Origin of the sequence: Streptomyces sp. NPDC101227 (assembly GCF_044767545.1) — a bacterium.
Classification (GTDB): domain Bacteria; phylum Actinomycetota; class Actinomycetes; order Streptomycetales; family Streptomycetaceae; genus Streptomyces.
Window position 1 is genome coordinate 55,807 of the sequence record NZ_JBIWOD010000011.1, and the last position, 212,543, is coordinate 268,349.

The following is a 212,543-nucleotide window of genomic DNA, read 5'->3' on the forward strand; positions in this document are numbered from 1 at the left end:
GACGTGGATTTGGTCGTACGTGTCCATGTCCATGAAGACGAAGTAGTCGCCGTCCATGTACGAGAACTGCATCCCGCGCTTGTCGACGGTGGCCGTCTCGACCTTCACGCCGGCGTTGAAGGTCTTGTCGACGACCTTCCCGGAGAGCACGTTCTTGAGCTTGGTGCGGACGAAGGCCGGGCCCTTGCCGGGCTTGACGTGCTGGAACTCGACGACGGACCAGAGCTGGCCGCCTTCGAGCTTGAGCACCATGCCGTTCTTGAGGTCGTTCGTGGATGCCACGGTTGCGGAATCTCCTGGACTGCAGGTGGTGGGACCACGAAGCCGGGCACCGAGCCGCTGCGGCTCAGAGTGCGAGCAGCTCCTTGGTCGTGATCGTGAGTAGCTCTGGCCCGCCGTCCGCCTCGGGGCGGACGACGAGTGTGTCGTCGATCCGGACACCCCCGCGGCCGGGGAGGTGAACCCCCGGTTCGACGGTGACCGGCACGCAAGCGTCCAGTTTACCCATGGCGGCGGGCGACAGCTGAGGGTCCTCATCGATTTCGAGTCCCACGCCGTGCCCGGTCCACGGCCCGAGCCGCTCACCGTGCCCCGCGGCGACCAGGACCTGGCGGGTCACCCGGTCCACCTCGCGGCACTCCACGCCCGGCGCCAGCGCCTCCCGGCCGGCCCGCTGGGCGGCGAAAACGAGGTCGTAGAGATCGATCTGCCAGTCCGCGGGCGTGGTGCCGATGACGAAGGTCCGGCCGATCTCGCAGCGGTAGCCACGGTAGTTGGCGCCCAGGTTCACGGTCAGGAAGTCGCCCTCCTCGACCCGCCGGTCGGTGGGCAGATGCCCGGGGCGGCCGGAGTTCTGGCCGGTCGCGACGGACGTGGGGAAGGCCGGGCCGTCCGCGCCGTGGTCGACGAGACGGCGCTCCAGCTCGAGCGCGAGATGCCGCTCGGTACGGCCCACCAGGATCGACTCCAGCAGCTCGCCCAGCGCCTGGTCGGTGATCTCCGCGGCGATCCGCAGACAGGCGATCTCGTCGTCATCCTTGACCAGCCGCAGCGCCTCGACCGCGCACCCCAGGTCCACGAGCCGCATCCGGGGCGCGACCTGCGCGAGCGCCCGATGGCGGGCGACCGTCAGGTGATGCTCCTCGACGGCAAGGAGCTGCGCGCCGGACTTCGCGGCGAAGTCCGCGCCCGCCACCACCGGGTCGCCGCCGCGGGTGGGCAGCACGGAGACCCGTACGTCCTCGGCGGGCCGGCCCTCGGACGGGTCGCCGCTCGGCGGCATCCCGCACACCAGGACATCATCGGCCGGGCCCAGCAGCAGGGCGGCGCCCGGCGGGGCGCAACCGGTGAGGTAGCGGACGTTGGCGGGGCGCGAGATCAGTGCGGCGGTGCTTCCGGCGCCGGCTACGCGGTCGCGCAGCCGCGTGCGTCGAACCGCGTACAACTCGGACATATCCCGAGAGTACGGCCGGACCGTCCGGGCGGCCGGTCGGAGACGGCCGCCCGGGGGACGCTGCCCGGTGGAGCGGGCCGGTGGCGCTACCAGCTGGGCGGGCTGGCGATGGAGCGGGCGACGACATCGTCCAGCACCCGCACGGTCGTGGCGACGTCGTGCTGGGAGTTGTCGATGATCGGCAGGCCGGAGCCGTACCAGCCGGCCATCCGGCCGTGGATCCGGGCGACCTCTTCGTCGGAGAGGCGGCGGTTGCCGCTGCGCCGGGCGTTGCGCTCCAGGACGATCTCCAGGCCCGGCAGCAGCACGATCGGCAGCAGGCCGGGGCCCACGTGCCGCTTCCAGCCGCCGAGGCCGACGACCGGGCGGTCCGGGAAGACGGCGTCGTCGAGGATGCAGGAGATGCCGTTGGCGAGGAAGTTACGGGCCGCGAAGCCGCAGGTGCGGCGGGCCAGGCGGTACTGCGCCTCGGAGTTGTCGTTCCAGCCCTTTTGCGGGTCGGCGAAGCCGGAGCGCACCCATTCGCGCACGTCATCGAGGCTGATGTGGGCGGTCGGCACGCGTCGGCTGTCGGCCCAGTGGCGGGCGACGCTGGTCTTGCCGGCGCCGGCCGGGCCGATCAGCAGCACCGCGACGGTGGCGTGCGCGGAGTCCTGGGCTGCGGCGCCGGCGGGCGGGTCGGGCAGCGCCACCGGGGCACCCGGCGGCAGCCGGAGGTGGCCGGTGATGTCCGTGCTGTGCGGGGTCGGCGCCTCCTGGTACGGCGCGGGGCCGTTCCAGCCCGGCCCCTGGGCGGGCGGGGCGGCGGGGGGAGGCGGCGCCGAAGGGGCCGGCGGCGAGGGGGGCGGTATGGGCTGTCCCGGGTTGGGGGTCCAGTTCATGGTCGCCCCCGTGGCCGGTCCCGGACCGGATCCCGGCCGGCGGGGCGGTGGCAGCGGAGCCCCCACTGCGTACTGCATCCGGTGGCTCTCCGTCTCGTGCGGTCGACGTGTGCGGTGCTCCGCCGGCTCACGCCGGGCGGTGCTCCAGACGCCGGGCCGTACTGCCCGGCGCGTCGTGCGGTAACCCAGCGGCCCGGACGGGCCGTTGCGCCCCACAGCCGTCGGCGTGGGTGGTGCTGCTGCGAACGGTACCCTCCCAACTGCCGCCGGGTGGGGGCGCTCTCGTGCTCGCCACCCCCGGCGCTCGTCATGTGAACGGCCGAAGGTGGCGAGGAGTGCCCCGGAACGGGGTGTGCGTCAGCCGGAAATCTCCTCGGCCAGCGCACGCAGCGCGAGGCGGTACGAGCCGATGCCGAAGCCGGCGACCGTACCGCTCGCCACGGCGGCGATGACCGAATTGTGACGGAATTCCTCGCGCGCGTACGGGTTCGAGATATGCACCTCGATGAGCGGGGCGGTGCGCTGGGCGGCCGCGTCCCGCATGCCGTACGAATAGTGCGTAAAGGCACCGGGGTTGATGACCACCGGCAGCGAGGCGTCGGCGGCCTCGTGCAGCCAGCGGATCATCTCCCCCTCGTCGTTGGTCTCCCGGACGTCGACCTCGAAGCCCAGTTCCTTGCCGAGCGCGGTGCACTGCTCGACCAGACCGGTGTAGGAGGTGGCGCCGTACACATCGGGCTCGCGGGAGCCCAGGCGGCCGAGGTTGGGGCCGTTCAGGACGAGAACCCGCGTGCTCATCGCGGTCACTCCGCGATCTCGGCGTGGGCGGCCAGCAGCATGGCCGGGTCCGGTCCCTCCAGGACGGTCGGCTTGGCGAGGCCGTCCAGGACGATGAAGCGCAGCCGGTCGCCGCGGGACTTCTTGTCGACCTTCATGGTCTCCAGCAGCTTGGGCCACTGGTCGCCGCGGTAGGTCAGCGGCAGCCCGACGGACTCCAGGACGGCGCGGTGCCGGTCGGCGGTGGCGTCGTCGAGGCGTCCGGCGATCCGGCCCAGTTCGGCGGCGAAGACCATGCCGACCGAGACGGCCGCGCCGTGCCGCCAGTTGTAGCGCTCGTTCTTCTCGATGGCGTGCGCCAGCGTGTGCCCGTAGTTGAGGATCTCGCGCAGCCCGGACTCCTTGAGGTCGGCGGAGACCACCTCGGCCTTGACCCGGATCGCCCGCTCGATCAGCTCGGCGGTGTGCGCGCCGTCGGGGCGCCTGGCGGCCTCCGGGTCGGCCTCGATCAGCTCGAGGATCGCCGGGTCGGCGATGAAACCGGCCTTGATGACCTCGGCCAGGCCGGAGACGTAGTCGTGCACCGGGAGGGAGTCGAGGGCGGCGAGGTCGCACAGGACACCGGCCGGCGGGTGGAAGGCGCCGACGAGGTTCTTGCCCTCGGCGGTGTTGATGCCGGTCTTGCCGCCGACCGCCGCGTCCACCATGCCCAGGACGGTGGTCGGTACGGCGATCCAGCGCACCCCGCGCAGCCAGGTGGCGGCCACGAAACCGGCCAGGTCCGTGGTGGCGCCGCCGCCGACGCCGACGATCACATCGGTGCGGGTGAAGCCGGTCTGGCCCAGGGCCTTCCAGCAGTACGCGGCGACCTCGACGGTCTTGGACTCCTCGGCGTTCGGCAGCTGGATGGCGATCGCCTCGTAGCCCTGGGCCGCGAGGTCCTCGCGCAGCGCCTCGCCGGTGGCGGCCAGCGCCTCCGGGTGCAGCACCGCGACCCGCTTGACGCCGTCCCCGATCAGGCCGGGGAGTTCGCCGAGCAGCTGCCGCCCGACGAGCACCTCGTACGGGTCGGTGCCCGCCGTACCGCCCACCTGGATACGGGTGGCCTGCTCCGTCATGCCTGTTCCTCCCTGTGGGCGGGCTGCGGGGCGTCCGCCGCCGCCCGCGGTAGCTCCAAAGCGTCCAGGATCGCGTCGGCGACCTGGGCGGGGGTGCGCTCGCCGGTGGTGATCACGGCGCGGGCGACCTCGGTGTACAGCGGACGGCGGTGCTCCATCAGCTCGCGCCACCGCTTGCGTGGGTTGACGGCCAGCAGCGGGCGCGGCGCGTCCAGACCCACCCGCTTGACGGCGTCGGCGAGTTCGACGTCCAGGAAGATCACCGGCAGGCCGGCGAGCAGCTTGCGGGTGCCGTCGTCCAGGATCGCGCCGCCGCCGAGCGAGAGCACCCCCGGGTGGTCCTCGAGCGCGGCCCGTACGGCCTCCCGCTCGAGGTCACGGAAGTGCGGCTCGCCCTCGTCGATGAAGATCTCCGCGATCGGCTTGCCGGCCGTGGCGACGATGTCCGCGTCGGTGTCCCGGTAGCGCACGCCGAGCCGCTCGGCCAGCAGCGCGCCCACCGTGGACTTTCCCGCGCCGGGCGGGCCGATGAGTACGACGGCCGGCGACGTCACTTGATCGCCAGGTTGTCGAGGTAACTGCGGACGTTACGGCGGGTCTCGGCGACGCTGTCGCCGCCGAACTTCTCCACCACGGCATCCGCCAGCACCAGCGCCACCATCGCCTCGGCGACGATGCCGGCGGCCGGGACCGCACAGACGTCCGAGCGCTGGTGGTGCGCCTGGGCCGCCTCGCCCGTCGCCACATCGATGGTCGCCAGCGCCCGCGGCACGGTCGCGATCGGCTTCATCGCCGCCCGCACGCGCAGGAGTTCACCGGTGGTCAGCCCGCCCTCGGTGCCGCCGGAGCGGCCGGAGGTGCGCTTCACGCCGTCCTCGGTGGCGACGATCTCGTCGTGCGCCTTCGACCCCGGCACCCGCGCCAGGTCGAAACCGTCGCCGACCTCGACGCCCTTGATGGCCTGGATGCCCATGAGGGCGCCGGCCAGCCGGGCGTCCAGCCGGCGGTCCCAGTGGACGTGCGAGCCGAGGCCCACCGGCACGCCGTACGCCAGCACCTCGACGACGCCGCCGAGGGTGTCGCCGTCCTTGTGGGCCTGGTCGATCTCCGCGACCATCGCCTTGCTCGCGTCCGCGTCCAGGCAACGCACCGGGTCGGCGTCCAGCTTCTCGACGTCGGAGGGCTTGGGGTAGACGCCGTACGGGGCCTTCGCCGCGGCCAGCTCCACGACATGCGAGACGATCTCGATGCCGGCGGTCTCCTTGAGGAAGGAGCGGGCCACCGCGCCCAGGGCGACCCGGGCGGCGGTCTCACGGGCGGAGGCGCGCTCCAGGATCGGGCGGGCCTCGTCGAAGCCGTACTTCTGCATGCCGGCCAGGTCGGCGTGGCCGGGGCGGGGCCGGGTCAGCGGCGCGTTACGGGCCAGCTCGGCCAGGACCCCGGGGTCCACCGGGTCGGCCGCCATGACCTGTTCCCACTTGGGCCACTCGGTGTTGCCGACCATCACGGCCACCGGCGAGCCCAGGGACAGGCCGTGCCGCACACCGCCCAGGAACGTGACCTCGTCCCGCTCGAACTTCATCCGGGCACCGCGGCCATAGCCGAGCCGGCGCCTCGCCAGCGCGTCCGCCACCAGATCGGTGGTGATCGGGACTCCGGCCGGAAGGCCCTCCAGCGTCGCCACGAGTGCGGGGCCGTGCGACTCCCCCGCCGTCAGCCAGCGCAACCTGCTCAACGGTGCTCCTCATGTACTGCTCATCCGCGTACGGTCTCCCCCCGATCCTCCCACGTCGGAGCCGGACGGCGGTGCCCGGTCCAGGGAGCGGACCGGGCGGTCCGCCCGGCGGATGGGCGGGCGGCCATGCGGATCAGCGGGCCGCCAGCGCCGCCGTGCCCGCCTCGCGCATCGCGGCAAGGGGGGCCGGCGACCGGCCCGTCATCTGCTCCACCTGGAGAACCGCCTGGTGGACCAGCAGGTCGAGCCCGCCGACCACCGCGCCGCCGCGGTCGGACCAGGCGGTGGCCAGCGCCGTCGGCCAGGGCTCGTAGAGGACGTCGAAGAGCGTGCCGGGCCGGTCGGGTACGGCGGTGGCGAGCGCGTCGGTGGTGCCGGCCGGAGTGGTGGCGATGGTCAGCGGCGCCCCGAAGGCCTCGGCGGCGTCCGCCCAGGGGGCGGTACGGACCTCGACGCCCAGCCGCTCACCCCAGCCGCGCATCTCCTCGGCGCGGGCGTCGCTGCGGACGTACGCCGTGACCTCACCGGTGCAGATGCGGGAGAGCGCGGCGAGGGCGGAGGAGGCGGTGGCACCCGCGCCCAGGACGGCTGCCCGCTCGACCGTTTCCACGCCACGCTCGCGCAGCGCGGAGAGCATGCCCGGGATATCGGTGTTGTCACCGGTGCGGCGGCCGTCGGCCGTGAAGACGACGGTGTTCACCGCCTCGACGGAGGCCGCGGTGTCGGTGATCTCGTCGAGCAGCGGGATGATCGCGCGCTTGAGCGGCATGGTCAGGGAGAGGCCGGCCCATTCGGGGCCGAGCTTCTCGATGAATCCGGGCAGCCCGGCCTCGTCCACCTCGAAGCGGTCATACGTCCAGTCCGTCAGGCCCAGTTCCGCGTAGGCGGCGCGGTGCAGGACCGGGGAGAGAGAATGGGCGATGGGGGATCCGAGGACCGCCGCCTTGTTGTTGTCCGACACAGCCAGGCCCTCAGTTCTCGCTCTGCTTCTTCGCTTGCTGCCGCTTGTTGAACTCTCTGACCAGCTTCTTGTGGTCGTTGAAATTCGTGGTGAAGTCCGTCTTCTTCTGGTCGACCGAGATGAAGTAGAGCCACTTCTTGGTGTTGTCAGGGTTGATGACGGCCTTCAGCGCATCCTCGCCCGGGTTGCCGATCGGACCGGGCGGCAGCCCCCGGTAGAAGTACGTGTTGTACGGGTCGTCGTAGTTCCGGATCTCTTCCGCACTGATGTCGATTTTGCTCTGGTTCTTCAGATAGTTGAAGGTCGAGTCGAATTCGAGCTTCTGATTGGTGTCCGTGTTGCTGGGCGCGAGCCGGTTGTAAACGACCGCCGCCATTTTCCGGAAGTCGTCGTGCGTCATGCCTTCGGCCTGTGTGAGGCTGGCGACGGTGATGAGCTGCAGCGGAGATTTGAGGTGGAACTTCCTGGCGTTCGCCTCCGGGTCGTACTTCGCGTACTCCTTGGTGGCCCGCCCGACCATCTGCTTGAGGACATCGGCCGGCTTCGCGTTCTGCCCCACGCTGTACGTGGACGGATAGAGGAAGCCTTCGAGCGGATCCTTTATCTTGGCCGAGTCGTTGGCCCATGACGGCAGCCCGAGACTGTTGAGCTGCTTCTTGGCGATGTCCTTGGTCGTGCCCGCCTTGAGCTTCAGCTTCTGGTCGACGAGTTGGTAGACCGCGCCGGCGCGCAGACCCTCACGGATCGTGAGCCCGTTCCGGCTCTTGGGATCCAGCATCAGCTCCATGGCCGCGGCCGCCGACATGTGCTTGCGCAGCGAATAGGTGCCCGGCTGCAGGGACCTCGACTTCTTGTCGTTGTCGGCCGCCGCATCGCGGAACGCACCGGCGCTCTTGATCACGCCCTTTTTCGCGAGAATCTCGCCCATGTCCGAGATCAGCGAACCGTCCGGAATCTCGACCTGTACGGCGCCGGATCCCTCGCCCTCGTAGTCGGGCGCCGATCCGAAGTGGGCCATGAAGAAGTCGTAGCCGAAATAGCCGACGGCGCCGACCGCGCCGGCGAATACCAGCGTCACGACCAGGCAGGCCGTGCCGCTGCGCCGCTTGTTCTTGCCGTTCTTCTTGCCGTTCTTCTTGCCTCGGCGGTCACGGCCGCTCTTGCGCTCGCGCGCGTCGTCGTCGGGGTGGCCGTCGTCATCGTCGTCATCGTCGGCGAAGAACGAGTGCTCCGGCTCCGGTTCCCGCAGCCGCTCCGGATCGGCCCGCCAGTCGTCGCCCGCGGTGTCCTCGTACGGCGGCTCCGTGTGCTGCTCGTACTGCTGCGGAGGGTACTGCTGCTCGTACTGGTCGAACTGGTCGTACTGCTGCGGCGGGTACTGCTGCCGTTGCGGCGCCTGCTGGTACTGCGGGTGCCGCGGCATCTGCTGCTGTCCGTGCTGGGGCTGCTGCGGCTGCTGGTAGGGATCCTGATGCCCGTAGTAGTCCTGCCCCGCCCCGCCGTACGGATCGGCCGGCGGCTGCTGCTGGGCATAGGGGTCGTACGGGTCGTACGGCAGCTGCCCGCCCTGCGTACCGTCCCAGCCGCCGTTGTACTGCTGCTGAGGATGGTGCTGCTGGGGATAGGGAGCGGACTGCTGTCCGTCCCACTGGGGCTGCTGTGCCTGGCCTCCGTAGGGACCCTGGTCTCCGTAGAGCGGGTCCTCGGGATGCCACGGTTCGGAGCCGTAGCCCCGGCCATACTCGGTCATCGATCCCCTAGAGCCGAGAGGCGGTGCGCTCCGGCCTGGCAGCGCGATTGCGGTGTGCCGATCCGCCTCTACTTGCACGCGCGGCTGTTCGAACCGCCGCCACATCGCGCGGAACGTTACCGTACCGCGATCAGATGACCACTTCGACGCTCTCCCCCGGCGGCTGCCCGGAGGTCCGTTCGGTTTCCAGGGCGCTCTGGAGGATGACCACGGCGGCCGCCTGGTCGACCACCGAGCGGCCCTTCTTGCTGCGGACCCCGGAGGCGCGCAGGCCCTGGGTCGCGGTGACCGTCGACATCCGCTCGTCGACCAGCCGGACCCCTACGGGCGCGATGTTCTTCGCCATCTCCTGGGCGAAGGCCCGGACCTTGGCCGCGGCCGGCCCCTCTCCCCCACTGAGGGAGCGGGGCAGGCCGACCACGACCTCGAGCGGCTCGTACTCGTCGACGATCGCCTTGAGCCGGCGGTGCGCCGCCGGTACGTCACGTCCCGGCACGGTCTCGACGGGGGTGGCGAGGACCCCGTCGGGGTCGCACGAGGCGACCCCGATACGGGCGTCCCCGACATCCACGGCGATGCGCCGGCCGCGTCGCATCTCACTCACGCGCGTCAGGCCGCCTCGGCCACGAGGCGCTCGACGGCCTCGAGGGCCTCGGGCACCGCGGCGGGGTTCTGGCCGCCGCCCTGGGCGACGTCCGGCTTGCCGCCGCCGCCTCCGCCGAGCGTCTTGGCGGCCGTGCGGACCAGGTCACCGGCCTTGATGCCGCGCTCGCGGGCGGCCTCGTTGGTGGCGATGACCGTCACCGGGCGGCCGTTGGCGACCGAGAACAGGGCCACGACGGCGGCGCGGCCGCCCTGGATCCGGCCGCGCACGTCGAGGACCAGCTTGCGCAGATCGTCGGCGGAGGTGCCGTCCGGGACCTGGGCGGCGGCCAGCGCCACCCCGCGGACGTCCTTGGCGCCCGCGGCCAGCCCGGCGGCGGCCTGGAGCACCTTCTCGGCGCGGAACTTCTCGATCTCCTTCTCGGCGTCCTTCAGCTTGGCCAGGACCCCGGAGATCTTCTCCGGCAGCTCCTCCGGGCGGCCCTTGACCAGCTCGGTCAGCTGCGAGACGACGGTGTGCTCGCGGGCGAGGAACCGGTAGGCGTCCACGCCGACCAGCGCCTCGACGCGGCGCACGCCGGAGCCGATGGAGGACTCGCCGAGCAGCTTCACCAGGCCCAGCTGGGCGGTGTTGTGGACGTGCGTGCCGCCGCACAGCTCCTTGGAGAAGTCGCCGATGGTGACCACGCGGACGCGGTCGCCGTACTTCTCGCCGAATTCGGCGATGGCGCCCTGCTTCTTGGCGTCCTCCATGCTCATGACCTCGGCATGGACGTCGAGCTCACGGGCGAGAACGTCGTTGATCTTCTGCTCGACGTCCGTGAGGACCGTGCCGGGCACGGCGGCCGGCGAACCGAAGTCGAAGCGGAAGCGGCCCGGGGAGTTCTCTGAGCCGGCCTGGGCGGCCGTCGGGCCGAGCGCGTCGCGCAGCGCCTGGTGGGTGAGGTGGGTGGCGCTGTGGGCGCGGGCGATGGCGCGGCGGCGGGTGACGTCGATGGCGGCGTACGCGGCCGAGCCGAGCACCACCTCGCCGACCTGGACGACGCCCTTGTGGACCGTGACGCCGGGCACCGGCTGCTGGACGTCGCGGACCTCGACGACGGCGCCGGACTCCAGCTTGATCCGGCCGGTGTCGGCGAGCTGGCCGCCGCCCTCGGCGTAGAACGGCGTGCGGTCCAGGACGACCTCGACCTCGTCGCCCTCATGGGCGGCGGGGGCCGGGACGCCGTTGACCAGCAGGCCGACGACGGCGGACTCGCCCTCGGTGGCGCTGTAGCCGGTGAACTCCGTGGCGCCGGACTTGTCGGCGACCTCGCGGTAGGCCGACAGGTCGGCGTGGCCGCTCTTCTTGGCCTGGGCGTCGGCCTTGGCGCGCTCCCGCTGCTCCTTCATCAGGCGGCGGAAGCCGTCCTCGTCCACCGACAGGCCCTGCTCGGCGGCCATTTCGAGGGTGAGGTCGATCGGGAAGCCCCAGGTGTCGTGGAGCAGGAAGGCCTTGTCGCCGGGCAGGATCGCGGAGCCGGCGGCCTTGGTGTCCGTGACGGCGGTGTCGAGGATGTTCGTGCCGGCCTTCAGCGTCTTGACGAAGGCGGCCTCCTCGGCGAGGGCGACCGTCTCGATGCGGCGGCGGTCCTCCAGCAGCTCCGGGTACTGCTGGCCCATCGTCTTGATGACGACGTCCAGCAGCTCGCCGACGACCAGGCCCTTGGCGCCCAGCAGGCGCATGTTGCGGATGGCGCGGCGCATGATGCGGCGCAGGACGTATCCGCGGCCTTCGTTGCCGGGGGTGACGCCGTCGCCGATGAGCATCGTGGACGTGCGGATGTGGTCGGCGACGACGCGCAGCGAGACATCGCTGTCGTGCGCGGCGCCGTAGCGGACGCCGGTCAGCTCGGTGGCCTTGTCGATGACGACGCGCAGGGTGTCCGTCTCGTACATGTTCGGGACGTCCTGGAGGATCATCGCCAGGCGCTCGAGGCCGAGACCGGTGTCGATGTTCTTGCTGGGCAGCTCGCCGAGGATCTCGAAGTCCTCCTTGCCGGTGCCCGCGCCGCGCTCGTACTGCATGAAGACCAGGTTCCAGATCTCCACGTACCGCTCGTCGTTGACGGCCGGGCCGCCCTCGACGCCGAATTCCGGGCCGCGGTCGTAGTTGATCTCGGAGCACGGGCCGCAGGGGCCCGGGACGCCCATGGACCAGTAGTTCTCCTTCTTGCCCAGGCGCTGGATGCGCTCCTTGGGCACGCCGACGACCTCGTGCCAGATGCGCTCGGCCTCGTCGTCGTCGAGGTAGACGGTGATCCAGAGCTTCTCCGGGTCGAGGCCGTAGCCGCCGTCGGCCTGCGAGCCGGTCAGCAGCTCCCAGGCGTACTTGATGGCGCCTTCCTTGAAGTAGTCGCCGAAGGAGAAGTTGCCGCACATCTGGAAGAACGTGCCGTGCCGGGTGGTCTTGCCGACCTCTTCGATGTCCGGCGTACGCACGCACTTCTGGACGCTGGTGGCGCGCGGCGCGGGCGGCTTGACCTCGCCGAGGAAGTACGGCTTGAAGGGGACCATGCCCGCGTTGACGAGCAGCAGCGTCGGGTCGTCCGCGATGAGCGACGCCGACGGCACGACGGTGTGCCCACGCTCTTCGAAGAAGCGCAGCCAGCGGCGGCGGATTTCAGCCGACTCCATCAGTGGTCCTCATTTCCAGTCGGTCCGGTCAGCCCGGGCTTTCCCGGGGTTCTCGTGGTGCGGTGGTGCGTTTCGAGCGCCGCGTGGGAACGCGGCGCGGGCAGCTCGGCGACCTCGCTCGACCTGGTCAGACCGAGCGCGTCGTGCAGCTGCTCTTCACGGTCCGCCATTCCGGTCCGTACGTCCAATGCAAATTGGCGCAGCCGGTGTCCGGTCTCGACGGCCTTGTCCGCGGCCTGCGCGGCGAGACTGTCGGGCTGCAGCTTGCGCAGCTTTCGGTGGACCTTGTTGGTGGCCCACACTCCGGCGGCGGCGCCGGTGGTGAACCAGAATGCACGGCGGAACATCGCTGTGATCAGTCCTTGGAGCGACGGTTGCGGCGCCCGCCGCGGCGGGCGCCGGGCAGGGTTCGGCCGACGACGACGGTGCGCTTCGGCTCGCTTTCGCCCTTCTTGCCGATCGCGCGGCGCACGCCGTAGCCGAACGCCGCGACCTTGACCAGCGGTCCGCCGAAGGCGGAGGAGACGGTCGAGGAGAGCGCGGAGGCGTTGGCGGTGACCTCTTGGACGTCGGCGGCGATGGCATCGACGCGGGCCAGCTGGGTGTGTGCGGAGCGGACCGTTGCCGAGGCATCGGCCAGGAGGGGAACCGCCTGGTCGGACACCTCGGCCACCATCTTGGTGGTCGCCTTGAGGGTCCCCGCCAGCCGCACCAGCACGAGGGCGAGGAACGACACGAGGATCGCCCAGAAGACGGCCACGAGGATCCCGGCCACCTCTCCACCGGACACGCTGGCACCACTCTCCGACTGGTTGGGGCTGGTCTCGTCCCGCTCGGCTCGTCCCGCTCGAACGGCAGCCTTGACCTTATCGCGCCGTGACTGTCCGTTCGTACCCCGTTCCCCGCGCCGCGAGGGCAATCGAAAGCTGCGATTGTACGGTCCGCACGGGGCCGAGTACGCTCCGTGTGCCATGCGACGCATCCCGCGCCCCGACGGCTCGTCCGGCTCCCCTTCCTCGCGTCCGCCGCTACCGGGGAATCCGGGAAATCTGCCCGCGGAACTCAATCGGTTCATCGGCCGCGACGACGAACTGGCCGCGCTGGCCCAGCGGCTGGAATCCGCCCGCCTGGTGACGCTGACCGGCCTCGGCGGCGTCGGCAAATCCCGGCTCGCCCGCAGAGCGGCAGCGATCTTGCAGGATCGCTTCTGCGACGGCGCCCGGCTGGTCGAGATCTCTCCGCTGCGCGATCCCCAGGTCCTGGAGCACGCCTTCGTCGAGGCGCTGGCGCCGGTCGACCACACCGGGCGGCCGCCGCGGGCCGCGCTGTGCGATCACCTCGCCGGCCGCGAACTGCTGCTCGTCCTGGACGGGTACGAGCATCTGGTGGCCGAGTGCGCCGAGCTGACCGGGGAGCTGCTGCGCCGCGCGCCGGGGCTGCGGGTGCTGGCCGCGGGCCGGCGTCCGCTCGGGCTACCCGGTGAGTACACCCTGCCGCTGGCGCCGCTGAACGAGGCCGACGCCGCCGCGCTCTTCGCTGACCGCGCCGCGGCCGTCGTCGCGGACTTCGCCGTCGGCCCCGCCAACGAAACCGCCGTCACCGAGCTCTGCCGCCGCCTCGACGGCATCCCGCTCGCCCTGGAACTGGCCGCCGGCCGGCTGCGTGCCCTCTCCGTCGACCAGGTGCTGCACCGCCTCGACGACCGCTTCCGGCTGCTGACCGGGACGCACCGCGGCGCTGCCCCGAGCCGGCCGGCCGGGCACGCGCAGGGGGCGCCGCCGTCCCGTCACCAGACGCTCCGTACGGCGATCGGCTGGAGCCATGAGCTGTGCACGCCCCAGGAACGGCTGCTGTGGGCGCGGCTGTCGGTCTTCGCCGGGCAGTTCGACCTGGAGGCGGTGGAATACGTCTGCTCGGGCCCGGAGCTGCCCGTCGATGAACTCCTCGACGTCATCTCGGAGTTGGTCGCGCAGTCGGTCCTCGTACGGGAGGAGGGCGCGGCCGGGGTGCGCTACCGGATGCTGGACACCGTACGGGCCTACGGGGCGGGCTGGCTGGAGGCGACGCAGGACGGCGAGCGGCTGCGGCGGCGGCACCGGGACTGGTATCTGGGGCTGGCCACCTGGTGCGAGCTGGACTGGTTCAGCCCCCGGCAGGCCGAGGTCGCGGCCCGGATCGAGGCCGAGCTGCCGAATCTGCGGGTCGCGCTGGAGCAGAGCCTGGAGGGCGAGGGGGACGCGTATCTCGGCCAGTATCTGGCGGGCACGCTGTGGTTCTACTGGGTGGGCTGCGGCCGGCTCTCGGAGGGGCGGCAGTGGCTCGACCGGGCGCTGGAGCTGGAGAGCGACCACGACGAAGCCCGGCTGAAGGCGCTGTGGGTGGTCGGCTATGTCGCGGTGCTCCAGGGCGACACCCTCGGCGCGATGGCGGCGCTCCAGGAGTGCCGCGAGGAGGCCGAGCGTACGGACAACGCCACGGCGGCCGCGTACGCGCTGCACCGCACCGGCTGTCTGGCGCTGGTCTGCGACGACATGCCGCGCGCCGAGAAGCTGCTGAGCGGGGCCCTGGTGCGCTACCGGGAGATCGGCGAGCTCAACAGCAATGTGCTGATGGGGCAGGTCGAGCTGGCGATGGCGGTGGCCTTCCAGGGCGAGCTCGAGTACGCGGTGCGGCTGTGCGAGGACGTGCAGCAGGTGTGCGGGGACCACGGCGAGCGCTGGACGCTGGCGTACGCGCTGTTCGTGCTGGCCTTCGCGGCGTGGTCCGGCGGCGAGGGCGGGCGGGCCCGGGAGCTGCTGGAGGAGTGCCTGGCGATCGACCACACCTTTCACGATCTGCTGGGTGCGGTGCTGGCGATCGAGATGCTGGCGCTGGTGACGCTCGGCGAGGGGGACGCGGAGGAGGCGGCGGTGCTCCAGGGCGCGGCGGGCCGGATCTGGCCGTCGGTGGGGCTGCCGCTCTTCGGCTCGCGCTACTTCAACCAGCCGCATGCGCTCTGCGAGGAGCGGGCGCGGGAGCTGCTGGGGGCGGAGCACTACGAGGCATGCCTGCGGGCCGGGGGCGGGCTGGACCTGGACCGGACGGTGGCGCGGATCCTGGGGAGCGCCGAGGAGGCGCCGGAGCCGTGCCGGATGGCCCGGATCACGCCGCCCGCCACGAGCGAGCCCGCCGCCTCCCCCTCCGCGAGCGGTGGGGAGACGGCGGGCTGAGTGCGGTGCCGCGCCTGCTGGTGATCAGCGGGCGTAGTACTCAACGACGAGCTGCTCGTCGCAGATCACCGGGATCTCCTTGCGGTTGGGGTCCCGGTCGAGACGGAACGCCAGCGCCAGGAGGTTGACCTCGAGGTAGCGCGGGGTCTCGCCGTCGGGGGCGTAGCCACCCTCACGCGCGACCTGGAAGGGGTGCTTCTCGCGGCTGCGCTCGCGGACCTGCACGACGTCGCCGGGGCGGACGCGGAAGGACGGCTTGTCGACCTTGCGGTCGTTGACCGCGATGTGGCCGTGCACGACCATCTGGCGGGCCTGGTAGATGGTGCGGGCGATGCCCGAACGCAGGACGAGCGCGTCCAGACGGCGCTCAAGCTCGACGATCAGGGCCTCGCCCGTCTTGCCTTCGACCTTCCGAGCGCGGTCGTAGGCACGCGCCATCTGGCGCTCGCTGATGTCGTACTGCGCACGCAGGCGCTGCTTCTCGAGCAGCCGGACCTTGTAGTCACTGCTCTGCTTGCGGCCACGGCCGTGCTCGCCGGGCGGGTAGGGACGGGCCTCGAAGTACTTGACGGCCTTGGGCGTCAGCGCGATGCCGAGCGCGCGCGACTTCTTGACCTTGGGACGCGACTGGTTCACGTGGAACGGACCTCCGTGTAAGTTAGGTGAGGCTTACCTTAGCGCGAGGAGAACGCATGTTTCGACCTGGGATCCCCCTGCCCGGCGCACACAGCACCGAGGCGGGTCAGCCGCGTCCCGTGGACAACGCCCAGCGGCCCACTGCCGCCGAGCGCGTACGAACCCTCGTCGAGTCCAATGGTATGGGCTCACTGAGCATTCCCGGAGTCGAGGATTCCGACGAGACCGGCCTCTCGGCGCCCGTCTGCCGGACCGTGACACCCGACGGAGACGTGCTGTTGCTGGTACCCGGCGACTCGTCGGCGGCACGCGCGGCCGCCTACGCCCAGGACGACGATCTCACCGCCGTGATGGAGATCACGGATGTCGCACCCGTCTCCGTGCCCCATCGCATCCGCGGGCGGGCCTGGGTCGCCGGCTGGCTCACGCCCGTACGCAATGGCCAGCGCGCCGAGGCCGCGATGCTGCTCGCCGAGCGGCACCCCGTCGGGGAGCTGCTGGGGATCGGGGAGGCGCTCCAGCCCGGTGCGGCGCCCGGGCTCGGCGAGCGGTCCGCGTGGATGATGCTGCGCCTGGAGGTCGGCGAGGGTGCGGTCGACGACCTGTGGGGAGCCGAGCCCGTCGAACCGGACGAGTTCGCCGCCGCGTCCCCCGACCCGCTGATGGCCCACGAGGCGGAGCTGCTCCAGCATCTGCACTCGGCCCACAGCGAGCAGGTACGCGGCCTGTGCGCCCTCCTCGGCGACCGCTCCGCGGTGTGCGGGGCGCGCGACCGCGCCGTCCCCGTCGGCCTCGACCGCTTCGGCCTCCGCGTCCGCTTCACCGACAGCGACCGGCGCTCCTTCGACGCCCGCTTCGACTTCCCGGAGCCCGTGCGTGACGTGGCGGAGCTGCGGCGGGCCATGCATGTGCTGTTCGACGCGGCGGCGGAGTGACGCGCCGGCGCGTCACTCCGGGCCCTCCCGAGGTGACCGGCCCGCCGCCCGGCCGCCGCCCCGGTCAGTCGCCGCCCTCGCCGCGCAGCCGCGCCCGGACCCGTTCCGCGACGTCCGCATAGCGCGCCTCCGCGCCGTGCCGCGTCGGGGCGTAATACCGCGTGCCGTGCACCTCGTCCGGTGCGTACTGCTGGGCCGCGATACCGCCCGGCAGGTCGTGCGGGTACTGATAGCCCTGGCCGTGGCCGAGCTTCTGGGCGCCCTTGTAGTGGCTGTCGCGCAGATGCGGCGGCACCGCACCGGCCCGGCCGGCCCGGACGTCCGCCAGCGCGGCGTCGATGGCCAGATACGCGGCGTTCGACTTCGGTGCCAGGGCGAGCGCGATGGTGGCCTGGCTGAGCGTGATCCGGGCCTCCGGGAAACCGATCATGGCCACCGCCTGAGCGGCGGCGACCGCGGTCTGGAGGGCCGTCGGATCGGCCAGGCCGATGTCCTCGCTCGCTGAGATCATCAGCCGGCGGGCGATGAACCGCGGGTCCTCCCCCGCCTCGATCATGCGCGCCAGGTAGTGCAGCGCGGCATCGACGTCCGAGCCCCGGATGGACTTGATCAGCGCGCTGGCGACGTCGTAGTGCTGGTCGCCGTCGCGGTCGTACTTCACCGCCGCGCGGTCGACGGAATCCTCCAGCGTCTGGAGGCTGATCTCCTTCTCGCCCTTGGCCAGCGCGGATCCGGCCCCGGCCTCCAGGGCCGTCAGCGCGCGCCGGGCGTCGCCGCCCGCGATGCGCAGCAGATGCGCCTCGCTGTCCTCGGGAAGCGTGACCGCACCGGCCAGCCCCCGCGCATCGGTGAGCGCGCGCCGCAGCAGCCCCCGCAGATCGTCGTCCGTGAGCGGCTCGAGCGTCAGCAGCAGGGACCGCGACAGCAGCGGGGAGATCACCGAGAAGTACGGGTTCTCGGTCGTCGCGGCGATGAGCGTGACCCAGCGGTTCTCCACGGCCGGCAGCAGGGAGTCCTGCTGGGCCTTGCTGAAGCGGTGGATCTCGTCGAGGAAGAGCACCGTCTCCTTGCCGTAGCCGCCGGAGGCGCGGCGGGCGCCGTCGATGACCGCCCGGACCTCCTTGACGCCCGCCGTGATCGCGGAGAGCTCGACGAAACGCTTGTTGGTCGCCTGGCTGACGACGTACGCGAGCGTCGTCTTGCCGATGCCGGGCGGCCCCCACAGAAAGACGGAGGACGGACCGGCCGGGCCGCCGCCCGCCCGTCGCCCACCACCGCCCTTGCCGGAGGGCCCTTCGGGCCCGCCCCTGTTGTCGTCCCCCACCAGGCGGCGCAGCGGCGACCCCGGCTTGAGCAGATGCCCCTGCCCCACGACCTCGTCGAGGGTGCGCGGACGCATCCGTACGGCGAGAGGAGACCCCGCGGGGTCCTTCTCCTGACGGTCTTCGGCGGCGGCGGTGAACAGGTCGGGCTCCACGTCGACGAGCCTATGCCACCCCACTGACAACGCCCCGGCCACCGTCATCGACGGCGGCCGGGGCGCAGGATGCTTGCCGGGTGGGAGCGCTCAGATCAGGGTGCTCCAGTACGACCACCACTTGGTGAGGATCAGCAGGGCGATCACTCCGTACCAGAGGACCGGCACGACCCAGTGGAACTCCACCACGCCGCGGCGCAGCCCCGCGGGGGCCGGGATGATGCCGTTCTTGAGGTTGTGTGCGGTGGTGTACCAGAACATCGCGATGGTGACGCACCAGGTCAGGGTGCACCACAGGCACAGCGCGTTGATGCTGTACAGCGACTGGGTCATCAGCCACATGCAGAAGACCGCGGCGAGCCCGGTGCCGATGTTCAGCCCGATCCAGTACCAGCGGCGGAAGCGCGCGCCGGCCAGCAGGGCCATCCCGATCGCGATGACCACGGCGAAGCCCACCAGGCCGGCCATCGGGTTCGGGAAGCCGAAGGCCGCCGCCTGCTCGCTCTGCATGACGCTGCCGCAGGAGATGATCGGGTTGAGGCTGCAGGCGGGCTTGTAGTGCGGGTCCTTCAGCAGCTCGAACTTGTCCAGCGTGATGATCCACGCCGCGAGCAGGCCCAGCGCGCCGGTGATCACCAGAAGCAGGGCGAAGCCACGACCCGAGCCGATGGCGCCCGCCTCGTTCGCGGGCTCGTCGTCGAGGGACACGTCATCAACCGCTGTCGTCGTCATAGAGCCGTTCCGTCGGTCGCTGGGAATGAGGCCGGACCGCCCGCGGGTCCGCGGGCGCGCCCCTCATTCTGCCCCAACTCCCCGACCGCCCACCGTTCGATGCGCATAAAGGGACCGCCCCCGGACCGGATGAATCCGCGGGCGGCCCCTTGACTCCGGACCGTCGCCGGCGCCGGATACGTCAGCCCAGCGTCCGCGTGACCTCGTCCACGACCGCGTCCAGCGTCACCGGCGTCTGCTCGCCGGTCTCCAGGTTCTTCAGCTGCACGACGCCCTCGGCCAGGTCCCGCTCGCCCGCCACCAGCGCCAGCCGCGCGCCGGAGCGGTTGGCGGACTTCATGGCGTTCTTCAGGCCCTTGCCGCCGTAGGCGAAGTCGGTGGCGACCCCGGACCGGCGCAGCTCGGTGACCTTGGCGAACAGCACCCGGCGGGCCTCCTCGCCGAGCGGCACCGCGTACACGGCCGTCGCCGAGGGGATGTCCAGCTCGATGCCCTCGGCCTCCAGCGCCAGCACCGTACGGTCCACGCCCAGCGCCCAGCCGACGGACGGCAGCGCGGGGCCGCCGATCATCTCGGAGAGGCCGTCGTAGCGGCCGCCGCCGCCCACCGCGGACTGCGAGCCGAGGCCGTCGTGGACGAACTCGAAGGTGGTGCGGGTGTAGTAGTCCAGCCCGCGCACCAGCTTCTCGTCGTCCTCGAAGGCCACGCCCGCCGCGGTCAGCAGCTCGCGCACCTGCTCGTGGTACGCCTTGCACGCCTCGCACAGGTAGTCGCGGAGCATGGGTGCGCCGGTCAGCTGCCGCTGTACGGACTCGCGCTTGTCGTCCAGCACGCGCAGCGGGTTGATGTCGACCCGGCGGCGGGTGTCGTCGTCCAGCTCCAGCCCGCGCAGGAAGTCCTGCAGCGCGGCGCGGTAGACGGGGCGGCACTCCTTGTCGCCCAGGGAGTTCAGCAGGATGCGGAAGGTGCGCAGCCCCAGCGAGCGGTAGGCCTGGTCGGCCAGGATGATCAGCTCGGCGTCCAGCGCCGGGTCCTCCGTGCCGATGGCCTCGGCGCCGACCTGCGAGAAGTGGCGGTAGCGGCCCTTCTGCGGGCGCTCGTAGCGGTAGTACGAGCCGGAGTACCAGAGCTTGACGGGGAGGTTGCCGCCCTTGTGGAGGTTGGCCTCCAGCGCCGCGCGCAGGACGGAGGCGGTGCCTTCGGGGCGCAGCGCGAGCTTGTCGCCGCCCTTGGTCTCGAAGGCGTACATCTCCTTGGTCACGATGTCGGTGGACTCACCGACGCCGCGGGCGAACAGCTCGACGTTCTCGAAGCCGGGGGTCTCGATGTAGCCGTAGCCGGAGTTCTTCAGCGGGCCGGAGATCGCCTCGCGGACCGCGAGATAGGTCGCGGAGTTCGGCGGCAGCAGGTCGTACGTGCCCTTGGGTGCCTGAAAGGTGCTCACGGAAAGTCTCGTCACATTCCTCGTCGCGGGGCGGCGCGGAGGCCGTCTCCCAGGCCGGCGGCCACTTCCCGCAGATACGGGTTGGTGGCGCGCTCGCGGCCGATGGTGGTCTGGGGGCCGTGGCCGGACAGGACCACGGTCGAATCGTCCAGCGGGAGGCATACGCGCTCCAGCGACCGGAGGATCTCGGTGTGGTTGCCGCCCGGCAGGTCGGTGCGTCCGATGGAGCCGGCGAACAGCAGGTCGCCCGAGAAGAAGACCGGCGGAATGTCGGCCTGCTCGGGCATCCGGAACGTCACCGACCCCTTGGTATGGCCCGGTGCGTGCGCGACGGAGAACTCCATCCCGGCCAGCTCCAGCGCGCTGCCGTCGGTCAGCTCCTTGACGTCGTCCGGCTCCCCCACGGTGAGTTCGCCCATGAGCTGCTGACCGATGGAGCGGCCCAGTGCCTTCTCCGGGTCGCTCATCATGAAGCGGTCCTCGGGGTGGATCCAGGCCGGGACGTCGTGCGCGCCGCACACCGGCACGACCGAGGCGACATGGTCGATATGGCCGTGGGTGAGGATGACGGCGACGGGCTTGAGCCGATGCTTTTTGACCGCGTCCTCGACGCCTTGGGCCGCTTGGTGGCCCGGGTCGATGATCACGCACTCCTCGCCGGCGGCGGGGGCGACCAGATAGCAGTTGGTCCCCCAGGCCCCGGCGGGGAACCCGGCAATCAGCACGTTCGTCCTTAAAGGTCGGTGGAGGTAGGTCCGCGGGACCGCTCCCGGAACATCTCGGCAGCTCCAGAGCCTACCGGCGCGACTGTCACCGGAGCGAACCCGTATACGGTACGGCCACGGCGGACGGCGGCGCCCGATGCCCGGACCTCGATGCGCACAGATGCTCAGAGAAGGAGACGACCGGTGGTCAGCAAGGATCAGCGGCGGCGGCAGCTCGCCCGGGAGAAGTTCGCGCGCCAGCAGCAACGGCGGACCGTGGCCCAGCACAAGGCCAAGCGCCGCAATGTGATCGTCGCGTCCACCCTGGCGGTGGTGCTCGCCGCGGGTGCCGCCGCGTACGCCTCGGCCGGGCTGGCGGGCGGCAGCGACGAGTCCGACAAGGCCGCCTCGCCCCCCTCGCCCACCACGGCGCCGGACCCGTGCCGGCAGCCCGCCAAGGGCTCGCCGTCGCAGCAGACGTGGAAGAAGGAACCGGCCATGTCGATCGACACCGCCGCCGCCTACACCGCGAAGCTGAGCACGACCTGCGGGGGGATCGAGCTGAAGCTGGACGCGGCCAAGGCGCCGCACACGGTGAACTCCTTCGCGTTCCTGGCCGGCCGGCACTTCTTCGACCACAGCCGGTGCCACCGCATGGTCGACCAGCAGATCTTCGTCCTGCAGTGCGGCGACCCGACCGGCACCGGCGGGGGCTCGCCCGGCTACAAGATCCCGGACGAGAACCTCAAGGACCCGCGGCTCAAGGGCGGCGTCTATCCGGCGGGCACGGTCGCGATGGCCAACAACTACGACGGCAAGCACGAGGACACCCGCAACACCGGCGGCAGCCAGTTCTTCCTCGTCTATCAGGACAGCCCGCTGCCCGCCAACTACACGCCGTTCGGGACCGTCACCGGCGGTATGGACGTCCTGAAGAAGATCGCCGCGGCCGGTACGCGTCCCGACCCGAAGATCGGCAGCACGGCGCCGAACGCCACGGTCGTCATCGACAAGGCGGCCGTCACCAAATCCTGACCGCCCTGACCGGCATGCGGCTTTCCGCCGTTCTCCGCGGGGCGAACCGCTGAATTTCGGTCGTGCTGGATGCGGACAGCCGACCGCCGGTCGCCTAGATTGGCGTTGGGTGAGGGTGCCCGCTCCGACGGGTGCCGCCCTTACCCGCAAGACAGCACGTCGGACCGGCCAGGGCGCTGCTCTGCCGGACAGAAACTGTGGACGATGCCGGGGGGCCGCACGCCCCCGTCGGCATCATGTGGAGGAGGCGCTGTGAGCAGCGACCCATGGGGCCGCGTCGATGAGACGGGGACCGTGTACGTGCGTACCGCCGACGGTGAGCAGGTCGTCGGATCGTGGCAGGCGGGCACTCCCGAGGAGGCCCTCGCCTACTTCGAGCGCAAGTATGAGGGCCTGGTCGTCGAAATCGGCCTCCTCGAGCGCCGGGTCAAGACCACCGACCTGTCGGCGAAGGACGCCCAGACCGCCATCGACCATCTGCGGCAGCAGGTCGACGAGCACCACGCGGTGGGTGATCTGGAGGCACTGAGGAAGCGGCTGGACAAGCTCGTCGAGACCGTCGAGTCGCGGCGCGAGGAGCGCAAGGCGCAGAAGGCCAAGCAGAGCGACGAGGCCCGCCACGCCAAGGAAAAGCTGGTCGCCGAGGCCGAGGAGCTGGCCACCAGCGAGCAGTGGCGCGCGGCGGGCGAGCGGCTGCGGGCGCTGGTCGACACCTGGAAGGGCCTGCCGCGGCTGGACCGCAAGGCGGACGACGAGCTGTGGCACCGCTTCTCGCACGCCCGCTCGGCGTTCTCCAAGCGGCGCAAGGCGCACTTCGCGTCGCTGGACGCGCAGCGCGAGGACTCCCGCAAGGCCAAGGAGAAGCTGGTCGCCGAGGCGGAGTCGCTGTCGAACTCGACGGACTGGGGCGCCACCGCAGCCCGTTACCGCGAGCTGATGGCCGACTGGAAGGCCGCAGGACGCGCCCAGCGCGAGCACGAGGACGACCTGTGGAACCGCTTCCGCGGCGCCCAGGACATCTTCTTCCAGGCGCGCAGCGAGATCTTCGCGGAGCGCGACGCCGAGCAGCGGGAGAACCTCACCCGCAAGGAGGAGCTGGCCATCGAGGCCGAGAAGCTGCTCCCGGTCTCGGACCTGAAGGCCGCGCGGTCCGCGTTCCGGACGATCAACGAGCGGTGGGAGGCCATCGGCCACGTCCCGCGGGACGCCCGCCCCAAGATCGAGGGCCGGATGCATGCCGTCGAGCGCGCCATCCAGGAGGCCGAGGAGTCCGAGTGGCGCCGTACGAACCCCGAGGCGCGGGCCCGCGCGGCGGGGCTGACCGGCCAGCTCCAGGACGCCGTCGACAAGCTGGAGAAGCAGATCGAGACGGCGCGGGCGGCCGGCAACACCGCCAAGGCCGACAAACTGGGCCGCGAGCTGGAAGGCCGCAAGGCGCTGCTGGACCAGGCGCTGAAGGGGCTTGAGGAGTTCGGCGGCTGAGGGCGAACTGAAGCGGCCCCGGTACGGATCTCCGTACCGGGGCCGCTTCGTTGTGTCCCTACGGCCTGCGGGCCGACGTCACGCGGTACACGTCGTACACGCCCTCCACGCCCCGTACGGCCTTGAGCACATGGCCCAGATGCTTGGGATCACCCATCTCGAAGGTGAAGCGGGAGGTGGCGACCCGGTCGCGGGAGGTCTGGACGGCGGCCGAGAGGATGTTGACGTGCTGGTCGGACAGGACCCGTGTGACGTCCGACAGCAGCCGGGAGCGGTCCAGCGCCTCGACCTGGATGGCGACCAGGAAGACCGACGACTGGGTGGGCGCCCACTCGACCTCGAGGATCCGCTCGGGCTGCCGGGAGAGCGAGTCGACGTTGACGCAGTCGGCGCGGTGCACCGAGACGCCGCTGCCGCGGGTGACGAAGCCGATGATGGGGTCGCCCGGTACCGGCGTACAGCAGCGGGCGAGCTTGACCCACACATCGTCGACGCCCTTGACCACCACGCCCGGGTCGGCGCTGGAGCGGCGCTTGGAGCGCGGCCGGATCGGGGTCGACTCGGCGATGTCCTCGGTGGCCTCGTCCTGGCCGCCGAGCGCCTGCACCAGCTTCTGGACGACGCCCTGCGCGGCGACATGGCCCTCGCCGATGGCGGCGTAGAGGGAGGAGATGTCCGGGTAGCGCATCTCGTGCGCCAGCGTGACGAGCGAGTCGCCGGTCAGGATCCGCTGGATCGGCAGATTCTGTTTGCGCATCGCGCGGGCGATGGCGTCCTTGCCCTGCTCGATGGCCTCGTCGCGGCGTTCCTTGGAGAACCAGCCGCGGATCTTGTTGCGGGCGCGCGGGGACTTGACGAAGCCGAGCCAGTCGCGGGACGGTCCCGCGCCGGGCGCCTTGGAGGTGAAGACCTCCACCAGGTCGCCGTTGTCCAGGGTCGATTCGAGCGGGACGAGCCGTCCGTTGACCCGCGCTCCTATCGTGCGGTGGCCGACCTCGGTGTGCACCGCGTACGCGAAGTCGACGGGCGTGGCGCCGGCCGGCAGCGCTATCACATCGCCCTTCGGCGTGAAGACGAAGACTTCGTTGCGGGAGAGGTCGAAGCGCAGCGATTCGAGGAACTCGCCGGGGTCCTCGGTCTCCTTCTGCCAGTCGAGCAACTGCCGCAGCCAGGCCATGTCGTTGACGGTGTCCTGGCCCGCGCCCTTGCCGACGCCCTTGGGGATGTCCGTACGGATCTTGGAGGCGCCGGCCACCGCCTCCTGCTTGTACTTCCAGTGCGCGGCGATGCCGTACTCGGCGCGGCGGTGCATGTCGAAGGTGCGGATCTGGAGCTCGACGGGCTTGCCGCTGGGGCCGATCACCGTCGTGTGCAGCGACTGGTACATGTTGAACTTCGGCATCGCGATGTAGTCCTTGAACCGGCCGGGGACCGGGTTCCATCGCGCGTGGATCGTGCCGAGGGCGGCGTAGCAGTCGCGGACCGTGTCGACGAGGACGCGGATGCCCACCAGGTCGTAGATCTCCGCGAAGTCGCGGCCGCGGACGATCATCTTCTGGTAGACGCTGTAGTAGTGCTTCGGGCGCCCGGTGACCGTGGCCTTGATGCGGGCGGCGCGCAGATCGGCCTGGACCTCGTCGGTCACTATCGCCAGGTATTCGTCCCGCTTGGGCGCCCGCTCGGCGACCAGCCGCACGATCTCGTCGTACATCTTGGGGTAGAGGATCGCGAAGGCGAGGTCCTCCAGCTCCCACTTGATGGTGTTCATGCCCAGGCGGTGGGCCAGGGGCGCATAGATCTCGAGGGTCTCGCGGGCCTTCTTCTCCTGCTTCTCCCGCTTGAGGTAACGCATGGTGCGCATGTTGTGCAGCCGGTCGGCGAGCTTGATCACCAGGACGCGCGGGTCCTTGGCCATCGCGACGACCATCTTGCGTACGGTCTCGGCCTGCGCGGCCTCGCCGAACTTGACCCGGTCGAGCTTGGTGACGCCGTCGACCAGCAGCGCGACCTGGTCGCCGAAGTCGCGGCGCAGGGTGTCCAGGCCGTATTCGGTGTCCTCGACGGTGTCGTGCAGCAGGCCCGCCATCAGGGTGGCCGGGTCCATGCCCAGCTCGGCGAGGATCGTCGTGACCGCGAGCGGGTGGGTGATGTACGGGTCGCCGCTCTTGCGCTTCTGGCCGCGGTGCCAGCGCTCGGCGACCTGATAGGCCCGCTCGACCTGGCGCAGCGTCGCGGTCTCGATCTTTGGGTCGTTGGCGCGGACGGCGCGCAGCAGCGGTTCGAGGACCGGGTTGTACGGACTCGAGCGCTGTACGCCCAGTCGGGCGAGGCGGGCCCGTACGCGGTTGGGGGTGCCCGAGCGGCCCGCGGAGGCGGACGCGGCGGACTTGGGCGCCGGGGCGATGTGCGCGCCGGTCAGCTCGGCCTTGGCGGGCGGCTTGGCTGCGCCCTTGCCGGCGGCGGGCTCGGACGTGGGCTTGGGCGCGGCGGCACCCGGCTGCGGCGGGGAGGCCGGACGGGACTGGTCACTGCCCGCGGCGCCGCTCTTCTCGGACCGGGGCGTGGCCTGGGACGCCGCGTCCTCGGTCTTCGGCTCGTCCTGGCGCGCGGCGGTGGATCCCTTCGGACGCAGTCCGGGGGAGAGCGGCTGGGCCTCGTCTGGCAAGAGCACTCCTCAAGCGGTTCCGGACCCCGAAACCACGACAGGCCGGGATGCCATGGTATCGACCCCACGGCCACCGCTCTCGCGGGGCCATGGTTCCGTACATGACACAGCAGCAGGGGCGCCCGGAAGATTCCGGGCGCCCCTGCTGCCGATGTGCCGGGAAGAGGCCGGCTCAGACCGTGATCAGCGCCTCCAGCGGTGCGCCCTTCAGACCCGGCTCCAGCCGCTGCCGACCGGCGAGGAAGCCGAGCTCCAGCAGCACCGCGACGCCCGCCACCTCGGCGCCCGCGCGGCGGATGAGCTGCAGCGACGCGTCGGCGGTGCCGCCGGTGGCCAGCACGTCGTCGATCACCAGGACCCGGTCACCCGGGGCCAGCGCATCGGCGTGCATCTCGATCTCGGCGGTGCCGTACTCCAGCTCGTAGGCCTGCCCGAGCGTCGCACCGGGCAGCTTGCCCGCCTTGCGCACGGGGATGAAGCCGACCCCGGCCCGTACGGCGACGGGGGCGGCGAGGATGAAACCGCGCGCCTCCAGGCCGACGACCTTGTCCGCCCGGTGCCGTGCGCACAGGTCGGCGAGGGCGTCGGTCAGCGCGCCGAACGCGTCCGGATCGGCCAGCAGGGGGGTGATGTCCTTGAACATCACGCCGGGCTTGGGGTAGTCCGGGACGTCCGCTATCCGGCTCAGCAGCAGCTCGCGCAGCGCGGCGGGGGCCGTCATCGGCGCTTGCCCGACGGGCGGCCGCGGCCGCGGTTGCGGGAGGCGGGCTGGTTGCGCGGGCCGACCACCGCGGCGTCGTCCCCGGACTCCGATGTGCCGGTGCCGGTGGAACCGTCCTGCGGGTCCTGCTTGTCGCCCTCCTTGGCCGCGGCCGAGGCGCGCTTCGCCTTCACCCGCTTGGCCAGCGCCTTCATCTGCGGCTCGCGCTCCTTGAGGTCGGCGACCATCGGCGTGGCGATGAAGATCGAGGAGTACGCACCGGCGGCGAGACCGACGAACAGGGCCAGCGAGATGTCGTTGAGCATGCCCGCACCCAGCACGCCGCCGCCGACGAACAGCAGACCGGCGACCGGGAGCAGCGCCACGACCGTGGTGTTGATGGACCGCACCAGGGTGCTGTTGATGGAGCGGTTGGCGATCTCGCTGTAGGTGAAGCGGGTCTGCTTGGTGATGTCCTTGGAGGCTTCCTTGAGGCTGTCGAAGACGACGACCGTGTCGTACAGGGAGTAACCGAGGATCGTCAGCAGACCGATGACCGTGCCCGGGGTGACCTCGAAGCCGACCAGGGCGTAGATGCCCACAGTGATCGTGAGGTCGTGGATCAGCGCGACCAGTGCGGCCACCGCCATCCGCCATTCGAAGGCGATGGCCAGATAGAGCACCACCAGGGCCATGAAGATGCCCAGGCCCAGCCACGCCTTGTTGGCGATCTGCTCGCCCCAACTCGGGCCGACCAGCTGGGTGTTGATGTCCTTGACCGGGACCTTCAGGTCCTTGGCGAGCTCGTCCTGGACCGGCAGCGCCTGCTTGGTGTCCAGGCCGCTGATCTGGATGCGCAGCGAGCCGTCGCCGAGCTTCTGCACCACGGCCTGGTGGCCGGGGGCCGCCGACTCGGCATCGTGCTGCGCCTGCGAGGCGGACACCGAGGTCCCCGGGGTGGTGAAGACCGCGCCGCCGGAGAACTCGATGCCGAAGTTCAGACCCCGCACCGCCAGGCCGACGATGGCCGTGATGGTGATGAGGATGGAGATGCCGTACCAGATCTTCCGCTTGCCGATGAAGTCGTAGCCGACCTCACCGCGGTAGAGCCGGGCGCCGATGCTTCCGAGCTTGGACATCTCACGCCTCCTTCGTCTGCGTGGGGGCGCTGCCACGGCGGCGGCGCAGCGGCGGTTTGGCGCCCAGACGCTTGGGGTCGAGGCCGGACCAGGGGTGACCGTCGGAGAAGAACTTCCGCCGGGCCAGCAGCGTCATCAGCGGCTTGGTGAAGAGGAAGACCACGACGACGTCGAGCAGGGTGGTCAGGCCGAGCGTGAACGCGAAGCCCTTCACCTTGCCGACGGTGACGATGAAGAGCACCGCGGCGGCCAGGAACGACACGAAGTCGGAGACCAGGATCGTCCGGCGGGCACGGGGCCAGCCGCGCTCGACGGCCGGACGCAGCGTGCGGCCCTCGCGGATCTCGTCGCGGATGCGTTCGAAGTAGACGATGAACGAGTCGGCGGTGATACCGATGGCGACGATGGCGCCGCAGACCGCCGGGAGATTCAGCGCGAACCCGATGGCCGGGCCCAGCAACGTCATGATCGTGTAGGTGAGGACCGCCGAAACCCCGAGGCTGGCCAGCGCGACCAGCGCCAGGCCCCGGTAGTAGGCGACCAGGTAGACGACGACCAGCCCGAGGCCGATCGCACCCGCGATCAGGCCTGCGTGCAGCTGCTCGCCACCGAGCGCCGCGGTGACCGTGGTCTCGTCGTCGATCTTGAACGAGAGCGGCAGGGCGCCGTACGACAGCATGTTGCCGAGGTCCTCGGCGGACTGCTGGGTGAAGCCGCCGGAGATGGTGGCGCTGCCGCCGTTGAGCTGTTCCCTGACGCGCGGGTCGGAGACCACGGCGCCGTCCAGGACGATCGCGAACTGGTTCTGCGGCGCCGCCTTGGTCGCGAGCTTGCCGGTGATGTCCGCGAACTTCTTGCCGCCGTCGGAGGTGAAGTCCATCTGGACGATCCAGCCCTGGCCACCCTGGCTGTCGAACACGGCCTTGGCGTCCTTGACGTCCATGCCCTCGACGGCGACCGGGCCGAGCACGTATTTCTGGGTGCCCTCCTGGTTACAGGCCACGACGTGGTCGGACGGCTTGGCGCCGGCGGCCTTCTGACCCGCTAGCGCGCGGCCTTGCTTCGTGGAACAGTCCAGCGCGGCGAGCTGCTTCTGCAGGGCCGGCGGGATCTCCTGGGCGCCACCGGTGGGCGGCACCGGCGGCGTGGAGGGCTTGGTGGAGCCGGAGGGGGTGGGCTTGGCGGAGGGCGCCTTCTTCAGGGAGTCCGTGACGGCGCGGCCCCGGGTGGTGGGCGTCGCGCTGGGCGCCGAGGCGTCCTGCTGGGTGCCCTGCTTGCCGGTGGCCTTCTCGCCCTTGCCCTGGTCGCCCTTGCCGCTGGTGCCGCCCTTGGAGGGGCTGGGCTTGGGCGCGGGGGTCTTGGTTCCCGCGGCGATGGTCAGCACCGGCCGGAAGCCGAGCTGGGCGGTGGTGCCGACCTGCTGGCGCGCCTGCTTCGCGTCCGTCCCCTTGGGGATGTTCACGATGATGTGGTCGCTGCCCTGCGTCTGGACCTCGGTCTCGGACACACCCAGACCGTTGACCCGCTTCTCCATGATCCCGGCGGCGGTGTTCATGTTGGTCTCGTTGATCGCATTGGGCTTGCCCGGCTGGTTCTGGGCCGCCAGCGTGAAGCTGGTGCCGCCCGCCAGGTCGATGCCAAGCCGGGGCGTCAGATGACCGTAGTAGAACATCCCGCCGACCAGCCCGATCATCGCGATCAGGATCAGGACCAGGGTGCGGCCCGGATGACCCTGGCCTGCGGGCGCCCTGCGGCCCTTTTTCGGTGCTGCCACCTTCTCGTATCTCCCTGTCCAACCCCTCGGCTTCGGGTGTCGCCGAGCGGCCACGAAGTGTTGTGGGGACGTGCCCCCGCCGGAGCCTAGACCGTCGAGGAACCGCGGTGCGCCTTACGCGCGGGGCACCGCGGTTCCATCGGGGCGGACTACTTCGCGTCGGCGCCGCCGGCCTTCTTGTCCTCCTTGGCGGTGTCCGCGTCGGCCTTGGCGACGTCCTTCGCCTCGTCGGCATCGGCGTCGGCGTCCTTGTCGGACGCGGCGTCGTCGGTCTTGACGTCCTCGGCGGCCGGCTTGTCGGCGTCCGCCTTCGGGGCGTCCTTGCCCAGGTCGATCTTCTCGGCCTTTTCGGCGTCCTCGGCCGCGACGTCACCGGTCAGCGACGAGGCGTCGTCCGGAACGACGGGCTCGTCGGTCTTGATCGGGTCCGCGCCGTCCAGGATGCGGTTGTACTCGTCGTCGGCGAGCACCGCGCCGATGGCGTTCTTTGCGTAAATGGCGTGCACGCCCGGTGCGACCTCCAGGAGGACGGATTCCTCGTGGATTTCCTTGACGGTGGCGTACATGCCCCCGATCGTCCGGATGCCGGTGCCAGGCTGCATTTCATTGCGCATCTGCTGCGCCGCCTGCTGCTTCTTCTTCGCAGACCGGGTCATCAGGAACATGGCCCCGATGAGGACGATGAAGGGGAGGAGAGTCACGATACTCACGGGACGGAAATCCTTCGCACGACCGCAGCTGCGCGGTCTCATATACGGGGGTGGATATACCGTCCATGCGGACGGCATCGGCGGAGTCTAAGCGAGTCCCCACCACAGGAACAACGCCCAGCATCGCACCGCAGTTCCTGACCGGGCGAGTCTCCGCGCCGTCACGGCCCGAACAGGCCCTGCTGCCCGCTCGCGCCCGCTTGCTGCTGCGGCGGGACCAGCCCCATGTGGGCCCAGGCGGCCGGCGTCGCGATCCGGCCGCGGGGTGTCCTGGCCAGCAGTCCTTCGCGTACGAGGAACGGCTCGGCGACCTCCTCGACCGTCTCGCGCTCCTCCCCCACCGCGACCGCCAGCGTGGACAGGCCGACCGGGCCGCCGCCGAAGAGCTTGAGCAGGGCCGTGAGCACGGCGCGGTCGAGGCGGTCCAGGCCGCGGCCGTCGACCTCGTAGACATCGAGGGCCTGGGAGGCGACCTCGCGCGTGATCACACCGTCGGCCTTGACCTGGGCGTAGTCGCGGACGCGGCGCAGCAGGCGGTTGGCGATACGGGGCGTGCCGCGGGAGCGGCCGGAGATCTCGGCGGCCCCCTCTGCCGCTATATCGACATCCAGCAGACCGGCCGAGCGGTGGATGACCCGCTCCAGCTCGGCCGGGGCGTAGAACTCCATATGGCCGGTGAAGCCGAAGCGGTCCCGCAGCGGGGGCGGCAGCAGACCGGCCCGGGTCGTGGCGCCGACCAGGGTGAAGGGGGGAAGTTCGAGGGGGATGGCGGTCGCGCCCGGCCCCTTCCCCACGATCACATCGACGCGGAAGTCCTCCATCGCCATGTACAGCATTTCCTCGGCGGGCCGGGACATCCGGTGGATCTCGTCGAGGAAGAGGACCTCGCCCTCCTGGAGGGAGGAGAGGATCGCGGCGAGATCGCCGGCGTGCTGGATGGCGGGGCCGGAGGTGATGCGGATCGGCGCGCCCATCTCGGCCGCGATGATCATCGAGAGGGTCGTCTTGCCCAGGCCCGGGGCCCCGGAGAGCAGGACGTGGTCGGCGGTGGCGCCGCGGGCGCGGGCGGCCCGCAGCACCAGGTCGAGCTGTTCGCGCACCCGCTCCTGGCCGACGAATTCCTCCAGGTCCTTGGGCCGCAGGGCGGCCTCGACGGCGGTGTCCTCGCCGTCGGCGTCGGCCGCCACCAGGCGGTCGGGCGCGCCGGTGGCTGCGTCGTCGGCGGACGGTGCGGTCTCGTCCCAGTTCACTGCGGAATGCCTCGCGGGGTCGGGGCGGCCGGGCCGCCGGTTCGGTCGTACGGTCGGGGGCGCGCGGCCCGTCCGGCGGCGGTCATCGCGCGCGGTTGAGGGTGCGCAGGGCGGCCTTGAGGAGCTGCGGCACCTGCGGCGGGGTGCCGTCGGCGAGGGCGGCCTCGGCCTGCGGGGCGACCGCGTCCAGCGCCTCGTCCGCCTCGCGGGTGGCATAGCCGAGGCCGATCAGTGCGGCGTGCAGCTGGTCGCGCCAGCCGGACGTGACCGCGCCGCCGGCCGCGCGGGCGTTGCCCACCGGCGCGCCGAGCCGGTCCTTGAGCTCCAGCAGCAGCTTCTGCGCGCCCTTCTTGCCGATACCGGGCACCGCCGTGAGCGTCTTCTCGTCGCCGTTCGCGACCGCCAGCCGCAGCGTGTCCGGTGAGTGGACGGCCAGCATGGCCTGGGCGAGCCGGGGGCCGACGCCGCTGGCGGTCTGCAACAGCTCGAAGGTCTGGCGTTCGTCGTCGTCGGCGAAGCCGTACAGGGTCAGCGAGTCCTCGCGGACGACCAGCGACGTGGCGATCTTGGCGTGCTCACCGATGCGCAGCCCGGACAGGGTGTTCGGTGCGCACTGGACGGCCATGCCGATGCCGCCGACCTCGATGACGGCGGTATCGGGGGCCAGGGCCGCGACCGGGCCGGAGACAAAAGCGATCATCGGGTGCCCTTCAGCGTGCGTACGGGAGCGGCGCGGCGGGCCGCGGCGTGCGCCTGCTGGAGGCGGTTGACCGCGGGGGCGCGCCAGATGTGACAGATGGCCAGCGCCAGGGCGTCGGCGGCGTCGGCCGGTTTCGGTGGGGCATCGAGCCGCAGCAGACGCGTCACCATAGCGCCGACCTGCGCCTTGTCGGCCCGGCCTGATCCGGTCACGGCGGCCTTGACCTCGCTGGGGGTGTGCAGCGCGACCGGCAGTCCGCGGCGGGCGGCGCACAGCATGGCGACCGCGCTGGCCTGGGCGGTGCCCATGACCGTACGGACGTTGTGCTGGCTGAACACCCGCTCCACGGCGACGAATTCGGGGCGGTGCGTGTCGAGCCACTCCTCCAGGCCGCGCTCGATCAGCACCAGGCGGTGCGCGATGTCGGCGTCCGCGGGCGTGCGCACGACGCCGACGCCGACCATCGTCAGCGGCCGCCCGGCCACCCCTTCGACCACGCCGACGCCGCAGCGCGTCAGCCCCGGGTCCACCCCGAGCACCTTCACGGTGCCCCTCCCCTCATGCCCGTACCGTCCGTACGCGCCGTGCCGTGCCGGCCCATGCCGTGCCGTGCCGTACCGTTTCGGCCCGCCGTTCCCCCATGGGGGAACGGAGATCCCCTGCTCAGCACAGTATCGGGTGGCACTGACAATCGAGTGGCACCGACAACGCGACGGGCCGACGGGGGGTGTGTTCCCCGTCGGCCCGTGTGCGAACGGAAGCGGCGCGGCCGCGCGCTGTCCGGCCCGGCCTGGCGTGGTCCGTCCTAGGCGTCGACCTTGGCCATGACGTCGTCCGTCACGTCGAAGTTGGCGAAGACGTTCTGCACGTCGTCGCTGTCCTCCAGCGCGTCGATCAGCTTGAAGATCTTGCGCGCGCCCTCTTCCTCCAGCTCGACCTGCATGGTCGGGACGAAGTTGGCGTCGGCAGAGTCGTAGTCGATGCCGGCCTCCTGGAGCGCGGTGCGGACCGCGACCAGGTCGGTGGCCTCGCTCAGCACCTCGAAGGACTCACCGAGGTCGTTGACCTCTTCGGCGCCGGCGTCCAGGACCGCGCCGAGCACGTCGTCCTCGCTCAGCTCGCCCTTGGGGACGATCACCACGCCCTTGCGGTTGAACAGGTAGGACACCGAGCCCGGGTCGGCCATCGAACCGCCGTTGCGGGTCATGGCGACGCGGACGTCCGAGGCGGCGCGGTTGCGGTTGTCGGTGAGGCACTCGATGAGCACCGCGACACCGTTGGGGCCGTAACCCTCGTACATGATGGTTTCGTAGTCGGCGCCGCCCGCCTCAAGACCCGCACCGCGCTTGACCGCGGAGTCGATGTTCTTGTTGGGCACGGAGCTCTTCTTCGCCTTCTGGATGGCGTCGAAGAGGGTCGGGTTGCCCTCGACGTCGGCGCCACCGGTGCGCGCCGCGACCTCGATGTTCTTGATCAGCTTCGCGAAGAGCTTGCCGCGCTTGGCATCGATCACGGCCTTCTTGTGCTTCGTCGTAGCCCATTTAGAGTGGCCGGACATCCGCCTGTCTCCTTCGCGTAACCCATTTCCGAAACGAACGCCATCGATCCTACCGGGGCCGTGTCACACGGCGTGACGCACCATCTCCACGAACAGGGCGTGGACGCGGTGGTCGCCGGTGAGCTCCGGGTGGAAGGACGTGGCGAGGACGTTACCCTGCCGCACGGCCACAGTGTGCCCGTTGTACGTAGCCAGGACCTCGACCGCGGCGCCGACCGACTCGACCCAGGGCGCCCGGATGAAGACGCCCTCGACCGGTCCGCCGGGGATGCCGGCCACGTCGATGGCCGCCTCGAAGGACTCGTTCTGCCGCCCGAAGGCGTTACGGCGCACGATCATGTCGACGCCGCCGAACGTCTCCTGGTCCTCCCGCGCGTCCAGCAGCTTGTCCGCGACCATGATCATGCCGGCGCAGGTGCCGTAGACCGGCTTCCCGGCCTTCACGAACGCGCGCAGCGGCTCGAGCATGCCGAAGACGATGGCCAGCTTGGACATGGTGGTGGACTCGCCGCCCGGTATGACCAGGCCGTCGATCTCCGCCAGCTCCTCGGGGCGGCGCACCGGCCGCGCCTGGGCACCGGCGTCCGCGAGCGCCTTGACGTGCTCGCGGACGTCGCCCTGGAGGGCCAGCACACCGATGGTGAGGGTGCTCATCTGTGTTCTTACGTCCTTTTTCCTACGTGCGCCGTCTGTTCGTACGTGCTTACCAGCCGCGGTTGGCGTAACGCTCGGCCTCGGGGAGGGTGTCGCAGTTGATGCCGACCATGGCCTCGCCCAGGTTGCGGGAGACGTCCGCGATGACCTTGGGGTCGTCGTAGAAGGTGGTGGCCTTCACGATCGCGGCGGCGCGCTTGGCGGGGTCACCGGACTTGAAGATGCCGGAGCCGACGAAGACGCCCTCGGCGCCGAGCTGGCGCATCAGCGCGGCGTCGGCGGGGGTGGCCACACCGCCGGCGGAGAACAGCACGACCGGCAGCTTGCCGAGCTCGGCGACCTCCTTGACCAGCTCGAACGGGGCACGCAGCTCCTTGGCGGCGGCGTACAGCTCGTTGTTGTCACAGCCGCGCAGCTTGGCGATCTCGCCCTTGATCTGGCGCAGGTGACGGACCGCCTCGACGACGTTGCCGGTGCCGGCCTCGCCCTTGGAGCGGATCATGGCGGCGCCCTCGGCGATGCGGCGCAGGGCCTCGCCCAGGTTGGTGGCACCGCAGACGAAGGGGGTGGTGAAGGCCCACTTGTCGGAGTGGTTGACCTCGTCGGCCGGGGTCAGGACCTCGGACTCGTCGATGTAGTCGACGCCGAGCGACTGCAGGACCTGGGCCTCGACGAAGTGGCCGATCCGGGACTTGGCCATGACCGGGATGGAGACGGCGTCGATGATGCCGTCGATCATGTCGGGGTCCGACATACGGGCCACGCCGCCGTCCTTGCGGATGTCGGCGGGCACCCGCTCCAGGGCCATGACGGCGACGGCGCCCGCGTCCTCGGCGATCTTCGCCTCTTCCGGCGTGACGACGTCCATGATCACGCCGCCCTTGAGCTGCTCGGCCATTCCGCGCTTGACGCGCGCGGTTCCGGTCTCGGGGTTCTGGGGCGTGGTGGGCGTGCTGGACACGGTTGACCTCACTCTTTGCGGGTGGTTATGCGTGCTGGCCACACAACCGTTTGTGTGGGGGCGAGGGAAAGGGCCAATTCAAGGTCGGTGGCTCGTTACGGCCTGGAGTTGCGTGGCCGGATGTGGTGTGGCTGCGAGCCGTTGTTGGTGGCCGCCGCCGCGTGTGGCCCTCTCCTGCCTCCGCTTCCCTGTGCGGCCCGCTCCGCCTCCGGTGCTCCCATTGTCAGCCGCCCGCCGAGCGGTCGTCCAGGATCGCCGGCGGTTCGTCGTCCATCTCGAAGGCCAGCGGGAACGGCGCATGGCCGGCGAGCCGGAGGTAGCGGACGAGGCGGTGGCGGCGGACCGCCCGTGCGGCCCGGACCGCGTCGTTGTGGAAACGGCGGGCCATCGGGACGCGGCGCACGGCCGCGGTGAGTTCGGCGACCGTCTGCTCGCCGCCGGGGGCCTCCCGTACGGCCTCCAGCTGGGCGTCCTCGGCGAAGATGGCGCGGAGTGCCTGGCTGAGCTCGCTCTCCGCGACCTCGCGGTGGTCGTCCTCGGCCTGGCGGGCCTCGTGGGCGGCCTGGTAGAGGACGATCGAGGCGGCGGGGTCGAGGACGCCCGAGGTTCCCACCTCCTGGGCGACCGAGGCGCGCCGGAGCAGCTGGGCGTCGAGGGCCGCCTTGGCCGCGTCGATGCGGGCGTGCAGGCGGTCGAGGCGGCCGGCCGTCCAGCTCAGGTAGATACCGATGAGGACGATCGCGACGGCGATCCAGATCAGGGTGGTCACGGGCCGTCACGTTACCCGTACGTGGCGGCCCGCCTGCCGTTTCAGTCCCTGGCCAGGCCCCACCGCGCCCTCAGTCCCACCCGCTCGTCCGTGGCCACCGAGGCGGCGCCCGCGGTCACCGTTTCGTAGACGGCCAGGATGTCGGCGCCGACCGTCGACCAGTCGAAGCGGCGTACGTGCTTGATGCCGCGGTCGCGGAGTTCGGCCAGTCTCTCCGGGTCGTTGAGGAGGCGTACGGCGGCGGTGGCGAGGGCGTCCGCGTCCTCGTTGGCGAACAGTTCGCCGGCCGCACCCTGGTCGAGGACCTGGGCGAACGCGTCCAGGTCGCTGGCCAGGACGGGGGCGCCGGCCGACAGGGCCTCCACGAGGATGATGCCGAAGGACTCGCCGCCGGTGTTGGGGGCGACATAGAGGTCGACGCTGCTCAGCAGGCGGGCCTTGTCCTCGTCGGTGACCATGCCGAGGAATTCGACGCGGGAGCGCATTTCGGGGGGCAGGGCCGCGACGGCCTCTTCCTCGTCGCCCCGGCCCGCCACCAGGAGGCGGGCGTCCGGCACCTTGGCGAGGATGGCGGGGAGCGCCTTGATCAGGACGGGCAGGCCCTTGCGGGGCTCGTCGATGCGGCCGATGAAGCCGAGGGTCTTCCCCTGCCAAGCGGGCTTGGGTTCGGCGCGGGCGAAGAAGTCGACGTCGACGCCGTTGGGGATGACCACCGCGTCGCCGCCGAGGTGTTCGACGAGGGTGCGGCGGGCGTATTCGCTGACCGCGATCCGGGCGCTGATCTTCTCCAGTGCGGGCTGCAGGATCGGGTACGCGGCGATCATGGCCCGGGAGCGCGGGTTGGAGGTGTGGAACGTCGCCACGATCGGGCCCTGGGCCGCCCAGCAGGAGAGCAGGCCGAGCGAGGGGGAGGCCGGTTCGTGGATGTGGATGACGTCGAAGGCGCCGTTCTGGAGCCAGCGCCGGACCCGGGCGGCGGAGAGGAAGCCGAAGTTGAGTCGGGCGACCGAGCCGTTGTAGGGGACCGGGACGGCGCGGCCGGCGGAGACGACGTACGGGGGCAGCGGGGTTTCGTCGTCGGCGGGAGCCAGGACGGAGACCTCGTGGCCCAGGCGGATCAGGTGCTCGGCCAGGTCGCGGATGTGGAACTGGACGCCGCCGGGGACGTCCCAGGCGTACGGGCAGACGATGCCGATCTTCATGCGGTCTCCGTTCCGGAGGCCGGTGCGGCGGGCGTCTCGCGCGGCTCCAGGTCGGCGAGCCAAAGACGCTGGAGCATATGCCAGTCCTCGGGGTGGTCGGCGATGCCGGAGGCGAAGGCGTCGGCGAGCGCCTGGGTCATCTGGGCGGCCTTTTCGGTACGGGTACCGGTCTCGGGGACCTCGATCTCCGGGTGGACGCGGCCGCGCATGACGGGGCCCTCGTCGTACCAGAGGGTGACCGGCAGCAGCATCGCGCCGGTCTGTACGGCGAGCATCGCGGGGCCGGCCGGCATCTTCGTCGCCTCGCCGAAGAACTTGACCGGTATGCCGGAGCTGGACAGATCGCGGTCGGCGACGAGACAGACGAGGCCGCCGGCCCGGAGCCGGCGGGCGAGGGTGCCGAAGGCGGCGCCGCCCGTGTGCGGCAGCACCTCCATGCCCAGGCCCTCGCGGTAGGCGACGAAGCGGTCGTAGAGGGATTCGGGCTTGAGGCGCTCGGCGACGGTGGTGAAGGGGGTGTTGAGTTTGGTGGTGACCCAGACGCCGGCGAGGTCGTAGTTGCCCATGTGGGGCAGGGCCAGGATGACGCCGCGGTCGCTCGCGAGGCCGTCCACGAGGTGGTGCACGTCCTCGGGGTCGAAGCCGTTCCTTATGCGGTCCTTGCTCCAGGACGGCAGGCGGAAGGACTCCATCCAGTAGCGCATGTACGAGCGCATACCGGCCCGGGAGAGGGCGGCCAGGCGCTGCGGTGAGGCGTCGGGGACGACTCGGGCGAGGTTCGCCTCCAGACGGAGGACGCCCTTGCCGCGGCGCTTCCAGGCGGTGTCGGCGATGCGGTGCCCGAGCCGTACGGCGACGCCTTCGGGCAACTTCTTGACGGCGCTCCAGCCCAGGCCGTAAAGGGCGTCGGTGAGCTTGTCGGTGGCGTTCGTCATGCGCCGTTCCCCCCTTGTGCGACGGCGTCGGCCTCGGCCGACTCGCGGCGTACCGTCACCACGCGCTGGCCGAGGGTGACGGCGCTGCCGATGGCGACGATCCACAGCGCGATCGGCAGCAGGATCTCGACGCCCGGCACACCGAAGGCGTGCAGACCGGACAGGCCGCAGGCCACGAGCGTGATGACCAGCCGTTCGGCGCGCTCGACGAGGCCGTTGACGTTCACCGGCAGCCCGATGGCCTCGCCGCGTGCCTTGGTGTACGAGACCACCTGGCCGCTGGCGAGGCAGAAGATCGCGATCGCGCAGAGCACCAGGTCATCGCCGCCCCCGGCGTACCAGAGGGCCAGCCCGCCGAAGATCGCCGAGTCGGCGACCCGGTCGAGGGTGGAGTCGAGGAAGGCGCCCCAGCGGCTGGAGCGGCCCAGCTGCCGCGCCATATTGCCGTCGACCAGGTCGGAGAAGACGAACAGGGTGATGACCACCGTGCCCCAGAAGAACCCGCCCTCCGGGTAGAAGATCAAGGCGCCGGCCACCACGCCGCCGGTCCCGACGAGGGTGACCGCGTCCGGGCTGACCCCCAAGCGGATGAGCAGGGCGGCGAACGGTGTGAGAACACGCGTGAAGAAAGCACGCGCGTACTTGTTCAGCATGGCCTTCCCGGAGGTCGATACGGGCCGCGCGGTCAAGGGGCCACCGGCTGGCCCATCGTAGCCAGGCGGCCACCGGCCACCACGAACGCATCGCGGCGCCGGGTGCAACGCACGGCGCACGGCCATCGGCGTGCGCCTCGGGGCGCCCGCGCGCGCATGATAGGCCGCAAGATCCGGGATCGCCCGTTGTGCCATGTATGGACGCATGGTGGCCTCGGTGGAAAGCTCGAATCACCGCAAAGTGTCGACCTGGAGGCGAGACACATGAGCGAGAAGTCGAGTACACACCCGGGAGCCGCCGGAAGGGCACCCACGGCCGACCGGCCCACCGCCCTGCGGAATGTGGTGCTGGTCGGCCACAGCGGTTCGGGAAAGACCACCCTGGTCGAGGCCCTCGCGCTGGCATCCGGCGCGGTCAACCGTGCGGGCCGGGTCGAGGACGGCGGGTGCCTGTCCGATTACGACGAGATCGAGCACCGCCAGCAGCGTTCCGTACAGCTCTCCCTGGTCCCGGTGGACTGGGGCGGCATCAAAATCAATCTCCTGGATACCCCCGGATACGCCGATTTCGTCGGGGAGTTGAGGGCCGGTCTGCGGGCAGCGGACGCGGCCCTCTTCGTCGTTTCGGCCGCGGACGGGGTGGCCGGCGCGACCCGGATGGTCTGGGACGAATGCGCGGCGGTCGGTATGCCGCGGGCCCTGGTCGTCACCCACCTCGAGGCCGCCCGCTCCGACTTCGACGAGATGACCCGGCTGTGCCGCGACACCTTCGGCGGCGAGGACCCGGACGCCGTACTGCCGCTGTACCTCCCGCTGTACGGCACCCCGGGCGCCGACGGCCACGCCCCCGTGGAAGGCCTGATCGGCCTGCTCTCCCAGCGGGTCTTCGACCACTCCTCCGGCGAGCGCACCGAGCGCGCGCCGACGGCCGAGGAGCTCCCGCTGATCGAGAAGGCCCGTAACCGTCTCATCGAGGGGATCATCGCCGAGAGCGAGGACGAGTCCCTGATGGACCGCTACCTCGCCGGCGAGGAGATCGACATCAAGACGCTCACCGGGGATCTGGAGACGGCGGTCGCCCGGGGCACCTTCCATCCCGTACTGGCCGCGGCCCCCTCCGGCAACGGCGCCAAGCAGGGCCTGGGCACCGTCGAGCTGCTGGAGCTGATCACCGGCGGCTTCCCCACCCCCGCGGAGCGTGAGGCACCGGCCGTGACCGGCACCGACGGCTCCCCCTGGCCGGCGCTGACCTGCGATCCCGACGGACCGCTCGCGGCCGAGGTGGTCAAGACCTCCTCCGACCCGTACGTCGGACGGGTCTCGCTGGTACGGGTCTTCTCCGGCACGCTGCGCCCGGACGAGACGGTGCATGTCTCCGGGCACGGCCTGGAGGACCGCGGGCACGAGGACCATGACGTCGACGAGCGGATCGGCGCGCTGACCGCGCCCTTCGGCAAACAGCAGCGCCCGCTGCCGCAGGCGATCGCCGGCGATCTGGCGTGCGTGGCGAAGCTGACCCGCGCCGAGACCGGCGACACCCTCTCCGCCAAGGACTCGCCGCTCCTGATGGAGCCCTGGACGATGCCGGATCCACTGCTCCCGATCGCCATCGAGGCACACAGCAAGGCCGACGAGGACAAGCTCTCGCTGGGCCTGGCCCGCCTGGTGGCGGAGGACCCGACGCTGCGCCTCGAACACCATCCGGACACCCATCAGATGGTGCTGTGGTGCCTGGGCGAGGCGCATGTCGATGTGGCGCTGGAGCGGCTGCGCTCCCGCTACGGCGTCCAGGTCGACACGGTCCCGCACAAGGTGGCGCTGCGGGAGACCTTCGGCGCCGCCGCGTCCGGGCGCGGCCGCCACGTCAAACAGTCCGGCGGCCACGGCCAGTTCGCGATCTGCGAGATCACGGTCGAACCGCTGCCGGGCGGCTCCGGCATCGAGTTCGTCGACAAGGTGGTGGGCGGCTCGGTGCCCCGCCAGTTCATCCCGTCCGTGGAGAAGGGCGTACGCGCCCAGGCCGCGCGCGGGGTCGTCGCCGGGCATCCGCTCGTCGACATCCGCGTCACCCTCCTCGACGGCAAGGCGCACTCCGTCGACTCCTCGGACGCCGCCTTCCAGAAGGCCGGCGCGCTGGCGCTGCGGGAGGCCGCCGCCGACGCCCGGATCGATCTGCTGGAGCCGGTCGCCGAGGTGACCGTACTGATTCCGGACGACTTCGTCGGCCCCGCCATGAGCGATCTGTCCGGGCGCCGCGGCCGGGTGGTGGGCACCGAGCAGTCCGGGGCCGGCCGCACCCTCGTGCGCGCCGAGGTCCCCGAGATCGAGCTCGGCCGGTACGCCGTCGATCTGCGCTCCCTGTCCCACGGCACCGGCCGCTTCACCCGCGTCTACGTGCGGCATGAGCCGATGCCGCCGCAGCTCGCCGACAAGGTACGGGAGGAGGCCCGGAACGGCGCATAGTCAACGGTGCCTCAGCCGCCGTCCGGCTCAACTCCCTTGGTCTGGACGGCGGCTGTACGCTGAGATGCGGAGGTCACCGGCTCGGCAGGGGTGTGCCGTGAGCGGTAGTCGGGAAAGAGCCGCATCATCGGATGCGCGCGGTGATGGGGGCGGTAGTGGCAGACGGCTTTGACTTCAGCCCGGGGGCGCAGGTGCCGATCGCCGGCGGCGCCGGGCAGACGGCGGCGACCCAGGCCCTGGCCTCGGCCGCCTATCGCGACTGCAACCTCTCCAAGATCTCCGACGCCGACTCCGATTCCGGCAAGTCCGAGATCAAGAAGCCGAAGCTGTCGCTGTTCGCGCCCAACCTCGGCGAGGCGTTCGCGCGCGCCGTACAGGTCCGGATGCTCGGCGGCGGCCGCAAGGCCCTCATCCAGTCCTTCGGGACGGAGCCGCAGACGATCGTCGAGCACTGCCTGTCCGCCACGCGGCTGCGCAAGCAGCGGGACGCCAAGCTGACGGTGATCATGGTGCTCTTCGGGCTGCTGTTCCTGCCCGGCGTGCTGCTGTGGCTGGGCGCCTTCCAGATCAAGAAGATGCTCTCCAAGGACGGCGAGGGCGGCGGCGTCTCGCTGCTCGGCGGGGCGCTGCTGGTGGTGCTGGCGGGCGTCGCCGTGTTCTTCATGGTCAAGCTGCCGTGGAACGGCCTGTGGCCGCTGTACGCCCGCGCCATGATCATCGCCCCGGTGGTCGGCTGGTGGTGGGCCAAGCAGATCTGTGAGGGCGCCGCGGTGACGATGCGGGAGGCCTGGAAGGGGCTGCTCGACGGCGGCGGCGTGGCCGCGAAGATTCCCGAGGCGGTGCCGCAGGACCCGAACCAGACCGCCGCCGAGACCCTCCGGCAGAATCTCGCCAAAGTCACCGCGGAGCAGCAGAGCAACGTCGTCTTCTACGCCGGCCCCAAGGGCATACTCGGCATGGGCACGCGCTGGGGCAGCTGGCAGCTCGCCGAGGAGCTGCGGCCGGCCCAGGAGGGCGTGGAGATCCACCCCTTCCGCAGCTGGGACGTCGTCCGGGTGATCCACGACCGGCTGCGCCTGCTGGAGCGCTCCCCGCTGCACACCGGCGGCTTCCCGGCCCCCTCCGTACGCCACTGGATCGTCTCGCCGGTCGGCGAGAAGGCCGGCTCGGTCTCCCGCCCGGACGGTACGGACACCGATGCGTTCCAGATCCGCGGGCACGAGATAGAGCGCATCTGCAACGAGCAGCAGTTCGGCGCCGGCAACCGCCACTATCTGGGCGTGCAGTTCGTCCTGTGGGACGGCCAGTTGGTGCTCACGCTGATGATCACCGTCACGGTCCTGCACGAGACGCTGCGCATCGAGGTGACGGGCCACGCCCTCGGCCCGGTACACGGCCTCTTCACGAGCAAGCCGGAGCCCAAGACCAAGGACGTCGCGAAGACCGTCCGGTTCTGGGAGACCAAGAAGATCACGCTCCCGCTGATCGACACCGACGAGGTCGTCCGCCTCGCCGCCCGCGCCCCGCTCACGTGGTTCCCGCCGCTCCTGGACTTCCTCGGCGGCAAGCTCACCCTCCCCGAGCCGTTCGGTCTGCGCCATGTCTGGGCCGACAAGCCCTGGCGGCACCGCTTCATGGCCGACGACGCGCTGCGCGCCGCGACGCCGGTGCTGCGCGTCGTGCACTCCGCCGCCATGAGCGTCCTGAAGGAGAACGGCGTGGACACCGAGCGCTTCGACAACCGCTCGCTGGCGCTGAGCGGCATGGTCCAGAGCGCGGAGCCGAAGAACGCCGACGAGTACAACGCCTAGACCGCGCAGGGCGCGGACAGGACGCCGCTCCTAGCGGAAGATCCCCGTGTGGCCCAGGGAGTACCGCCCCGGCTGCGGATACACCGCCAGCCCGTGGGGGCCCTGGCCCACGGGGATCTTTGCGAGCGTCTTGCCGGTACGGGTGTCCAGCGCATAGACCTCGGAGTTGTAGCGCCCGGACAGCCACAGCACCTTGCCGTCCGCCGAGACCCCGCCCATGTCCGGGCTGCCGCCGCCGGGGATGTGCCATTTGTCGACCAGGTCGCCGGTCTTGAAGTCGAGCAGCGAGATGGATCCCTCGCCCCGGTTGGAGATGTACATCTTCTTCGAGTCGCGGCTGACGTAGAGGCCGTGGGTGCCCTTGCCCGTGGGCAGCAGCCGCGGCCTGGTGAAGCGGTCCCCGTCCAGGACCCATACCCCGTCGGCCATCATGTCGGCGATGTACCAGGTCTTGCCGTCGGGGGAGATCTTCACATCCTGCGGCATCGCGCCCTCGAAGGGCAGCTTCTCCTGCCCGATGACCTTCATCTTCTCGGTGTCGACCTTGAGCAGTTCGCCGGAGAACTCACAGGAGACGATGAAGTACCGCCCGTCCGGCGAGAAGTCGGCGTGATTGACGCCCGCGCAGCTCACCGGCAGGGTCTTGCGGATCTCCATGCTGTGCGGGTCCCGGAAGACCAGCTGCCGGTCCATCGAGGCCATCACGACCGCGTACTTCCCGTTGGGCGTGAAGTAGAGGTTGTAGGGATCGTGGACCTTGACGGGCTTTCCCGCCTCGCCCGTGGCGGGGTCGATCGGGGTGAGGTCGTGCCCCCGGTTGTTGTTGACCCAGAGCGTCTTCATGTCCCACGACGGCACCACGTGCTGCGGCTGCACACCGACCGGGATCGTCTCGATCACCTTGTACGTCTTCGGGTCGATGACGCTGACCGAATCGGATCCGGTGTTGGGCACGTACACCCGCGAGGGGAAGTCCCGCACCTGCCGCGCCAGCTTGTTGGGCCGGTCCGCGGCGTAGAGGTCGCCCTCGTCCATCAGCGGCGGCATCCCGGGCAGGCCCGGCCGGACGGCCTTGGCCTCGGACGGCTTCGCGGGGCGCGGGCTCTCCTTGGCGGCCTTGGTCTCGCCGCCGCCGGAGCAGCCCGCCGCCACCAGCGCGCACGCCACGGCGAGCAGCGCGGCCCGGCGGCCGGGGCGGGGGGATCTGCGGACGGGGGTACGGTTCCGGTCAGCCATCAGGTCACTAGCTCCGTTGTCGTCACCGCGCGCAGCCCGCGGCGGCTCAGTCCGTCGAGGATCGGGGGCAGCGCGGCCACGGTGCCGGCGTGCCCGAGATGGAGGCTCACGACCGAGCCCGGCCCGACCCGTTCCAGGACCGTGCGCCGGACGGCCGCGGCACCGGGGTCGTCGGAGTCGAGGGAATCCACGTCGTAGGACAGCACGTGCGGATAGCCGGCCTGACGGGCCAGCCGGGTCACCAGATCCGTGGCCCGCCGGGCCTGCGAGGGCCGGAACCAGCTGCCGATGCTGCCAGTCAGCCGCCGCAGCCGGTCGGCGCACCGGCTGATCTCGGCGTATGCGGCGTCCTCGGGCAGGGCGCAGATATTGCGGTGATGCATCGTGTGATTGCCCAGCTCATGGCCGCCGTCGAGGATCCGGCGGGCCATCGCGGGCTGCTCGTCCAGCCAGTCGCCGACGGCGAGCACGGTCACCCGGGCGCCGGCCCGCTCGGCCTCGCCCAGCAGGGCGGTGGCCAGCTTGGGGTCGCCCCTGCCGTGGAAGGTCAGCGCGACCGCCCGGCCGTCCCGCGGCCCGTGCGCGATCTGCACGGGCTGGCCGGGCACCCGGGTCGGCGGCCGGGCGGCGTGCGCGGGCGCTGGGCCGGGCGCGCTCGTCCCGGCGGGGTGCGGGGGCGTGGAGACCCGTACGGCCGTGGCGTCCGGACGGGCCCGGGCACAGCCCGAGGCGAACGCACCGGCGGCCGCGGCCGCGGTGGCCGCGCGCAGCACGGAGCGACGAGCGAGAAAGGTCACCACACCATTACAGTGGCAACTATCCGAATTTGAGGTTATCTGCCTGATTTATCCGGGTGCGTGTCGCCTGAGGCAACCGCCGGCCCGGCGCTCACGCGGGCCAGGCCCCCGCGAGCATCGCCCGGGTGTCCGCGAGGAGTTGGGGCAGCACCTTGGTGTGGCCGACCACCGGCATGAAGTTGGTGTCGCCGCCCCAGCGCGGCACGACGTGCTGGTGGAGATGCGCCGCGATCCCGGCTCCGGCGACGGTTCCCTGGTTCATCCCGATGTTGAAGCCGTGCGCCCCGGACGCGGTCCGCAGCGCGGTCATCGCGCGCTTCGTGAACTCCGCGAGCTCCAGGGTCTCCGGGCCGTCCAGCTCGGTGTAGTCCGCGACATGCCGGAACGGGACCACCATCAGGTGCCCGCCGTTGTACGGATACAGATTCAGCACCGCATAGACCCGCTCGCCGCGCGCGATCACCAGACCGTCCTCGTCGGACTTCGCGGGGATCGTGCAGAACGGGCAGCCGTCGTCGGCCCCCGGGCCGCTCGGCTTGTTCTCGCCCTGGATGTAGGCCATCCGGTGGGGCGTCCACAGGCGCTGAAAGGCGTCCTGCGTCCCGACTCCGATCTGCTGTTCCGGCTCGCTTGTCATACGGGCCAGCATATTGCGTCGCCCTTTGACAGCGTGTCGTTGGGGCGCACCTCACGGCGGGCTCCGCGATGCTGTGCCGGTGGACAGGGAAGCGCGACTTCAGGAGTGGGAGAAGAACGCCGAGCCGTATCTCTTCGTCGCCTCCCTCCTCTTCCTGACCTCCTACGCGGTCCGGGTGCTGATCCCCGGCCTCTCCCCCGGCTGGCACGCCTTCTGGGTGACCGTCACGGCCGTGAGCTGGGGCGTTTTCGCGGCGGAGTACCTCGCGCGGCTTGCGTACAGCCCGGACCGGAAGCGCTTTGTGCGCACCCGCTGGCTGGACCTGATCGTGACCGTACTGCCGCTGCTGCGGCCGCTGCGGATCGTCGATATGCACGAGCGGATGCAGCGGCGCCGGGACCATCCACGGCTCGCCCTGGAGACGCGCGTGATGACGTACGCCGGGCTGACCTCGCTGCTGCTGGGATTCGCCGCCGCGCTGGCCGTCTACCACGACGAGCGCGACGCCCCGCACGCCGACATCCGCACCTTCGGCGACGCGGTGTGGTGGGCGGCCTCGACCCTGACGACCACGGGCTACGGGGACGCCACGCCCGTCACCGCACGCGGCCGGGTGACGGGGACGGGGCTGATGTTCGTCGGGGTCGCGCTGGTCGGAGCGGTGGTCGGCTCCTTCTCCTCCTGGCTGCTGCGGCGCTTCCGCCAGGACGGCGAGGCATGAGAAGGCCCCGGGGAGCGGATCGCTCCCCGGGGCCCGGGCTCACACAGCGGGCGTCACACCTGGGCGCGGCGCTCCACGATGTCCAGGATCTCGGCGATCGCCTCGTCGCGCGGGATGCCGTTCTTCTGCGAACCGTCGCGGTAGCGGAAGGAGACGGCGCCGGCCGCCGTGTCCTCGTCACCCGCAATGATCATGAACGGGACCTTGGACTTCTGGGCGTTACGGATCTTCTTCTGCATCCGGTCCGACGAGGAGTCCACCTCGATCCGCAGCCCCTTCGCCCGCGCCTTCTCGGCGAACTCCTGCAGATACGGCACGTGCGTGTCACCGATCGGGATGCAGGTCGCCTGCACCGGGGCCAGCCACGCCGGGAACGCGCCCGCGTAGTGCTCCAGCAGCACGCCGAAGAACCGCTCGATGGAGCCGAACAGGGCGCGGTGCAGCATGACGGGCTGCTGCTTGGAGCCGTCGGCCGCGGTGTACTCCAGGCCGAACCGCTTGGGCTGGTTGAAGTCGACCTGGAGCGTCGACATCTGCCAGGACCGGCCGATCGCGTCCTTGGCCTGCACGGAGATCTTCGGGCCGTAGTACGCGGCGCCGCCCGGGTCCGGGACCAGCGGCAGGCCCTGCTTCTCGGCGGCCTCGCGCAGCGCCTCGGTGGCCTCCGCCCAGTCCTCGTCCGAGCCGATGAACTTGTCCGACTCCGGGTCGCGGGTGGACAGCTCCAGCTCGAATTCGGTCAGGCCGTAGTCGCGCAGCAGGTCGAGCACGAAGGTGAGGAGCGTGTCGAGCTCCTCGGGCATCTGCTCCTTGGTGCAGTAGATGTGCGAGTCGTCCTGGGTGAAGCCGCGCGAGCGGGTCAGGCCGTGCACGACGCCCGACTTCTCGTAGCGGTACACGGTCCCGAACTCGAAGAGGCGCAGCGGGAGTTCACGGTAGGAGCGGCCGCGCGACTTGAAGATCAGGTTGTGCATCGGGCAGTTCATCGCCTTGAGGCGGTAGTTCTGCTCGTCGAACTCGATGGCCGGGAACATGCCCTCCGCGTAGTGCGGAAGGTGCCCGGAGATCTCGAAGAGGCGCTCCTTCGAGAGGTGCGGGGTGTTCACGAACTCGTAGCCGGAGACCTCGTGCCGCCGGCGCGAGTAGTCCTCCATCACCTTCCGGACGACGCCGCCCTTGGGGTGGAAGACCGCGAGGCCCGGGCCCAGCTCCTCCGGGAAGGAGAACAGGTCCAGCTCGGCACCCAGCTTGCGGTGATCGCGCTTCTCGGCCTCGGCGAGGAACTCCAGATACGCCTTGAGCTCGTCCTTGGTCGGCCAGGCGGTGCCGTAGATCCGCTGGAGCTGCTTGTTCTTCTCGCTGCCGCGCCAGTACGCGGCGGCCGAGCGCATCAGCTTGAACGCCGGGATGACGCGGGTGCTGGGCAGGTGCGGACCGCGGCACAGGTCCTTCCAGCACAGGTCGCCGGTCTTGGCGTCGAGGTTGTCGTAGATGGTCAGCTGGCCGGCGCCGACCTCGGCGGAGGCGCCCTCGGCGGCGTCCGCGGCGGACCCCTTGAGGCCGATCAGCTCGAGCTTGTACGGCTCGTCCGCCAGCTCCTCGCGCGCGGCGTCATCGCTGACCGCGCGGCGCGCGAACTTCTGCCCGCGCTTCTGGATCTCCTGCATCTTCTTCTCGATGCGCTTGAGATCGTCCGGGTGGAAGGGGGTCTCGACGTCGAAGTCGTAGTAGAAGCCGTCCTTGATGGGCGGACCGATGCCGAGCTTCGCCTCCGGGAACAGCTCCTGCACGGCCTGCGCCATCACATGCGCGGTGGAGTGCCGCAGAATGTTCAGGCCGTCCTCGGAAGTGATCTCGACGGGCTCGACCGCGTCGCCGTCGGCGATCTCGTACGCGAGGTCCTTCAGCTCCCCGGCCACCCGCGCGGCGACGATGCTGCGCTCGCCCTGGAAGAGGTCGGCGGCCGTAGTCCCCGTGGTCACCACGCGTTCTTCCCGCTCGGAATCGCGTTGGACGGTCACACGGACGTCTGACACCGGTCTCTCCTGACTCATGTCTCTTTCACGTCAGCGATTGCTGCGCAGCCGAATCGTACCGAGCCACCCGACCCGACCGCGAAACGGTTTGCCCGCGCACCGGCCGCGATGCGTGTTCCGCGCCGCCGTTCCTCGCCTCCGGCCCTTCATTCCTCGCCGCCGCACGCCTCCTCGAAGAAGTCGACATTCTCCTGGAGCGACTTCAGCAGCCGGTCCCGCTCCGCCTCGTCGACCTGTACGGGCGTGACATCGCAGCCCCCGGTGATCCGGCGGAACCCGCCCCGGCTCTCCAGCCGCCCGCTCACCCGGACCGGCAGCCCGACCAGATGCGCATGCCCGGCGATCCGGTAGTCCTCCTCCCCCAGCGCGACCCGCACCTGGACCACATCCGCCCCGGTGATCACCCGCAGCCGCACCGAGCCGGGACCGCCCGGCCGCTCCCTGCGCAGCCGGACGACCGCGCCGGTCACCCGTACCGGCAGCGAGGGCTCCTCCCGTACGTAGCGCTGGGCGGCCTGCTGCAGCGCGGGCAGGTCGCCGGGCGAGAACTCCACCGGCTCGGGGCGGGCCGCGAAGCCGACCGGGGTGCCCGCGGCCGGCGACCACTCCACCGTGATCCGGACCCCCTCCGCATCCCGCACCAGCGCGATCAGCGCCTGTGCCAGTTCATGGCAGACGCCCAGCTCCACGGCGGCGTCGAAGGCCTCCATCCGGCCGGTGGCGCGCTGAAAGTCGGTGGCGTCACGGATCGCATGCAGCGCCCGCTGCAGCCCGGACACGGCGCCGCGCCCGCCGAGAACCGGGACGAACGCCGTCAGCCGGCTCCCCGCCGAGACCGGCCCGACCAGCACCTCGCCCAGGAATCCCTCCGCCTTCCGCTTGTGCCGGGCGCCGTAATAACCGGCCCGGGCATAGGTGCCCAGCGCCCCGGCGATCAGCATCGAGCGGGCCGCGCCGCGCAGCTGCTCCTGCGCCACCCAGTGCGCCGCCCCCGACCCGTCGTCCGGGACCCCGCGCTCCCAGCGCACCTCGTCGCTGGGCACCGCGAGCCCCACCAGCACCTCGCGCGCGGACGGTACGGGGCTCTGCGCCAGCGCCGCCAGCGCCTCGGCCAGCAGCTCCGAGCTGTCGGGATAGCGGCGGTCGTGCGGCACCAGCAGGCTGGCGTCGCTGCGGGTGCCGGGCGGCGTCCACCGGGCGAAGTGGCCGGCGGCCCCGCCCCTGCGCCGCCAGCCGTGCCGGGCCAGCAGGGCGCTGAGCACGCCCGGGTCGAGCTGCGCGGGATCCAGCAGCCGCGCCGCGTACTCGCCGGATGCGGCGTATTCGGCATATTCGGCATATTCGGGGTTTTCAGGAATTTGCCGGTCCATCAGGGTCTCCCTCCCGCCCCGACCCGCGTCATGATCTCGCAGAGCGCTCGGTCGTCGAAGATCCGCGTGGTCGGGATCCGCACAGTGGTCCTGCGCCGGCCGGTCACGGGGTGGCCGGCCAGATTGATCCAGTAGCAGCAGTGGCGCAGCGCGAGACGGTCGTGGCTCGCCCGCAGCCAGTCGTCCTGGGTCCGTGGCACCAGCATCACGACCAGGATCTTGTGCACCGACACGGGCGTACGGGCCAGCTTCACCAGGTGGTCGTTGTCGAGCGTGAAGGCGAAGGTGGGGCCCGGCGGGCGGGGGGCGGTCTGGTAGGTGCACTTGAGCTGCACCTTGATGGTGACCTCGTCGTCGACGGTGTGACCCGGCGCGGCGTGGCTGACGTGCCAGTCGATTCCGTTGTCCGGGAAGGGCTGTGCCAGGGAGCATCCGGAGGCGGCGGCGACCGCGTGCAGATAGCCCACCTGGAGGGTCTCCATGCAGGCAGTCGTGGCGAGTCCGCCGCGCTGCGGGGTGATGGCGGGCTGGGGGTACCTCGCGCCTGCGGGGGACAGCCCGCCCGGTTCGGGCTGCGCGATGGTCATCGCGGGTGCCTTCCGGGCCGTGCCGATCGATGCGTCGGGCCGACGGAGCGAGCGCGGGGACGACGCGGCCCGTCCCTGTGGTTGTCTCCGCGTCAAGTGGCCGTCAAACAAAGGACGGTTCGAGAAGGCGGCGGGTCGGGTATCACCAGCTCGGATGGCCCGCGTCGTCATCCACCCCACGAATGCGAGGAGTTGGGATGATGCCGCCCTGGTACGACGGTCCACTTGCTGCCTTCGACACCGAGACGACGGGAATCGACGTCGAGCGGGACCGCATCGTCTCCGCGGCCCTGGTGGTCCAGGAGACCCCGCGCTCCGCCCCCCGCATCACCCGCTGGCTGATCAACCCGGGCGTCGAGATACCCGAGGCGGCGACCGCGGTGCACGGCCTGACCGAAGACCATCTGGCCCTGCACGGCCGCTGGCCGGCACCGGTGCTGGAGGAGGTCGCGCGCGCCCTGGCCGCCCAGTCGGTGGCCGGCCGCCCGCTGGTCGTGATGAACGCCCCGTTCGATCTGACGCTCCTGGACCGCGAGTTGAAGCGCCATCGCGCCAGCTCGCTCGCCGCGTATCTGGGCGGGCACCCGCTCTGCGTCCTCGATCCCCGCGTGCTCGACAAGCACCTCGACCGCTACCGCAAGGGCCGCCGCACCCTGACGGACCTCTGCGCCCATTACGAGGTCGAGCTGACCGACGCCCATGAGGCGGCCGCCGACGCGCTGGCCTCGCTGCGGGTCGTACGGGCCCTGGGCAGCCGCTTCGCGACCAGGCTGGACGGCCTGCAGCCGGGCGAACTGCACACCCGCCAGGCGATCTGGCACGCCGCGCAGGCCCGGGGGCTCCAGGCGTGGTTCGACCGCAGCGGCACTCCCGAGGCCGTCGATCCCCATTGGCCGCTGCGTCCGGAACTGCCCGCGGTGGCCTGATTGCGTATCACCAATTCACGGCCATTCGAGGATTGCCGGCCGGCACGGCATTACGGCCGGTTCTCCGTCGGGATCCCAACGAAAAAGACCGGGCCGTCTATTGACGGCCCGGTCCTTGATCCCGGTGGGCGATACTGGGTTCGAACCAGTGACCTCTTCGGTGTGAACGAAGCGCTCTCCCACTGAGCTAATCGCCCGGGTGTCGGCGAGGTTTTCCCTCGCGAACGAGCAGAACAATACAGCCCTCCGCGGCCTTCCATCAAATTCCTCTTCCCGGCCGCCTCACCCCCGGGCCAGCCAGGCGGCCAGCCCACGGCGCCCGGCCCGCATCATCAGCGCGTGATTGACCCGGAACAGCGGCCGGCCCAGCAGCGCGAGCCGGCGCAGCAGCGGCTTGCAGACCTCGACGTCCTGCTCGAAGACGACCCGCGTCCCGCCGTGGCCCGGCCGGATCGTCCAGCGCGCCCAGCCGCCCATGTCCCCGCGCAGCGCTATCTCCAGCACACCCTTCCCGGGATCCCGTATCCGCTCGGTCGCCACGACCGTCAGGTCATAGGGGAGCCAGGAGCGGAACCGGGCCAGCCCGCTGTGGTCGTCGATCGGGGTCACCTCGCGCACCTGCGGCCACCAGCGGGGATAGGCCTCGGCCCGTTCGAGGACGGCGTAGACGACGGCGGGTGCGGCGTTGAGCAGCCATTCACTGCGGAAGCGGTAGCGGTGCAGTCGGCTCGACCAGTCGGGCATGATCCCAGTGTGCGCCCCTGGGCGGCCCGGGGGGCCAACAACCGCGACGGCCCGGAGACTTCGTGTCTCCGGGCCGTCTGCCGGGGTGGGCGATACTGGGTTCGAACCAGTGACCTCTTCGGTGTGAACGAAGCGCTCTCCCACTGAGCTAATCGCCCGGCGCACGGCCAACATTACCGCACGTCGGCGGGGGCTCCCGACCACCCGGGGATCACTCGCCGACGCTCCACGGCATCGCGAAGCCGAACTTCCACACATAGACCGCGAGCAGCGCGACGACGATCGCCAAGCCGATGCCGATGAGAATGATGTTGCGGCGCCGCACCTTGGGATCGAGCGCCTTCTGCGCCGCCTCGGTGACCTTCCGCTTGGCCCAGCGCAGTACCAGCTGGGCCCAAACGAATTCGGTTGCCCAGATCGCCATTCCGGCGAAGATCACCACCCAGCCGGGACCCGGGAGCGGCAGCATGATCACGCCGCCGACCACCACCGCCAGCCCGACCAGGAAGACTCCGACCTGCCAGCTCAGATGCAGCGGCCGGGAACGCTTGATGAAGTGCGGCGCCCGCGAACCGAGCGGTTGCTCAGCCGGTCCCGCATCCCCTTCGGCGCTTTCCGGCCCCCCGTTACTCTCCGTATTCATGTGGCCAACTTACCGGACGTCTTCCGTACGCCGGAATTACCGCCGAGGACGATCCCGCAATCCGCCGTAAGAGGTACGTGAAGCCACCCAAAACCGTCAGAGGGGTTTACAACGGCACCGTAGGTGGCATGTCGATTTCGCCGACGTGCGAATCCCCGAGCGCACACTGAGCGAAAGGCCCTGGCGCTTATGAACACCACGGTCAGCTGCGAGCTGCACCTGCGCCTCGTTGTGTCGAGCGAGTCCTCACTGCCTGTACCCGCGGGCCTGCGGTATGACACGGCCGATCCTTATGCCGTGCATGCCACCTTCCACACCGGAGCCGAGGAGACCGTCGAGTGGGTTTTCGCCCGCGACCTCCTCGCCGAGGGCCTGCACCGGCCCACGGGCACCGGAGACGTCCGTGTATGGCCGTCCCGGAGCCATGGTCAGGGTGTTGTCTGCATCGCCCTGAGCTCACCGGAAGGCGAAGCCCTGCTGGAGGCCCCGGCGCGGGCTCTCGAATCCTTCCTCAAGAGGACCGACGCCGCCGTACCGCCCGGTACGGAACACCGGCATTTCGATCTCGACACCGAGCTCTCCCACATCCTGGCGGAGAGCTGAGACGCACCACAGCCGCCCACCGCAACCACCCGCTCACACTTGCGACCGTCCGACTCGGGGAGACGGCGCAGGACCGACAAGTTCATACGGCACACTTCGGCGCCGTCGCCGCGGACCCACCGCGGAGACGGCGCCGAGGCTTGTTCCAGGCGCTAGAGTCGGCGACCATTCCGCAACGACACCGGGGACGGCGCCCGCCCGTTCCCCACTCGCCCAGGGAGCAAAACCGTGCTGATCACCCATGACACCCGGTGCGCCCTCGAAGCGGTCGTCGATCTGCTCAACACCGCCCCGGAGGGCGACGCCCCGGACGCGCCGGACACGCTGACGGGTCTCGCGGCGCTCGAGGAGTTCGTACAGCGCAACGACATCAGCGACGTGGGCGTCCTCGGGGAGGCCGATCTGGCGGCCGTACGGGCGCTGCGCGCGCGGCTGGCCCAGGTCTTCGCGGCGCAGGACGACCGCGAGGCCGCCGAGCTGCTGAACACGCTGGTCGCCTCGGCCGGCACGACTCCGCAGCTGACCGATCACGACGGCTACAACTGGCACGTCCACTACTTCGCGCCGGGCGCCTCCCTCGCCGATCACCTCGCCGCGGACGGCGGGATGGCGCTGGCCTTCATCTTCGTCGCCGGGGAGCGCGAGCGGCTGCGGCACTGCGAGGCACCGGACTGCCGGCATGCCTTCGTCGATCTCTCCCGCAACCGCTCCCGGCGCTACTGCGACAGCCGCACCTGCGGCAACCGGCTGCATGTCGCCGCGTACCGGGCCCGCCAGCGGGATGCGGCGGGTTGAGGGACCCTGCGACGGTTCGGCGGCGTGGCGCCGGCACGCGGCGGCTCACAGGATGTAGAGGTCGTGTACGGCGCCGAGGAGGAGCAGGAAGCCGATGATGCCGAGGAAGAGCATCAGCGGTGGCTGGGACAGCGCGAAAAGACAGCCGCGCGATTCGGTGGCCGGGGCGTTCTCCCGGGGCAGGGCGCACTCATCGTTCATCTCGCGCGCATCATGGCGCAGATGATCGTCTTCGTGCGCCCAATATCCGCCTCAGCAGCGGGAGTTCATCAGATCCCGTGCTTTTTCAGGATCGCTTCGATGTCCGAGAAGTCATCCTTCGGTGCACCGCCCTTGCCCTTGGCCTTGGCTTTCTCGGCCGGCTTCGCGGCCGGCTGAGCGGCGCCGCGGGCGGTGGTGAGGGAGGGCGTGGAGGCGGCCGGCGCCACCACGTCGTGCCCGGCTGCCGCGGCGGCCTTGCGCTCCTTGCGGCCGCCTGCGCCGCCCCTGCGGCGCTCCGCCATCCTGCTGATCATGAACAGCAGGGCGGAGAGAGCGAGCACGCCGAATCCGGCCCAGACCGTGGGCTTGAAGACGATGTTGGTGACCCAGTCGATGACGCCCGTCATCACCAGGCCGACGGGAATCAGCGAGAACGCCGCGATGCGGGTCGCGGCCAGGAACCGCTTGCGGTAGGCCGTCAGCGCGGCGATGCCCAGGCCCGCCGCCGACACCGCGGCACAGACGGTCGACGTCAGCATCCGGTCCTCCTGCCGGTGGATGGCCGAGCGCGCGGGGGACTCCGAAGCGCGGCTCGATGTGTTCCCCTCCATCCTGCCCTGTCGCGCGCCCGAACGGACATGTTCCGCCCGGCTTCAGGGACATCTCGGGGTCGGCCTCCTCCGAAGGTGCCGGTTCGGGCTCCGGTGCCCGGGCTGGAAGACTGATCCCATGAACGATGTGACAGCCTCCGGCCCCGCCCGCCCCCAGCGCCCCGTCCTCGACGTGTGGTGCGAGCTGGAGTGCCCCGACTGCCATGCCGCCCTGGACGACCTGCGGACGCTGCGCGAGCGCTACGGCGACCGGCTGGACATCCGGCTGCGCCACTTCCCCCTGGCCAAGCACAAGCACGCCTACGCCGCGGCCCAGGCCGCCGAGGAGGCCACCGAACAGGGGCAGGGATGGCCGTACATCGAGGCCGTGCTGGCGCGTACCGGGGAGCTCGCCAAGGGCGGCGAGAAGCTGCTGCTGGAGGTGGCCGGTGAGCTGGGCCTGGACGCCGAGGAGATGGACACCGCGCTGATCGACGGGCGGCATCTGCTGATCGTCGACGCGGACCAGGCGGAGGGCAAGGCGATCGGTGTGACCGGCACCCCGACGTATGTGATCGGCGGCGAGCGGCTGGACGGTGGCAAGAGCCAGGAGGGGCTGCGCAGCCGCATCGAGGAGATCGCCGACCGGCTGCTGGCCGAGCAGGGCTGACCCGCCCACCCCCCGGCCGCGGGTCACAGGATCCGCTTCCCCAGCTCGTACACGGTGGGCCGGTAGCCCAGCGAGCCGTACAGCGCGAGCGCGGGGGCGTTGTCCGCATAGGCGTTGAGCCCCAGCACCGGCCGGCCCGCCGCGAGGCAGACGCGCTCGGCGACGAGCATCAGCGTCCGGCCGTGGCCCCGGCCGCGGTGGCCGGGGTCCACCGTCACATCGATGACATAACCCCCGGGATGCCCGGGGATCTCGACCGCGACCCAGAGCGTGCCGACGTCCACCCCGCGGTGCGAGAGCACCCGCAGCGCATGGCCCCGCGTCTTCGCGCCGTCCGGCAGCATCGCGGCATGCCCGTCGTACGACGCCCGCTCGGCCCGTTCCCGGGGCACGCCCAGGCCCGTCTGCACCCGGATGTGCTCGGCGATCGCCGCGTCGCGCCAGGCCGGGTACTCCGACGCGCTCATCCGGCGCTCGTGGCTGGCCTCGGGGAGCTCGGGCGGCACGTCCAGCGGCTTGGTCATCTTGCGGCTGCGCTCGGTGTATCCCAGGGCGGCGGCCAGGCGCACGGCGGCCTCGGCATCGGCCGGGACGCTCACCTCGATCCGCTTGCAGCCCCAGCCGCGCAGCACTTCCTCGGCGGCGAGCGCGGCGACGGTGGCGCGGCCGCGGTGCCGGTCGGGCCGGTCGATGTCCAGCGCCTCGATCCGGCCGGCGACCGGCCCGAACCGGGCGTCGGTGGTCAGCCGGATCCCGCCGACGCGGCGGCTGTTGACACAGACGTCGTACGAACGGGCCCGGCCGCCGTCGTCATGGCGTTCTTCGGGTCCCGCGGGGCGCAGCGTAGTGGTCACGGGAACTTCCTACCCTGCGACGCGGACCACGCATCACCGCGGCGGCACCGGGACCTCCACGGGCCCCGGGGCCTCACCGGGGATCGAAGTCCGCGGCCGCCTGCTCGTCGAAGATCCGCATGGCCTCGGCCGTCACCGGGCCCGGTCCGTCGGCCAGTTGGCGGCCGTCGATGCGGGTCACCGCCTGGACGTCGCGCAGCGTGGAGGTCAGGAAGATCTCCTCGGCCCGCTCGAGGGCGTCCAGCGGCAGATCGGTCTCCTTGGCGCCCGCCCAGGTGACCGTCAGGGCGCGGGTGATGCCGGCCAGGCAGCCGGAGTGCAGCGGCGGGGTGTGCAGCTCGCCGTCCAGGACGACGAAGACATTGGAGCCGGTGCCCTCGCAGAGCGCGCCGACGGTGTTGGCGAAGAGCGCCTCGGAGGCGCCCAGTTCACGGGCGCGGGCCAGCGCGACGACGTTCTCGCCGTACGAGGTGGTCTTCAGGCCGCTGAGCGCGCCGCGTTCGTTACGGGTCCAGGGGACGGTGACGGCGGCGGTGGCGTCCGGCCGGCGGTGGGTCTCGGAGGCCGCGACGACCAGCGTGGGGCCGCTGTCGCCGCGGTCCGAGCCGAGCGGGGAGAGGCCGCCGGTGTAGGTGATCCGCAGCCGGCCCAGCGCCATCGGGTTGGCTTCCAGGACCGCCACGCAGCCGCGCCGTACCTCGTCGAGATCGGGTTCGGGCAGGCCGAGCCCGCGCGCCGAGGTGGCCAGGCGCTCGAGGTGCCGGGTGAGGGCGAAGGCACGTCCGTGGTCGGCCTTGATGGTCTCGAAGACCCCGTCGCCGACCGTCAGCCCGTGGTCGAAGACCGAGACCCGGGCGCCGTCGGCGTCGCGCAGTCCCCCGTCGAGCCAGATCTTCATCGTCGCTTTCCTCCGCTCACTTCGTGCACGCCCGACGCTACCGCGAGCAGCCGTTCCGCCTTCAGCTCGGTCTCGGCCCACTCCCGCTCCGGGTCGGAATCCCAGATGATCCCGGCACCGGCGCCGAACCGCAGGACGGGCCCGCCGGGCGCCGTGCGGTCGATCCAGAACGTGCGGATGCCGACGTTGAGCTCGCCGGTGCGGCGGTCCGCGTCGACCCAGCCGATACCGCCGCAGTACGGGCCGCGGGGCGCGGTCTCCAGCTCGTCGATGATCCGCAGCGCGCTGGACTTGGGGGCGCCGGTGACCGAGCCCGGCGGGAAGGTGGCGGCCAGCAGATCCGCCCAGGCCGTCTTCTCGTGGGCCTCGGCCAGTTCGCCGCGCACCGTGGAGACCAGGTGGACGAGGCCGGGGTGCGGTTCGACGGCGCACAGTGCCGGGACGGTCACCGTGCCGGTGGCGCAGACCCGGCCGAGATCGTTGCGGACCAGGTCCACGATCATCACGTTCTCCGCCCGGTCCTTCTCGGAGAGGTCCTCGGCTGTCCTGCCGGTCCCCTTTATGGGCCCGGACTCGACCGTCCGTCCGTCACGGCGCAGAAACAGCTCCGGTGAGGCGGAGGCGACCTCGACGCCGTGCGCGGGCAGCCGGATCGTGCCCGCGTACGGGGCGGGGTTGCCGCGGGCCAGCACCGCGGACAGCGCGTCCACGTCGCTGCGGGCCGGGTCGGGCAACGGAGCGGACAGCACCCGGCAGAGGTTGACCTGGTAGACCTCGCCCGCCGCGATGTATTCGCGGACCCGCCGCACGCCGTGGGTGTAGGCGTCGCGGTCCATGGAGCTGTGCCAGTCCTCGCGGGCGGGGCCGGTCCAGCCGCCGGGGACGGGCTCGTCGGCGGTGGTGGCAGGGCGGACGTCGCCGAAGCGGGCGCAGACCACGCCCCCTTCGAAACCGGCGACCACGGCCCACCAGCCCTCGGAGTCCAGGGCCGCGGGATCGGTGGTGACATCGCGCAGGTCGGTGGCTATCAGGCCGCCGAAGCGGGCCAGGGGAGGGAAGTCGCGCACGTCACCGAGTCTATGGCGGCGGCCCGGCCACTGCCTTGGCCGAGCGTGCAGCGCAGCACGCTGCACAAACGCGTTTTTGTACTGGCCCCGGAATCCGCTAGAGTTCAACACGTCGCCGGGACGCAGCAGCGCCCCGGAGGCCAAGTAGCTCCCGGACGTAGTCTGGGAGAGACACCTGCGGACGTAGCTCAGTTGGTAGAGCACCACCTTGCCAAGGTGGATGTCGCGAGTTCGAGTCTCGTCGTCCGCTCGATGTGGGGGATCTTCCCGAACCCCCTCACTCCTGGTGGAGTGGCCGAGAGGCGAGGCAACGGCCTGCAAAGCCGTCTACACGGGTTCAAATCCCGTCTCCACCTCCAAGGACGATTAGCTCAGCGGGAGAGCGCTTCCCTGACACGGAAGAGGTCACTGGTTCAATCCCAGTATCGTCCACTGGTCCGGCCTCGCCGGGCCCCCGCGCGATTAGCTCAGCGGGAGAGCGCTTCCCTGACACGGAAGAGGTCACTGGTTCAATCCCAGTATCGCGCACGCAGTGCTCCGCGGCCCCCGGCCGCGGTCCCGAGGACGATTAGCTCAGCGGGAGAGCGCTTCCCTGACACGGAAGAGGTCACTGGTTCAATCCCAGTATCGTCCACACCTGAGCCAGAGGGCCGGAGCGATCGCTCCGGCCCTCTGGCGTTGTTCAGACGCTTATCGGTCAGGAAGAGAACAGCATGTGGCCGAAGCTGCGGTGATGGCCGTGGTGTCCATGGTGGCCGTGGTGGCCCTGGTGCGGGGCGCCCCATGCCGGGGCTGCCGGGTAGGCCTGCGGGGCGGGCGGCGGGGGCGCCTGCTGGGTCCACTGCGCCTCGAGGCGGGTCAGCGACTCCAGCTCACCGTAGTCCAGGAAGATCCCCCGGCAGCCGGCGCACTGCTCGATCTGGACGCCATTGCGGTTGTACGTATGCATCGGTGCATGGCACTTGGGGCACTGCATCGTCGGCTCAACTCCTGTCATTCACTGCTGCTGCATGCTGCTGCATGCTGCGGACTGCTGCTGAGTGCGGCACCGCCGGAACGGCCTCCCGGCGATGAGGTGTTCACCCTACGTCGGGGCCGGACGGTGCCAACTGGTGCGGCAGGGGCGTCATCCGGGCGCAGGCGTCGACGACCGCAGACTCGATCTCGTCCAGGGGACGCGATGCGGGGGCGGCCTTGGCGACGGCGAGTGCGGCGGTCTGGACGGTCAGGGCGCGGGCGGGGACCTCCAGGCCGGGCCAGGGGTCGCCGTCGGGACGTACGGCGGGGCCGCCGGCGGCGCGATAGGCGGCCAGGAAGCGTGACCAGATGTCGGGGGCGAGCAGGCCGGTGGCAAACCAGGCGGCGGGGCGGGCCAGGTCCCAGGCGCCGTCGCCCGGGCCCAGATCGTCGATGTCGATCAAGAGCCAGGGGCCGTCGGGGGCCGGATGGCGGACGAGCTGGCCGAGGTGCAGGTCACCGTGGCAGAGGAGGTCCGTACGGGGCGGTGGGGCGGCGGCGCGGGCCCAGGGCGGGAGCAGGGCCCAGGCGCGTTCGACGGCGGCGGCCGCGAAAAGGGGCGCGGGGTGCCCGCCGGGGGCGAGCACGGTGCGCATCCGGGTCAGGGCGCGGGCAGCCTTGGCGGGGCCGCGCATCGGCGGGACGGGACCGGGAAGTTGGCGTATGTCCACGCGGTGCAGGCGGGCGAGCAGGCGGGCGGCGTCCTCCCAGGGCGCGGCGTCCGGGTCATCGGCCGGGACGGGGCTGCCGTAGGGCCAGCGGGTCAGGGCGCGGCCGTCGTCGGTGAGGGTGAGGAAGCCGTCGGGGGCGGTGACCGGGAGCGGGGGCAGCAGGATGCCGTGCAGGAGGGGGTGCGCGGCGACACGGAGCCGGGCCGCCAGGTCCTGGGGGTCGCCGTCGGGGGCGTGCGCCTTGGCGACGGTGCGGCCGCTGCGGACGACCGTGCCGTCGGGGCGGTCGGCGAGCACCTCGGGGGCCGTTTCCGGGCCGGCCGGCGCCGGGAGGAGGCCGGCGAGGCGGCGCAGCAGTGCTGCGGTGGTGGTCATGGTGCCCCCGGGTCCTGCGAGCCGTGCGTGGTGTGCCGGTTGTGCGCGTGTGCGGGCGGGCCGCGCGGGGCCCGGACCTGGGATCGTACGCGCGGTGCGGGCCCGTGCGGACCGTGGACGTCCGGGAAAACTCGAAGGCCGGGCATCTCCCCAGATGCCCGGCCATTCGTGCCGTCCGCCGCACCCCCCGTCCCCACGGGGTTTTGGCCGGGGGTCCCCCGTCCCGGGCCGCTCTCCCGGGACCGGGGCGCCGCTCAGCGCCCCAGCATTCCGGCCACGGACGACGCCTGTGTGACGACGGCTTCCCAGCCGCCGAAGACCACGGTCAGGAGTATCGCCAGCGGCACCACCATGGCCACGGCGACCAGGGGGTGGCGGGTACCGGAACGCCGACCGTCGGCCGTCCGTCCTGAGGTGTCCGCCATCGCCCCGCTCCTGTCGTGTGGGGCGGCGGGCGTCTGACCTCGGGGGACGAGTGCTGCGCCCGCCGCTTGGAGACCACCCTAGGCAAGCGGCGGGCGCCGGACGTCATGCCCGCGTACCGCTTTTCCGGCCTCCAGGAGGATGACGAGAAGGCGGTCGGCGTACTCCCCTGGGTGGAGAGAGCGGGGCTAGGACCTGGGGACATCCCTGAGAGGACGCGCAGGCTCGTCCGTCCGCGCCATCGGATGCTCGACGAGAGCGAGGACCCGGCCGGCCATGAAACGGGCCGTACGCACCGCCGTCCCCGCGCGGGTGACTTCGCTCACTTCGACCACTCCCCTGCGTATCGCCGTCTCCACCCTGCGCCCCGCTCGGCTCGCCACCACTTCGTACGCCTTGGTGGTGTCTCCGGCATCCACGACTATCTCGACCCGATCACCCTTCATCGTGTCAAACCCCCTTCTGCGACGGATCATTGAGATCTCGCACGGGAAGTCGGGCCGCACGGCGGCCGGTTCCGTCCCGCTCTTCGAGGATCCCACCCGCCACTGACAATCCGGTTGCCGACGCATGCGCGGCCTCTCAGCACAGCGAGCCGTCAATCCGTAAGCTGTGCCACGTCAGACGGTTGGCAGCGGAGGGGACTCCCCACCGCAGGTAGGGGACGGACATGGCGATGATGCGGCTCCGACGCGAGGACCCGCGTGTCGTCGGGACGTTCCGGCTGCACCGCCGGCTCGGCGCGGGCGGGATGGGCGTGGTCTATCTCGGTTCGGACAAGCGCGGGCAGCGGGTGGCGCTGAAGGTGATCCGGCCGGACCTGGCGGAGGATCAGGAATTCCGGTCGCGGTTCGCGCGTGAGGTGTCGGCGGCCCGGCGGATCCGCGGCGGCTGCACGGCCCGGCTGGTGGCGGCCGATCTGGACGCGGACCGCCCCTGGTTCGCCACGCAGTACGTCCCCGGGCCGTCGCTGCACGACAAGGTCAACGAGGAAGGGCCGCTCTCCCCGGCGGAGGTCGCCTCCATCGGTGCCGCGCTGTCCGAGGGCCTGCTGGCCGTCCATGACGCGGGCGTGGTGCACCGCGACCTGAAGCCGTCCAACATCCTGCTGTCGCCCAAGGGCCCCCGGATCATCGACTTCGGTATCGCCTGGGCCACCGGCGCCAGCACGCTGACGCATGTCGGTACGGCCGTGGGTTCGCCCGGGTTTCTGGCGCCGGAGCAGGTGCGCGGCGCCGCGGTGACGCCGGCCACCGACATTTTCGCGCTGGGCGCCACCCTCGCCTACGCCTGCACGGCGGACTCGCCCTTCGGACAGGGCAGTTCGGAGGTCATGCTCTACCGGGTCGTCCACGAGGAGGCGCAGCTCGCCGGGGTGCCGGACGCGCTGGCGCCGCTGCTGGCGACGTGCCTGGCCAAGGACCCGGCGGACCGCCCGAGCACGCTGTCCCTGTCACTGCGGCTCAAGGAGATCGCGGCCCGTGAGGCGCACGGCCTGTCGGGCGATCCCGCGGAGAGCGGGGCGGGCTGGGAGCATGCGGAGCGCCGCCCGCAGGGCCGCCCGACGGGGCAGCGGGCGGAGGAGTACGCGCGGCAGCACACCGAGCGGCGGACGGCGGGCACTCCCCCACCGCGGCCGCACGCGTCGCGGCCCCCGGCGCCGCGCGAGGCGACCTCCCGGTCGTCCGGATCGGGACCGGTCTCGGGCACGAAGGGTGCGAAGGGCACGAACCCGCGGACCGGCGGGCGCGGTGCGGGCCGGGTCCCGGCGGCGCGGCCCGCGGGGCGAAACGGCACGCGTACCCCGGTCCGTACGGGACCGGGCGGGCGACGCCCCGGTCCGGACCGCCGGCTGCTGCGGCAGCGGGTGATCGTGTTCGTGGTGGTGACGCTGCTGGTGGCGCTCGGTATCGCGGCGGCGCAGGGCTGCCAGGGACCGGCCCGCGGACTGGGCGGTGAGCGGCCGACGCCGGTCGCGCCGTATGGGAGCGCGGAGATTCCCTAGGGGACGGGTTCCCTACGGGACGGGTTCCCTAGGGGACGGGCGAACACATCCCTTAGGGGGTGCGAGCGCCCCCTCGGGGCCACAACGCGGCGGTGGCGGGCGGGTATTCCCGTGAGGGAACACGGGATTGACGATACGTCGACCGGGCAAGGCCGGTCGTTGAGCGGGAGCGGCCGTTGAGCGGGACCGGTCGTCGGACGGGACCCGTCGCCGGACGAGACCCCACCGCCGGACGGGACCCCACCGCTGGACGAGACGCTCAGCGTGACCCGTCGCGGGAAGAGACCGAACCGCCGGACGAACCCGTCGCCGGACGCAACCCGTCCTTGAGCGGGGCCCGCCGTCGGAAGGAACCCGTCCACGAACGAGACCAGCCGACAGACGGAACCCGTCGCCGGACGGAACCGCTCCTCAGGCCGGACGGCCGGTCGCCACCGCGTAGAAGGCGACCGCGGCGGCCGCTCCTACGTTCAGCGAGTCCACGCCGTGCGCCATCGGGATGCGCACCCATTCGTCGGCGGCGCGCAGGGCGCCCGTCGTCAGGCCGCCGCCCTCCGCTCCGAGCATCAGCGCCGCCCGCTCCAGGGTGTGCGGGGCGGCCTCGTCGATGGCGGTGGCCTTGTCGGACGGGGTGAGGGCGAGGAGCTTGAAGCCCGCTTCGCGGACGGTGGCGAGGTCGCGGGGCCAGCTGTCGAGGCGGGCGTACGGGACGGAGAAGACCGCGCCCATGGAGACCTTCACCGAGCGGCGGTAGAGCGGATCGGCGCAGTCGGGGGAGAGCAGGATCGCGTCCATGCCGAGGGCCGCGGCACTGCGGAAGATGGCGCCGATGTTGGTGTGGTCGTTGACGGCTTCCATGACAGCGATACGGCGCGCCCCGGCGAGGAGTTCGGCGGGAGTGGGCAGGGCCTTGCGCTGCATGGAGGCCAGGGCTCCGCGGTGGACGTGATAGCCCGTCACCCGCTCGGCGAGGTCGGGGCTGACGGCGTAGACCGGGGCCGGGACCTCGTCGATGACGTCGCGCATGACGTCGACCCACTTGGCCGAGAGCAGCATGGAGCGCATCTCGTATCCGGCGTGCCTGGCGCGCCGGATGACCTTCTCGCCCTCGGCGATGAAGAGCCCCTCGGCGGGCTCGCGCCGGCGTCGCAGCTCGACGTCCGTCAGGCCGGTGTAGTCGGCCAGCCGCGGGTCGTCCGGGTCGTCGACGGTGATGATTTCTGCCACGGGGAGATAGTGCCTTGTCGGTGTCGAGGTTCCCAGAGCGGGGAGGGCGGGAGTGGCGGATACCCGGGTCGCGCGAGGTGACGTCACGTCGACCCGGATACCGTGGGTTATTGCCGGTTACTGTGCGGAATCCGGGGTGAGCGTGGTGCCCACGGTGACGACGTCGCCGATGACGATGACCGCGGGGGGACGGACGCCCTCGGCCCGTACGGTCTCGCCCAGCGTGGCCAGGGTGGCGTCGACGCGGCGCTGGGTGGCGGTGGTGCCTTCCTGGATGACGGCCGCGGGGGTGTCGGCGGCGCGGCCGTGGTCGATGAGCTTGGCGGCGATGGCGCCGCTGTTCTCGACGCCCATCAGGACGACGAGGGTGCCGCGCAGCTTGGCGAGCGCGGGCCAGTCGACGAGGGAGCGCTCGTCGTCGGGGGCGACATGGCCGCTGACGACGGTGAACTCATGGGCGACGCCGCGGTGCGTGACCGGGATGCCGGCGGCGCCGGGGACCGAGATGGTGCTGGAGATGCCGGGGACGACCGTGCAGGGGATGCCGGCCTCGGCGAGCGCCTGGGCCTCTTCCATGCCGCGGCCGAAGACGAAGGGGTCGCCGCCCTTGAGGCGGACCACGGCCTTGCCCGCCTTGGCGTGCTCGATCAGGGCGTTGTTGATCGCTTCCTGGGCCATGAAGCGGCCGTAGGGGATCTTCGCGGCGTCGATGATCTCGACGTGCGGGGGGAGCTCGGCGAGCAGGTCGCGGGGGCCGAGGCGGTCGGCGATGACGACATCGGCCTCGGCGAGCAGCCGGCGGCCGCGGACCGTGATCAGGTCGGGGTCGCCGGGGCCGCCGCCGACCAGGGCCACGCCCGGGGTGTGCGGGCGGCGGTGGTGCGGGGCGGCGATGCTGCCGTCGCGCAGGCCCTCGACGATGGCGTCGCGTACGGCGGCGGAGCGGCGCGGGTCCTGGCCGGTCAGGACGGCGACGGTGACGCCCTCGCTGCGGCCGGTGGCCGGGGTCCAGGCGGTGGCGGCCGCGGCGTCGTCGGAGCGTACGCACCACACCCGGCGGCTCTCGGCCTCCTGGGAGGCGGCGGTGTTGGCCTCGGGGTCGTCGGTGGAGATCAGCGCGTACCAGGCCTCGGCCAGGTCGCCGTCCTGGTAGCGGCGGCGCTCCCAGCGGATCTCGCCGGCATCGGCCATAGCCTCGACGGAGGGCGTGGCGGACGGGGAGATGAGTACGACGTCCGCACCCGCGGCGATGAGCGAGGGGAGGCGGCGCTGGGCGACCTGGCCGGCCCCGAGGACGACCACGCGGCGGCCGGACAGCCGCAGTCCGACGGGGTAGGCGGCGTGTTCGGCGACATGCTCAGCCATGGTGATACGGCTCCTTGTGCGGGTGGTGCGAGTTCGACGACCGGCTCAGTCGCTGCGGCTCTGGAGCGGCTGTGAGGGTGGTACGAGGGCCCGGGGCATCTGGTGGGAGGTAGTGCCCCGGCCCACAGCCTATGGGGCTGCGGGCCGGGGGTCATGCGGGAACTGGTCACATCCGGGCGACCGGTCAGCTCTTCTCCGTCACTCCGGCGGAGTCGAAGGTGGCGACCTCGTGCATGGCGCGGGCGGCGCTCTGCACCACCGGGAGCGCGAGCAGGGCTCCGGTGCCCTCGCCGAGGCGCAGATCCAGGTCGACCAGCGGGCGCAGGCCGAGCTTGGTCAGGGCCGCGACATGGCCGGGCTCGGCGCTGCGGTGGCCGGCGATGCAGGCGGCCAGCGCCTCGGGGGCGATGGCGCGGGCCACCAGTGCGGCGGCGCCGGCGCTGACGCCGTCGAGGATGACCGGCGTACGCAGCGAGGCGCCACCGAGGATCAGACCGACGAGGGCCGCGTGCTCCAGGCCGCCGACCGCGGTCAGTACGCCGATGGGGTCGGCCGGGTCGGGCTGGTGGAGTTCCAGGGCGCGGCGGACGACGTCGACCTTGCGGGCGTGTGTCTCGTCGTTGATGCCCGTGCCGCGGCCGGTGACCTCGACCGGGTCGGCGCCGGTGTAGACGGAGATCAGGGCGGCCGAGGTGGTGGTGTTGGCGATGCCCATCTCGCCCGTCAGCAGCGCCTTGTTGCCCGCCGCGACGAGGTCCCGGGCGGTCTCGATGCCGACCTCGATGGCCTTGAAGACGTCTTCCTGGGTCATGGCCGGGCCCGCGGTGAAGTCGGCGGTGCCGGGCCGTACCTTGCGCGGCAGCAGGCCCGGGGTGGCGGGGAGTTCCCCGGCCACGCCGACGTCCACGACGCAGACCTCGGCGCCGACCTGGTTGGCGAAGGCGTTGCAGACCGCGCCGCCGCCCAGGAAGTTGGCGACCATCTGGCCGGTGACCTCCTGGGGCCAGGGGGTCACGCCCTGGGCGTGCACGCCGTGGTCGCCGGCGAAGATCGCCACGGCGGCGGGCTCCGGGATCGGCGGCGGGCACTTGCGGGACAGGCCGCACAGCTGCGCGGAGATGATCTCCAGCATGCCCAGCGCGCCGGCGGGCTTGGTCATCCGCTTCTGGCGTTCCCAGGCCTCGCCGAGCGCCTTGGCGTCCAGCGGGCGGATGCCCTGGAGGGTCTCCTGGAGGAGGTCGTGCGGGGCCTCGCCGGGCAGCGCGCGGCGGCCGTAGGTCTCTTCGTGGACGACCCAGGACAGCGGGCGGCGCTTGGACCAGCCGGCCTGGAGCAGCTCGGGCTCGTCGGGGAACTCGTCGACGTAGCCGACGCAGAGGTAGGCGACGATCTCGAGGTGATCGGGCAGGCCGAGCTCGCGGACCATCTCCCGCTCGTCGAAGAAGCTGACCCAGCCGACGCCCAGGCCCTCGGCGCGGGCCGCGAGCCAGAGGTTCTCGACGGCGAGCGCGGAAGAGTACGGGGCCATCTGCGGCTGGGTGTGCCGGCCGAGGGTGTGGCGGCCGCCGCGGGTGGGGTCGGCGGTGACGACGATGTTCACCGGCGTCTCGAGGATCGCCTCGATCTTCAGCTCGCGGAACTGCTTGGCGCGGGCCTTGGGCAGCGACTTGGCGTAGGCGTCGCGCTGCGCCATCGCGAGCTGGTGCATCCGCTCGCGGGTCTCGTCGGAGCGGATGACGACGAAGTCCCAGGGCTGGGAGTGGCCGACGCTGGGCGCGGTGTGGGCCGCCTCCAGGACGCGCAGCAGCACGTCGTTGGGGATCGGGTCGCCGCGGAAGCCGTTGCGGATGTCGCGGCGTTCGCGGATGACGCGGTGGACGGCGGCGCGCTCGGAGTCGTCGTATCCGGGGGCGGGGGCGGTCTGGGGGGCGGGGGCGGCGATCGGGTCGGCGGCGCCGTCGGCTGCCTCGGTCACGGGCTGCTCCGCGTCCTGGAGCTGTTCGCTGTCGTGGGCGTTGTCGTGGGCGTTGTCGTCGCCGTTGTCATGGCCCTCGCCGAGCTGGACGAGTTCGGTCGCGTCCTGCTCGTGGGGGCGGTCCTCGGGGGCCTCGTCCTCGGCCGGGGCGTCGTCCGGGGCCGGCTCGGCGGCTGCCTGGGCCGGGATGTGGAGGACGGCGGGCTGCGGTTCGGCGGCGTCGGGCTCGGTGAGCCCGGCGCCCGCGTCGGCCGCGGCGGGCACGGACGGCTCGGTGGCCTCGGCCGGCGCTTCGGTCGCGGCGTCGGGGGCGTGCGCGTCGCCCGGGGCGTCGTCGGCGGGCTGCTCGGCGACGGGTTCGGGTGCGGGGCCGGGCTCGGCGGGGGTCTCCGCCGGGGCGTCGGCAGCGGCGTCGGCCGGGGTCTCTTCGGCCTCGGCGGGCTGCGGGAGTTCGGCGGCCGTGGGCTGCGCCTCGGGCTGCTCTATGACGGGCTCTTCCGGGAGCGTGGCGTTCTCCGGGGCGGGCAGGGCGATGGGGCCCTGGACCGTGGCGTCGGCCACCGGGGCCGCATCGGCCACCGCCGGGGTCTCGGGCCGGGGTTCGGCCGCCTCGACGGGCTGCGGCTCCTCGACGGGCTGCGGGGTCTGCTCCGCCTCCGCGGCGTCCGCGTCCGTCACGGCCTCGGCCTCGGCGGCAACCGGCTGAGCCGCCAACGGGGTGGCGTCGGAGGGCTCGACGGCTTCGACGGGCATGGCGGTCTCCACCGCATCGGCCACAGGCTGGACGGGCTCGACGGGCTGGGCCTCTTCCGGTTCCGGCTGCCCGGCGTGCACGGGCGGTGCGACGGCCTCGTGCGGCTCCTCGGCGGCCGCTTCGGCCGGCGGAACCTGCTCGGGGGCCGGGGGCGTCTCGACGTCGGGGGCCGGCGCCTCGGCTGTCGCCGCGTCAGCTGCGGAGTCGTCAGCCACCGCGTCCGCCGCCACATCCTGCGCCGCCGCCTGGGGGGCGTCGGCCGCGGCACCGGCGTCGGAGACCGCTTCCTCGGCGACCACCGCGTCCGCGATGACCGCCGTCGCCTCCGCGGCCTCCGGCAGCGGCATCGGCTGTGCCTGCGGCTGTTCGGCGGGCAGCGGGGCTTCCTGCGGGGCCTGCCCGGCCGCCACCGGAGCGGCCGTTTCGGCGCTGGGGACCGCGGCCGCCTGTGCGGAGGCCTCGTTCCACGGCGGCATCTGCGAGGGGATCTCGCCCAGCTGCGGACCGGGCAACGGGCCCTGGCCGGCGGCGCCGTAAGACTGCTCGGCGTAGAGCTGGCCGTCGTAGGGCTGCTCGCCGTACGACGGCATCGCGGCCGGCTGCTCCTGCTGCGCCGTCTCCACGAGCGGCTGCCCTGCGGCCTGCCCGGCCGCCACCAGCTGCTCCCCGGCGAAGGCCGCGGACGGCTCGCCGGGCGTGGCCGCCGCCTGGACGTCGAGGTATTCGGGCTCGGTGGGCGGTCCCGCGTGCCGGCCGGGCGCCTGGGACGGCACGTCCGCCGGGCCGCGGTCGGCGAGCGAGCGGACCACGCCGCCGGTCGGGTCCGGGACGGGCGGGCCCATGTGCAGCGGGCGGCGCGCGGGCGTGCCCTGCGCGGCCGCCTGCGCCCGCTCCTGCTGCGGTACGGAGGGCTGCGGTACCGAGGGCTGCGGTGCCGCGGGCTGCGGTGCCGCGGGCTGCGGGATGCGCACGGCGCTGAGGTCGACCGCGCCGGAGTCCCGGCCGCCGCTCTCGTGGTCACCGGCCGCGGTGGGCAGCTGGGTGCCCTGGCCGGGTGTGGCCTGCTGCGGCTGCGGCATCGGCTGTGCCTGCTGCTCGCTCCAGGCGCCCTGGGCGCCCGGCATCAGCAGCAGATCGTCGTCCTCGACGCCGTTGGCCGGCTCGAGGTAGGAGTACGCGTCGGCCTGCGGGACGGTGTCCTGCTGCATCGGTCCGGCGTCGGCAGGGGAGGGAACGGCCGCCGGCTGTGGCTGCCCGGGATGCCCGCCTGCGTTCTCCGGCTGTCCCTCGCCCGGGACCTGGCCGGTGTCGGTCATGCGTACCCCTCGCCCATGTGCTAGTGCTCCTTCCAACCGCTCGTGCGACGCGCTCGACCGGGGCGCGCCGACGCCCCGATAGCGAGAACGAGCGAGCGCGCCGCGCGGCACGTCCGCCCTCTAGTGCTTCATTTTCCGCCAAAACCACGGCATTTTCCGGATTTTGACGGACTCACCCGAACGCGGAACAGCGGCGCAACGATCCGCCAGCCTACCTCCCACGGGTTGCCTTCCAGGTCATGGGTGAGGAACGCGATACCCGCTGAGCAGAAAGACCACCGAACGTTCACGTTCCACCCAGGCCGTGGTGTCGAGGTCGACGGACTGGAGGAGCGCGCACTCGACTTCGTAACCGCCGTCGGCCAGCGCCCGCCCGAGCGCTTCGGCCTCGTCGCGGGTGGCGGCGTGGGTGACGATGCGTTCGGGGCGGCGGTCCGCGCAGGCGGTGACGACGGCCGCTCCCCCGCCGCCGATCCGCACCACGTCCGGCTCGGGGAGGTCTTCCAGGATCCCCGGCGCACGGCCCCGGACGACCTGGAGTTGGACGCCGTGGCGGCGGGCGACGGCGGCGGTGCGCTCGCAGGCTTCCGGGTCGGCGTCCACGGCGATGACGGCGGCGCCGAACCGCGCGGCCTCCACCGCGGCCGCGCCGCTGCCCGTTCCGATGTCCCAGACCAGGTCGCCCACCCTGGGCCCGAGGCGGGCCAGTTGGGCGGTGCGCAGCTGGATGGACTCCCCCTCGTCGAGGGCGCCGCCGTAGGCGCCGTCCGGCAGGCCCCAGCCGCGGGGTCCGATCGGGTGGCCGACCTCGTGGGCGGCGATCCAGCCGGTGCCCTGGGCGGCCGCGCCGCCGGGTGAGCCGCCGATGACGATGACGACATTGGGGTCGCGCCAGACGTGGTCGGCGACCTTGTCGGATGTGAGGACCGTCACCCGTTCCCGGTCAGTGCCCAGTTCCTCACAGATGACGAAGGTGCGGTGGACGCCGCCGAGCAGCAGCGCGAGTTCGGCGGGGCCGGCGCCGGGCGAGGTGAGGACGGCGACCTTGGTGTGGGCGCGGCAGACGTTGACGGCGCGGCGCAGGTCGCGGCTGTGCGCGACCACGATCTGGGCGTCGTCCCAGGGCATGCCGGCGCGGGCGAAGGCGGCCGCGACGGAGGAGACGGCGGGCACCACTTCCACTTCGAGGCCGTGCTCGGGGGCGCGGAGGGTGCGGACGACGCCGAAGAAGCCGGGGTCGCCGTCGGCGAGGACGACGGCGGTGCCGCGGTGCTGGGCGATCCGGCGGGCGGCGAGGGCGACGCTGCCGAGGCGGATGCGTTCGGCGTGCGGCGGGACTTCGGGCAGTGCGAGGTGGTGGGCGGCGCCGGCCACGAGCGTCGCGGCGCCGAGGGCGGCGCGGGCGGGGGCGGTCAGCGCGGAGCCGTCCCATCCGATCACCGTGACCCGGTCGGCCATGCTCGTCAGTCTCCTGGGGCTGCTGGGGGTACGCGGGCGGGGCGGCGGGAGTGCCGGGCCGTGGGATGGTCCTCGCTGGTGGCGAGGGCTGCGGCAGGCCGAGAGTACCTCGGGAGGTACGGACCTGAGCGCGGGTGTGGGGTCAGTTCCACTCGGGGTAGGCGAATCCGTTGGCGTCGGCCATCCGGGCGGGGAGGCCTTCGAGGTCCTCGGGCAGCAGGCTCCAGACAATCATGTCCGTGCGGATGTCCGTCCAGCCGCCGTCCTCCGTGCGGCTGCGGGCTATTGAGGCGTTGCGCAGCACTCCCTCGCTGATGCAGCCGACCTTCTGGGCGACCTGCTGGGAGGCGGTGTTGCCGGCGGCGGTGCGCAGTTCCAGGCGTTCGAACTTCTCGTCCTGGAAGAGCCACTGGGCGGTGGCGAGCGTGGCCTCGGAGGCGTAGCCCTCGCCGCGGGCCCAGGAGGCGACGATGTACGAGAGCTCGCTGGAGCGGACCCGCCAGTTGGTGTTGCCCAGCTGGACGACGCCGACCAGGCGCTGGGTGAGGAACTCGGTGACGGCGAAGTCGATGCCGCGGCCGGTGGTGCGTTCGGCGGGCGCGTATTCGGTGACCCAGTGGCGGGCGTTGGCCTCGGTGTAGGGCTGGGGTATCGCGGTCCAGGCCGCGACGAGCTCGTCGTTCATCATGTCGGTGAGGGCGGGGATGTCGTCCTCGTCGAAGGGGCGCAGCACCAGCCGTTCCGTGCTGATGGAGATGTCCGGAAAGGTGGATGTCATGCCGCTGCTCCCACGCCGTTGGCTGTCGTGCTCCGGAACGTCACGGGCCGTTCCTGCGTGAGGTCACGCGAGGTCACGGGCCGTCTTGACCGTCTATGAGGGCACCAGCATGCAGCATCTGCCCGGGGATGTGCCACGCCGGTGGGCCCCGGCCGCGCGCTGCGCGGATCCGGGGCCCACCGGTCATGCTGGGGTCGTGCGTGCGGACGGTCGCCTTCCGGTGACCTGCGCACAAGGGGGGGGCGTCAGCTCTTGGCGGGGCCGAAGGCGGGGATGACGGAGCCGTCCGTGTACTTGTCCTCGATGAACTTCTTGACCTCGGGGGAGTTCAGGAGCTTGGCGAGCTTCTTGATCCGCGGGTCGTTCTCGTTGCCCTTCTTGACGGCGAGGAAGTTGGCGTAGGGGTTGTCCTTCGCCTTCTCCAGTGCGAGCGCGTCCTTGGAGGGCTTGAGGTCGGCGCCGATGGCGAAGTTGCCGTTGATGACCGCGGCGTCGACGTCCTCGATGCGCGGCGCGGTCTGGGCGGCGTCCAGCTCGGTGATCTTGATGCCCTTGTCGTCCTTGACGTCGGTGAGCTTGGCGTCGGCGCCGACGCCGGACTTGAGGGTGATCAGGCCGTTGTCGGCGAGGAGCTTGAGCGCGCGGCCCTCGTTGGAGGGGTCGTTGGGCACCGAGACGGTGGAGCCGGACTTGAGGTCCGAGAGCTTGTGGATCTTCTTGGAGTAGAGGCCCAGCGGCTCGATGAGGACGTTCTGGACGGGCACGATGTGGGTGCCGTTCTCCTTGTTGAAGGTGTCCAGGAACGGCTTGTGCTGGAAGAAGTTGGCGTCGACCTGGCCGTCGTCGGTGACCTTGTTGGGGATCTTGTAGTCGGTGAACGGCTTGACGACCAGCTTGAGCCCGGCCTTGTCGGCCAGCTTGTTCTTGACGAAGTCGAGGATGGCGCCGTGCGGGGTGGGGCTGGCGGCGACGACGAGCGGGGCGTTCTTGTCGCTCTTGTCGGTGTCGGCGGTGGTGTCGGAGGGCGCGCTGCAGGCACTGGCCCCGAGAGCGACGGCGGAGGCGGCGGCGAGGGCCGCGGTGATCTTTACGGTGTTGCGCACGAAGAGTGCCTCTTTCTTGTGCACGCGCCGGTGGCGCGTGGTGGTACGCCCGGCAAAGGGTCCGGGCTCAGGGGTGCTGCGGTGGGGGTCAGGCGGCCTCGGTGACGGCGGCCGGCTCCTCGGCGCGGGCGCGGCGCAGGCCCACCCGTACGGAAGAGGTGCGGGTGCCGCGGCCGGCGAGGCGGCGGACGACGAAATCGCCGAGCAGCTGGACGAGGGTGACCAGGACGATCAGCTCGACGACGGTGGTGATCATCAGGGCGGTCTCGTACTGCTGGTAGCCGTAGGTGTAGGCCAGGTTGCCGAGGCCGCCGCCGCCGACCGCGCCCGCGATGGCGGAGTAGCCGATCAGCGTGATGACGGTGGTGGTGACGGCCGCGACCAGCGCGGGCAGTGCCTGCGGGAGCAGCACCTTGAAGACGATGGTCCAGGTGCCGCCGCCCATGGCCTGGGCGGCCTCGATCAGACCCTTGTCGACCTCGCGCAGCGCGGCCTCGACCAGCCGGGCGAAGAAGGGGATCGCGGCGATGGCGAGCGGGACGACCGCGCCGGTGGGGCCGATGGAGACGCCGACGACGAGGCGGGTGAAGGGGATCAGCACCACGATCAGGATCAGGAACGGGAAGGACCGTCCGATGTTCACGATCGCGCCGAGGACCTTGTTCACCACGACGTTCCGGAGCATGGCGCCGCGGTCGGTCAGATGCAGCACCACGCCGATGGGTATGCCGAAGAGCACCGCGTAGAACGTCGACCACCACACCATGAAGAGGGTGTCGAGGGTGTTGTCGTACAGCAGCGGCTGCATGTCGTTCCAGCTCACTTGGCGCCTTCCTTCTGGAGCGCGGCGGCGGGCGCCGGGATCGCCGGGTCGGGTACGGGGGCGTCGACGGCGTCGGCGTCATCGACAGTGGTCGCGACGTCGGCCACGTCCACCTGAAGCCCCTGCTCGCGCAGGTAGCCGATGGGGACGACGTTCTCCTCGAACCGGCCGGGCAGTTCGATCCGCATCCGGCCGATCTGCTTGCCGCCGACGGTGTCCATGGCGGCGCCGAGGATGGAGATGTCGACGTTGTACGTACGGGCCAGCTCGGAGATCACCGGGCGGGTGGCGGCCGAGCCGTGGAAGGTGATGTCGACGACGGTGCGGTCGTCGCCGGAGGGCTCGCCGCCGACGGGGAACAGCTCGCGGGCGAGCTCGGAGCCGGGGGTGGCGAGCAGTTCGGCGACGGTGCCCTGTTCGACGACCCGCCCGTTCTTCATCAGCGCCGCCGAGTCGCAGATCGTCTTGACGACGTCCATCTCGTGCGTGATGAGCACGATGGTCAGGCCCAGCTTGCGGTTGAGGTCGCGCAGCAGCTGGAGGATGGAGCGGGTGGTCTCGGGGTCCAGGGCGCTGGTGGCCTCGTCGGAGAGCAGCACCTTGGGGTCGCCGGCCAGGGCGCGGGCGATGCCGACGCGCTGCTTCTGACCGCCGGAGAGCTGGGCGGGGTAGGCCTGGGCCTTGTCGGCGAGGCCGACCAGGTCCAGCAGCTCCAGGGCCTTGCGGGAGCGCTCGCGGCGGTCGACCTTGAGGATCTCCAGGGGCAGTTCGACGTTGTCCTGGACGGTGCGCGAGGACAGCAGGTTGAAGTGCTGGAAGACCATGCCGATGTGACTGCGGGCGGCCCGCAGCGCGGCGTTCGCCCGCTGGCCGCGGCCGGCGAGGGCGGTGAGGTCCTGGCCGGCGACGGTGACCGTGCCGGAGGTGGGCCGCTCCAGGAGGTTGAGGCAGCGGATGAGGGTGGATTTACCGGCGCCGCTCTGGCCGATGACGCCGTACACCTCGCCCTCGCGGACGTGCAGATCGACGCCGTCCAGGGCGGTGACTTCGCGGTCTCCTGAACGGTAGACCTTGGTCAGGCCCGTTGTGGTGATCACAGGGAATTCCGTCACTGTCGAGTGCCCGGCGGCTCGCCCACCGGGTACGGGGCATTCTTGCGAGTGCGGCAGGGAGAAACCCGGGAGGCATGGGCCCGGCTTCGGGTTCCGGTGACGCGGGGCGGCCGGTGTGCCGTCGATGACGTATCGATGGCATACGGCGCGGTGGGGTCCCCCTGCTCTTCAAGAGCGTGGGGGAGGTCTCGCTTCGGGGCGCGAGGCTCAGCGGGGGCCCTCAGCGGTCACACATTCGACACATGCAACGAGCACCGGGCGTGGCGGTCGCCTCGGTCGCAGGGGTGCGGTTGCTCGTCGTGGTCATGGCGGCAAGTAAACCAGACAGCGGCGCGGCCCGATCAAGCATGTCCGGATAGCGGACAGGCCCGACCGGTCCGTGGACAGCGCCCCTCGCCCCCATGATGATCTCGGCCGTCCCGCCCGTGGCCTGCACGGATACCGCCGGGTGGGTGGCGGCGACGGTGTCCGCGGACGGCCCCTTCGCGCGATGCGTGTGGTCAACGCCACGGTGGCCGTCCCCCGGGAAGAGAGCATCGGCGGAGATCGTCACGGTTCGCCGGCGTATGTGCCGCGACGGGGCCGGACGCGGCCGCCCGCCGAGGGGCCATTAGCATCGCCCCATGCCCCACATCCCCTCGGCGCACCTCGGCGCCGCGCGGAGGTCCCGGTGATCGACGCACTGACCCTCGCGGTCGCCGTGACCGCTCTCGCGCTGGCCGCCTGGTGCGGCTTCGCCACCTACCGCGACCAGCCGACGAAGGACTGGCACTTCATCGGCATGGCCGTGGTGTCGGTCCTCGGCATCGCCCAACTGATCATAGGTTTCGTGCAGTTGGCGCGCGGCCAGTCGCCGGACCAGGGCACCGCGATCTTCGTGGCGTATCTGCTGGGCGCGGCCGCCTGCGTGCCGGCCACCGGGTTCATGTCGCTCTCGGAGCGCACCCGCTGGGGTTCGGCCACCGTCGCGGCGGGCGGCATCGTGCTGGCGGTGCTGGAAGTACGGCTTTTCGACATCTGGGGAGGCGGCAGTGCCTGAACCGACCACGACCACGGCACCGGAGGCCTCCGCGCCCCCGGCCAGGCGCTCGCTGGGCACCGGACCCGGGCGCCTGCTCGTCACCGTCTACGGCGTCTTCACCGTCGCCGCCGCGTCCCGCTCCCTCTTCCAGCTGATCGCACAGTTCCACGTGGCCCCGCTGGCGTACAGCCTCTCGGCGGTCTCCGCGGTCGTCTACGGCTTCATCCTCTTCTCGCTGGTACGCGGCGGCGAGGGCGCCCGCAAGGCGGCCGTCGTCTCCTGCGCGCTGGAACTGATCGGGGTACTGGGCATCGGTACCTGGACGCTGGTCGATCCCGCCGCCTTCCCCGATGCCACGGTGTGGTCGGACTACGGGATGGACTACCTCTTCATCCCGGTCGCCCTCCCGGTCACCGGCATGCTGTGGCTGCGCCGCTCCCGTACGCAGGAGGCGTAGCGGCCGGGGCGTACGCATACGGTGTGCGGGCCCGCCCCCACAGCAGGCCCACACACCGGTCCTTGGGTGCGGCGGCGTGACTACGCCCCGGCCACGTACGCCTGGGCCGCCGCCAGCTCCTCCCCCAGCACCTTCGCCTCGCCCGGGTCTTTCTCCAGGGTGATCTCGCTCAGCCTGCGGCTGAGGCGCTCGGTGCCGACGGGCACATATCCGTGACTGCGGTACAGCCGCAGATTGCCCTCGCTGCGGTGGCCGGTGAAGAGGCGGTAGCGCTTGGCGGAGCGCTCGGCCGCGAGCCGCTGTTCGACCGCTCCGAGCAGCCGGCCGCCCAGTCCGTGGCGCTGCATCCGCGGGTGCACCATGAGTTTGGCTATCCGCGCCGTGCCGTCCGGGTCGACTGTGCCGCGTACGGACCCGACGACCTCGCCGCCGAGCCGGGCCACCACCACGCACCCCTCTTCGAGCTCCGCGCGCAGGGCCGCCAGGCTCTGGGTGAGCGGCTCGATGCCGTAGTCGTCATACAGCGCGGCCTCCGACTGGTAGCAGAGGTACTGCAGTTTGAGGATCTGCTCGGCATCCTGGTCGGTCGCCGCAGAGATGGTCACGCTCGTGCCCATGCGCGTATGCCTCCCCTATTCGGTTCGCTGCGTGCTTCCGGATTCCCCGGAATGTGGCAGTGGCAATCCCCGCCGCGAGCATTGTGCGCGGGCATATGGGGCATGGGGAACAGACCGGCCCCAAGCTCCTCTGTGACTTTCCCAACTCAGATGAGATTCCACGGGATTCAGGGGGGCGGGGCCGGTCCGGGGAGGCGGACGTCAGCGCTTACGGAACTCCGCGGCGGCGAGCAGCGCGGTGTCCGGGTTGTCGGAGAACAGCCCGTCGATCCCGGTGCCCAGATAGGCCTTGAAGACGCCGAGCGCGTCCCCGTAGGCAGTGGGATCGGTGCCGCGGCGGAAGTCGGCGGGCAGGAAGCTGTTCTCGTTGCGGACCGTGTACGGGTGCAGGACGAGCCCCGCCGCGTGCGCGTCCTTGACGACGGAGGTGGGCGTGCCGAGCCTGCCGTCCTTGTCGCGCGGGATGATGACGGTCAGGTCCGGGCCGATGCCCTCGGCGAATCCGGCTATCCAGGCCAGCCCCTCGGGAGTGACCAGATCGGCGACCTTGCGCGGGTCGCCCGCCTCGACGAAGTCCCACGGGCGGGAGTCGAGCGTCGACAGCAGCACGACCTTGGGGCAGTCGACGAGCCTGCCCAGGCGCTGGATGCTGCCCGGCTCGAACGACTGGAGGAAGTTCGGCGAGTTCCTGCGGTGCCGGCCGTGCGCCCGCAGCGCCTTGGCCACCCGCTCCTCCAGGCCCAGTCCCAGCTTGCGGAAGTAGGTGGGGTGCTTGGTCTCGATGTGCAGCCAGACGCGGCGGCCCCGCCTGCGGCCCTCCCGCTCCGCCCACTGCAGCACCTCTTCGAAGGACGGCACCTCCCACTGGCCGTCGTAGAGGGTGTTGTGCTGCCGGGTGCCCGGAATGCGCTCCTTGGCGCGCAGCGTCTTGAGCTCGGCGAGCGTGAAGTCCTCGGTGAACCAGCCGGTGAGCTTGACCCCGTCGACGGTCTTGGTGGTCTTCCGGTCGGCGAACTCGGGGTGGGCGGAGACATCGGTGGTGGCCGTGATGTCGTTCTCGTGCCGGCAGACGAGGTGCCCGTCCTTGGTGGGGACCAGGTCCTGCTCGATGACGTCCGCCCCCATGTCGAGGGCGAGTTGATACGAGCCGAAGGTGTGCTCGGGCCGGTAGCCGCTGGCTCCGCGGTGGCCGACGATCAGCGGTACGGGCAGTTCCCGGGCCGCCCCGCCGCTCGCCCCGGCACCGGCCGCCTCGCGCGCGCTCGCCTGCCCGGCGCCGCCGAACACCGCCGCACCCGCGCCCAGGGCCGCGGCCCCCAGCACCATCCGCCGTCCCGGCTGCTGCCGCTTCTGCATGCTCGCGCTCCTTATGTCGTGTGAGGTCCGGGTGATTGCGGCGGGGCGGGGGCCCGGAGGATTCGCGGTCCCGGGGACCCCCGCTCCTGTCCCGCACCTGTCAAAACACCCGCCGATCGTAAGCACGCACCGGCCACATCGGGGAGACGCGCGACGACATCGGGGGGAACACGGCGGTAACAGACGTCAACTGTGCGTCAACTCTCCGTATCGACCTTGTGAACCCGATGTGCGGCCGCAGGTGACCCGCGAGTATCGTCCTGGGCTGCAGAGTTCGCTGCTGCCTCGACGTTGACCAGCCACGACCCGGAGGACCCGTTGTCCCGCATTGTGCTCAAGGCGATTCTCGGATTCCTCATGCGTGTCCTTTACCGCCCGAAGGTCGAGGGCATGGAGCGCATTCCGGAGACCGGTCCGGTGATCCTGGCCGGCAACCACGTCACCTTCATCGACTCGCTGTTCCTGAGCCTGGTCGTCAAGCGTCCCGTCTACTTCATCGGCAAGGACGAGTACGTCACCGGCAAGGGCCTCAAGGGCCGGCTGATGGCGTGGTTCTTCACCAGCGCCGGCATGATCCCGGTGGACCGGGACGGCGGGCACGGCGGCGTCGCGGCGCTGATGACCGGCCGCCGCATCCTGGAGGAGGGCAGCATCTTCGGCATCTACCCCGAAGGCACCCGCTCCCCCGACGGCCGTCTCTACCGCGGCCGTACCGGCATCGCCCGGCTCACCCTGATGACCGGCGCCCCCGTTGTCCCGTTCGCGATGGTCGGCACCGACAAGGTGCAGCCCGGCGGCAAGGGCCGCCCGCGCATCGCCCCGGTGACGGTGCGCTTCGGTGAGGCGCTGGACTTCTCCCGTTACGAGGGCATGGACCGCGACCGCTACGTCCTGCGGGCCGTCACCGACGAGGTGATGAGCGACGTCATGGAGCTGTCCGGCCAGGAGTACGTCGACATGTACGCCACGAAGGCCAGGGCCGCCTGAGGCCCCTCCCTGCGGCTAATCCGCCGCCGCTCTCGCGGAAGTGGTGGCTCGCCGTCGGGGTTCCTCAATTGTTGGCTGAGGCACAAAGGGGGCCCGTCCGAGACCCGATCGGACGGGTCCCCTTGCGTGGTGGTCAGCAGGGCACCCGGAAGCCCCCCGGCGCGCGCTGGCCTTCGGGGCCGCCGGTCAGCGCCGTACGCAGCGCCGCCTCGGGCCGCGGGATCTTGCTGCCGTCGGACTGCATCAGCTGCGGCCGCTCGGCGACGCCGCCGATCCGGGCGCCCGGCACGTCCGCGTTCTTCACCGTCACCCGGTTCAGCGGCGCTGGCGTCAATTGCTGCCGAGTACGGACGAATTCCACAAAGCTCTCGAAGTCGCGGGTATGCCGCACGGGCGAGGTGAATCCGGAGAAGGCGCTGTAGCCGTCCTGGTTGATGAGGGTGTACGAGGGCGCGGCGAGGCGGTAGCTGCGCGCCGGGTCGAGCGCGGTGCCGTTGATGAAGACCTCGGCGGGGGAGACGCGCTTGCCGACCGGGCCCGCGGCGTCGAAGGTGTAGCGGACGTTGGCGGAGACGGCCAGCGGTGCGAAGCCCAGGCCGCCTCCGGTGGCGGGGGCCCACTGTTCCTCCAGCGCGTCGTGGATCTGGGCGCCGGTGACGGTCACCGTCATGATCGGGTCGCCGAAGCCGACGCTGTTCCAGGCCCGGCCCAGGGTGATGGTGCCGCCCGACGCCTCGTCACGTACCAGGTCGCCGGCGATGACGGCCTGGCCGACGCGCGGCGCGACCGCGATGACGGAGAGTTCGGCGGGGATGTTGGGGTTGGCCGCGGCGTCGTCCATCGGCCCGCGCGGCTGTCCGCCCGCCCACAGCGCCCAGTCGGCGACGAGGTCGCCCATGGTGCTCTCGCCCGCGGCGTTGCGCCGGCGGGTGAAGGAGGCGGTCTGCCTGCCGAGCGGGGTGGCGGCGCGCCGGGTGCCGTAGCCCGCCCAGTAGTCGGCGATCGAGCGCAGCTCGGGGTGCGGGGTCACATCGCGGGTGTTGGGGTGGTTGGTGGAGGTGGTCAGCGGCCGGATCACCTCGCCGGTGTCGGGGTCGAGGCGCAGGGTGATCTCGTTGATCAGCTGGCCGTAGCAGCCCGCTTCGACGAAGGGGCGGGGGTTGCCGTTGGGGTCCGGCAGCATCATGGTGAAGGCGCAGTGCCAGTGGCCGGTGACGATGGCGTCGATGTCCGACGAGACCCGCAGCGCCAGTTCGTAGGCGGGGCCGGAGGGGTTGCTGCCGCTGGTGAAGTCGCCGCCGGCGACCGCGCCGTCGTGCATGCTGAGCACGATCGCGTTGACGCCGCGTGACTTCAGTTCGGCGGCGCAGCGGTTGGCGGTGTCCAGCTCGTCGAGGGTGCGCAGCCCCGGCTGGTAGGAACCAGGGAACGACTCGGTGCCCAGGGCGGTGAGGTGGATGAAGCCGATGGGCAGGGTGTGGCCGCGGCCGGAGTCGACGTACGCGATGTTGTACGGCGGCAGGACGGTCTCGCCGCTCTCGTTCCAGACCATGTTGGCGCTGTAGTACGGGAATTTCGCACCGCGGAAGCGCTTTCCCGTCGAGTCGTCGAAGGAGTCGTCGCGGCCGATGACGGGGTAGGTGGCGCCCTTCGCCATGTGCGAGGTGAGATAGGCCGCCGATTTGTCGAATTCATGGTTGCCGGCGGAGGCGAAGTCCAGGCCCATCGCGTTGAGGGCCTCGATGGTGGACTCGTCGGCGAAGGAGGCGGCGTCGAACTCCCAGCCGGAGAAGAGGTCACCGGGTGCGAAGAAGAGGGAGTTGCGGTGGCCGTCCCGCAGCCGTTCCAGATGGGCCGCCATATAGGCGACGCCGCCCACCGTGTACGCCTTGCCGCCCGCCCCCGTGATGACGGAATTGCCGCCCGGCGCGCCCTGGAGGTATCCGTGCAGGTCGGTGATGTTGAGCAATTGCACATCGACATATTCGTCGGCGGTGTTCGCGTCGCGGGCGTGTCCGGTGGCGTAGGCGCTGCTGCCGATGGCGCTCGCGGTGGCCATGGCCCCCGCGGCGGTGAAGAAGAACCGTCGTCCGATGTCGCGCACTGCGTCACTCTCCTCAGCGGGCCGGCCGAAGGGGGACGACGGGAGAGTCAAACGAGCCGTGCGGGACGTCCGGCCACCAGGACGCATACCGGGCGTGAACGGCTGGGGACAGTCGCCCCCGGGGGCGTGTCTTGTGGATCATGGCGGGTGGGCGGCTCGGGGCCGTGCAGGACACGCCCGTCGGCGGCCGGTCATGACCCGGATGTCGCCAGACGGGGGCCGTCGCACTCGTCCGGGAAGAGGGAAGAGTGCCCGGCGCGATCGCCCTTCATGGCGAAGGATGTGAGGGGTGCGGGGGCCGGCCGTCATGCCGCCGGGCCGGGCGGCGGGCGCGGTCGCACGGACGGGCGGCCGGGCGGCCGGGCGGCCGGGCGGCGGATGCAGCGACCGGCTCTACGGGTCGGCTCGCCGGCCTCCGTGCCGCCCGGTGGCTCCCCGCCGCGCCGTACGTGGTCCGCCGTTACGCCGTGACGTCATCTCGCTTTCCTGTCACGGTCATTGATACCGCGCCCCACTGACAGTCGGCGGCCGTGCGCGCGGGGGTCGGCCGCGGGGGGCGACGGGGTGACGCTCGCGGCCGGTGTGCGCGGGAACGCCGGCCGCGGCGGCCGCCTCAGGCGCCCTTGCCCCCCATCGGCTCGGGCGCCGGCTTCGGGTGGGCGTCCGCCTCGGCCGCGGGCTCGGCGGGGCTGTTGCCCAGTTCCTGCCCGCGGAGCAGGTACCACGCGGCGACGGCCGCGCTCAGCAGCACCACGGCGCTCACCCCGACGGCGATGTCCAGGCCGTTGACGAAGGCCTGCTGAGCGGCCTTCAACAGGTCCGCGCCCTGTTCCTCGGGGAGGCTCTTGGCGGCCTCGATGGCGCCGCCGAGCGATTCGCGGGCGGCGTGGTCGGCGGCCGCGGGGATGCCGGCGGGGGCGGTGAAGCCCCGGTAGATGCCGGTGACGATGGAGCCGAGCACCGCGATGCCGAGCGCCGAGCCCAGTTCGTAAGCCGTCTCGGAGACCGCGGAGGCGGCGCCCGCCTCTTCCTTGGGGACGCTGGAGAGGATCACATCGGCGGTGACGGTGAAGGAGAATCCCGCGCCGACGCCGACGACGAAGAGGATGAGGCCGATCGAGGGGGTGCCGGTGTCGGCGTGCAGGGTCGTGGAGCCGACGAGCGAGAGCCCGACGATCCCGAGGCCGCCGGCCACCACCAGGCGTACGGAGAGCCTGCGGGCGACGAAGCCGGCGGCCAGGCCGGCGCCCACCGCGCCGACCGCGGCGGGGAGTTCGGTGAGCCCGGCGTTCAGCGGCGAGCGGACCTGCACCATCTGGAGGAACTGGGAGAGGAAGAAGACCAGCCCGGACAGACCCAGGATGGTCAGGAGATCGGCCAGCACCGCCCCGGAGAAGCCCCTGTGGTGGAAGAGCTTCATGTTGAGCAGGGGCGAGGGAAGGGTGAGCTGGCGGCGTACGAAGACGATCAGGGCGAGGGCACCGACGAGGCCGGCCAGCAGGATGTCCCAGCGGTAGCCGTGTACCGCCGCTTCCTTGATGGCGTAGACGACGCCGACGATGCCCACCAGGGACAGGGCGACGCTGGGAATGTCCCAGGGGCCGGGATCGGGGTTGCGGGATTCCGGGATCACCTTGATGCCGATGACCACCAGGAGCGCCATCACCGGCAGGTTGATGAGGAAGACCGAGCCCCACCAGAAGTGGCCCAGCAGAAAGCCGCCGAGGACCGGGCCGACGGCGGTGCCGGCCGAGGCCATCGCGCCCCATATGCCGACGGCGAGGCTGCGTTCTTTGGGGTCGTGGAAGAGGTTGCGGATCAGCGCCAGGGTGGACGGCATCAGCGTCGCGCCGGCCACGCCCAGCAGGGCGCGGGCCGCGATCATCATCTCCGGGCTGGTGGCGTACGCGCACACCGCCGACATCGCACCGAACGCGAGGGAGCCGATCAGCAGCAGCTTCTTGCGGCCGATGCGGTCGCCGAGGCTGCCCATGGAGACCAGCAGTCCGGCGATGACGAAGGAGTAGATGTCACCGATCCACAGCAGCTGCGTGCCGGAGGGCTTGAGGTCCTCGCTGAGGAAGGGGGTGGCCAGGCCGAGGACCGTGGCGTCTACGCCGACCAGCAGGACGGCGAGGACGAGAACGGCGAGGGCGAGCCAGCGGCCCGGGCGGGGCTGGTCGTCCACATGGGCCGAACCGGCCGGTCCTGACGCTATGGTCTCGGTCATTTCTCCATGCTCCGTCGGATGCCGCCGAGCAGCAGCTCGGCGATCGAGTGGTTGAGGTCGTTGCGGGCGACGCGTCCTTCGTGGACGGCCCAGGCACCGGCGCCGATCAGGCCGTAGAAGGCCTCGGTGAGCCAGGCGGCGCTGAGGTCGATGCGGAAGTCGCCCTGCTCCTGGCCGCGGCGGAAGAGGGCGTTGATACGGGCGTCCAGACGGGCCCAGCCCGCGTTGACCTCCTCGCCCTCGAAGAGCTGGTTCTCGGTGAAGAGGAAGGCCAGCACGCCGGCGACCTGTTCGGCCTCGGTGATCAGCCGGCGCAGCGCGTCGCGGGCGGCGCCGTCGTCGAGCCGGGCCGCGTCCATGGCCTGGGTGAACCGCTCGATGCCGTGCTGTTCGAGGGCGCGTATCAGCGCGTCCCGTCCGGCGAAGTGCCGGTGCAGGGTGGCGCGGCTGATGCCGGCGGCGCGGGCGATGTCGTCCATCGACGTCGTCGCGCGGCGGCTGAGCAGCGCGGCGGCCTGGGTGAGTACCTGTTCACGATCCACTGCCATGAGACACAGAGTATCCGAATGAGACATCTATGTCTCACGCATTTTTCGTGGAGGGGCTCGCATGGCGGTGAACGCATGGCGGTGAACGACGACGGAGGCCCCCACCCGAGCCGAGTCGGGTGGGGGCCGCCGTGCGCGTCCGTACGCTACTTCTGCTTGGCCGTGGCCCAGGCCTGCTGCGCCGCCAGGTCGGTCTTCAGCTCGGCGAGCTGGGTCGCCACCGCGGAGGGTGCGGTGCCGCCGCGGCCGCTGCGCGAGGCCAGCGCGCCGGGGACGTTGAGGACGCCGCGGACCTCGGGGGTCAGATGCGGGGAGATCTTGGCGAACTGCTCATCGGTGAGCTGGTCCAGCTCGATACCGTGCGCCTCGCACTCCTTGACGCACTCCCCCGCGACCTCGTGCGCCACCCGGAACGGCACGCCCTGCTTGACCAGCCACTCGGCGATGTCGGTGGCCAGCGAGAAGCCGGCCGGGGCCAGCTCCTCCATGCGCTCACGGTTGACGGTCAGCGTGGCCATCATGCCGGTGAACGCCGGGAGCAGCACCTCCAGTTGATCGCAGGAGTCGAAGACCGGCTCCTTGTCCTCCTGGAGGTCGCGGTTGTAGGCGAGGGGAAGGGCCTTCAGGGTCGCCATCAGCCCCGTCAGGTTGCCGATGAGGCGCCCCGACTTGCCCCGCGCCAGCTCCGCGATGTCCGGGTTCTTCTTCTGCGGCATGATCGACGAGCCGGTGGAGAAGGCGTCGTGCAGGGTCACGAAGGAGAACTCCTTCGTGTTCCAGATGATGATCTCCTCGGCGATCCGCGAGAGGTTGACCCCGATCATCGCCGTGATGAAGGCGAATTCGGCGACGAAGTCGCGGGAGGCGGTGCCGTCGATGGAGTTGCCGGCCGAGCCGTGCTCGAAGCCGAGGTCGGCGGCGACCGCCTCGGGGTCCAGGCCGAGCGACGAACCCGCGAGCGCGCCGGAGCCGTACGGGGACACCGCGGTCCGCTCGTCCCACTGCCGCAGCCGCTCCGCGTCCCGGGACAGCGACTGGACGTGTGCCAGCACATGGTGGGCGAAGAGCACCGGCTGGGCGTGCTGGAGATGCGTACGGCCCGGCATCGCGACGTCCGGGTGCGCCTCGGCGAGGCCGATCAGCGCCTCCTGGAGGCCGGCGATCAGGCCGCCGATGATCCGGGCGTGGTCGCGCAGATACATCCGGAAGAGGGTGGCGACCTGGTCGTTACGGGACCGGCCGGCCCGCAGCTTGCCGCCGAGGTCCGGGCCGAGCCGCTCCAGCAGCCCGCGCTCGAGGGCGGTGTGCACGTCCTCGTCGGCGATGGTGCCGGTGAACGAACCGTCGGCGACGTCCGCTTCGAGCCGGTCGAGCCCGGCGGTCATCCGCGAGAGCTCGTCCTCGGTGAGCAGACCCGCCTTGTGAAGCACCCTGGCGTGCGCGCGGGAGCCGGCGATGTCGTACGGGGCCAGACGCCAGTCGAAGTGGACGGACGCCGACAGCTGGGCCAGTGCCTCGGCGGGACCGGAGGCGAACCGGCCGCCCCAGAGCCGGACGTCACCGCTGTTGCTGCTCACTGCTGCTCCTCGGAGGGGTGGTGATGTGCTGCTTCCCGCAAGGCCTCAGGGCCAGGGGGTACCCCCACCGCGCCGCGAGGGCGGGGAGGCGGCAGTCGTACGGAGATAAACGAGCGTGCTCGGGCCTGGTCGCGCCGGGCTATGCCCGCGTTTGACGCAGCGCCGCGATCTTGCTGGACATGCCGAAGAGCTCGATGAAGCCCTTCGAGAGCGACTGGTCGAAGGTGTCGCCGGTGTCGTACGTCGCCAGGTTGAAGTCGTAGAGCGAGGCGTCGGACTTCCGGCCGGTGACCACCGCGCGGCCGCCGTGCAGGGTCATCCGGATGTCGCCGCTGACGTGCTGGTTGGCTTCGTTGATGAAGCCGTCCAGGGCCCGCTTGAGCGGGGAGAACCACAGGCCGTCGTAGACCAGCTCGCCCCAGCGCTGCTCGACCCCCCGCTTGTAGCGGGCCAGTTCGCGCTCGACGGTGACGTTCTCCAGCTCCTGGTGCGCGGTGATCAGCGCGATGGCGCCGGGCGCCTCGTACACCTCGCGGGACTTGATGCCCACCAGCCGGTCCTCGACCATGTCGATCCGGCCGATGCCCTGGGCGCCGGCCCGCAGGTTGAGCTCCTGGATCGCCTCGAGCACGGTGACCTTCTTGCCGTCGACGGCGACCGGGACGCCCCCCTCGAAGGTGATGACGACCTCGTCGGCCTCCCGCGGGGTGGCCGGGTTCTGGGTGTACTCGTAGACGTCCTCGATCGGCGCGTTCCAGATGTCCTCCAGGAAGCCGGTCTCCACGGCCCGCCCGAAGACGTTCTGGTCGATGGAGTACGGCGACTTCTTGGTCGTCGCGATCGGGAGTTCCTTCTCCTCGCAGAAGGCGATCGCCTTGTCCCGGGTCATGGCGTAGTCACGGACCGGCGCGATGCACTTGAGGTCGGGGGCGAGGGAGGAGATACCGGCCTCGAAACGGACCTGGTCGTTGCCCTTGCCGGTGCAGCCGTGGGCGACGGTGGTGGCGCCGTGCTTCTTGGCGGCGGCGACCAGGTGCTTGACGATGGCCGGCCGGGAGAGGGCGGAGACCAGCGGGTAGCGGTCCATGTAGAGGGCGTTCGCCTTGATCGCCGGGAGGCAGTACTCCTCGGCGAACTCGTCCTTGGCGTCCGCGACCTCGGCCTCCACGGCACCGCAGGCGAGGGCCCGCCGGCGGATGACGTCCAGGTCCTCACCGCCCTGACCGACGTCCACAGCAACGGCGATGACCTCGGCGCCCGTCTCCTCGGCGATCCAGCCGATGCAGACAGAGGTGTCCAGGCCTCCCGAGTAGGCGAGTACGACGCGCTCGGTCACGGGTTTCTCCTTACTGTGCATGCGCTAATAGGCATAAGTATGCACTCCACCGTATGTTTCGTCAACGAATCGGTGAAGGCGCAGGTCGGTCGGGGTCCGACGGCGCGATGTACGAGGTCAGGAACCCCCACGGAGGACATCGAGCAGCACAACGACATGACTCTGCCCCACCTCCTTCGTCGCGGTGAGCAGCGTCAGCGGACCCTCCGCCGCCAGCTCCCGCAGCCGCGTCAGCGCCGGCTGCGCCGCCTCCCCCGCCAGCTCGTCCCGATAGCGCTCGGCGAACCGCCCGAAGCGGTCGCCCTCGTGGTGGTACCAGCGCCGCAGTTCCGACGAGGGAGCCGCGTCCTTGCACCATTCGGTCAGCAGCGCGTCCGCCTTCGACAGCCCGCGCGGCCACAACCGGTCCACCAGCACCCGGGCGCCGTCGGCCGGCTCCGGAGCGTCGTACACCCGGCGCACGCGAATGTCGGCATCCTCGAACTTTTCCGCCATAACTCATACAAACACGGACGAGTACCGGCCGCCGAGGGGCCGGAGAGCGGCCGGAAGGGGACCCGCTTTGGATTCAGGGCCGGGGACAGGGTATTTTTCTTCTGCACGCCCCGGCCGGGAACTTTCCGGCCGGTACGGGCAACCGGGACGTGGCGCAGCTTGGTAGCGCACTTGACTGGGGGTCAAGGGGTCGCAGGTTCAAATCCTGTCGTCCCGACCAGCGATTTCGCAGGTCGGAGGCCGTTTCCTCGTATGAGGGAACGGCCTTTTCCGTTGCCTGTCAGGACAGCGACCCGATTTCGTCGCGGACCTTGGTGAGGACCTTGGCGGGGAGCGTCGCATAGCCCTGGAACGTCAGGTTCTCCTGGCCCTTCTGACCGGCCATGTACGTCAGGAACGCCTTGGTGGCGGGCCAGGTCGCCGGCTTGTTGCCCTTGTCGCAGACGATCTCGTAGGTGACCACGTCGATCGGGTAGGCGCCGGGCTCCTTGGTGCCGTAGTCGAGGCGGAGGAGCACGTCGTTTCCGTTGTCGGTCGTCTCGGCCCCGGAGATCGCATGGGAGGCCGCGATCACATTGGCATCGACGGGGGCGGGCGCGCCGGTGTCGACCGAGACGGTGCGGATCATGCGGGACACCGCGTAGGGCAGCTCGAAGTAGCCGATGGCGCCCACGGTCCGCTGCACCTGGTTGGCGAGGTCCGCGGAGCCCTTGACGGCGTGGCCGCCCTTGGCCGCCCACGTCTTGCCGTGCGGGTAGGGCCATGCGCCCTGGCCGGCGGCGCCGAGGTAGGCGGTGAAGTTGTCCGTCGTGCCGGAGGAGTCGGAGCGGTGGAACACCTGGATCGGCGTCGCAGGCAGTTTGACGCCCTTGTTGAGGGCGGCGATCGCCGGGTCGTTCCACTTGGCGATCCCCGCGTTGAAGATCTTGGCGAGGGTGGGGGCGTCGAGGACCAGCCGGTCGATGCCCGGGAGGTGGAAGCCGACCGCGATCGGTCCCCCGACCATCGGCAGGTGGATGGCGCGCCCGCCGCCGGCGCAGACCTTCCCGGACCGGTCGACCTGATCGGCGGTCAGCGGGGAGTCCGAGCCCGCGAAGGCGGTTCTGCCCGCCAGGAAATCGTCCTGACCGGCGCCGGAGCCGTTGCCCGCGTAGCTGATCTTCGTCTCGGCGCAGGCCCGGGTGTAGTTCTTGATCCAGTACTTCATCGCGTACTGCTGCGCCGTCGAGCCGGAGGCGCTCAGGGTGGCCGGTTTGCCGCAGGCGATACCGCCGGCGCCGGTGCTGGGCGCCGCGACGGTGGACGAGCCGCCGGCGGGGCCGGAGCTGCCGCCGCTGGAGCCGCAGGCCGTCAGGGCCAGGGCGCCGCAGACGGCCGCCACCCCGACCGCCGTGACGCGCGTCCCGCTCCTGCGCTGAGGCTTCATTCGCGGCGCTCCTTCCCGCGGACCGGCCCCGGCCGGCGCAGTAGAGGGTGGTGGCACCGCGCGCTCACGCGGCGTACGTCCGTACGGCGGCGCTCCCGCAGCGCCGAGCACTGCGCAGGCGACCGCACCCCCGGTAACTATATGCAGTTATATCCATACTCATGGTGATTGCGGCGCGCCGGTGAGTCAGCGCGGCACCGCGCCGGCCGCGGCGGATGCCCGGCCGGCGCCCGTCCGCCCGCCGGGCCGTGACCGAGGGGCATCGGGGTGTCGCCGCCGTCGAAGATCCGGTTTCCCGGAACCCGAGCCGTACGGGCATTCCCGGAGGTAGCGTCCGCGATAAGGAAAAAGTTTTCCGCGGAGTGTGCCACCCTCGACGGCTCGTCGAGGGCCGGCACCCGTACCGACCGGACGCGCGGCGGCAGGGCCGTACGCCGGGTCGACGACGACTTGGGGACCCATTGACCACGTATTCCGTCCTGATGCCCTTTGCGCCGAGCGAACCGGAGGAGATCCTGCCGTTCGCCGGGCTGGTCCACCGCAGCGGCGCGCACCGGCTGTGGCAGGGCCAGGCGCCGGCCAACGACCCGCATCAGACCTTCACGTTCGCGGCGGCGAGCGGCTTCCGGGTGCCGGTGGGCATCGGCGTCGCGCTCATGCCGTTCCGCCATCCCTACGACGCCGCGCTCCAGGCGGCCAACCTGGCGCAGACGATGGGCCGGCCGGTGACGGTCGGATACGGGCCCGGCGCCGCCGACCTCCAGCGCGGCCTGCTCGGTGCGCCCTACGCCCGGCCGCTGGCCGCCGCCCGGGAGTACCTCACCGTCATGCGGGGCCTGCTGGAGAAGGGTTCCGCGGACCATGTGGGCGAGTACTACACCTGCCGGGCCCATCTGTGGCAGATACCTCGGCCGCCGGTGGAGATCGGTCTGGGCGTGCTGCGGCCGCGGATGGCGCGGCTGGCCGGCGAGGTGGCCGATGTGGCCATCACCTGGCTGACGCCGGCGTCCTATCTGCGCTCGGTGGTGATCCCGCAGCTGCGGGCCGGCGCCGAGGCGGCCGGCCGGCCGGTGCCGCGGCTGGTGGCCATGGTGCCGCTCGCCCTGGCCGGACCGGGCCGCGACGGGGCGGAGTTCGCGCTGGAGAGCAACGAGGGACATATGCGGCTGCCGCACTACGCGGACATGCTGCGCAGGTCCGGAATCGATCTGGACATGACCGCGCCGCGGCGCAGCGCCGAGGCCGTCATCGCCGGCGGCGCCTTTGTGTACGGGGAACTGGAGCGGGTCGTCGCGGAGTTGCGCGCGTTCGAGGAGGCCGGGGTGGACGACGTGGTCCTGAACGTCACCGGGGTGTGGATGAAGGACGGTGCGCAGGGGGCGCTGGCGGAGCTGGAGACCGTCCTGGGCGCCCTGGGATGAGCGCCCGCGGGCCGATGCCGGGAAGACCTTGTCGCGGTTGCTGAGGAGTGGGGGATCACGTGCGGTTGTACAGGCACATGGATGTGGCGCTCGTGCGGGCCGTCGCCTGTCCGGAGGGCCGGCAGCTGCCGCCCTGGCCGGATCTGGGTGACGGGGCCGGGGTGGCGCAGTGGCGGGACTGGCTGCGCGAGGTGTGGGCGCGGGACGGCGTGGCGGAGGCCGTCGAGGTGGCCAGTCCGGCCCTGGCGCGCCGGGTGCGCGCGGTGTGCGAGGGGAAGGTGCAGCAGACCCGGCGGGTGCGGCGGGCGGTGGAGTCCCTCGTGCGCTATCTGCTGCGGATGGAGCACCGGGCGACGCCCTTCGGGCTGTTCGCCGGGATCGCGCCGGCCGCCGTCGGCGAGGGTCCACGGGTGCGCTGGGGCCCGGATCATCTCGCCGTCGTCCGGGCCGATTCGGTCTGGCTGGCCGATGTCGTCGGCCGTCTGGAGGCGTCCCGGGAGCTGCTGCACCGGCTGCCGGCCGTCGCCGACCCCACGGCCGTCGTGCGGGGCGGGAAGCTGGTGGTGCCCTGTCAGCAGCCGCGGCACGACGCGGGGGTGGGCGCGACCGAGGTGAGCATGCGGCATACGCCCGCCGTGGCGGCGGTGCTGCGGGCGGCCCGTACCCCCGCCGTGCTGGGCGAGGTGGCGGACGAGCTGGCCGCGGAGTATCCGAAGGTGCCGGCGGAGGTGATCGACGGGCTGCTGGCGGAGCTGGTGGCGCGGCGGGTGCTGCTGACCGCGCTGCGGGCGCCGATGACGGTGTCCGACGCGCTGGGGCACCTCCTCGGCCGGCTGGCCGATGCGGACGCCGGGGCGATCGGTGACGTCGCGGACACCGTGGCGGAGCTGCGCGAGATCCACGCGGGCATCGAGCGGCACAACCGGGCCGCGCCGCGGGACCGGGCCGGCATCAGGGCGGCCGTCGCGGCGCGGATGACCGCCCTGTCGGACGCCGTGGAACAGCCCCTCTTCGTGGACCTGAAGCTCGACTGCGCGGTGCGGCTGCCCCGGGAGGTGGCCGCCGAGGCGGAGCGGGCGGCGACGGCGCTGGCCCGGCTCTCGCCGTTCCCCTCCGGGTCGGTGGCGTGGCAGGAGTACCACACCGCCTTTCTGGAGCGGTACGGGATCGGCGCGCTGGTGCCGGTGTCCGAACTCACCGATCCCGACGCGGGCCTGGGCTTCCCCGCCGGGTACCAGGGCTCCCTTCTTCGGCGGCCGGACGCCGCGCCGTCCGCCCGCGAGGAACGGCTGCTGGCGCTGGCCCAGCGGGCGGTCTTCGACGGCGCCGTGGAGATCGTGCTCGACGACCGGATGCTGGACGCCCTGGCACCGGCGGAACCGGTACGGGTGCCCGCCCACGCCGAGCTCTACCTCCAGCTGCGGGCGACGGATCAACAGGCCCTGGCACGGGGCGACTTCCAGCTGGCCGTGGGCAATATGTCGCCGGCGGCGGGCTCCACCGCGGGGCGCTTCCTCCACCTCTTCGACGAGGCCGACCGGGAGCGGCTGAGCGCGGCCTACGCGGCCGTGCCCACCCTGGAACCCGATGCGCAGCCGGCCCAGGTCTCCAGCCCTCCGTTGCTGGTGCGCACCGAGAACCTCGGCCGGGCGCCCGCGGTGCTGCCGCTGGTCATCCCGCTGGCCGAGCACGGCGACGGCGAGCGGGCGCTGCCCCTGGCGGACCTGGCCGTGGGCGGCGATCACCACCGGCTGTACGTGGTGTCGCTGTCGACCGGCCGGATCGTGGAGCCGACCGTGCTGAACTCGGTGGAGTTCACGCTGTTCACCCACCCGCTGGCGCGGTTCCTGTGCGAGGTCCCGCGGGCGCGGGCGGCCGCGCTCGCGCCTTTCGTGTGGGGTGCCGCCCGTCATCTGCCGTTCCTGCCCCGGGTCCGCTACGGGCGTACGGTCCTGGCCGCCGCCCGCTGGACGCTGGAGGCGGCCGACCTCGCCGGGTCCGAAGCCGCGGAGGAGGTCTGGGACAAGAGCCTGGCGGACTGGCGGCGGCGGTTCCGGCTGCCGGAGGCGGTCTACCTCGGTGGCGACGACCGGCGGCTGCGGCTGGATCTGGCCGAGCGGGCGCACCGGCAGCTGCTGCGGGCGGAGCTGACGCGCGACGGGCAGGCCACGCTGCACGAGGCGCCGGAGCCCGGGGCGTTCGGGTGGCTGGGCGGCCGGGCCAACGAGATCAGCATGCCGCTCGCCGCCCGCCAGGAGCGGAGGTTGCCGCCGACCCCGCAGCGCCCGTCCCCGGCCGTGGCGACCGGGCGCGAGGACGGCCACCTGCCGGGCGTGGGCGAGTGGGCGTACCTGAAGCTGTACGGGCATCCGGCGCGGCACGCCGAGATCCTGACCGCGCATCTGCCGCGGCTGTGGGAGGGCTGGGAGGCGCCGCCCGAGTGGTGGTTCGTGGGCTACCGGGATCCGCGTCCGCATCTGCGGCTGCGATTCCGGGTGCCCGGTGACGCGGCCGCGGGCGGGGTGTGGGGCCGGGTCGGCGCCTGGGCGGCGGAGCTGCGCCGGCTCGGGCTGGTGAGCCAGGTGCAGTGGGACACGTATTTCCCGGAGACCGGGCGCTACGGGAGGGGTGCGGCCATGGTGGCCGCGGAGTCGGTGTTCGCCGCCGATGCGGCCGCGGTGGTGGCGCAGTGGCGGCTGACCGCCGGCCGCGGCGGGCCGCGGGCGCGGGCGGTGACCGCGGCGAGCCTGGTGGATCTGGCGGTGTCGCTCGCCGGGGACACCGAGGGCGGGATGCGGCGGCTGGTGGGGTACATCCCGAAGGGTCCGGGGCCGGCGCCGGACCGGGCGCTGCACGACGAGACCCTGCGGCTGGCGCATCCGGACGACGGTTTCGCCGCGGTGGGTGCGCTGCCCGGCGGCGCGGAGACCGTCGAGGCGTGGCACAGCCGCGGCGCGGCGCTGGCCGTCTACCGGGAGCGTCTGACGGATGGGGGCGGGCGGGAACCGCTGCATGTGCTGCCCTCGCTGCTGCACATGCATCATGTCCGCGCGGCGGGCCTCGACGAGGACGCCGAGCGGGCCTGTCTGCGGCTGGCGCGCGCCGCGGCGCTCTCGTGGATCGCACGGCGGGAGGCCGGGGCATGAAGCACTAAACCCTTGGCCAAAGTTCGGCTCGCGGCTCACCTTCGCAACCCACGGCAACGCCTCGCCTTCTTCGGCGAGGCGTTGCCGTCTTTTTACCCGCGAAGTCCGTTAACCGGAATCCATTATTCTCGCGAATGCGACGCCATTTCACTCCGCACACCTCTTGTACCTTCCTCCGAAATGCACCGCCGTAATACTCCCGTAACTTGTACATTGTGAACCATTTACAGAACTCGCCTAGATCATGTTGGCTAAGTGATGTCAGGCCGAAGCGACCGGAACGGAGGGTTCTGTGGAGACTGCCGACTCCGTTTCCGGAGCGACCGAAAAGTATTTCCTTCGTCAGGACTCTGCATTCTTCGAGACTCCGGACGGCGTTTTCCTGAGAGGCTCACAGGGCGATTCCTTCCTCAAAGGGAAATCCGTGTACCGGTGGCTGGTCGCACTGGCCCCGCGCCTTTCGGCCGGCTGCGGCCTGGACGAGCTCTGCGACGGGCTCGACGCGCAGCGCACCGACATGGTCCGGCGGCTGGTGGACCGCCTGGGCGAGGCCGGGTTCGTCACCGTGCGCCGCGCGGAGCCCGACGGACTCCTCCCCGAGGCCGTACTGCGGCGCTTCGGCGAGCAGATCGCCTTCCTCACCCACGACGGGGACTTCCCCCTCGCGCGGTTCCGCCGCTGGCGGGATGCCCGGTTACTGGTGGTGGGGCGCGGTCCGGCGGCGGTGACCGCGGTGCGGTCGCTGCTGCGCAACGGGGCGCGGGAGGTCGCCGTGGGCCTGCGCGGGGACGCCGGTACGGCGGAGCGGGCGTGGGACGGCGACCTGGCCGAACTGCGGGAAGCGGGGACGCCGGCCCGGCTGGCGACATTCCACGCCGATTCGGTGGAATCCGTCTCGCGGGCCCTCAAGGAACGGCCGGCCGACGCGGTGATTCTCACGCCGGAGGAAACGGACCCCGAATTCCGCGAACGGCTTTTCTCCGGCACCTACGAGGCCGGTTCCGCGTTTGTCACCGCCGGAATATCGGGTGACCTTCTCGTCAAGGGTCCGCTGGTACCGGCGCACGGCACCGCGTGCTGGGAATGTGCGGAAATGCGGCTGGCCCGGAACGCATCACGGGAAGAAATACCCGGGAAATCGGGCCGTATGGAAAGAGACCAGCTTTATCCGGCGGTGCTCGCCGCGGCCGGAAGTGAATTGGCGCTGGAGGTGTTCCGGCACCTGGCGGCCACCGGGCCGTCCGGGCTGGAGCGGGCCGTGGTGGTCCAGGACCCGCTGACCCTGGCGGCCCGCCGGGAGCCGCTGCCCGCCGATCCCCGGTGCCGCGTCTGCGCACGTCCGCTCACCGTCGCCGCGGCGCAGACCGCCCTGCTCGCGCTCGCCGAGGGGCGGCTCGACCCCCCGGGCGAGGCGGCCGAGCGCTACGAGCGCTACGCCGGACTGCCGGCCGAGACCACCGGGCAGCTGATCCGCTTCGAGGACGGATCGGTGCCGCAGACCGCGGTCAAGGTGGGCGTGGTGCGCACCGCCGGACCGGCGCCCGACCTCATCGCGGGCTTCGACGCCGACTCGCTCGCGGAGGCCCGATGCGCCGCCGTCGAACGGGCCGCGCGGCGGGCGGCGGCGGCCGATCCGGCCCCGCCGGCGACCGTCACCGCCACCGCCAAGGAGCTGGGGGACCGCCCCGCGGAGGTCGTGACGGCGGACCGGCTCGCCGCGCCGCACAACGGCACCGCCGGCGGCGACGCCGAGCCGGTGCGCTGGACCCCGGCGCTCTCCCTGCTGGACCGGCGTCCGGTGTGGGTGCCCGCGGCGCCGGTGGCCGGGGCACCGGTGACGGACGCGCCGTCGGCCCTGGCGGGTTACGGCGCGGGGGCCTCCTTCGCCGAACTAGCGCTGGACGGTGTGCTGTCGGCGCTCCTGCACGAGCGGGTGCGGGAGTGGCGCGAGGGCACGGCGGTCGCCGAGGACCTGCCCGTGCCGGAGGCGGCCGCGGAGTCCGGGCTGACGGTGGTGCCGGGCCTGGCCCGCTCCGGTGCGCTGACGCTCGCCGAACTGCCCGGCGCGGGATCCGCGCGCGTGGTGGCGGCACGCCATACCGCGTCCGACGGCGCCCTCCAGGTCATCGCGGCGGGGGCGACCCGCGCCGCGGCCCTGCGCACCGCGCTGGTGGAGCTGGCAGGACGGCGGCAGTTCGGGGCAGGCGGCGCGGGAAACGACGGCGGGCGGTCGCTGCTGTGCCCGGCCGACTGGCCGCCGCTGCAACCGGTGGCCGCCGCCCGGCGCCCCGAAACCACGCCCGGACCCGACCCGCTGGCCCGGCTGCTGGCGGGGCTGCGCACCGCGGGCCGCGACGCGCTGCTGGTGGCGACGCCGCCCGCGGCACTGGGCGGCACCGAGGCACCCGTACGGGTGGGCCGCGTCCTGCTCACCCGCTGAGATTTCCCCGCGGGAGACCGCGGGGAGGCGCCGGAGCCCGCTCCGGTGGATGTCCCGTTCGAATACATATCGATAAGGAGCACATCATGAACAACCTTTCCGAGCTGGCCGTCCTGGACGTCGAGGACTTCGAGATCGAGGCGGTCTCCGTCGAGGTCGAGACCGCGGCGGCCCGTGGCTGCGCCAGCACCTCCTCCTGCTGCAACTGCAGCACCACCCCGGAGCTGTCCGCCTGACGTTACGTCAGCTGACAGCCTGACCGCGGTGGCGGGCCCCACCCGCCACCGCGGTTCCCCACCCAGAGCCCCGCGGAGAGCCCCCATGCACGTCGTCACGCTCCCTACGGAGACCGCGCCGGCCGCCGCTCAGGAGGCGCTCGCCCAGGCGCTGCGCCCCCTCCTCGCCGCGTCGCCCGCGCCCGGCGCACCCGACGCCACCGTGGAGATCGGGACCCTGGGGCTGCTCCCCGCGCACCGGCCGGCCGACGCCGCACCGCGCGTCGGCCGGCCCGCGGGCGACGGCGCGCCCGTCCTTCCCGTACGCCTGCACCGGGACACCGCGCTCGTCGGCCCCCTGCACAGCGACGCCGACACCCCCGGCCCGTGCGCGCTGTGCCTGGAGCGGCGCTGGATCCGGCTGCGCCCGCTGAAGGAGCGGGCCGCGCTGGAGACCGGCACCGGACAGTACATCGCCGGCCCCGGGCACACCGGCCCCTACGAATGGGGCGCGCCCGCCGTCGCCGCGGCCCTGCACGCCCTGACCCGCAGCGCCCCGGACGCCCGCGCCGGGGAGTCCACCGCGCCGGCCACCGTGCTCGAAGTGAACCTGGTCGACGGGCTGGTGACGGAGCATCAGCTGCTGGCCGATCCGCAGTGCCCGCGCTGCGGCGGCGCCCGCCCCGACGCGCCGCCCGCCCTGTACGGCTTCCCCGCCTCGCGGCCCCGCCTGCCCGGCGGCGGCGCCCGCCTGCGGAGCTGGCGCTCGTACGGCATCCCGAAGAACGCGCTGATCAACCCGGTGTGCGGGGCCCTCGGTTTCACCCTGTTCCACGACATGGCGAGCCCGGTCACCGAATCGGTGGGCGGCACCCTGCGGCTCGGCGGGGCGCGCACCGGCGGCAGCGGCCTTTACGAGACCACCTGGGCCGGGCACACCGACACCTACGACCAGAGCGAGATGGTGGCCCTGTTCGAGGGCCTGGAACGCTATGCGGGGCAGCGTCCGTGGGGCGGCGGACCGGCGCTGCGCATGGCGCTCGACGAACTCTCCGAGCTGTCCCTGCCCGCGCTCGATCCCCGCGGCGGGCTCCTCTACGACGACGACTTCTACGCCCGGCACCGGGAAACCTTCCGCCCGTTCCGGCCCGACGAGCGGGTGGACTGGGTCTGGGGGCACTCCCTGGTGCGGGACGCGCCGGTACTCGTACCGCAGCAGCTCGTCTACTACGGGCCCCGGCGGCGCGGCGCCTCCCTGCTGTCGAGCAATTCCAACGGCTGCGCGACGGGCAGCTGTCTGGAGGAGGCCGCGCTGTTCGGGCTGCTGGAGCTGATCGAGCGCGATGCGTTCCTGCTCGCCTGGTACGGCGCCGAACCGCTGCCCGAGATCGGCCTGGACAGCGCCACCGGCTCCCCCGCGCTCGCGGCGATGCGGGACAAGATCGAAGGACTGGGCTACACGATCCGGCTCTTCGACATGCGGATCGACCTGCCGGTGCCGGCCGTGCTGTGCCTGGCCACCCTCAAGGAACCCGGCCTGGGCAACATCTCGCTGTCGGCCGGGGCGGCGCTGTCCGCCGAGGACGCGGTGGCCTCGGCGCTGCGCGAGGTCGCGGCCCAGCTGCACCGCCAGCGCACCACCGTGCGCGAACGGCACGACGAGGCCCGCGCCATGGCCGCCGACTACCGCCTGGTGCGCGAGCTGGAGGACCACGAACTGCTCTACGGGCTGCCGGAGATGGCGGCGCAGGTGCCGTTCGCCGGCGCCCCGGGCGCTCCCGCGGCGCCGCTCACCGAGGCCTTCGCCGACTGGGAGGCACGCGGTCCGCGCCCCGCCGACCTGCTGGACGACCTCAGGGAATGCGTACGGCTGGTGGGCGCGGTGAGCGAGGACGTCATCGTGGTCGACCAGACCTGCCCCGAACAGCGGGCCTGCGGGCTGCACACCGCGGCCGTCGTCGCCCCGGGGCTCCTGCCCATCGACTTCGGCTGGGAGCAGCAGCGCGCCCTGCACCACCCGCGGCTGCGGACCGCGTCCTGGCGTGCCGGGCGACGCGCGGCGCCGCTGGCGGACGCGGACGTCCACCGTCATCCGCACCCCTTCCCTTGACCGCCCGGAGCGAGAGCGCCAGACGATGAACACCGACGCCGCACGCGTGACCCTCGACTACCTCGACGCCGTCCACCGGCGCGCGCACGACCCGCTGGAGCCGCCCGGCTTCGCCCCCGACTGGGCGGACCGGCCCCTTCCGCACACCCACCACCCCGGCGCGGAACGCCTCCCGCTGCCCTTCCCCGCCACCCTCGCGCAGCCGGTGCCCCAGGGGCCGTTCGGGCTCGATTCCCTGGCGGCCGACCTCCAGGCGGCCATCGGTATCGGCGCCCGGCGCTACCAGGTCGACTGGAACGCGGACCTCGCCGACCGGGCCGCGCCGCACACCGTCCGCTGGGGCCGGGGCACGCCGTCGGGCGGCGCCGCCTACCCGGTCGAGGTGTACTGGGCGGCGGGGCCCTCGGCGCCCGTGCCCGGCGGCGTCTTCCACTACGCCTCGGGGCTGCACGCCATGGAACGGCTGTCCGCCGGGGACCCGACCGCCGCCGTGCACGCCGCGCTGGGCCCCGGCGCGGCCGCCCTGGGGGACCAGTTCCTGCTGTGCACGGTGCGGCTGTGGAAGAACGCGTTCAAGTACCACAACCTCGCCTACCACCTGGCGACCCTGGACCTGGGCGCCTTCACCGGTTCCTGGGAACTGCTCAGCCGCGACCGCGGTCTCCCCTACCGGCAGCGGGTGTGGTTCGACCAGGACGCGCTGAACGCACTGCTGGGGCTGGATCCGGACGCGGAGGCCGTCCATGCGGTGCTCCCCCTGCGGTGGCGGGTGGGAGAGCCGCCGGTGGCGCCGGCCGCGCCGGTCACCGTACGGCCGCCGCATCACGAACGGTCGTCCGCGGTAAGGGACTTCGCCCTGGCGCGCGGCGTGCAGCGGGCGACGGCGGCGGCCCCGGCGACGGCTCCGCGGGCCGTCACCCTTGACGAGGAGCCGGTGCCGTCCGGCGCCGTGGCGCTGCCCGGCGGGCCGGACGCCCGCCCGGCGGGCCGCGCCGCCGCCACGCTCGCCCGCCGGTCCTCGGCGTCGGGACGCTTCGACGCCTCCCGGCCGCTGGAGCCGGCGGCGCTGGCGGCGGTCCTGCGGGCCACCGCGCCGGCCGACCGCACCACCCACGAGCACGACGCACACGACGAGCCCGCCGCGCTGACCGGGCTGAGCGTGGTGGTGCGCCGGGTCCACGGGCTCGACCCCGGGATCTACGGCTACCACGCCGGCAGCCACACCCTCGCCCCCGTACCGGGCGACGGCCCCGCCGCCGTCACCGAGGAGCTCTACGGCCTCGACAACTACTCCGTCGGCCAGGCCCCGGCCATGCTCGTCCTGCACTGGCATCCGGGGCGGACGGTCTCCGCGTACGGTCCCCGCGCCTACCGGGCGGCGAACATCGAGGCGGGCGCCGCCGCGCAGCGGGCCCATCTGGCGGCCACCGCACTGGACCTGGCCTCCGGAATCGTCCTCGGCATGGACGCCGTCCCGCTGGACGCGGCGCTGGGCCTGACCGGTCGGGGCCGGCACAGCCAGGTGTATGTGTTCCTCGGCCATCACCGGCCGGGCGCGGCGGGCCTCGACGGCCGGCTGCGCTGAGCGCCGACCGCCCTTCGCCCCTCCCACCCCTCTCCTCCTCCTTCTCCTCCTTCACCCCTTTCTCCTCTTTCTCCTCTCCCTCGCCTCATCCGACCCAGGAGCGTTCGTGAGTGCCCTGTCTGCCGCGTCCGGTGCGTATCTGCGCTTTCCCCATGTGCGCGGCGATCTGCTGACCTTCACGGCGGAGGACGACGTCTGGACGTGCGCGGCCTCGGGCGGCCGCGCCCGGCGGCTGAGCGCGGACCGCGTCCCGGTCAGCCATCCGCGGATCAGTCCGGACGGGGCGTGGATCGCCTGGACGTCCACCCGCGACGGTGCCCCGGAGGTGTGGCTCGCCCCGGCGGCGGGCGGCCCGGCCCGGCGGCTGACCCACTGGGGCGACCGGCGTACCCGGGTCGCGGGCTGGACGCCCGCCGGCGACGTCCTGGCGATCACCGCCGCCGGGGAGCCCAGCGCGCGCCGGCCGTGGGCCTGGCGGGTGCCGGTGGACGGGAATCCGCCGGAGCGCCTGCCGTACGGGCCGGTCGGCGGCCTGGCGCCGGGGCCGGGCGGCGCGGCCCTGCTCCAGACGCCGGTCTTCGTCGAGGCCGCCTACTGGAAGCGCTACCGGGGCGGCACCGCCGGACGGCTGTGGATCGATCCGGCCGGGTCCGGGGAGTTCACCCGGCTGCACCCCGGCCTCGACGGCAACCTCGAATGCCCCCTGTGGGCCGGCGGGCGGGTCGCGTTCCTCTCCGACCACACGGGCTGCGGGCAGCTGTGGTCGAGCCTTCCCGACGGCGGCGACCTCCGCCGCCACACCGGGCACGACGGCTACGCCCGCCACGCCGCCACCGACGGCGCGGGAATCGTCTACCAGTGCGCCGGCGACCTGTGGCGGCTGCCGGACCTGGACCCCGCCACCGCACCCGAGCGCATCGCGGTGACGCTCGGCGGCCCCCGTACGGCGCTCGCCCCGCACCGGGTGCCGGCCGCCGGGAACCTGGGCGGCTTCGCCCCGGACCACACCGGGCGGGCCGGCGTGGTCGAGATCCGGGGCGCCGTGCACCGGGTGCCGTACGACGACGGGCCGGTGACCGCCCTCGGCGTCCGGGCGGGGGTACGGCGCCGCCTGCCGCGGTTCCTGGGCGACACCGGCAAGGTGGCCTGGGTGAGCGATGCGCCGGGCACGGAATGCATCGAGATCGCCGGGGACGCCCCGCAGAGGGGCGGGGAGGCGCCGGTCCGGATCGGCACCGGCCGCTTCGTGCGCGTACTGGACCTGGCCGCCTCCCCCGACGGCACCACGCTCGCGGTGGCCGATCTCTACGGCGGTGTGCTGCTCGCCGATGTGGCGTCGGGCCGGGTCACCGAGATCGACCGGAGCGACGCCGGTGACATCAGCGGGCTCGTCTTCTCGCCGGACTCCGCCTGGGTGGCGTGGTCCCACCCCGGGCCCGAGCTGCTGCGGCAGCTGCGGATGGCGCGCGTCCGCGAGGGATCCGTCATCGAGGCCACCCCGATGCGCTTTCGCGACTTCTCCCCCGCGTTCACCCACGACGGCCGTCATCTGGCCTTTCTCTCCGCCCGGGACTTCGCCCCCGTGCACCAGGCACACGACTTCGGCATGGCCTTCGTCGGCGCGACCCGGCCCCATCTGCTGCCGCTCACGGCGACGGCACCGCTCCCCTTCGGCCCCGGCGCCGTACCGGTACCGGACGGCGGCCCCCAAGTCGCCGGAGCCACCGAAGTCACCGTCGACACCGAGGGGCTGGCCGACCGGGCCACGGCGCTGCCCGTCGCCTCCGGTACCTACCGCACGCTGTGCGCCACCGCGAACGGTCTGCTGTGGATCCGCGACCTTCTCCCGCCGCCCGCCGCGACGGATGCGCGGGCGGTCCTGGAGGGCTGGGACCTCGCCGGGAACCGGAGCGTGGAACTGCGCACCGGCGTGCGGGACTTCCAGGTCAGCGGCGACGGCACACGCGTCATGGTGCGGACACACACCGACGCCCTGACGGTGCACCCCGCCGCGGGAGGGGGCGCCGCCACCGCCGTGGACACGGACCGCATCCGGGCGGTGGTCGACCCGGCGGCGGAGTGGCGGCAGGTCTTCGAGGAGGACGCCCGCCTGCTGCGGGACGTCAGCGCCCGCACCGACCTGGAACCGGCCCGCTGGGACGCCGTGGTGGACCGCTACCGCCCCCTGCTCGCCCGCGTCGGCAGCTACGACGACTTCACCGACCTGCTGTGGGAACTGCACGGGGAGCTCGGGATGTCGCACACCAACGTCGCGCCGCGCCCCCGTGAGACGGACCCGTCGGCGGCGCAGGGCCACCTGGGCGCGGATCTGGAGCGCGGCGCGGACGGGGCGTGGCGCATCGCCCGCATCCCGCGCGGCGAGGTGTCGGCCGACGGGGCCCGGTCGCCGCTCGCGGCCCCTGGGGCCGGGGTGCGGCCCGGCGACGTCCTGCTGGAGATCGACGGGATCGCCGTCGGCCCGGGCCCGGGCCCCGGCCCGCTGCTCACCGGGACGGCGGGCCGCAGGGTGGAACTGACGCTCCGCTCCCCCGCCGGCACCGTCCGCCGGGTGACGGTGACGCCGCTCGCGGAGGAACGGACGCTGCGCTATCACGACTGGGTCGCCGCACGCCGTGACCACGTCACCGAGGCGTCCGACGGCCGGCTCGGCTATCTCCATCTGCCCGACCTGACGACCGCCGGCTGGGCGCAGCTGCACCGCGATCTGCGGGCCGAGATCGTCCGCGACGGACTGATCCTCGACATCCGCGAGAACGCCGGCGGCGAGATGTCGGAGAAGGTCCTGGAACTGCTCTGCCAGCGGGTGTCCGGCTGGCGGGTGGACCGCAGCGGCTTCGGCTACGCCTACCCCAACGTCGCGCCGCGCGGCCCGGTCGTCCTGGTGGCCGACGAGTTCACCGGCTCGGACGGCGACATCATGGCCTGGGCCGTGCGCCACCGGGGCACCGGCCCCGTCGTGGGGGCCCGGACCTGGGGCGGGTTCACCGCCATCGAATGGCAGCACTCGCTCATGGACGGCACCGGGCTGCTCCTGCCGCGCTTCGCCAGCTGGTTCGAGGGCCCCGGCTGGGGCGCCGAGAACGTCGGCATCGCACCGGACACCGAGGTGGCCGTCCCGCCCCAGGACCGGGTACGGGGCCGTGACCCGCAGCTGGACGAGGCGGTCCGCCAGGCGCTGAAGCTGCTCGACGAACGCCCGCCCGCCCAAGTGCCGCGGCTCGGCCGCCGAGGAGAGAAGCGATGACGCAGTACTCGGTTCTGGTCCCCTTCGTGCCGCGCCGCCCGGAGCAGCTGCTGCCGTACGCCGGGCTGGTGTCCTTCACACCGGCCGCGCGGCTGTGGCAGGCGCAGTCGATGCTGGTGGAGGCCCATCAGGGGTTCGCCTACGCGGCCGGCGCCGGCTTCCGGGTACCGGCCGGGCTGGGGGTGACGCTGATGGGGCTGCGGCATCCGTACGAGGCCGCGCTCCAGGCCAGGTCGGTGGCGCTGACCACCGGGCATCCGGTCGTGGCCGGCTTCGGACCGGGGCCCGCGGAGTTCCAGGAGGCCGTACTGGAGCGGCCGTACCCCAAGCCGCTGCGGGCGGTGCGGGAGTATCTGACGGCGGTGCGCCGGCTCGTGGACGGGGAGCTCGCGGTCGTCGACGGCGAATACCTCAGCTCGCGGGCCCTGTTGCCGCCGGTGCCCACGCCCGAGGTGCAGGTGGGGCTGGGGGTGCTGCGGCCGGCGATGGCCCGGCTCGCGGGCGAACTGGCGGACCGGGCCATCACCTGGCTGACGCCCGCCGGATATCTCCGGGAGACGCTGGTGCCCGCGCTGCGCGAGGGTGCGGAGCGGGCCGGGCGGGCGGCGCCCCGGATCACGGCGATGGTCCCGATGGCGGTGGCGGCGGATGACCGCGACCCGGTGCAGCTGGCCCTCACGGCCAACCGGGCCCATCTCGCCGTCCCCCACTACGTCGACATGCTCAACCGCGCCGGGGCCGGCATCACCCCGCAGGACGGCCCGGAGGCCAGGGCGGGCAAGCTCGTCGACTGCGGGGCGTTCCTGTACGGCACGCCCGCCCTTCTGGCGGAGCGCTGCGCCGCCTACGCGGACGCCGGTGCGGACGAAATCGTCATCGCGCTGAACGGCGTCCACGGCCTCTACGGACAGCGCACCGCGCTGGCGGAGCTGGCCGCCCTGATAGCGGAGTTCACCGGCTGAGCCCGGCGCGCCGGGTGCGCCGGGTGCGCCGGGTGCGCCGGGTGCGCCGGGTGCGCCGGGCGGGCCGCCCGCTCAGTGCGCGCCCTGCGCCAGCCGCAGCAGATGCGCGGCCAGCGCCTGCCCGCCCGCCGGGTCGCGGCTGATGAGCATCAGGGTGTCGTCGCCGGCGATGGTGCCGAGGATGTCGTGCAGCTCGGCCTGGTCGATGGCCGAGGCCAGGAACTGGGCGGCGCCGGGCGGGGTGCGCAGGACGACGAGGTTGGCGGAGGCCTCGGCGGAGATGAGGAGCTCGGCGGAGAGGCGGCGCATGCGCTCCTCCTTGGCGGACTCGCCCAGCGGGGCGCGCGGCTTGCGGTCGCCGCCCTCGCTGGGCACCGCGTAGATCAGCTCGCCGCCGGTGTTGCGGATCTTGACCGCGCCCAGTTCGTCCAGGTCGCGGGAGAGCGTCGCCTGGGTGACGGACAGGCCGTCGTCGGCGAGCAGCTTGGCGAGCTGGCTCTGGGAGCGGACCGGCTGCCGGTTGAGGATGTCCACGATCCGGCGGTGGCGTGCGGTGCGGGTCTGCGGTACGGCCTGGCCGCCGTTGTGCGACTCGGTCTCCTGCGGCTCGGTCATCGTTGTCGTCAGTCTCCGGATCGTTGTTCCCCGTCGGCCCCTTGGCGGACCGTATTGAGGACGGCGGGCAGCTTCCGGAGCAACGTCTCCGCCTGCTCGTCGGAGACGATCAGCGGCGGGGCGAGCCGGATGACGTCCGGCGCGACCGCGTTCACCAGGAGGCCCGCGTCCTGAGCCGCCTGCTGCACCTGTGGCGCGAGGGACTCGGTCAAGACGATACCCAGGAGGAGGCCCGCGCCGCGGACCTGACGGACCAATGGGTGCCCCAGCGACTCGATTCCGTTCCGCAGCCGCTCGCCGACGCGCTTGACGTTCTCGAGGATGCCGTCCCGCTCGATGGTGTCCAGGACGGCGAGGGCGCCGGCGCAGACGACGGGGTTGCCGCTGAAGGTGGAGCCGTGCGAGCCGGGGCTCAGGAGTTCCGCGGCGGGGCCGAAGGCGAGGGTGGCGCCGATGGGCAGGCCGCCGCCCAGGCCCTTGGCGAGGGTGATGATGTCCGCCTCGACGCCCTGGGCCCGGGACTCCAGCCAGTGGCCGGTGCGGCCGATGCCGGTCTGGATCTCGTCGAGGACGAGCAGGGTGCCGGTGGCGGCGGTGATCTCGCGGGCGGCCCGGAGGTAGCCGGGCGGCGGGACGACCACGCCGCTCTCGCCCTGGACGGGTTCGAGGATGACGAAGGCGGTGTCGGTGGTGACGGCGGCGCGGAGGGCGTCGGTGTCGCCGTACGGGACGTAGTCGACGTCGCCGGGCAGCGGGGCGAACGGGGCCTGCTTGGCGGGCTGGCCGGTGAGCGCGAGGGCGCCCATGGTCCGGCCGTGGAAGCCGCCGGCCGTGGAGACCATATGGGTGCGCCCGGTGAGCCGGCCGATCTTGAAGGCGGCTTCGTTGGCCTCGGCGCCGGAGTTGGAGAAGTAGACCCGGCCGGGGCGGCCGGCGAGCGCCAGCAGCCGTTCGGCCAGCGCCACGGTGGGCTCGGCGACGAAGAAGTTGGAGACATGGCCGAGGGTGGCGACCTGGTCGGAGACCGCGCGGACCACGGCGGGGTGGGCGTGGCCCAGGGCGTTGACCGCGATGCCGCCGAGGAAGTCGAGGTACTCCTTGCCGTCGGCGTCCCACACCACGGCGCCCTCGCCGCGTACCAGCGGGATGCGCGGGGTGCCGAAGTTGTCCATCATCGCGCCCTGCCAGCGCCGGGTGAGGCCCGCGTTGTCCGCCGGGCCCCGGCCGTGTGCCGCCTCGCTCATGACTCCCCCTCGTTCGCGTGCGCGTTCGTGTCCGGCACGACCATCGTGCCGATTCCCTCGTCGGTGAAGATCTCCAGCAGGATGGAGTGCTGGACCCGCCCGTCGATGACCCGGGCGGTGTGCACGCCGTTGCGTACGGCGTGCAGACAGCCCTGCATCTTGGGGACCATGCCGCTGGCCAGGTCGGGCAGCAGCTTCTCCAGCTGGGTGGCGGTGAGGCGGGAGATCACCTCGTCGCTGTTCGGCCAGTCCTCGTAGAGGCCCTCGACGTCGGTGAGGACCATCAGCGTCTCGGCGCCGAGGGCGGCGGCCAGGGCGGCCGCGGCGGTGTCGGCGTTGACGTTGAAGACGCCCGAGGCCCCGGCGAGGGTGTCCTCCGCGTCGCTGCTGCGGGCGATGGAGGAGATGACCGGGATCCGGCCGTCGTCCAGCAGCGCCTGGACCGCGCCGGGGTCGATGGCGGTGATCTCGCCGACCCGGCCGATGTCCACCCGCTCGCCGTCGATGTCCGCGTAGTGCTTGGTCGCGGTCATGAGGTGGGCGTCCTCGCCGGTCATGCCGACGGCGAACGGCCCGTGCTCGTTGAGCAGTCCGACGAGTTCGCGCTGGACCTGGCCCGCCAGCACCATCCGTACGACGTTCATCGCCTCGGGCGTGGTGACCCGCAGACCGCCCTTGAACTCCGACTCCAGGCCGAGCAGGTCCAGTTGGGCACTGATCTGCGGGCCGCCGCCGTGGACGACGACGGGCCGCAGGCCGGCGTGCCGCAGGAAGACCACGTCCTGGGCGAAGGCGCGCTTGAGCTCCTCGTCGACCATGGCGTTGCCGCCGAACTTGATGACGACGGTCTTGCCGTGGTGCCGGGTCAGCCAGGGCAGCGCCTCGATGAGGGTGCGGGCCTTCGGGAGCGCGGTGTGCTTGCGTGCGCTCATGACGAGTACGCGCTGTTCTCGTGGACGTAGTCGGCGGTGAGGTCGTTGCCCCAGATGACCGCGGAGTCGCTGCCGGCGGCGAGGTCGGCGGTGATCCGTACCTCCCGGTAGCGCATGTCGACCAGGTCGCGGTCCTCGCCGACCGAGCCGTTCTTGCAGACCCAGACGTCGTTGATGGCGACGTTGAGCTGGTCGGGCTCGAAGGCGGCGGAGGTGGTGCCGATGGCGGAGAGCACCCGGCCCCAGTTGGGGTCCTCGCCGTGGAGGGCGCACTTGAGGAGGTTGTTACGGGCGATGGAGCGGCCGACCTCGACGGCGTCGTCCTCGCTCGCGGCGTTGATCACCTCGATGCGGATGTCCTTGCTGGCTCCCTCGGCGTCGCCGATGAGCTGGCGGGCGAGGTCGTCGCAGACCGCGCGGAGGGCCTCGGTGAACTCCGCGTGCTCCGGGGCGACCCCGGACGCGCCGGAGGCGAGCAGCAGCACCGTGTCGTTGGTGGACATACAGCCGTCGGAGTCGACCCGGTCGAAGGTGGTACGGGTCGACTCCCGCAGCGCCGTGTCCAGGTCGGCGGCCGGCAGATCGGCGTCGGTCGTCAGCACGACGAGCATGGTGGCCAGACCCGGCGCGAGCATGCCGGCGCCCTTGGCCATTCCGCCGACGGTCCAGCCGTCCCTGGTGACGACCGCGGTCTTGTGCACGCTGTCGGTGGTCTTGATGGCGATGGCGGCCTTCTCGCCGCCGTGTTCGCTCAGTTCGGCCGCGGCCCGCTCGACTCCGGGCAGCAGCTTGTCCATCGGGAGCCGCAGCCCGATCAGCCCGGTGGACGCGACCGCCACCTCGCCGGCGCTGTGTCCGTCGAGGACCTCGGCGACCTTCTCGGCGGTGGCATGGGTGTCCTGGAAGCCCAGCGGGCCGGTGCAGGCGTTGGCGCCGCCGGAGTTGAGGATGACGGCGGAGACCCGGCCGCCCTTGAGGACCTGCTCGGACCAGACGACCGGGGCCGCCTTGACGCGGTTGGCGGTGAAGACTCCGGCGGCGGCCAGCCGCGGCCCGTTGTTCACCACGAGGGCGAGGTCCGGGTTGCCGTTCTCTTTGATCCCGGCGGCGATGCCCGCCGCCGAGAACCCCTTGGCTGCCGTCACACTCACTGTGTCTCCTTGTTCGCTTCGACGCCCGCGCGGCGCAGAGGCGCGGCTTCCCTCGATGTCTGCGGCCCGGCGGCCGCGCAGACTCCCCCAGCTACCGCTGGGAGGTGCCCCCAGCTCACGGCGCGACTCCGATCGTCGAAAGTCCGGTGGTCTCGTCGAGCCCGAGGGCGATGTTCATGGACTGGATGGCGCCGCCCGCGGTGCCCTTGGTGAGGTTGTCGATGGCGCAGATCGCGATGATCCGGCCGGCGGCGGCGTCCAGCGTCACCTGGAGGTGCGCGGCGTTGGAGCCGTAGACGGCGGCGGTCGCGGGCCACTGGCCCTCGGGCAGCAGCCGGACGAACGGCTCGTCGGCCAGCGCCTTCTCGTACGCGGCCCGCACCGCGGCGGCGTCCACGCCGGGCCTGGCCTTGGCCGTGCAGGTGGCGAGGATGCCGCGGGGCATCGGCGCCAGGGTCGGGGTGAAGGAAACGCCGATGCGCTCGCCGGCCACCGCGCTGAGGTTCTGGATCATCTCGGGGGTGTGCCGGTGGCCGCCTCCGACGCCGTACGGGCTCATCGAGCCCATGACCTCGGATCCCAGCAGATGCGGCTTGACCGCCTTGCCCGCGCCGGAGGTGCCCGACGCCGCGACGATGACGGCCTCGGGCTCGGCGAGGGCCGCCTGGTAGGCGGGGAACAGGGCGAGCGAGACGGCGGTGGGGTAGCAGCCCGGTACCGCGATCCGCTTGGACCCCTGGAGCGCGGCGCGGGCCCCGGGCAGCTCCGGGAGACCGTAGGGCCAGGTGCCCGCGTGGGCCGAGCCGTAGAACGCCTCCCAGTCGGCGGCGTCCGTCAGCCGGAAGTCGGCGCCGCAGTCGACGATCAGCACATCGGGCCCCAGCTGCTCGGCGACCGCAGCGGACTGGCCGTGCGGCAGCGCCAGAAAGACGACGTCGTGCCCGGCCAGCACCTCGGCGGAGGTGGGCTGTACCTCCCGGTCGGCGAGCGGGAGCAGATGCGGCTGCAGGGAACCCAGGCGCTGGCCCGCGTTGGAGTGGCCGGTCACCGCGCCGATCTCGACCTCGGGGTGTGCCAGGAGCAGGCGCAGGACTTCACCGCCCGCGTACCCGCTCGCTCCGGCCACTGCTGCTCGTACCGTCATGGACCCTCCTCCTTGATGGCATGACTATACGGATTGCAGCAGTTTTATGCAATGGCGTTTCCTGCGGCACCGGACCGCACGCGCACCGGAACCGCCACCCCGCACCAGGGCGGCGGAGCCTGCTGCATTCATGGCGGCACCACCCGCCGCGCTTCCGCGGCGGCGGCGCCCGCCGTGGCTCAGGCGTGCTGCGGAACCTCGTCCTTGAGGGAGGACCGGATCTGCTCGCGCAGCTCCGGGCTGTCCGTGTGGCCGTGCACGGATACGGCGTGCTCGCTGGCGGCGCGGACCACTTCCTCCTCCTCACCGGCGATGACGAGGGTGCAGTTCATCTCGCTCGGGTGATCCCGGCAGTCGACCATCTTCCGCATGACGCACCTCCTCCCCCCAGTGTCGGCCCGGAATGTCGTGGATGTCAGCACTCGGATCCGCCCGCCGCATACGGGGAATCCCGTATGGCGCGGGGCCCGCGTCCCTGGTGGAGTGGGGAGCGTACGAGGAGGTGAGGGCATGGCCACGTCCGCATCCGCCGGTGTCACCCCCGGTTCCGCGCCGGGCAGGGAGCGGATGGACAAGCACCTCGTCGACGAGGAACGCGTGGACGAGGACCGGGTCGCGCAGTTCCTGGAGCGGGTGATCACCGACGGCGGGGCCGCGGTGGCGGGGCTGTGCACCTCCCTCGGCGACCGGCTCGGCCTGTACGCGGCCATGGCCGGGGCCGGACCGCTCACCTCCGCCCGGCTCGCCTCCCGGACCGGCCTGGTCGAACGCTACGTACGGGAATGGCTGGCCGCCCAGGTCGCCGGCGAGTACGTGACGTACGTACCCGGGACCGACACCTACGAGCTGCCGGACGAGCACGCCGTCGTCCTCGCGGACCCGGACTCGGCGCACTACGCGGCGGGCTTCTTCACCATGCTCCAGGCCGTCTACGCCACCGAGGACGCCCTCATGGACGCCTTTCGCACCGGCGAGGGCGTGGGCTGGCAGGAGCACGGACCGGCCCTGTTCGCGGGCACCGCGAAGTTCTTCCGGCCCGGCTACGCGGCGTCGCTCGTCCCCGAGTGGCTGACCGCGCTGGACGGCGTGGTGGCCAAGCTGGAGCGGGGCGGGCGGGTGGCGGACGTCGGGTGCGGCTACGGCTACTCGACGATGCTGATGGCCGAAGCCTTCCCCGCATCGCACTTCTACGGCTTCGACTTCCACCCGCCCTCCATCCGGGCGGCCCGCGGCATCGCGGCCGAGCGGGGGCTGGCCGACCGGGTGCGCTTCGATGTCGCGACCGCCCAGGACTTCCCGGGCAAGGGCTTCGACCTGATCACTTTCTTCGACTGCCTGCATGACACCGGCGACCCCGGCGGCGCGCTCCGCTGCGCCGAACAGGCGCTGGCCGACGGTGGCACCTGCATGATCGTGGAGCCGAACGGCTCCGCCGACGTCCAGGAGAACGCCACCCCCGTCGGCCGGGCGCTGACCGCCGCCTCGGTCGCCGTATGCCTGCCGTCCGCGCTGGCCCAGCACGGCCCCCAGGCACTGGGAAATCACGCGGGAGAGGAGGCGATGCGGACCATCGCCGCCGATGCCGGACTGCGCCGCTGGAGACTGGCGGCCGAGAGCCCGGTCAACCGCGTCTACGCCGTCGGCCGCTAACCGCGGCCGACGCCCCCGGCCGGTCTTCCCCCGGCCGGCCGGGCGGCAACCCTTGTCACCGATGACCGGTGCGGCCCTGTGCGCGCGCCCCGGGGCCGAACGGCACCTTGACGAGCCCCCGCGCGCTGTTCACGCTGGATCCATGAGCGCGGCCGCGGAGGCCGGCCTGCGACGCATCTTCGCCGTCGTGGACCTCCTGATCGATGCCGTCGACGAGGAAACCCTCGTCCCGGCGCTGCTCCCCCTGCTGCTCGGCGCCGTTCCGGGCGACAGCATCGTCTGGACGCCGCGGCCCGACCCGGCGAACCGTCCGCTGACGCTGCCCGCCGACCTGCTCTCGCCGGCCGGGTGGGAGGCCTTCGCCCGCCACGCGCCGGCCGACCCGCTGGTCGCCCACACCACCCTCGGCACCGGCGCCCCCATGCGCCGCTCGACGCTCCAGACCGACCGCGAGTACCACGCACTGGGCGCCTACCCGGACGTCTACCGCCCCGTCGGCGCCGAGCACCAGCTCGCGATGTCGTTCCCCGGCGGCTATGTCAACGGTGCCCCGCGCAGCATCTGCCTGGCCGTCAACCGCAGCGGCAGCGACTTCACCGATCACGACGTGTTCGCCGCGACCCTGCTGCGCACCCGCCTCGGCCACGTCCTCAACCGCCTCGCCCCGCCGTCCCCCGCGCCCGCCCCGGGCCTGGTCACCCGCCGCGAGTCCGCCGTCCTCGCCCTGCTCGCCCACGGCCTGACCAACCAGCAGATAGCCCGCCGCCTGGCGATCAGCCCCCGCACGGTCGACAAACACCTCGAGCACGCCTACGCCAAGCTCCGCGTCGGCAGCCGTGTGGAGGCCGCAAACGCCTGGCTGACCAGGGGGGATTCGGCGCAGCTGGCGTCGTAGGGCGGGCACCGGGGCGGTGCGGCCCGGGCGGTGCGGCCGGCCGCCGATGAGTTTCCGGCGCCGTCGGCGTCTACCCCTTGGACACCGATTCGGGCGCCGCGGCGCCGGGCGACAGGAGGCCTGCTCATGACCACCGACACCGAGCGGAAGACGACCGGACGGCTCGCGGACGAGGTGCGGATCCGGGAGGTGCTCCAGGACCGCGCGGCCGCGACCGCGGAGCGGGACGCCGGGCGGTTCCTCGCACACTGTGCGCCGGAGTTCGTGGATTTCAGCCTCGCTCCCCCGCTCCAGTTCAAGGGCCCGCAGGCGCTGGACCGGCAGGCCCTCGAGGCCTGGTACGCGACCTGGGAGGGCCGCATCGAGGTGACGCTGACCCAGGTCGAGATCACGGCCGGCGACGAGGTCGCCTTCGCGCACAGCATCAACCTGATGAGCGGGACGAAGGCGGACGGCTTCGAGGTGCGGCTGTGGAGCCGGGCGACCGTCGGCCTGCGCAGGATCGACGGCGTCTGGAAGATCACCCATGAGCACAGCTCGGTGCCGTTCCTGATGGACGGGTCGGGGCTGGCGGCGCTCGATCTGACGCCGTAACGGTGCAGTGCGCACCGGTCACGCCGTCCATGCCCCGGCCGCGTCAGCCCCGCCCGCTGCGCGGCCGTCGCAGATAGGCGACGACGCCCCAGCCGAGCGCGCCGGCCAGCAGCACGCCGCCGAGCACGGTGACGCCGGTGCCCACCCCGGAGCCGCCGCCGAGGCCGGTGTCCGCACCGCCCCTGGGGACGACCTGGCCGGGCCCGGCGTCCGTACCGGCGTCTGCACCGGCGTCGGCGGCGCCCTTGGGTCCGGCATCGGCGTGGGACTCGGCGTTGGCGTCCGGGTCGGCGCCGGCGTCGGCGCCGGTCCTGGCACCGCCGGAGACCGTCAGGGTTCCGGTGAAGGTGAGGCGAGCGCGGCCGTGCGCACCGGTGCCGGGTTCGCCGTGGCCGTGCCCGGCGCCGCCGTCGCCCCGCGCCTCGCGCTCCGCGTCGCTCTGCGGCGCGAGTTCGCCGTCCTTGCCGTCGCCGCAGGTCACGGTGACGGTGTACGCACCCGGCTTGAGTGACCGCGGGACCGTGGCGGTGCCGCCGACCTGGTTGCGCAGCATCGACAACTTCAGCTTCGGAATGTCCGCGTCCTCGAACGTGGCCTCGCCGGACCCCCCGGTGCAGTTGCCACCGTCGAAGACGGAGAACTCATCGCCGGGCGCCACCGGGTCGGGCTGGACGACCACCGGATTCGCGTCGTCCGTGGCGGTGGCGACGCCGGAGCCGCACAGCGCGAGGGACGCCGTCACGGCACCGGCCGCGACGAGGCGGCGGCGGAACGGGCGGCGGGCAAAGCGGCGGGCGGCGTATGGGTACATAACCCGAGCGAAGCGTCCCCGCTCGCCGCGCGCACGTCGGTGGCGTGCTCCGATGGGCTTTCCGGGTGGACTTTCGCCGGATTACGGCCCCGCGACGGGCACCCGGCTCACGCCTCCAGGGCCAGGCTCCAGCTGCCGGCGCGCCCCGTCAGCGTGGTCACCGAGAGCGGCTGGACGTCGATCCGCCAGTAGGTGTGCGGGGGCGCCTGGAGCGCGTAGACCAGGGCGGCGCGGACCACCCCGGGCTCGGCGACCGCCACCAGTCCGGCGCCCTCGCCCACGGGCCGGGTGTCCAGCCAGGTGCCCACCCGGGTGATGAAGGCCAGCAGCGACTCCCCGCCGTGCGGCGCGGACCGCGGATCGGCGAGCCAGTTGTCCACCGCCCGCGGCTCGGAAGCGGTCACATCGCCCAGGGTGCGGCCGCGCCAGCGTCCCATGTCGCAGTCGCGCAGGGCGGGTTGGGCGAGCGGGGTGAGGCCGAGGACCTCACCGGTCTCGCGGCAGCGGGCGGACGGGGAGCAGTAGCGCAGCTCGGCGGCGGCGAGCCGGCACAGGACGGGGGCGGCACGCTCGGCCTCGTGCCAGCCGGCGGCATCGAGCGGGCGGTCGTCGTCGAACCGGGTCTCGAGCAGCGAGGAGCTGCGGGCGGCGGCGAGCAGCTTGAGGCGAACGCGCATGCGCCGATGGTAAGAGCCCCGGCGCCCCGAGCGGCCGGAATGTGCGCAGCGCGATGGATCCGGTCCCGGACGGCCCGCTGCCGGCCGGCCGCCGCGCCGGTCAGATGGTCAGCGGACCGGGATCCATCAGCCCCATAGTCATCCACTGCTCCGGCGACACCAGGCTCCGGAAGCCGACCTTCTCGTACACGCCGTGCGCGTCCTTGGTGGCGAGCGTGATCCGGGTCAGGCCGCAGGGCGTCAGATGGTCGGCGATGGCCTCTATCAGGGCGGTGCCCAGGCCCTTGCCGCGGTCGTCGCGGGCGACGTAGACATCGCAGAGCCAGGCGAAGGTGGCGTGGTCGGTGACCACCCGGGCATACGCGGCCTGACGCCCCGAACCGGACTCGTACAGGCCGAAGTTGAGCGAACCGGCGACGGCCCGGTCGTGCCGCTCGCGGGAGCGGCCCACGGCCCAGTAGGCGTCGGTGGACAGCCAGTGGTGGACCAGGTCCCCGTCCAGGCGGGCCGGGTCGGTGGAGATCTCGTAGCCGTCGAGCGCGTGACCGTTCATGCGGTGAGGTTCCCAGAAGCGCGGCGGCGGCGTCGAGCCGCATCCGGGCCGGCCGGTATCCCGGGGGCGGCGGGTTGCTCAGCCCGCCCCGATCCCCGGTCAGCCCGTCCCGATCCCCGGTCAGCCCGTCGCGATCCCCAGCTCGTCGCACGCCGTACGCAGCCTTCGCACCCCTTCCTCGAGTTCCCCGGTGCCGGACGCGGAGGCGTAGCTCAGGCGCAGATGCGGGGCCGGCGGTTCGGCGGCGAAGTAGGGGCGGCCGCCGGCGATCGCGACGCCCGCGCGCAGGGCCCCGCCGGTCAGCGCCGCCTCGTCCGTACCGTCGGGCAGCCGGACCCACAGGTGGTAGCCGCCGGGCGGGATGTACAGGCCGCGGGTCGCGAGGGCGGGCAGATGGCGGTGCAGGGCGGCGGTCATGGCGTCGCGGCGGGCCGCCAGCTCGCCGGAGATCATGCGCAGATGCCGGGCCCAGGCGGGCGAGCCGACGAGCTCGACGGCGGCCTCCTGGAGCGGGCGGGGGACGAAGAAGCTGTCGACGACCTGGATGGCGCGCAGCCGGTCGAGGACCGGGCCGCGGGCGGCCAGGGCACCCACTCGCAGGCTGGGCGAGGTGGCCTTGGTCAGCGAGCAGACATGGACGACGGCGCCGTCCTCGTCGTCCGCCATCAGGGTCGGCGGGAGGGCGGGGGCGCCGTCGTGGACCAGCCGCCGGGCGAAGTCGTCCTCGACGACGAACGCCCCGGCCTCGCGCGCCACCCGCAGCACCTCGCGCCGCCGCTCCCTCGCGAGCACCGCGCCGGTCGGGTTCTGGAACAACGGCTGGCAGACGAACAGCCGGGCGCCGCTGGCCCGGAAGGCGTCGGCGAGCAGGTCGGTACGGACCCCGTCGGCGTCCATCGGCACCGGCACCGGCCGCAGCCCGGAGGCGCGCGCGACGGCCAGCATGCCCGGGTAGGTCGGGGATTCGACGAGGACCGGCGCACCGGGCGCGGCGACCGCGCGCAGGGCGGCGGTCAGCGCGCTCTGGCCGCCGGCGGTGACCAGGACGTCGCTGGGGGCGAGCACGCCGCCGGGGCCGCCGATCTCCCGCGCGAACCAGGCCCGCAGCTCGGTGATGCCCTCGACCGGCGGCCGCCCCCAGGCGCCGGGCCGCCGGCCGGCCCGGGCCAGCGCCGCGGCGAGGGCGCGTTCGGGCTGCAGATCGGGGTGCAGATAGCCGCCGTGGAGCTCGATGACGCCGGGGGCGGGTTCGGCGAGGGTGGCCAGGACGCCCGCGGCGTCGACGCTGCGCGGCACCTGGTCGCCGGCCGGTCCGGCGCTCAGGGCGATCTCCTGCCAGGAGGTGTCGACGGGGCGGGGCGCCTCGGGGCGGGCCGGGGCCCGGAAGGCGCCGGCGCCGGGCCGGGTGACGACGAGGCCCTCGGCCACCAGCTCGGCGAGCGCCCGGGAGACGGTCACCGGGCTCACGCGGTGCCGCTCGACCAGAGCGCGACTCGAGGGCAGCTTCTCTCCGGGAGAGTAGCGGTCCAGTTCATTACGGAGGCTGACGGCCAGGTCAGCGACACTGCTACGCTCTTGCATGAGAGACAACGATAGCGCTATCGCGACGGACAGGATAGCGGTCGACACCGTCCGCGCCCCGGAGCCGCCCGCCGCACCCGCCGCCGCCTCGGCCGCCCCCGGCGCACTGCTCGCCGCGCTGGGCGTCGCCGCCTTCTCCCTGACGTTCCCCGCCACGGCCTGGGCCCTGGAGGGCATGGGCCCGTGGACGGTCGTCATGCTGCGCAGCGTGCTGGCCGCGGCCCTCGCCGGCGGCTGCCTCCTCGTCCTGCGCGTCCGCGTCCCCGAGCGGCGCCACTGGGCCGGCATCGCGGTCGTGGCGGGCGGCGTGGTCCTCGGCTTCCCGCTCCTGACGACCCTGGCCCTGCAGACGTCCACCACCTCGCACGCGGCCGTGGTGGTCGGCCTGCTGCCGCTGACCACCGCCGCCTTCTCGGCCGTACGCACCGGGGCCCGGCCCTCGCGCACCTTCTGGATCGCCTCGCTCGCCGGCGCCGCCGTCGTCATCGCCTTCGCGGTGCAGCAGAGCGGCGGGGCGCCAAGCACCGGCGATCTGTTCCTGTTCGCGGCGCTGCTGGTGTGCGCGGCCGGCTACACCGAGGGCGGCCGGCTGGCCCGTCACCTCCCGGGCTGGCAGGTGATCGGCTGGGCGCTGGTGCTGGTCCTGCCGCTGACGGTCACCGGCGCGGCCCTCGCGCTGGCCACCGAGCCGCTGCGGCTGACGGCGCACGCCCTCGGCGGGCTGCTGTGGCTGGCGTTCGGCTCGCAGTTCCTGGGCCTGGTCGTCTGGTACCGCGGGATGGCGGCGATCGGTGTCTCCAAGGCCAGCCAGCTGCAGCTGGCCCAGCCGCTGCTGACCCTGGTCTGGTCGGTGGCGCTGCTCGGCGAGCATCTGCCGCCGGCCGCGCCGGTCGCGGCGGTCGCGGTGCTGGTGTGCATCGCGGTCACCCAGCGGACCCGCGGCTGACGCACCGGATCCGCCCGTCGCCCGCCGGGTGCGAGGGCGCGCCGGGGACGTAAACTTGCCGCGATGGCATGTACCGCCGTCGGGGCCGTCATCCGGCCCGTCAACAGGTAAACCGTTGGCCGTTCAACCGCCCGGCCGCAGCTGCATGTGGGCCGTCCCGGTCGCGCGGCCGCCCGAAGCGGGAGGATCCTGATGCACGCAAACACGGGCGACCGGCTGCTGGTGCACGGCAGAACCGTCGGGCATCACGACCACGCCGTGGAGATCGTCGAGGTACTGGGACCGAACGGCGAGCCGCCCTACCGCGTCCGCGCCGCGGACGGCCATGAAACGATCATGTCCCCCGGCCCCGACTCCGTGGTCCAGCACGGCAAGTCCACCGACATCACCGGCCACTAGGTCGCGTCCGGCACAGCGCCACCGACCGGCAACGAGCACGCTGACCACTACGGCCGCACCGCGCCGCCGTAGTGGTCATGCACGATCCGGGCCAGCGCCCCCGCCCGGTCCCTGGCAACATCCCTCGCCGAGAAGAAGACATGGCCGCCGACCTGCGGATAGCCGCGGGCGAAGGTGAGGTGGCGGGAGAGTTCGGCCGGGTCCAGCCAGGGGGTGCCCTGGCCGGGGTCGCCCGCCCGGTACAGGGCCTCGCCGATGTAGAGGTCCACACCGGTGCCAGACACGGCCTCCGACCACCACGGCACGACCTTGGCGTAGTCGGCGGCCTCGAAACCGATGTTCCAGTACACCTGCGGCACGATGTAGTCGATCCATCCCTCGCGCACCCAGCGCCGCGTATCGGCGTACAGGTCGTCGTAGGTCTGCAGTCCCCGGGTGTCCGAGCCCGACGAATCGGTCCCGCGATTGCGCCAGATGGCCGAGGGGCTGACGCCGAACCGCACCGGCCGCCCCACGGCGGCCACCTTCTGCTTCATCTCCCGCACCAGCCGGTCGACGTTGTCGCGCCGCCAGCTGGCACGGTCCGCGAAGCCCGCGCCGTGCGCCTCGAAGGCCGCGTCGTCCTCGAACTCCTCCCCCGCGACCGGATACGGATAGAAGTAGTCGTCGAAATGCACCCCATCGACGGGATAGCGGCGCACCGCGTCGAGCATCGCCTCCTGCACGAAGCCCCGGACCTCGGGCAGCCCCGGGTTGTAGTAGAGCTTGCCGCCGTAGGGGAGCACCCATTCCGGGTGCAGGCGCGCGGGATGGCCGGGCACCAGCCGGTCGGGGTCGGCGTGGTTGGCGATGCGGTACGGGTTGAACCACGCGTGCAGTTGGAGATCGCGCCGGTGCGCCTCGGCGACGGCGAAGCCGAGCGGGTCCCAGCCCGGATCCTTGCCCTGCGTTCCGGTCAGATACTGCGCCCAGGGCTCGTGCGGGGAGGGCCACAGGGCGTCGGCGGTGGGCCGGACCTGGAAGAACACCGTGTTCAGGCGTCGTTCCACGGCCACCTCCAGGAGGCCGAGCAGTTGGCGCTGCTGTTCCGCGGGTGGCAGCCCGGGCTTGGTGGGCCAGTCCAGGTTGGCGACGGTCGCCAGCCACATGCCGCGCATCGGGGCCGCACCCGGGTCCCCCGTCGCCTCGGCCGCCGCGGCCGTTCCGTGCCCCGCTCCGAGCAGCGACGACGCCGCGCCCAGCACGCCCGCCGCGAATCCCCGCCGTGTGATCCGTCTCATGAAAAACCCTCAGCTTGTCCCGATTGTCCCGTCCTGAGGGCTCAGGATGCCCGCCCCGGCGGCCGTAGCACAGCGCCGCGCGGAGTAACGTCGGGGCCGAGGCGGGCGTCGGACCCTTACGGCGTACCGCAGGGTCCTGAAGATCAGCGAAAGGCACGAGGTGACGGACACTTTCACCGACATCGCACGCGTCGGAGTGGTCGGCTGCGGCCAGATGGGCGCCGGCATCGCCGAAGTGTGCGCCCGCGCCGGCCTGGACGTCATGGTCGCCGAGACCACCGGCGAAGCCCTGGAGCTGGGCCGCACCCGCTTGACCAACTCGCTCGGCAAGGCCGCCGAGCGCGGCAAGATCACCCCCGCGGAGCGCGACACCACGCTCGGCCGGCTGAATTTCACCACCGACCTCGGGGAGTTCGCCGACCGCGACCTCGTCATCGAGGCCGTCGTGGAGAACGAGCAGGTCAAGACGGAGATCTTCCAGGTCCTCGACCAGGTGATCACCCGCCCGGACGCCATCCTGGCGTCCAACACCTCCTCCATCCCCCTGGTCAAGCTGGCGGTCGCCACCTCCCGCCCCGACCAGGTCATCGGCATCCACTTCTTCAACCCGGCCCCGGTGCAGAAGCTGGTGGAACTCATCCCCGCCCTGACCACCGGCGACGAGACCATCAAGCGCGCCGAGGCGCTGGTCCACAACATCCTGGGCAAGCACGCCATCCGCGCCCAGGACCGCTCCGGCTTCGTCGTCAATGCGCTGCTCATCCCGTATCTGCTCTCGGCGATCCGGATGTTCGAGTCGGGCATCGCCAGCCGCGAGGACATCGACAACGGCATGGAAATGGGCTGCGCCCACCCGATGGGCCCGCTCAAGCTGTCCGACCTGATCGGCCTGGACACGGTGGCCTCGGTCGCCGCCTCCATGTACGAGGAGTACAAGGAGCCGCTGTACGCCGCTCCCCCGCTGCTCGCCCGCATGGTGGACGCGGGCCGGCTGGGCCGCAAGTCCGGGTCGGGCTTCTACTCGTACTAGGGAGTGCGGCGGCGCCGCCAACTGGCGCTGTTCCATGGCGAGTTCACCTGGAACAGTGCCGGCGGCGGCGTGCGGTCGGGTGGCTCTCGCGGTGCCCGCCAGGTCCTCATCCGCACCCAGCCAACGGGGAATGCGCAGGGACCCGGCCTGGCGAGCGCCATCGACCGACAGGAAACTGACCGTGGCCTAGGGCTTTGTGTCTTCGAATGCGCCAGGCCCATTCCCGCTCACTCAGCGAATATCCCTGGAGAGTCCCTGGTCCGGGGCGACCCGACCAGCGCCTTCGAACTGCACACCGGCATCAGGGAGACAAGCTCCGCACCTGAGACCGGGCAGACGGAGATGACGACCGTGTCGCGAGCGGCCTCCAGGGCGATCGCCAAGCCGGCCCGGTCGGGAACGCAGGGCGAGCGGATCCTGTCGGGACGTAACGGTCCTTCGACCAACCTGGTCACGGGCCCGAAGAAGCAGGGGCGGGGTGGACACCGGGGTTGAGCCCGGGGCCGGATACGGGCCAAGGGCCCGTGCCCACGGAGGCTCGGGCCGTCTCGCCGGCGCACCGCCTGCCGGCGAACGACGGGGAGGCCCTCAAATTGGCCCGCCCCCTCTTCGGTCCCACCGGGCCCGACAGCACCCGGACGCCGTTGCGAATGCGCGAGTTCGACGTCGGCTGCCCCGAACACGGCGATCGCTCCGTCTCGGAAGGTGTATCGGCCGGACACTCCCGGTACGGCACTGTGACACCCAGCGGTTGAGGGCTTGTCAGTGCCTCTGGGTACGCTGGCACAGACATCGAACGGACGTGAACCGTCAGCTCGATGACGCCGGTGGGTGAACGGAGGCGTAGTCGTGGGCGACGGGTTCAAGGGCAAGGAGAACGAGGACCTCAACAACGCTCTGATCGAGGAGCAGAAGCCGGAGAACCAGTTCGGCGGCGAGGTGCGGGGTCTGAAGTCCACGAGCAAGTGACACGGCCCGCACCACGGGGGCGTGTGGCGACCGTGCAGCGGGGTTGCAGCGCCGCCCCACAGCGGCACGGTCGCGGCAGCCAGGGTCGAGTGTTTGCGCCGTATCGGTTTCGGCGTCGGTTCGACTCCGACTCCACGTTTCGACGTTTCGACGTTTCGACGGCCAACTGCCCCGCACCAAGTCCGAGTTCAACCGCACGGCCGCGCCTGACGCACAGCCGCCCCTTCACTGATAGGAGAGAGTCCGTGTCGCATCCCGACGCGCCGGAACCGGTACAGCCCATCCCCGCCACTGCCGAAGAGGCATTGGCTGCCGCTCGCGCCCGATTCGAAGTACTGGATCTGCAAGGAAACCCGGCGCCTTTGTACGTGGCGGAGTTCGACATCGGCTTCCTCGTCCACGCCGTCATGCCCCCACCGCCGCCCGGCACTCAGGCGCCGTTGGGCGGCAGTCACATGGTGATCTCCAAAAGCGACGGAGCCGTCACCTATGTCCCCAACTTTCCGCCGGACTCCGCGATCGAGCTGTACCGCAGCCTGCGCCGGCGCAACGGCTAGGTGTGCCGCTGCGGCGGGCCCGCCGAACGCTTCCAGGTCTCACCGACGACTGCGAAGCGGTGGGCGGGCCGCTACCGCCGCTGCGGCGAGGCGGGGATGTGCGACCGCTCTTCGCGTCCGCATCACAGTCCGCGTCGGCCCCCGACCCGCACCGAGCGGCGGATCATCAAGGTCCGCCTGCTGCACCGCTGGGAACCGGCCCGCATCGCCTACCTGCTGCGGCAGGATGCGCCCCTGGTCATCGAAGCCGTGTGTTCGCTGGAGCGATCTGTCGTGTGAGAAGCGGTTCGCGGTTCGCTTCGGGCAAGCGTGAGTTTCGTCGACGAGGTCAGGGAGACGGTCCAGCCGGCCCGGACCTCCTCTCGTGAGTCGTCGTTGAGCACCGTGTGCGTATCAGGTGACGGATGCTCAGCGATGGCTGGGCCCGCCGGTCAGTCGATGCCTTCGATGATGCGGAAGTCGCGCTCGAAGCCGTCGGGGAGGGCCACCAGCGCCTTCTGGTATGCCTCGCTCTCGTATGCCGCGACCGCCTGTTCAAAGCTGTCGAACTCGATCAGAACGGCGCGTTGCGTGATTCCGGCCTCGTGGGCGACGACTCGACCGTCAGCGGACAGGAGGCGCCCGCCCGCAGCCCGGACAGCCGGACCCGCCAGCTTGTTGTAGGCAGTCAGCCTCTCAGGGTCGGAAATGGCGGGGTAGACACTGACCCAGTAGCCCTTGGCCATGGAAAACCTCCTGTGTTCGGCCGGACACGTCCGACTTCGAATGGACACTCAGATCGATCGATCCCGTCGACGGCCCAGGAGGTCGAGGTTCTCAAAGGTCTCCGTCGAGGTCATGCCTCGATCCTTGCCGTTCGAGTCGGCCCCGGCCATGGCGGAAAGGTCAGCCTCCGATACATTCTCGCCATGCCCGTCCACCATGCCGCCCCCGGTACTCCCGGCGCCCGCGACCTGGCCGGTCGCACCACCGAACCGGATCGCGCGATGCGCCCGGAACCGCGGCCGGGCGCCCACAAGGTGGTCGTCCTCGTACTCGACGGGATCTACCCCTTCGAACTCGGCATACCCCAACACGTCCTGGGCTCCGCCGGTGGCCGCTACGAGGTGGTGACTGCGGGCGTGGACGGGAAGCCCGTGCGCACCGTCTCGGACCTGACCGTCACCCCCGGGCACGGCCCTGAGGTGCTGGCCGAGGCGGACACCGTGATCATCCCTGGGTACGCGATCACCCAGGGATCGGCCGCCGCCACGGACTCGAAGGCCCTGGACGCGCTTTCCAGCGTCCGGCCCGGCACCCGTCTGGTGTCGATCTGCAGCGGTGCCTTCCTGCTGGCCGGCGCCGGTCTCCTCGATGGGCGTCGGGCCACCACCCACTGGGCGCTCAGCGACCGCTTCCGGGAACTGTTCCCCCGGGTCGAGCTCGACGCCGGCGTTCTTTTCGTCGACCACGGTGACGTGTTGACCTCAGCGGGGGCGGCCAGCGGCTTCGACGTCTGCCTGCACCTGCTGCGCCAGGACCACGGCACCGAGGTCGCCAACCAGGTCGCCCGCTTCTGCGTCATGCCGCCGTACCGGGACGGCGGGCAGGCACAGTACATCGAGCAGCCACTGCCGCCGACGGGCGCAACCGGCACCGGGCCGACCCGCGACTGGGCATTGCAGCGGCTTGAACTGCCGCTGCCGCTGGACGAGTTGGCCGCGCACGCGGCGATGAGCACCCGTACCTTCGCCCGGCGCTTCAAGGAGGAGACCGGTCTGAGCCCCGGCCGCTGGCTGACCTCGCAGCGGCTGCGGCGGGCCCGGCACCTGCTGGAGTCCAGCGATCTGCCGGTGGAACGCGTCGCCCACGAGGTCGGATTCGCCACCGCCACCTCGCTGCGGCGGCACCTCGCGGCGGAGGCCGGAGTCGCCCCGTCGGCGTACCGTCGCACCTTCCGTGCCCCGGATCCGGCCGCCGGCGATGCGGGCTCCATTCCCGCCTAGCCACGACGCACCGTACGCTTCCCGGTGGTTCATCCGAACCTCTGCGCCGGGCGTCCATCGGCCGCGGCGCGCGGCGATTCGCCCGCGAGCGTCGTCGGTGTCAACGGGGTGCTGATCCGTCATCGTCGCCGTGGCGGTCACCCCGGCTCTCACCACCGGTCCTTTGCGCGAGCAAGATCAATCACGGGCCGCCGAACCCCGGCCGATCCCGGATTCACTCTCAGAACCCGTTCTCACCCAACGCGGGATGGACCCCCTTCTGAGACTTGCATCGTGCGAAATTCTCGGCCCATGACGAACCCTCAGCGGCCCTCCCCAACCGACCGGTCGGACGCCGACGACGTCGAACCGCACGCCTGCCCGAAGTGCGACGCCCAGCCCGGCTCACCGTGCCGCTCGCGCGGCGGCGCGGTCACCTCCGTCTACCACACCCGCCGCTTCACCCAGGTTCCCCGCCTGAAGAAGGAGCTGCGGGTGCCGACACCCGCCGACCGCGGCCCGGGCCAGCCGTGGCGCCCGGGCACTCCGCCGCCGGCACCGATCGACCCGGCCAATGCTCGCCGGTCCGCTGCCCGGCATCTACGACCCGACCGGCCCGGGGAAGCTGCTATTCGCGTTCTTCGCCGCGATGGCGGAGACCGAGCGGGAGAACATCCGCGAGTCCACACTCGAAGGGCTCGACACCGCGGCCCGCAAGGGCAAGCACGGCGGCCGGCCACCGGTCATCACCGACGCCATGCTCCACACCGTGCTGCGCCGCCGCGCGGGCGGCGAGTCCGTCGAAGGGATCCAGCCCGACCTGATCATCCCCACCGGCAAGCGCAAGGGACAAAGCCCCTCCGTGGCCAGCATCTACCGCGCGCTCGCCGAACACTCCAAGCGCGAGACGTACCCCGAGGCCGTCGAACAGGCCCACACCGACTTCGCCGCCCTACAGGCCGGCGGCCTCCCCCGGCCCCGCCCGGACGCCGCAGCACTCAGCTCGCGACCATGATCGTTCTCACCGGGATTTCCTGTACGCCAACTACTCACACCCGCACGTGGACCGCACCACCGGCCGCGTGATCCACCGCTACGAGCACGCCGCCCCCGGCTACCTGGTCCACGGCGACATCAAAAGGCTCGGGAACATCCCCGCCAGCCGCGTCCCCCACCTCACACGGCAGTACACCTGGGCGCCATCGCCCCCTTCCCACCACACTCTGACATGCGGTGCGTGGCAGTCGGGATGAGCCGAAGGCATCGGCCTCTTCGCTGACTCGAGGGGGTGTGCGCGAAGCTCGGGCAATGCCACATCGTCGGCGAACCACCCATGCGCCGGGTGGTCCTGTCGGTCCATGGGGAGAGACCGACGCTTGCGGACCGGAATTCGCAGTGGGACTCGTCGGCCAGGGGGGCGGGCCAGCGAGGGACGCGTCCAGAGAACGCGATGGTGACGCATGGACGTAACTGGTGCTCGATCAGCACACTGTTTGGCTTAGGGTTGAACCTATCGTTGAGTAACCATGACCAACACGGGGGACGTTGTGGCAGGGGCAGGTGGCTTCCAGGCCGATGTGGAGTCCTTGAAGGCGGGGGGCACCGACTTCGTCAAGCTCGGCGATGACTTCAGCGATTCGGTGAGCCGGATGGTCAACGGCCTGGCCAAGCTGCGCGCGGGCGAGCCCACCGACGAGGTGAAGAAGACGCAGAAGCCGCCGGAGGAGAAGTCGTTCGGCGAGCAGCTCTGGAGCAGCATGACCTCCCTGGACAGCAAGTCCAGCGCACCTCCCTGGGGCGATGACGACCTCGGCGAGAAGTTCGGCGTTGTCTACGAGGGCCTCCGCGACGGCATGTACGAGTCCATGGGCCATCTCGCCGCCAAGCTCGAGGAAATCGGCAAGGCGCTGACCGCCATGTCCAAGCACCACGCCGAGAACGAAGACTTCAACGAGTCGCTGATGAAGCAGCACGTCGAGAACAAGCAGGCGTGGGACGACCCGTACAAGCAGCAGGGCACGCTCGTGCGCGGAAGGCCCGGCCCCGCGACCTGAGCGCGGCACGCTCACGACGAGGGACCGGCGGGCGGCCGGGCCACCGCTCAGCGGCGCGCGCATCGCGCACGCCACAGACTTACGTACATCATCACGGGGGAGCTCTGCCTTGTTGAACCCACCTGTCGCTGTTGAGTGGGTCCTGGAGTTGCTCGGCTTCGACTGGCCGACAGCGGACGAGGACATGCTCTTCGAATGCGCCCAGATCTGGCGCCAGTTCGGCTCCGAGGTCGCCCAACACCAGTCCCGGGGAACCCAGATCGCCAGCGACATCCTGGCGGCGAACTCCGGCGACGCCATCGAGGGATTCACCAAGACCTGGGAGAAGTTCTCCGGCGGCTCCGGCTATCTCGACGACGCCCAGCAGGCGGCCGAGGTCATCGCCTTCGTCTTCGAGGCCGCCGCCGCCATCGTCATCGCCATGAAGGTCGCGGTCATCATCCAACTGGTGGTCCTCGCCTGTGAGATCGCCGCGGCCCAGGCCGCCGCCCCGTTCACCCTGGGCCTGTCCGAAATAGGCGGCGCCGCAGCCACCTTCGCCACCCGGGAAGTCGTCCGCAAGCTCCTCAAGAAGGCCGCCGAACAGCTCCTCGAGGCCGCCCTTGAGTGCGCCAAGGAACCCTTCGTCTCCGCCCTGCAGGCCATCGCCTCCGACCTCATCGCCCAGACCGTCAACCAGAACTTCGGCGCACAGAAGGGCTACGACCTCGGCCGCACCGCCAAGACTGGGGCGAAAGCCTTCACCGACGCCGTCGAGAACACCGGCGAGACCCTCGGCGAATCCCTCCGCGACGGCGCCGGCCACCGCGCCGGCCACCGCGTCCGCGGGGGCATCGACAGCGCAGCAGGCCGCAGCCACGGAAGCGACGACTCCGGAAACGACAGCAGCGACAGCAGCAGCAACAACAGCAGCGACTCCACCAGCTCCAACGACGGAAGCGACAGCGGCGGCAGCGCAGACGGCAGCTCCGGAACCGACTCGGGAAGCAGGAGCGACGGCAACAGCTCCACGGGGTCCGACAGCAGTTCGTCGAGCCACTCCCCGAGTTCCAGTAGTTCCCCGAGTTCGAGCAGCGGCGACTCCGGGCGCAGGGCACCGGATATCGGCGGTCCGTCGTCCTCGTCTCCGTCGAGCGGTTCGGACAGCTCTTCGTCCAGCGCGTCAGACAGCTCTTCGGACAGCTCTTCGTCGAGCCCGTCCTCGTCGTCCGATGGCCCGTCGGCTTCGAGTTCGCCCTCCTCTTCCTCGAGTACGCCGTCCCACAGCAGCACGGACAGCACCGGCAGCCCGGACTCGTCGAACCCCTCGTCGTCCTCGCCCTCACCAAGCCGTGGCTCCGACTCGCCCAGCCCCTTCGACATGGGCACCCAGGCCTACAACGAGAGCATCGGTCGTCCTCCGGGCGACGACTCGTCCACCCCCGACTCGTCTCCGGACTCGTCCGCCCCCGATTCGAGTCCGGACTCGTCCACGCCGTCCACCGCGACGAGACCGGACGTCGAGGGCGGACCGGCCCCCGACACCACCCCTGACTCCGCCCGTCCGGACAGCACACCGGACGCCCCGCCGGGCACGGCACCGGGCAACGAGCCGTCCATCCCCTCCAACTCCTCGCCCATCGAGGGCCCGGGCACCACGCCGGATGTCGACGCCTCCCCGGCGCCGGACACCACCCCGGACAGCGCTCGCCCGAGCCGCCCGGAAGGCGTCGACGTCCACACCCCGGAGCAGGGCGCGTCGATCCCGGACCCGCGCAACACCGAGCCCGCGCCCATGCCGTCCCCGCCGCCGGAGACAGACCGCCCCGAGGCCTCACCCGCCCCGGCTCCCGACAACTCCCACCCCGAACCGGGCGTGCACCAGGCCGACCGCGACCCGGCCACCACCATGCCCGCACCGGCCCAGAGCCCCACGCCGGGCGACTCCCACGACGGCAACAACAACGACGGCAACAACAACGACAACCAGAACCAGGGCAGCGGCCGCGTCTCCATGCCGAGCGGCGCCATGCCCGGCAACACGCCCACGGCACACCCCGGCCCTGGTCAGGGCCACGCGCCGACACCGTCCACACCGACCCAGCACCACCCGGACGACGAAAACACCGACCTCATGGGCAACACCGCCACGGTGGCGCCCCCGGCCCCCGGTACGCAGCCCCGTGACGCGGGCATCCCGCAGCAGGCGGCCCCCTCGTCCGCGACTCCCTCAATGTCGCCCCCGGGTGCCATGCCACCACCGGCGTTCGGCCCCATGCCGACGCAGGCGCCGGCGGCAGGCAGGCCCACGACGACACCGCGGGCCACCACGCCCAGCGCCACGACGCCGCGTACGGAACAACCGAGCACCCGGCCCACGACGCCGTCGCGGGACACCCAGCAGAACGGTCCCGCGTCGCCGCCGCGCACCGAGACGCCGCGTAGCGCGACGCCGAGCAGCGGGACACCGAGCCGGCCGACCACGCAGCCGCGCACTGACACACCGCGCACCGAAACGCCCAGCCGCCCCACCACACCACCACGCACCGACACGCCGCGTGCCGAGTCTCCGCGCACCGAGACGCCCGGGCGCCCGACCACGCCGCCCCGCGGCGAGCAGCCGACGAACCGTCCGACGGACCAGCAGTCGCCGGCCGAGTCCCCCACTTCCACGCCGAACGACCAGGGGATGCCGGCACCGAACAACCAACAGCCGGACCATCAGCAGCCGGACGCCACCGACCAGACGCCCGATCAGAACCAGCCCCCCGCTGACGACAGCGCGCCCGAGCAGCCCACGGCGCCTCCGCCTGCGCCCCAGGCAGACAACCTCTCGGACATCCGTAACGACCTGAACATCCCGTCCGAAGGCCTGACCACACCCGACCCCGCCCATCAGCAGGACCTCGAGAACGCCCACCCGAGGAACCCCGACGGCACCCCGCAGGTGTACGCGGACCCGCGCCAAGGAAACTGGGCCGGTCTGCAGAACGACGGCGGCCCGGGGGTGCCCGGCCGGTCCAACAACTGCGCCGACTGCACCCGCTCGTTCCTCGAAACGTGGTTCGGCCGCCCGACGGTGTCCGCCCCGCGCACCTTGGACCTCAATGCGGACGGCAGCTTGAACACCATGTCCGCGGAGCGCGACTCCGTCGAGAACCAGGCGCGTTGGGCCGGCGCACCCAGCACGTACGCGGGCAAGGACCATCCCAACCCGTACGCACGTATCGCCTACGAGCTGTCGCAGGCCGGGCACGGCTCGGCAGCCGTGATCGGCGTCAACTGGCCCGGCGGTGGCGGCCATGCCTTCGCCGCGGTCAACCACAACGGCCAGGTCCTGTTCGTCGACGCGCAGACAGGCGTCGTCAGCGAGAATCCGATCCACCTGGGCGCCCAAGAGGTCTTCTACACCCCGCTGGACGCCAATCGGAATCCGATCACTCCGTACTTCCTGACCCCGTCGACGCCCGAACCGTCCACCGAGAACACCCCGGACACCGACAACAACCCGACCCCGGACTCGACGACGGACTCGACGACGGACGAGTCAACCCCCAACAGTGAGACGGACGAACCTTCCAGCACATCACCGTCCACCGAGCCGTCGACAGAACCGTCCACTGACGAGACACCCTCCGACAACGACGACTCGACCACAGAACAGAACGCGAACGACGACGGCACCGACACCGCGCAGCCGTCGACGACCCCGGATTCCGACGCAACGCCGGAGACCACACAGACGCCTGAAACGACGCCGACCCCGGAGACGACACCACCGCAGAACCAGGAAGTTTCTCCGGACACGGACACGGACACCGCTCAGGACTCCGACTCCGACTCCGACCCCGGTCAGGCGACAGATACGACCCCGGATTCGGACGTCACCCCGGACCAGGACGCCCTGCCTGCCGACGACACAGCGGTCACGCAGGGCGACACGCAAGACAGCCAGAACACCGAGGAAACCCAAGACGGGCAGGACGGGCAGGAGCCCCAGGAGTCCCAGAACGATCAGGACTCCCAAGATTCCCCAGACGACACGGACTCCCAGGACGACACGGACTCCCAGGACGCCCAGAACTCCGACGGCTCCGACGCCACCGACCGCTCGGAGGACTCCGAGCACTCCGACGACTCCCAGGACACCGACCACCAGCCGGAGTCGGGAGAACCGGTCCTCCCGTCCACCGCCACGCGCCCCTCCGGTCCGCCGGATGGCTACGACGACCCCACCGACGCCGACAACCACGCACAGCAGGAACGATTCCCACGCAACGAGGACGGCTCGTTCCAGCAGGCCCCCGACCCACGCGAGGGCACTTGGGTCGACGACATCCGCGGCCAGAACCCCGACGACTCCGGCCGCAACGTCAACTGCCCCGACGGGGTACTGGCATTCGCCGATTCGTATGCGGGCAACCCCACGGTCGCCGCCCGCCGCAGCCCGAACGAGAACGGCACCCCCGCCGACACTCCCGAGCCGGGCGGCCGCGATCGCATCGAGAACACCCTGGGCGCCAAGTTCGACGACTTCGGCGACGGCCGCGACGCGTACAACAACCTGGAGACCACCCTCCTCAACGAGGGCCATGGCTCACAGGCCGTGATCATCACGCAGAACGCCGACGGCCGTGCCCACGCCTGGAACGTGGTCAACCACAACGGCCAGGTCGTCTACGCCGACCCGCAGACGGGCCAGCGCAGCACCACCCCGCTCCACAGCGGCGACAACGGCGTCTTCGCGATCCCCCTGGACGCCAACCGCCGGCCCATCCAGACCGCCGACCAGCCCACCGCACCACCCCAGAGCCAGACCACACCTGCCGGTACCGACCACACAGCGCCCCAGCGTCCGGCCGGTTCGCCCCCTGGGTCCAACGACCCCAGCGCGGAAGCCACTCGCGAACAGCGCAACCAGAGCCTTCCCGACCCGGAAGCACGGACCGATTCGCATGCGAACCTTCCTCCGGACAAGGCACAGGGCGACCTTCGAGACGCGCACGACGTCCATCGGATCGGTCTGGGCCCGGTCCAGGAGCAGATGCGGCAGTGGGCCCAGCCGCAGGGCGACCCGCCCGAGGTGCGGGTGCCCTTGGCCGACCTACTGCAGGAATCCATCAAGCGCCGCCAGGCGCACGCGGAGTCGGCGCCGCGGGTACGTGAAGCCAGGCACGACTATGACAGGGCGCTGAAGGAAGTCTCCGACGCCAAGGCCGAGCGAACCAGGGCGGCGACCGCGGAGCGGAACGCCAAGACCGACGACGCGAAGCAGGCGGCTCAGGACAAGCGGGCGGCGGCGGAGCAGCGGCTCGCCAATGCCCAGCAGGCTCTCCCCCAGGCCGAGGCCGCCCACAAGGCCGCGATGGTGGCGCACCGGAACATTTCGATGCCGTCGACGAACTTCACCGACAGTGATCTCCGGCAGCATCTTGATCCCGCGTGGTCGCAGATGAACGACGGTCAGCGGTACGCCGCGATCGCCACTATGGCCCGCATCAGCCAGTCCTTCCATGCCAACAACGCCGTTGGCGCGAGCCCTGACCGGGCCGCGAACAACGACGTGTACGGCGACGGAAAGTTCCACGAATCAGCGGCTGCCTGGCGACGTGAACTCGCATCGCACCCGGACGGGACGATCCTTCGGGATGTAAACAACCTCAAGCGGATGATCGAGGAGACGGAGAGCAATTCGCTCGACCTCTCCGGCAAGAATTACGCGGTCGTGGAAGTTGTCGACCCGGACACCAAGGAAAGTCACTACATCGTCGATTCGTCGGTTCCCCCTGCCCTGGACGGCGCCAAAACAGCGCACTCCGAGTCCCACATTCTCAACTGGATCGACCAACTCAACGCGAATCGGGCAGCCCAGGCGCAGTCCAAGGTCGAGATCAAGGGCCTCTACACCGAACGCGAACCTTGCGGCCTGCCCACCACCACAACCACTGATACCAAGGGCAAAGTCACCCATCATCCCACCGGCCACGCCAACTGCGCCAAGACGATCAACGATTCCCAGGCGATGGACGGTGTCCCCGTCTACTACAGCACGACCTATCGAGCGGACCCGGAGCTCAAGAAGCTCAAGGCGGCCGAGCCGAACAGGCTGCGGAACGAGGAACACAAGACCGACCCTCAAATCAGGACTGCGCTCGGCAGGTACCGCACGCCGAACCAGCACATCCAGGACGCGGAGATTAATCGTCACCTGAAATTCGTCAACGAATTGGCACAGACGCTGGCGAATACAGGCCAGAACACACCATCGGCCCCAACGCCAGACCAGAACACACCGCCCACCCAGGCACCTCAGTCGGGCCCGTCCCATCCCACGGACCCCAACCGCACACCCCCATCGGACCCGGCAGGCACGGACCGCCGTCCGCCGGCCGACCCCGCAGGCACGGACCGCCGTCCCACCACCGACCCCACCAGCACAAACCACAGGCCCACCACCGACCCTGCCGGCACAGACCGCAGGCCCCCGGCGGACTCCGCCGGCACGCCGACCACCAACCCGACCGGCAGCGAGCACATACCTTCGGCAGACCCCGCGAGCGTCAACTCCCCGGTGGACAACGGCACTGCGGACAACAGGACTGCGGACAACGGAACATCCGCGCCGACGGACTCGCAGCGCGCGCACCGCGACGTTTCGCAGCCGGAGACCGAACTCGCGGACGCGCGAGAGACCCCGCGCCCCGCCACTGCCGCCACAGTGGCGGGCGAGCACGCCGGCGCCCAGAACCGCTCCGCCGACGAGCCTCGCGAGGGCTCCCCCGCCTCGGACAACCAGCCGGAAAAGCGAGGCCGGGTCAAGCAGATCTGGCAGTCCATGACCCACTCACGCCCGGCCGAGCCCACCGAGATCACCACTGAGGTGGACCAGCCGCGCTTCCTCAACCACAAGAAGCTGCCGGAGCACCAGCCCGACCGTTACGGCACTCCGCTGGACCGTCGCGACGGGACGCGCGTGCCGCTGTTCGACGGGCCTCCGTCGCGTGAGCAGACGCAGCAGGGTGAAATCGGTGACTGCGGCGTCATCGCCACCATGGGCGCCATCGCGAGCAGGTACCCGGATCTCCTCCAGGACATGATCCGGGAGACGGAGGACGGCAACTACGAGGTCCGCTTCCACGAGGTCGCGTACAACAAGCGAGGCAGACAGGCTCCGACCGGCCGTATCCTGACCGTTCGCGTCACCCCGGATCTGCCCGTGTACAGCGATTTCCCGAGCATCACCGTCTACGCCGACGCCAACGACGTGGGTGTGGCCTGGCCGGCGATCATGGAGAAGGCCATCGCGGGCCTCGACCAGTTCTGGGACGACAAGAAGCGCGAGTCCGAGTCGCAGTTCCCCCGAGGCAGGGACTTCGACGGCAACCTGCTGACGGGCTACTCCCGTATCGCCCAGGGCTCGACATCGGGCGAGCGTGCCTTGCTGCTCGCCCACCTCACGGGACGTATGTCGGAGAACCACGATTTCCCGACGCAGTACGATATGCACGGCCGCAGCCCGGAAAAGCAAATCCTGGCCCACCTGCGGGAGCTCACGGAAAGCGGCAGGCCGGTCGTTATCGGCACCCGCCCGAGGGGCAAGGGCGTGGAGAACACGATAGAGAAGGGCCTCTTGAGTTCCCACGCCTACGAGATCGTCTCGGTCGACGAAAAGGGCCTGATTCAGTTGCGCAATCCGCATAACTGGAAACATCCCCAGCCGCTGACCATCAAGGAATTCATGAAATACTGCAGCAACCAGTACGCGTCTTTGGAGGATGAGAAATGAGTAGAGCCGACACGATTCATCTCTGGCACGGGATTCAGAAAAAGTCCGAGAACGCGAGGTTCGTAGTGATGGACATCTACAGGGAGTCCGACGCCTCGGTAAGGGTTCAGCTCGCGACCTTCGCCACCGAGGAGCAGGATCACACCCTCCGCATCGGCGACACCTTCCCCGTGGGCGACGAGACATGGCAGCTCGCCGACCTGACGGATTGGCCGAGCGAGGACGACTGGACCGTGGTGCTGCGCCGCGTCGCGCCTGCCCCGGCCTGAGACCGACACCGCCCACTTCTGCAGACGACACCGCCTGCCCGGGTCATGCGGCAGCAAGACCCGGGCCGTTCCTTCCCACGCGGCCACGCGTAGGGTCGAGGAGTCATCGCGCAACCGAGGAGGACCATGCCCGAGCCAACCACCGACACCCCCGGAATCCCCGAGGAAGAGGTCGCCGTTCGCGTCGGCGCTTGGTGGCGTGAGGGTGGGCGCGGCGGCCAAGTGGCCCATGTCGTCCCCACGGACGGCCATGGCGCCTGGGCCGTCATGCGGGAGATACACGAGCACGTGCCGGGCAGTGTTGTCGTCGACGCCACCGGTCTCACCGCCGAGCAGGTCATGCAGCAGGCCCTCACGGCGCTCGGAGTCGATCTGTCCGCGGACAAGCGGGACGACTGGCATTTCGCGCTCGGCTCGTGGCCCGAGGAGCGGTTGCTACTGGTCATCAACGCCCATCGCGCCGGGTTGACACGGCGGTCGTACGAGTCCGAGCTGCTGGTGACCCAGACCCTTCCGTGGCTGGCGTGTGGCAAGTTGGCCGTAGTGGCCCATGTGGTTCCCGAGTTGCTGCCGGCCCGCGTTGATCCCAGGGCAGTGTTTCGGCTGTCCGCGGCGGCCGTCGAGCCTCTGCCGGCGGTAACGGAGTCCGTTGCCGTGCGGGCGTTGGCACTGGCCGAGCCTCGCCTCGTACCCCTTCCCGTCTGGGCCCAACTTGTCGCAGGGCTGAGCGGTGAAGCGGTATCCGAGGAGGAACTCGCGGATATCGCAGCGGAACAGTCCGACGTTCTCCGGCTCGGGCCGCTCGGGGCTTCCTTCGTCGACGAGGCCGTGGCCGAAGCCGTGCGCCGCGAGATAGATTCCGCTGAACTCACCCGTGTCAATGGCCATGTGGTCGCTTGGCTCATTCGCTCGACCCCGGATTTCCGCCACCCCGAAGGGTGGGCCAGGCGCGGTGCCGTCGGCCTGTACGCGGCCACCGGGCTCGCCATGCACGCCGTACAGGCGGGAACATACGGCGAAGTCCTTCGGGACGGACGCGTCATCGCCAATCTGCCGCAAACCGCACTCATGGACGCGGCGCGCAGCATCACCTTCTTCATCCCCGGAAACACGGCCGCCGCCGACGCGATTCATCTGTGGGGGTGGGGAGTCACACCGCGGCGCCAGACGGAGTGGGCCTCGTGGCTGCACTTGATGGCCTTCTCGCGCGACGATCACGCATTCGCGTCGGGTGTAGCCTCCTCAGGCGTTGCACTGCCCTGGCGAGTCAAATGGGCACATTGGCGCCCGCCGGGTGGATATCACGCACGCTTTCTCCGGGCCGGAAAGTTCGCCGCGAGGGCGCAAGTGCAATGGCGGGGACGAGCCGCCATCGCCGGTTTGCAGCGGCGGACGGAGGACGGGGGCCAGCAGTCGTATGTCTCGATCCGGGACGCGGAAACGGGAGACCGTGTCGCAGGGCCTTGGGAAAACGACGAGATTCCGGAGGAGAATCGTGCGGATCTCGCCTGGCCCGAGTCACCCGGGGACGACTCCGCATCGCCTGAGCTTGTCCAAGAGTTGTTCGCCTCGTCGTCCCCCCGCCGAAGTGACAGCGCATTCGTGCTGCCCTGCGAGCCACTGGCCGTGGATGAAGTCGTCATCTTTGGCGGCGATTTGGGACTGATCGCCCTTCAGCCCGCGCAGGGCGTGGACATCTCCGATTTCGGCGCGCGGCAGCAGCCCCTGAGCGATAGTTACGCGGACGCGGGCCTGAGCAGTCCGCTTGATGCGCCGACTCCGAGTCGCGAGGACCTCATCGATCTGTTCGGCGAGGACGACATCTTTCCCATCGAGGCCGAGGATCTCCCGGATGGCCTCACCCACGAGGCGACGCGCGAACTTCTCCTGGAGTTCGGGCTACCGTACATGTGGGACGAAGGAGGCATGGGAATCTTCCCCTGCGGGGACTGGGAGTCCGATGTTCTCGACGAACTGCCCTCCTGGCCCGAGGGTATCGAGCCCGTGGCCGAAACCGGTCCCTTTTTTCAGATCGGCAGGTGGATGGGCGCCAAGCTCGTCATCGACGGCCCCACCGGACACATCCTGCGCGTCCCGAACGGGCCCGACGAGGAGTATCTCGCCGCTCTTCCCGCCGCGCACAGCCTCGACAACTTCCTCACCATGGTGGCGCTGTGGGTGATCGGGCTGCGCACCCAGAGCATTCTGCCCCCGTGCGCCGAACGGGGGCAGCTCCCGTACTGGGTCCTCGGGGAGCTGACCGATGTCGAGGAGCGGGGCGGTGAGCAGCCCGCCTGGTCATACGTACTCCACAACACGTGAGGCCGACGACACTCATGCCGGAATTCCCGGGCACTTCGTCGACCGTTGCCGCACCGGGACCGGTCTGATCACGGAGAATTTGCACCATGCAGTGACGCCGCTCCGCCCGCTGGCGTTCCGTGCGCCGAGGACATGAGCGGGCGGGGATGGCAGGTACCGTTACATGGGCACAACAGAGGCCATAGAGGCCCGAGTTGACGATGCGCGCACCATCTTGGTCGCGCCGTCGACGGTGCAGAACCAGGAATGGGTCGGGGACTTCTTCGGGACCACCATCACGCCCGAGGATCTGGCCTCCGCTTCGCCCGACCTCGCCGGGAAGACCGTCTATCTGTGCGGTGACCTGTCCGGGATCAGCAAACGCCAACTCGAGGCCGCCGCCCGCGTGTTCGTCATCCGGGAGCTGTCGCACGGCTGCCCCGAGAGCACCGGCGCCCCGTGGCCCGTCGTCGGCCTCGGCCGCCTCCCTCTCCGTGTGCACGGCGCCGGGGTGTACTACCGGCGCTTCTTCGAGCCCGGCAGCGGCGAGTTCGACCGTATCCGTGCGGAGCACACGTTCCAATCGCTGACGGAGTCCAACAAGCCGGGCACGGCGCATCGCAGCGGAATCTATCTGACGCCGGTCACGCGCGACGGAGACGCACTGCATTTTCGTCTGCTGCGCTGCTCCACGAATCTCTCCGGGCCCACCGAGAATTTCGGGCCCACCGACACACGTATCGTCGGGGCTCTCAATCGCGAGGCCGCCACTGTCTTCCGGAACCAGGCCCCGCTCAATCACGTTCTGGCTCAGATCTACCACAACACCCTGGCCACGGCGCAGCGCAAGCAGTCCAAGGCACGGATCTCGGCGCATGCCGACAAGACCAAGGACATGCCCGTCAACGGCATCATGGCCTTCTGCACGTTCTACGACGGGCTCGACAGTCTGCGGCCGCTGCCCGGTGACCCCTTCGACTTCGGAGTGAAGGGGGTCAGCGCCCTGACCCGGCTCCACTTCCGCCTCAAGGATCCGGTCGGGGAACGCGACCACGCCGCGTTCCCCGCGCAGTTCACGGTGACGCTCCATCCCGGCTCCGTCTTCTTCATGCCGCTGTCCACCAACCGCCTCTATACGCACGCGATCCGCCCGTCGGGGCTGGACGCCGGGCGGCTGCCGACCCGACTGGGATACGTGGTCCGCTGTTCGAGCGCCGAAGCCGTGCACGAGGACGGCCACACCTTCCTCAAGTCGGCGGGAGGGACAGGCACGGCCGGCGATCGGGTGCGGCTGGAGCCTCCCACGGAGGCCGGCATGGACGCGCTGCGCGGGCTGTACGCCGAAGAGAACAGCACCTCGTCCTTCATCGACTACGGCGACGCGTTCCTCTTCAGCATGAACACGGGAGACTACGTTGCTCCCCGGGCCTAGCATTTCGGACGAGGTCCTCGCATTTGCTCTGCCCGCTGAAAAGAACCTCTTCGCGGAGCTGTCCGCTTCGGTGCGCTGGGAAGACGCAGGGAAAGGCCGCCAGGGCGCCGCGCTCACGAAGGTCGACGCCGCCGGTGGTGTGCCTCTCGTGCGGACCACCGCTCAATTCAGCAGCCCGGCGCAGCCTTTCCGGACGGTGCACGAACGGCTGGCGCAACGGATCCAGGACCGCGCGGAGCTTCCGGTGGGCTTCAACAACGCTCTCATCGAGCGCTACACCAACGCGTACACGAAGATGGGCAGCCATTCCGACCATGCCCTTGACCTGGCCGAAGATTCGTTCATCGCCGTCTTCTCCTGCTACCGCCATCCCGAATGCGGGCCGCCGAGGAAGCTGATCGTCGAGACGAAGGAGTCCGATGGCGAGACGCTGGAGGTTCCTCTCGCCCACCACGGAATCGTCGCCTTCTCCGTCGCGGCGAATCGACGACTCAAGCACAGGATCGTGCTGGACGCCCCCGCCGAGGCGGCGGACAACCAGTGGCTGGGCGTCACGTTTCGCACGTCGAAGACCTTCATCCGGTTCAGGGACGGACTCCCGTATCTGCCGCAGGGCTTGCCGCTCACGTCGGCCGACGACGAGCAGCGGCGCGACTTCTTCCGAATGCGCCGGCGCGAGAACACCGAAACGGACTTCGTCTACCCCTCGCTGACGTACACCGTCAGCGAGGGAGATCTGATGCCGCCCGAGCATCCGTTTCCGGGAAGGTGAGCCAAGGGCGGCGTCGGCGCGTCAACCGGAGAGGCGCGCGACGAGACGCCTCAGTCCCTCCTGGCAGTTGACGCCCGTCTGGAGCGTCTCCCATGCCTGCGCGGCCTGCACGTCGGACAGGCCCGGCAAGGTCCCGTCGATCCAGGTGTGCAGGGCCGATGCGGGCCAGCGGATCAGGTCCTTGGGTGGGAGCGTGCCCATCAGGGCTTCGACCGCCGGACGGTCGGCCTGGATCGGCAGGTCGGCGAGGACCAGCGCGACCACGTCCACGGCTGCGAACTCCCGTGCCGCTGCATCGTCCTTGAGCAGCTCGTCGACGGCCCCACCGACGTGCACGAAGGGCGCGATCACGTGCACGAGCCCGGCCAGGTCGAGCCCAGCGCGCACGCGCGCGCGCTGGCGGTCCAGCCAGGCGTGCAGCACCTCGCGGCCGAGGGGCGTGCGGCACAGGCCGGGGGTGCTGTGCCAGCTGCTGTGCGTCGTGGCGCGGTGCGGGGGATAGTGATGGTGGTAGGAGATTCCCGCCTCGGGCAGTCCCACCAGGTCGAGTTCGGCGTCGAGCGCGTCGCGCAGCTCGCGGGCGAAGCGCGGGTCGGCGAGCAGCCGGGGCAGGTGCGGGTGCCGGTGGACGAGCATATTGGCGATGCCAGCGCCGCCCAGTTTCGGCGGAGGGTCGGCCAACGGCACGCCGTGTTCGAGGAGCTCGTCCGCGAGGTCGAGCGGGATGAGGGCCCGCCTACGGCCGGGCTCGGGATACGGCAGGCGCACCGGAACACCGTCGGCCGCCAGGCGTGGAGCGAGGCGCACCGCAACGTCGTAGAGCTCGTCACTGCGCGTGCGCCCGGTCGGTTCGCTCGCCAGCCAGTCGTACAGCACGCGGGAGGCCTCGCCGGCGGGGAGCCCCGGCCGCTCGCCCGTCAACTGGGCGAGAGCGCCGCTTCGTTGGAGCAGCGACAGCCAGTCCTGCGCGCTGTTCGCGTCGTCCGGGGCCAGGCGCAGTACGTCGTGCACCGTTTCGGGGCGTCGCTCCACCAACAGCTCCAGGGCCTTCCCTTTCAGCGCGTCGGCCCAGAACTTGTCGGCGTCCCCCGCGCACAGCCCGATCCTCGGCACGAGGTCGGCGAGCAGAGCGGCCACTTCGGACTCGGGATCCGCCTTTGCCGCCCGGGCCACCTTGCGCAGGTCCGCGGCCACGCCCGGATACAGGTCGGCGGGCGTGTGGACGCGCCGTGCCAATACATCGCGAAAACACCGGAGTTGGTGCGACGAAACCACCGCACCCCGGGGAGCCAGTTCCTTGGCACGCGCGCGTACCGCACCACCGGCCAGCGCCCCATGGTCCGCGAAGGTGGCGTAACGGGCGTCGAGCCGGCGCTCGTCGGGCTTGGTGTGGTGTTCGCGTTCGGCGTTCCTGGCGCGCGTGAAGTATCCGGCGGCGTACACCTTGTGCTTGCCGCCCTCCTTCACGCACAGGTCGGCGAGTTCGTCGAGGAAGGCGGGGAGGAATCGGGGTGCCGTCGCGGCCAGGTTCTCCACGTCGCCGTCCAGGAGGGACTTGTAGAGGAGCGGGCTGCCCCAAAGGCTCCAGCCGAAGGCGTACGCCGCCTCCAGGACCTCCTGCTCCTGGCCGGGGTAGGCCGCCATCAGCCGCTCGGGAAAGGCGAGTTCGCTGCCCTCCGGGAGGCGGATGCCGGTCGTGAACGTGTCCGTGAGCGCCCATTCCTCCCGCGCCGCCAGCAGCGTGTCCCAGTGGTGTGCGAAGGGGGCCCTCAGCAGGAGCGTCATGGTGTACTCGGCGGGGTGGACGTACGTCCGCGCCACCAGCGCCGCCTCGTCCTGGTCGGCATCGGGTGCGGGCGGGGCCGCCGTCGGCTCGACGCCGGCCTCGTCGAGCGCATCGCGCCACACGGCGTCGGTCTCGAACAGGGCCGCGGGCACGCGCGTGCCCGCGGCGGCCCAGGCTTCGGCCTGCATGCGCGCGTCCCTGCGGTGGCTCGTGAGCGCTCGCCGCAGCCGGTACAGCCGGCGGACGCCTTCGGTGTCCGCGAGTCGGTCGGGTATCTGTTGAAGCTTCCTGCCGCGTGGATTGCGGAAGACGACCTGGAGGTCGTCGTCCAACTCGGCGGTGTATCCGCCGACTTCGTAGCGCCGGCTCATGTTCCGGTACTTTCCTTCCCCGTCTTGCTCGTCTGTCGCGCGTGCGCTCGGGCTCAGGCGGCCGCGACGCGGCGCGGCGCAGCACCGCGATCCAGTCGTCCTCGCTCGGCCGGCCCGTCAGCTCGGCGAGCCGCCATGTCTCGTCGCCCACGCGGAAGATCGCCTTGTTGGCGTGGCACGCCGTCGCCGACGCGGCGCGCATCCACGGCGATCGGGTTCGCATCGGGTCCGATCAGAACAGGCCGTGCCACATCTGCTCGATGATCACTGACCACCAGTTCCGCGGGTCGTCCAGCGCCGACGCGTCGATGGCGACGAGCTGCTCCTGGAAGGCGGCGACGGCGCTGCCCGCCATGATCGGGTCGAGCGCGATCATCTCCTCGCGCGTGGTGTGCAGGAGCGCGAGGGAGCGGGCGAAGGCGGACACCGAGGCGTTGACTCGGCGGCCCGCGCCGCTTTCCGGAGTGACGGCCCAGAGCTGGCCGACCGGCTCGCCCTCCAGATCGGACCCCGTGCACTGGACGGTGATCAGAGCGATCCCGTCGGTGCCGATCCTGACGTGACCCTCCAGGAAAGCGAGGGCGTCGGCGCCGGCCTGGGAGCCGACCGCGCGCAGATGTGCGGCGGCATTGCCGAACAGGCCGGCCGGAAGCTCCGCCTCCGGGCTGTCGGCCGTGAAGAAGAACGGGATGTCGGCCGGAAGCCCGGCCCAGGTCAGCGTGGCCTTGGCGGCCTCGGGGAGGGGGGTGCCCGCCACGTCGTCGGCGTCGTAGCGACGTACGTCGTCAGCGCCGAAGGTCTCCGTCAGCGCGCGGCCCAGGGCGACATCGCGGAGCGGCTCGGCCGGCTCGACGCCGGTCGGCACCGGCGCCCGATGCGGCCGGGGCGGCGGTTGCTGTCCCGCGATCTGGTGCATCTTCTCGACGTGCTGGATCAGCCCGGCGATCGCCTCGGCGCGTTCCTCGCCCCGCAGGCCGTACTCATGCGTGCAGGAGAACCGGGCGTTGGGGAAGCGACGGCCGAGCAGCAGGCCCGGGTACCCACCGGGGAGCAGGCTGGAGCTGAGGTCGGTGTGGATCGCGACCACGTTCTGCGCGGGGACGCCCAGGCTGTCGAGCTCCACCATGGCCTGGTACTCGGAGTGCGGCTCGCCGGGGGCGGAGTTCTTGAAGAGGCTCGTCTCCTCGCCGGTGCCCGGGTCTACGAAGGTGATGACCGTGGTGTTGCCGGGGCCGGTGACCGGCGGCTGCGCGGGCGGCGCGGCCTCCTGGCCGCCACCGTGCGTCTCCTGGCCGCCACCGTGCTTTTGCTGATACATCCGCACGACCTCCTCGACCGGCACGGACGGCCAGGTGCTCAGCTCGCCGGTGCGGCGGTCGACCACACCGCAGGAGTGGCCGATCGTGGCCGGCGGCCGGCGCTTGCCCGTGACCGGGTCACGCTCGACCGGCGGGGCCGCGGCCCACACCACCCAGCCCAGATCGAACTCCTGCATCCGCACCTCACGGCGCTCCTGTCCCTCGGGGTTGAGCCACCCCTCGGCGGTCGCGAGCGCCTGCTCCTGGCTGATCACGGGAACTCCCTTCGAGTCTTCGGGCGGACGGGGCCGGTGCGGCCGGTGGCGGTGCGGCCGGGGCGGTGCCGGGCGCGCTCCATGGCCCTCGTCCGAGTGGGCCTGGGTGCAGGCTGTGTGCTGCGGGCGCCTTCGAGAGGCTGCGGGCCCATAAGGCTAACGGTCTGCGTTGGGCAGGGTCAGGCGGTCGGGTGGGCTTCGGGCCCGGGGGCCTGTGCGGGCTCCGGCTCGGCTGCCCGCGGGTCGGGTACGCCGGCTGCGGAGCTCCGATGAGCCGCCGTATGGGGCGTATCGGGCTGCGCCGAGTGGATCTGCAGCGCCTTCACACCGCTTTCCGTGGCAACAAGGAGAATACCGTCGGACGAGAGGTCGGTTCCCGTGAAGGGCGTGGCGGAGATCAGGGCCGTGACGATCTTCTCGTCGCCCTTCTGCGCGCCGCGCCGCCAGACGCGAACATAGTCGGCGCCGCGGCTGAACCCGAGCGGCCCTGTGGCGCGCTCGTCATCCGAGGGGCGCTGGATCCGGGTCGGGTCGGCTTCGATGACGGAGCCGGTGGCGAGGTCCTGCACCAGCACGGCGGGGGCCTTGGGATCGCCGGCCTTCAACGGGCTTGAACCCGGGGTGCCTTGAGGCACCACGGTCACGGCGACCGCGGCCGGAGCGTCCTCGGCGCCGTCCGACGCTGTGTTGTCGTTGTCCGGCGCAGCCGCGGCCGCGGACGGCATCAGTTTGCCGACGGTCACGGCGTCCACCCCGGCGACCGGTACGCTCCACAGGGTGTGCCAGGGCAGCCCGGGCACCATGCGGCGCAACACCGCCGCGTACTCCGGCAGTCCGTCCTCGACGAACGCGGTCTCCAGGAGCGCCGCTCGAAGGGTGGCGGGTGCCTGGGTGCGGGTGAACAGCGGAGCCGTACGCAGATATGTGCGCGCAGGTGCGTCCAACTGCTCCGGGGGCAGCGCCTCCATCGCGGCGCGCAACCGCACCGGATCGGCGTGGGCGAACAGGCCGGGGTCGGTGAGGAGCCGGGGGAGCAAACCGGCCCCCAGGGCGTGTCCCGCGATGTGATCGCGAACGTACGCCGCTGCCTTCGTCCAGTCCTGATGGGGTACGGCCTCCAGCAGCTCCATGGCGATACGCGCCTGAGCGCCCGGAACATCCGGGATGCCTGCCCGAACGGCCTCTCCGATGCCCGGGTGCTGCAATCCAAGGAGCGTCCGCTCGTCCTCGGGGATGTTTTCACCGGCCCTCTCGACGGGGCGGATGAAGGGGGCGACGAGCAGCATGCCCCGCGCCATGTCGTCGCTCATGTCCCGCTCGGCGACGGCGGAGGCGAGCGGGGTCAGCAGGTGCACGGGCAGGCCGTCGCCCTCGGCAAGGGCGAGGGGCGCGAGGATCTGCCGCAGGGTGCGGGGGTGGGCGTCAAGTCGCTGGGCGTGCAGATCGAGCACTTCGCCGACGCTGCCGGGTAGTTGGCTCTCATCCGCCGGGTCGAACCCCTCCGGGTGCATCAGGATCGACTGCACGACGAGATGCACGGTCAGACGGCTGCCCGCGCCGCCGCCCGCCCGCCGGGCGATCGCCTCGGCGAGCGCGCGTCGAGCGTCGGGCTCGGTCGTGAACGGCAGCTCCGGGGCGCCGAACTGGGGATTGAGCAGCGCCTCGGCCTGCAGCACGAGCCCTTCGGGGTCGGCCCACTCGGGTGCGTCGAGGTCGATGATCCGGGCCACGCCGGGCGGCAGGCCCTCGGCGAGCTCGGCGGCGAACTCCCGGGGCACGTCGGCGAGAAGGCGTATGGACTCGACGGCGGCGAGGGGCTTCAGCGCGTCCCGCACCACCTGCGCGGGCTCACCCGTCCCCCGCACCGGACCGGCCCGGTCCACATCCGGCACCACGATCGTCACCGGCTGCCCTGACAACGGGAGTTGACCGAGTTCGGGGAAGATGTCGGCGGTGCGGGTCGCGGACAACTCGTAGTGATCGGCGAGCAGCCACAGGGTCTGCGCTGCCGTCAGTCCGGCGACGCTCGGCACCGCGGGTGCGGGCAGGTCCGGAGGCACGGTCGCCGGATCGAGCGCGTCCAGCTCGAGCCCCTTGCGGTACTCCGGGTCGCAGAGCATCAGGAACCCCGTGAGCAGCCGCGAACACCCGGCGCCCGGGCTTCCGGTCAGGATGACGACCCGAGGCGCGTCCGGCCGCTCCATCCGCCACGCGGTGAGCGCACGCAGCGCGGCATTGCGCCCCCCGATGTAGGGGTGGGGTTCATGGGCCTTGATCCGTTCTGGGGCCTGGGTCGGGCTGGTCATTGTCTCCCCGTTGTCCTGTCCGTCCGGCACCGTCAAGTTATGTTGGCCGTACGTCGTTCATCCTAGAGCGTGTCCGGTGGGTCGGACCGTCGCGCGAGTACGACCGGCCTGCCAGGGCTTTAGCCTCGTACCGACGCGGGCCGGCTGGGCTACTCGTACTGACGGCCGCCGGTCATCCGCGCCCTCCGGGGCCGTCCGCCCGCCGCTCGGGGGAGTACCGGCGGGCGGACACCGGGCCGGCGGGCGCCCGTCCGCCGGCGTCGGCCCCCGTGGAGTACCAGTCAACTCCTTCACGGGCGGGGGCGGGGGCGTGTGAAGGCCCCCGCCAGGTGCACACGGTTCACACCCCGTGCGAAGCACCGGGCGCCGTCACCCGCCGTCACTTCACACGGGGTGTGTTCGGGTGACCCGCATCCGCCCGCCGCACACGCTCCCGCCTTTCGCCGCAGCGCAGTTGACTGTTACGCGTACGGACGACGAAGTCCCCCGGCACAAGGAATGAGGATGCGGAACGTGACCGCCCACCCTGAAACCGACCCGGTGACCGCCGACTTAGCGGAGCTGAGGCGCTGCCTCGATGTGCGCACCGCCCGGGTCGACGGACACCTGGCACTGCTCGCCCAGCGCGCCGAACAGTGCGAGCGTGACGCGGACGAACTACAGGCCCGCGTCACGCGGCTGGAAGGCACCCGCTGGCCACTGCCCTCCCTGGCCGCGCTCACGGGGATCGCGGCGCTGGCGGTCACGGTATGGCAGGCGACCGGACGGTGAGAGAGAAACGGCAGCGGCCGGGTACGGTCAGCCCAGGCGCAGATGATGCAGCATCAGCAGCGCCGCGGCCATGTTCGCGGCCGGCACCTCCCCCCTCGCCACCATGTCGGGTACCAGCTTGAGCGGCACCCACTCCCGCCGCTCCGACTCGAAGTCGTCCTGCGGGGAGCCGACGTACTCGCCCTCGTCCGACCAGTAGATGTGATGCCGCGCGTCGGTGAGGCCGTTGGACGGCTCCACCGTCAGGAGATGCCGGAGGGGGCCGGGGCGCCACCCCGTCTCCTCCTCCATCTCCCGCGCGGCCGCCGCCGCGAGGTCCTCGCCGTCCTCGACGACCCCGGCGGCCAGCTCCCACCCCCAGGTGTCGGTGATGAAGCGGTGCCGCCACAGGAGCAGCACCTCATGGGCCGCATTGACCACGGTGGCCACGGCGACCGGCCGCATCCGGATCAGATAGTGATCCAGATGACGGCCGTCGGGCAGCTCCACATCGGCCAGATTGACCCGGAACCACGGATTCGAGTAGACGGGCTTTTCGCTGAGATTGTTCCAACGCACGTAACTGCCACCTTCCGCTGTTGAGCAGGCAAGGTGACACGAGCCCGGTCACAGCGGAACGCGCAGCACCTCGTCGATGAGATCGGCAGCCTCGTTGGTCGCGGAACTCCCGGTCCTGGCCAGATGCTCGCGCACCGCCCGCAGCCGGTCCCGCAGCCGTTGCGACTCCATGCCCCGAGCCCGCTCCGTCATCTGCGCGGCATCGGCCACCGCCCGGTCCGCATCGCCTTGGCGGAGCTCGATATGGGTGAGAATGGCCAGCCGGTGGACCCGGCCCCGGTCGTGTGCGGGGGTGTCGACGGCGGCGTCCGCCTGTTCCCGGGCGGCCCGCAGGTCGCCGAGGCTCAGCAGCGCCTCCGCCACTTGTACGTTCACCAGGCCGGGCTGGACATAGCCCGTCTCGGCCGGCTCGAGGCCGGGCCGGATGCGCTCCGCCGCCGCCTCCGCGCGCCGTATGCACGCCAGTGCGCCGGACCCGTCGCCGAGCCGGGCGTAGGACTTGGCCTGCATCGCGTAGAGGTCGGCGGCCAGCGCGGGGGTGATCTGCGGGCCCGCGGCCCGCAGCGCCGCCTCCGCGAAGGCGACCGCCTGGCGGTATTCCCGTACGAAGAGGGACTGATTGACCAGCAGCGCGATGACATACGCGCCGAGGCCGCGGTCCCCGCTGGCCTTGGCCAGCCGCAGCGCCTGATGGAAGTAACGCTGGGCCAGCCCCAGAGCGTCCGAGTCGTACGCGCAGATGCCCGCGACGGCGACCAGTCCCCCGGTGGCCCGGTGGAGCTGACGGCCCGTCGCATCGCTGTAGCTGCCCCGCAGCAGCGGCGCCGCCTCGGTGTTGAGGAACCCCACGATGCGTGCTCTGGTCGCGACACCACCCGCCTTCCGGTACATCTGCTCGTAGTGGGTCCGCGCGGCGCGCAGCATCTCGATGTCGGCCATGCCGACCCGGGTCAGCCCGTCGCGCGAGACGTCCTGGTCCTCGGGCGGGTTCTCCCACTCCCATACGGGGATGACCGCCGAGGTGCCGGTGAGTGCGGGCGCGGCCAGGATGTGCGGCCGCTGCTGCTCGTCGGAGCGCCACAGGGCGGTGGCGCGCTCGACGAAGCCGGAGAGCGGGGTGTCGGGGGCCCGGCGCAGGCCGGGACGGCTGAGTCCGATGTCGTCGAGGCCGACCGCGCGGTGCAGCCGTTCGCCGAGGATCTCGCAGATCAGATCGGGTACTTGGCCGCGCGGCCGCTGGCCCTTCAGCCAGCGGGCCACCGCGGTGTGCTCGTACCGCAGGGCCAGCCCGCGGGCGAGGCCGAGCTGGTTGATGCGCGCGGCGAGCCCGGCGTGCGAGATACCGGCCTCGTCGAGGATTGCGTCGAGCAGGGTGTTGGGCTCCATGCCGGCCTCCCGGTGAGCCCGGCCCGTCCCCCGGCGGCCCCCTGGCTCGTGGCCTTGTCGACGTGACTACTGCACAGAATCAGCGTAGTGAACCGCGCTTCACACGGGGTGTGAAGGGCGCGGGAGCCGGTCCGGGCGGCGCGGCCGGCACCCCCGGCCGGTCGTGGCACAGCACCACCAGCGCCACGTCATCGGTCGGCCGCCCGCGGGAGTGCCGCAGCAGCGCCTGCCGTACGTCCTCGACCAGCCCGGCCGGCGAACGCCCCGGCCTCCCGTCGGCCCGGCGCAGTTCCCGCGCCAGCGGAAAGAACTCCCCCGCGGCGTCCCGCGTATCGGTCGCGCCGTCGGTGTGCAGAAACAGCCCCTCGCCGGGCCCCAGCCGCCCGCAGTCGACGGTGGGCAGCTCGTCGGGCAGCGGGAAGAGCCCCAGCGGCGGCATCGGTTCCACGGACGAGAGGGGCACCGCCTCCGCGGCTGCCTCCTGGGCCGCCTCCGACGCCGCCGCCGGGCCGCCGACCGGATACGGCCACGGGTGCCCGCAGTTGAGCGCCGTCACCGCACCGTCCCGGTCCACCTCCAGCAGCAGCAATGTCACGAATTCCTCGGCAGCCGGGCCCGCCGGCTGCCCGGTGCCCGCCCGCTCCCGCAGATGCCTCTGGTGCGCGCGCTCCAACCGGCGCAGCACCCCGCCCAGTTCGGGCTCGTCATGGACCGCCTCGCGAAAGCTGCCGAGCATCGCGGCGACGGTACCCAGCGCTTCCAGCCCGTGCCCGCGGACGTCCCCGATCACCGCCCGTACGCCGTACCGGGTCCCCGCGACGTCGTACAGGTCCCCGCCGACCACGGCCCCCTCGCTCGCGGAGAGATGGCCGGCGGCCAGCGTCATGCCGTCGATACGGGAGGGCAGCGGCCGCAGCAGCACCCGCTGCGCGGCCCCGGCGACCTCCCTGCTGCGCTCCAGCTCACCGAGCAGCCGTCGTCGCCGGCCCGCCGTCAGATAGCTGGCACAGATGACCGCGAGGACCGCCCCGCACGTCGCCGCCCGGGTGCCGAACCCGGCCGCGGGCTCCACCGCACCGAACGGCACCAGCGCCAGCAGCGCACACGCCCCGCCGAGCAGTACGCACTGACGGCGGCCGGTCCCGGCGCAGGCGATGGCGGGCGCGGCGGCCAGCAGCTGGAGCAGCTGACCGCTGCTCGGCCGGCACAGTTCCCAGCTCACCACGGCAAGGACCCAGACACCGGGCAGCACCAGCACGAAGACCTGCGCGGCACGCGGCGCGGCCGCGGGTGCACCGCCCCTCGCCCAGGCCCGGATCATGCCGATCGTCCCCCTAGGGTCTGTCCGATGGGCCCGGCCATGACCCGTCGGACAGGCCCTGGCTCGACCGCAACGATTCTTACGACGTTCCCTGCCGGTACGCCAACCGTGGGCGGCATCTCACCCGATGGAGTGACGGCGGATATGCCGGGAAACGACCGAGGGCCGCGCGGCAGTCGCACGGCCCTCGGGTGTCACGGTGTGGCGGCTAGCCGCGCAGCACCGCCCCGGTACGCTCCTCCGCCGCCGCGACCGCCGCGTCGCGGGCCGCGGAGGCCTCCTCGGCGGTCAGCGTGCGGTCCTCGGCGCGGAAGCGCAGCGCATAGGCGAGGGACTTCTTGCCCGCGCCGAGCTGCTCGCCGGTGAAGACATCGAACAGCCGCAGCGACTCGAGGAGTTCGCCGGCGCCCTCGCGCAGCGCGCTCTCGACGTCGGCCGAGGGGACGGCGTCGTCGACGATGAGCGCCACGTCCTGGGTCGCGACCGGGAAGGCCGAGATCCGCGGGGCGCGCCGCGGTCCGGCGCCGGCCCGCTCGATACGGTCCAGGTCGATCTCCATCGCGCAGGTGCGCTCCGGCAGGGCGAGGGTCTTGATGACCCGCGGGTGCAGCTCACCGGCGTTGCCGACGAGGATCTCCTCGCCGTCGACGAGGGCGAGCAGCGCCGCGCAGCGGCCCGGGTGGAACGGGGCGTGCTGGTCCTGGCGGACGATCAGCTCGACGCCCGCCTCGCGCGCGACCGTACGGCCCGCCTCGATGGCGTCCGCCCAGATCGAGGGGCGTCCCTCGCCCCACCAGCCGGCCTGTTCGCGGCCCCCGGCGAGCACCACGGCGGCGCGCCGCGGCTGCTGCGGCAGCGAGGCGTCCAGCGAGGCGATCTCGTCGTCGGTGGGGCGGCGGTCGACGACCAGCCGGCTGGCCGGCTTCTCGTCGCCGCTCGCGCGGAAGACCGGGCCGGTCTCGAAGAGCGCCAGATCGTGCGTGCCGCGGCCGAAGTTGCGGCGCAGCGCGTTCAGCAGACCCGGGATCAGGGTCGTGCGGAGGTCGGGCTCCTCGTCGGAGAGCGGGTTGAGGAGCGTGACGGCGTCCCGGCGCGGGTCGTCCGCCTCGATGCCGAGCTGGTCGAGGACGTGCGAGCCGGTGAAGGGGTAGTTCAGCGCCTCGACGTAGCCCGCGCCCGCCAGCGCCCGGCCGACCCGGCGGTGCAGCCGCTGACGCTCGGTCAGCCCGCGGCCGGCCGGCGGCTTGGGAAGGGTGGAGGGGAGGTTCTCGTAGCCCTCCAGCCGGATGACCTCTTCGGCCAGGTCGTTGGGGTCGGCGAGGTCCGGCCGCCAGGACGGCACGGTGACGACCAGCTCGTCCTGGCCGTAGACATCGCAGCCCACCTGCTGGAGGCGGCGGACGACGGTCTCCCGGCCGTAGGTGACACCGGCGACCTTGTCCGGGTGGTTGGCGGGGATGGCGATCGTCCGCGGCCCGCGGGGGGAGACGATCTCGGTGACGCCGTCCTCGGCGGTGCCGCCGCCGAGCAGCACGAGCAGGTCGACGGTGCGCTGCGCCGCGGCGGACGCGGCCTCCGGGTCGACGCCGCGCTCGAAGCGCTTGGCCGCCTCGGAGGACAGCTTGTGCCGGCGGGCCGTACGGGCGATGGCGACCGGGTCGAAGTGCGCGGCCTCCACCACGATGTCGGTGGTGCCCCGCAGCCGGCCCGTCTCGGGGTCGGTGACCGGGCCGGCGATCTCGGTGTTGGCGCCGCCCATGACACCCGCGAGGCCGATCGGGCCGCGGTTGTCGGTGATGACCAGGTCCTCGGCGTCCAGCACCCGCTTGGTGCCGTCCAGAGTGGTCAGCCGCTCGCCGGCGGTGGCGCGGCGGACACCGATCGGGCCGTCCACGCTGGTGCGGTCGTAGGCGTGCAGCGGCTGGCCGAGCTCCAGCATCACGTAGTTGGTGATGTCCACGGCGAGCGAGATCGGGCGCATCCCGGCCTTCTGCAGGCGGCGCTGCAGCCAGAGCGGAGAGCGCGCCTCGGGCTCCAGGCCGGTCACCGTGCGGGCGGTGAAGCGGTCGCAGCCGATCGGGTCGCTGACCTTGACCGGGTAGCCGCCGGCGTTCGGCGGCGGCACGTCCAGCAGCGCCGGATCGCGCAGCGGCAGGCCGTACGCGGTGGCCGTCTCGCGGGCGACGCCGCGCATCGACAGGCAGTAGCCGCGGTCCGGGGTGACGGCGATGTCCAGCACCTCGTCGACGAGCTCGAGCAGCTCGATGGCGTCGGTGCCGACCTCGTACTCCGGCGGCAGCACGATGATGCCGTGCGTGCCGTCGTCGCCCATGCCCAGCTCGTCGCCGGAGCAGATCATGCCGTGCGACTTGCGGCCGTAGGTCTTGCGCGCGGCGATCTTGAAGTCGCCGGGCAGCACGGCGCCGGGGAGGACGACCACGACCTTGTCGCCGACGGCGAAGTTCCGCGCGCCGCAGACGATTTCCTGCGGCTCGCCGGTGCCGTTGGCCTGGCCGACGTCCACCGTGCAGAAGCGGATCGGCTTCTTGAAGCCCTCCAGCTCCTCGATGGTCAGCACCTGGCCGACGACCAGCGGGCCCTTGAGGCCCTGGCCGAGGCGCTCGACGCTCTCGACCTCCAGGCCGACCGCGATGAGCTTTTCCTGTACGTCACGACCGGTTGCCGTGGCCGGCAGGTCGACGTACTCCCGCAGCCAAGAAAGCGGGACCCGCATCAGATCTCCATCCCGAACGGCCGGGTGAACCGGACGTCGCCTTCGAACATGTCACGCATGTCTTCCACGTTGTGCCGGAACATCAGCATCCGGTCGATGCCGAACCCGAAAGCGAAACCGCTGTACTTCTCGGGGTCGACGCCACAGGCGATGAGCACCTTGGGGTTGACCATGCCGCAGCCGCCCAGCTCGATCCAGCCTTCGCTGGAGCAGGTGCGGCAGGGCCGGTCGGGGTTGCCCACGGACTCGCCACGGCAGACGTAGCAGACCATGTCCATCTCGGCGGACGGCTCGGTGAACGGGAAGTAGTTCGGCCGCAACCGGGTCTTCATGTCCGGCCCGAACAGCGCCTGGACCATGTGGTCGAGGGTGCCCTTGAGGTCGGCCATGGTCAGGCCCTCGTCGACGGCGAGCAGCTCGATCTGGTGGAAGACCGGGGAGTGCGTGGCGTCCAGCTCGTCGGTGCGGTAGACCCGCCCCGGGCAGACGACGTAGACGGGCGGCTCGCGGTCGACCAGCGTACGGGCCTGGACCGGCGAGGTGTGCGTCCGCAGGACGACACCGCTCTCGTCACCCTTGTTGCCGTTGCCCTGGACGAAGAAGGTGTCCTGCATCTGGCGCGCCGGGTGGTCCGGCAGGAAGTTCAGGGCGTCGAAGTTGAACCACTCGGCCTCGACCTCGGGGCCCTCGGCGACCTCGTAGCCCATGGCGACGAAGACGTCCGCGACCCGCTCCATGAAGGTGGTCAGCGGGTGCCGGGCGCCGGCCGGGGTGCGGTCGTGGGGCAGCGTGACATCCACCGCCTCCTCGACCAGCACGCGCGCGTCGCGCTCCGCCTCCAGCTCCTCCTGGCGGGCCTTGAGCGCCTGGTTCAGCCGGCCGCGGGCCTGGCCGACGCGCTTGCCGGCGTCCGCCTTGGCGTGCGGGGGCAGGGCGCCGATCTCGCGGTTGGCGAGCGCGAGCGGCGAGCGGTCGCCGGCGTGCGCGACCTTCACCTCGCGCAGCGCCTCCAGAGAGTCCGCGGCGGCGATGGCGGCCAGCGCCTCGTCCAGCCGTGCGGAGATCTCTTCCGGTTTCAGGGCTTCGACCTCGACAGGGTCGTACGACTTATTGGGTGCGGACATCTCTTCCCGTGCTTCCGGTGGACTGGCTTGGCATGGCTCGCGTCGCCTCGGCTCGCCCGCGATGCTGGTGCGCCAAAGGTGCCAAAGGTCAAGTCTAAGGGGGACGACCGACGCGGCCGGGCCTCGCCCCTGGCGGGGTGCCCGTCGCCGGCTGCCTTATGCCATGAAGGCGGGAGCCGCGACGGGCAGGCTAAATCGGAACTGCGCGCCGCCGGCCGGGGCCCGGCCGACCGTGATCGTGCCGCCGTGCGCCTCGACGATGCCCTTGACGATATAGAGGCCCAGGCCCGTGCCGCCGCGCTTGCTGCCCCGCCAGAAGCGGGTGAAGACGCGGCTCATCGACTCCTCGGGGATGCCGGGGCCCTCGTCGCTCACGGTGACGGTCGTCCCCTCTGGTGTCGTCGCGTCCGCACTGGTGGTGTCCGTCGCCGGACCGACCTCAATGGTGACCGTTCCCTCGCCGTGGCGCACCGCATTTTCCAGGAGGTTGCCCAGCACCTGGTCCACCTTGTCCGGGTCCGCCCACAGATCGGGCAGCGGCTCCAGCATCCGGATCAGGAAGCGGTCGGGGCTCTGGCCCGCGGTGGTCTGCGCCTGGACGTGCCGGCGGACCGCGGCGATCATGTCGACCCGCTGCCGCCGTACCTCCAGCCGTCCCGAGTCGATGCGGGAGATGTCCAGCAGCTCGGCGATCAGACGGGTGACGCGGTTGGCGTCCGCGTCCACCGTCTCCAGCATCAGCCGCTTCTGGTCGTCGGTGAAGCGTTCCCACTTCTGGAGGAGGGTGGCGGTGAAGCCCTTGACGGAGGTCAGCGGCGAGCGCAGTTCATGGGCGACGGTGGCGATCAGCTCGGCATGGCTCAGCTCCGTGCGCCGCCGCGCCTCGGTGCCGCGCAGCGCGATCACCAGCCGCTGTACGGGGCCGGTCGGCCGGCTGCGGACATAGCGGGCGGAGACCAGCACCTCGCGGCCGCCCAGCAGCAGATTGCGCTCGGGCTGGCCGCGGCGGATGGCGAGGCCGCTGTACGGGGCGGTCAGCTGCCACCAGGCGCGGCCCTCGATGTCCTGGAGCGGCAGGGCGTGCTCCAGGCGGCGGCCGAGGGCGTGCCGGGAGGCGATGCCGGTGATCCTGGCGGCCGCTGCGTTGAAGGTGATCACCCGGCCGGTCTCGTCCGCGACCACCAGGCCGTCGGGCAGGTCGTCGGGGTCGAGCCCCAGGCCCGGGACGGCCGTGGCCATGCCCGACGGCCCGCGCTCGGGCCCGTCGGACGGGCCGCTGTCAGCGGTGACCGTGTTACCGGAAGTCCTCACACCCACCCCGTTTACCCCCTTCCGGGCCCCGAGCACGCCACACTACTAGCTCGGATTGGATGTGCCAGGAGATCCGCCGGACACCCCTCAGGCGGGTGATCCGGAGCGGCATCCTCCGGCCGTGCGCTGGGCGCGGGCGGAGGCGTAGAGGCAGACCGCGGCGGCGGTGGCGAGGTTGAGGCTCTCGGCCCTGCCGTGGATGGGGACCCGTACGACGGCGTCCGCCAGCGCCCGGGTCTCCGCCGGCAGCCCCCAGGCCTCGTTGCCGAAGACCCAGGCGGTGGGGCCGCCCATGGAGCCGGCGTCCAGTTCGGCGTCCAGGTCGCACTCCCCCGCGCCGTCGGCGGCCAGGATCCGCACCCCGGCGCCCTGGAGGCCGCCCACCACCCGCTCGACGGGTACGCCGACCGCGACCGGGAGGTGGAAGAGCGAACCGACCGACGCGCGAACCGACTTGGGGTTGTAGAGGTCCACCGAGGCGTCCGTCAGCACGACCGCGTCGGCGCCCGCCGCGTCGGCGCAGCGCAGGACCGTACCGGCGTTGCCGGGGTCGCGGACGTTGGCGAGCACCGCGATCAGCTGGGGTCGGGCGGCGAGAATGTCCTCGAACGGCGAGTCGAGGAAGCGGCAGACGCCGAGCAGGCCCTGCGGGGTGACGGTCTGGGAGATGTCGGCGACGGTCCGGTCGTCGGCGAAGTGCACCCGCACCCCGGCCGCGAGGGCGGCCTCGACGATCTCTGCGTGCCGCTCGGCGGCCTCGACGGTGGCGAACAGCTCGATGAGCGTGGGTTCCCCGTCGCTGCGGTGTGCGATGGCCTCCCGTACGGCCTGCGGGCCCTCGGCGATGAACCGGCGCTCCTTGCCGCGGAAGGCGCGGCGGGCCAGCCGCCGGGCGGCGGAGACACGCGGGGAACGCGGGGAGATCAGCTCGGGGGTGCCCATGGGCGGCGGCTCGCTTCTTTCGTTCGGTGCGGGGGCCGGGACCCTGGCGGGCCGGGCCGGAAATGCGGCGGACCCGCAGGCCGTGGCCTGCGGGTCCGCGTCACAACGTCGTCAGGCCGAAGGTCAGGCGGCCTTCGGGGCGTTGACGTCGCTCGGGAGCGCCTTCTGGGCGACCTCGACGAGCGCGGCGAACGCGTTGGCGTCCGTCACCGCGAGGTCGGCCAGGATCTTGCGGTCCACCTCGACGTTGGCGGCCTTCAGACCCTGGATGAAGCGGTTGTACGTCATGCCGTTGGCGCGGGCAGCGGCGTTGATGCGCTGGATCCACAGCTGACGGAAGTCGCCCTTGCGCTTCTTGCGGTCGTTGTAGTTGTAGACGAACGAGTGGGTGACCTGCTCCTTCGCCTTGCGGTAGAGGCGGGAGCGCTGGCCACGGTAACCGCTGGCCTGCTCCAGGATCGCCCGGCGCTTCTTGTGGGCGTTGACTGCCCGCTTGACGCGTGCCACTTGTTAACTCCTTGTAGCGGGGCCGTGGTTGTCGTCACACGGCCCGGTTCGATTGGGTCCCGGTCCTGGTCCTGGCGCGCCCTCGCCGTCGGCGGGGCGCCCCGGACTCACTTGCCGAGAAGCTTCTTGATCTTCGCGGCGTCGCCCGGGGCCATCTCGGCGTTGCCGGTGAGGCGACGCGTCACACGGGACGACTTGTGCTCGAGCAGATGGCGCTTGCCTGCGCGCTCGCGCAGCACCTTGCCGGAGCCAGTGATCTTGAAGCGCTTGCTGGCACCGCTGTGCGTCTTGTTCTTCGGCATGCGCCGTACTCTCCTCGTCAGTGGCGCTCCCGCAGGCACGGACCGGCAAGCGGGAGCGTCATGTATCGGTTGATGTCCGGGGCGAGGTGCCCCGGATGGAATCCGGGGCTCACGCCTCGGGGATCACGCCTGGGCGTGCTCCTCGGTGGGCTCCTCGGCGGGCTCCTCCACGGACTGGTCCGCGGGAACTCCGCCCTGGCGCTCGGCCTTGCGGGCGGCCTGCGCCTCACGGGCCTCGGCCATCGCCTCGGTCTTCTTCTTGTGCGGACCGAGAACCATGATCATGTTTCGGCCGTCCTGCTTCGGATTCGACTCGATGAAGCCGAGGTCCTCCACGTCGGACGCGAGCCGCTGCAGCAGCCGGAAGCCCAGCTCGGGGCGGGACTGCTCGCGACCACGGAACATGATCGTGATCTTGACCTTGTCACCCTGCTTGAGGAACCGGACGACGTGACCCTTCTTGGTGTCATAGTCGTGCGGGTCGATCTTCGGCCGGAGCTTCATCTCCTTGATGACCGTGTGCGCCTGGTTCTTGCGCGCCTCACGGGCCTTCATGGCCGACTCGTACTTGAACTTCCCGTAGTCCATGAGCTTGCAGACCGGCGGACGGGCGTTCGCCGCCACCTCGACGAGGTCGAGGTCGTACTCCTGCGCAAGCTCCAGGGCCTTGGCAAGCGGCACAATGCCGACCTGCTCGCCACTGGGACCGACGAGTCGCACCTCAGGGACGCGAATCCGGTCGTTGATGCGGGGCTCGGCGCTGATGGATCCTCCTCGGTAGCACCACGCGACGGCCTGGCGGACTGCCGCGTAACGTCTGTTTCGGTGTGACCAACCGCGCCGGTACATGAAAAATGCCCCGGACGGGACACAGGCGGGGCTCCGGAAAGGATCAGGAACACCGCCGCGAAGTCTCCGCGGGGCGCAGCCAGACCGTTGACCCGCCAACCCTGAGGTCGGTGCGGGTGGGAGATCGGAGCCTCCACTTGTGGGCCGGTCACCTACGTGTCCGGCCGGTCGTTCACACCAGAATACACGAGTCAAGGAGTGACACCCACTCCTGTGCCGGCGCGGAGGCGAGGGGAGGGGCCCCGCGCGCGGGCGGACACTCCCGGGCGCGGGGCCGGGCGGCGCGGGCCATAGGCTGGAGGCGATCCCCTCAGCAGGAAGTGAAGCCCCAGGACATGAGTGACCAGACCCCGCGGCAGCCGGAGCAGCAGCCCGGCGCGGCGCACACGGACGAGCCGTCGAACCCCGGCTTCGAGGACATGACCCGCGATATCGCGGAGGTGCCGGCGGTCGAGGTGATCACGACGGTCGCGGTGCATCTGATGAGCTCGGCGGCGGTCAACCTCGGACTGGCCGAGGACGGCGAGGCGCACAAGGACCTCGACGAGGCGCGCAAGCTCATCCAGGCGCTGGCGGGGCTGGTCACGGCCAGCGCCACCGAGATCGGCTCGTACCACGCGGCGCCGCTGCGGGACGGCCTGAAGTCGCTGCAGCTGGCCTTCCGGGAGGCCTCGGTCGTACCGGACGAGCCGGGACAGGGCCCCGGGGAGAAGTTCACCGGTCCCGTCTACGGCTGAAGCGCCCGTCCGACGACACCCGCGCAGCGATGAGCCCCGGCCGCCACGGTCGGGGCTCATCGTCTGTTTGCGGGGACGTTCGCGGAGCCGGGGCGCGCTCAGACCCGCTCGCCGGACGCGGACTCGCCGGCCACCTCCTCGTCGGCGACGAGCCGCGGTTCGTGCGGAGGATGGGTGATCTGGTGCACCACGGCCGCCAGCGCGCCGCCGATCAGCGGGGCGACGATGAACAGCCACAGCTGGGTGATGGCGGCGCCGCCCGCGAACAGGGCGGGGCCGATGCTGCGCGCGGGGTTGACGGAGGTGCCGTCCAGCGGGATGCCGATGAGGTGGACGGTGCCGAGCGCCAGACCGAGCGCCAGACCACCGAAGCCGATCACGGCCACCCGGTGCGTGACCGAGAGCACGACGAAGACGAACAGGAAGGTCATCACGATCTCGGCGACGAACGCGCCGCCGAGGTTGAGGTGCACCGCCGAGCGGTCGCCCCAGCCGTTCGTGCCGAACGCGTCATGGGTCTTGAGGCCCGGTACCTGCTTGGCGACCAGGAAGAGCAGGGCGGCGCCGACGATGGCGCCGAGGACCTGGGCGATCCAGTACGAGACCGCCCGGTGGAGGGAGATGCGGCGGGCCAGCAGCATGCCCAGCGTCACGGCGGGGTTGATGTGGCAGCCCGAGATCGGGCCGAGCGCGTAGGCCAGTGCCAGCATGGTGAAGCCGAAGGCCAGGGCGATGCCGAAGGTGCCGATGTATTCGCCCGCCAGCACGGCAGCGCCGACGGCGAAGAACACCAGGAGCAGCGTGCCGAGGAATTCGGATACGACGATGCGGGTCTCGGTGGTCTCCATGAGCTCTCCTCGCGTGGATCTTGAGCTCATCCCATAGTGCGGGCGAGGAGCCGAACGCGCTCGTTGGCGGGGTGAGTGCGAAGGAGCCCGCGGGCGGGGCCCGCAGGAGGAAGCCGCGGGAGGTCAGCGGCGGAAGAGCGCTTCCTGCGGCCGCTGCCCGCCGGGCGGCAGAAGGGCCAGGTCGAGGCCCTTGACCAGACGCTCGCGCAGCACGTCGTCGGTGGCCAGTGCCCGTGCCAGGCGCTGGGCGACCTCGGCGGTGGGCGCATCCGGGGCGAGGCCCAGGGCGAGGGTCGCGTCGGTCTCGTCGGAGGGTGCGAGATGGGCGACGAGGACGGCCGGCTCGGCGGCGAGCAGGGCGCGCAGGGCGTCGGTGACGGCGGGGTCGGCCAGCGGGTCGGCGCTCTCGCGGCCCTCGGCCAGCGCCCGCAGGGCGGCGCCGGTGAGCTGGTAGGTGACCGGGCCGGCGAGGTCGACGACGACGGTGTCGGCCTTCTCGTGGGCGGCGGCGAGCAGGGCCTGCCGCATCGGGACCGCCACGGGGCGGGCGTCGGCGCGCCAGAGCCGGAGGGTGTCCATGGAGGTGAAGGCGGGGAGGGCGCGGCGGCCGTCGGGGGCCTGGAGCGTGGGGACGGCCATATCGCTGGTCTTCTCGCGGCGCAGGCCGTCCGGTCCGGTCTCGACCTCTCCCAGTACGGCCACCACGGGGACGAGGACGCGCGCGCCCGCGAGGGCCGCCAGGAGGGCCCCTTCCGTGGTCCGGTCCCTGTCGTACGCCGCCAGGGCCTCTGCGAGGGCCGGGTCGGCGGAGCCGTCGTCGTCGGAGAAGCCGGGGTCCGGGATGTTCTTCTGCACCGCTCGAGCCTACTGGCTCGGGTTTTCCCGGCGGTGCCCGGTGCGGCGGCGGGTTGGCGGGGTGCGGTCGGCCGGCGGTGCGTCAGCCGGTGCGGCTTCGCCAGATGAGGATCCCGGCCGCCAGGAGTGCCACGCCGAGGGCGCCCGCCGTCCAGGGGAGCCAGGCGGTGGGTGAGGTGTCGTCCGGCGCGGGTGCCGGGCCGGGGCCGAAGTAGCGGTGGGGGTAGGCGACGGGGCGGGGCTTCTCGGGGGCCGGCTTGAGGCCGGCGGCCCGTTCGAGGGCGGCGGCCGCGTCCACCAGGCCGGCGCCGAAGTCGTCGTTGCGGCCGCCCTCGGGGGCGTCCTGGGCGGTGGCGATGAGCAGGTCCTTGATCTGGGCCGGGCTCAGGGCGCGGTGTTCGGCGCGGATCAGGGCGATGGCACCGGAGACCAGCGCGGCGGCGGGGCTGGTGCCGCTGCCGTTGTAGTAGGTGCGGTCCGGGTTGGACATGATGATGGTCTCGCCGGGGGCGCAGACCGTGGCGTACCAGTGGCGGGTGGAGAACTGGGTCCGCTCGTGCGCCTCGTTGACGGCGGTGACGGCGATGACGCCCGGGTACGCGGCGGGGTAGGAGATGTGGTCGCCCTTCCCGCCGTCGTTGCCCGCGGAGGCGACGACGGGGATGCCCTTGCCGAGGGCGTACTGGATGGCGGCGTCCTCGCGCGGCTCGGGGTGCGCGGTCTCGCTGTCGTCGCCCAGGGACATGCTGATCACGTCGGCGCCGTGGTCGGCGGCCCAGCGGATGCCGTCGGCGAGGGCGCCGGCCTTCTCCGTGCGGGCCCTTTCGCGCTGCGGGTCGTCGTCCTCGAGGATCACGCGGACGGGGAGGATGCGGGTTTCGGGGGCGATGCCGAGGACGCCGTCCTGGCGGCCCGCGCCATGGCCGTGACCTGCAATGACGCTGGCCATGCCGGTGCCGTGGTCGGCCCAGTCCCGGTCGCCGGGACCGGCACCGAAGCCGACCAGGTCCTTCTCCGGCAGCACCTGGCCCTTGAGGTCGGGCTGGTTCGCGTCCACGCCGGTGTCCAGGACGGCGACGGTGACGCCCGCGCCCTTGGTCGTACGCCAGGCCTGCTGGGCGTGCATCGCCTGCAGGGCCCACTCCTGGGCGCGGACGGTGTCGGCCTGCGCGGGCGGGGCGGGCAGCACGGCCAGCGCGGCGGCGGCGCACGCGACGGGGGCGGCGCGCAGCGGGTTCTTGCGGCTCACGGATCCTCCGTGTTCTGCCCGGGGATCCCCGACTCCTTGCGGAAGATGGCCTCGACGCGGTCCGCGAGGTTCTTCGCGTCGTGGCCGAGGCCGGATTCGGCGGGGGCGGTGGTGGTGCCGGGTCGCACCGCGGCCTCGGCGGGCTGCGGGTCGGTGACGGTGCGGCCGTCGGCGAAGCCGGAGACGGCGTAGACGACGACCGGGATGTCGGTGAGGATCCGGACGGTCCAGCTCGCCCGCTGGGCGGGCCCGAAGCGGGCGGCCGGGGTGCCCTCGGCGGCGTACGGCAGCGGCATCATGGTGGCGCGGGCGGCCAGATTCCTGGTGCTGAAGCGGGAGTTCATCGCCAGCATGCCGGGGGCGTCGGCCTTGGCGGTCAGGGCGCCGACGGTGATGACGCCGGAACGGGTGGCGTCGACGTAGGTGGCGCGCAGCAGACGGGCGCAGCCCACGGGGGCGAGCGTCTTGGCCAGCGCCGGGTCGAGGCCCTTGGCGCAGGTGCTGTCGGGGGCCACGGCGATCCGGGTCCAGCGCCGGTCGGAGCCGCCGGGGCCGACGCCCAGGCCGTCGATGGTGCGCGGGAAGAGGGTGTCGACGGGGACGTTGCGCCAGACGTCGCGGCCCTTGGCGAAGGTGGCCTGGGGGGTCGGGGGCGCGTCGGGCCCCTCGGTGAGCCAACTCCCGGCCGCCGCACCGCCGATGAGGCCGGTGCCGAGGACGAGGCAGGCGGCGATGACGAGGCGGCGCCGGCGGGAGCGGCGGGGCCTGGCCGGGGGCGCGGCGGATGTGGCCGGTGTGCCGGCGTAGGGCCCGACTCCCTGCTGCGGGAGGGGACTTCCCGGCCAGGGGGCGGCCGGCGCGGGGGCGGGCGGACGGCCGCCGGGCGCGGCGGAGGGTGCCGTGGCGGCGCGCTTGTGGGTGGCGGGCGCGCTGCCGTTCGCGCCGTCGCGGCCGGCGTTCCACAGCCCCTCGCTGTTGGCCAGGTGGAAGGCGGCGGTGTCGCGGAAGGACGCGGGACGGCCCGCCGGGGGCGCCGGGGCGGGTGCGGCGGGCCCGTGGGCCGGGCGGGGCGGCGACTGCGGGCCGGCGGCGGGCGGCTGCGGGCCGGCGGCGGGCGGCTGCGTACGGGGGCGGGGCGGCACGGCCGACGTAGGGGGCGCGGGCGGCGGGGTCGCGGGGCGCGGCGGGGCCGTGGGGGGCATCGGGCCGGCGGGCGGCGCGGCCGGTGGCGGGACGGTGGGGCCGGCGGGTACCGGGCGCAGGACGGTGGTCTGCGGGTCCGCTTCGGGAGCGGCAGGCGCGGCGGGAGCGGGAGGCGCGGCGGGCGCACCGGACGCGGGCCGGTGCGGGGGCTGCGGGGGCTGCGGGGGCTGCGGGGGCTGCGGGGGTATGGGAGGGGTGTGCTGCGTGTCCGCGCAGTCGGCGTCGGTACCCACCCGCGCTCCCCCTTGCGCCGCTGCCCCGGCCCCGATCCGCAATCGGGGCAGGGTCGCTCGTATCCGGACATCACGCCGCTGACCTGCCGGTTGCGGTGTGCGGACACTGTACGGGCTGGTGCCGCCGCTGCTCCAACTGATGTCCACTCTGTCGCGAACTCTCCCCTACCCAGTGGTAGCCGCGTCTGGCAGGCTGCGGCCATGCCCCAGTACACGGCCGACGCGGATGGCGACACATCGCTTCCCCCTGCGCTCAACTCCTCGCCCGAGTCCTCGACTCCGCTCGCACAAGGGGAACCCCGAGGCGCCGGGGAGAACCCCTTGAGCCGGGCCACCGCTCATCTCGACGCCCCGCTGGCCGTCGTCGATCTCCAGGCCTTCGACGCCAACGCCGCGGATCTGGTGCGCCGCGCGCACGGCAAGCCGATCCGGGTCGCGAGCAAATCGGTGCGCTGCCGGGCCCTGCTGGAGCGGGTGCTGGCGCGGGACGGCTTCGCGGGGATCATGAGCTTTACGCTCGAGGAGTCGCTGTGGCTGGCGCGTTCGGGGTTCTCGGACGTGCTGCTGGCGTATCCGTCGGCGGACCGGGCGGGCTTCGCGGAGCTGAGTGCCGATCCCGGGCTTGCGGCCGCGGTGACGGTGATGGTCGACGATCCCGTCCAGCTGGATCTGATCGACGCGGCCCGGCCGGCCGGCGCCGGTGAGGAGATCCGGGTCTGCCTGGAGCTGGACACCTCGTACCAGGTGCTGGGCGGCAAGGTGCGGGTCGGCGCGCGGCGGTCACCGCTGCGGACGCCCGCCCAACTGGGCGCGCTGGCACGGGCGGTGGCGCGCCGCCCCGGGTTCCGGCTGGTGGGGCTGATGGCGTACGAGGGGCATGTGGCGGGGGTGGGCGACGAGGTCGCCGGGAAGCCGGTGTTCTCCCGGGCGATCCGGATGATGCAGGCGGCGGCGCGCAAGGAGCTGGCGCGGCGGCGCTGGGAGGCCGTGCGGGCGGTGCGGGCGGTGGCGCCGCGGCTGGAGTTCGTCAACGGCGGCGGGACCGGCAGTGTGCAGCACACGGCGGCGGAGGCGGCGGTCACCGAGGTCGCGGCCGGGTCGGGGCTGTATGTGCCGCGGCTGTTCGACAACTTCCGTTCGTTCAGCGGGCGTCCGGCGGCGCTGTTCGCCCAGCCGGTGGTGCGCCGGCCCGGTCCCGGTGTCGTCACGGTGCTCGGCGGCGGCTATCCGGCGTCGGGGGCGGCGGGCGCGGACCGGCTGCCGGAGCCGTATCTGCCCGCGGGGCTGCGCTACGACCCGCAGGAGGGGCCCGGCGAGGTGCAGACGCCGCTGCTGGGGGCGGCCGCGGACGGGCTGGCGATCGGCGACAAGGTGTGGTTCCGGCACGCGAAGGCCGGTGAGCTGTGCGAGCGGTTCGCGCAGCTCCAGCTGATCGACGGGGACCGGGTGGTGGCGACGGTGCCGACGTACCGGGGCGAGGGCCGCACCTTCCTGTGAGCCGGTGCGGCCGCCGGGCCCCGGTGGTGGCCCCGTCGCTCAGTACACCCCGTCGCTCAGTACACCTTGTCCTTCTGGTCCGGGATCACCGAACCGTCGGGGCGGTGGACCGGGCCGAGCTTGCCGTCCGGGTGGACGTAGCCGGCGGTCGAGCAGGGGTACGGGGCGCTCTGGCGCTTGTCCGGCTCGATGAACATCGGGTTGACGATCCAGCGGCCGTCGCTGTTGTCATAGGCGCGGCAGGTGAGCTCGGTCTTGTTGCGGTTGAGGGCCAGGTGCACCCCGGTCGCGTCGCCGACGAAGGTGACGTCGGTCTCGGCGTCGCCCGCGGCGAGGGCGGGACGGTGCGCCGGGTCCTGCTGCTGCCAGGCCTTGGCGCCCTTGACGTGGTAGATCTCCTGGTTGATCCAGCAGCGCTTGCCGTCCATGTACGTCAGGACCTCACCGTGCGTGTCCTTGACGTCGCCGCAGCCCTGGACGCCGTTGGTGAGCCGGCCGTCGCGGACGGTGTTGCGGATGCCGATGACGTGGTCGCGGTCGATGCCCACCCCGGGCGCCCAGGCCCGTACGACCGGTTCCGAGGAGGCGGAGACGATGTAGACGTCGAAACCTGCCTTCTGGAGCGTGTGGATGAGGTCGCGCTGCTGGTCGTAGTAGCGCACATAGCCGGGCATGGTGTGCGTGCCGACCTTCTGTTCCTTGCCGATCGGCGCGGCGAGGTTCTCGGTGCGGGCCTGGCGGGCGAGCGCGGTCAGCTGTTCCGGGGTGCGGCCGCCGAAGAGCTGGGTGATCCAGACGTAGGAGGGGACCGTGCGCCGGTGGTTCCACTCCCCCGCGAAGGCGGTCTTGCCGTCGGAGGTCTTCTCGTCCTGGTAGACGTCGAGGATCTCGTCGGTGCAGCCGGTGTCGGTGGAGGTGGGCAGCGGGTGGCCGGGGCGGACGGATGTGCCGCAGGCCTTGGTGAGCGCGCGGTGGGCGTCGTCGGTCAGCCACTTGTTGGTGGCCTTCCAGCTGGTGGGCCGGAGCACCTTGTCGTGCCGGAGCATCCAGGCCAGCGTGGCGTCGGAGATGTCGTTCTTGACGACGGTGTTGTCCCAGTCGAAGGTCGCGACGGGCTTGGCGCCGCCGGATCCGGAGCAGCTGCCGCGCTCGTTGATCACCTTTTGCAGCTTGGCGCGGTTCTCGCCGTACCACCCCTTGGAGACATGGAGGGTGGGGCACTTGCGCGGGGCAGGGTCCGTGGTGGCCATCCGGGTGACCGCGATGCCTCCTCCCACGACCACGACGGCGGCGGCACCCGCCGCCAGCCATCGATGCTTGTTGAGCATGGAACGCACTCCTGTCGAACGAGGAATCGAAGGCGGACGCTAACGCATGGCAGCCGGGCGTCGTGCGACGCCCGGCTGCCATGACGCTTTCCCGGAGGTGAACAGCGGGCGCTTACACCGGCGTGACGTAGGCGCCCGCGATGCCGCCGTCGACCAGGAATTCGGCGGCGTTGACGAAGGAGGAGTCGTCGCTGGCGAGGAAGGCGACGGCGGACGCGATCTCCTCGGGCTCGGCGAACCGGCCGACGGGGACGTGGACGAGGCGGCGCGCGGCGCGCTCGGGGTCCTTGGCGAACAGCTCCTTGAGCAGCGGGGTGTTGACCGGCCCGGGGCACAGCGCGTTGACCCGGATGCCCTCGCGGGCGAACTGCACGCCCAGCTCGCGGGACATGGCCAGCACGCCGCCCTTGGAGGCGGTGTAGCTGATCTGGGAGGTGGCGGCGCCCATCACGGCCACGAAGGAGGCCGTGTTGATGATGGAGCCGCCGCGCCCGGTCTGCTCGAACTGGCGCTGCATGTAGGGCAGGGCGTGCTTGCAGCAGAGGTAGACCGAGGTGAGGTTGACCTCCTGGACACGCTTCCAGGCGTCCAGGCCGGTGGTGAGGATGGAGTCGTCGTCGGGCGGCGAGATACCGGCGTTGTTGAAGGTGATGTCGACCGAGCCGTAGGTGTCGAAGGCGGTCCTGTAGAGCGCCTCGACCTGCTCGGAGTCGGTCACATCGACCTGGACGAAGGTGCCGCCGACCTCTTCGGCGGCGGCCTTGCCGGCCGTCTCGTCGATGTCCGCGCACACGACGTTGGCGCCTTCGGAGGCCAGCCGGCGGGCGGTGGCCAGGCCGATGCCGCTGCCGGCTCCGGTGATCACGGCGGTACGGCCGACGAGGCGGCGGCACACTGCGGTCTGGTCGGTCACTTGCTCTCCTCGATGGTGGTGCCGGGCTCGGTGCTGATGAAGATGTTCTTTGTTTCGGTGAAGGCCCGCAGCGCGTCCGGGCCCAGCTCGCGGCCGAGGCCGGACTGCTTGAACCCGCCGAAGGGGGTCCAGTAGCGCACGCTGCTGTGGGAGTTGACGGAGAGGTTGCCCGCGGCGACGGCGCGCGAGACGCGCAGGGCGCGGCCGACGTCGCGGGTCCACAGGGAGCCGGAGAGGCCGTAGTCGGTGGCGTTGGCGAGCCGTACCGCGTCGGCCTCGTCGTCGAAGGGCAGGACGACGGCGACCGGGCCGAAGATCTCCTCCACCGCCGTACGGTCCCCGGGGCGGCCCTCCAGGACGGTGGCCGGGTACCAGAAGCCCTTGCCGGCGGGGGCCTCGCCGCGGATGGCGGCCGGGGCGTCCTCGGGGACGTAGGAGCGGACCCGCTCGCGCTGGGCGGCGGAGATCAGCGGGCCCATCCGGGTGGCGGGGTCCGCGGGATCGCCGACGGTGAAGGCCTTGACCGCGGGCTCCAGCAGTTCCATGTAGCGGTCGTAGACGGAGCGCTGGACGAGGATCCGGCTGCGGGCGCAGCAGTCCTGGCCGGTGTTGTCGAGGAAGGAGCCGGGGGTGGCGGCCGCGGCGGCCTCGAGGTCGGCGTCGGCGAAGATGATGTTGGGGCTCTTGCCGCCGAGTTCCAGGGTCAGCCGTTTGGTCTGCTCGGCGCAGCGGGCGGCGATCTGGCGGCCGGTGGCGGTGGAGCCGGTGAAGACGACCTTGGCGACGCCGGGGTGGTCGACCAGCGCCGTGCCGGTGACCGGGCCCTCGCCTGGCAGGACCTGGAAGAGGCCCTCGGGCAGGCCGGCGTCCAGGGCCAGCCGGGCGAGCTTGAGCGCGGTGAGCGGGGTGGTCTCGGCGGGCTTGAGGAGGACGGCGTTGCCGGCCGCGAGCGCGGGGGCGGTGCCCCAGGCGGCGATCGGCATCGGGAAGTTCCAGGGGGCGATGACGGCGACGACGCCGAGCGGCTCCTGGACGGTGATGTTCAGGCCGCCCGCGACCGGGATCTGAGTGCCCGTCAGACGCTCCACTCCCCCTGCGGCGTAGTGCAGCAGATCGCGGACGTTGCCCGCTTCCCATTCGGCGTTGCCGAGGGGGTGGCCCGCTTCCTGGAGTTCCAGCTCGGCGAGCGCGGCGATGTTCGCGTCGACGACGTCGGCGAAGCGGCGCAGGATGCGGGCGCGGTCGCCGGGGGCCACGGCGGCCCAGGCCTCCTGGGCGGCGGCGGCCCGGCGGACGGCGGCGTCGACCTCGGCGGGCGAGGTGGTGGGGACGGTGGCCACCACTTCCTCGGTCGCCGGGTTGAGGATGTTCAGCTCGTGCAGACCATTGGACACGGTCGGGTTCCTTACATGCGCTCGAAGGAGCGGTAGCGCTCCCAGTCCGTGACGGCGGCGTCGTAGGCGTCCTGCTCGACGCGGGCCATGTGGCGGTAGTGCTCGACGACCTCGTCACCGAAGGCGGCGCGGGCGATCGGGCTGGCGTCCCACAGCTCGGCGGCCTCGCGCAGGGTGGTGGGGACGTGTGCGGCGTCGCCGGCGTAGGCGTTGCCGGTGGTCGCCTCGGGGAGTTCCAGCTCGTTCTCTATGCCGTACAGGCCGGCCGCGACCATGGCGGCGACCGCGAGGTAGGGGTTCACATCGCCGCCGGGCAGGCGGTTCTCCAGACGGTGTCCGCGGCCGTGGCCGACGACCCGCAGGGCGCAGGTGCGGTTGTCCGGGCCCCAGGCGACGGCGGTGGGCGCGAAGGAGCCGGGGCGGAAGCGCTTGTAGGAGTTGATGTTGGGGGCGTAGAAGAGCGTGAAGTCGCGCATCGCGGCGATCTGGCCGGCGAGGAAGTGCCGCATGGTCTTGGACATGCCGTACTGACCGTCGTCGTCGGCCAGCACCGGCCTGCCCTGCTCGTCCTGGAGCGAGAGGTGGATATGGCAGGAGTTGCCCTCGCGCTCGTCGTACTTCGCCATGAAGGTGAGCGCCATGCCCTCCTGGGCGGCGATTTCCTTGGCGCCGGTCTTGTAGATGGTGTGCTGGTCGCAGGTGGTGAGCGCCTCGTCGTAGACGAACACGATCTCGTGCTGGCCGAGGTTGCACTCGCCCTTGGCGGACTCGACGGTCATGCCGGCCGCGCCCATCTCGTTGCGGATGCGGCGCAGTACGGGCTCGACGCGGCCGGTGCCCAGGACGGAGTAGTCGCCGTTCCACTGGTTGGCGGGGTTCATGTCGCGGTAGCCGCGCGACCAGGCGTCCTCGTAGCTGTCCTTGAAGAGCATGAACTCCAGCTCGGTGCCGGCGTGCGCGCTCCAGCCGCGTTCGGCGAGGCGGTCGAGCTGGCGGCGCAGGATCTGCCGGGGCGAGGCGACGACCGGGGAGCCGTCGTGCCAGGCGAGATCGGCGGTGATCAGCGCCGTGCCGGCGTTCCAGGGGGTGCGGCGCAGGGTGGCGGTGTCGCCGTGCATGGCGAAGTCGCCGTAGCCGCGCTCCCAGGAGGACATCTGGTAGCCGTCGACGGTGTTGAGGTCGACGTCCACGGCGAGGAGGTAGTTGCAGCCCTCCGTGCCGTGGTCGAGAACGGTGTCGAGGAAATAGCGGGCGGCGAACCGCTTGCCCTGGAGCCTGCCCTGCATGTCGGTGAAGGCGAGGACGACAGTGTCGATCTCCCCTGCATCGACGAGGACCCTGAGCTCCTCGACGGAGAGTGGGGGCGTGCGGTCAGCCACGGTATTGCCTCCTGTCACTGCATCCGGAAGTCATAAGGTAGGCACACGAACCATTGATTGGGAAGGGGTTTCGATGGACGGTGCGGCTGACCGGCTGGCGCCCGTGCTGCGGCCGGTGCGGGCGGGCAACGGTTTCGAGGAGGCGCTGGAGCAGATACTCCAGATCGTCCGGCTCGGCCTGGTGCCTCAGGGTGAACGGCTGCCCGCGGAGCGGGAGTTGGCGGAGCGGCTGCAGATCAGCCGGGTCACCCTGCGCGAGGTGCTGAAGGTACTCCAGGACGAGGGCCTGGTCGAAAGCCGCCGCGGACGCTACGGCGGTACCTTCGTCCGGGTGCGTACGGAGAACCCGGGTGAGGCGGAGCTGCGGCGCCGGATCGGGAAGATCGACGTCGAGGACACCCTGCGCTTCCGGGAGGTGCTGGAGGTGGGCGCGGCCGGGCTGTGCGCGACCCACGGGCTGACCGACGAGCAGGCCGACCGGCTGCGCGCGGCGCTGGCGGCGACCCAGGACGCCCCGCTCGGTGACTACCGCCGGCACGACACCCTGCTCCATCTGACGCTGGCGGAGCTGTCCGGCTCGCCGTCGCTGGCCGCCCAGTACGCCGCCGTACGGGCGGGCGTGAACGACCTCCTGGACTGCATCCCGCTCCTCGTACGCAACCTCGAGCACTCCCAGACCCAGCACGCCGCCCTGGTGGAGGCCGTTCTGGAGGGCGATGCGGACGGCGCGCGCGAGGTGATGCGCGAGCACTGCTGCGGGACCGCCGCACTGCTGCGCGGCTTTCTGTCGTGAGGCCCCCGAAACCTGTCTGTTACGAGATTTTCCGGCTGAGGTCTTGCACTCGGCCGCCCCGAAAGACAAAGGTATCGGCTCATACCTTTATTGCGGGGCTGGTAGCGGTTCGCTGACGGCCGTACCCGCCGCGGATCCCCGAGTCCCCCGGAGGCGTGATGTCCCTCAACGAGCACGCGACAGACCCAGACCAGGACCATCGCCCCCCTCAGCGCTCCAGCGACGAACAGCGACTCCACGAGCTCGGCTACGCCCAGGAGCTCGCCCGCTCGATGTCGGCATTCTCGAATTTCGCCGTCTCGTTCACGATCATCTCGGTCCTCTCCGGCTGCCTCACGCTGTACGGCTTCGGCATGAACACGGGCGGGCCCGCCCTGATCACCTGGGGCTGGCCGCTGGTCGGCGTCATGACGCTGTTCGTGGGCCTGGCCATGGCCGAGGTCTGTTCCAGCTACCCGACGGCGGGCGGCCTGTACTACTGGGCGGCGAAGCTGGCCCCCTCGCACGGCCCGGCGTGGTCGTGGTTCACCGGCTGGTTCAACTTCCTCGGCCAGGTCGCGGTGACCGCCGGCGTCGACTTCGGCGCCGCGTCCTTCATGAACGCGCTGCTGGACCTGCAGTTCGGCTTCACTGCCACCCCGGTGCACACGATCATGCTGTTCGGCATCGTGCTGCTGGCCCACGGCCTGCTCAACACCTTCGGCGTGAAGCTGGCCTCCCTCTTCAGCAACGTCAGCGTGTGGTGGCACGTCCTCGGCGTACTGGTCATCGTGGGCGCCCTGGTCGTGGTGCCCTCGAAGCACCAGTCCGCCTCCTTCGTCTTCACCCACTTCACCAACAACACCGGCTGGCACTCCGGCATCTACGTCGGACTGCTGGGGCTGCTGCTCGCGCAGTACACCTTCACCGGCTACGACGCCTCGGCACATATGACCGAGGAGACGGTCGACGCGGCCAAGGCCGGCCCCCGCGGCATCGTGATGTCGATCCTGGTCTCCCTGGTCGCCGGCTGGGTGCTGCTGGTCGGCATCACCTTCGCCATCCAGGACTACGACGGCGCACTGGCCAGCAAGACCGGCGTGCCCCCGGCGCAGATCTTCATCGACGCGCTGGGCGCCACCGGCGGCAAGCTGCTCCTCCTGGTCGCCATCGGTGCCCAGTTCTTCTGCGGCATGTCGTCGGTCACCGCCAACTCGCGCATGATCTACGCCTTCTCGCGGGACGGCGCACTGCCCGGCTCGCAGCTGTGGCACCGCATCAACAAGCGGACGAAGACCCCCACCAACGCGGTGTGGCTGGCCGCCGGCGGCGCCTTCGTGCTGGGCCTGCCGTACCTGTGGAATGCCACGGCGTACGCGGCCGTCACCTCGATCGCCGTGATCGGCCTCTACATCGCCTACGTCCTGCCGGTCATCCTCCGCCTGCTTCAGGGCGACCGCTTCCAGCGCGGGCCCTGGCACCTCGGCCGCTGGAGCAAGCCGGTCGGCGTCATCGCCGTCGGCTGGACGGCGGTCATCTCCGTCCTGTTCATGCTCCCGACCACCAGCCCGGTCACGGCCGAGACCTTCAACTACACCCCGCTCGCCGTCCTCCTGGTCCTCGGCTTCGCCGGCACCTGGTGGCTGGTGTCGGCCCGCAAGTGGTTCACCGGCCCGAAGGTCCAGGGCTCGCAGGAGGAGCTGGCTGCCATCGAGCACGAACTGGAATTCTGAGAACCGCGCCGCAACGCACCAGCACCCCACCGGAGGATTCGTGTCCCAGCCCCTCATCGGCATCAGCACCTATCAGGAAGAGGCCCGGTGGGGGGTCTGGACGCTGCCCGCCGCGCTGGTACCCGCCGGATACCCCCGGCACGTCCAGCGCTCGGGCGGGCTCCCGGCACTGCTGCCGCCCGGCGACCCGGCCACCGCCGCGGCGACCGTCGCACGGCTGGACGGACTGGTGATCGCCGGCGGCGCGGATGTCCAGCCCGCGCGGTACGGCGCGGAGCCGCATCCGAGGACCGGCCCGCCCGCGCCGGCCCGGGACGCCTGGGAACTGGCCCTGATCGAGGCCGCGTTGGCGGCCCGGGTACCGCTGCTGGGCATCTGCCGGGGACTTCAGCTGCTGAATGTGGCGCTGGGCGGCACGCTCGTCCAGCATCTCGACGGCCATGCGGGCCCGCCCGGGGTCTTCGACCACCACGACATCAAGCCCGTGGCCGGCACCCAGCTCGACCGGACACTGCCCGAGCCGGTCTCCGTACCGACCTACCACCATCAGGCGGTGGACCGGCTCGGCCGGGGGCTGGTGGTCTCCGCGTACGCGGAGGACGGCACCGTCGAGGCCCTGGAGCTACCGCCCTCGCACGGCTTCGCACTGGCCGTCCAGTGGCACCCGGAGGCCGGGGACGACCCGCGCGTCATGGATGCGCTGGTGGCGGCGGCGCGCGGAACGTCCCCGGGGGTGTGACCGGCGGCTCAGAGCTCCTTCGACCCGCAGTAGTACGGGATCCAGCCGCGGTTGCCCGCGTACGAGATCTTGAGCCAGGTGTTGTCCTTGTGGCCGCACAGGTTGTACGAGCCGCCCTTCGAGGCGAGGCCGCCGACGATGCAGGCGGTCTTGCCCTTGGGGAAGAGTCCGAGCGCGGTGGCGCTCACCTTCTTCGCCGTGCGGATCTTCACGCTCTCCTGCGCCTGCGCCCGGACGCAGGAGGCCGGCGCGGACGCGGCGGACACCGTGGCGGTGTGCGCCGTCCCGGGCGTGGTGGCCGTGGCGACTCCGCTGGTCATGGCGGTGCCGAGCAGGGCCGCCGAGGCGACGGCGGGCGCGATGAACTTGAACCTCATGTGTGGTTGTTCCCCCTTGCATGTGGTGTCGGCCGGCGTACGGGAGCACGCCGGCCATTCGCACACATTAGCGAGCAAGGGAGGAGGCGATCAACGCGGTTCCCGCACCTGCGGGGAGGATCGTGCGGCCCAACCGGCCGCCGCCCTGGAGAGGTTGAGCACAGCCCGGGCAGCGGCCGGCGCATCAGCCGGTCGGTCGGCCGCCGGTCGGCCGGCCGGTCAGTGCGTCAGTGCGTCAGTGCGTCAGCGGATACGACGCCCGGCCGGACGCCGCATCGATCTCGTCGTGCGCCTTGGTCAGCAGTTTCATCGCCAGTTCGTTGAGCGCTCTGGCGCCCGCGACCTCCTCGCCGACCCTCGGCTGGTCCGAGTCGGCGGGATGGCGGCTGGCATAGCCGTGGGACCGCACCTCGCTCCCGTCCGGGAGGCGCACCAGCGCGGCCGCGCGCGTGCGGTGATGATCTTCCTCGAATTCCAGCTCGACATGCCATCCGACAGCGGTCTGCATCTTCACCATGATGGTCACCTCCGGAGCCGCTCCTACCAGCGTGCCCCTGGTGCCGCATCCGCGCACGACGTGGCCCGGCCAAGGCCCGGCTAACCCCGGAAGTCGTCCGCCACCCCGACCAGCAGGACGCGGCTCTCCGGTACGAGGGAGCGCCAGCGGTGGGTGACGCCGCCGGAGCAGTAGAAGGTGTCACCCGGGCCGAGCCGGTGGCGGGTGCCCTCGGCCTCGGCCTCCACACAGCCCTCGATGACGTACATCAACTCGTCGTGCGGATGCCGGAATTCGCGCTGCCAGTCGTGCCGGCCGGTGAACTCCAGGGCGTGCAGCTGCTGCCGCCCACGCACCAGCGGGCGCACCCGGCCGTGGTCGCCGTCCTCGGGGACGGCCGGGGAGCCGGCGCGGACGACATCGACCGTACGGGGGCCGTCGGCGGCGGCCAGGAGGCGGACCGCGGTGGTCTCCAGCGCGTCGGCGATCTTCTGGAGCGAGCGCATGCTGGGGCGGGCGCGGTCGTTCTCGACCTGGCTGAGGAAGGGCGCGGACAGTCCCGTACGGCGGGCGAGTTCGGCGAGGGTCATCTCCAGGGCGCGGCGGCGTCTGCGTACCCCGGCGCCGACCCGGGGAGTGTCCGCCGCCTCGCTCATCGTCCGCTCCTTATTGATGCGTTCACAGGTCTGCAACAACGCGCCCCTAGCGTCTACGCTGTTTGATCCCATCAAACAAAGTTTGAGGAGCTCAAGCTCCGCGATCTTCGACATCACGTTTGACCAGGGGAATCATCATGACCGCAGTCGATCAAAACACACGCCGCCGCCGGGGCACCGGCCTGATCGCCCTCGACGAACAGGCCGCCTTCGGCGGCTACACCCTCTATGCTCCGCTGACCGGCGGCGGCGAGGTGCCGCTCATCGACCTCCACGGCAACGTCGTGCACCGCTGGCGGCTGCCGCACCGCCCCGGACGCCACGCCCGCATTTTGCCGAACGGCAACCTCGCCTACAACGCCACCCTCCCGGACCAGGACGCACTGTTCCCCATGTGGCACAAGTACCGGGGCGGGCTGATGCAGGAGATCGATCCCCAGGGGACGGTACTCCGGGAGTTCGCCGATCCGCTCCAGCACCACGACGCGCACCACTACGGCGACGGCCGGATCCTCTACACGGCGCTGGAGCCGCTGACCGGCGCGCGGGCGGCGGCGGTGCGCGGCGGCGTGGCCGGATCGGAGGCGCCCGGCGGCACGGTGTACGCCGACACCCTCCGCGAGGTCGACGCGGACGGCCGCACGCTGTGGTCGTGGCGGGCCGGCGACCACCTCGACCGCGACGAGTTCGCCCTGCACCCCGACTACTCCCGCGAACACTGGCCGCTGATCAACTCCGTCTGCCCGCTCGCCGACGGCAACATCCTGGCAAGCCTGCGCAGCGTCTCCGCGGTGATCGTCATCAGCCGGGAGAGCGGCGAGATCCTGTGGCGCACCGAGCCCGGGCTGGTCTCCCAGCAGCACCACCCCACCGAGCTGCCCGACGGCAACTTCCTGATCTTCGACAACGGCGTCTTCCGGCCCGGCCACGACGTGCCCTTCTCGCGCGTGATCGAGGTGGAGCGGCGGTCCGGGAAGGTGGTGTGGGAGTACCACGACCCGGCGCGCGAGGCGTTCTTCGCGCCCTTCATGGGCAGCGCCCAGCGGCTGCCCAACGGCAACACCCTGATCACCGACTCCCCCGCCGGCCGGCTCTTCGAGGTGACCGCCGAGGGGCTGCTGTGCTGGGAGTACGTCGTCCCGCAGTTCGGCAGCTACCGCGAACCGGAGGTCGGCGCGCTCTTCCCGTCGCTGAACAACGCGGTCTTCCGCGCCTACCGCTATGACGCCGGGCAACTGCCCTGGCTGAAGCGGCGGGTGTGAACGATGACCGCCTCTCCGGGACCGCCGGCGCCGGCCACACCCGCCGTGGACCAGCGGCTGCCACTGCCGCGGCTGCTGCCGCTCGCCGCGCAGCACGTCCTCGCGATGATCGCGGCGCCCGTCTCCACGGTCTTCCTGATCGGGGCCGGTCTGCATCTGCCGCCCGCCCGCACCGCGTCCCTGCTCAGCGCCACCCTGATGCTGTGCGGCGCCGGGGCGCTGCTGCAGTCCTTCGGGGTGCTGCGGGCCGGGGCCCGGCTGCCGTTCATGATGCTGCCGGGCGGCGCGGCGGTGGCTGTCTTCCTGGAGATCGCCCATGCCCACGGCGCGGCCACCGCCTCGGGTTCCGTGCTGCTCGCGGCCGCGCTGCTGCTGGCCGTACTGCCGCTGTACGGGCGGCTGGTGCGCCTCTTCCCGCCGCTGGTGATGGGCGCGACGGTGCTGGTCATCGGCGTCAACATGATCCATGTCGCGGCGCCCATGGCGCTGGCGGGGCGCCGGCTGGCGCTGGTCACCCTTGCCGCAACCACCCTGTGTTTCCTGGTGCTGCGCGGGGTCTGGCGGCAGCTGTCGGTGCTGATCGGCATGGTGGCCGGCACCGCCACCGCCGCGCTCGGCGGCGCCGCGTTCCCCGCCGTCCCGGGCGACACGGTGGTGGCACTGCCCCGGCTGCTCCCGTACGGCGTCCCGCACTTCGACCTCCTGGCCGCGCTGCCGCTGATGGTCTTCGCCCTCGCCTCGCTCGCCGAGGCGACCGGCCAGACCGTCCTCAACAGCGAGGCGGTGGGCCGTACTCCCGACCCGGCGCGCGATGTGCCGCGCACCGCCCGCGCGGATGCCCTCGTCTCGCTGGGCGCCGGGCTGTTCGGCGCCCCGGTGATGGTGACCAGCGCGGAGAACATCGGCATCGCTGCGCTCACCGGTGTCCGCAGCCGGTTCGTGACCGCCGCGGCCGGCGCGCTGCTCGTCCTGAGCGGTCTGCTCGCGCCGGTCACCCGGCTGCTCGCCGCGCTGCCCACCCCGGTCGTCGGCGGCGCGGCCCTGGTGATCTACGCGGTGATCGCGGCCATGGGCATCGCCATGCTCGGCCGCACCGACCTCGCCGGCCGCGCCGCCTCCACCGTCGTCGCGCTCACCCTGCTGGCCGGCCTGCTGCCCATCCTGGCCCCGCAGTTGTACGCGCCGCTGCCCGGCTGGGCCCGCGCCCTGTTCGGCAGCGGGGTGCCGGCCGCCGCCCTGACGGCGATCGTGCTGTCGGCGCTGTTCGGGCGTTTGGCGGCGCCCGCGCCGCGCGCCCCTTCGCCGGCCGGGCCGACGCCTGAGCCTCAGGCCCCCTGCGTCAGCCCCAGCAGCTGCCGGGCCGGCCCCGCGGGCCGCTGACCGGTCGGCCACACGGCCCGCAGATCGCGCCCCAGGCGCAGGTCCTGGACCGGGATCCGCACCAGCCGGCGGGCGGTCAGCTCCTCCCGGACGGCGAGTTCGCTGACGACGGAGGGCGCGGCCTCGCTGACGACGGCGGCCTTGACCGCGGTCGTGGAGGAGAGTTCGAGCAGGGGCTGTGCCAGGCCGCCGTGGCGGGCGAGCGCCGCGTCCAGCACCTGACGGGTGCCGGAGCCGCGCTCGCGCAGGATCAGCGGGGTGGCGGCCAGTTCGGCGGCGGTCAGCTCCGTACGCCGCCGGGACCAGCGGTGGGTGGGGGCGGCGACCACGATCAGCCGGTCGTGGCCGATGACCGCGCCGTCCAGCCCCGCCGGGACCTCCAGGCCCTCGACGAAGCCGAGGTCGGCCTCGCCCGTCAGCAGCCGTTCGGCGACCACGCTGGAGTTGCCGGCGATCAGCGAGACGGCGGTGTCCGGGCGCTGGGAGCGCAGCGCGATCAGCCAGCCGGGCAGCAGATACTCGGCGATGGTCATGCTGGCGGCGACCCGCAGCCGGGAGTCGCGGCGCCCGCGCAGCGCCTGCGCGCCCGCATCGAGCGCCTCGGCCGCCTCCACCACCCGCCGCGCCCAGTCCGTCACCAGCACCCCGGCGTCGGTGAGCCGGGAGCCGCGCGGTGAGCGCTCCACCAGCGCCACGCCGAGCTGCCGTTCCATAGAGCGGATCCGGCTGCTGGCGGCGGGCTGGGTGACGCCCATCGCGCGGGCCGCCCGCCCCAGGCTGCCGAGCCGGGCGACGGCGAGCAGCAGCTCCAGCGCACCGAGGTCCGGGACCCGGTGCGCGAGGGGTACGGCGGCGGGCCCGTCCTCTGCGCTGCACATAAACCCAGCTTATGCCCTCATAGACGCAATGGCCCTGGTGAGGGCGGCCCGGCACGGCGACGCTCATGTCATGACCCTCGCCGCGCAAGCACCTTCCCGGCCCGCGGGCGCCCTCCCCGGCACCCGCGGCACCGCCCCCTCCCTCCGTCATCTCGGCCCGAACTGGTACGCCGCCGTCATGGGCACCGCGATCGTCGCCAACGCCGGTACGGCCCTGCCGCTCCAGGCACCGGGGCTGCGCGGCGCGTACGCGGTCGTCTGGGCGTTGTCGGCGCTGATGCTGGTGACGCTGCTGGGCGCCCGTACCGTGCACTGGGTCCGGCACGGCGACCAGGCCCGGCTGCATCTGCTGGACCCGGCCGTCGCGCCGTTCTACGGGTGCCTGTCGATGGCGCTCCTCGCGGTCGGCGCCGGCACGCTCGCCGTCGGCCGGGACGTGATCGGCGCCGGGCCCGCGCTCGCCGCCGCGGCCGTGCTGTGGACCGCGGGCACCCTCGTCGGGCTGACGGCCGCCGCCGGCATCCCGTATCTGATGATCACCAGGCACCGCATCGAGGCGGGCGGCGCCGCTCCGGTCTGGATCCTGCCGCTGGTCGCGCCGATGGTGTCGGCGGCGACCGGCCCGGCCCTGATGGCGCATCTGCCGGCCGGTCAGTGGCGGGCGGCCATGCTGCTGGGCTGCTACGCGATGTTCGGGCTGTCGCTGCTGGCGACGCTGCTGGTGCTGCCGCTCGTGCTGGCCCGGCTGTTCCACCACGGCCCGCTGCCGCTCGCGCTGACCCCGACGCTGTTCCTCGTCCTGGGCCCGCTGGGCCAGTCCACCACCGCCGTGCACCACCTCGCCGACGCCGCCCCCGGGGTCGTCGCCGCGCCTTATGCGCAGGCGATGGGCGCCTTCGCCGTCCTGTACGGCGTGCCCGTGATGGGCTTCGCGCTGCTGTGGCTGGCGATCGCCTCGGCGATGGTGGTGCGGGCGTTCCGCCGCGGAATGGGATTCGGGATGACCTGGTGGGGCTTCACCTTCCCGGTCGGCACCTGCGTCACCGGGGCCGCGGCGCTCGCCCGGCACACCGGACTCACCGCGTTCGCCTGGCTGGCGGTGGCGCTGTTCGCCGTCGTGGTGACGGCGGTGGCGGTGGCCGGCACGCGCACCGGGCTCGGCCTGGCACGCGGCGAGCTCCTGGCGCCGCCGGGGCCGCGGCCCGCGGCGCGGTAGGTCACCGCGCCGCGGCCACTTCAGCCGCCAGCACCCCCGCGGCCTGGGCCAACGACGGCCCGTACCAGGTCAGATGGCGCCCGCTGACCAGCGCGGCGGGCAGGCGGGGGAACGCCTCGGGCCCGTCCTCGGCGGTGAAGCGGTACGGCTCGTCGGGCAGCACGACGAGATCGGCGGCGGTGGCGTTGAGCTCGTCGAGGGGGATGCGGGGGTAGCGGTCGGCGTGCCCGGCGTAGACGTTGCGCACGCCGAGCCGGGCGAGCAGATCGCCGGCGAAGGTGTCCCGGCCCAGCACCATCCACGGCCGCCGCCAGACCGGCACCACCGCGGAGCGCCGGTCCGTCCCGGCGGGCAGGTCCCGCCATGCGGCCTCGGCCGCGTCCAGCCAGTCGGGGCGGGGCAGCCGGCAGCCGCGCACCAGCAGCCGTTCCAGCTCGCTCAGCGCCTGGCCGAGGGTGCGGATCTCGGTGACCCAGACGGTCAGCCCGGCGGCCCGCAGCGCGTCCAGGTCCTGCGGGCGGTTCTCCTCCTCGTTGGCGATCACGAGGTCGGGCGCGAGGGCGGCGATCCGGGCGGTGTCGGGGTTCTTGGTGCCGCCGATGCGGGTGACGTCGAGCCCGGCGGGGTGGCTGCACCAGTCGGTGGCCCCGACCAGCAGCTCGGGCGCGCCCGCCGCCACCGCCTCGGTGAGGGAGGGCACCAGGGACACCACGCGCCGGACGGAGCTGCCGGAGGGCCGGAGGGTCATCCGCTCACCGTACGCGGCCGGGCACGCCGCCCGGAACTCGCCGATCAGGTACGGGCGTTGGCGTTGCGCCGGAGCAGATAGGCGGCGCCGCCCGCCAGCGCCAGCAGCGCCAGCCCGCCGGCCGCCTGGCTGGCGTTCACCCCGTCGGCCCGCCCGTGCCGTACGGTCACGGTCTCGGTGAACTTCCCGCCGCCGCTTCCGCAGTCGACGGTGACCCGGTAGTGGCCGGGCGTGGCGCCCGGGGCCACCCGCGTATCGGCCGCCAGCCCGCGCGCGGCCGGTTCGAGGACCACCGATCCGAAGAGGGGGGAGGCGGCCGTGGCACCCCGGTCCACCGCGCACCGCCGCCCGTCGCTGACGCTCACGCGCTGCCCGGCCGCCATCGGGTCCGGCTCGACCAGCGCCGCCGCGGCGGGCGCGGCAAGTCCCAGGACGGCTGCGCCTGCCAGGGCGACGGCGGCGGTACGTACAGGGTTCACGGTCGCCTCCTGCGCCGGCCGCGGCTTCGGCGGCCGCGCGGGAAGACCGGCACAAGGGGAGCGAATCACCGCCCGCACCGCATCGCGACGCGGGCGCGGCCGGTAGGTGGAGCCGGTACTCCATTCCAGGGCGAGCCGTCGGGGGCCGGGCGGCGGGTAAACGGCGAGCCCCGCCGCCCGGCTGCTGCCGGGGGCGGGGCTCGTACGCGGGGGCCGCGCGGTTACTTCACCGGCGCCATCTTGTCGACGATGCCCGGGTGGTCATCGATCCACTTCTCGACGCCCTGGTTCTCGTGGCCCTTGCCGGCGTCCTGGATGTCCTGCTCCAGGCTGCCGAGCTGGTCGGGCGTCATCTTCCAGTTCTTGAGCCAGCCGGCGAACTCGGGGAACTTCTTCGGGAAGCTCTTGTTGCCGACGGTCTTGATCTGGTTGTTGGCGCCCCAGGTGCCCTTGGGGTCCTCGAGCTTGGTGAGGTGGTACTTGCTGTACGCCCAGTGCGGGGACCACAGGACGACCGCGATGGGCTCCTTCTTGGCGTAGGCCCGCTCCAGCTCGGTGAGCATGGCGCCGGTGCCGGCCTCGGTGACCTGGAAGTCCTTCAGCCCGTAAGCGGGCTGGACGACATCGTGCAGGCGCTTCATCTCGCCGGTGCCCGGCTCGATACCGATGATCTTGCCCTTGAACTCGTCCTTGTGCTCGCGCAGATCATCGAGGGTCTTGACTCCCTTGACGTAGGACGGCACCGCGATCTCCAGCGACGTCTTGTCGTACCAGGCACCGCCGTCGACGACGTCCTTCTTGTACTTGTCCCAGTACTGCTTCTGCGCGACCGGCAGCCAGCCGTCGGTCTCGACGTCGATCTGTCCCGTCGACAGGCCGGTCCACATCGGGCCGACGTCGAGGTTGCGGATGTTCGGCTTGTAGCCGCGCTTCTCGAGGACGTTCTTCCACAGGTAGGTGGTGGCGATGCCCTCGTCCCACGCGGGGTAACCGATGTTCGGCGCCTTGCCGGCGTCCTTGCCCTTGGCGTACGAGGCGTGGGCGGACGGGGCGAGCTTGTTGACCAGGCCCGGGTGCTTCTTGAGCCAGGTGCGCACGCCCTCCTGCTCATGGCCCACGCCGGCGGTCTTGACGTCGTCCTCCAGGCTGGTGAGCTGCTTCTCGTCCAGGTGGAAGTTCTTCATCCACCCGGCGACCTGCGGCTCGTCCTTGGCGAAGCCCTTGCGGCCCAGCAGGTGCAGGCTGTCACCGGAGCCGAACGAGCCCTTGGGGTCCTTCAGCTTGGTGAGCTTGTACTTGTTGTAGGCCCAGTGCGGGGACCACAGCGTGACCGCGATCGGCTTCTTGGCGTGGATGGCGCGGTCCAGTTCGGTGAGCATCGCGGAGGTGCTGGACTCCTGCACCTTGTACTCGCCGCCCAGGCCGTAGTCCTTGAGGACCTTGTCCTTGAGGATCTTCATCTCGCCGGCGCCGGGCTCGATACCGGTGATCTTGCCGCCGAAGTCGCCGCCCTTGCCCTTGAGGTCATCGAGGGACTTGATGCCCTTCATGTACGACGGGACCGCGATCTCCAGCGACGTCTTGTCGTACCAGGCGCCCAGGTCCTCGAGCTTGTCCTGGTACTTCTTCCAGTACGCGGCGTGGGTGGTCGGCAGCCAGGCGTTGGTCTGGACGTCGATGTCGCCGCGGGCCTGCCCGGCGAACAGCGGACCGGCCTCCAGGGCCTGGACCCTGGGCTTGTAGCCGCGCTGCTCGAGGATTTCCTTCCACAGGTACGTGGTGGACTTGCCCTCGTCCCAGTTGACGTAGCCGAGGCTGACCGGACGGCCCTTGCCGTCGGTGGTGCCGCCGGCGGCGCCGCCGTCCTTGCCCAGGTAGCTCATCCCGCCGGCGAGCAGCGCCAGCACGATCACGCCGCACATCGCGAGGGAGGTGGCGGGCTTCCACTGGAGGAACTTCATGCCGCCGAGCGCGGCCTGCGCCTTGGCCAGGGCGCGCCGGCCGAGCGGGGAGACCCGCTGGTTGAGCGCGCCGGTCATCCGGTCCAGGTACATGGCGAGGATGACGACCGCGAGGCCGGCCTCGGAGCCCAGTGCCACATCGACGGAGCTGATGCCGTTGTAGACGGATCCGCCCAGACCGCCGCCGCCGACCATGCCGGCGATGACGACCATGGACAGCGCCAGCATGATGACCTGGTTGATGCCGGCCATGATCGTGGGCAGCGCCAGCGGCAGCTGGACGCGGAAGAGCGTGCGACGCGGGTGGGTGCCGAACGCCTCCGCGGCCTCGACCAGTTCCTCGTCGACCTGCCGGATGCCCAGCTCGGTCATGCGGACCGCGGGCGGCATGGAGAAGACGATGGTCGACACGATGCCGGGGACCACGCCGAGGCCGAAGAAGAGGATGCCGGGGATCAGATAGACCATCGCGGGCATCGTCTGCATCAGGTCCAGGACCGGGCGCAGCGCACCGCCGACGGCGCGGCTGCGGGCCGCCAGGATGCCCAGCGGGAGGGCGACCGCGATCGTGATGAGGCAGGCCACCAGCACCAGCGACAGCGAGGAGACGGTCTCGTCCCATTGCTCGATGGAGATGATCAGCGCGAAGCCGAGGAAGGTGAACAGCGCGGCCGGCAGTCCGCGCAGCCACCAGGCGATGACGGCGAGGATGCCGACGAGGATGAGCGGCTGGGGCGCGGCGAGGACCGTGTGGATCGCGCTGTAGAAGCCGTTCAGGATGTGGGTGACGAATTCGAAGAGCCAGCTGAGGTTGTCGCGCAGCCAGTCGACGCCGTCGCTGACCCAGCCGCCTACGGGGATCCTAGGCACCGGCGATCACCTTGCCCTCGGTCTTCTTGTCGAGGGGCGTGGTGTCACCCGCGGTCGGGGCGGGGACGCCCGAGGTCGCTTCCTGCGGTGCGGACTCGCCGAGGACGCCGAGCAGCCGGGCGACCGGGATGGCGCCGATCAGCTTGCCCTGCTCGTCGGTGACGGCGACCGGGACGGTGCTGGTCGAGCAGGGGGTGAAGAGCTCGACGAGGGGGGTGTCCACGCCGGCGGTGGCGGGCGCCGCGGCCCGGAACTCCGCCGCGGTGGTGAGCTTTTTGCCGTCGTCGGTCGTCATGCCGAGCACGGTGCCGATCTCGTCCATGATCGCGCCGGCGGTCAGCACCCGGGTGCGGTCGACGTCCTGGATGAAGGAGGCGACGTAGTCGTTGGCCGGGCGCACGAGGATGTCCTCGGCGGTGCCGGTCTGCACGATCCGCCCGTCGCGCATCACCGCGATCCTGTCACCGAGCCGCATGGCCTCGTTGAGGTCGTGGGTGATGAAGACGATGGTCTTCTTCAGCGTCTTCTGCAGCTCCAGCAGCTGGTCCTGCATATCGCGGCGGATCAGCGGGTCGAGCGCGCTGAAGGACTCGTCCATCAGCAGCAGATCGGCGTTGGTGGCCAGCGCGCGGGCCAGGCCCACGCGCTGCTGCATACCGCCGGAGAGCTCGTCGGGCCAGGACTTCTCCCAGCCCTTGAGCCCGGTGAGTTCGAGCGCCTCGGTGGCGCGCCGCTCGCGCTCGGCGCGCGGTATGCCCTGCACCTCGAGGCCGTAGGCGGCGTTCTCCAGCACGCTGCGGTGCGGGAAGAGCGCGAAGTGCTGGAAGACCATGGAGATCTTCTCGGAGCGGACCTTGCGCAGCTCCTTGTCGCTGAGAGAGGTCAGGTCCTGGCCGTCGATCCGGACGGTTCCGGCGGTCGGCTCCAGCAGCCCGTTGAGCATGCGCAGCAGCGTGGACTTGCCGGACCCGGACAGACCCATGACGACGAATATCTGGCCCTCGTCCACCTCTATCGACGCATCGATCACGGCGGCGGTGGTGCCTTCGGCCCGCAGATCGTCGCGGCCGACGCCGCCTTCGAGCTTGCGGACCGCGTCCTCGGGTCGTCTGCCGAACACCTTGTACAGATGCTCGGCTTGCAGCCTGGACACATAGACCTCTCTTGTCGCACGAGAAACGACCTGCCACCCCCGCCGGCAGGTCGTGGAACGGCACGGGTTCGGCCCGGCTTCACCCGGCGCAAAAGTTGAAATCGCTACCAGGTCCGCTCCGGGTGCGCGCCTGCCCGTCTTTATGCGGCTCAAACAAGACGGTGCCCCAGATCACATCGCTGTGATGTAAGGGGCATACGGCATCATGCGGGGTGTGACTCGACGCCTGATGCTCCTCGACACCGCCTCTCTCTACTTCCGCGCCTATTTCGGGGTACCAGAATCGGTCAAATCCCCGGACGGTACGCCCGTCAATGCGGTACGCGGTTTGCTGGACTTCATCGCCCGGCTCGTCCAGGACCACCAGCCCGACGACCTGGTCGCCTGCATGGACTTCGACTGGCGGCCCCAGTGGCGGGTGGACCTGATCCCCTCGTACAAGGCGCACCGGGTCGCCGAGGAGGCCCCGGCCGGATCCGCGGAGCCCGACGAGGAGGAGATCCCCGACACCCTCTCCCCGCAGGTCCCGGTCATCGAGGACGTCCTGGACGCGCTCGGCATCGCCCGGATCGGCGCCGCGGGCTACGAGGCCGACGACGTCATCGGCACCCTGACCGGGCAGGCGGCGGGCCCGGTCGACATCGTCACCGGTGACCGCGATCTCTTCCAGCTCATCGACGACGAGCGCGGCATCCGCATCCTGTATCCCCTCAAGGGCGTCGGCACCCTCCAGCTCACCGACGGGGCGCTGCTGCGCGAGAAGTACGGCGTGGACGGCTCCGGCTACGCCGATCTGGCGCTGCTGCGCGGCGACCCCAGCGACGGCCTGCCGGGCGTACCCGGAGTCGGCGAGAAGACCGCCGCCAAACTGCTGGACGCCTACGGCGACCTCGCGGGCATCATGGCCGCCGCCGACGATCCGGCCTCGAAGCTGACCCCCACGCAGCGCAAGCGGCTGACCGAGGCGCGCCCGTACCTCGAGGTCGCGCCGAAGGTCGTACGCGTGGCCACCGACGTGCCGGTTCCCGATGTCGATCACGCCCTGCCGGCCGAACCTGCCGACCCGGAGCGACTGGAGGCGCTCGCCGCGCAGTGGGGTTTGGGCGGATCTTTGCAGCGATTGCTCGACGCCCTCCACCGGTGACCTGTTAGGTTAGGCATGCCTAATACGTGACCTCGCCGACCGGGGGTCGCGTCAGGCCAACCATCCGGCGAGCACGTCAGGGGAATGTCGTGGCAGCAGAGCGTCCGGCCCGCAAACAGCCCACACTGCACCGCGCCCATGTGGTGCGCACCGAGCGGCTGACTCCGCACATGGTGCGCGTGGTACTGGGCGGTGACGGCCTGGGGAACTTCACCGCGGGCGAATTCACCGACCACTACGTCAAGTTGGTCTTTCCGCTGCCCGAGGTCACCTACCCCGAGCCGTTCGACATGGCCCGGATCCGCGCCGAACTCCCCCGCGACCAGTGGCCCAGGACCCGTACGTACACCGTGCGCTCCTGGGACCCGGCGGCCCACGAGCTGGCCCTCGACTTCGTGGTGCACGGCGACGAGGGGCTGGCCGGGCCGTGGGCGGCCGCGGCCGAGCCCGGCGACGAGATCCTCTTCACCGGCCCCGGCGGCGCCTACGCTCCGGACGCCGACGCCGACTGGCATCTGCTGGCCGGCGACGAGAGCGCCCTGCCGGCCATCGCGGCCTCGCTCGCCCGGATGCCCGCGGGCACACCGGTGCACGCCTTCATCGAGGTGGCGGGTCCCGAGGAGCGCCAGGAGCTCGACGCCCCGGCCGGCGCCGAGATCACCTGGCTCCCTCGCGGAGCCGCCCCGGTCGGCCGCGAACTGGTCGCCGCCGTACGGGAGTGGGAGTTCCCGCCCGGCCGGGTCCAGGCGTTCGTCCACGGCGAGGCCGGCTTCGTCAAGGAACTGCGCCGGCTGCTCCGCATCGACCACGACATCCCGCGCGAGGCCCTGTCCATCTCCGGCTACTGGCGCACCGGCCACGACGAGGACGGCTGGCAGGCCTCCAAGCGCGACTGGAACCAGCGGGTGGAGGCGGAACAGGAAACCGCCCCGGCGGCCACTTCCTGAACCACCGCGCCGACCCGTCCGACCGGGCCGGATCGCCGGGGCCGCGGCCCGCACCGCACTCCGGGCCGCGGTCCTAGCGACCCGGCTCCTGCCCCTGCCCCTGCCCGCCGGACGCGGCGCCGGCCCCCTCGTCGAACCGGCGGGCCGAGCGGTCCACATGCGCCAGCCGCCGCATCGCGCTGAGCACCGCATCGCCCAGCACGGTCCCCACCACCACCCTCTCCACGAGCGTGTCGACCTCGGCGTTGCGCCCCACGAACGCCAGATCCGCGGCCGCGATCCGCTCGCACGCCTCGGCGTAGTCGTCCAGCACCTCCTCGAAGGAGCCGTGCCCGATACCCCGGAAGGTGGCCAGCGCGACGGCCATCGCCTCCGCGGAGACATGATCGGGATCGACCCGCCAGCCCCGGCGGCGTACGAACTCCGCGACCGTGCGCCGCGCCTCCGCCAGCCCCTCCGGCTCCCCCGTGGACGGCGGAGTGATGGCCTCCTGCGCCGCGCCCAGCACCTTGTGCACCGACTCCTCGGGCGAGTCGACGGCGGCCAGCACCTCGCGGACGGCCGAGACGGACAGCCCCCCGACGTCCATCAGCCCCCGGATCAGCCGCAGCCTGCGCACATGGGTGTCGTCGTAGCTGGCCTGATTGGGGCTGGTCAGGCGGCCCGCGGGAAGCAGGCCCTCCCGCACGTAATACTTGATCGTCGGGACCGCGACGCCCGTCTGCCGGCTCAATTCCCCGATGCGCATTCGCTGCCCCTTCCTCGCCAGTTCACCCACCCATGATAGATAGCTCGGCTATCCGGTTGGCGACCGGAGGCCACCGGGCCGGCAGCCCGCACCCACCGCACGATCGGCACCGTGCCGCGCGCCCCCGAACTCACCGCACTCGCCCAGCGGTTGCTGACCGAGGGCCGGCCTGTCCCGCCAGAAGTATTGGTTGACGGCGCATACATCTCTTTGTTCCACTGAGCCCATGCGTCCTTTCCAGCGGCTGGTCACCCGCGACCACATCGACTTCGGTCGGGTGTGGTCCGCCTCCTGTTGCCGCTGACGTCTCGGTAGCGCCACCGCAGCGCCACCGCTTCCCTTTTTCCCGTACGGGCCTTCCGTATGGCTCTTCCGTACGGGCCTTCCGTGTGACTGTTCCGCGCGGCCCGTTCGTACGGCCCTCCCCTACGGCCCCTCCGTACGCCCGCACGCCCGCACGCCCGCACGCCATCTGCGCCTGCTGCCCTGCGCAGCCCCCTCCGCACGCCCCGCATGATCTACGAGAAGACGAGGCCACCCCATGCCTGTCGAGTTCCTCGGCATCGCCGCGACCCACGACGGATCCGAAGTCGCCCCCCGCTCCGGCGCCTCCTTCGACAAGGACTACACCCTCAAGCTCGCTCGCGCCCATGAGGATTACGGCTGGGACCGGGTGCTGTTCGCCTACGCCTCCGGCTCGCCCGACCCCTCCCCGGCCGCCGCCTATGTCGCCGCCCGCACCGAGACCCTGCAACTGCTGGTCGCCCACCGCCCCAACGTCTCGTACCCCACCTTCGCCGCGAAGACCTTCGCCACGCTGGACCGGATCAGCGACGGGCGGCTGGCCGTGCACTTCATCACCGGCGGCAACGACCACGAGCAGCGCCGCGAGGGCGACACGCTCACCAAGGACGAGCGCTACGACCGCACCCGCGAGTACATCCGCATCGTCAAGAAGATCTGGACCAGCCACGAGCCCTTCGACCACGAAGGCACCCACTACCGCTTCCACGACTTCGTCTCCGACACCTTCCCCCTCCAACAGCCGCATCCGCAGGTGTCGTTCGGCGGCTCGTCGGCCGCGGCGTATGCGGCGGGCGGCGCCGAGGCGGACATCTACTGCCTGTGGGGCGAGCCGCTGGCCGGGACCGCCGAGCAGATCGCCTCGGTCAAGGCGGCGGCGCGGGCGGCGGGCCGCGGCGATGTCCCCCGGATCCAGGTCGCGTTCCGGCCGATCCTCGCACCGACCGAGGAGCTGGCCTGGGAGAAGGCGCACCGCACCCTGGAACGGATCAAGGCACGCAAGGCGGGCGCGCCGCTCAACCGCCATCAGGGCCTGAAGAACCCGCAGAACGCCGGCTCCCAGCGGCTGCTCGCGGCGGCCGCCGCGGGCGAGCGGCACGACCGGGCGCTATGGACCCCGACCAGCGCGGAAACGGGCGGCGCGGGCAACTCCACCGCCCTGGTCGGCACGCCGGAGACCGTCGCGCAGGCCCTGCTGGACTACTACGACCTGGGCGTGGACATCATCTCCGCGCGCGGCTACGACCTGCTCGACGATGCGATCGACTTCGGCCGCCATGTCATCCCGATCGTCCGCGAGGAAGTCGCGAAGCGGGATGCCGAGCGGGAGGTCGCCACCGAGCGACAGGCCCCCGCGGAACGAGGGGCCTTCGCGGGGTGACCGGCCCGGTCCGCCCCTGGTAGTGCCGGGCACCGTCCCCTTGCCGGAACCGCCCCCTCGGGGCACCGCCCCCTTCCGGGCGGCGTCCAGTTCCAGGCACCGTCCCGTTCCGGGCAGCGTCCCGTTCCAGGCACCGTCCCGTTCCAGGCACGGTCTCGTACCGGTCAACGCCCCGCCGTTCACGCGGTGGACCGACGGGAATACCGCCCGGCAGCCCCCGCGTTGAAGGCCCGCAGGGGGCCCGTGCACCCCCTACGGGATCTGTTCCCCAACCCCCTAAGGGGTGCCGCACCGCCCCCGCAGAGTGCACCGCCCCAAGGCCACACGACCGGTGCCCGCCCCCCAAACCGGAGGGCGGGCACCGTCACCGCCTCGTCTATCCCCCTACTCCGCTACGCCACTACCCCACCGACGAATACGCGACCACGCCGCGCAGCACCCCGTCCACCGCCTTGCGCGCCGCACGGGCCACCGAGCTGCCGGGCGGGGCCGCCGCCGCGATCTGGCCGAGGATGTCGATCAGCTGCTTGCACCAGCGGACGAAGTCGCCGGCCGGCATCTCCGCCTCCCGGAGCACCTCGTCGAGACCGAAGCCGGAGGCCCAGCGGTAGGCGGCCCACGCGAAGCCGAGGTCCGGCTCACGCTGGCCGACGCCCTCCGCCTGGTTGATCTTGTGGTCCTCCTCGAGGGCATCCAGCCGCCCCCAGATCCTGACCATCTCGGCCAGCGCGTCCCTGGCCTTGCCGGACGGCAGCTTGGGCGCCACCGCGTCGTCCGCCTGCCGCGCCTCGTACACCAGCGCCGAGGCGCAGGCCGCCAGCTCGGCGGGGCCCAGACCCTCCCAGACGCCGTCGCGCAGGCATTCGCTGGCCAGCAGATCCAGCTCGCCGTAGAGCCGGGCCAGCCGTCGCCCCTCTTCCGTGACGGTGTCGCCCTCGAGGTAGTCCAGCTCGGTCAGCAGCGCGCAGATCCGGTCGAAGGTGCGGGCGATGGTGTTCGTCCGGCCTTCGATGCGGCGCTCCAGCTGGCGGGTGTCCCGCAGCAGCCGGTGGTAGCGCTCGGCCCAGCGGGCGTGGTCCTCGCGCTCGGCGCAGCCATGGCAGGGATGCGCGCGGATCTCCGTACGCAGCCGGGCGATCTCGCGGTCGTCGGCCGCCTCCGCACGGGGCTTGCGATGCCGCGACGGCACGAGATGACCGGCCTTCGTACGCAGCGCGGACGCCAGATCGCGGCGCGACTGCGGGCTGCGGGCGTTGAAGGACTTGGGGATCCGCATCCGGTCCAGCGCCGCGACCGGCACCGGGAAGTCGATCGAGGCCAGCCGCTTGACCTGCCGCTCGGCGGTCAGCACCAGGGGCCGCGGGCCGTCCTGCGCATCGAAGCCGCGGTGCCGGTCCGTACGGCCCGAGGGCATGCCGGGATCCAGCACCAGCGCGAGGCCGGCGTACTTGCCCGTCGGCACATGGATGACGTCGCCCGGCTTCAGCTTCTCCAGCGCCGCGGCGGCGGCCACCCGACGCTGCGCCGCGCCCTGCTTGGCGAGCTCCGTCTCACGGTCCTTCAGCTCCCGCCGCAGCCGGGAGTATTCCTCGAAGTCGCCGAGATGACAGGTCATCGAGCCGCTGTAACCCGCCAGCCCCTCTTCGTTCTTCTGCACCTGCCGGGAGATCCCGACGACCGACTTGTCGGCCTGGAACTGCGCGAAGGACATCTCCAGCAGCTCCCGCGAACGGTGCCGCCCGAACTGCGAGACGAGATTGACCGCCATGTTGTACGACGGCCTGAACGACGACCGCAGCGGGTACGTACGCGTCCCGGCCAGACCGGCCAGCGCGCCGGGGTCCATGCCGCGCTGCCACAGCACCACCGCATGGCCCTCGACGTCGATGCCCCGGCGCCCCGCCCGGCCGGTGAGCTGGGTGTACTCGCCGGGGGTGATGTCGGCGTGCTGCTCGCCGTTCCACTTGACGAGCTTCTCCAACACCACGGACCGGGCGGGCATGTTGATGCCCAGGGCCAGCGTCTCGGTCGCGAAGACGGCCTTGACCAGCCCCTGGACGAACAGCTCCTCGACGACCTCCTTGAACGTCGGCAGCATGCCGGCGTGATGCGCCGCGATGCCCCGCTCCAGGCCCTCCAGCCACTCGAAGTAGCCCAGCACATGCAGGTCGTCGTCCGGAATGCCGGCCGTGCGCGCCTCCACTATGCGCCGGACCCGCTCGCGGCCCTCCTGGTCGTTGAGCCGCAGGCCCGACGCCAGGCACTGCTGGACGGCCGCCTCGCAGCCGGCGCGGCTGAAGATGAAGGTGATCGCGGGCAGCAGGCCTTCGTTGTCGAGGCGGTCGATCACCTCGGGCCGGCTGGGCGTCCAGATCCGGGACCGCTGGCGCCGCTCGCGCTCGCGGTCCGCCTCACGCATGTTGCGGCCGCGCCGCTTGTCCCGGCCGAACGTCGGGCGGCTGTTCTCCATCCGCGCCAGCCGCTCCAGGTCGGGGTTGACCTCGCGGCGGCCGCCGCCCTGGCCGCCGTCCCGCTCCTCGAACAGGTCGTACATCCGCCGGCCCGCCAGGACGTGCTGCCACAGCGGCACCGGGCGGTGCTCGGCGACGATCACTTCGGTGTCACCACGGACGGTGTCCAGCCAGTCGCCGAACTCCTCGGCGTTGGAGACCGTGGCCGACAGCGACACCAGCGTCACCGACTCGGGAAGATGAATGATCACCTCTTCCCAGACGGCGCCGCGGAAGCGGTCGGAGAGGTAGTGCACCTCGTCCATGACCACATAGCCGAGGCCTATCAGGGACTGTGAGCCGGAATAGAGCATGTTCCGCAGCACTTCGGTGGTCATCACGATCACCGGCGCCTCGGAGTTGACGCTGTTGTCGCCGGTCAGCAGGCCGACCCTCTCGGCCCCGTAACGCTTGACCAGGTCTTGGTACTTCTGGTTGGACAGCGCCTTGATCGGAGTGGTGTAGAAGCATTTGCGGCCCTGCTCCAGGGCCAGGTGGACGGCGAATTCGCCGACGATCGTCTTGCCGGATCCGGTGGGTGCCGCGACCAGCACCCCCTTGCCGGCCTCCAGGGCCTTGCACGCCTCGAGCTGGAATGCGTCCAGGTCGAAGTCGTACATCTCTCGGAAAGGGGCGAGTGCGGTGGCCTGCTCGGCCGCCCGGAGCTTGGCGGCGGCATAGCGCTCAGCAGGGGACATGTCCTCGGTCATCGTGCTTACGAGCCTACCGGCCACCTCTGACAACGACCGGATCATTATCCGGCTCCTTTACCCGACCGCCCCCGCCCGGACCGCCCTTACCCACCGGACCTGCCGAAACCCGCTTGGATCACCCATAAACGGCCTGCTCATACTCATCAAGATCATTCCGTATGTACCGCGGGAATTCGTATGTCACGCCCCTGACCAGGCGCGACAACCGCGGGCGGGAGGCGAGGGGGCGGGCGCCCCGCGACGAAGGGGAACGATGAACAGGTTCAAGGCAGCGACGGTGACCGCGGCGCTCGCCGTGACTGCGGTGGGGATCCCGATGGCGACGGCCGGCCCGGCGGCCGCCGCGAGCTCGGAGTTCGGCAAGTGCGTCACCGCGACCTGGTACCTGAGCAAGAACGCGTGAACATCCACAACGGCTGCAAGTCGTCGATACGGGTGCGGGTGGCCGAGCGCTGGTGGCCGGACAGCGGCTGCCACACGATCATGCCGAACAAGAGCCTGTACTACCGGGGCACCGGATCCCTCCAGGGCCTGAAGAAGTGCTGACGGACCGACGCTGACGGGCGGGCCCACCGGCACACCGCGCCCGGCGCACGGAAAAGGAGGCGGGGAGCTCGTAAGCTCCCCGCCTCCTTCGCGTCCCAGGCGTCCGGCGTCTCCTCAGGTGACGTCGTCGTAGCCGCCGCGGCCGCGCCCGGCGTCATTGCCGTCGCTGAGCGCCGCGGGCCCCGCCACCGGCTCCAGCTCACCGATGTCCTCGGGCGTCAGATCCAGCTCGGACGCCTCGTCGTCGGCGGGCCCGGCGTCCTGCCGGCGTCGGCGCCGGGCATCGTTGGACAGCGCGACGCCGACCGCGACGAAGTAGAGGAACGCGATGGGCGCCGCCAGCGCGATCATGGTCAACGGGTCCGTACTGGGCGTGGCGATGGCGGAGAAGACCGTGATCCCCATGACCATCGCGCGCCACCAGCCCAGCATCCGCCGGCCGGTGATGATCCCGGCGAAGTTGAGCATCACCAGCAGCAGCGGCAGCTCGAAGGACAGCCCGAAGACCAGCACCATGCGGGTGATCAGATCGAGCAGCTTGTCGAGCTGGAGGAGGTTGCCCACGCCCGCGGGCGTGAAGCTGGTCAGCACCTTGGCCGTGGTCGGCAGCGTCCAGTACGCGAAGTAGGCGCCGGCCGCGAACAGCGGGAATCCGGCGGCCACGAAGCTCATCGTGTACTTCTTCTCGTGCCGGTGCAGACCGGGCGCGAGGAAGGCCCACAGCTGGTAGAGCCAGACCGGGGCGGACAGCACCACGCCGGCCATCAGGGACACCTTCAGGGCCAGCGTGAACGGTCCGAGCAGGTCCAGCATCACGATGTTGGCGCACTGCTGGCCCTTGTCCAGCTTGGCGACCTCGGTGAACAGCGAGCGGCAGCCGACCGACTGCAGCACCGGCTTGGTGAAGAAGTTGATGATCGCTTCGTAGAAGAACGCCGCCACCACCGTCGCCACGACGATGGCCAGCACTCCCTTGGCCAGCCGGTTGCGCAGCTCACGCAGATGCTCCACGAGAGGCATGCGTCCCTCGGGGTCCTTCTCCTTCGCCGGCTTATTAGGGGCAGACTTCCGCAACCCTTGTCCTCATCTCATGCCACCGGCGGCGGGGCGGCCGCCGCCACGGTCAAGCCCTCGGTCAGCGCTGCGCGGTGTGCTCGGGATCATTGACCGGCCGCGCGCCGGTCACATCACCCGGAGCGGCCTTGATGGTCTTGTACTCGGCCTGCGGCTCGTCCTTCGGCGGGTCGGCGGGCGCCTCCTGCTTCTGGGTGGCCTCGGACTTCATCGCCTTGGCCTCGCTCTTGAGGATGCGGGCGGACTTGCCCAGCGAGCGGGCCATGTCGGGGAGCTTTTTCGCGCCGAACAGCAGGAGGAGAACGACGACGATGAGGACGAGCTCCATGGTGCCGATTTTGCCACCGAACATAAGTCTTTACCTTCTCACCGAGGCGGCTGGGGATGGAACTAGCTGACTTGGCCGGACATCCGTCCGCCCGCCGAACTTGCAGCGATCGTAGCGCTCACGGGTGAATGGGGGGCAACCCCTGTGCGCACTCCCGGTTGCGGGGCCGCGCCTCGACCATCGGCCCTGGGCAACAGCGTACCGCCCATGGGGAAGGGCAGGTCAGGGCCGCCCGCCGGCCGTCACTTCTTCGTCAGATTCATGGATGAGGCCAGCGGCGTGGCCGCCCGTTCGAGGTCCTCGGCCGCCCGCTGGATCCGCGCCGACGCCACGCCGACCTGCCGGGCCAGCCGCCGTACCTCGACAAAGACACGGACGGCGAGGACGCCGAGCACGGCGATCCCGAGGAAGCCGAGGGCGACAGCGATCATGGGCCAGAGCATGGGGCGAGCCTATCGGTCAGCCGGTGTGCAGCCGCAGGGTGCGCACCCCGCCGCCGGTGAGCAGCTCGACGATCCGCTCGCCGGCCGGCCGGCGCACCGCGCGGCCGCAGTCGGGGCAGGTGAAGGAGTAGAAGGTGGTGCGACGGCTGGCGCCGATGGCCAGCCGGAAGGCGTCCGAGGCCAGTTCGAAGCGGCCCCGGCAGTCCGGGCAGGCCGCCTTGAAGAGCACCGGAGCGGTCGTGGTCCCCATAGTGGTGGTCGCCATCGTGGTCGTCATCCTTCGCTGCCTCCTCCTTGCGGATGTCCCTGGGCCCCTACGGTGACCGGCGCGCCGCGCTCACTCGCCGTACGCCGCGAGGGCCGCCGCCGCCGCCCGCCGTGCGCTGTCGGCGAGTGCCTGCGGCGCCACGATCCGGCCGTCGCGGCCCAGCCGCAGCGCGAGGCGCCGCAGCGACGCCGGGTCGGGGGTGCGCAGCGTGATGCGCAGCCCCCCGTCGGGGAGTTCCTCGGCGCTGTCGTGCGGGTAGTACTCGGCGACCCAACGGCCGCCGGGCCCGACCTCGATGCACACCTCGGGATCCTCGGCCGCGGGCTGGACCAGTCCCTCCGACAGATCGCGCAGCTCGATGGGCGGCGGGTCGGCGGGCGCGTCCAGCAGCTTGATCTCGGCGACCCGGTCGAGCCGGAAGGTCCGGCGCGCCTCGGAGAGCCGGCACCAGGCCTCCACGTAGGTGTGGCCGACGGCGAAGAGCCGGATCGGGTCGACCTCGCGCTCGGTCAGCTCGTCGCGGGCCGGGGAGTAGTAGCGCAGCCACAGCCGGCGCCGCTCGGCGATGGCGCGGTCCACATCGGCGAAGACCCCGCCCTCGGACTCGAAGGTCACCGACAGCCGGGAGCTGGCACCGGCCGCCTCGCCGGCCGCCGCCTCCAGCTTGGCCGTGGCGCGCAGCAGCGCCTGCCGGTCGCCCTCGCGCAGTCCGGGCAGGGTGGCCACCGCGCGGGCCGCGACCAGCAGGGCGGTGGCCTCGTCGGCGGCCAGGCGCAGCGGCTCGGCCACGTCGTCGGGGTTGTGCCACCAGATGCGGTCGCCGTCGGTGTCGATGTCCAGGAGGTCGCCGCCGCGGAAGCTCGTCCCGCACATCGGCAGGACGTCGAGGTCGGCGATCAGCTCGTCCTCGGTGATGCCGAAGGCGCGGGCGACATCGCCGACGCGGGCGCCGGGGCGCTCGCGCAGATAGGTCACCAGGGACAGCATCCGGCGGGTCTGGTCGATCGCGTTCGTCGCCATGGGTTACGTATCCCTCTCAGCCCTTGGCCACGGCGCGCAGCCGGTCGATGACATCGGCCCGCAGTTCGGCCGGCTCCAGCACCACCACGTCGGGTCCGAACTCCACCAGCCAGGCGTCGAGTCCGTGCCCGTTGGGGATCTCCAGCTCGTCCCAGCCGTCGCCCAGGTCCCGGACGGTGAGCGCACGGGACCGCAGCGGATAGCCGTGGTCGGCGCGGAGCCTGATCCGGGCGGTGCCGGTGGCGGTCTCCCCCGCCCAGCTCTCGACGGTCTCCCGTACGGTGACGTGGTCGGGCACCGGTGCGGTGAACGCCCCTTGCCGGGAGCGGACCTTGCCGGTGATCCGGGAGAGCCTGAAGACCCGCTCGGCCTGCCGGCCCCGGTCCCAGCCGGCGAGGTACCAGTGGCCGCGCCAGCACTCCAGGATCCAGGGTTCGACCTGCCGCTGCTCGGGGCGGGCGGCGTTGGCCTTGCGGTAGTCGAAGACCACCGGGCGGCGGTCGCGGCAGGCCAGCATCAGCGGTTCGAAGGCGGCTTCGTGGGCCGGGATACGGGGCTCGAGGGCGCTGTGCGGCTGGCGGTCGTCGAACTCCTCGCCCTCCCCGGCCAGCGGCATGCCTGCCGCCCGCAGCTTCTGCAGCGCGCCGCTGGCGGCGCCGGCGAGCCGGGCCTGCTGCCAGATCTTGGCGGCGAGCCCCAGGGCCGCGGCCTCCTCGGCGTCCAGGGTGATCGGGGGGAGGCGGTTGCTGTCGCGGCGGGCGAGATAGCCGACCTCGCCGTCGATGGCGTCCACGGTGGCGATGACCAGGCCGAGCTCGCGCAGGTCGTCCTTGTCCCGCTCGAACATGCGGTTGAAGGAGTCATCGCTGTTGGCCTCGATATAGGCCTCGATGGACGACCTGAGTTCGCGCTTGGTCAGCGGGCGTCGCGTCCCCAGCAGGCACAGCGCCAGATTCATCAGCCGCTCGGCCTTGGCAATGGCCATCGACGCCCTTTCTCGTGGAACTCCCGATCGCTGACCGTACCCCTCGGGGTGCTCCGGGCAAAGCCGAGGGCCCCTGCCGCGGCGGCAGGGGCCCTACGGGTGCGTCGGACGCGGTCTCAGACGGAGACCAGGTCGCAGACGAAGATCAGCGTCTCGCCCGGGGCGATCCGGCCGCCGCCGGCGCCGCGGTCGCCGTACGCGAGGTGCGCGGGGATGGTCAGCTTGCGACGGCCGCCGACCTTCATGCCCTGCACGCCCTTGTCCCAGCCGGCGATGACCTGGCCGGCGCCCAGCTGGAACTCCAGCGGGTTGCCGCGGTTCCAGCTCGCGTCGAACTCCTCGCCGGTGCTGAAGGCAACGCCGACGTAGTGGACCTTGACGAAGTCCCCGGCCTTGGCGACCGCCCCGTCGCCCTCCCACACGTCCACGATCTCCAGGTCGGTCGGAGCCGGGCCGTCGGGGAAGTCGATCTCGGGCTTGTCGATGTTCACGAATGTGCTCCTACTTATGAATCTTGACGATTACGGCGTCAGTCTCGCAGATCGGCGTCAGCTGACGCTGAGGACGTCCACAGAGAACACAAGATCAGAGCCGATGGACTTCTGCTGCTCAGGGGTCAGCTTGCTCTTGGGCACCACGATCAGCACCCGGCTGCCGGCCTTCTTGCCCTTGAGGCCTTCCTTCCAGCCCGGGAACTGCGTGACCGGCACGTCCTGCGCCCCGGGCTGCCCCGGTGCCCAGGTGTCGGCGAGCACCTTGCCGTTCTTCCAGGCGACCGCCTCGAAGTTGGCACGCACGGTGCTCTTCTCGCTGATCTTCGCGCCCTTGCCGTCGATGACCGTCGAGCTCGTGATGTCCTTCGGCGCGTCCTTGCCCTTGGGCAGGGTGATCTTCGGGGCCTTGTCGTCGATATTGGTCCCGACCTTGGGCAGATCGGCGTTGTCCTGCGCGACCGGCTTGCCCTCGACCTTGCTCGGCATGATCTTCTTGAGGTCGACGACGAAGACCAGCGTGGAGTTGGCCGGAATGTTCTGCTGCGCCTGCGGGCCGTAACCCTTGTCCGGCGGGATGACCAGCTCGACGCGGCTGCCGAGCTTCTGGCCCACCAGGCCCTCGTCCCAGCCCTTGATGACCTTGCCGCTGCCGATCTCGAAGGTGGCGGGCGCGCCGCGGTCCCAGCTGTTGTCGAAGGCCTTGCCTTCCCAGGTCTGGCCGAGGTAGTTGGCGTTGAGGGCCTCGCCCTTCTTCACCTCGGGCCCGTTGCCCTTCTTGAGGACCTTGACCTGGAGCTTCTTGGGCGGGTCGCCCTCGCCCTTGTCGACCTTCGGCTTGGCATCGGCCTGCCCGCTCACCGTCGGCACTGAGCCGGCCTCGGATGAGTCGTCATCGCCGCAGGCCGCTGCGGAAACAAGAAGCAGGGGCACGGCGATCAGGGCTGCGATTCGGCGTCGGCGCACGTATATCCCTCAAAACGGGCTGCGATCAAAGTGAATGGACGGTGCCACTCTAGCCACGCCACGCGACAGTGGCGGGGGCCGTGTCACACGGCCCCCGCCACTTTCCCATCCGACCGGCTTCATCACCGGCATCACACGCCTGAGGACGCCCACCTTTGAACGGGCCGGATTCCCGCGCGCTGGTCACGCAGGGAATCCGTCCCGATACCGAGAGCGGCAAACGCCCCGGAATCGCGCCCGGAATGGGTCACATCCCGGCGATCAGCTTCTCCACTCTGTCGTCCACCGAGCGGAACGGGTCCTTGCACAGCACCGTGCGCTGCGCCTGGTCATTGAGCTTGAGATGCACCCAGTCGACGGTGAAATCGCGGCGCTGTTCCTGGGCCCGGCGGATGAAATCGCCGCGCAGCCTTGCGCGGGTGGTCTGCGGCGGCACCGACTTGCCCTCGAAGATCTTCAAGTCGTTGCAGATCCGCGCCGCTTGCCCCTTCCGCTCCAGGAGGTAGTAAAGCCCCCGGCGACGGTGGATGTCGTGATACGCGAGGTCTATCTGCGCCACCCTGGGGTGCGACATGGTGATGTTGTTCTTTGTGCGATACCGCTCGATGAGCTGATGTTTCATCACCCAGTCGATCTCGGTCGCAATACGGTCCAGCTCCTGGTCCCGGATTGCCTCGAGGGTACGGCCCCACAACTCCAGAACCCGCTCGACCGTTCCCGTACGGATTCCGCGGCGCTCACAGAAGTCGACGGCCTTTTCGTAGTACTCCTGCTGCACCTCGAGCGCCGAGGCCTCCCGCCCGCTGGCCAGCCGCACCTTGCGCTGACCGGTGATGTCGTGGCTGACCTCGCGGATGGCGCGGATCGGGTTCTCCAGCGTCAGATCGCGCATGACCGTGCCCGCCTCGATCATGCGCAGGACGAGATCGGTGGCTCCGACCTTGAGCAGCATGGTCGTCTCGGACATGTTGGAGTCGCCGACGATGACATGCAGCCGGCGGTAGCGCTCCGCGTCCGCATGCGGTTCGTCGCGGGTGTTGATGATCGGCCGGGAGCGGGTCGTCGCCGAGGAGACGCCCTCCCAGATGTGCTCCGCGCGCTGGCTGACGCAGTAGACGGCGCCGCGCGGGGTCTGCAGCACCTTGCCGGCGCCGCACAGCAGCTGCCGGGTGACGAGGAACGGAATGAGGATGTCCGCGAGCCGGGAGAACTCACCATGACGGGCGACGAGATAGTTCTCGTGGCAGCCGTAGGAGTTTCCCGCCGAATCGGTGTTGTTCTTGAAGAGATAGACGTCGCCCGCGATTCCCTCCTCGTGCAGGCGGCGTTCGGCATCGACGAGCAGGCCTTCGAGAATGCGCTCGCCGGCCTTGTCGTGCGTGACCAGCTCGGTCACGTTGTCGCACTCGGGGGTTGCGTATTCCGGATGCGATCCCACGTCCAAGTACAGGCGGGCGCCGTTCCGCAGGAAGACATTGCTGCTGCGGCCCCATGACACAACACGGCGGAAGAGGTACCGCGCCACTTCGTCAGGCGACAGTCGGCGCTGTCCCCTGAACGTGCACGTGACGCCGTACTCGTTCTCCAGCCCGAAAATGCGGCGGTCCATGACTGAACATTACGCCTGACGGCCTGCTCTGAAACCGGGTTCGACGGCCCCGTTCCGATCATTTTCCGCCGAGGCCGCACCCGCCGTACGCTGCACCGGCTCCCCCAGAAATCGCTTCGTCGACAAAAGGACGAGCAGCGCCGCAATTCCCCCGGCACCGGCCACCGCGAATCCCGCCGTCGAACCGCCGCCCTCCACCGCCGGGCCCACCACCGAGGCACCCACCGCGGAACCGACCCCGAACGTCGTCACCAGCCACGAAAACGCCTCCGTCACCGTGCCCTTGGGCGCATGCCGGTCCACCACCACGAACGCGCAGGCGAGCGCGGGCGCCAGAAACACCCCGGCGACCCCGGTGAGCGCCGTCATCCCGGCCACCCCAGGTGCCAGCGCCAGCGGCAGATACCCCAGCGCCAGAAGGCCGATGAGCAGCCGCAGCCGGCTCTCCGGCTGCCCGGGCCACTCGCGGGCGCCGTAGACGATGCCGCCGGCCAGTGCGCCGGCACCCAGCGCGGAGAGCAGATAGCTCGAGACCATGCCCCCGCCGTGCTCGTCCGCGTACGCCACCGCGGCGACCGCTATCGACCCCAGCGCCAGCCCGACGAAGAAGAACGCCCCGATCAGCACCAGCAGCCCGGCCGAGCGCAGCGCCCCCAGCCAGTGCGCCTCGCGCGGCCCGCTGCGCCACTGGCGGGACGGCGGCGAGACGACGACGGACAGCGCGCCGAGCACCCCGACCGCATTGATGATCAGCAGCGCCGCGCCCGCGGACCAGGCCGCCACGCACAGCGTCACCAGCAACGGCCCCACCGCGAACATGACTTCCTGCGCCACCGCGTCCAGCGCATATGCGGCATGCACCCGGTCCGGGCGCTTGAGGACCCCGGGCCACAGCGCCCGCAGGCCGCCCTCCAGCGGCGGGGTGAAGAATCCGGCGATCACCATGGCGGCATACGCGACCCACAGCGGATCCAGGCCGACGGCGGCCAACAGCGCCATCCCGAGGGCGGAGAGCACCGAGGCGGGCAGCATCACCCGCGGCTGCCCCCACAGGTCCACGGCGCGCCCGAGCAGCGGCTGGCCGATCGCGTTGCAGACGCCGTAGACGGCGGAGAGCGCGCCGGCGAGGGCGTAGCTGCCGCCCTCGGCGCGGGCGAACAGGACGATCGCCAGCGCCGCGGTGGCGTTCGGCAGCCTGCCGATCAGCGTGCCCGCCAGCAGCCGGACGGCGTGCCGGGTTCCGAGCAGCTCCGCATATCGCGCGGCCATCGCCACCCCTTTCCCTCGGTGGTCGCGCCCGGCCCCGCCGGACGTTTTACGTATAACCTTTGACGTTATACGTACCATGGCGGCACCCGCGGGTCCACCCCGCAGCGGCCGCACCCAAGGAGTGACCCACCCGGTGACCAGTCACGAGGCCACACCGCCCGGCCTGTCCCGGCCGCCATTCGGCGGTACCCCCGGCCCGGCCGCCGCGGCCCGCATCACCAGCCGGGACGTCGCCCAGGCCGCCGGGGTCTCACAGGCCGCCGTCTCCCTCGTCGTCGGCGGCAAATGGCGCGGCCGGGTCTCCCCCGCCAAGGCCGAGGCGGTCCGCACCGCCGCCCGTGAGCTCGGCTACCGCCCGAACCTCGCCGCCCGCAGCCTGCGCATGGGCCGCACCCGCACCGCGCTCCTCGTCGTCCCCGCCCTCACCACCGAATTCTTCGCCCGGGTCTACACCGGCGCCGCCCGCGCCGCCGCCGACCACGGCTTCGGCGTGGTGCTCTACCCCTCCCCCGAGGGCCTGGGCCCGGCCCGCGACCCCTTCGACTCCGCCGCGGCCGCCCTGGACGGCGTGATCGCCTCCTCCATGGCCGCCGAAGCCCTCACCGCGCTCCGCGACGCCGGCCTGCCCCTGGTCATGCTCGACAGCGACCCCGACGACGACCGCGCCGGCGCCACCGTCAACCTCGATATCGCCGACGGCGCACGCCAGTTGGCGGCCCATCTGACCGTCCTCGGCCACCGCCGCATCACCCACCTCGCGGCCGACGTGGACTCCTGGACCTTCGCACTGCGCGCCCGCGCCGTCGCGGACGCCCTCGCCGATGTCCCCGGCACACTCCTGCGCCGGCAACCGGCCGCCCTCGCCGTCGATGCCGGTCTGCACGCCGCCCACGCCGCACTGACCGCCCCCGGCCCCCGCCCCACGGCCCTCCTGTGCGACGACGACATCATCGCCGCCGGCGCCTGCAAGGCCGTACGCCGGCTGGGCCTGCGGATCCCCGAAGACATCTCCGTCACCGGATTCGACGACCTCGCGCTCGCCGTCGCCGTCGAACCGGAGCTGACGACCGTGCGACTGCCCGCCGAGGAGTTCGGCGAAGCGGGCATGCGGGCCCTGATGGCCGTACTCGACGGCGACCGCCCCGCGCCCCCCACCCTCCCGGTGGAACTGATCGCCCGCGGCTCCACGGCCCCGCCGCCCGCCGACGCCCACAACAGCGCGCGCCCCGGCGGGCGATGACCCACCGGGGCGCGCGAGGAAGAACGCCCGGCCTTACGAGTCGGCCGACGACCCCTCGGAACCGCCGCCGTCCTCCGAGGAACCCGAACCGGCATCGCCCTTGGGGGACTTCGGGGACTTAGGAGCCTTGGCCGCGGCATCCGAAGCGCCCGAGGCCTCCGCTGCGGAACCCTCGCCGGCCGCATCGCCCGCGTCACCGTCCGGCGACTTCCCGCCGTCCGCGCCGCCGTGCTCATCCAGCAGCCGGGACAGCTGACGCCCCAGGATCCGCTTGAACTTCCGCTGCTGCGGCCGCGTGCGGTCCAGCGTGGCGACCTCGAGATGCTCCGCGGTCAGCGTGCGCTCGCCGCCATTGGTGTCCCGCGACAGCGAATCCACCGCCAGCTTCAGCGCCTCGCCCAGCGTCATTCCCTCACGGTGGTGCTGGTCGAGATAGCTGCTGATCTGATCGGCGTTGCCGCCCACCGCGACCGAGCCGTGCTCGTCCACGATCGACCCGTCGTGCGGCAGCCGGTAGATCTGGTCGTCCTCGGGGCCGTTTCCGACCTCGGCGACGATCAGCTCGACCTCGTACGGCTTCTCCGCTGCGCTGGAGAAGATCGTGCCCAGCGTCTGGGCATAGACGTTCGCCAGGCCGCGTGCGGTCACGTCCTCGCGGTCGTAGGTGTAACCCCGCAGATCGGCATAGCGCACACCGCCGATCCGCAGATTCTCGAACTCGTTGTATTTGCCGACCGCCGCAAAGGCGATGCGGTCATAGATCTCGCTGACCTTGTGCAGGGCGCGGGAGGGATTCTCGGCGACGAAAACCACGCCGTCGGTGTACTGCAGCACCACGACACTGCGGCCGCGCGCGATGCCCTTGCGGGCGTACTCGGCGCGATCGGCCATGGCCTGCTGGGGTGAGACATAGAACGGCGTCGACACCGGCTATCCGTCCCTTTCTGTCAATGGCTCTCTCACTGGCGCATGCATGGTCATCCGTCCCGTCAGAGCAGCGCGGCGCGCGGGCCATCGGGCTGGTCGAGGCGGCGCTCATGAATGGCACGGGCGATCTCCGACACCTCGGCCTCGGTCAGCTTCTTGAAGCCGTCCTCGGTGATCACGGTGACGATCGGATAGATCCGCCGGGCCAGATCCGGCCCGCCCGTCGCCGAGTCGTCGTCCGCCGCGTCGTACAGCGCCTGGACCACGGCCGTGGCGGCCTGATTCTCCGTGAAGTCCTCGCGGTAGAGCTTCTTGAGAGCACCGCGGGCGAAGACGGAACCCGAGCCCGTCGACGCGAAGCCGTGCTCCTCGGAGCGCCCGCCGGTGACGTCGTAGGAGAAGATCCGGCCCTTCTGGCGGTCCACGTCCCAGCCGGCGAACAGCGGCACGATCGCCAGGCCCTGCATGGCCATCCCGAGATTGCCGCGGATCATCGTGGAAAGGCGGTTCGCCTTGCCCTCCAGGGAGAGTTGGGCGCCTTCCACCTTCTCGAAGTGCTCCAGCTCCAGCTGGAACAGCTTGACCATCTCCACGGCGAGACCGGCCGTGCCGGCGATGCCGACCGCGGAGTACTCATCGGCCGGAAAGACCTTCTCGATGTCGCGCTGCGCGATGACATTGCCCATCGTCGCCCGGCGGTCACCGGCGAGCACCACACCGCCGGGGAACGACGTCGCCACGATCGTCGTCCCGTGCGGCGCCTCGATAGCCCCCTGCACGGGCGGCAACGGGCGGTTGCCCGGCAGCAGATCGGGCGAGTGCGCACCGAGAAAGTCCATGAACGACGAGGATCCAGGCGTCAGGAAGGCCGCTGGCAGACGCCCGGTGCTACGAGTGTTGGCTTCCACACGTTTCCTTCCGGATACTCGGCCGCCCGCCTCAAAACGTCCGGCCGATCCTTGAATTGGCCCAAGGCTGCGTTGCAGCTGAAGCACAGTACGTCTCGGACCTTACCCGTCTGGTGGTCGTGATCCACATGCCGGGACCGGGATCATCGCGGCGCATCCGGCACCGGTCATCTCCGGTCATACCGTAAGCGCGCCGGGAAATCGCTCTCCCGGCCCGCCCCGGCGCTGCCGGCAGCGCTCGCAGAGCGCTTCCGGCAGTCCGCCCGCGGCCCGTCACACAGGGAGGGGTGACCGGCGAATACGACCGAGGACAATGTCCGCCTGCATCGCGAGTAATTCCCCTCCCCATGCAGATGCGGACATCTTCGGACTACTCGCCGCCCTTCTGGACAAATGACCGAACAAAGTCCTCGGCGTTTTCCTCGAGGACATCGTCGATTTCGTCCAGCACCGAATCCACGTCGTCCGACAATTTCTCCTGGCGTTCCTTGAGGTCTTCCGAAGCCTGCGCGTCCTGCGTCTGCTCCTCGACCTCTTCGGTGGAACGCGTGGCCTTCTGCTGCCCGCCGCCGCTGTCCTTGGTCGCCATATCCCTCACCCCGCTCGGTTCGCCCCGCTCGATGTGACCTTCAAGATCCGACCCTACAAGCAGGGTCCGACATCGGCCCTGCACTTGGTGCAACGTCCGGGAGTCTCCAGGATCATTCCCGGACCGCGGCCATTTCAGCCGCGCATCGGCCATCGATCGGCCTGAATCTGTCCCGAATCCGCCGGGCGTCAGCGGCCGGAAAGCGTCCTCACCAGCTCCTCGGCCGTACGACAGCGGTCCAGGAGCTCCTTGACGTGCTTCCGGGTGCCGCGCAGCGGTTCCAGGGTGGGGACCCGTTGCAGCGAGTCACGGCCCGGGAGATCGAAGATCACCGAGTCCCAGGACGCGGCCGCGACGTCGTCGGCGTACTGCTCCAGGCAGCGGCCGCGGAAGTAGGCCCTGGTGTCCTCCGGTGGCTTCTGCTGGGCCCGCTCGACGTCGGCGTCGTCCAGCAGCCGCTTCATCTTGCCGCGGGCCGCCAGACGGTTGTACAGGCCCTTTTCGGCGCGTACGTCGGCGTACTGCAGGTCGATGAGGTGCAGCCGCGCCGCGTCCCAGTCGAGGCCGTCGCGCCGGCGGTAGCCCTCCATCAGCTCGCGCTTGGCGACCCAGTCCAGCTCGCCCGACAGGCTCATCGGGTCGTTCTCCAGCCGCCCCAGTACGTCCTCCCACCTGGTCAGCACGTCCTTGGTCTGCTCGTCCGCATCCGCGCCGTAGCGGTCCTCGACGTACTTGCGGGCCAGCTCGAAGTACTCCATCTGGAGCTGTACGGCGGTGAGCGTGCGCCCGCTGCGGAGGGTGATGAGGTGTTGCAGGGTGGGGTCGTGGGAGACGTGGTGGAGGGTGCGTACGGGCTGGTCGACGGCCAGGTCGACGGCGATGAAGCCGTCCTCGATCATGGACAGGACCAGGGACGTCGTGCCGAGCTTGAGGTACGTCGAGATCTCGGAGAGGTTCGCGTCCCCGATGATCACGTGCAGGCGGCGGTATTTCTCCGCGTCCGCGTGCGGCTCGTCGCGCGTGTTGATGATGGGGCGCTTGAGGGTCGTCTCCAGCCCGACCTCCACCTCGAAGTAGTCGGCTCGCTGGCTGAGCTGGAAGCCGTGCTCATGGCCGTCCTGGCCGATGCCGACCCGGCCGGCGCCCGTGACCACCTGGCGGGAGACGAAGAAGGGGGTCAGATGGCGCACGATGTCCGAGAACGGGGTTTCCCGCTTCATCAGGTAGTTCTCGTGCGTGCCGTAGGACGCGCCCTTGTTGTCGGTGTTGTTCTTGTAGAGGTGGATGGGCTGGGCCCCGGGGACCTGGGCGGCCCGCGCGGCCGCCTCGGCCATGATCCGCTCGCCGGCCTTGTCCCACAGGACGGCGTCCCGGGGATTGGTGACCTCGGGGGCACTGTATTCGGGGTGTGCGTGGTCGACGTAGAGCCGGGCCCCGTTGGTGAGGATCACATTGGCCAGGCCGATGTCCTCGTCGGTGAGCTGACTGGAGTCTGCCGCCTCGCGGGCGAGGTCGAAGCCGCGGGCGTCCCGCAGCGGGTTCTCCTCCTCGAAGTCCCAGCGAGCACGTCGTTCCTGGTGCATCGCGGCCGCGTAGGCGTTGACGACCTGGGACGAGGTGAGCATGGCATTGGCATTCGGGTGGCCGGGGACGGAGATCCCGTACTCCGTCTCGATCCCCATTACTCGCCGTACGGTCATGCGGCCCTCCTTGCCCGGCGGCGCCCCCGGATGGGGTCGGCGCTCAAGTACCGCTGCGCTTCCGGTCCGTGTGCGTTCCCCGCTCCCGCACAGCGTGACGCGGCGGTACCGACGAGCCTAGAACGCCTTTGCGGCTCTGGGGAGATCATTACAGTCATTGCTCCAGTCCGGTTTTCCCTGGTCCATCGCGCTCTTGACGGGGGCCGGCCCATGCGGCCCCGGAAAAAGCGTCCGGCTGCGGACGCCCCGTGCAGGACATCCGCAGCCGGAGTGCGGTGTTACAGGTATTGGCCGGTATTCGCCACCGTGTCGATGGAGCGGCCGGTGTCGGCGCCCTGCTTTCCGGTGACAAGCGTACGGATGTAAACGATCCGCTCGCCCTTCTTGCCGGAGATGCGGGCCCAGTCGTCCGGGTTGGTGGTGTTGGGAAGGTCCTCGTTCTCCTTGAACTCGTCCACGCAAGCCTGGAGGAGATGGGAGACCCGCAGGCCCTTTTGATTGTGCTCGAGGAAGGCCTTGATGGCCATCTTCTTCGCACGTCCGACGATGTTTTCGATCATCGCTCCGGAGTTGAAGTCCTTGAAGTAAAGGACTTCCTTGTCACCATTGGCATAGGTGACCTCGAGGAAGCGATTCTCCTCGGATTCCGCATACATCTGCTCGACGACCGACTGGATCATCGCACTGACCGCGGCCTTACGGGAATCACCGTGCTCGGAGAGATCGTCTGCGTGCAGCGGCAGATTTTCCGTGAGGTACTTCGAGAAGATGTCCTTGGCGGCCTCCGCGTCCGGACGCTCGATCTTGATCTTCACGTCGAGGCGGCCGGGGCGCAGGATCGCCGGGTCGATCATGTCCTCGCGGTTCGAGGCACCGATCACGATGACGTTCTCGAGGCCCTCCACACCGTCGATCTCGGAGAGCAGCTGCGGGACGATGGTGTTCTCCACGTCCGAGCTGACGCCGGATCCCCGGGTGCGGAAGAGCGAGTCCATCTCGTCGAAGAAGACGATGACGGGCGTGCCCTCGCTGGCCTTTTCCCTCGCCCGCTGGAAGACCAGCCGGATGTGCCGCTCCGTCTCACCGACGTACTTGTTGAGCAGCTCGGGGCCCTTGATGTTGAGGAAGAAGCTCTTCCCCGCGGGCTGCCCGGTCACCTCGGCGACCTTCTTGGCAAGGGAGTTGGCGACCGCCTTGGCGATGAGTGTCTTGCCGCAGCCGGGGGGGCCGTAGAGCAAGACGCCCTTGGGCGGGCGGAGTTCGTGCTCCTTGAAGAGGTCGGGGTAGAGGTACGGAAGCTCGACCGCGTCCCGGATCAGTTCGATCTGGCCGCCCAGACCGCCGATCTTGGTGTAGTCGATGTCCGGGACCTCTTCGAGGACGAGTTCCTCGACCTCGCTCTTCGGGATGACTTCGTAGACGTAGCCGGAGCGGGGCTCGAGGAGCAGGGCGTCGCCGGGGCGGATGGTGATGTCCAGGAGAGGCTCGGCGAGCCGCACCACCCGTTCCTCGTCGGTGTGCCCGATGACCAGGGCGCGCTCGCCGTCCTCAAGGATTTCCTTGAGGGTGACGATGTCCCCGGCGCTCTCGAACTCCATGGCTTCGACCACATTGAGCGCTTCGTTGAGCATGACCTCCTGGCCGCGCCGGAGGTCCTCGAGCTCGACGCTGGGGCTGACATTGACGCGGAGTTTTCTGCCTCCGGTGAAAATGTCGGCCGTGCCGTCCTCGTTCGCCTGCAGGAAGACACCGAAGCCGGCCGGCGGCTGCGCGAGCCGGTCGACTTCCTCCTTGAGCGCGACGATCTGGTCGCGGGCCTCGCGGAGAGTATTGGCGAGTCGCTCGTTCTGGGCGGAAACGCCGGCCAGGTTGGTCTGCAGCTCGACGATCCGCTCTTCGAGAATCCTCGTGTGCCGCGGAGAGTCGGCGAGCTTGCGTCGCAGGACGGCGATCTCCTGCTCAAGATAGGCAACCTGGCCGGCTGGATCTTCAGACCCTCGCCCCGGCCGGATGCCGCGGTTGATGTCGTCGTCGTGGGCTGCCACGGTCCTCACCTCCTCCAAGGAGCTGGACGCTTCCTGACCCTACCTGGGCCGGTGCAGGTTGAAACCCCTAGATCGAAAAGACTGTCGGGGTGTGTCCGATCTTCACCCTTGCGCACGTCCTCACGCCAAGGGAATACCCACCCAACAACATCGGAAAGCGAGCGGTTGTATCGTCGAGTCGGTCAACACCCGTCAGGGCTGGCGCCACTTAGACAAAAACGCTTCACGTACGTAGGAACGGCAGGCGAGATGACCGCGCAGGAAGAAGCCTCTCCAGAGCTTGAAGTCTGGATCGACCAGGACCTGTGCACCGGCGACGGGATCTGCGTCCAGTACGCCCCGGAGGTCTTCGAGCTCGATATCGACGGTCTGGCGTATGTCAAGAGCGCGGAGGACGAGCTGCTCCAGGACAAGGGGGCCACAACGCCCGTCCCGCTCACGCTGCTCAACGACGTCCGGGACTCGGCCAAGGAATGCCCCGGTGACTGCATTCATGTGCGCCGGGTCGCGGACCGGGTCGAGGTCTACGGGCCGGACGCGGACTAGCCGGCACGACGGCAACGCAGAGTAGACGTTTCGCAGACGCGGCGTAGGCGGAACGTAGGCGATACCGCACTTACGCGCACATCGAGTGAGGGATCAGGCACCCTCGGTGCTCGCGCCGGCCGGCAGCTCACTCTGGATGAACTTCCCGTCCTTCCACTGCCACTTGGCGCTCCTGTGGACGTCGGGGCAGCAGCGAGGTACGTCGAGCGTGGAGTAGCCCAGCAGCGTCGCGGAGATCTCGCCGCGCTGCAGGGCGAGGTCCTGGACGGTGAGCCTCTGGGAGGGCGCGAGAAGGGTCGCCACGACCCGCGGTGCGGCCTTGGGGTCGGTCGGCTGGGCGAGGACGAAGACGCCGCTGGGCGGGGTGCCGGTCTCACTGTGGCAGCGCACCACCGCGACGGTCTCGGTGGTGCCGTCGCCGTCGAGGTCGCCGGACGTCTGTTTCGCCACGTCGAGGCGGTTGGGTCCGCAGTTGACGGGAAAGGTGACCTTGGCCGGGTCGGGGGCGGCCGCGACGTGCCGGCCGGTTTTCGTGCCGTGGGTGGTGGTGGCCGTGGCGTCCGGCGGCTGGATGAAGGACGCGGCCGCGACGACCGCCGAGACGGCGGTGGCTGTGGCGAGCCAGTGCATGGGGTGGGGCTGGGTATGCAAAAGGTCCTGGCCTGCCAAGGGCTGCACGCGGGGTAACTCCTGTGAAGAGCTGTTGCGGTGGGAGTGCCCAGCATCGTTCCACAGGAGGCGACGGCGCGGAACCAGCCGGACCGGAGTTTTACGCGCTGATCACGCGGTGAGCGCAGAGGTGAACGAACGGCGCCGCCGGCGGCTCCCTGGGGAACTCGTCGACGGCGCCTGGTGGTTCGGTAGCCGGTCCGGGACGGTCAGCCGCGGTCCGTGGCGCCTTCGGTGGCGTCGGCACTGTTAGTGCCGTCGGAGCCGTCGGAGGCCGCGCCCTGGGCCTTCTTGCCGGGGCCGGTGTAGTCCTCGCCGTACGCGCCCTTGGCGGGGCGGCGGCGGCGCAGCGGGGGCTCGACGCCGTCGGCGAGGCGGCGGGCGGTGAGCAGGAAGCCGGTGTGGCCGATCATGCGGTGATCGGGGCGGACGGCGAGGCCCTCGACGTGCCAGGTGCGGACCATGGTTTCCCAGGCCGAGGGCTCGTTGAAGGTGCCGTGCTCGCGGATCGCCTCGACGGTGCGGGCCAGCTGCGTGGTCGTGGCGACGTAGGCGCAGAGGATGCCGCCGGGGACCAGGGCCTTGGAGACGGCCTCCAGGCACTCCCAGGGGGCGAGCATGTCGAGGATGACGCGGTCGACGTCGGTGTCGGAGAGGTTGTCCTGGAGGTCACCGACGGTGAGCGTCCACGCGGGGTGCGGGCCGCCGAAGTAGCGCTCCACATTCTGCGTGGCGATCTCGGCGAAGTCGGCGCGGCGCTCGTAGGAGTGCAGCATGCCGTCGTCGCCGATGGCGCGCAGCAGGAAGCTGCTGAGCGAGCCGGAGCCCACACCGGCCTCGACGACGCGGGCGCCGGGGAAGATGTCGGCCATCGCCAGGATCTGCCCCGCGTCCTTGGGGTAGACCACGGCGGCGCCGCGGGGCATGGACAGGACGTAGTCGGGGAGCAGCGGGCGCAGCGCAAGGTAGGCGACGTTCCCGGTGGTACGGACAACACTGCCCTCGGGAGCACCGATCAGCTCGTCGTGGGGGAAGGCTCCCTTGTGGGTGTGGAAGCTTTTTCCCTCTTCGAGCGTGAAGGTGTAGTGGCGTCCCTTGGGGTCGGTGAGCTGGACCTGGTCCCCGACCTTGAAGGGCCCGCGACGGCGGGCGGCACCGGTCGGTTCGGACATGTGACCAGCCTACCGGCCGATCGGGGCGGGGCGGACCAGTGGGCGGGGCGGGCGGGGGTGCGGCGGGCGGGAACGGGCTGTCGGGTGGCCGTGGCGGGCTGTCCGGTGGACGGGGGCGAGCCGTTCGGTGGGCCGGGCGGTCCGGGGGGCGGCGGTCCGCTGAGCCGGGGGGCGGGGCGGCGTACGCGGCCCTGGGTGCTATCTGGCCCGTCGAACACGGCGCTCCCCCCGGCTGGGGGTTACCCAGGGGTGCCGGAGGCGAAGCGCGCGCGTCACGACGAGGGGCACGGCGAACATCGGGACGCGCGTCCCGGAGTCGCGTGCGGGACGGCCGCCGGGGCAGGCGTCAGGACCGGCGGGCCATCGCCGAGACGAAGGCCCGTTCCACGTCGGCCGTCGACAGGACGCCGTAGATCTCGCCGGTCTCCTCGACGACGAGGTATTCGGTGGCGGGCGTGGCGCGCAGGTATTCCAGGAGGTCCTCGCCGGCGAGTTCGGCCGAGACGCGCATGCCGTCCTTGAGGTCCTGGGCGAGGGTGCCCACGGGGACCCAGGGGCGGCGGTGGTCGGGGACGCCGACGATGGCGGCCTCGCGGACCACGGCGGTGGGGCTGCCCTGGCGGTCGACGACGACCAGGGCGCGGGCGCCGGCGTCGTTGGCGCGGCGCAGCGCCTCGGAGAGCGGGGTGTCGCTCTCCACGGGGACGGCGCGGCGGGTGAGGGTGCGGGCGGTGAGGTCCGGGAGGCGCTCGCGCAGCCGGGCCATGCGCAGGCTGTTTCCGGCGCCGGTCCAGATGATGGCGGCGAGGATCGCGGCGAGCAGGGCGTCGGTGAGCGAGTCGGCGCCGCCGAGCTCTTCGGGGGCGGTGCCCAGAGCGCCGGTGTGGGTGAGCAGCGGGAGGCCGATGAGGACCGTGACGGCGAGCGCGCGGCCGACCCAGGCGGCGGCGACGGTGCCGGTCATGGGCTTGCCGGTGATCTTCCAGACGACGGCGCGCAGCATCCGGCCGCCGTCCAGGGGGAGGCCGGGCAGCAGGTTGAAGATCGCCACGATGAGGTTGGAGATCATCAGCCCGGCGAGCAGGACACCGGGGACGGTGCCGGGCTCGACCAGGTACATGCCGCCGTAGAAGACGCCGGCCAGGACGAGGGAGAGCAGCGGGCCGACGAAGGCGAGGACGAATTCCCGGCCGGGGGTCTCGGACTCCTTCTCGATCTCCGAGACGCCGCCGAAGAACTGCAGCTGGATGCGGCGTACGGGGAGCTTGAAGCGCAGCGCTGCGACGGTGTGGGCGAGTTCGTGGACGAGCACCGAGGCGTAGAAGGCGACGGCGAAGAAGAGGGAGACGAGGTAGCGGGCGGCGCCGAGTTCGGGCAGGACGCGCTCGAGCTGGCCGCCGAAGACCCAGGTGATCAGGGCGGCGACGACGAACCAGCTGGGCGCGACGTAGACGGGCACGCCGAAGGGGCGGCCCATGAGGATGCCGCCGCCCTTCTTGCGCCCCGGTGCCTTGGTCTCTTTGGCGTCCCTGGGCGGCTCGGGCGGCCGGTGCTGCACGGACTCCTGGGGGTCCTGCGGCTTCCCGCTGTCGTCCACGGCGTCCCCTCGTCGAATGCGGCCTCTGCGCCTGCTTGTCGCGATCTCACGATCATGCAGGGCAAAGGGGTACGGCGTCGATGGTATGCGGAGCGTTCGGCCCGTATCCGCTGTGGGGCCCCGCCGGGCGCAGGTCGTGCGTAGGCCGTACGCGCTTGTCAGTGGCGGGCCGTAGGGTCGGTGGCATGGGAACGAGCACCGAGAGGGCCGAGCCGGCCGCGCAGGGCGGGCAGGACGGACAGGGGACCACGGGCGGGCCCGGGGCCCAGCGCGTGGCGCCGGAAGTCGAGCGGGCGGCGGGCCGGGCGCAGCCACCGGTCGCGCTGTCGCCGTCGCGGGCGAGCGATTTCATGCAGTGTCCGCTGCTGTACCGCTTCCGGGTGATCGACAAGCTGCCGGAGAAGCCGAGCGCGGCGGCGACGCGGGGCACGGTGGTGCATGCGGTGCTGGAGCGGCTCTTCGATGCGCCGGCGGGTGAGCGTACGGCGCCCGGTGCGCGGGCGATGGTGCCGGGCGAATGGGAGAAGCTGCTGGCCAAGCGGCCGGAGCTGGCGGAGCTGTTCGCGGATGACGCGGACGGCGAGCGGCTGGCGGCGTGGCTGGCGGAGGCCGAGGCGCTGGTGGAGCGGTGGTTCTCGCTGGAGGATCCGACGCGGCTGGAGCCGGCCGACCGTGAGCTGTATGTGGAGACGGTGCTGGAGTCCGGGCTGCAGCTGCGCGGGTTCATCGACCGGGTCGACGTCGCGCCGACGGGCGAGGTGCGGATCGTCGACTACAAGACCGGCAAGGCGCCGCGGCCGCAGTTCGCCGAGGGCGCGCTGTTCCAGATGAAGTTCTATGCGCTGGTGGTGTGGCGGCGCAGCGGTGCGGTGCCGCGGCGGCTGCAGCTGGTGTATCTGGGCAGCGGCGATCTGGTGACGTACGACCCGACCGAGGCCGATCTGCGGGGCGTGGAGCGGAAGTTGCTGGCGCTGTGGGACGCGATCCGGCTGGCGACGGAGACCGGGGACTGGCGGCCGCGGCCGACCAAGCTGTGCGGCTGGTGCGACCACCAGGCGCACTGCCCGGAATTCGGCGGCACTCCCCCGGTCTATCCGCTGACGGTCCGCCCGGCGGCGGACGGCGGCGGCGAGCAGGGCAGAATGGAGCCGGTCTAACGAAGGAGAGCTCGTGGCTATCCGCGTCCTGCTGGTCGACGACCAGCCCCTGCTGCGCACGGGATTCCGGATGATCCTGGAGGCCGAGCAGGATCTGGCGGTCGTCGGTGAGGCCGGTGACGGTCTGCAGGCGCTGGAACAGGTGCGGGCGCTGCAGCCCGATGTGGTGCTGATGGACATCCGGATGCCCCGGATGGACGGTGTCGAGGCGACGCGGCAGATCACCGGTCCGGCGAAGGACGGCCCGGCGAAGGTGCTGGTGCTGACGACCTTTGACCTGGACGAATATGTCGTCGAGGCGCTGCGCGCGGGGGCCAGCGGCTTTCTGCTGAAGGACGCGCCGGCCAATGAGCTGGTGCAGGCGATCCGGGTGGTGGCGGCGGGCGAGGCGATGCTGGCGCCGAGCATCACGCGCCGGCTGCTGGACAAGTACGCGGGCCATCTTCCGTCGGGCGAGGAGGCGGTGCCGGACACTCTGGGCACCCTCACCGAGCGGGAGGTGGAGGTGCTGAAGCTGGTGGCGCGGGGGCTGTCGAACGCGGAGATCGCCGCGGATCTGTTCGTCAGCGAGACGACGGTGAAGACGCATGTGGGCCATGTGCTGACGAAGCTGGGGCTGCGGGACCGGGTGCAGGCGGCGGTGTACGCGTACGAGAGCGGGCTGGTGCGCCCCGGCGCGCAGTAGCGGGCGCAGCAATGACGGTGGGGCGGGGGCCGGGGGGGGCCCCCGCCCCCCCCCCCCCGGGGGGGGGGGGGGGGGGGGGGCGGCCGCCCAGGGTATGAGCCCCAACCCCGACACCCGGGTGGAGGGCCCGGGGCAAGAGAGGGCGGCGCGGGCC

At 71.5% G+C, this 212,543-nt stretch carries 184 protein-coding genes, 8 tRNA genes and 3 pseudogenes (1 of these 195 running past the window's edge); 64 read left to right on the forward strand and 131 right to left on the reverse strand.

The window, feature by feature from the left end:
* The 13 genes from efp to ACIRPT_RS25030 all read right to left on the reverse strand — a co-directional run.
* Positions 1-282, reverse strand: partial view of an elongation factor P gene (gene efp, locus ACIRPT_RS24970; RefSeq protein ID WP_403830720.1) — the 5' portion only. Its footprint begins 285 nt before the window's first position; the window shows 282 of its 567 coding nt (coding positions 1-282); the start codon lies at positions 280-282; its stop codon lies off the left edge, out of view.
* 64 nt (positions 283-346) lie between these two features.
* Positions 347-1,453 (reverse strand): aminopeptidase P family protein, encoded by a 1,107-nt coding sequence (locus tag ACIRPT_RS24975; protein ID WP_403830723.1) that lies wholly within the window; start codon positions 1,451-1,453, stop codon positions 347-349.
* Between the two features lie 86 nt (positions 1,454-1,539).
* On the reverse strand, positions 1,540-2,412 hold the full coding sequence (locus tag ACIRPT_RS24980) for a Pro-rich N-terminal domain-containing protein (protein ID WP_403830726.1): 873 nt from the start codon (positions 2,410-2,412) through the stop codon (positions 1,540-1,542).
* A gap of 279 nt (positions 2,413-2,691) precedes the next feature.
* Positions 2,692-3,132: a type II 3-dehydroquinate dehydratase gene (gene aroQ / locus ACIRPT_RS24985; RefSeq protein ID WP_403830729.1), complete on the reverse strand. Its 441-nt coding sequence runs from the start codon at positions 3,130-3,132 to the stop codon at positions 2,692-2,694.
* 5 nt (positions 3,133-3,137) lie between these two features.
* On the reverse strand, positions 3,138-4,229 hold the full coding sequence (aroB, locus tag ACIRPT_RS24990) for a 3-dehydroquinate synthase (protein WP_403830732.1): 1,092 nt from the start codon (positions 4,227-4,229) through the stop codon (positions 3,138-3,140).
* The gene (locus ACIRPT_RS24995; RefSeq protein ID WP_403830735.1) at positions 4,226-4,783 is read right to left on the reverse strand and encodes a shikimate kinase; all 558 of its coding nucleotides are present in this window, start codon (positions 4,781-4,783) and stop codon (positions 4,226-4,228) included. The genes aroB and ACIRPT_RS24995 overlap by 4 nt, the downstream gene beginning before the upstream one ends.
* Complete coding sequence (aroC, locus tag ACIRPT_RS25000) at positions 4,780-5,964, reverse strand: chorismate synthase (RefSeq protein WP_403830738.1); 1,185 nt, start codon at positions 5,962-5,964, stop codon at positions 4,780-4,782. The genes ACIRPT_RS24995 and aroC overlap by 4 nt, the downstream gene beginning before the upstream one ends.
* A gap of 133 nt (positions 5,965-6,097) precedes the next feature.
* Positions 6,098-6,925, reverse strand: a complete 828-nt coding sequence (locus ACIRPT_RS25005) for a shikimate dehydrogenase (RefSeq protein ID WP_403830741.1) — start codon at positions 6,923-6,925, stop codon at positions 6,098-6,100.
* Positions 6,926-6,935: 10 nt separating this feature from the next.
* A complete protein-coding gene (gene mltG / locus ACIRPT_RS25010; protein WP_403830744.1) occupies positions 6,936-8,675 on the reverse strand; it encodes an endolytic transglycosylase MltG in 1,740 nt (579 codons plus the stop codon).
* A gap of 130 nt (positions 8,676-8,805) precedes the next feature.
* Positions 8,806-9,270 (reverse strand): Holliday junction resolvase RuvX, encoded by a 465-nt coding sequence (gene ruvX, locus ACIRPT_RS25015; protein ID WP_403831063.1) that lies wholly within the window; start codon positions 9,268-9,270, stop codon positions 8,806-8,808.
* 14 nt (positions 9,271-9,284) lie between these two features.
* A complete protein-coding gene (gene alaS / locus ACIRPT_RS25020) occupies positions 9,285-11,954 on the reverse strand; it encodes an alanine--tRNA ligase (RefSeq protein WP_403504769.1) in 2,670 nt (889 codons plus the stop codon).
* The gene (locus ACIRPT_RS25025) at positions 11,954-12,301 is read right to left on the reverse strand and encodes a DUF6167 family protein (protein WP_403504766.1); all 348 of its coding nucleotides are present in this window, start codon (positions 12,299-12,301) and stop codon (positions 11,954-11,956) included. The genes alaS and ACIRPT_RS25025 overlap by 1 nt, the downstream gene beginning before the upstream one ends.
* A gap of 8 nt (positions 12,302-12,309) precedes the next feature.
* Positions 12,310-12,744: a DUF948 domain-containing protein gene (locus ACIRPT_RS25030; protein ID WP_403830749.1), complete on the reverse strand. Its 435-nt coding sequence runs from the start codon at positions 12,742-12,744 to the stop codon at positions 12,310-12,312.
* A 181-nt stretch (positions 12,745-12,925) separates the two neighbouring features.
* Between ACIRPT_RS25030 and ACIRPT_RS25035 the strand changes: the two genes are divergently transcribed.
* Positions 12,926-15,163, forward strand: coding sequence for an ATP-binding protein (locus tag ACIRPT_RS25035; protein WP_403830752.1), 2,238 nt, complete (start codon positions 12,926-12,928; stop codon positions 15,161-15,163).
* A gap of 24 nt (positions 15,164-15,187) precedes the next feature.
* Here the strand turns inward: ACIRPT_RS25035 and rpsD are convergent, their stop codons facing one another.
* Positions 15,188-15,799, reverse strand: a complete 612-nt coding sequence (gene rpsD, locus ACIRPT_RS25040) for a 30S ribosomal protein S4 (protein ID WP_403830755.1) — start codon at positions 15,797-15,799, stop codon at positions 15,188-15,190.
* Positions 15,800-15,981: 182 nt separating this feature from the next.
* Between rpsD and ACIRPT_RS25045 the strand changes: the two genes are divergently transcribed.
* Positions 15,982-16,734 (forward strand): DUF2470 domain-containing protein, encoded by a 753-nt coding sequence (locus ACIRPT_RS25045; protein WP_403831066.1) that lies wholly within the window; start codon positions 15,982-15,984, stop codon positions 16,732-16,734.
* A 64-nt stretch (positions 16,735-16,798) separates the two neighbouring features.
* Here the strand turns inward: ACIRPT_RS25045 and ACIRPT_RS25050 are convergent, their stop codons facing one another.
* The 4 genes from ACIRPT_RS25050 to ACIRPT_RS25065 form a co-directional block, all read right to left on the reverse strand.
* The gene (locus tag ACIRPT_RS25050) at positions 16,799-18,211 is read right to left on the reverse strand and encodes a replication-associated recombination protein A (RefSeq protein ID WP_403830758.1); all 1,413 of its coding nucleotides are present in this window, start codon (positions 18,209-18,211) and stop codon (positions 16,799-16,801) included.
* Between the two features lie 90 nt (positions 18,212-18,301).
* Positions 18,302-18,943 carry a vitamin K epoxide reductase family protein gene (locus ACIRPT_RS25055; protein WP_403504751.1) on the reverse strand — a complete coding sequence of 214 codons (642 nt, stop codon included), beginning with the start codon at positions 18,941-18,943 and terminating at the stop codon, positions 18,302-18,304.
* Positions 18,944-19,124: 181 nt separating this feature from the next.
* Complete coding sequence (gene hisS / locus ACIRPT_RS25060) at positions 19,125-20,387, reverse strand: histidine--tRNA ligase (protein ID WP_403830762.1); 1,263 nt, start codon at positions 20,385-20,387, stop codon at positions 19,125-19,127.
* Between the two features lie 11 nt (positions 20,388-20,398).
* Complete coding sequence (locus ACIRPT_RS25065; protein ID WP_403504746.1) at positions 20,399-21,112, reverse strand: MBL fold metallo-hydrolase; 714 nt, start codon at positions 21,110-21,112, stop codon at positions 20,399-20,401.
* Positions 21,113-21,295: 183 nt separating this feature from the next.
* Between ACIRPT_RS25065 and ACIRPT_RS25070 the strand changes: the two genes are divergently transcribed.
* The gene (locus ACIRPT_RS25070; RefSeq protein WP_403830765.1) at positions 21,296-22,126 is read left to right on the forward strand and encodes a peptidylprolyl isomerase; all 831 of its coding nucleotides are present in this window, start codon (positions 21,296-21,298) and stop codon (positions 22,124-22,126) included.
* Between the two features lie 252 nt (positions 22,127-22,378).
* Positions 22,379-23,608 (forward strand): DUF349 domain-containing protein, encoded by a 1,230-nt coding sequence (locus tag ACIRPT_RS25075; RefSeq protein ID WP_403830768.1) that lies wholly within the window; start codon positions 22,379-22,381, stop codon positions 23,606-23,608.
* Between the two features lie 58 nt (positions 23,609-23,666).
* Here ACIRPT_RS25075 and ACIRPT_RS25080 read toward each other — a convergent pair whose 3' ends face one another.
* From ACIRPT_RS25080 to pgsA, 15 genes are all read right to left on the reverse strand, one after another.
* Positions 23,667-26,273 carry a RelA/SpoT family protein gene (locus ACIRPT_RS25080; RefSeq protein ID WP_403830771.1) on the reverse strand — a complete coding sequence of 869 codons (2,607 nt, stop codon included), beginning with the start codon at positions 26,271-26,273 and terminating at the stop codon, positions 23,667-23,669.
* Between the two features lie 172 nt (positions 26,274-26,445).
* On the reverse strand, positions 26,446-26,994 hold the full coding sequence (locus tag ACIRPT_RS25085; protein WP_403504734.1) for an adenine phosphoribosyltransferase: 549 nt from the start codon (positions 26,992-26,994) through the stop codon (positions 26,446-26,448).
* Positions 26,991-28,112, reverse strand: a complete 1,122-nt coding sequence (gene secF, locus ACIRPT_RS25090) for a protein translocase subunit SecF (RefSeq protein WP_403830774.1) — start codon at positions 28,110-28,112, stop codon at positions 26,991-26,993. The genes ACIRPT_RS25085 and secF overlap by 4 nt, the downstream gene beginning before the upstream one ends.
* 1 nt (position 28,113) lies before the next feature.
* A complete protein-coding gene (gene secD, locus ACIRPT_RS25095) occupies positions 28,114-29,886 on the reverse strand; it encodes a protein translocase subunit SecD (protein ID WP_403830777.1) in 1,773 nt (590 codons plus the stop codon).
* A 149-nt stretch (positions 29,887-30,035) separates the two neighbouring features.
* A complete protein-coding gene (yajC, locus tag ACIRPT_RS25100; protein WP_403830779.1) occupies positions 30,036-30,596 on the reverse strand; it encodes a preprotein translocase subunit YajC in 561 nt (186 codons plus the stop codon).
* Between the two features lie 161 nt (positions 30,597-30,757).
* Entirely contained in the window at positions 30,758-31,846 is a 1,089-nt protein-coding gene (gene ruvB, locus ACIRPT_RS25105) for a Holliday junction branch migration DNA helicase RuvB (RefSeq protein ID WP_403830781.1), read from the reverse strand.
* A gap of 82 nt (positions 31,847-31,928) precedes the next feature.
* The gene (gene ruvA, locus ACIRPT_RS25110; RefSeq protein WP_403504720.1) at positions 31,929-32,546 is read right to left on the reverse strand and encodes a Holliday junction branch migration protein RuvA; all 618 of its coding nucleotides are present in this window, start codon (positions 32,544-32,546) and stop codon (positions 31,929-31,931) included.
* Complete coding sequence (ruvC, locus tag ACIRPT_RS25115; protein WP_403504717.1) at positions 32,543-33,091, reverse strand: crossover junction endodeoxyribonuclease RuvC; 549 nt, start codon at positions 33,089-33,091, stop codon at positions 32,543-32,545. Before ruvC ends, ruvA begins: the two co-directional genes overlap by 4 nt.
* Positions 33,092-33,351: 260 nt before the next feature.
* On the reverse strand, positions 33,352-34,104 hold the full coding sequence (locus tag ACIRPT_RS25120) for a YebC/PmpR family DNA-binding transcriptional regulator (RefSeq protein WP_403504714.1): 753 nt from the start codon (positions 34,102-34,104) through the stop codon (positions 33,352-33,354).
* Positions 34,105-34,167: 63 nt separating this feature from the next.
* Positions 34,168-34,758 carry a pyridoxal 5'-phosphate synthase glutaminase subunit PdxT gene (gene pdxT / locus ACIRPT_RS25125; RefSeq protein WP_403504712.1) on the reverse strand — a complete coding sequence of 197 codons (591 nt, stop codon included), beginning with the start codon at positions 34,756-34,758 and terminating at the stop codon, positions 34,168-34,170.
* A gap of 49 nt (positions 34,759-34,807) precedes the next feature.
* The gene (pdxS, locus tag ACIRPT_RS25130) at positions 34,808-35,719 is read right to left on the reverse strand and encodes a pyridoxal 5'-phosphate synthase lyase subunit PdxS (protein ID WP_030067142.1); all 912 of its coding nucleotides are present in this window, start codon (positions 35,717-35,719) and stop codon (positions 34,808-34,810) included.
* Between the two features lie 223 nt (positions 35,720-35,942).
* Complete coding sequence (locus ACIRPT_RS25135) at positions 35,943-36,488, reverse strand: hypothetical protein (RefSeq protein ID WP_403504710.1); 546 nt, start codon at positions 36,486-36,488, stop codon at positions 35,943-35,945.
* 41 nt (positions 36,489-36,529) lie between these two features.
* Positions 36,530-37,690 carry a glycosyltransferase family 4 protein gene (locus ACIRPT_RS25140; RefSeq protein ID WP_403830786.1) on the reverse strand — a complete coding sequence of 387 codons (1,161 nt, stop codon included), beginning with the start codon at positions 37,688-37,690 and terminating at the stop codon, positions 36,530-36,532.
* Positions 37,687-38,625 (reverse strand): phosphatidylinositol mannoside acyltransferase, encoded by a 939-nt coding sequence (locus tag ACIRPT_RS25145; RefSeq protein WP_403830789.1) that lies wholly within the window; start codon positions 38,623-38,625, stop codon positions 37,687-37,689. Before ACIRPT_RS25145 ends, ACIRPT_RS25140 begins: the two co-directional genes overlap by 4 nt.
* Entirely contained in the window at positions 38,622-39,278 is a 657-nt protein-coding gene (gene pgsA / locus ACIRPT_RS25150) for a phosphatidylinositol phosphate synthase (protein ID WP_403504701.1), read from the reverse strand. The genes ACIRPT_RS25145 and pgsA overlap by 4 nt, the downstream gene beginning before the upstream one ends.
* A gap of 264 nt (positions 39,279-39,542) precedes the next feature.
* Between pgsA and ACIRPT_RS25155 the strand changes: the two genes are divergently transcribed.
* On the forward strand, positions 39,543-41,741 hold the full coding sequence (locus tag ACIRPT_RS25155; RefSeq protein WP_403830791.1) for an elongation factor G-like protein EF-G2: 2,199 nt from the start codon (positions 39,543-39,545) through the stop codon (positions 41,739-41,741).
* A 155-nt stretch (positions 41,742-41,896) separates the two neighbouring features.
* Positions 41,897-43,552: a hypothetical protein gene (locus ACIRPT_RS25160; RefSeq protein WP_403830794.1), complete on the forward strand. Its 1,656-nt coding sequence runs from the start codon at positions 41,897-41,899 to the stop codon at positions 43,550-43,552.
* Positions 43,553-43,582: 30 nt separating this feature from the next.
* Here ACIRPT_RS25160 and ACIRPT_RS25165 read toward each other — a convergent pair whose 3' ends face one another.
* The 3 genes from ACIRPT_RS25165 to ACIRPT_RS25175 form a co-directional block, all read right to left on the reverse strand.
* Entirely contained in the window at positions 43,583-44,788 is a 1,206-nt protein-coding gene (locus ACIRPT_RS25165) for a YncE family protein (RefSeq protein ID WP_403830796.1), read from the reverse strand.
* Positions 44,788-45,585, reverse strand: coding sequence for a polysaccharide deacetylase family protein (locus ACIRPT_RS25170; RefSeq protein ID WP_403830798.1), 798 nt, complete (start codon positions 45,583-45,585; stop codon positions 44,788-44,790). Before ACIRPT_RS25170 ends, ACIRPT_RS25165 begins: the two co-directional genes overlap by 1 nt.
* A 91-nt stretch (positions 45,586-45,676) precedes the next feature.
* Positions 45,677-46,234 carry an HIT family protein gene (locus tag ACIRPT_RS25175; RefSeq protein WP_403504686.1) on the reverse strand — a complete coding sequence of 186 codons (558 nt, stop codon included), beginning with the start codon at positions 46,232-46,234 and terminating at the stop codon, positions 45,677-45,679.
* A 61-nt stretch (positions 46,235-46,295) separates the two neighbouring features.
* On the opposite strand from ACIRPT_RS25175, the gene ACIRPT_RS25180 reads away from it, so the two are divergent.
* Positions 46,296-46,943, forward strand: coding sequence for a potassium channel family protein (locus ACIRPT_RS25180; protein WP_403504683.1), 648 nt, complete (start codon positions 46,296-46,298; stop codon positions 46,941-46,943).
* Between the two features lie 53 nt (positions 46,944-46,996).
* Here the strand turns inward: ACIRPT_RS25180 and thrS are convergent, their stop codons facing one another.
* From thrS to ACIRPT_RS25195, 3 genes are all read right to left on the reverse strand, one after another.
* Positions 46,997-48,979 (reverse strand): threonine--tRNA ligase, encoded by a 1,983-nt coding sequence (gene thrS, locus ACIRPT_RS25185; protein WP_403504681.1) that lies wholly within the window; start codon positions 48,977-48,979, stop codon positions 46,997-46,999.
* 146 nt (positions 48,980-49,125) lie between these two features.
* Positions 49,126-50,349: a hypothetical protein gene (locus ACIRPT_RS25190; RefSeq protein WP_403830802.1), complete on the reverse strand. Its 1,224-nt coding sequence runs from the start codon at positions 50,347-50,349 to the stop codon at positions 49,126-49,128.
* Positions 50,349-50,936, reverse strand: coding sequence for a DUF4365 domain-containing protein (locus ACIRPT_RS25195; RefSeq protein WP_403504676.1), 588 nt, complete (start codon positions 50,934-50,936; stop codon positions 50,349-50,351). Before ACIRPT_RS25195 ends, ACIRPT_RS25190 begins: the two co-directional genes overlap by 1 nt.
* Positions 50,937-51,136: 200 nt before the next feature.
* Here ACIRPT_RS25195 and ACIRPT_RS25200 point away from each other — a divergent pair, with 200 nt between their 5' ends.
* Positions 51,137-51,862 carry an exonuclease domain-containing protein gene (locus ACIRPT_RS25200; protein WP_403831069.1) on the forward strand — a complete coding sequence of 242 codons (726 nt, stop codon included), beginning with the start codon at positions 51,137-51,139 and terminating at the stop codon, positions 51,860-51,862.
* A gap of 125 nt (positions 51,863-51,987) precedes the next feature.
* Here the strand turns inward: ACIRPT_RS25200 and ACIRPT_RS25205 are convergent.
* The 4 genes from ACIRPT_RS25205 to ACIRPT_RS25220 form a co-directional block, all read right to left on the reverse strand.
* Positions 51,988-52,059, reverse strand: a tRNA-Val gene (locus tag ACIRPT_RS25205).
* Positions 52,060-52,144: 85 nt separating this feature from the next.
* The gene (locus ACIRPT_RS25210; RefSeq protein WP_403830804.1) at positions 52,145-52,606 is read right to left on the reverse strand and encodes an SRPBCC family protein; all 462 of its coding nucleotides are present in this window, start codon (positions 52,604-52,606) and stop codon (positions 52,145-52,147) included.
* A gap of 86 nt (positions 52,607-52,692) precedes the next feature.
* Positions 52,693-52,764, reverse strand: a tRNA-Val gene (locus tag ACIRPT_RS25215).
* 53 nt (positions 52,765-52,817) lie between these two features.
* Positions 52,818-53,249, reverse strand: a complete 432-nt coding sequence (locus tag ACIRPT_RS25220; protein WP_403830806.1) for a TIGR02611 family protein — start codon at positions 53,247-53,249, stop codon at positions 52,818-52,820.
* A 189-nt stretch (positions 53,250-53,438) separates the two neighbouring features.
* Here ACIRPT_RS25220 and ACIRPT_RS25225 point away from each other — a divergent pair, with 189 nt between their 5' ends.
* Positions 53,439-53,852, forward strand: a complete 414-nt coding sequence (locus ACIRPT_RS25225) for an SsgA family sporulation/cell division regulator (protein WP_003959770.1) — start codon at positions 53,439-53,441, stop codon at positions 53,850-53,852.
* A gap of 228 nt (positions 53,853-54,080) precedes the next feature.
* The gene (locus tag ACIRPT_RS25230; protein ID WP_403830808.1) at positions 54,081-54,647 is read left to right on the forward strand and encodes a CGNR zinc finger domain-containing protein; all 567 of its coding nucleotides are present in this window, start codon (positions 54,081-54,083) and stop codon (positions 54,645-54,647) included.
* A gap of 45 nt (positions 54,648-54,692) precedes the next feature.
* Here ACIRPT_RS25230 and ACIRPT_RS25235 read toward each other — a convergent pair whose 3' ends face one another.
* The gene (locus ACIRPT_RS25235; protein WP_403504666.1) at positions 54,693-54,848 is read right to left on the reverse strand and encodes a hypothetical protein; all 156 of its coding nucleotides are present in this window, start codon (positions 54,846-54,848) and stop codon (positions 54,693-54,695) included.
* Positions 54,849-54,916: 68 nt separating this feature from the next.
* Positions 54,917-55,387, reverse strand: coding sequence for a hypothetical protein (locus tag ACIRPT_RS25240; protein WP_403830810.1), 471 nt, complete (start codon positions 55,385-55,387; stop codon positions 54,917-54,919).
* A 190-nt stretch (positions 55,388-55,577) separates the two neighbouring features.
* Here ACIRPT_RS25240 and ACIRPT_RS25245 point away from each other — a divergent pair, with 190 nt between their 5' ends.
* Positions 55,578-56,108 (forward strand): DsbA family protein, encoded by a 531-nt coding sequence (locus ACIRPT_RS25245; RefSeq protein ID WP_403830813.1) that lies wholly within the window; start codon positions 55,578-55,580, stop codon positions 56,106-56,108.
* A gap of 23 nt (positions 56,109-56,131) precedes the next feature.
* Here ACIRPT_RS25245 and ACIRPT_RS25250 read toward each other — a convergent pair whose 3' ends face one another.
* The 3 genes from ACIRPT_RS25250 to ACIRPT_RS25260 all read right to left on the reverse strand — a co-directional run bounded on the left by ACIRPT_RS25250 (position 56,132) and on the right by ACIRPT_RS25260 (position 58,927).
* Positions 56,132-56,962 carry a GNAT family N-acetyltransferase gene (locus ACIRPT_RS25250; RefSeq protein WP_403830815.1) on the reverse strand — a complete coding sequence of 277 codons (831 nt, stop codon included), beginning with the start codon at positions 56,960-56,962 and terminating at the stop codon, positions 56,132-56,134.
* A 73-nt stretch (positions 56,963-57,035) separates the two neighbouring features.
* Entirely contained in the window at positions 57,036-57,860 is an 825-nt protein-coding gene (locus ACIRPT_RS25255; RefSeq protein ID WP_403830818.1) for an aminotransferase class IV, read from the reverse strand.
* Positions 57,857-58,927: a chorismate-binding protein gene (locus tag ACIRPT_RS25260; protein ID WP_403830821.1), complete on the reverse strand. Its 1,071-nt coding sequence runs from the start codon at positions 58,925-58,927 to the stop codon at positions 57,857-57,859. The genes ACIRPT_RS25255 and ACIRPT_RS25260 overlap by 4 nt, the downstream gene beginning before the upstream one ends.
* Positions 58,928-59,104: 177 nt before the next feature.
* Between ACIRPT_RS25260 and ACIRPT_RS25265 the strand changes: the two genes are divergently transcribed.
* The 5 genes from ACIRPT_RS25265 to ACIRPT_RS25285 all read left to right on the forward strand — a co-directional run bounded on the left by ACIRPT_RS25265 (position 59,105) and on the right by ACIRPT_RS25285 (position 59,561).
* A tRNA-Gly gene (locus tag ACIRPT_RS25265) sits at positions 59,105-59,177 on the forward strand.
* 35 nt (positions 59,178-59,212) lie between these two features.
* A tRNA-Cys gene (locus tag ACIRPT_RS25270) sits at positions 59,213-59,286 on the forward strand.
* Between the two features lies 1 nt (position 59,287).
* A tRNA-Val gene (locus tag ACIRPT_RS25275) sits at positions 59,288-59,359 on the forward strand.
* Between the two features lie 24 nt (positions 59,360-59,383).
* A tRNA-Val gene (locus tag ACIRPT_RS25280) sits at positions 59,384-59,455 on the forward strand.
* A 34-nt stretch (positions 59,456-59,489) separates the two neighbouring features.
* Positions 59,490-59,561, forward strand: a tRNA-Val gene (locus ACIRPT_RS25285).
* Positions 59,562-59,624: 63 nt separating this feature from the next.
* Here the strand turns inward: ACIRPT_RS25285 and ACIRPT_RS25290 are convergent.
* The 4 genes from ACIRPT_RS25290 to ACIRPT_RS25305 form a co-directional block, all read right to left on the reverse strand.
* Positions 59,625-59,903 carry a zf-TFIIB domain-containing protein gene (locus ACIRPT_RS25290; RefSeq protein WP_403504648.1) on the reverse strand — a complete coding sequence of 93 codons (279 nt, stop codon included), beginning with the start codon at positions 59,901-59,903 and terminating at the stop codon, positions 59,625-59,627.
* Between the two features lie 103 nt (positions 59,904-60,006).
* Positions 60,007-60,990, reverse strand: coding sequence for a phosphotransferase (locus tag ACIRPT_RS25295; protein WP_403830823.1), 984 nt, complete (start codon positions 60,988-60,990; stop codon positions 60,007-60,009).
* A 254-nt stretch (positions 60,991-61,244) separates the two neighbouring features.
* The gene (locus tag ACIRPT_RS25300) at positions 61,245-61,415 is read right to left on the reverse strand and encodes a hypothetical protein (protein WP_403504642.1); all 171 of its coding nucleotides are present in this window, start codon (positions 61,413-61,415) and stop codon (positions 61,245-61,247) included.
* A 186-nt stretch (positions 61,416-61,601) separates the two neighbouring features.
* On the reverse strand, positions 61,602-61,859 hold the full coding sequence (locus ACIRPT_RS25305) for a hypothetical protein (RefSeq protein WP_403830826.1): 258 nt from the start codon (positions 61,857-61,859) through the stop codon (positions 61,602-61,604).
* A 224-nt stretch (positions 61,860-62,083) separates the two neighbouring features.
* Between ACIRPT_RS25305 and ACIRPT_RS25310 the strand changes: the two genes are divergently transcribed.
* Positions 62,084-63,418: a protein kinase gene (locus ACIRPT_RS25310; protein ID WP_403830829.1), complete on the forward strand. Its 1,335-nt coding sequence runs from the start codon at positions 62,084-62,086 to the stop codon at positions 63,416-63,418.
* Between the two features lie 411 nt (positions 63,419-63,829).
* On the opposite strand, the gene ACIRPT_RS25315 is transcribed toward ACIRPT_RS25310, so the two are convergent.
* The 8 genes from ACIRPT_RS25315 to ACIRPT_RS25350 form a co-directional block, all read right to left on the reverse strand.
* Positions 63,830-64,645, reverse strand: coding sequence for a TrmH family RNA methyltransferase (locus ACIRPT_RS25315; protein ID WP_403830832.1), 816 nt, complete (start codon positions 64,643-64,645; stop codon positions 63,830-63,832).
* Between the two features lie 117 nt (positions 64,646-64,762).
* Entirely contained in the window at positions 64,763-66,010 is a 1,248-nt protein-coding gene (gene cobA, locus ACIRPT_RS25320) for a uroporphyrinogen-III C-methyltransferase (protein ID WP_403504632.1), read from the reverse strand.
* A gap of 184 nt (positions 66,011-66,194) precedes the next feature.
* Positions 66,195-70,055 carry a nicotinate-nucleotide--dimethylbenzimidazole phosphoribosyltransferase gene (gene cobT / locus ACIRPT_RS25325; protein WP_403830836.1) on the reverse strand — a complete coding sequence of 1,287 codons (3,861 nt, stop codon included), beginning with the start codon at positions 70,053-70,055 and terminating at the stop codon, positions 66,195-66,197.
* Between the two features lie 237 nt (positions 70,056-70,292).
* Positions 70,293-71,513 carry a precorrin-6y C5,15-methyltransferase (decarboxylating) subunit CbiE gene (cbiE, locus tag ACIRPT_RS25330; RefSeq protein WP_403830840.1) on the reverse strand — a complete coding sequence of 407 codons (1,221 nt, stop codon included), beginning with the start codon at positions 71,511-71,513 and terminating at the stop codon, positions 70,293-70,295.
* A 142-nt stretch (positions 71,514-71,655) separates the two neighbouring features.
* A complete protein-coding gene (locus ACIRPT_RS25335; RefSeq protein WP_403504624.1) occupies positions 71,656-72,291 on the reverse strand; it encodes a GNAT family N-acetyltransferase in 636 nt (211 codons plus the stop codon).
* Positions 72,292-72,536: 245 nt separating this feature from the next.
* Positions 72,537-73,394 carry a MetQ/NlpA family ABC transporter substrate-binding protein gene (locus ACIRPT_RS25340; protein ID WP_403830843.1) on the reverse strand — a complete coding sequence of 286 codons (858 nt, stop codon included), beginning with the start codon at positions 73,392-73,394 and terminating at the stop codon, positions 72,537-72,539.
* A gap of 88 nt (positions 73,395-73,482) precedes the next feature.
* Positions 73,483-74,217, reverse strand: coding sequence for a methionine ABC transporter permease (locus tag ACIRPT_RS25345; RefSeq protein WP_403830846.1), 735 nt, complete (start codon positions 74,215-74,217; stop codon positions 73,483-73,485).
* On the reverse strand, positions 74,214-75,314 hold the full coding sequence (locus tag ACIRPT_RS25350; protein WP_403830849.1) for a methionine ABC transporter ATP-binding protein: 1,101 nt from the start codon (positions 75,312-75,314) through the stop codon (positions 74,214-74,216). The genes ACIRPT_RS25345 and ACIRPT_RS25350 overlap by 4 nt, the downstream gene beginning before the upstream one ends.
* Positions 75,315-75,999: 685 nt before the next feature.
* On the opposite strand from ACIRPT_RS25350, the gene ACIRPT_RS25355 reads away from it, so the two are divergent.
* Positions 76,000-76,368 (forward strand): hypothetical protein, encoded by a 369-nt coding sequence (locus ACIRPT_RS25355; RefSeq protein ID WP_403504613.1) that lies wholly within the window; start codon positions 76,000-76,002, stop codon positions 76,366-76,368.
* Complete coding sequence (locus ACIRPT_RS25360; protein ID WP_403830852.1) at positions 76,361-76,807, forward strand: hypothetical protein; 447 nt, start codon at positions 76,361-76,363, stop codon at positions 76,805-76,807. Before ACIRPT_RS25355 ends, ACIRPT_RS25360 begins: the two co-directional genes overlap by 8 nt.
* Before the next feature lie 80 nt (positions 76,808-76,887).
* Here the strand turns inward: ACIRPT_RS25360 and ACIRPT_RS25365 are convergent, their stop codons facing one another.
* On the reverse strand, positions 76,888-77,424 hold the full coding sequence (locus ACIRPT_RS25365; protein ID WP_403830854.1) for a GNAT family N-acetyltransferase: 537 nt from the start codon (positions 77,422-77,424) through the stop codon (positions 76,888-76,890).
* A gap of 201 nt (positions 77,425-77,625) precedes the next feature.
* Complete coding sequence (locus tag ACIRPT_RS25370) at positions 77,626-78,780, reverse strand: glycerophosphodiester phosphodiesterase (RefSeq protein ID WP_403830857.1); 1,155 nt, start codon at positions 78,778-78,780, stop codon at positions 77,626-77,628.
* Between the two features lie 318 nt (positions 78,781-79,098).
* On the opposite strand from ACIRPT_RS25370, the gene ACIRPT_RS25375 reads away from it, so the two are divergent.
* Positions 79,099-79,767 (forward strand): lysophospholipid acyltransferase family protein, encoded by a 669-nt coding sequence (locus ACIRPT_RS25375; RefSeq protein ID WP_403830859.1) that lies wholly within the window; start codon positions 79,099-79,101, stop codon positions 79,765-79,767.
* A 133-nt stretch (positions 79,768-79,900) separates the two neighbouring features.
* On the opposite strand, the gene ACIRPT_RS25380 is transcribed toward ACIRPT_RS25375, so the two are convergent.
* The 6 genes from ACIRPT_RS25380 to ACIRPT_RS25405 all read right to left on the reverse strand — a co-directional run bounded on the left by ACIRPT_RS25380 (position 79,901) and on the right by ACIRPT_RS25405 (position 88,057).
* On the reverse strand, positions 79,901-81,871 hold the full coding sequence (locus ACIRPT_RS25380) for a bifunctional metallophosphatase/5'-nucleotidase (protein WP_403830862.1): 1,971 nt from the start codon (positions 81,869-81,871) through the stop codon (positions 79,901-79,903).
* Positions 81,872-82,484: 613 nt separating this feature from the next.
* On the reverse strand, positions 82,485-84,101 hold the full coding sequence (locus ACIRPT_RS25385; RefSeq protein WP_403830865.1) for an MFS transporter: 1,617 nt from the start codon (positions 84,099-84,101) through the stop codon (positions 82,485-82,487).
* Entirely contained in the window at positions 84,098-84,649 is a 552-nt protein-coding gene (locus ACIRPT_RS25390) for a TetR/AcrR family transcriptional regulator (RefSeq protein WP_403830867.1), read from the reverse strand. The genes ACIRPT_RS25385 and ACIRPT_RS25390 overlap by 4 nt, the downstream gene beginning before the upstream one ends.
* Before the next feature lie 146 nt (positions 84,650-84,795).
* Positions 84,796-86,226, reverse strand: a complete 1,431-nt coding sequence (gene argH, locus ACIRPT_RS25395; protein ID WP_403830870.1) for an argininosuccinate lyase — start codon at positions 86,224-86,226, stop codon at positions 84,796-84,798.
* A gap of 139 nt (positions 86,227-86,365) precedes the next feature.
* Positions 86,366-87,562: an argininosuccinate synthase gene (locus tag ACIRPT_RS25400; protein WP_403830873.1), complete on the reverse strand. Its 1,197-nt coding sequence runs from the start codon at positions 87,560-87,562 to the stop codon at positions 86,366-86,368.
* A 117-nt stretch (positions 87,563-87,679) separates the two neighbouring features.
* Positions 87,680-88,057, reverse strand: coding sequence for a DUF488 domain-containing protein (locus ACIRPT_RS25405; RefSeq protein ID WP_403830875.1), 378 nt, complete (start codon positions 88,055-88,057; stop codon positions 87,680-87,682).
* 143 nt (positions 88,058-88,200) lie between these two features.
* Between ACIRPT_RS25405 and ACIRPT_RS25410 the strand changes: the two genes are divergently transcribed.
* Positions 88,201-88,277 (forward strand) — tRNA-Pro (locus ACIRPT_RS25410).
* 60 nt (positions 88,278-88,337) lie between these two features.
* Here ACIRPT_RS25410 and pstS read toward each other — a convergent pair.
* Positions 88,338-89,483 carry a phosphate ABC transporter substrate-binding protein PstS gene (gene pstS / locus ACIRPT_RS25415; RefSeq protein WP_403830878.1) on the reverse strand — a complete coding sequence of 382 codons (1,146 nt, stop codon included), beginning with the start codon at positions 89,481-89,483 and terminating at the stop codon, positions 88,338-88,340.
* Positions 89,484-89,965: 482 nt separating this feature from the next.
* Here pstS and ACIRPT_RS25420 point away from each other — a divergent pair, with 482 nt between their 5' ends.
* The 8 genes from ACIRPT_RS25420 (at position 89,966) to ACIRPT_RS25455 (ending at position 104,627) form a co-directional block, all read left to right on the forward strand.
* The gene (locus ACIRPT_RS25420; RefSeq protein ID WP_403830880.1) at positions 89,966-90,904 is read left to right on the forward strand and encodes an LLM class flavin-dependent oxidoreductase; all 939 of its coding nucleotides are present in this window, start codon (positions 89,966-89,968) and stop codon (positions 90,902-90,904) included.
* A gap of 59 nt (positions 90,905-90,963) precedes the next feature.
* Positions 90,964-94,050, forward strand: coding sequence for a lantibiotic dehydratase (locus ACIRPT_RS25425; RefSeq protein WP_403830882.1), 3,087 nt, complete (start codon positions 90,964-90,966; stop codon positions 94,048-94,050).
* Positions 94,051-94,474: 424 nt separating this feature from the next.
* Positions 94,475-96,490 (forward strand): TOMM precursor leader peptide-binding protein, encoded by a 2,016-nt coding sequence (locus ACIRPT_RS25430; RefSeq protein WP_403830884.1) that lies wholly within the window; start codon positions 94,475-94,477, stop codon positions 96,488-96,490.
* A gap of 86 nt (positions 96,491-96,576) precedes the next feature.
* Positions 96,577-96,726: a thiazolylpeptide-type bacteriocin gene (locus tag ACIRPT_RS25435; protein ID WP_403504570.1), complete on the forward strand. Its 150-nt coding sequence runs from the start codon at positions 96,577-96,579 to the stop codon at positions 96,724-96,726.
* Positions 96,727-96,811: 85 nt separating this feature from the next.
* Positions 96,812-98,815, forward strand: a complete 2,004-nt coding sequence (locus tag ACIRPT_RS25440) for a TOMM precursor leader peptide-binding protein (RefSeq protein ID WP_403830887.1) — start codon at positions 96,812-96,814, stop codon at positions 98,813-98,815.
* 25 nt (positions 98,816-98,840) lie between these two features.
* Positions 98,841-100,400: a nitroreductase family protein gene (locus ACIRPT_RS25445; RefSeq protein WP_403830890.1), complete on the forward strand. Its 1,560-nt coding sequence runs from the start codon at positions 98,841-98,843 to the stop codon at positions 100,398-100,400.
* A 106-nt stretch (positions 100,401-100,506) separates the two neighbouring features.
* Complete coding sequence (locus ACIRPT_RS25450) at positions 100,507-103,665, forward strand: PDZ domain-containing protein (RefSeq protein WP_403830893.1); 3,159 nt, start codon at positions 100,507-100,509, stop codon at positions 103,663-103,665.
* Entirely contained in the window at positions 103,662-104,627 is a 966-nt protein-coding gene (locus ACIRPT_RS25455) for an LLM class flavin-dependent oxidoreductase (protein ID WP_403830896.1), read from the forward strand. The genes ACIRPT_RS25450 and ACIRPT_RS25455 overlap by 4 nt, the downstream gene beginning before the upstream one ends.
* Before the next feature lie 72 nt (positions 104,628-104,699).
* On the opposite strand, the gene ACIRPT_RS25460 is transcribed toward ACIRPT_RS25455, so the two are convergent.
* The 6 genes from ACIRPT_RS25460 to ACIRPT_RS25485 all read right to left on the reverse strand — a co-directional run bounded on the left by ACIRPT_RS25460 (position 104,700) and on the right by ACIRPT_RS25485 (position 110,084).
* Entirely contained in the window at positions 104,700-105,242 is a 543-nt protein-coding gene (locus tag ACIRPT_RS25460) for an arginine repressor (protein WP_403830899.1), read from the reverse strand.
* Positions 105,243-105,250: 8 nt separating this feature from the next.
* A complete protein-coding gene (locus tag ACIRPT_RS25465; RefSeq protein ID WP_403830901.1) occupies positions 105,251-106,486 on the reverse strand; it encodes an acetylornithine transaminase in 1,236 nt (411 codons plus the stop codon).
* Positions 106,483-107,418, reverse strand: a complete 936-nt coding sequence (argB, locus tag ACIRPT_RS25470) for an acetylglutamate kinase (protein WP_403830903.1) — start codon at positions 107,416-107,418, stop codon at positions 106,483-106,485. Before argB ends, ACIRPT_RS25465 begins: the two co-directional genes overlap by 4 nt.
* On the reverse strand, positions 107,415-108,569 hold the full coding sequence (argJ, locus tag ACIRPT_RS25475; RefSeq protein WP_403830906.1) for a bifunctional glutamate N-acetyltransferase/amino-acid acetyltransferase ArgJ: 1,155 nt from the start codon (positions 108,567-108,569) through the stop codon (positions 107,415-107,417). Before argJ ends, argB begins: the two co-directional genes overlap by 4 nt.
* Positions 108,570-108,684: 115 nt before the next feature.
* Positions 108,685-109,713 carry an N-acetyl-gamma-glutamyl-phosphate reductase gene (argC, locus tag ACIRPT_RS25480; RefSeq protein ID WP_403830909.1) on the reverse strand — a complete coding sequence of 343 codons (1,029 nt, stop codon included), beginning with the start codon at positions 109,711-109,713 and terminating at the stop codon, positions 108,685-108,687.
* Positions 109,714-109,892: 179 nt separating this feature from the next.
* Entirely contained in the window at positions 109,893-110,084 is a 192-nt protein-coding gene (locus tag ACIRPT_RS25485) for a DUF1059 domain-containing protein (protein WP_403830912.1), read from the reverse strand.
* Between the two features lie 139 nt (positions 110,085-110,223).
* On the opposite strand from ACIRPT_RS25485, the gene ACIRPT_RS25490 reads away from it, so the two are divergent.
* The 3 genes from ACIRPT_RS25490 to ACIRPT_RS25500 all read left to right on the forward strand — a co-directional run bounded on the left by ACIRPT_RS25490 (position 110,224) and on the right by ACIRPT_RS25500 (position 112,852).
* Positions 110,224-111,363 (forward strand): class I SAM-dependent methyltransferase, encoded by a 1,140-nt coding sequence (locus ACIRPT_RS25490; protein ID WP_403830914.1) that lies wholly within the window; start codon positions 110,224-110,226, stop codon positions 111,361-111,363.
* A gap of 142 nt (positions 111,364-111,505) precedes the next feature.
* Positions 111,506-112,258 (forward strand): response regulator transcription factor, encoded by a 753-nt coding sequence (locus ACIRPT_RS25495; protein ID WP_403830916.1) that lies wholly within the window; start codon positions 111,506-111,508, stop codon positions 112,256-112,258.
* Positions 112,259-112,384: 126 nt separating this feature from the next.
* Positions 112,385-112,852, forward strand: a complete 468-nt coding sequence (locus tag ACIRPT_RS25500; protein ID WP_403830918.1) for a YybH family protein — start codon at positions 112,385-112,387, stop codon at positions 112,850-112,852.
* Between the two features lie 43 nt (positions 112,853-112,895).
* Here the strand turns inward: ACIRPT_RS25500 and ACIRPT_RS25505 are convergent, their stop codons facing one another.
* The 4 genes from ACIRPT_RS25505 to ACIRPT_RS25520 form a co-directional block, all read right to left on the reverse strand.
* Entirely contained in the window at positions 112,896-113,663 is a 768-nt protein-coding gene (locus tag ACIRPT_RS25505) for a hypothetical protein (RefSeq protein WP_403830920.1), read from the reverse strand.
* 107 nt (positions 113,664-113,770) lie between these two features.
* Entirely contained in the window at positions 113,771-114,340 is a 570-nt protein-coding gene (locus ACIRPT_RS25510) for a histidine phosphatase family protein (protein WP_403504529.1), read from the reverse strand.
* A gap of 100 nt (positions 114,341-114,440) precedes the next feature.
* On the reverse strand, positions 114,441-114,893 hold the full coding sequence (locus tag ACIRPT_RS25515) for a GNAT family N-acetyltransferase (RefSeq protein ID WP_403830922.1): 453 nt from the start codon (positions 114,891-114,893) through the stop codon (positions 114,441-114,443).
* A 120-nt stretch (positions 114,894-115,013) separates the two neighbouring features.
* Positions 115,014-116,474 carry a PLP-dependent aminotransferase family protein gene (locus tag ACIRPT_RS25520; protein ID WP_403830924.1) on the reverse strand — a complete coding sequence of 487 codons (1,461 nt, stop codon included), beginning with the start codon at positions 116,472-116,474 and terminating at the stop codon, positions 115,014-115,016.
* Between ACIRPT_RS25520 and ACIRPT_RS25525 the strand changes: the two genes are divergently transcribed.
* Positions 116,473-117,420: a DMT family transporter gene (locus ACIRPT_RS25525; RefSeq protein WP_403830926.1), complete on the forward strand. Its 948-nt coding sequence runs from the start codon at positions 116,473-116,475 to the stop codon at positions 117,418-117,420. The two genes, ACIRPT_RS25520 and ACIRPT_RS25525, sit on opposite strands and share 2 nt — an antisense overlap.
* A gap of 192 nt (positions 117,421-117,612) precedes the next feature.
* On the forward strand, positions 117,613-117,819 hold the full coding sequence (locus tag ACIRPT_RS25530; RefSeq protein ID WP_403504519.1) for a DUF1918 domain-containing protein: 207 nt from the start codon (positions 117,613-117,615) through the stop codon (positions 117,817-117,819).
* A gap of 47 nt (positions 117,820-117,866) precedes the next feature.
* Here the strand turns inward: ACIRPT_RS25530 and ACIRPT_RS25535 are convergent, their stop codons facing one another.
* Complete coding sequence (locus ACIRPT_RS25535) at positions 117,867-119,099, reverse strand: glycoside hydrolase family 10 protein (RefSeq protein WP_403830928.1); 1,233 nt, start codon at positions 119,097-119,099, stop codon at positions 117,867-117,869.
* Between the two features lie 160 nt (positions 119,100-119,259).
* On the opposite strand from ACIRPT_RS25535, the gene ACIRPT_RS25540 reads away from it, so the two are divergent.
* The 3 genes and pseudogenes from ACIRPT_RS25540 to ACIRPT_RS25550 form a co-directional block, all read left to right on the forward strand.
* Positions 119,260-120,129, forward strand: coding sequence for a 3-hydroxybutyryl-CoA dehydrogenase (locus ACIRPT_RS25540; protein WP_403504514.1), 870 nt, complete (start codon positions 119,260-119,262; stop codon positions 120,127-120,129).
* 1,214 nt (positions 120,130-121,343) lie between these two features.
* Entirely contained in the window at positions 121,344-121,655 is a 312-nt protein-coding gene (locus tag ACIRPT_RS25545) for a hypothetical protein (RefSeq protein ID WP_403830930.1), read from the forward strand.
* Positions 121,656-121,660: 5 nt separating this feature from the next.
* A pseudogene (locus ACIRPT_RS25550) lies at positions 121,661-121,874 on the forward strand (leucine zipper domain-containing protein); the annotation flags it as partial.
* Positions 121,875-122,086: 212 nt separating this feature from the next.
* On the opposite strand, the gene ACIRPT_RS25555 reads toward ACIRPT_RS25550, so the two are convergent.
* The gene (locus ACIRPT_RS25555) at positions 122,087-122,380 is read right to left on the reverse strand and encodes a DUF1330 domain-containing protein (RefSeq protein WP_403830933.1); all 294 of its coding nucleotides are present in this window, start codon (positions 122,378-122,380) and stop codon (positions 122,087-122,089) included.
* 183 nt (positions 122,381-122,563) lie between these two features.
* Between ACIRPT_RS25555 and ACIRPT_RS25560 the strand changes: the two genes are divergently transcribed.
* From ACIRPT_RS25560 to ACIRPT_RS25600, 9 genes and pseudogenes are all read left to right on the forward strand, one after another.
* A complete protein-coding gene (locus ACIRPT_RS25560) occupies positions 122,564-123,640 on the forward strand; it encodes a GlxA family transcriptional regulator (RefSeq protein ID WP_403830935.1) in 1,077 nt (358 codons plus the stop codon).
* A gap of 291 nt (positions 123,641-123,931) precedes the next feature.
* A pseudogene (locus tag ACIRPT_RS25565) lies at positions 123,932-124,634 on the forward strand (recombinase family protein).
* A 46-nt stretch (positions 124,635-124,680) separates the two neighbouring features.
* Positions 124,681-124,776: pseudogene (locus ACIRPT_RS25570) on the forward strand (IS481 family transposase); the annotation flags it as partial.
* Positions 124,777-125,145: 369 nt separating this feature from the next.
* A complete protein-coding gene (locus ACIRPT_RS25575; protein ID WP_403830938.1) occupies positions 125,146-125,673 on the forward strand; it encodes a hypothetical protein in 528 nt (175 codons plus the stop codon).
* A gap of 109 nt (positions 125,674-125,782) precedes the next feature.
* The gene (locus ACIRPT_RS25580; RefSeq protein ID WP_403830940.1) at positions 125,783-133,438 is read left to right on the forward strand and encodes a toxin glutamine deamidase domain-containing protein; all 7,656 of its coding nucleotides are present in this window, start codon (positions 125,783-125,785) and stop codon (positions 133,436-133,438) included.
* Positions 133,435-133,707 carry a DUF6406 domain-containing protein gene (locus tag ACIRPT_RS25585; RefSeq protein ID WP_403830942.1) on the forward strand — a complete coding sequence of 91 codons (273 nt, stop codon included), beginning with the start codon at positions 133,435-133,437 and terminating at the stop codon, positions 133,705-133,707. The genes ACIRPT_RS25580 and ACIRPT_RS25585 overlap by 4 nt, the downstream gene beginning before the upstream one ends.
* Positions 133,708-133,833: 126 nt before the next feature.
* Positions 133,834-136,029: an SUKH-4 family immunity protein gene (locus ACIRPT_RS25590; protein ID WP_403830945.1), complete on the forward strand. Its 2,196-nt coding sequence runs from the start codon at positions 133,834-133,836 to the stop codon at positions 136,027-136,029.
* Between the two features lie 163 nt (positions 136,030-136,192).
* Positions 136,193-137,440, forward strand: coding sequence for a hypothetical protein (locus tag ACIRPT_RS25595; protein WP_403830947.1), 1,248 nt, complete (start codon positions 136,193-136,195; stop codon positions 137,438-137,440).
* Complete coding sequence (locus ACIRPT_RS25600; RefSeq protein ID WP_403830949.1) at positions 137,424-138,212, forward strand: hypothetical protein; 789 nt, start codon at positions 137,424-137,426, stop codon at positions 138,210-138,212. Before ACIRPT_RS25595 ends, ACIRPT_RS25600 begins: the two co-directional genes overlap by 17 nt.
* A gap of 21 nt (positions 138,213-138,233) precedes the next feature.
* On the opposite strand, the gene ACIRPT_RS25605 is transcribed toward ACIRPT_RS25600, so the two are convergent.
* From ACIRPT_RS25605 to ACIRPT_RS25615, 3 genes are all read right to left on the reverse strand, one after another.
* Positions 138,234-140,369, reverse strand: a complete 2,136-nt coding sequence (locus ACIRPT_RS25605; RefSeq protein ID WP_403830952.1) for a hypothetical protein — start codon at positions 140,367-140,369, stop codon at positions 138,234-138,236.
* 232 nt (positions 140,370-140,601) lie between these two features.
* Positions 140,602-141,942 (reverse strand): SUKH-4 family immunity protein, encoded by a 1,341-nt coding sequence (locus ACIRPT_RS25610; protein ID WP_403830954.1) that lies wholly within the window; start codon positions 141,940-141,942, stop codon positions 140,602-140,604.
* Positions 141,943-142,121: 179 nt separating this feature from the next.
* On the reverse strand, positions 142,122-144,248 hold the full coding sequence (locus ACIRPT_RS25615; protein ID WP_403830957.1) for an ATP-binding protein: 2,127 nt from the start codon (positions 144,246-144,248) through the stop codon (positions 142,122-142,124).
* 513 nt (positions 144,249-144,761) lie between these two features.
* On the opposite strand from ACIRPT_RS25615, the gene ACIRPT_RS25620 reads away from it, so the two are divergent.
* A complete protein-coding gene (locus ACIRPT_RS25620) occupies positions 144,762-145,019 on the forward strand; it encodes a hypothetical protein (protein ID WP_403505095.1) in 258 nt (85 codons plus the stop codon).
* Between the two features lie 27 nt (positions 145,020-145,046).
* On the opposite strand, the gene ACIRPT_RS25625 is transcribed toward ACIRPT_RS25620, so the two are convergent.
* From ACIRPT_RS25625 to infC, 10 genes are all read right to left on the reverse strand, one after another.
* Complete coding sequence (locus ACIRPT_RS25625; protein ID WP_403830960.1) at positions 145,047-145,577, reverse strand: NUDIX domain-containing protein; 531 nt, start codon at positions 145,575-145,577, stop codon at positions 145,047-145,049.
* Between the two features lie 48 nt (positions 145,578-145,625).
* Complete coding sequence (locus ACIRPT_RS25630; RefSeq protein ID WP_403830963.1) at positions 145,626-146,963, reverse strand: transcriptional regulator; 1,338 nt, start codon at positions 146,961-146,963, stop codon at positions 145,626-145,628.
* Between the two features lie 79 nt (positions 146,964-147,042).
* The gene (locus tag ACIRPT_RS25635; protein ID WP_403830965.1) at positions 147,043-148,284 is read right to left on the reverse strand and encodes a PP2C family protein-serine/threonine phosphatase; all 1,242 of its coding nucleotides are present in this window, start codon (positions 148,282-148,284) and stop codon (positions 147,043-147,045) included.
* A 208-nt stretch (positions 148,285-148,492) separates the two neighbouring features.
* Entirely contained in the window at positions 148,493-151,018 is a 2,526-nt protein-coding gene (gene pheT, locus ACIRPT_RS25640; RefSeq protein ID WP_403830968.1) for a phenylalanine--tRNA ligase subunit beta, read from the reverse strand.
* A complete protein-coding gene (gene pheS / locus ACIRPT_RS25645; RefSeq protein ID WP_403504474.1) occupies positions 151,018-152,142 on the reverse strand; it encodes a phenylalanine--tRNA ligase subunit alpha in 1,125 nt (374 codons plus the stop codon). Before pheS ends, pheT begins: the two co-directional genes overlap by 1 nt.
* A gap of 156 nt (positions 152,143-152,298) precedes the next feature.
* The gene (locus ACIRPT_RS25650; protein WP_403830970.1) at positions 152,299-153,459 is read right to left on the reverse strand and encodes an ATP-binding protein; all 1,161 of its coding nucleotides are present in this window, start codon (positions 153,457-153,459) and stop codon (positions 152,299-152,301) included.
* 81 nt (positions 153,460-153,540) lie between these two features.
* Positions 153,541-154,395, reverse strand: coding sequence for a TrmH family RNA methyltransferase (locus ACIRPT_RS25655; protein WP_403504468.1), 855 nt, complete (start codon positions 154,393-154,395; stop codon positions 153,541-153,543).
* Between the two features lie 123 nt (positions 154,396-154,518).
* A complete protein-coding gene (gene rplT, locus ACIRPT_RS25660; RefSeq protein WP_393541208.1) occupies positions 154,519-154,902 on the reverse strand; it encodes a 50S ribosomal protein L20 in 384 nt (127 codons plus the stop codon).
* 107 nt (positions 154,903-155,009) lie between these two features.
* Positions 155,010-155,204, reverse strand: a complete 195-nt coding sequence (gene rpmI, locus ACIRPT_RS25665; RefSeq protein WP_006607578.1) for a 50S ribosomal protein L35 — start codon at positions 155,202-155,204, stop codon at positions 155,010-155,012.
* A gap of 123 nt (positions 155,205-155,327) precedes the next feature.
* On the reverse strand, positions 155,328-156,053 hold the full coding sequence (gene infC, locus ACIRPT_RS25670; RefSeq protein ID WP_393541210.1) for a translation initiation factor IF-3: 726 nt from the start codon (positions 156,051-156,053) through the stop codon (positions 155,328-155,330).
* A 335-nt stretch (positions 156,054-156,388) separates the two neighbouring features.
* Here infC and ACIRPT_RS25675 point away from each other — a divergent pair, with 335 nt between their 5' ends.
* Complete coding sequence (locus tag ACIRPT_RS25675) at positions 156,389-156,790, forward strand: DUF1844 domain-containing protein (RefSeq protein ID WP_403830974.1); 402 nt, start codon at positions 156,389-156,391, stop codon at positions 156,788-156,790.
* Positions 156,791-156,888: 98 nt separating this feature from the next.
* Here ACIRPT_RS25675 and ACIRPT_RS25680 read toward each other — a convergent pair whose 3' ends face one another.
* The 4 genes from ACIRPT_RS25680 to ACIRPT_RS25695 all read right to left on the reverse strand — a co-directional run bounded on the left by ACIRPT_RS25680 (position 156,889) and on the right by ACIRPT_RS25695 (position 161,178).
* Complete coding sequence (locus ACIRPT_RS25680; protein WP_403830976.1) at positions 156,889-157,638, reverse strand: MIP family channel protein; 750 nt, start codon at positions 157,636-157,638, stop codon at positions 156,889-156,891.
* Between the two features lie 123 nt (positions 157,639-157,761).
* Positions 157,762-158,493, reverse strand: a complete 732-nt coding sequence (locus ACIRPT_RS25685) for an SseB family protein (protein ID WP_403830979.1) — start codon at positions 158,491-158,493, stop codon at positions 157,762-157,764.
* 82 nt (positions 158,494-158,575) lie between these two features.
* Positions 158,576-159,742 carry a type VII secretion-associated serine protease mycosin gene (mycP, locus tag ACIRPT_RS25690; protein WP_403830981.1) on the reverse strand — a complete coding sequence of 389 codons (1,167 nt, stop codon included), beginning with the start codon at positions 159,740-159,742 and terminating at the stop codon, positions 158,576-158,578.
* Positions 159,739-161,178, reverse strand: coding sequence for a hypothetical protein (locus ACIRPT_RS25695; RefSeq protein WP_403830983.1), 1,440 nt, complete (start codon positions 161,176-161,178; stop codon positions 159,739-159,741). The genes mycP and ACIRPT_RS25695 overlap by 4 nt, the downstream gene beginning before the upstream one ends.
* Before the next feature lie 201 nt (positions 161,179-161,379).
* Between ACIRPT_RS25695 and ACIRPT_RS25700 the strand changes: the two genes are divergently transcribed.
* On the forward strand, positions 161,380-162,675 hold the full coding sequence (locus ACIRPT_RS25700) for an amino acid deaminase/aldolase (RefSeq protein WP_403830986.1): 1,296 nt from the start codon (positions 161,380-161,382) through the stop codon (positions 162,673-162,675).
* Between the two features lie 56 nt (positions 162,676-162,731).
* On the opposite strand, the gene ACIRPT_RS25705 is transcribed toward ACIRPT_RS25700, so the two are convergent.
* The 4 genes from ACIRPT_RS25705 to ACIRPT_RS25720 all read right to left on the reverse strand — a co-directional run bounded on the left by ACIRPT_RS25705 (position 162,732) and on the right by ACIRPT_RS25720 (position 167,689).
* Positions 162,732-164,003 (reverse strand): HAD family hydrolase, encoded by a 1,272-nt coding sequence (locus ACIRPT_RS25705; RefSeq protein ID WP_403830988.1) that lies wholly within the window; start codon positions 164,001-164,003, stop codon positions 162,732-162,734.
* A gap of 112 nt (positions 164,004-164,115) precedes the next feature.
* Positions 164,116-164,916, reverse strand: coding sequence for a 3-oxoacyl-ACP reductase (locus tag ACIRPT_RS25710; RefSeq protein ID WP_403504450.1), 801 nt, complete (start codon positions 164,914-164,916; stop codon positions 164,116-164,118).
* A complete protein-coding gene (locus tag ACIRPT_RS25715; RefSeq protein ID WP_403830991.1) occupies positions 164,913-166,310 on the reverse strand; it encodes an aldehyde dehydrogenase family protein in 1,398 nt (465 codons plus the stop codon). Before ACIRPT_RS25715 ends, ACIRPT_RS25710 begins: the two co-directional genes overlap by 4 nt.
* Positions 166,311-166,321: 11 nt before the next feature.
* A complete protein-coding gene (locus ACIRPT_RS25720; protein ID WP_403830994.1) occupies positions 166,322-167,689 on the reverse strand; it encodes a glutamine synthetase family protein in 1,368 nt (455 codons plus the stop codon).
* Between the two features lie 73 nt (positions 167,690-167,762).
* Between ACIRPT_RS25720 and ACIRPT_RS25725 the strand changes: the two genes are divergently transcribed.
* From ACIRPT_RS25725 to ACIRPT_RS25735, 3 genes are all read left to right on the forward strand, one after another.
* On the forward strand, positions 167,763-168,482 hold the full coding sequence (locus tag ACIRPT_RS25725) for a FadR/GntR family transcriptional regulator (protein ID WP_403830996.1): 720 nt from the start codon (positions 167,763-167,765) through the stop codon (positions 168,480-168,482).
* A 158-nt stretch (positions 168,483-168,640) separates the two neighbouring features.
* Positions 168,641-170,194 (forward strand): amino acid permease, encoded by a 1,554-nt coding sequence (locus ACIRPT_RS25730; protein WP_403830998.1) that lies wholly within the window; start codon positions 168,641-168,643, stop codon positions 170,192-170,194.
* Between the two features lie 40 nt (positions 170,195-170,234).
* Positions 170,235-170,933 (forward strand): gamma-glutamyl-gamma-aminobutyrate hydrolase family protein, encoded by a 699-nt coding sequence (locus ACIRPT_RS25735; protein ID WP_403831001.1) that lies wholly within the window; start codon positions 170,235-170,237, stop codon positions 170,931-170,933.
* Between the two features lie 8 nt (positions 170,934-170,941).
* On the opposite strand, the gene ACIRPT_RS25740 is transcribed toward ACIRPT_RS25735, so the two are convergent.
* From ACIRPT_RS25740 to ACIRPT_RS25750, 3 genes are all read right to left on the reverse strand, one after another.
* Positions 170,942-171,310, reverse strand: a complete 369-nt coding sequence (locus ACIRPT_RS25740) for a hypothetical protein (RefSeq protein ID WP_403831003.1) — start codon at positions 171,308-171,310, stop codon at positions 170,942-170,944.
* A gap of 235 nt (positions 171,311-171,545) precedes the next feature.
* Positions 171,546-171,827, reverse strand: a complete 282-nt coding sequence (locus ACIRPT_RS25745; RefSeq protein ID WP_403505093.1) for a DUF1876 domain-containing protein — start codon at positions 171,825-171,827, stop codon at positions 171,546-171,548.
* 80 nt (positions 171,828-171,907) lie between these two features.
* Entirely contained in the window at positions 171,908-172,462 is a 555-nt protein-coding gene (locus tag ACIRPT_RS25750; protein ID WP_403504432.1) for a helix-turn-helix domain-containing protein, read from the reverse strand.
* Between the two features lie 137 nt (positions 172,463-172,599).
* Between ACIRPT_RS25750 and ACIRPT_RS25755 the strand changes: the two genes are divergently transcribed.
* Both ACIRPT_RS25755 and ACIRPT_RS25760 read left to right on the forward strand, forming a co-directional pair.
* Positions 172,600-173,724: an aryl-sulfate sulfotransferase gene (locus tag ACIRPT_RS25755; protein WP_403831006.1), complete on the forward strand. Its 1,125-nt coding sequence runs from the start codon at positions 172,600-172,602 to the stop codon at positions 173,722-173,724.
* Between the two features lie 3 nt (positions 173,725-173,727).
* Positions 173,728-175,104 carry a uracil-xanthine permease family protein gene (locus ACIRPT_RS25760; RefSeq protein WP_403504427.1) on the forward strand — a complete coding sequence of 459 codons (1,377 nt, stop codon included), beginning with the start codon at positions 173,728-173,730 and terminating at the stop codon, positions 175,102-175,104.
* On the opposite strand, the gene ACIRPT_RS25765 is transcribed toward ACIRPT_RS25760, so the two are convergent.
* Positions 175,050-175,982 (reverse strand): LysR family transcriptional regulator, encoded by a 933-nt coding sequence (locus ACIRPT_RS25765; RefSeq protein ID WP_403504424.1) that lies wholly within the window; start codon positions 175,980-175,982, stop codon positions 175,050-175,052. The genes ACIRPT_RS25760 and ACIRPT_RS25765 overlap by 55 nt on opposite strands.
* 70 nt (positions 175,983-176,052) lie before the next feature.
* Between ACIRPT_RS25765 and ACIRPT_RS25770 the strand changes: the two genes are divergently transcribed.
* Positions 176,053-177,198: a TDT family transporter gene (locus ACIRPT_RS25770; RefSeq protein ID WP_403831010.1), complete on the forward strand. Its 1,146-nt coding sequence runs from the start codon at positions 176,053-176,055 to the stop codon at positions 177,196-177,198.
* A 1-nt stretch (position 177,199) separates the two neighbouring features.
* Here the strand turns inward: ACIRPT_RS25770 and ACIRPT_RS25775 are convergent, their stop codons facing one another.
* The 4 genes from ACIRPT_RS25775 to ACIRPT_RS25790 all read right to left on the reverse strand — a co-directional run bounded on the left by ACIRPT_RS25775 (position 177,200) and on the right by ACIRPT_RS25790 (position 182,409).
* Entirely contained in the window at positions 177,200-177,946 is a 747-nt protein-coding gene (locus ACIRPT_RS25775; protein ID WP_403504419.1) for a helical backbone metal receptor, read from the reverse strand.
* A gap of 44 nt (positions 177,947-177,990) precedes the next feature.
* Entirely contained in the window at positions 177,991-178,425 is a 435-nt protein-coding gene (locus tag ACIRPT_RS25780) for a hypothetical protein (protein WP_403831013.1), read from the reverse strand.
* 221 nt (positions 178,426-178,646) lie between these two features.
* Positions 178,647-181,256: an ABC transporter permease/substrate binding protein gene (locus ACIRPT_RS25785; RefSeq protein WP_403831015.1), complete on the reverse strand. Its 2,610-nt coding sequence runs from the start codon at positions 181,254-181,256 to the stop codon at positions 178,647-178,649.
* Positions 181,249-182,409, reverse strand: coding sequence for a glycine betaine/L-proline ABC transporter ATP-binding protein (locus tag ACIRPT_RS25790; protein ID WP_403504411.1), 1,161 nt, complete (start codon positions 182,407-182,409; stop codon positions 181,249-181,251). Before ACIRPT_RS25790 ends, ACIRPT_RS25785 begins: the two co-directional genes overlap by 8 nt.
* A 229-nt stretch (positions 182,410-182,638) precedes the next feature.
* Here ACIRPT_RS25790 and ACIRPT_RS25795 point away from each other — a divergent pair, with 229 nt between their 5' ends.
* Entirely contained in the window at positions 182,639-183,553 is a 915-nt protein-coding gene (locus tag ACIRPT_RS25795) for a 5'-3' exonuclease H3TH domain-containing protein (protein ID WP_403505090.1), read from the forward strand.
* 89 nt (positions 183,554-183,642) lie between these two features.
* Positions 183,643-184,500 carry a siderophore-interacting protein gene (locus ACIRPT_RS25800; RefSeq protein ID WP_403831018.1) on the forward strand — a complete coding sequence of 286 codons (858 nt, stop codon included), beginning with the start codon at positions 183,643-183,645 and terminating at the stop codon, positions 184,498-184,500.
* Positions 184,501-184,573: 73 nt separating this feature from the next.
* Here ACIRPT_RS25800 and ACIRPT_RS25805 read toward each other — a convergent pair whose 3' ends face one another.
* Positions 184,574-185,248, reverse strand: coding sequence for a MerR family transcriptional regulator (locus ACIRPT_RS25805; RefSeq protein WP_403831021.1), 675 nt, complete (start codon positions 185,246-185,248; stop codon positions 184,574-184,576).
* Between the two features lie 541 nt (positions 185,249-185,789).
* Here ACIRPT_RS25805 and ACIRPT_RS25810 point away from each other — a divergent pair.
* Positions 185,790-186,932 (forward strand): LLM class flavin-dependent oxidoreductase, encoded by a 1,143-nt coding sequence (locus tag ACIRPT_RS25810; RefSeq protein WP_403831024.1) that lies wholly within the window; start codon positions 185,790-185,792, stop codon positions 186,930-186,932.
* 400 nt (positions 186,933-187,332) lie between these two features.
* On the opposite strand, the gene ACIRPT_RS25815 is transcribed toward ACIRPT_RS25810, so the two are convergent.
* A complete protein-coding gene (locus ACIRPT_RS25815) occupies positions 187,333-190,152 on the reverse strand; it encodes a DEAD/DEAH box helicase (protein WP_403831027.1) in 2,820 nt (939 codons plus the stop codon).
* A 256-nt stretch (positions 190,153-190,408) separates the two neighbouring features.
* Between ACIRPT_RS25815 and ACIRPT_RS25820 the strand changes: the two genes are divergently transcribed.
* Positions 190,409-190,558, forward strand: a complete 150-nt coding sequence (locus tag ACIRPT_RS25820) for a hypothetical protein (RefSeq protein WP_403831030.1) — start codon at positions 190,409-190,411, stop codon at positions 190,556-190,558.
* Entirely contained in the window at positions 190,555-190,701 is a 147-nt protein-coding gene (locus tag ACIRPT_RS25825; protein ID WP_403831033.1) for a hypothetical protein, read from the forward strand. Before ACIRPT_RS25820 ends, ACIRPT_RS25825 begins: the two co-directional genes overlap by 4 nt.
* 114 nt (positions 190,702-190,815) lie before the next feature.
* On the opposite strand, the gene tatC is transcribed toward ACIRPT_RS25825, so the two are convergent.
* The 10 genes from tatC to ACIRPT_RS25875 all read right to left on the reverse strand — a co-directional run bounded on the left by tatC (position 190,816) and on the right by ACIRPT_RS25875 (position 199,154).
* Complete coding sequence (tatC, locus tag ACIRPT_RS25830) at positions 190,816-191,721, reverse strand: twin-arginine translocase subunit TatC (protein ID WP_403504394.1); 906 nt, start codon at positions 191,719-191,721, stop codon at positions 190,816-190,818.
* A gap of 115 nt (positions 191,722-191,836) precedes the next feature.
* A complete protein-coding gene (gene tatA / locus ACIRPT_RS25835; protein ID WP_403504392.1) occupies positions 191,837-192,127 on the reverse strand; it encodes a Sec-independent protein translocase subunit TatA in 291 nt (96 codons plus the stop codon).
* A gap of 218 nt (positions 192,128-192,345) precedes the next feature.
* Positions 192,346-192,546, reverse strand: coding sequence for a hypothetical protein (locus tag ACIRPT_RS25840; RefSeq protein WP_403504389.1), 201 nt, complete (start codon positions 192,544-192,546; stop codon positions 192,346-192,348).
* A 16-nt stretch (positions 192,547-192,562) separates the two neighbouring features.
* Positions 192,563-192,823, reverse strand: a complete 261-nt coding sequence (locus ACIRPT_RS25845; RefSeq protein ID WP_403504385.1) for a hypothetical protein — start codon at positions 192,821-192,823, stop codon at positions 192,563-192,565.
* A 60-nt stretch (positions 192,824-192,883) separates the two neighbouring features.
* Positions 192,884-193,834: a helix-turn-helix transcriptional regulator gene (locus ACIRPT_RS25850; RefSeq protein ID WP_400066305.1), complete on the reverse strand. Its 951-nt coding sequence runs from the start codon at positions 193,832-193,834 to the stop codon at positions 192,884-192,886.
* 16 nt (positions 193,835-193,850) lie between these two features.
* Complete coding sequence (locus tag ACIRPT_RS25855; protein ID WP_403504382.1) at positions 193,851-194,819, reverse strand: helix-turn-helix transcriptional regulator; 969 nt, start codon at positions 194,817-194,819, stop codon at positions 193,851-193,853.
* Between the two features lie 116 nt (positions 194,820-194,935).
* The gene (locus tag ACIRPT_RS25860; protein WP_403504379.1) at positions 194,936-195,310 is read right to left on the reverse strand and encodes an FKBP-type peptidyl-prolyl cis-trans isomerase; all 375 of its coding nucleotides are present in this window, start codon (positions 195,308-195,310) and stop codon (positions 194,936-194,938) included.
* 57 nt (positions 195,311-195,367) lie between these two features.
* Positions 195,368-196,171 (reverse strand): FKBP-type peptidyl-prolyl cis-trans isomerase, encoded by an 804-nt coding sequence (locus ACIRPT_RS25865; RefSeq protein WP_403831038.1) that lies wholly within the window; start codon positions 196,169-196,171, stop codon positions 195,368-195,370.
* A gap of 352 nt (positions 196,172-196,523) precedes the next feature.
* Complete coding sequence (gene pafA / locus ACIRPT_RS25870) at positions 196,524-197,885, reverse strand: Pup--protein ligase (RefSeq protein WP_403831040.1); 1,362 nt, start codon at positions 197,883-197,885, stop codon at positions 196,524-196,526.
* A 9-nt stretch (positions 197,886-197,894) separates the two neighbouring features.
* Positions 197,895-199,154, reverse strand: a complete 1,260-nt coding sequence (locus tag ACIRPT_RS25875) for an MFS transporter (RefSeq protein WP_403504370.1) — start codon at positions 199,152-199,154, stop codon at positions 197,895-197,897.
* 133 nt (positions 199,155-199,287) lie between these two features.
* Here ACIRPT_RS25875 and ACIRPT_RS25880 point away from each other — a divergent pair, with 133 nt between their 5' ends.
* A complete protein-coding gene (locus ACIRPT_RS25880; protein ID WP_403831043.1) occupies positions 199,288-200,394 on the forward strand; it encodes a LacI family DNA-binding transcriptional regulator in 1,107 nt (368 codons plus the stop codon).
* 33 nt (positions 200,395-200,427) lie between these two features.
* Here the strand turns inward: ACIRPT_RS25880 and prcA are convergent, their stop codons facing one another.
* The 6 genes from prcA to arc form a co-directional block, all read right to left on the reverse strand.
* Positions 200,428-201,321, reverse strand: coding sequence for a proteasome subunit alpha (gene prcA / locus ACIRPT_RS25885; protein ID WP_403831045.1), 894 nt, complete (start codon positions 201,319-201,321; stop codon positions 200,428-200,430).
* Between the two features lie 62 nt (positions 201,322-201,383).
* Positions 201,384-202,229 (reverse strand): proteasome subunit beta, encoded by an 846-nt coding sequence (gene prcB, locus ACIRPT_RS25890; RefSeq protein ID WP_403831047.1) that lies wholly within the window; start codon positions 202,227-202,229, stop codon positions 201,384-201,386.
* Complete coding sequence (locus ACIRPT_RS25895) at positions 202,181-202,357, reverse strand: endonuclease domain-containing protein (RefSeq protein WP_403504361.1); 177 nt, start codon at positions 202,355-202,357, stop codon at positions 202,181-202,183. Before ACIRPT_RS25895 ends, prcB begins: the two co-directional genes overlap by 49 nt.
* A 242-nt stretch (positions 202,358-202,599) precedes the next feature.
* Positions 202,600-202,818 (reverse strand): ubiquitin-like protein Pup, encoded by a 219-nt coding sequence (locus ACIRPT_RS25900; RefSeq protein ID WP_363151457.1) that lies wholly within the window; start codon positions 202,816-202,818, stop codon positions 202,600-202,602.
* A 188-nt stretch (positions 202,819-203,006) separates the two neighbouring features.
* Positions 203,007-204,518 (reverse strand): depupylase/deamidase Dop, encoded by a 1,512-nt coding sequence (gene dop / locus ACIRPT_RS25905; RefSeq protein WP_403504358.1) that lies wholly within the window; start codon positions 204,516-204,518, stop codon positions 203,007-203,009.
* A 278-nt stretch (positions 204,519-204,796) separates the two neighbouring features.
* Complete coding sequence (gene arc / locus ACIRPT_RS25910) at positions 204,797-206,563, reverse strand: proteasome ATPase (RefSeq protein WP_403504356.1); 1,767 nt, start codon at positions 206,561-206,563, stop codon at positions 204,797-204,799.
* A gap of 249 nt (positions 206,564-206,812) precedes the next feature.
* Between arc and ACIRPT_RS25915 the strand changes: the two genes are divergently transcribed.
* Complete coding sequence (locus ACIRPT_RS25915) at positions 206,813-207,109, forward strand: ferredoxin (protein WP_403831052.1); 297 nt, start codon at positions 206,813-206,815, stop codon at positions 207,107-207,109.
* 93 nt (positions 207,110-207,202) lie between these two features.
* Here ACIRPT_RS25915 and ACIRPT_RS25920 read toward each other — a convergent pair whose 3' ends face one another.
* From ACIRPT_RS25920 to ACIRPT_RS25930, 3 genes are all read right to left on the reverse strand, one after another.
* Entirely contained in the window at positions 207,203-207,787 is a 585-nt protein-coding gene (locus tag ACIRPT_RS25920; RefSeq protein ID WP_403831054.1) for a hypothetical protein, read from the reverse strand.
* A 200-nt stretch (positions 207,788-207,987) separates the two neighbouring features.
* A complete protein-coding gene (locus ACIRPT_RS25925) occupies positions 207,988-208,950 on the reverse strand; it encodes a tRNA (adenine-N1)-methyltransferase (protein WP_403831056.1) in 963 nt (320 codons plus the stop codon).
* Between the two features lie 346 nt (positions 208,951-209,296).
* On the reverse strand, positions 209,297-210,508 hold the full coding sequence (locus ACIRPT_RS25930) for a site-2 protease family protein (RefSeq protein ID WP_403505086.1): 1,212 nt from the start codon (positions 210,506-210,508) through the stop codon (positions 209,297-209,299).
* A 224-nt stretch (positions 210,509-210,732) separates the two neighbouring features.
* Between ACIRPT_RS25930 and ACIRPT_RS25935 the strand changes: the two genes are divergently transcribed.
* A complete protein-coding gene (locus ACIRPT_RS25935; RefSeq protein ID WP_403831058.1) occupies positions 210,733-211,704 on the forward strand; it encodes a RecB family exonuclease in 972 nt (323 codons plus the stop codon).
* Positions 211,705-211,717: 13 nt separating this feature from the next.
* Positions 211,718-212,389 (forward strand): response regulator, encoded by a 672-nt coding sequence (locus ACIRPT_RS25940; protein WP_403504344.1) that lies wholly within the window; start codon positions 211,718-211,720, stop codon positions 212,387-212,389.
* Positions 212,390-212,543: the final 154 nt, after the last annotated feature.

What these genes read in the sequence shown, in the direction of transcription:
- ACIRPT_RS24975 (WP_403830723.1), bottom strand. Translation starts at nt 1,453, where the DNA reads ATGTCCGAGTTGTACGCGGTTCGACGCACGCGGCTGCGCGACCGCGTA.
- ACIRPT_RS24980 (WP_403830726.1), bottom strand. Translation starts at nt 2,412, where the DNA reads ATGCAGTACGCAGTGGGGGCTCCGCTGCCACCGCCCCGCCGGCCGGGA.
- aroQ (WP_403830729.1), bottom strand. Translation starts at nt 3,132, where the DNA reads ATGAGCACGCGGGTTCTCGTCCTGAACGGCCCCAACCTCGGCCGCCTG.
- aroB (WP_403830732.1), bottom strand. Translation starts at nt 4,229, where the DNA reads ATGACGGAGCAGGCCACCCGTATCCAGGTGGGCGGTACGGCGGGCACC.
- mltG (WP_403830744.1), bottom strand. Translation starts at nt 8,675, where the DNA reads ATGACCGAGTATGGCCGGGGCTACGGCTCCGAACCGTGGCATCCCGAG.
- ruvX (WP_403831063.1), bottom strand. Translation starts at nt 9,270, where the DNA reads ATGCGACGCGGCCGGCGCATCGCCGTGGATGTCGGGGACGCCCGTATC.
- alaS (WP_403504769.1), bottom strand. Translation starts at nt 11,954, where the DNA reads ATGGAGTCGGCTGAAATCCGCCGCCGCTGGCTGCGCTTCTTCGAAGAG.
- ACIRPT_RS25025 (WP_403504766.1), bottom strand. Translation starts at nt 12,301, where the DNA reads ATGTTCCGCCGTGCATTCTGGTTCACCACCGGCGCCGCCGCCGGAGTG.
- ACIRPT_RS25035 (WP_403830752.1), top strand. Translation starts at nt 12,926, where the DNA reads ATGCGACGCATCCCGCGCCCCGACGGCTCGTCCGGCTCCCCTTCCTCG.
- ACIRPT_RS25045 (WP_403831066.1), top strand. Translation starts at nt 15,982, where the DNA reads ATGGGCTCACTGAGCATTCCCGGAGTCGAGGATTCCGACGAGACCGGC.
- ACIRPT_RS25055 (WP_403504751.1), bottom strand. Translation starts at nt 18,943, where the DNA reads ATGACGACGACAGCGGTTGATGACGTGTCCCTCGACGACGAGCCCGCG.
- ACIRPT_RS25085 (WP_403504734.1), bottom strand. Translation starts at nt 26,994, where the DNA reads ATGACGGCCCCCGCCGCGCTGCGCGAGCTGCTGCTGAGCCGGATAGCG.
- secF (WP_403830774.1), bottom strand. Translation starts at nt 28,112, where the DNA reads ATGTCCAAGCTCGGAAGCATCGGCGCCCGGCTCTACCGCGGTGAGGTC.
- ruvA (WP_403504720.1), bottom strand. Translation starts at nt 32,546, where the DNA reads ATGATCGCTTTTGTCTCCGGCCCGGTCGCGGCCCTGGCCCCCGATACC.
- ACIRPT_RS25120 (WP_403504714.1), bottom strand. Translation starts at nt 34,104, where the DNA reads ATGTCCGGCCACTCTAAATGGGCTACGACGAAGCACAAGAAGGCCGTG.
- pdxT (WP_403504712.1), bottom strand. Translation starts at nt 34,758, where the DNA reads ATGAGCACCCTCACCATCGGTGTGCTGGCCCTCCAGGGCGACGTCCGC.
- ACIRPT_RS25140 (WP_403830786.1), bottom strand. Translation starts at nt 37,690, where the DNA reads ATGAAGATCGGCATCGTCTGCCCGTACGCCTGGGACGTCCCCGGCGGC.
- ACIRPT_RS25145 (WP_403830789.1), bottom strand. Translation starts at nt 38,625, where the DNA reads ATGACGAACGCCACCGACAAGCTCACCGACGCCCTTTACGGCCTGGGC.
- pgsA (WP_403504701.1), bottom strand. Translation starts at nt 39,278, where the DNA reads ATGCTGAACAAGTACGCGCGTGCTTTCTTCACGCGTGTTCTCACACCG.
- ACIRPT_RS25155 (WP_403830791.1), top strand. Translation starts at nt 39,543, where the DNA reads ATGAGCGAGAAGTCGAGTACACACCCGGGAGCCGCCGGAAGGGCACCC.
- ACIRPT_RS25165 (WP_403830796.1), bottom strand. Translation starts at nt 44,788, where the DNA reads ATGGCTGACCGGAACCGTACCCCCGTCCGCAGATCCCCCCGCCCCGGC.
- ACIRPT_RS25175 (WP_403504686.1), bottom strand. Translation starts at nt 46,234, where the DNA reads ATGCTGGCCCGTATGACAAGCGAGCCGGAACAGCAGATCGGAGTCGGG.
- ACIRPT_RS25190 (WP_403830802.1), bottom strand. Translation starts at nt 50,349, where the DNA reads ATGGACCGGCAAATTCCTGAAAACCCCGAATATGCCGAATATGCCGAA.
- ACIRPT_RS25195 (WP_403504676.1), bottom strand. Translation starts at nt 50,936, where the DNA reads ATGACCATCGCGCAGCCCGAACCGGGCGGGCTGTCCCCCGCAGGCGCG.
- ACIRPT_RS25200 (WP_403831069.1), top strand. Translation starts at nt 51,137, where the DNA reads ATGCCGCCCTGGTACGACGGTCCACTTGCTGCCTTCGACACCGAGACG.
- ACIRPT_RS25210 (WP_403830804.1), bottom strand. Translation starts at nt 52,606, where the DNA reads ATGCCCGACTGGTCGAGCCGACTGCACCGCTACCGCTTCCGCAGTGAA.
- ACIRPT_RS25220 (WP_403830806.1), bottom strand. Translation starts at nt 53,249, where the DNA reads ATGAATACGGAGAGTAACGGGGGGCCGGAAAGCGCCGAAGGGGATGCG.
- ACIRPT_RS25225 (WP_003959770.1), top strand. Translation starts at nt 53,439, where the DNA reads ATGAACACCACGGTCAGCTGCGAGCTGCACCTGCGCCTCGTTGTGTCG.
- ACIRPT_RS25235 (WP_403504666.1), bottom strand. Translation starts at nt 54,848, where the DNA reads ATGAACGATGAGTGCGCCCTGCCCCGGGAGAACGCCCCGGCCACCGAA.
- ACIRPT_RS25240 (WP_403830810.1), bottom strand. Translation starts at nt 55,387, where the DNA reads ATGCTGACGTCGACCGTCTGTGCCGCGGTGTCGGCGGCGGGCCTGGGC.
- ACIRPT_RS25245 (WP_403830813.1), top strand. Translation starts at nt 55,578, where the DNA reads ATGAACGATGTGACAGCCTCCGGCCCCGCCCGCCCCCAGCGCCCCGTC.
- ACIRPT_RS25255 (WP_403830818.1), bottom strand. Translation starts at nt 57,860, where the DNA reads ATGAAGATCTGGCTCGACGGGGGACTGCGCGACGCCGACGGCGCCCGG.
- ACIRPT_RS25290 (WP_403504648.1), bottom strand. Translation starts at nt 59,903, where the DNA reads ATGCAGTGCCCCAAGTGCCATGCACCGATGCATACGTACAACCGCAAT.
- ACIRPT_RS25295 (WP_403830823.1), bottom strand. Translation starts at nt 60,990, where the DNA reads ATGACCACCACCGCAGCACTGCTGCGCCGCCTCGCCGGCCTCCTCCCG.
- ACIRPT_RS25300 (WP_403504642.1), bottom strand. Translation starts at nt 61,415, where the DNA reads ATGGCGGACACCTCAGGACGGACGGCCGACGGTCGGCGTTCCGGTACC.
- ACIRPT_RS25305 (WP_403830826.1), bottom strand. Translation starts at nt 61,859, where the DNA reads ATGAAGGGTGATCGGGTCGAGATAGTCGTGGATGCCGGAGACACCACC.
- ACIRPT_RS25310 (WP_403830829.1), top strand. Translation starts at nt 62,084, where the DNA reads ATGGCGATGATGCGGCTCCGACGCGAGGACCCGCGTGTCGTCGGGACG.
- cobA (WP_403504632.1), bottom strand. Translation starts at nt 66,010, where the DNA reads ATGGCTGAGCATGTCGCCGAACACGCCGCCTACCCCGTCGGACTGCGG.
- cobT (WP_403830836.1), bottom strand. Translation starts at nt 70,055, where the DNA reads ATGACCGACACCGGCCAGGTCCCGGGCGAGGGACAGCCGGAGAACGCA.
- cbiE (WP_403830840.1), bottom strand. Translation starts at nt 71,513, where the DNA reads ATGGCCGACCGGGTCACGGTGATCGGATGGGACGGCTCCGCGCTGACC.
- ACIRPT_RS25335 (WP_403504624.1), bottom strand. Translation starts at nt 72,291, where the DNA reads ATGACATCCACCTTTCCGGACATCTCCATCAGCACGGAACGGCTGGTG.
- ACIRPT_RS25365 (WP_403830854.1), bottom strand. Translation starts at nt 77,424, where the DNA reads ATGGGCACGAGCGTGACCATCTCTGCGGCGACCGACCAGGATGCCGAG.
- ACIRPT_RS25370 (WP_403830857.1), bottom strand. Translation starts at nt 78,780, where the DNA reads ATGCAGAAGCGGCAGCAGCCGGGACGGCGGATGGTGCTGGGGGCCGCG.
- ACIRPT_RS25385 (WP_403830865.1), bottom strand. Translation starts at nt 84,101, where the DNA reads ATGACCGAGACCATAGCGTCAGGACCGGCCGGTTCGGCCCATGTGGAC.
- ACIRPT_RS25390 (WP_403830867.1), bottom strand. Translation starts at nt 84,649, where the DNA reads ATGGCAGTGGATCGTGAACAGGTACTCACCCAGGCCGCCGCGCTGCTC.
- ACIRPT_RS25405 (WP_403830875.1), bottom strand. Translation starts at nt 88,057, where the DNA reads ATGGCGGAAAAGTTCGAGGATGCCGACATTCGCGTGCGCCGGGTGTAC.
- pstS (WP_403830878.1), bottom strand. Translation starts at nt 89,483, where the DNA reads ATGAAGCCTCAGCGCAGGAGCGGGACGCGCGTCACGGCGGTCGGGGTG.
- ACIRPT_RS25420 (WP_403830880.1), top strand. Translation starts at nt 89,966, where the DNA reads ATGCCCTTTGCGCCGAGCGAACCGGAGGAGATCCTGCCGTTCGCCGGG.
- ACIRPT_RS25435 (WP_403504570.1), top strand. Translation starts at nt 96,577, where the DNA reads ATGAACAACCTTTCCGAGCTGGCCGTCCTGGACGTCGAGGACTTCGAG.
- ACIRPT_RS25440 (WP_403830887.1), top strand. Translation starts at nt 96,812, where the DNA reads ATGCACGTCGTCACGCTCCCTACGGAGACCGCGCCGGCCGCCGCTCAG.
- ACIRPT_RS25445 (WP_403830890.1), top strand. Translation starts at nt 98,841, where the DNA reads ATGAACACCGACGCCGCACGCGTGACCCTCGACTACCTCGACGCCGTC.
- ACIRPT_RS25455 (WP_403830896.1), top strand. Translation starts at nt 103,662, where the DNA reads ATGACGCAGTACTCGGTTCTGGTCCCCTTCGTGCCGCGCCGCCCGGAG.
- ACIRPT_RS25460 (WP_403830899.1), bottom strand. Translation starts at nt 105,242, where the DNA reads ATGACCGAGCCGCAGGAGACCGAGTCGCACAACGGCGGCCAGGCCGTA.
- ACIRPT_RS25465 (WP_403830901.1), bottom strand. Translation starts at nt 106,486, where the DNA reads ATGAGCGAGGCGGCACACGGCCGGGGCCCGGCGGACAACGCGGGCCTC.
- argB (WP_403830903.1), bottom strand. Translation starts at nt 107,418, where the DNA reads ATGAGCGCACGCAAGCACACCGCGCTCCCGAAGGCCCGCACCCTCATC.
- argC (WP_403830909.1), bottom strand. Translation starts at nt 109,713, where the DNA reads ATGACGGTACGAGCAGCAGTGGCCGGAGCGAGCGGGTACGCGGGCGGT.
- ACIRPT_RS25485 (WP_403830912.1), bottom strand. Translation starts at nt 110,084, where the DNA reads ATGCGGAAGATGGTCGACTGCCGGGATCACCCGAGCGAGATGAACTGC.
- ACIRPT_RS25490 (WP_403830914.1), top strand. Translation starts at nt 110,224, where the DNA reads ATGGCCACGTCCGCATCCGCCGGTGTCACCCCCGGTTCCGCGCCGGGC.
- ACIRPT_RS25495 (WP_403830916.1), top strand. Translation starts at nt 111,506, where the DNA reads ATGAGCGCGGCCGCGGAGGCCGGCCTGCGACGCATCTTCGCCGTCGTG.
- ACIRPT_RS25500 (WP_403830918.1), top strand. Translation starts at nt 112,385, where the DNA reads ATGACCACCGACACCGAGCGGAAGACGACCGGACGGCTCGCGGACGAG.
- ACIRPT_RS25505 (WP_403830920.1), bottom strand. Translation starts at nt 113,663, where the DNA reads ATGTACCCATACGCCGCCCGCCGCTTTGCCCGCCGCCCGTTCCGCCGC.
- ACIRPT_RS25510 (WP_403504529.1), bottom strand. Translation starts at nt 114,340, where the DNA reads ATGCGCGTTCGCCTCAAGCTGCTCGCCGCCGCCCGCAGCTCCTCGCTG.
- ACIRPT_RS25515 (WP_403830922.1), bottom strand. Translation starts at nt 114,893, where the DNA reads ATGAACGGTCACGCGCTCGACGGCTACGAGATCTCCACCGACCCGGCC.
- ACIRPT_RS25525 (WP_403830926.1), top strand. Translation starts at nt 116,473, where the DNA reads ATGAGAGACAACGATAGCGCTATCGCGACGGACAGGATAGCGGTCGAC.
- ACIRPT_RS25520 (WP_403830924.1), bottom strand. Translation starts at nt 116,474, where the DNA reads ATGCAAGAGCGTAGCAGTGTCGCTGACCTGGCCGTCAGCCTCCGTAAT.
- ACIRPT_RS25530 (WP_403504519.1), top strand. Translation starts at nt 117,613, where the DNA reads ATGCACGCAAACACGGGCGACCGGCTGCTGGTGCACGGCAGAACCGTC.
- ACIRPT_RS25535 (WP_403830928.1), bottom strand. Translation starts at nt 119,099, where the DNA reads ATGAGACGGATCACACGGCGGGGATTCGCGGCGGGCGTGCTGGGCGCG.
- ACIRPT_RS25555 (WP_403830933.1), bottom strand. Translation starts at nt 122,380, where the DNA reads ATGGCCAAGGGCTACTGGGTCAGTGTCTACCCCGCCATTTCCGACCCT.
- ACIRPT_RS25560 (WP_403830935.1), top strand. Translation starts at nt 122,564, where the DNA reads ATGCCCGTCCACCATGCCGCCCCCGGTACTCCCGGCGCCCGCGACCTG.
- ACIRPT_RS25575 (WP_403830938.1), top strand. Translation starts at nt 125,146, where the DNA reads ATGACCAACACGGGGGACGTTGTGGCAGGGGCAGGTGGCTTCCAGGCC.
- ACIRPT_RS25585 (WP_403830942.1), top strand. Translation starts at nt 133,435, where the DNA reads ATGAGTAGAGCCGACACGATTCATCTCTGGCACGGGATTCAGAAAAAG.
- ACIRPT_RS25590 (WP_403830945.1), top strand. Translation starts at nt 133,834, where the DNA reads ATGCCCGAGCCAACCACCGACACCCCCGGAATCCCCGAGGAAGAGGTC.
- ACIRPT_RS25595 (WP_403830947.1), top strand. Translation starts at nt 136,193, where the DNA reads ATGGGCACAACAGAGGCCATAGAGGCCCGAGTTGACGATGCGCGCACC.
- ACIRPT_RS25605 (WP_403830952.1), bottom strand. Translation starts at nt 140,369, where the DNA reads ATGAGCCGGCGCTACGAAGTCGGCGGATACACCGCCGAGTTGGACGAC.
- ACIRPT_RS25615 (WP_403830957.1), bottom strand. Translation starts at nt 144,248, where the DNA reads ATGACCAGCCCGACCCAGGCCCCAGAACGGATCAAGGCCCATGAACCC.
- ACIRPT_RS25630 (WP_403830963.1), bottom strand. Translation starts at nt 146,963, where the DNA reads ATGGAGCCCAACACCCTGCTCGACGCAATCCTCGACGAGGCCGGTATC.
- ACIRPT_RS25635 (WP_403830965.1), bottom strand. Translation starts at nt 148,284, where the DNA reads ATGATCCGGGCCTGGGCGAGGGGCGGTGCACCCGCGGCCGCGCCGCGT.
- pheT (WP_403830968.1), bottom strand. Translation starts at nt 151,018, where the DNA reads ATGCGGGTCCCGCTTTCTTGGCTGCGGGAGTACGTCGACCTGCCGGCC.
- pheS (WP_403504474.1), bottom strand. Translation starts at nt 152,142, where the DNA reads ATGTCCGCACCCAATAAGTCGTACGACCCTGTCGAGGTCGAAGCCCTG.
- ACIRPT_RS25655 (WP_403504468.1), bottom strand. Translation starts at nt 154,395, where the DNA reads ATGGGCACCCCCGAGCTGATCTCCCCGCGTTCCCCGCGTGTCTCCGCC.
- rpmI (WP_006607578.1), bottom strand. Translation starts at nt 155,204, where the DNA reads ATGCCGAAGAACAAGACGCACAGCGGTGCCAGCAAGCGCTTCAAGATC.
- infC (WP_393541210.1), bottom strand. Translation starts at nt 156,053, where the DNA reads ATGTACCGGCGCGGTTGGTCACACCGAAACAGACGTTACGCGGCAGTC.
- ACIRPT_RS25675 (WP_403830974.1), top strand. Translation starts at nt 156,389, where the DNA reads ATGAGTGACCAGACCCCGCGGCAGCCGGAGCAGCAGCCCGGCGCGGCG.
- ACIRPT_RS25680 (WP_403830976.1), bottom strand. Translation starts at nt 157,638, where the DNA reads ATGGAGACCACCGAGACCCGCATCGTCGTATCCGAATTCCTCGGCACG.
- ACIRPT_RS25700 (WP_403830986.1), top strand. Translation starts at nt 161,380, where the DNA reads ATGCCCCAGTACACGGCCGACGCGGATGGCGACACATCGCTTCCCCCT.
- ACIRPT_RS25705 (WP_403830988.1), bottom strand. Translation starts at nt 164,003, where the DNA reads ATGCTCAACAAGCATCGATGGCTGGCGGCGGGTGCCGCCGCCGTCGTG.
- ACIRPT_RS25725 (WP_403830996.1), top strand. Translation starts at nt 167,763, where the DNA reads ATGGACGGTGCGGCTGACCGGCTGGCGCCCGTGCTGCGGCCGGTGCGG.
- ACIRPT_RS25730 (WP_403830998.1), top strand. Translation starts at nt 168,641, where the DNA reads ATGTCCCTCAACGAGCACGCGACAGACCCAGACCAGGACCATCGCCCC.
- ACIRPT_RS25740 (WP_403831003.1), bottom strand. Translation starts at nt 171,310, where the DNA reads ATGAGGTTCAAGTTCATCGCGCCCGCCGTCGCCTCGGCGGCCCTGCTC.
- ACIRPT_RS25745 (WP_403505093.1), bottom strand. Translation starts at nt 171,827, where the DNA reads ATGGTGAAGATGCAGACCGCTGTCGGATGGCATGTCGAGCTGGAATTC.
- ACIRPT_RS25750 (WP_403504432.1), bottom strand. Translation starts at nt 172,462, where the DNA reads ATGAGCGAGGCGGCGGACACTCCCCGGGTCGGCGCCGGGGTACGCAGA.
- ACIRPT_RS25755 (WP_403831006.1), top strand. Translation starts at nt 172,600, where the DNA reads ATGACCGCAGTCGATCAAAACACACGCCGCCGCCGGGGCACCGGCCTG.
- ACIRPT_RS25760 (WP_403504427.1), top strand. Translation starts at nt 173,728, where the DNA reads ATGACCGCCTCTCCGGGACCGCCGGCGCCGGCCACACCCGCCGTGGAC.
- ACIRPT_RS25765 (WP_403504424.1), bottom strand. Translation starts at nt 175,982, where the DNA reads ATGTGCAGCGCAGAGGACGGGCCCGCCGCCGTACCCCTCGCGCACCGG.
- ACIRPT_RS25770 (WP_403831010.1), top strand. Translation starts at nt 176,053, where the DNA reads ATGACCCTCGCCGCGCAAGCACCTTCCCGGCCCGCGGGCGCCCTCCCC.
- ACIRPT_RS25775 (WP_403504419.1), bottom strand. Translation starts at nt 177,946, where the DNA reads ATGACCCTCCGGCCCTCCGGCAGCTCCGTCCGGCGCGTGGTGTCCCTG.
- ACIRPT_RS25795 (WP_403505090.1), top strand. Translation starts at nt 182,639, where the DNA reads ATGCTCCTCGACACCGCCTCTCTCTACTTCCGCGCCTATTTCGGGGTA.
- ACIRPT_RS25805 (WP_403831021.1), bottom strand. Translation starts at nt 185,248, where the DNA reads ATGCGCATCGGGGAATTGAGCCGGCAGACGGGCGTCGCGGTCCCGACG.
- ACIRPT_RS25810 (WP_403831024.1), top strand. Translation starts at nt 185,790, where the DNA reads ATGCCTGTCGAGTTCCTCGGCATCGCCGCGACCCACGACGGATCCGAA.
- ACIRPT_RS25815 (WP_403831027.1), bottom strand. Translation starts at nt 190,152, where the DNA reads ATGACCGAGGACATGTCCCCTGCTGAGCGCTATGCCGCCGCCAAGCTC.
- ACIRPT_RS25820 (WP_403831030.1), top strand. Translation starts at nt 190,409, where the DNA reads ATGAACAGGTTCAAGGCAGCGACGGTGACCGCGGCGCTCGCCGTGACT.
- tatC (WP_403504394.1), bottom strand. Translation starts at nt 191,721, where the DNA reads ATGCCTCTCGTGGAGCATCTGCGTGAGCTGCGCAACCGGCTGGCCAAG.
- tatA (WP_403504392.1), bottom strand. Translation starts at nt 192,127, where the DNA reads ATGTTCGGTGGCAAAATCGGCACCATGGAGCTCGTCCTCATCGTCGTC.
- ACIRPT_RS25840 (WP_403504389.1), bottom strand. Translation starts at nt 192,546, where the DNA reads ATGCTCTGGCCCATGATCGCTGTCGCCCTCGGCTTCCTCGGGATCGCC.
- ACIRPT_RS25845 (WP_403504385.1), bottom strand. Translation starts at nt 192,823, where the DNA reads ATGACGACCACGATGGCGACCACCACTATGGGGACCACGACCGCTCCG.
- ACIRPT_RS25850 (WP_400066305.1), bottom strand. Translation starts at nt 193,834, where the DNA reads ATGGCGACGAACGCGATCGACCAGACCCGCCGGATGCTGTCCCTGGTG.
- ACIRPT_RS25855 (WP_403504382.1), bottom strand. Translation starts at nt 194,819, where the DNA reads ATGGCCATTGCCAAGGCCGAGCGGCTGATGAATCTGGCGCTGTGCCTG.
- pafA (WP_403831040.1), bottom strand. Translation starts at nt 197,885, where the DNA reads ATGGACCGCCGCATTTTCGGGCTGGAGAACGAGTACGGCGTCACGTGC.
- ACIRPT_RS25875 (WP_403504370.1), bottom strand. Translation starts at nt 199,154, where the DNA reads ATGGCCGCGCGATATGCGGAGCTGCTCGGAACCCGGCACGCCGTCCGG.
- ACIRPT_RS25900 (WP_363151457.1), bottom strand. Translation starts at nt 202,818, where the DNA reads ATGGCGACCAAGGACAGCGGCGGCGGGCAGCAGAAGGCCACGCGTTCC.
- dop (WP_403504358.1), bottom strand. Translation starts at nt 204,518, where the DNA reads ATGACCGTACGGCGAGTAATGGGGATCGAGACGGAGTACGGGATCTCC.
- ACIRPT_RS25915 (WP_403831052.1), top strand. Translation starts at nt 206,813, where the DNA reads ATGACCGCGCAGGAAGAAGCCTCTCCAGAGCTTGAAGTCTGGATCGAC.
- ACIRPT_RS25925 (WP_403831056.1), bottom strand. Translation starts at nt 208,950, where the DNA reads ATGTCCGAACCGACCGGTGCCGCCCGCCGTCGCGGGCCCTTCAAGGTC.
- ACIRPT_RS25935 (WP_403831058.1), top strand. Translation starts at nt 210,733, where the DNA reads ATGGGAACGAGCACCGAGAGGGCCGAGCCGGCCGCGCAGGGCGGGCAG.